We start from the raw sequence: 227214 nt of genomic DNA, 5'->3' as shown, positions 1-227214 counted from the left end.
ATGCGCGCCGTTTTCAGAATACCGGGCAGCACCGCTTCGAGCTCGGCATCGCCCAGCGCCGCAAGCGCATCCGACGACTCGATCACGACGTGCGGCGCGACCGTCACGCCCGACGACGCGATAAAGCGCTTCTCGGCGATCCGGTCTTGCGCGACGGCGACGCAACGCCCCGCCGGGCTCACGAAGGTGGTCTTGCCGAGAAAGTCGAGACTCGCGGCCGGCACGTTCTCGAATTCGGTCGACACCGCCGCGCACAGCCGCGCGAGCTCGGTCAGCGCCGCTTCGTCGTCGTAGGCCGCGCGCAGGTGGCGGTCGGCGACCGCGCCCGCCGGGCTGGTTTCGTCCGGATCGAGGACGGCAACGCGATAGCCCATCGCCTGGGCGGCAAAACAGAACATGCGGCCGAGCTGGCCGCCACCGACCATGCCAAGCCATGCGCCGGGCAGAATCGGTGAAACCGGTGTGTTGTCAGGGTTCATCTTGGTGGTCGGTCGCGGCCGGATACGCGTCGCGCTCGCATACCGAGCGGCGGGCATCCGGCCGGGGGTCGGACAGGGGACGTCTTATCAAACAACCGGCGCGCTTACAGCGCCGGCAATACCATCGCGTGAGCCGCTTCATTCTGGCGCACGCGGAATGCAGCGAGCTTGTCCGCGTATTCGGCGCTGGTGCCGGACAGCAGCGACACCGCGAACAGCGCCGCGTTCGCGGCGCCCGCTTCGCCGATCGCAAACGTCGCGACCGGCACGCCCTTGGGCATCTGCACGATCGAATGCAGCGAATCGACGCCCTTCAGATACTTGCTCGCGACCGGTACGCCGAGCACCGGCACCGTGGTTTTCGCGGCCAGCATGCCGGGCAGGTGCGCCGCGCCGCCCGCGCCCGCGATGATTGCGCGAATGCCGCGCTCGCGCGCGCTTTCAGCATAGGCGAACATTTCGTCCGGCATGCGGTGCGCGGACACGACCTTCGCTTCGTACGGCACGCCGAATTCCTGCAGAATCGCGACGGCGTTTTTCATCACTTCCCAGTCGGAACTGGAGCCCATCAATACGCCGACGACCGGCGCATCATGCTTATGGGCGGTTTGTGCTTCACTCATCTTTACGGCTTCCTTGTTTCCGGGCGATGCGCGCCTGACACGGCACGCGCAATCAGATTAGTCGAGCTTGTGCCCGGTCAGGCGCTCGAGCGCTTCCTGGTACTTCTCACCCGTCTTTGCGACCACATCGTCCGGCAGCTTCGGCGCCGGCGGCTCTTTCTTCCATGGCTGGGTTTCGAGCCAATCGCGCACGAACTGCTTGTCGAACGACGGCGGGTTGGTGCCGACCTGGTACTGGTCGGCCGGCCAGAAGCGCGACGAATCGGCCGTGAGCGCCTCATCCATCAGGTACAGCTTGCCGTGGTTATCGAGACCGAATTCGAACTTCGTGTCCGCGATGATGATGCCGCGCGTCGCCGCATAATCAGCCGCTTCCTTGTACAGGCGGATCGAGATGTCGCGAATCGTGGCCGACAGCTCGGTACCGATGCGGCGCTCCATCTCGTCGTAGGTGATGTTTTCGTCGTGGTGGCCCATCTCGGCCTTGGCAGCCGGCGTGAAGATCGGCTCAGGCAGCTTCTGCGCGTTTTGCAGGCCCGCCGGCAATTGCACGCCGCAGACCGACCCGGTGGCCTGGTAATCTTTCCAGCCGCTGCCGGCCAGATAGCCGCGCACCACCGCTTCGACGAGGATCGGCTCGAGACGCTTGACGACCACCGCGCGCCCCTTGACCTGCTCGACTTCGTCCGGCGCGACTACCGACTCGGGCGCGACGCCCGTCAGGTGGTTCGGCACCACGTGCTGCAGCTTCTCGAACCAGAAGTTGGCCATCGCGTTGAGCACGCGGCCCTTGTTCGGAATCGGCTCGCCCATGATCACGTCGAACGCCGACAGACGGTCGGTCGTGACGATCAGCAACTGGTCGTTGCCCACCGCATAGTTGTCGCGGACTTTGCCGCGGCCGAGCAGCGGCAGAGAGCGGAGCGTGGATTCGTAAAGGGTAGACATCGTCGTGGTTCGCTAAAAGTGGGGCAAAAAATGTGACCGGAACAAAAGGGAAACGCCGTTCCCCCGATGATGCGGGAACGGCGATCGGACGACAACCTGGCCAAACGGCCAGGTGCGGAGCCAAATCTACAGCTTAGCGGACGACTTGCGCGAGCTCGCCCGACTTGTACTTCTCTGCAATTTTATCAAGCGAAACCGGCTTGATCTTGCCAGCCTGGCCTTCGCAGCCGAATTGCATGTAACGGTCGATACAGATCTTCATCGCCGCTTCGCGCGCGGGCTTCAGGTAATCGCGCGGATCGAACTTGCCCGGGTTGGTCGCCATATAGCGGCGGATCGCGCCCGTGATCGCCAGACGCAGGTCGGTGTCGATGTTGACCTTGCGCACGCCGTGACGGATACCTTCCTGGATTTCCTCGACCGGCACGCCGTAGGTTTCCTTCATGTCGCCGCCGAATTCGCGGATTTCCGCGAGCAGCTCCTGCGGCACCGACGACGAGCCGTGCATCACGAGGTGCGTGTTCGGAATGCGCTGATGGATTTCCTTGATGCGCTGGATCGACAGGATGTCTCCCGTCGGCTTCTTGCTGAACTTGTAGGCGCCGTGCGAGGTGCCGATCGCGATGGCCAGCGCGTCGCACTGGGTCAGCTTGACGAAGTCGGCGGCCTGCTCCGGATCGGTCAGCAGTTGCTCGCGCGTCATCGTGCCTTCGGCGCCGTGGCCGTCTTCCTTGTCGCCCTTCATCGTTTCGAGCGAACCGAGCACGCCCAGCTCCGCCTCGACGGTGACGCCGATCGAGTGCGCCGCTTCGACGACCTTGCGCGACACTTCGACGTTGTACTCGTACGATGCGACCGTCTTGCCGTCGGCTTCGAGCGAACCGTCCATCATCACGCTGGTGAAACCGCTGCGGATCGCCGCCATACACACTGCCGGCGACTGACCGTGATCCTGGTGCATCACGACCGGAATGTGCGGATACGACTCGACCGCCGCTTCGATCAGATGACGCAGGAACGGCTCGCCCGCGTACTTACGCGCGCCAGCCGACGCCTGCATGATGACCGGGGCGTTGACCTTGTCGGCCGCGGCCATGATCGCCTGCACCTGCTCCAGGTTGTTCACGTTGAATGCCGGAAGGCCATAGCCGTTTTCCGCGGCATGGTCCAGCAGTTGACGCATTGATACGAGAGGCATGCTTAAACTCCTTGGATTGAAACGAATTCTTTTGCCGTCGGCATCTTTTGCGGCGATTTTATCGCGAAGCAGGCGGCGTTCCCGCGGCGACACCGGCGCTTTGGTGCGCCGTCGCACATGGACCGTGCGGGTTTCGCCGGCCTGCTTCGCTCAATCGAGCCCGTGCCGATCGAGCAGTCCTGCCTGATCAGTACGGTTCACCGACCCGCACGATCTTCAAGGTATTGGTGCCGCCCGCCTGCCCCATCGGCTCGCCGACCGTCAGCACGACCATATCGCCGTGCGACGCGTAGCCCTTGCCGACCACCGTTTCGAGCGCCTGCTGCAGCGCCGTGTCGCGGTCGGTGTTGGTGTCCAGATGCAGCGAGGTCACGTTGCGGTATAGCGCCATCGCGCGTTCGCTGCCGACGCGGGGCGTCAGCGCGAAGATCGGCACGTGGGTCCAGTGGCGCGACATCCACAGCGCGGTCGAGCCCGATTCGGTGAGCGCGACGATCGCCTTGGCGCCGAGGTGGTAAGCGGTGAACAGCGCGCCCATCGCGATCGACTGGTCGATCCGCGTGAACGTGCGGTCGAGGAAGTCCTTGTCGAGCTCCGACTGCTCGGACTTTTCCGCTTCGACGCAGATCGCGGCCATGGTCTCGATGGTCTGCACCGGGTACTTTCCCGCCGCCGATTCCGCCGACAGCATCACCGCGTCGGTGCCGTCGAGCACCGCATTGGCGACGTCCGACACTTCCGCGCGGGTCGGCACCGGCGCGTGGATCATCGACTCCATCATCTGCGTCGCGGTGATCACGAACTTGTTCGACTCGCGCGCCATGCGGATCATGCGCTTTTGCAGCGCCGGCACGGCGGCATTGCCGACTTCCACGGCCAGGTCGCCACGCGCGACCATGATGCCGTCCGAAGCGTCGAGAATGCCTTGCAGCGCCGGAATCGCTTCCGCGCGCTCGATCTTCGCGATCATCTTCGGCTTGATGCCGTACGGCGCGCCGGCGATGTTCGCGAGCTGGCGGGCCATTTCCATGTCGGTCGCGTTCTTCGGGAACGACACCGCGATGAAATCGACACCGAGCGACATCGCCGTGCGGATGTCCTCCATGTCCTTCGCGGTCAGCGCGGGCGCCGACAGGCCGCCGCCCTGGCGGTTGATGCCCTTGTTGTTCGACAGCTCACCGCCGATCTTCACGATCGTGTGGATCTCCTGGCCGATCACGCGCTGCACGTTAAGCACGATCAGGCCGTCGTTGAGCAGCAGCACGTCGCCCGGTTTCAGGTCGCGCGGCAGGTCCTTGTAGTCGAGGCCGACGCGCTCGTCGTTGCCGAGCTCGCATTCCGCATCGAGGATGAAAGGATTGCCGGTGACGAGCGTCGTGCGGCCGTTTTCGAATTTGCCGACGCGAATCTTCGGGCCTTGCAGGTCGGCCATGATGGCGACTTCGCGGCCCGCCTGACGGGCCGCCTCGCGAACGTATTCGGCGCGCTGACGATGGTCGTCGGCGGTGCCGTGTGAGAAATTGAGCCGCACCACGTCCAATCCTGCCTGAATCATTTGCAGCAGGATTTCCGGCGTGCTGGAAGCCGGACCGACAGTAGCGACAATCTTGGTGGCGCGATGCATGAGTCTCCTCGTCTGGATGGAATCGCTGGAAAGAGCGCTGCGGGGCTGCTGCGGAGTTCGCGCATCGACAGATGCTACGTGGGGTCGCGCGCCGGTTGTGGCCGGTGTCGCTTTGTGGAGTGAGGCGGGTGATGCGGTATTCGGGACCGGCGCCTCGCGCGCCGGAGAGTTGCTGTCCTGCTTGCCGGAAGGCCGTTCCGGCTGGGCCGAATCGTGTTGACCAGATTCGGCTTGTGAAGAAGTTGGCAGTTGCTGCACGTCGGCGGCCGCGGGCGCTATCAGCGCCTCGGCGGCCACGTCCTGTCCGGGCGTCGCCGACGCAGCGGCCGCGCGTGTCGCGCGCTCCCGTGCCGGTGTTGTCGCGCTACCGCGCGGCGCTTTCGCGCCACGCGCCTTGGTCGACTTCGCCGCCGGGGAGCGCGTCGCCACGTTAAGCCCGCGATTCCAGAACTTCGACCGCCGGCAGCTTCTTGCCCTCGAGGAACTCGAGGAACGCGCCCCCGCCCGTCGAAATGTAGCTGACCTGATCGTGGATGCCGTACTTGGCGATCGCCGCGAGCGTGTCGCCGCCGCCTGCGATCGAGAACGCAGCCGAGCGCGCGATCGCGTCCGCGAGCGTCTTCGTGCCGTCGCCGAACTGGTCGAACTCGAACACGCCGACCGGGCCGTTCCACACGATCGTGCCGGCCTTCTCGAGCTGTGCGGCGAGCACCTTGGCCGTTTCCGGGCCGATGTCGAGAATCATGTCGTCGTCCTGCACATCGGCGACGGCCTTCACTTCGGCCTTCGCGGTCGGCGAGAACTCCTTGGCCGTGACCACGTCGGTCGGAATCGGCACCGAGGCGCCGCGGGCCTTGGCCGCGTCGATGATCGCCTTCGCTTCGGCGACGAGATCGGCTTCGGCGAGCGACTTGCCGATCTTCAGGCCGGCCGCGAGCATGAACGTATTGGCGATGCCGCCGCCGACGATCAGCTGGTCGACCTTCTCAGCGAGCGACTTCAGGATGGTCAGCTTGGTCGACACCTTCGAACCCGCGACGATCGCCACGAGCGGACGCTTCGGTGCGCCGAGCGCCTTGCCGAGCGCTTCGAGCTCAGCGGCGAGCAGCGGACCCGCGCAGGCGACCGGCGCGTACTTTGCGATGCCGTGCGTGGTCGCTTCGGCGCGGTGCGCGGTGCCGAACGCGTCGTTCACGTAGATATCGCAGAGCTTGGCCATTTTCTGCGCGAGCTCGTCGGAATCTTTCTTTTCGCCCTTGTTCACGCGGCAGTTTTCGAGCAGCACGACCGAGCCCGGCGCGACGTTCACGCCGTTTTCGACCCAGTTCGCGACGAGCGGCACGTCGCGGCCTAGCAGCTCGGCGAGACGCTTTGCCACCGGCGCGAGCGAGTCTTCCGGCTTGAAGTCGCCTTCGGTCGGGCGACCCAGGTGCGAGGTGACCATCACGGCGGCGCCGGCGTCGAGCGCGGCCTTGATGGCCGGCACGGAAGCGCGGATGCGGGTGTCTTCGGTGATGTTGCCTTGATCGTCCTGCGGCACGTTCAGATCGGCGCGGATGAACACGCGTTTGCCGGACAGCTTGCCTTCGGCGATCAGGTCGGAGAGACGCAATACCTTGTTCATGGGCTTGAGTATGCGAGTTGATGAGAAGGCGGTGGCGGACAGCGCGCGGGGACGAGGCGCGGCGAACTCCGGCGCTTCGGCCCAACGGCTCCGCGGGATCGGGCGCCGGCCGCCGGCCGCGGCACCAGGCGCCTTGCGGGGGCGCGCTCAACCCGGAAAAGGGCATTTTAACTGATCCCAACGGCCATCTGACCGCGACGCGGCGAATCTCGCGTATTTGAGCGCGAGGCCGTCGCTGCCGCGCGGCGCGGCATCATCTCCGCACTTGGAGCCGGACCATCACAGGAAGACGCGCATCAGCGTGAACACGACCATCCCGGTCACGATCGTGCCGAGCATGGTGCGGCGCCACAAAAACCAGCCGAGGCCGGCGAGGGTCGCGTAAAGCTCATGATTGGAAGCCGCCAACGACAGTCCGTCGGGTGTCGTCAACACGTCGGGCACCACCACGGCGGCGAGCGCGGCGGCCGGCGCGTAGCGCAGCATCTTCTGCACGCGCGCCGGCAGCACCGTGCGCTCGCCGCCGATCAGGAACATCGCGCGCGTGAGCGCGGTGACGAAGGTCATGCCGAAGATGGCGAGCCAGATTTGCGTTGAGGTCATCGGGAATCTCCGGCGCGATCGTTCACGCCGCGGATGCGGCGCAGGTCGGCGCGCTCGATCATCAGATCGGCTGCGCTGCCGGCGACGATCGCCGCGATCACCGCGAACGGCAGCGCGAGCCGATACGGCAGATCGAGCGCGAGCAGCGCCACGATGGCGGCCACGCTGACCGCGGCCAGCGTGGAGCGCGTCGCGACCGCCGACACCATGATGGGCAACAGCGCGAGCGTACCGGCGAGCGCGAGCCCCCAGTTGTCCGGAATCAGGCTCGCGAGCAGGATGCCGACGATCGACGACACCTGCCACGACAGCCAGCTCGATACCGCCATGCCCCAGAAGTACGCCTCCTTGCCGGGCACGTAACCGGTCGGAAAGCTCTTCTTGACGAAGAGCAGATAGATCACGTCGCCGTTGAAATAGCCGAGCACGATGCGCCGCCACATCGGCAGATACGAGAAGTGCGGCGCGAGGCCGACGCTGAAGATCACGAAGCGGGTGTTGACCATCGCCGCGGTCAGCAGCACGGTCCACACCGGCAGCTTCGCCGCGAGGAGCGGCAGCACCGCCAGCTGCGACGAACCGGCGTAGCACAGCAGGGACATCGTGAGCGCCTGCGGCAGCGTCAGCACGGACTTGCTCATCGCGATGCCCGTCACGAGGCCCCAGGAAAAAATTGCCATCAGCGTGGGGGCATAGGCGCGCGCGCCTTCACGAAAAGCGCGGCGATCGGTGTCGGACAGTCGAGCGAGCATCGGGCGAAGATTGCGGGCGCAGGGAACGCCGTCAAGAAGGCCGGGCCGGCGCCAGCTTGCGAGACCACCCGCTGGCGCATCCGGAGTTGATTTATGCGTGCGCTGCATTATAGCGTCCGGGGTGCGCCCAAATGCCCGTTGTGTGTGCAAAAGACGCTAAAATAGCGCTCCCGGCTATGTCCTGCGCTCATGGCCGCACCTCATAACGCACCTGCTGGAGAACCGTATGTCAATGGCCGACCGCGACGGCAAGATCTGGATGGATGGCAAGCTCATCGACTGGCGCGATGCCAAAATCCACGTGCTCACCCACACGCTGCACTACGGCATGGGCGTGTTCGAGGGTGTGCGCGCTTACAAGACGGCCGACGGCGCCACCGCGATTTTCCGCCTGCAGGAGCACACCAAGCGCCTGCTGAACTCGGCGAAGATCTTCCAGATGGACGTGCCGTTCGACCATGAAACGCTCGCCGCCGCGCAGCGCGAAGTGGTCCGCGAGAACAAGCTCGAGACGTGCTATCTGCGCCCGATCATCTGGGTCGGCTCGGAAAAGCTCGGCGTGTCGGCCAAGGGCAACACGATTCACGTCGCGATCGCCGCGTGGCCGTGGGGCGCCTACCTCGGCGAAGATGGCATCACCAAGGGTATTCGCGTGAAGACGTCGTCGTTCACGCGCCATCACGTGAACGTGTCGATGGTGCGCGCGAAGGCGTCGGGCTGGTACGTGAACTCGATCCTCGCCAACCAGGAAGCGATCGCCGACGGCTACGATGAAGCGCTGCTGCTCGACGTCGACGGCTACGTGTCGGAAGGCTCGGGGGAGAACTTCTTCCTCGTCAACAACGGCAAGCTGTACACGCCTGACCTGTCGTCGTGCCTCGACGGCATCACGCGCGACACCGTGATCACGCTCGCGCGCGACATGGGCATCCAGGTGATCGAAAAACGCATCACGCGCGACGAAGTCTATACCTGCGACGAAGCGTTCTTCACCGGCACCGCAGCCGAAGTCACGCCGATCCGCGAACTCGACAATCGCAAGATCGGCGCCGGCGTGCGCGGCCCGATCACCGAAAAGCTGCAGTCCGCCTTCTTCGACGTCGTGAACGGCAAGAGCGAAAAGTACGCGCACTGGCTCACGAAAATCTGAGCGACGTTTCGAGATGTGCCGCGCCGCCCATCGGCGGCGTACTGCAAGCACCCCGCATACAACGAGAAAGTGTCATGAGCGAAATCAAGGAAATGCCGCTGGTCGAACTGACGGCAAAAGATCTGCCGGCATATTGTCCGAACCCGGCCATGCCGCGCTGGAGCGCGCATCCGCGCGTGTTCATCGACGTGTCGCACGGCGAAGCGCGTTGCCCGTATTGCAGCACGCGCTACAAGCTGCGCGACGGCGAAGTGATCAAGGGTCATTGATCCAACGCATCGAGCGGTCCTGAGCCAGCTTCAGCGGCGCAAGGCGCGACTTTCCGATCGCGCGCTCGCCGCGCCGCAGGCTCGATCGCACGACCCGCGAGGCCCTCGCGCCGCGCGGCTTTCCGCTTTCCCCTTTTACCCATCCGAGTGCCACGCGCATCGCGCGCGGCGCTTGTTATCGACACCGGACACCCACTCTGATGCGTCGCGCGTTGGTTATCGCACCGAACTGGATCGGTGACGCATTGATGGCGCAGCCGCTGTTTGCGCGCCTCGTGAAATTGCATCCGCGCATCGTCATCGACGCGGTCGCGCCCAGCTGGGTCGCCCCCGTGCTCGAACGCATGCCGGAAATCCGCGACGTCTACGCGACCGATCTCGCCCACGGCAAGCTGCAGATGCTGCGCCGCTGGCAGCTGTCGAGCGATCTGCGCGACGTCGGCTACGACGCGGCCTACGTGCTGCCGAACTCGTTCAAGTCGGCGCTGATTCCGTGGCTGGCGGGCATTCCGCTGCGCATCGGCTACACCGGCGAGAGTCGCTACGGCATGCTGAACGTGCGTCACGCGAATCCGCGCAAGGATGCGCGGCCGCCGATGGTCGGCCACTACGCCGCCCTCGCCTACGCGCCCGGCGCCAAGGTTCCCGAAGACCTGCCGATGCCGCGTCTCGACACGGATCTGAACGAGGCGTCGCGCGTATCCGCGCGCTTCAACCTCGATACCCGCGTGCCGCTGCTGGTGTTCTGCCCGGGCGCCGAGTACGGTCCCGCGAAGCGCTGGCCGCCCGAGCACTTTGCCGCGCTCGCGCAGATGGTCGGCCAGTCGTTCCCGTACACCCAGATCATCGCGCTCGGCTCGCCGAAAGACGCGCCGCTCGCGCAGGCGATCGCCGAGAAAGCGCCGAACGTGCGCAACCTGTGCGGCCAGACCGCGCTCGGCGAGGCTTGCGCGCTGATCTCGCGGGCCAACGCGGTCGTCACCAACGACTCCGGCCTGATGCACGTCGCCGCCGCGCTGCGCCGCCCGCTCGTGGCCGTTTTCGGCTCGACCGATCCGCGCCACACCCCGCCCTTGTCCGAGCTCGCGAAGGTACAATGGCTTCATCTCGAATGCAGCCCCTGTTTTGAGCGCGAGTGCCCGCTCGGTCATCTGAACTGTCTGAAGCAGTTGAGCGCCGAGCAGGTTTTTGGCGATTTGCGCGGCATGCTGCTCGCGCAGCGCTGAGCCGACTGGTACTTGCACGCAACACCGCACGCCCCCGAGCGCGTCGCGTCATGTTCGCGCCTTGCGGCACGGGCAAGCTGACGCCGGGGGCGATGGTCCGGCGCTCTGGACCGTCCCGCTACCGCTGACCCGCAACCGCGCGCCGCGCACTAGAGACTGACGAGCCATGCCACGTTTTGCCCATATCTTCGAAGCCGCCGCCGATACCCTGAACGCCTACTATCAGGCCGTCGCCGAGGTCAATATCGACAGCTTGATGGGTTTGTGGATCGACGAGGAGTTCGTCAGCTGCATCTGCGCGGACGGCTCGCATCTGCACGGTCTCGAGAACATCCGCAATGGCTTGCAGGCTCAGCTCGAAGCGCTGCCGGTGTCGATCGAGCCGCTCGACATCCGCGTCTACGACAGCCTCGGCACCGTCGTCTATGCGATTGCCGAAGCGCATCGTCCGGCCGATCCGACCGCCACGCCCGCGATGGTCTTCACCACCTACGTTATGGTCCACGAACGCGGCGAATGGCGCATTGCGCATATTCACGCGAGCCCGATGCCGAACGAGGCCGCCAGCCAGTTCGCGACCAAGATGCGGCATGGCCAGGGCCCGCTGCACTGACGCGCGGCACCACGACAGATTCAGACTCACGTTTTTTCGCTTTTCCGCCGGTATGAGTTCGACGCCACATAAACCCGCTTCCTCCGGTACGGCCCCCGCCAAGGTGGCGGCCGCCGTCGAGGCGACCGTCGAGCTGCTGTACCGCGCGCCGCTGTGGCTGCCCAACCGACATGCGCAGACGATCGTCCCGTCGTTGTTCGCGCGCCGCCCCGCCGTGTCGTTTCGGCGTGAGCGCTGGGACACGCCGGACGGCGATTTCATCGATCTCGACTGGGTCGCGCACGATACTCCGCTCACCGATACCGCCCCGCTCTTCGTGCTGTTCCACGGCCTCGAAGGCAGTTCGTCGTCGCATTACGCGGTCGCGCTGATGGCCGCCGCGCGCGAATACGGCTGGCACGGCGTGGTGCCACACTTTCGCAGCTGCAGCGGCCCGCTGAACCGGCTGCCGCGCTTCTATCATCTGGCCGACAGCAACGAGGTCGACTGGATCCTGCGCCGCCTGCGCGCGGCGCATCGCGGGCCGGTGGTCGCGGCGGGCGTGTCGCTCGGCGGCAACGTGCTGCTGCACTGGCTCGGCGAGCGGCAAGACGATGCGGCGCAGGTGGTAGCCGCCGCCGCCGCGATTTCGACACCGATCGACGTCCATGCGGGCGGCCGCGCGCTGTCGCAGGGCTTCGGCCTCGTCTACACGCGCAGCTTCCTGAAGACGCTGAAACACAAGGCCAACCAGAAGCTCGCGCAGTTCCCGGGCCTGTTCGATCGCGACGCGATGCTCGCGAGCCGCACGATGTACGAGTTCGACAATGTGGTGACCGCGCCGCTGCACGGCTTTCGCAATACCGACGACTACTGGAGCACCGCCACCACCCGCCCGCTGCTGCCGCTCATTCAAGTGCCCACGCTGGTGCTCAACGCGCGCAATGACCCGTTTCTGCCGGCCGAAGCGCTGCCGTCGCGACACGAGGTGTCGGCGGCGGTCGAGCTTTATCAGCCTGAGCACGGCGGCCATGCGGGTTTCATGACCGGGCCGTTCCCGGGCCGCATCGACTGGCTGTCGCGGCGCGTGTTCGGCTATCTGGAGCGACACGTCGATCATGGATGACATCGTCAAACAGTCGCTCGCCAAATGGCCGAACGTGCCGAGTTGCACGGGCTGGTTGATGCTCGACCGGCGCGGCAACTGGCGCATGCGCGACGAAGCGGCCCAGGCGAGCGGCGCGCACGGCGTGCCGATCCGGCACGAAGCGCTGCTGGGATTCATCAACCGGAACTATGAGGCCGATGAGCGCGGGCACTGGTATTTCCAGAACGGACCGCAGCGGGTTTATGTCGAGCTGGCTTACACGCCGTGGGTGGTCAGATTGTCCGCGCGCGCGGATGGCACGCTCGCGCTGCACGACCAGGGCGGCGGCGCGTTCGAGCCGGCGGCGGTGTTCGTCGATGAAGACGGCGGCGTTCTGTTCGCCGATCGCTCGCAGCCGGCACGCATTGCGGCGCTGCACGATCACGACCTGGAGATCTTCTCCGATCACGCGACGCTCGCCGACGATGGCTCATTGAGCGGCGCATTCCACTGGAGCGCTCAACTCTCACTGCCGCTGCAAAGCGTGCGACGCGATCAGGTGGCCGCGCGCTTCGGCTTCGTCGCGAGCCCGGCGGCGGCGCAGGTCTGACGCACGCGCCGGCGTGCGCCCGTGTCCACCCTACCCCTTCTCGTCGAGCCGCTCCTCCTTGTAGCGGCTCTCCATCTCGTGCAGACGCGCGTCGACGGTCGCGAGGTCGTAATAGCCGATCGTCTTCAGGTCGCGCGCGTCCTTCAACTGCCGGATCGCCGATGGCCACGCGCCCTCCAGCGCGAACTTCTCCGCCATCGCGCGATGCTGCGTCAACGCATCGCCACTGCCCGCACTCGCCTGCGCGAGATACAGCCACCACGCGGGTTGATCGGGGTGCGCCCGGGTTTCGTTTTTCGCGAGCGCCTGGGCGTCGGTGAAACGGTGCAGCGTCAGCAGCGTGCGGATACGCATGTCGATCGCCGCGTTCGACTGCGGCCAGCGCTTCTGCGCGAACTCGGCGAGACGCGCGGCTTCGTCGGCGTGACCGGCACTGCGCGCGATGTCGGTCGCGAGCACGTCGAGACTCGGCGAATCGCGCTCGGGCTCGCCTTCCGCACGCGCGCCCGAGACGAAGGTCGCGCGCGCGTTCGCGAGCGAGGCGGCCGCGTCGTCGTAGCGCTCGAGCAGCATCTGCCCGTAGGCGATGCCGTACCAGTTCGCCGCGACGTTCAGCGCGGTGCGGTCCTCGATTTCCGAACGCAAACGCGAAATCTCATCCGCGTATTCGCTGCGCGAATGGCCCTGCAACAGACCCGCGCGCGCCCGCACGAAGCCGTACTCGGAGTCTTGATGCGGCTGCCGGTATGGCGCGCGGCGCGCGCGGTCCTCCATGTCGGCGATCCGCTCGCCGGTCAGCGGATGCGTGCGCGCGTAGGCCGGAATGCCGTTTTCGTTCATCGCCGCGCGGTCGAGCCGGTGGAAGAACGTCGGCATCGCGTAGGGATCGTAGCCGGCGCCGGCGAGCAGCAGAAAGCCGACGCGGTCCGCCTCCTGCTCGGCCGATCGCGAGAAGCGCAACTGGCTGTCGACCGCATACGCCTCGCTGCCGAGCGCGATCGCGCTGCCGAGGTCGCCGCTATGCGCGAGTACGCCTGCCAGCACGCCGAACAGCACGCCGACGAGCGCCGCGTAGCCGCCGCGCTCGCCGTTCGAGATCATCCGCGAGATGTGCCGCTGCAGCACGTGCCCCATCTCGTGACCCAGCACCGCCGCGAGTTCGGACTCGGTCTGCGTGGCCACGATCAACCCCGTGTTCACGCCGATGAAACCGCCCGGCAGCGAAAACGCGTTGATCTGTGCGTCGCGCACCGCGAAAAGTTCGAAATCCGGACGATAACCGCCGATGTACAGCGCGCTGGCCGCGGCCGCGAGCTTGGCGGCGACCGAATTCAGGTAGTCGCGCACGAGCCAGTCGTCGAGATAATCGGGGTCGCGGCGTATGTCGCGCATCACGCGCTCGCCGAGCTTGCGTTCGGCCTGAGGAGTCAGCGAACCGGCGCCGCCGCTGCCGAGATCGGGCAATTGCTGCGCGACGGTCGGCGCGCGCCAGTCGTTGCTGCCCGTTTTGCCGCCATTGCTGCCGCTAGCGCCGCCATTGGAAAAACGGCTCTGCGCGCCGCCGTAGGTGCCGAACACGCCGCGCGCGATGTCGGGCGGCAGGATCGACTCGGCATGCTCATCGCTCGGGCCGCTGACGAGCGGCGCCTCGGACGATGCGGTTCCCGGCGTGATGGCCACCCCGCCGGTCGATTGCGCGAACGCGCCGGGCGGCATTGCGAGGGCGACGGATAGCAACGCAGCGAGGAATCGTTTTGAATGCATCGCGAAGCCGGTCTGACGAAGTCGAAAAACGTCGCCCTGGCCCGGACTAAGATAGCGGGCAAGGGCGTCGAAGGACGCGTACGAGGCAAAACGCAGGGTACGGCATAGCGCGGGTGTAACTAGTCGCCACGACGATTCGGGGCCACGCCGCACTGCTATGATAGGCGCCCTCTGAAGGAGTCAACCATGCCTGAACTCACTCATTTCGATGCGTCCGGTGACGCCCATATGGTGGATGTCGGCGGCAAGCAGGAGACCAGGCGCATCGCGATTGCGCGTGGCTCGATCCGCATGCTGCCCGACACGCTCGCGCTGATCCGCGACGGCAACGCCAAAAAGGGCGACGTGATCGGCGTCGCGCGGATCGCGGCGATCCAGGCCTCGAAGCGCACCGCGGATCTGATTCCGCTGTGCCATCCGCTCGCGCTGACACGCGTGAAGGCCGACTTCGAACTCGACGAGCAGATGCCCGGCGTGCATTGCACGGTCCAGGTCGAGACGTTTGGACGCACGGGCGTCGAAATGGAAGCGCTCACCGCCGTGCAGGTCGGGCTGCTGACCGTGTACGACATGTGCAAGGCGGTGGATCGCGGCATGACCATCACCGATGTGAAGGTGATGGAGAAGCATGGGGGGAAGTCGGGGGATTGGGTCGCGCAAGCTTGAAGCGCGGATCGACAACTATCCGGGTAGCAACATGACCATCGACGAACTGCTCAAGCAGCTACTGGCGTTTCGCGACGCGCGCGACTGGCGGCAGTTTCATACGTTGCGCAACCTGATCGTCTCCACCGGCATCGAAGCCGGCGAGCTTCTGGAGACGATTCAATGGAAGTCCGACGCGCAGATCGACACGCTGCTCAGCGATCCCGAGCAATCGACGAACCTCCGGCACGAGTGCGCCGACGTCTTCATGTACCTGCTGCTGGTGGCCCATACCGCGGGCTTCGATCTCGTTGACGCGGCAGCGGAAAAACTGCAGCTGAACGAAGCGCGCTACCCCGTCGACAAGGCGAAAGGCACCGCCACGAAGTATTCAGAGCTTTGAACTTCGAGGCGCGGAGGCCTGCCTTGGCGGGAGCATGCTCGAGCCCCCGCGGCTCGATCAATCTTCGTCGCTGTCGTCGTCCGGTACCGCATCGGCTGCCGGCGTGCCGTAGCGCTTCACCAACTGCTCCTTGAAGCCCGCGAGCGACTTCTGCTCGTCGACGAGCTGGTACAGATAGCCGAGCTGCGCGGGCCAGTCCTTCAGCTCCTCGGCGAAAATCCGCAAGCGTTCGACCGTATCGAGCGCCGCCGCGGTATCGCCAGTCAGCGCCTGCAGCACCGCGTAGCGACGCAGCACGGTTTCGCCCGGCAATAGCGCGATCGCCTGCTTGTGCATCGCGAGCTTGCGTTGCAGGTTCAGCGGATTCATCGGCTGCAGCGTCGCGAGACCGTATTCGCCCCACGCGCCGAACATGAACGACGGGGCGGCGCTGTACTGTTCGGCTGGACGCTGGCCGTAGTACAGCACCTCGGCACGCGCATAGTCGCGATAGATCGGATACAGCGCGGCGAGTCCGCCGAATACCACGACCGCGAACGCGCCGAGCGACAGATTCGCGGGCACCGCGCGCAACGGCCGCGTTTCGAGCAAGCCGAACACGAACATCGCGGGCAACAGGAAGAACATGTACTGCTGCGGATACTCGACGAGCGCATGCATCGTCAGCACGCCGATCAGCGCGATGCCGAACACGCGCGTGGCGCTTTGCGGCGCACGCACGACACGCACGAGCCACGCGACGAGACCCACGAGCACGATCCCGAGACCGATCAGACCGGTTTTGGCGAGCAGATCGACGAAGATGTCATGCGAGTTGTTGGCGATTTCGACACCGCCCAGTTGCCTGACCAGCTCGAACTGATAGCTCGGAAATTCGCCCCAGCCGACGCCGAGCAGCGGATGCTGCTTGAACATCGTCCAGCCGTATTTCAAAAGCGCGATGCGCGGCGCGATCTGACCGGCATCCTGGAAGCGCTCGGCCGCCGACTGCCCGAGTTCGAGGTGAAAGCGCGCATTGGCCCAGCGAATCACCGCATTGACCACGAAAAACAGCACCGCGAGCGCGACCGGCACCAGCCAGTCACGGTTGCTACGGCGCGATTGCGGTTCGTTGCGGGTCTGCGCGAACGCCATCCAGAAGCCGGCCACGACGATCACACCCATCTGCAGCCACGGGCCGCGCGACACGGTCAGCGCGAGGCCGACCGAGAAAATCGTCGACACGAGCAGCCAGATCGGGACCGCGACGCGGCGCGTCTGCACGAGGTACAGCGCCCCCGCCATCGCGAACGCGATATAGGTCGCGAGGTGGTTCGCCTGCGCCATGTTGCCGAACGGCCGGCGATCGACGGTGAGGTTGTACGCAACGACGAGCGGCGCCACACGCGTTTCGAGGTGAAACAGCTGGATCACCTGGCTGAACACCGCGAATAGACCGCCGACGATCAACGCCCCCGCCGCCCAGCGCAACGCGGTCTCGTCCAGCTTCACGCGCGCGAAGCCATAGCCCACGTGCACGGCCATCCACGCAGCGAGCAGGAAGCCCGCGCCGAGCCAGTTCATCGACGGCTTCGCGACCGGCAGCACGAAGGTCTGCACGACCAGCACGAGGCCGAACAGCAAGGGCACGAGCGCGACCGTGGGCGACGCGAAGCTCACGCGCGGCCGCGTGGTCGCGACCATCAGCACGACGGCCACCCCGGTCAGCAGATACAGTCCGAGCGAGGTGAATTCGGCGTAGAAAGTTGGGATCGGATACGTATGGTTGGCAACCGCATATGGGACGATCAACGCAAGAGCCAGCAGTACGAGAGACAGGTAGCGCGCGAAAGGGGTGGGCATCGAATCAACGGTCGGCGTCAGCAACCGGCGCACTATACAAAAATTTCGTTGCACTGTGCGCCGGTTCGGCCGAAATAGGCTGCAAATCAGCCTTTTACGTTGTGGCTACGAGTCGTCCGGTCAGCGCTCGGCCGTCGCCTCGTTCGCTCGTTCATCTGCCCCCTTACGAACGGCACTCGGGCGGCGCCAGATTCGCGGCGAGCGTTGGCGCTTCACCCGGCATCGGCCCCGACCCCGGCGCCGGCAACGACGACGCGCTCTTGCCGCTCGCAAAGCATTCCCACGTCAGCGCACCGGTCTGCACCGTGTCCTTGCTCAACGCGACGCGTGCGCTCGGCGCATCGGCGTTGTCCGGCACCGAGGGCACCAGCGTCATCGTGTTCGCGCCGGCCTGCGCGACGCGCGTCGAGTACGTGATCGTGATCTGGCCGGTGTCGTCGTCGATCTGGATGGACTCGACGTTGCGTGTGGCAGGCGGCGACGCATAACCGCCGCTGAACGCGTTGCCGCTCGCGGCGTTTTCGGCCACCGCGAGCCGCGCCGACGCCGCGAGCGACAAGCCCTCGCCGACCCGGCTGCGCGCCAGATAGTCCTGATACGCGGGAATCGCATAGGCCGCGATCACGCCGACGATCGCCAGCACGATCATCAACTCGATCAACGTGAAGCCGACGCCGCAGCGCCGGCAGAGGCGCGCGAACCAATTCTCGCGCCAGCGTGCGCGGCGTGACCTGCGCGAAAATTGGGTCGATTGGGAGTAAGGGGAATATGGCAAGGTAACGATCATCGGCAGACTCCTGATACGAGAAACGCCTGACCCGTGGATCGGGAACAGGCATTTCAATCGTAGCGAGCGACGCTCGCGCGTCACAGTCAGCCGGATGGCCAGGCTTGCATTCGGACGGCATCACGGCTTAGGCAGCGGCGCACCGTCAATGCCATGCTCACACCGCCGCGCGTTTCGCGTTGCGCCGCTTCAACAGATAACCGACGATCACGACGAACAGCGCGCCCGCGATGCTCATCCCGTATTCGGCGACGGGCGTATCGAGGATCGGCCAGCGGTCGCCGGCCGGATCGTTGACCATCAGGCCACCCGCGATCCAGCCGAGCAGACCCGCGCCGAACAGCAAGATGCCCGGAAAGCGATCGAGCAGCTTCAGAATCAGCTGGCTGCCCCACACGATCAGCGGAATGCTCACGACGAGGCCAAAGATCACCAGAGCCAATCGGTGCTCGTGCTCCGCGGCTTCGGCAGCGCCGGCGATCGCGATCACGTTGTCTACGCTCATCACCGCGTCCGCGATGATGATCGTCTTCACCGCCGAGATCAGCTTGTCGGCCGGCCTCACCTTGTCGTGAACGTCGCGCGCGGGCGCCAGCAGGCGCACGCCGATCCACAGCAGCAGCAACCCGCCCGCGAACTTCAGGAACGGCACGTCGAGCAGCGCGACCGCGAACGCGATCAGCACGACGCGCAGCAGGATCGCGCCGGCGGTTCCCCACACGATGCCGCGCATGCGCTCCGACTGCGGCAGTTTGCGGCAGGCGAGCGCAATGACGACCGCGTTATCGCCGCCGAGCAGAACGTCGATGACGATGATCTGAAAGACCGCGCCCCAATTGAGCGTCGTGAAGAATTCCAGCATGGAAAAAGAATAAGAAAAAATCGACCGGGCGGACAGAAACACGGCGCGAGCACGGACGAAAAAAAAGCGGGGGAGTCTGCACTCCCCCGCTTTTCGGGACCGCTCGCTCACGAAAGGACTTCGAAAGCGTATCAAAATCGCGCGCCCACGGCACGCGAATTCGATTTACAGCATCGCCTTCAGAAGACGCGCCATTTCCGACGGGTTCTTCGTGACCTTGATACCGCATGCGTCCATGATTTCCAGCTTCGCTTCAGCGGTGTCCGCACCGCCCGAGATCAGCGCGCCGGCGTGGCCCATGCGCTTGCCCGGAGGCGCCGTGACGCCAGCGATGAAGCCAACCACCGGCTTCTTCATGTTGCCCTTGATCCACTCCGCAGCGTTCGCTTCGTCCGGACCGCCGATTTCACCGATCATGATGACGGCGTCCGTATCCGGATCGTCGTTGAACATCTTCATCACGTCGATGTGCTTCAGACCGTTGATCGGGTCGCCGCCGATACCGACTGCCGACGACTGGCCGAGGCCGATCGCGGTCAGCTGGCCGACTGCTTCATACGTCAGCGTGCCCGAACGCGACACGACGCCGATGCGGCCCTTGCGGTGGATGTGACCCGGCATGATGCCGATCTTCAGCTCGTCCGGCGTGATCGTGCCCGGGCAGTTCGGTCCGAGCAGCAGCGTCTTGCGGTTTTCGCGACGCATACGGTCCTTGATCTCGATCATGTCGCGGACGGGGATGCCTTCCGTGATGCAGATTGCGAGATCCAGGTCGGCTTCGACGGCTTCCCAGATTGCCGCGGCAGCGCCTGCCGGCGGAACGTAAATCACCGACACGGTCGCGCCCGTTTCAGCCTTGGCTTCAGCGACGCTCGCGTAGATGGGGATGCCTTCGAAATCTTCGCCGGCGCGCTTCGGGTTCACGCCCGCGACGTACGCTTCGCGGCCGTTTGCGTATTCACGGCAAGCACGCGTGTGGAACTGACCGGTCTTGCCGGTGATGCCCTGCGTGATGACCTTGGTGTCTTTGTTGATCAGAATCGACATGTATTGACCTCTGTTCGTTTGGCGTCGCGCGGTAGCGCCACGCGGCGCGATGCTTCACGCCTGTGTCGCTCGCGCGCCGCCACTCGTCATTTTGGCAAATGAGCTGGTAAATGCGCCGTAGACAGGTGGCTTACGCCTTGCCCGAAGCAGCCGCGACGACCTTCTGAGCCGCTTCTTCCATGCTGTCCGCCGAGATGATCGGCAGGCCGGATTCAGCGAGCATCTTCTTGCCCAGGTCTTCGTTCGTGCCCTTCATGCGGACCACGAGCGGCACCTTCAGCGACACGGCCTTCGACGCCGCGATCACGCCTTCCGCGATCACGTCGCAGCGCATGATGCCGCCGAAGATGTTGACCAGAATCGCGGTCAGGTTCGGGTTCTTCAGCATGATCTTGAACGCTTCGGTGACCTTCTCGGTCGTCGCGCCACCGCCGACGTCGAGGAAGTTCGCCGGTTCGCCGCCGAACAGCTTGATGGTGTCCATCGTTGCCATGGCGAGGCCAGCGCCGTTCACGAGGCAGCCGATGTTGCCGTCAAGCGAGATGTACGCGAGGTCGAACTTCGACGCTTCGATTTCAGCCGGATCTTCTTCGTCCAGATCGCGGTAAGCGACGATTTCCGGGTGACGGAACAGCGCGTTCGAGTCGAAGTTGAACTTCGCGTCGAGTGCGATGACCTTGCCGTCGCCGGTCAGGATCAGCGGGTTGATTTCGGCGAGCGATGCGTCGGTTTCCCAGAATGCCTTGTACAGGCCTTGCAGGATTGCGCGGGCTTGCGGGATCGAAGCGTCGGGCACGCCGATCTTCTTCGCGAGGTCGTCTGCTTCCGAGTCCTTCAGGCCGGTCGACGGATCGACTGCAACCTTGTGGATCAGCTCAGGCGTCTTTTCCGCGACTTCTTCGACGTCCATGCCGCCTTCGCTCGACGCCATCACGACGATCTTCTGCGAAACGCGATCGATCACGAGACCGACATACAGTTCCTTCTTGATGTCAGCGCCCTCTTCGATCAGCAGACGGTTGACCTTCTGGCCTTCCGGACCGGTCTGGTGCGTGACGAGCTGCATGCCGAGGATCTGGTTCGAGTACTCGCGAACCTGTTCCAGCGACTTGGCGACCTTGACGCCGCCACCCTTGCCACGGCCACCTGCGTGGATCTGAGCCTTGACGACCCACACCGGGCCGCCGAGCTCTTCAGCGGCCTTGACCGCATCGTCCACCGAGAAGACCGGCTTGCCGCGCGGTACCGCGACGCCGAATTTCCGCAGGATTTCCTTACCCTGGTACTCGTGAATCTTCATGCGTGATTCCCTTCAGTCTGAGAGTTGGATAGAACTTCGATTCCGTTTTGCCGCCGTTCAGGCCGACGCGTCGCCGCCTCGTGCGCGGGCCGCCGCGTCGTCCGACGAGGCCGCGCGTTCCGCCGGACGCGGTGCGTGGCCATACCAGCGCGGATAAAACTGTTTCACCGCCTCGCCGTCGAAACGCAGCGCATGGCAGCGTCCCAGCTGGAATGGCGGCTTGTCGTTGGAATGCTCGCCTGTGCCGTTAGACGATTCGTCTCCCGAACCCGCGTTCGCGCCCGGCGTGCCTTCATCGGTGTTCCACACTTCACCGGCGAACGCCTGGATCGCGGCGGTCGGCAGCATCGCGCACAGCTCGGTGAGATGCGTGCAACCGGCCGTGCCGGCCAGCAAACGGGCAGCATCGCGACGGAAGTTGTGGAACAGATTGAGCCCGATGAGGGCACGGTAGGCGGGATTGCTGGCCTGGCATAACCCTGGATAGGGCACCCAGTCGGACGACGCCTCGGCGTCGACGACGTTGAGCTTGCGATCGATGGTGATGCGAAGCCAGAGTTCATGGATCGGCTGACCATTGGGCCGGATTCCCGACGGAAGCGCCACATCGCGAGGCTTTTCGTCGGTCAGGCACGCTTCCACATCCCACAGGCCATCGGCTCGCTCGTAAGCTTCCGCTCTGATTGCGCGACGATGGCGCAACTGACGGGACACTGGCGGGGAGAGCGACATGCGGGAAGGAAAGGCCGGATTGGAAAACCTCTGGATTTTAGCATAACGGGTATTTGGGACAGCCCCGATTGCGCATGGCCTCGAGCCGGGTTACGGCGTGGCAATCGACGGCCGTCAGGGCTGACGTGCTAGTCGCCGTCCCAGATGTCGTCGATACCCTTCAGGATCTTGCCGATCGTCGCGCCGGAGAAGCCGCGCGACGCGAGGAAGCGCGCCTGCTTCGCGCGCTCGGCCGGGGTTTGCGGCAGCTGGCCGAACTTCTTGCGCCAGACCGCCTGAGCGCGCGCGAGTTCGGTTTCACGCAATTGCGCACTCGCCTCTTCGACGACCGCCGGGTTCAGCGCGTGCTGCTTCAGTTCACCGAGAATGCGGCTCGTGCCGAGCCGCGATGCGCGCCGGTGAACCAGACTTTCCGCGAAGCGCGAGTCCGATAGCCAGTTTTCGGCTTCCAGCGAGCCAAGCACCGTGTCGAGCGAATCGGTCTCCTCGACGTAGGGCTTCAGCTTGCGCGCGAGTTCGGCGCGGCTATATTCACGTCGCGACAGATAGCCGAGCGCCCGTGCTTTCAGCGAACGGGTTGGACGTTGGGATTTTCTGCTGTCGTCCTGGTCGGCCTGCCCCGGCTTCGCTTCGCCGGCCTGGCGACGCGAGCGGCTGTAGGTGACTTCGGAGGGGGGTTGGGAATCGCGCCCGGAGGAATCCGGGCTGGACGATGCTGCAGGGGATGCAGACCGTGTACGCTGCGGCCCGCGGCCTGCGGCGCGGTCGTGTGCGTCGAACGATTCGAATGGATCGAATGGATCGCCGGAATCAGGCGATCCATCCGCGGTGTCGCGCGGGCCGTCCGGACAGGGTCCAGAGTTGGAACCGGACAGCGGCCGGCCTTTGCGTATCACGTGATGCTTACTCTTCTTCGTCCGCGACTTCAGCGTCCGCGCCGGTCACGGCGTCCGCCATCGCGGTGACGCCCAGCGATTCGCGGATACGGTTTTCGATTTCGCGAGCGATGTCCGGATTTTCGCGCAGGAATTCACGCGCGTTGTCCTTGCCCTGACCGATCCGCTCGCCGTTGTAGCTGTACCATGCGCCAGCCTTGTCGACGATCTTCGCCTGCACGCCGAGGTCGATGATTTCGCCCTGACGCGAGATGCCCTCGCCGTACAGGATGTCGAAGATCGCTTCGCGGAACGGCGGCGACACCTTGTTCTTGACGACCTTCACGCGCGTTTCGTTGCCGATCACTTCGTCGTTCTTCTTGATCGAACCGATGCGGCGAATGTCCAGACGCACCGACGCGTAGAACTTCAGCGCGTTACCGCCCGTGGTGGTTTCCGGGTTGCCGAACATCACGCCGATCTTCATGCGGATCTGGTTGATGAAGATCACGAGGCAGTTCGTGCGCTTGATCGTGCCGGTCAGCTTGCGCAGTGCCTGCGACATCAGACGCGCCTGCAGACCCGGCAGCGAGTCGCCCATTTCGCCTTCGATTTCCGCCTTCGGCACCAGCGCCGCCACCGAGTCGATCACGATCATATCGATCGAGCCCGAGCGCACCAGCGCGTCGGCGATTTCGAGCGCCTGCTCGCCGGTGTCCGGCTGCGAGACCAGCAGGTCGGCGACGTTCACGCCGAGCTTGCCCGCGTATTGAATGTCCAGCGCGTGTTCCGCGTCGATGAACGCCGCGGTGCCGCCGAGCTTCTGCATTTCGGCGATGACCTGCAGCGTCAGCGTGGTTTTACCGGACGATTCCGGACCGTAGATTTCGACCACGCGGCCGCGCGGCAAACCGCCGACGCCCAATGCGATGTCGAGGCCGAGCGATCCGGTGGAGACCACCTGGATGTCTTCGACTGCCTCACCTGCGCCGAGCCGCATGACCGACCCTTTGCCGAACTGCTTTTCGATCTGCGCGAGCGCGGCGGCGAGAGCCTTGCTCTTTTCAGCAGTCAGTCCAGCCGAGCCTTTCTTGCTTTCTTCCATGAATCGTCCTTTGCTATGATGAACGGCGTCTGAGGCAGGTGTGCGCCCGTGGTTTCACTCGAATTGAGCGGAGCCTGCAGGACATCACACGAAACGCAGACACTGTATAAAAAAACAGTGGTTTTGGCAAGCGCGATTATGATGCGAACGCGCATTTTTACTGTCGCGTCGCCCCCACTACCCACAATAATGTGCGGAGACCGCTGCGCGCCGGGGCAAGCCCCACGGTGCCGGCAAAGCCAGGCTGGCGCACCATGCGAATTCTGATTGCCGAAGACGACAGCATACTCGCGGACGGTCTGGTTCGATCACTCCGCCAATCGGCCTATGCGGTCGATCACGTCAAAAGCGGCGTAGAAGCCGATACCGCGTTGTCAATGCAGACGTTCGACCTATTGATCCTCGATCTGGGCCTGCCGCGCATGTCCGGGCTCGAGGTGCTGCGCCGCCTGCGCGCGCGCAATTCGAACCTGCCCGTGCTGATCCTGACCGCCGCAGACAGTGTCGACGAACGCGTCAAAGGCCTCGACCTCGGCGCCGACGATTACATGGCCAAGCCTTTCGCGCTGAACGAACTCGAAGCCCGCGTGCGCGCGCTGACGCGGCGCGGTGCCGGCGGTGGCCCGACCGTCGTGCGACATGGCTCACTGTCGTTCGATCAGGTGGGCCGCATCGCCTATGTCAATGACCAGGTGATCGATCTGTCCGCGCGCGAGCTCGGTCTGCTCGAAGTGCTGCTGCAACGGATCGGCCGGCTGGTCTCGAAAGAGCAACTGGTCGACCATCTGTGCGAATGGGGCGAGGAAGTCAGCAACAACGCGATCGAAGTCTACGTGCACCGGCTGCGCAAGAAGATCGAGCCGAGCGGCGTGCGCATCATCACCGTGCGCGGGCTCGGCTACTGCCTCGAAAAAGCGGCGCCGCCGGCGAATGCGAACACGCCCGCCGCCGCTGCCGGCTCCCAGCCGCAAACGGCACAAGCAGCACAAACGGCACAAGCAGCACCACCATCCACCGCGCCGTCGTCTGCCGCGATGCCGGCGAGCCATCACTACAAATAGAGGCCAGCGATGTCCGCACGCGCTGATCGCGCCACGGCGCACGCGGCGGACCTCGACGAGGCGCGCGACGCGCGCTACGCCAACCCGTTCGCCCCGCCCGACGAAACCGAAGCCGCCGCCGAAGCGCGTCCGCGCTCCCTGTTCGGCGAGATTCTCGACTGGATGCTCGCGCCGCTGCTGCTGCTGTGGCCGATGAGCCTCGCGGTCACCTATCTGGTCGCGAAGTCGATCGCGAACGGCCCGTTCGACCGCGCGCTCGAAACCGACGCCTATGTGCTCGCGCGCCAGATCCATCCGGTCAACGGCGTCGCGGAGCTGTCACTGCCCGAGTCGACGCGCGATTTCCTGCGCGCCGACAACGTCGACAGCGTGTTCTTCCAGGTGCTCGGCACGCGCGGCGAGCTGGTGGCTGGCGAGCGCGACATGCCGCTGCCGCACGAGGAGGACCGCCCGCCACCGGGCCTCGTCGAATTCCGCGACGACGTGCTGCGCGGCAATGACATCCGCGTCGCGTATACGACCGTCGAGTTTCCGCAGACGCCGGGCGCGCAGCCCGTGCTGGTGCAGGTCGCCGAAACGCTCGACAAGCGCAGCCAGCTCGCCAACGACATCATCAAGGGCGTCATCCTGCCGCAGTTCGTGATCCTGCCGCTCGCGATCCTGCTCGTGTGGTTCGGGCTGTCGCGCGGGCTGGAACCGCTGCATGCGCTGCAGGCGCATATCCGCGCACGCCGGCCGGACGATCTGTCGCCGCTCGAAGCGCGCCGCGCGCCGCCGGAAATCGAGCCGCTCGTCACGTCGTTCAACGATCTGCTCACGCGCCTCGAACAGAACATGGAGCTGCAAAAGCGCTTCATCGCCGACGCCGCGCATCAGATGAAAACGCCGCTCGCCGGCCTGCGCACGCAGGCCGAGCTTGCGCTGCGCCAGAACGCGTCGGCCGAGGTACATCGCTCGCTCGAACAGATCGCGACCAGTTCCGAGCACGCCGCGCGGCTCGTCACACAGCTGCTCGCGCTCGCGCGCGCGGAGAACCGTCGGTCGGGGCAGATCTTCACGCCGGTCGAACTCGGCGAGCTCGCCCGCAGCGCGGTGCGCGAATGGGTGCAGGCCGCGCTCGCGAAGCAGATGGACCTCGGCTACGAAGCACCCGACGAGCCGGTCGAAGTCGCTGGCAATCCGGTGATGCTGCGCGAAATGCTGTCGAATCTGATCGACAACGCGATCCGGTATACGCCGGCGGGCGGCCGCATCACCGTGCGCGTGCGCCACGACGCCCCGGCGCGGCTCGTGCATCTGGAAGTCGAGGACACCGGGCTCGGCATTCCGGCCGGCGAGCGCTCGCGCGTGGTCGAGCGCTTCTACCGGATTCTGGGCCGCGAGGGCGACGGCAGCGGCCTCGGTCTCGCGATCGTGCGCGAGATCGCGGCGATGCACGGCGGCGAGCTCGCCATCGACGACAACGTCTACCAGGAGTCGCCGCGGCTCGCCGGGACCCTGGTGCGTGTCAGCTTGCAGGTGCTCGAACGGGGGCGGGACTTACCCTAACACGGCCGGATCGTCAGCTTGACCGTCAGCGTGTTTTTGAGATATTTCGGAGCGGATTGCGCAAACATCGCCGCCTATTGACCGAAATTAGGCATCCATTTGCCGGTTTACCGGACTACCCCAGGTTTTGGCGTCGAGTCAGAACGCCGTAAGTTTCCACTCCAATAATCGGTTGCACGGGGACGCCTGCGCTGGCGATCCGTGTGTATATCAATATTGGAGACGACATATGGCTACCGTTGGCGGGCAACTCTCGCACGCGCCGATGACGCGCGATGAGAAGCGGGTGATCTTCGCATCGTCGCTGGGTACGGTTTTCGAGTGGTACGACTTTTATCTGGCCGGCTCGCTTGCGGCCTTCATCAGCAAGAGCTTCTTTTCCGGCGTCAATCCGACCGCGGCGTTCATCTTCACGCTGCTCAGCTTCGCCGCGGGCTTCGCGGTGCGGCCGTTCGGCGCGATCGTATTCGGGCGGCTCGGCGACATGGTCGGGCGCAAGTACACGTTCCTGATCACGATCATCATCATGGGCCTGTCGACGTTCCTCGTCGGCTTCCTGCCGGGCTATGCGGCGATCGGCATCGCTTCGCCGGTGATCTTCATCGCGATGCGCCTGCTGCAAGGTCTCGCGCTCGGCGGCGAGTACGGCGGCGCCGCGACCTACGTGGCCGAACACGCGCCGGCGAACCGCCGCGGCTTCTACACCGCGTGGATCCAGACCACCGCAACGCTCGGCCTGTTCCTGTCGCTGCTCGTGATCCTCGGCGTGCGCACTTTCATGGGCGAAGACTCGTTCGGCGCCTGGGGCTGGCGCATTCCGTTCGTCGTGTCGATCCTGCTGCTCGCGGTGTCGGTGTGGATTCGTCTGCAACTGCACGAGTCGCCGGTGTTCGAACGCATCAAGGCCGAAGGCAAGACCTCGAAGGCGCCGCTCTCCGAAGCGTTTGGCCAGTGGAAGAACCTGAAGGTCGTGATTCTCGCGCTGCTCGGCCTGACGGCCGGCCAGGCTGTCGTGTGGTACACGGGCCAGTTCTACACGTTGTTCTTCCTCACGCAGACCCTGAAGGTCGACGGTTCGAGCGCCAATATCATGATCGCGCTCGCGCTGCTGATCGGCACGCCGTTCTTCCTGTTCTTCGGCTCGCTGTCGGATCGCATCGGCCGCAAGCCGATCATCATGGCCGGGCTGCTGATCGCCGCGCTGACGTACTTCCCGCTGTTCAAGGCGCTCACGCACTACACGAACCCGGCGCTCGAAGCCGCGACCGCGAAGTCGCCGATCGTCGTGATCGCCGATCCGGGCGAGTGCTCGTTCCAGTTCAACCCGGTGGGCACGGCTAAGTTCGTGACCTCTTGCGATATCGCGAAGGGCGCGCTGTCGCGAGCCGGCCTGAACTACGACAACGTCGCGGCGCCGGCCGGCACGATCGCGCAGATCCGAGTGGGTGATACGGTCGTCAACACGTTCGACGGCCGCGCCCCGGATGCGAAGGAGCAAGCCAAGGCCTTCGAGAAGACGCTCGCCGCAACGCTGAAGGCTGCCGGCTACCCGCCGAAGGCCGATCCGGCTCAGATCAACTGGCCAATGAGCATCGTGATCCTGACGATCCTCGTGATCTACGTAACGATGGTCTACGGTCCGATCGCGGCGATGCTGGTCGAGATGTTCCCGACGCGCATCCGTTATACGTCGATGTCGCTGCCGTATCACATCGGCAATGGCTGGTTCGGCGGCTTCCTGCCGGCGACCGCGTTCGCGATCGTCGCGGCGCGGGGCAACATCTACTCGGGGCTCTGGTATCCGATCATCATCGCGGTGATCACCTTCGTGATCGGCATGCTGTTCGTGCGCGAAACCAAGGACTCGGATATCTACGCAAAAGATTGAGCGGACCGCCAGTCTGGGCTATCTGAAAAAGATGTGCGCCGGGGGTTGACAGCCTCCGGTTGCCCCAGCATAATCTCGCTTCTTTCGGCGAATTAGCTCAGTCGGTTAGAGCGACGGAATCATAATCCGCAGGTCCGGGGTTCGAGTCCCTGATTCGCCACCAGCTTCAAGAAAAAGCCGCTGTCCCACAAGGACAGCGGCTTTTTTGTTTTTCACCGCTGCCACGTCAACTCAGGTCGTTACCCGATCCGGCCGGTGTCGGGTGAAAGAGAAGCGCCACGATGGTCATCAGCCCGAAGGCCGCACCCGCATAAAACGTCATGGCTGCACCCACACGTTCCCACAACTGACCTGCGATAACGCTCGAAACCAGCGTCACGATGCCGCTCAGCAGATTGAAGAAACCAAACGCAGTCCCACGCAAATGCGCTGGCGCCGTGTGCGCGACCATCGTGGCGAGCAGGCCTTGCGTCATCCCCATGTGCAGCCCCCAAAGCGCTACCCCGACGACGACCATGCTCCAGTGGGTGCCGTGTGCCAGCACGAGGTCGGCGCCGATCAACACGACCAGACCACCGATCAGCAGCTGCGTATGACGCATCGTGTCCGCGAGCTTCCCGAACGGATAAGCGGACAGCGCGTAGACCACATTCATTGCCACCATGACCAGCGGAACGAGCGCAATCGGTACACCGCTGCCCATCGCACGAAGAACCAGGAAAGCCTCGCTGAATCGCGCCAACGCGAACACAGCCCCTATCCCTACGACCCACCAGTAGTTCAAACCAAGGTCCTTGAGACTCTGCCACCGCACTGGGTTGCTTCTTTTGGCAAGAGGCTCGTGCTCAGGCTCCGTGATACCGAACGCCAACAGCGCGACCGCGAGCACGCCGGGAATGACGGCAAGCCAGAACGCAAGCCGAAAATTATCTGCCCAGATCAGCATGATGAGAACCGCCACCAGCGGTCCGAGAAACGCACCGACCGTATCGAGCGATTGGCGCAGGCCGAAGGCCGCGCCACGCAGGTGCTGCGGTGTGACATCGGCAATGAGCGCATCGCGAGGCGCACCACGAATGCCCTTGCCGACACGGTCGATGACGCGCGCCGTCACCACGACTCCCACCGACGACGCAATGGCAAAAAACGGCTTGCTCATCGCGCCGAGCGCATACCCGGTTACGGCAAGCCATTTGCGGTTGCCGAGGTAGTCGCTTAGCGTCCCCGAAAACACCTTGACGATTTGGGCCGTGGCCTCCGCGATGCCCTCGATGACCCCAATCGCGCCGGCGCCTGCGCCTAGGCCTGCCATCAAAAACATCGGCAGCAGGCTGTGGATGATTTCGGATGAGATGTCCATGAAAAGACTCACACATCCTAGGACCCACACGCTGCGTGGAATCTGCCGCACGGCATTGACTTGCGATTCGTTTCGCATTCGATAGGGATGGCATCAAATAACGCGGTCGAAACGGCACGGACGCATGTGAGCGCTAGCGCAGTTCGCTACGACCGCTACATCTTATGGCATGTGCTGAGTCGGATACCCGTGTGGCGCGTGATCGATGGCGGCGCAAGAATTGCTGACGAAGTGTGGGAAATGCCCAGCGCTGGGTTCGGCTCGTTCATCGCGCGCGATTGATGGAACGAACGACGAGCAGCAGCGTCGCAGAGTATGGGTAGTGAAGCGCCGCCGGTTTCGTTGGCAGCTCCGTCTCTTGAGAGAATAGCGCCCCGAGAAAGTCTGGCAAGTTCTCTCCGGAGGTTCAACGCGCGTCCACAATGCAGAACTTGGCGGGCTTCCTTCCGCAATTCCGTCGCAACTTCGAGGAGGTTCGTTAATGACGTTCCGCACCGTCGCGCTTGCCGCAACCACCGCTGCGCTCACGCTCGCCGGCACGACCGCCGCCCTCACCGCACAGGCCCAAACGCCGAGCACGTCCGACAGTCAATGGCGCGCCAGCTCGACCATGCTCGCGACGCTGCTGCAGGACGGCTACAAGATCGTCGCCGTGGTCAACAACGGGCCGGCCGACACGATCTTCGTGCAGCGCGATCAGAGCGCGTTCAAATGCATCGATGCGCAGCAACCGGAAGCAAAAGCGAAAACGGCGGCGGCGGGGTGTTACGAGCTGGTACCGCCGAGCGGCGGCGCGCCAGCGTCGGAATCCAAATAATGTGATTTGAAGCGCGTGCCCAACGTCGCTCGGGCTCGCGGGAAAGACTTCAGCGTCTCGCCAACACCGCGACGCTTCAGCGATCCACCAGCCGGCTCAGGTTGCCGCGCACCCGCTGCAGCAGCGCGATCAACTGCGCCGCTTCTTCATCGCTGAAACCATTGAGCGCTTCGAGCGCGACCTCGTCGCCGACCTTGCGCGCCTTGCCGAGCGTGCGCTCGGCCTTCGGCGTCATGCGCACCTGGCGCTCGCGGCGATCCTGCGGATTCGCGGTCCGCTCGATCCAGCCGCCCTCCTCCATCCGGTCGAGCAGCCGGCCCGCCGAGATCGGCGCGACCTCCAGCAGATCCGCGAGCCGGGCCTGATTGATCTCGCCGTAATGGCCGAGATAGGCGAGCACGCGACACTGCGCGCGAGTCAGGTCGACCGACGACTTCGCATGATCGTCGAAACGCTTGCCCGCCAGCCGGCCGACGTCGTAGATCAGAAAGCCGAAGCGCTCTTCGAATTGGGTTTTCATGCGCGGATTATACGGAAGCACTTCGGCTTACAGCGCGCCTGCGCCTGCGCATGCGTTCCAGCTCAGCACAACTCCCGATCGCGCAAACACGCATTGACGATATACTAAGCATGCTTACGATATCGACCCTCCCCACCTTTCATGTCTTCCGCCTCCACACCGGCGAGCGCCACTGAGCTGCTCAACCGGCCGATGATCACGATCTCGATCATGCTCGCGACGCTCATGCAGACGCTCGACAGCACGATCGCCAACGTGGCGCTGCCGCATATGCAAGGCACGCTGTCCGCGTCGCAGGACGAGATCACATGGGTGCTGACTTCCTATATCGTCGCCGCCGCGATCGCCACGCCGCTCACCGGCTGGCTGGCGGACCGCCTCAGCGTCAGGCGGCTGCTGCTGATCGCGATCGGCGGCTTCACGGTGGCGTCCGCCTTGTGTGGACTCTCCGAGACGCTGCCGCAGATCGTCGTGTCGCGCTTGCTGCAAGGGATCTTCGGCGCGTCGCTGGTGCCGCTGTCGCAATCGATCCTGCTCGACATCAACCCGCGTGAAAAGCAGGGCCAGGCGATGGCCGTGTGGGGCATGGGCGTGATGGTCGGGCCGATTCTCGGACCGACGCTCGGCGGCTGGCTCACCGATAGCTACAACTGGCGCTGGGTGTTCTTCATCAACGTGCCGATCGGCGCGTTCGCGCTGTTCGGCGTCGCGACCTTCCTGCCGACGCGCGAGCCCAAGCACGACGTGAAGTTCGACGCGTTCGGCTTCATCACGCTCGGCCTCGCGATCGGCGCATTGCAGGCGATGCTCGATCGCGGCGAGCAGCTCGACTGGTTTTCATCGACCGAGATCGTGATCGAGGCGCTGGTCGCGGCGATCAGCTTCGCGTTTTTCCTCGTCCACACGGCGACCGTCGGCGAGCGCTCGTTTTTCAAGTACAAGTTGCTGAAGGACCCGAACTTTGCGACCGGCACGTTCTTCATCTTCGTGATCGGCGCGGTGATGTACGCGACCCGCGCGCTGCTGCCGCCGATGCTGCAAAACCTGATGGGTTATCCGGTCGCGACCACCGGCCTCGTCACCGCGCCGAGCGGCGCCGGCACGATGGTCGCAATGCTGATCGCCGGCCGGCTGCTCAAGCGCGTCGATGCGCGGCTGCTATTGCTCTGCGGCTTCCTGATCTCGGCGTTCGCGCTGTGGCAGATGATGCATTACACGATCGTGCTGTCGGAGTCGAACATCGTGTGGCCCGGCGTAATCCAGGGCTTCGGGCTCGGTCTCGTGTTCGTGCCGCTGTCTGCACTGACGTTCTCGACGCTGTCGCCGGAGCTGCGCGCGGACGGCACCGCGACTTATAGCTTGATGCGCAATATCGGCAGCAGTATCGGCATTTCGATCGTGCAGACGCTGATGACGCGCAACACGCAAATCTCGCACGCGGACCTCGCCGCGAACGTTACCGCGTTCAATCCGGCGCTGCAGTCGATGCTCGACGGCGGCTCGCGCTACGACATCGCGGCACTGAACGCGTCGATCACGCAGCAGGCGGCGATGGTCGCGTATCTGAACGACTTCAAGCTGATGTTCGTGGCAACGCTGCTGGTCATCCCGCTATTGCTGCTGATCCGGCCGTCGCATAAGGCGCTGGATGCGTCGGCCGCGCATGCGGCGATGGATTGAGATCGAGCGCGGCGCCGTCCGTCTCAGCCTTCGATTCGCCCGCGCGTCACGCCAAGCAATGACGACATCGCCGCGTACGCCGCGGCGGCATCGCGCGCGCGGATGGCGTCGTACACCGCCGTGTGCTCGGCGAGCGACGCGTTGAACACATCGGCGCGTTTCGCATTGAGCCGCAACTGTGCCTCGAGCGTGCGCTCGATCAGCGCGCCAAGCGGAATCAGCAATTCGTTGCTGCACGCGGTCAGCACGCACAGATGGAACTGCAGATCCGCACGCACCCACTCATCGACGTTACGCGCCGCCACCATCGCGGCATGGGCGGCCGCAAGCGCGCCCAACGTGTCATCGGTGCACGCGGTGGCCGCAAGGCCGGCCGCGTAAGGTTCGATCATCTCGCGCATTTCCTGCAGTTTGAGCGCAAACGCCATCGGCTCGGCGACGCGCGAATACCAGTCGAGCAGATCGGCATCGAGCAGATTCCACGCGGACTTGACCCGCACCCGCGTACCCACGCGCGGCCGCGATTCGATCAGCCCTTTCGACGTCAGCGTGCGCAGCGCCTCGCGCAACACCGTGCGGCTCACGCCGAACGTCTCCATTAACTCGGCTTCGCGAGGCAGGATCGACTCCGGCGCATAGTCGCCGCGCAGAATCGCGGTCGCGAGCAGTTGGGTGACTCGCCCATGCAGATCGTGCGGAATGGTTTTCTCCTAGCGGGTGGTGGTCTCGTCGCGCAACGCGGCAACAAGTATTCCAAATCTCACCACTATGTGGCAAATAGTACTATTAATAGTATTTAAATGCACTTTTGTTGTAGCATGGAATTCCCAAAATTCTTTTGCGTGCCGGCAGATCGTCAGGAGACACACACCATGAAAATCACCAAGCTCGAAACCTTCATCGTCCCGCCGCGCTGGTGCTTCCTCAAGATCGAGACCGATGAGGGCATCGTCGGTTGGGGCGAGCCGGTGGTGGAAGGCCGCGCGCACACGGTCGCCGCGGCCGTCGAGGAACTCTCCGATTATCTGATCGGCAAGGACCCGCTGCTGATCGAGGATCACTGGCAGGTGATGTACCGCGCGGGCTTCTATCGCGGCGGCCCGATCACGATGAGCGCGATCGCCGGCGTCGATCAGGCGCTGTGGGACATCAAGGGCAAGCATCATGGCGTGCCGGTGCATGCGCTGCTCGGCGGCCAGGTGCGCGACAAGATCAAGGTGTACTCGTGGATCGGCGGTGACCGCCCCAGCGATGTCGCGAACAACGCGCGCGCGGTGGTCGAGCGCGGCTTCAAGGCCGTCAAGATGAACGGCTCGGAAGAACTGCAGATCATCGACACCTTCGACAAGGTGCAAGGCGTGATCAACAACGTCGCGGCGGTGCGCGAGGCGGTCGGGCCGAACATCGGCATCGGCGTGGACTTCCACGGCCGCGTGCACAAGCCGATGGCGAAGGTGCTCGCCAAGGAACTCGATCCGTACAAGCTGCTGTTCATCGAGGAGCCGGTGCTGTCGGAGAACGCCGAGGCGCTGCGCGACATCGTCAATCAGACCAATACCCCGATCGCGCTCGGCGAGCGTCTGTATTCGCGCTGGGACTTCAAGCACATCCTGTCGGGCGGCTACGTCGACATCATCCAGCCGGACGCTTCGCATGCGGGTGGCATCACCGAGTGCCGCAAGATCGCCGCGATGGCCGAAGCCTACGACGTCGCGCTCGCGCTGCATTGTCCGCTCGGCCCGATCGCGCTCGCGACCTGCCTGCAGATCGACGCGGTCAGCTACAACGCGTTCATCCAGGAACAGAGCCTCGGCATCCATTACAACCAGGGCAACGACCTGCTCGATTACATCAAGAACCCGGAAGTCTTCAAGTATGAAGACGGCTTCGTGTCGATCCCGCAAGGCCCGGGCCTCGGCATCGAGGTCAACGAAGAGAAGGTGCGCGAGATGGCGAAGGTCGGTCATCGCTGGCGCAATCCGGTGTGGCGTCACGCGGACGGCAGCGTCGCCGAATGGTGATTCGTGGGCCATTGCGCCCGCGCGTTCCGGCCACGTGACGCGCGGGCCCCTCCCTGCCTCGATTCCCGCACATCCTTCTCCCGCCCAGCTCTCGCGACGTTTGTTCGGTATCGGACAGACGCATGGTCTGCTCCTTGCTGAAATGCATGCCGACAACGCATGCAGCGGGGAGCACCATGGGCGAATTCCTTCCTGACTATCTGATCCGCGAACAGGCGGCGGTCGGTGCGCTGGTTGTCTTCGGCGTGCTGCGCATCATCGGCGCGATGGTCGCCTACGAGCGCGGATGGAGCATCGCGGTGGTCGGGAAATTCTTTATCGCCGCGGCAGTGCTGTACTGCGTGCCGCAGGTTTTCGATCTGCTCACGCAGATGGTCGGCACGCACGCTGCCGGCGCCGAACTCGAAGGGAAGGCCGCGGGCTGCGCGATCGCGTTGTTCTGCGCGCCGATTCTCGGTCATCGCCTCGGCCTCGAGTAAGCGCGCAGCGAGCCGGACCGCGTGATGCGACTGACGCCTGCATTGCTGGAACGCGCGCGCGACGACGCGCTGCTTGCCTGAAGAGTAGTAGCGGGTGCGCTGGCCACAGCCAGGCGACCGTGTGTATTGCGCCGCACGTGCTTTGCAGTGCGGCGCTTTTTTATGCGGCGCGCCGCGCGTTCAGCCGAGCGCAGCGAACGCCGGCACGGTGTGCGACAACGCGGCCGCGACGACGAACACGCCGATCATCACGAGCGCTTCCAGATAGATCACGTTGACGAAGGTATGCGCATCCATCGTCGACGCGGTACGACGCAGGCGCGGCAGCGCCGACGTGCGGTTCAGCGCGCCGAGCACCAGCGCGAGCGCGACCAGCACGAGCTTCAATGTCAACACATGGCCCCACGTGCTCGCCTGAATCGCGTCGAACGACCCGCCCGAGCCGCGCACCGCATTGAATACGCCCGACAGCAACACCAACCCGACCGCGACGAGCGACACGTTCGACACCTGGGTCGCCGTGCGAATCAGCATGCCGCGCGCGGTCGATGCGCCGAGCGCCGGCAGCACCGCGAAGCCCGCGGCCATCGCGACACCGCCCCATACGCTCGTCGCGAGCACGTGCAGCGTCTGCATGCCGATCGCGGCCGATACGACGCCGGCATCGGCCGCATGACCGAGCGACGCCTTGCCCGCCGAGATCGCGAGCACCGCGAGCCACAGCAGCGTGTTACGCAGCATGCCGGTGCCGTGGCTCAGCGCGGTGCCGAGCAGCACCAGTGCGCCGCCGAACGCGACGCTCCAACCATAGCCGACATGCGTTTGCGTCAGCACCGTCGGCACCACGCCGAACGCCGCGGGCAACGCGACGCCGCTCATCGACGCCGCCTGATACAGCAGCCAGCCGAGATCCGCGAGCACCAGCACGATGGTGGCCGCGAGCATCGAGCGATGTGCGCGCATCCAGCCGGGCCGCGCCGGTGAAGTGCCTTGCTGCGCGTCCTTCGCGAGCCATGCGCCGAGTAGCGCCGAGCCAACGGCGAAGCCGAACGCGACGTTCATGAGCGCGGCCATTGCGACCTGCCCGATCCACAGTGCGTCGAAGTTCATTTGACGTTGAACCCGAAGTCGCCTTGCGTACGATGGCCATCGGTGGCCACCGCGACCCAGTGCACCGAATAGCGGCCGCTCGTCAACTGAGGCAGCGCGAGGTGCATCTCGCGGGCGTCCGCGCTATCGACCGTCGACGCGGTCGAAGTCGCAGGCTTGCCGCTTGTATCGGCGAGTGTGATCTTGCTGAACGCAGGCTCGAGCGGCTCGGTGAAATGGATGGTCACGTCGGCGGGCGCGACGGCCTCGGCGTTCGCGGCCGGCACGCTCGAGATCAGGTGCGCATGCGCGAACGCGGTGGATGACATGGCCAGCGCCACCGCGCCGGACATCAACGCTCGCAGCGTCGATGAGGAGAAATCGAATAGCTTCATGTGGGGCCGATAGCGGATGAGAACGAACGAAACAGAGCCGGGCCGACGACGCGCATCGTCTGCACGACGGCCGGCGAGCCCGGAAGTGTACGCTTCGATGGCGCGCACGGGGATCGGTTCAACCTTGCTTGATGAGACAACGATATTGATCACGACGCACGACGCAGACGCAACTGAAGTCCAAAACTGGCAAACGCGACACACTGTCGCATGGTGGTCACACCTGGAACCGCATCTAATGCGGCAAATAGTCACCATCACCCTTCGATGATAGAATGCTGCGTCGCCGCAGCGACGGCTGTCCTTCACACCGAGCCGCCCGAAGTTCGGTCAGGTCCCCGATTCTGATGGAGTTACGCGTGTCTTCAAGACGCCTCTTCCGCCCGTTGCTTGCCCTTCTGCTGATCGGCTCCGCGGGTGTCTATAGCGCTGCGAAAGCGCAGACTCAACCGAAGGCCCCCGACACGATGGAAGCCCGCGTGCAAGGCTGCACGGCCTGCCACGGCTCGCATGGGCAAGGCACCGACAACGATTACTTCCCGCGTCTCGCGGGCAAGCCGGCGGGATATCTGTTCAATCAGTTGCAGAACTTCCGTGAAGGGCGCCGCAAGTACCCGCCGATGAACTACCTCGTCACGTACCTCTCCGACGACTACCTGCATCAGATCGCCACCTTCTTCTCGCAGCAGCGCCCACCGTATCCGACGCCGGCCAAGCCGACGGCCTCCGCCTCCACGCTCGCGCGCGGTGAGCAGATCGTGCTGCATGGTGATGCGAACAAGCAGGTGCCCGCTTGCGCGGCCTGCCACGGCAAGGCACTGACCGGTATGGAACCGGCGATCCCGGGTCTCGTCGGCCTGCACGCCGATTACATCAGCGCGCAGCTCGGCTCATGGCGTTCGGGCACGCGTCGTGCGATCGCACCGGACTGCATGCACACCATCGCCACGCGCCTTAGCGACGAAGACGTGAACGCCGTCGCGGCCTGGCTTGCCACGCAGCAGGCTCCGCAAAACCCCGTGCCGGCTCCGGCCCGCTCCTTGAAGACTCCGCTTGCCTGCGGCAGCGAACCGCAATAAGGCGCCGGGAGAGACATTCAAATGAAACGCAAGTCTTTGTTCGCCCTCTCGGCAGTCGTCGTGGTCGCGGCCGCCGCACTCGTTCCCGTCCTGTGGTCGGGCGGCGACCATCTGCATAGCAGCGGCGCGGCCGTCGCGGCAACGCCCGCGGACCAGGCCGACCTGATCAAGAAGGGCGAGTACCTCGCCCGCGCGGGCGACTGTATCGCCTGCCACACCGTGCGCGGCGGACAGCCGTTCGCCGGCGGCCTGCCGATGGCCACGCCGTTCGGCACGATGTTCACGCCGAACATCACGCCAGACGACCAGTACGGCATCGGCAAGTGGACCCAGGACGACTTCTATCGCGCGATGCACACCGGCCGCTCGAAAGATGGCAGCCTGCTCTATCCGGGCTTCCCGTTCACGAGCTACACGAAGGTCACGCGCGCCGACTCCGACGCGATCTACGCGTACCTGCGCTCGGTCGCGCCGGTCAACGTACCGAGCCGTCCGCACGAACTGAAATTCCCGTTCAACCAGCGCAACATGCTGATCGGCTGGCGCACGCTGTTCTTCCGTGAAGGCGAGTTCAAGCCGGACCCGACCAAGTCGGTAGAATGGAACCGCGGTGCGTATCTGGTCGAAGGCCTCGGCCACTGCGGCATGTGCCATACGTCGATCAACGCGATGGGCGGCCCCGTCAGCTCGGCGGCGTTCGCGGGCGGTCTGATTCCGCTGCAGAACTGGTATGCGCCGTCGCTGACGTCGAACAAGGAAGCCGGCCTCGGCGACTGGGACCTGAGGGACATCGCCGATCTGCTGAAGACCGGCGTGTCGAGCCGCGGCGCGGTGTTCGGTCCGATGGCCGAAGTGGTTCACAACAGCCTGCAGTATCTGTCGGCCGAAGACATCAACGCGATGGCGACGTACCTGAAGACGATTCCGCAGAAGAGCGAAGCACCGGAACCGCTGCAGCTCGAAACCTCGGAAAAGTTCGGCGGCGAACTGCTGAAGCAAGGTCAGAAGATCTACGCTGACAACTGCGCGAAGTGTCACGAAGACAATGGTCTCGGCCGGCCGCCGGCATTCCCGCCGCTCGCGAATAACCAGTCGATCCAGATGCCGTCGGCGGTCAACCCGATCCGCATGGTGCTGAACGGTGGTTATCCGCCGAGCACGGACGCGAACCCGCATCCGTACGGCATGCCGCCGTTCGCACAGTCTCTGTCGAATCAGGAAGTCGCAGCGGTCGTGACGTACATCCGTATGTCTTGGGGCAACCACGGTACGGCCGTGTCGCCACAGCAAGTGGCCGAGTTGCGTTCGGCGCCGCTCGACTAAGCAGGGTTTCACGTACCCTGGGCGCGGCCTGCGAGTTTCGCGGCCGCGCCCTTCGTTTTTTCAGGACCGGTATCATGTGGGCCTGTTTGGGTTGGTGGTCGCCTTCGTGGGACCGTGCAGGAGGAAAGAGTCGTGCCCTTTGGTGAGCGTTTGAACAGCATTACCCATCTCGTCGGCGCCGTGCTGTCGGTGGTGGGGCTGGCGGCGCTCGTCACGATGGGCGCGCTCGCCGGCGACGCGTACAAGGTCGTCAGCTTCAGCGTGTATGGTGCGATGCTGTTCGTGCTGTATGCGATCTCGACGCTGTATCACAGCGTCAGCCATGCGCGACTGAAGGCGATTCTGCAGAAATGCGATCATTCGGCGATCTACCTGCTGATCGCCGGCAGTTACACGCCGTTCACGCTCGTCACGTTGCGTGGACCGTGGGGCTGGTCGCTATTCGGCGTGAGCTGGGGGCTCGCTGCCCTCGGCATCGTGCAGGAACTCACGCTCGGGCGACGCACCCGCAGCGTGTCGATGGTGCTGTATGTGTTGATGGGATGGCTCGCGCTCGTAGCTGTCCGCCCGCTGGTGCAGGCATTGCCGGCCGCGGGTACCGCGTGGCTCGTGGCCGGCGGCGTCATCTACAGCGCCGGCATCTATTTCTTCATCAACGACGAGCGCATCCGCCACGGACATGGTATCTGGCACCTGTTCGTACTGGCGGGCAGTCTGTGTCAATTCGTCAGTGTCGCGCGCTATGTCGCGTGACGTTCCACGGCGACGAATTGCAACTTAAGGCCAGTCGACGTGTCTGCATAGCGCGTTGAAACATTCGGCACATCTGTGAGCGTGCCGCCGATTTCTCCGTGAACGGAACCGGGCTGCGGCCTCGCACACGCCATGCGGGCGTGTCGATGCCGCGCTGGTTTTTCCGCGTTGGGGCCCTATGGGCTCAGCGGGGCCGTTCGCGAAACTGCATTGCAAAGAGCTTCTATGTCTTTTGATTCCCTCGGCTTGTCCGAACCGCTGGTCCGCGCTGTCAATGAACTCGGCTATACCAGCCCGACTCCGATCCAGACTCAGGCGATCCCGGCCGTGCTCAACGGCGGCGATCTGCTCGCCGGCGCGCAAACCGGCACCGGCAAGACCGCCGGCTTCACGCTGCCGATCCTGCAGCGCCTGAATTCGATGTCGCCGGCCGCCGGCGGCAAGCGCGTGGTGCACGCGCTGATCCTCACGCCGACGCGCGAACTCGCCGCGCAGGTCGAAGAAAGCGTGCGTGCGTACGGCAAGTATCTGAAGCTGAAGTCGACCGTGATGTTCGGCGGTGTCGGCATCAATCCGCAGATCGATGCGCTCAAGCGCGGCGTTGACATCGTCGTCGCGACGCCGGGCCGTCTGCTCGATCACATGCAGCAGAAGACCATCGACCTGTCGCATCTCGAGATTCTCGTACTCGACGAAGCGGACCGCATGCTCGACATGGGTTTCATCCACGACATCAAGCGCGTGCTCGCGAAGCTGCCGCCGAAGCGGCAGAACCTGCTGTTCTCGGCAACCTTCTCCGACGAGATCAAGGCGCTCGCCGACAGCCTGCTCGATTCACCGGCGCTGATCGAAGTCGCGCGCCGCAACACGACGGCCGAAACGGTCGCGCAAAAGATTCACCCGGTCGATCGCGACCGCAAGCGCGAGCTGCTCACTCATCTGATCCGGCAGCACAACTGGTTCCAGGTGCTCGTGTTCACGCGCACCAAGCACGGCGCGAACCGCCTCGCCGAGCAGCTGACGAAGGACGGCATCAGCGCGCTCGCGATCCACGGCAACAAGAGCCAATCGGCCCGCACGCGCGCGCTTGCCGAGTTCAAGGACGGCACGCTGCAGGTGCTGGTGGCAACCGACATCGCCGCACGCGGCATCGATATCGATCAGCTGCCGCACGTGGTCAACTTCGATCTGCCGAACGTGCCAGAAGACTACGTGCACCGCATCGGCCGCACGGGTCGCGCGGGCGCGACGGGCGAGGCGGTGTCGCTCGTGTGCGTCGATGAACTGCAGTTGCTGAAGGACATCGAGAAGCTGATCAAGCGGCCGGTCCCGCAGGAAGTTATCGCCGGTTTCGAGCCGGACCCGAGCGCGAAGCCGGAGCCGATCCAGCGACGCGGCCAGGGTGGCGGCGGGCGTTCACAGCGCCAGGGACAAGGCACGGGGCGTCGTGACGGCGCTGCTGGTGGTGGCGCATCGGCCAAGCCGGCTCAAGGCTCCGGTCAGCGTTCGGGACAGCGTGCGTCGAACGCTCAGCCCGCGCCGCGGCCGCAAGGTGCGAAGCCGGCCGGCAATGGCGGTCAGCCGCGTCGCGATACTCAGCGGCAGGACGATCGGCCGCGTGCCGCCGCGCATGATGGCGCTCCCGCGCACCACGCGCCGCGCAAGCCTCAAGGCAATCGTTCGCCCAACGGCAATCCGGGCGCGTTGCTCGGCGGCGGCGTGAAGCGCAACGATGCGACGCGTGGCGCGCAACCGTCGCGCAACGGCGACCGCGGCCGTTAAGCGTCGCTCGGCCTAAGGGCTGCCAGCGTGCGTACCAGCCGTTAGCGCTTCCCTGCTCGAAGACTAACGGCTGCTCGCGGCGGCAGCCCGCTTCAAATGCTCGATCTGCTGTTCCCATCGCTCGAGCACTGCACTCCCCTCTCCCTGCAATTCGAACGTGATGCCGCCCGTCAGGCGCGCATAACGGACGCTTTGCGCTTCCGCTGTGTCGATCGAGCCGAGCAGATAGACGAGGCCGCTGTCATCGCCCGCAACACCGGGCAGCGGCGCGATACGCAATTGCACCTGATAGAACGCCGCATCGCATACAAAGCTCAGCGCCGCGCGCCCGCTTTGCGCAATCGCGCCCGTCGCGCGCGCCTGCGGCCATAGCGCAATGCACAGCGTGCGCGAGTCGGGTGCATAGAGTTCGCCGACGCTCAACAGCGATGTGCGCACGTGCCCGTTCGCATCGACGCTCAACAGCGACGCGGTGAAACCCACCTTGTCCGCAAGCGACGAACCGTCGAACAACGCGCGCACGTTGGCCGGCCATTCGTCGAACACATTCTGTTCGAGCGGACGCGCGGACGGTGATGCGGAGGAGGAATCGCTCATGCCATCGATCCAGTCGAAGTAGTGGGTAAAGCTCAATCATGCCTCGAAAAAAGCAAAGCCCGCTGATGCGGGCTGATGCGGGCTGTGCTCTTTGATTCGCTTTCAAGGCTCAGCGAAAGAACACATGCTGCGTGATCTTCGCGAGCGGATAATGCACACCCGGCTGAATGCGCGCCGGCAGATCGAGCGGCTTGAGCAGCATCTTCACGCACATGTCGGCGGACAGATTGCGCCGCACCAGCTTATTGATGCGCGCCGCGCGCTCGCGGTTATATGCGGAGTCGTGCACGCGCTCCGGATAGCGAATCGCGAACACGTGGCGCAATGCGATCTCCGAATCTTCGTTCTTGATTTCCATCACGCGGCGCATCAACGCGCCGAGCACCGCGAGCCGGCCGTTGCCCTCGATCCGGTTGTACTTCTTGAAGTACCTGAAAAAGTGCTTGTAATGACGGACTTCGTCGGTGCGGATGTTGTCGGTGATCTGCTTGAGCACCGGCTCATCCGAGCATTCGTTGATCGCTCGATACAGCGTCGCGGTACCCGTTTCGACGACGCAACGCGCGACCATCTCCAAGGCGCGGGTCTTTTCGAAATCGTCGACCGAGCAAGTCAGCGAATACTCGTCCATGAAATTGCGGAACGCGGCATGCCAGTCGAACTCGGGCCATACATACGCGATATAGGTCTGCAGCGCCCGGCCGTGCTGCATTTCCTCGGGCTCCCACTCGTGGTTGAGCCAGGCCGAGACCTCCGGGTCGTCGTTGAAAAATGTACTCAGATTGCTGGTGTAGAGATCAGTGCCGCTTTCGATGAACGATGCCGCGCACAACAACAGCAGCAGGTCTTCGTTGGCCGCGGCCTTCTGCCGGTCGATGCGCGTCAGATCGATGTCCTCGATCCGCCAGGGCATGACATGGTTCAGCTCCGTGTGCATTGTGTCTTGCTCCCATGCTGTACCGACCCGTGGAGTTCTTCGCAACCGCCCCCGCGCTCGCCGTGATGTTCTCCGTGCCGGATACAACGCCGTGAATTAGAGTTGGGCCCTTGTACTCTGCATGTTAGCCGGAGATATCCGACCATGCAGTTCACACAGCACAGACCATGCCGCAACGACGCAGTTCCGATTCCAAGATAGTCGAAATCTTGCAGCGGATTAAAAACGATGTCTGCAAGGCAAAAAAAAACCAGCCCAAAAGGCTGGCTTTTCGGACACACACCACGTCCGGCGGATTGTGGACACGGGCGCCCCAGGCGGCCCCCTCCTCCTCAGGCAGGTTGTACCTCGCCCGAGACGGGACGCACACGACGCATGCGCAGCGCGACGATGATCAGCGATGCGCCCGAAAGCACCGCCGCAAGCAGCACGTAATAACTCGGCGCGAGTTTGTCGCCGGTCAGATGAATGAAGGTTTCGACGATGGTCGGCGCGAAGCCGCCGAAGATCGTCACGCCGATGCTGTAGCCGATTGAAAGGCCAGTCGAGCGTACCTGGGTCGGGAAGATCTCCGACATCAGCGCGGGCATCGGCCCCGAGTACGAGGCCTTGAAAATACCGGCGACGCCTTGCAGCACGAGCAGCCAGCCAATCGTCGGATGTGTCTGCAACCATGCGAACATCGGATAGATCAGCAGGCCCATCAGGATCGACGTGCTCAGCATGATACGAATTCGGCCGATGCGATCGGACAGCGCGCCCATGATCGGCGAGAAGATGAACTGCATGCCGCCGTTCAGCACGACCACGCCGAACGAGGCGGCCGCCGCCATATGCAGCTGCTTGACCGCGTAGAGCGGCATATAGAGCTGCAGCACGTACACCCCGACCGTCGACTGCGCAACAATGCCGATCGCGAGCAGCAGGTTGACCCACTGATTCGAGAACGACGCGTCCTTCGATCCGTTCAGGACCTTGTGTTCGCCGGCCGCTTCGCTAGCCGCCCGCTCTTCACGCAATGCGAGGAATTCGGGCGTCTCGTCCAGATGCGAGCGGATGTAGTAGCCGACCGGCCCGACCAGCAGACCGAACCCGAACGGCACACGCCAGCCCCAGCTGTTCAGATGCTCGGCCGGCAGCCACGCGGTCAGCAGCGAACCGAAGGCGGCCGCGGTGATCGCCGCGAGACCCTGGCTCGCGAACTGCCAGCTCGCGTAGTAGCCGCGCCGCGTCGCGCTGTGTTCGACCATGAACGCGGTCGCGCTGCCGAACTCGCCGCCGACCGCGAAGCCCTGCACGAGCCGCGCGAACAGCACCAGCAGCGGCGCCGCGAGACCGATCGTCGAAAACGGCGGCATCACGGCCATCGTGAAAGTACCGACCATCATCAGCGCGATCGCGAGCGTCAGCGCCGCTTTGCGCCCCTTGCGGTCGCCGTACACGCCGAGCACGATCGCGCCGAGAGGGCGCATCAGGAACGAGATGCCGAAGGTGGCGATCGCGAGCAGCGTCGACAGCCACTCGTCCTGCATCGGGAAGAACTGTTTCGCGATGATCGTCGCAAAGTAGCCATAAACCAGGAAGTCGAACCACTCGAGCGCGTTGCCAATCGACGACGAGAAAACGATCCGCCGCACCATCGCTTTCGAAAGCGGCGCGGCGTGAGGGGAAGCGCTTGTCGAATGCGATGCGGGGGTGTTCATGATGGTCTCCTGCGTGTCTGCTGCGTGAAAGCTGTGTCGGGCGCGGCTTCGCCTGCATCGGCGAGGCGGCTGGTGGGCGCGCATTGGCGCGGCATACGGAATGCCGCGCGTTCGTCGCCTGTTGCCCGGGTGTCTGAGCTGAGCTCCGGTGTCAGCTCAGCTCCGCGCGTTGCCTCGTCGTGGCCTAGAAGCCGGCCGCCAGACCGTCGCGGCGGCTGTCGCTGGCCGCCACGTAGCCGCGCTCCGGCTCGTTGCGATCGAGCTTCCAGACGAACTGGCCGGAGCCGAAGTCCATGTACGGATCGTCGACCGACTTGATCGTGTGGCCGAGCTTCTGCAGGCCCTCGGTGGTCTTCGGATCGAGCGTCGACTCGATATCGACCGTGAAGTCGCGGTTGACCTTCCAGCGCGGCGCATCGCACGCGGCCTGCGGCTGCTGTCCGTAGTCGAGCATGCGCACCACGGTCTGCAGATGACCTTGCGGCTGCATGTCGCCGCCCATCACGCCGAAGCTCATCACCGCTTCCTGCTGGCCGTTCACCTGCTGCGTGAGGAATGCCGGAATGATCGTGTGGAACGGCCGCTTGCCGCCCTCGACGACGTTCGGCGACTTCGGGTCCATCGAAAAGCCGCAGCCGCGGTTCTGCAGCGCGATGCCGCTGTCGGGCACCACGACACCCGAGCCGAAGCCCATGTAGTTCGACTGGATGAAGCTGACCATCATGCCGCTCTCGTCCGCGGCCGACAGGTAGATCGTGCCGCCCGACTTCGGCATGCCGAAGTCGAAGTGCGTCGCGCGCTTCGGATCGATCAGCTTCGCGCGTGAACTCAGATACGCGTCGTCGAGCATCTGCTCGGGCGTGACTTCCATCGAACGCGGATCGGCGACGTAGCGATACACATCGGCAAACGCGAGCTTCATCGCTTCGATCTGCAGATGCTGCGACTCGACGCTGTCGACCTTTAGCGACTTCACGTCGAACTTTTCCAGGATGCCGAGCGCAACCAGCGCCGCGATGCCCTGGCCGTTCGGCGGAATCTCGTGCACGGTGTAGCCGCGATAGTCCTTGCCGATCGGCTCGACCCAGTCAGCGCGGTAGTTGCGCAGATCGTCGGCGCTCAGCGCGCCGCCGCCTGCGCGCGCGAACGCGGCGATCCGCTCGGCGATCTCGCCTTCGTAGAACGCGCGCGGGCCTTGCTCGGCGATGAGGCGCAGCGTCTTCGCGTGACCGGGGAAGCGCACCATCTCGCTGACCTCGGGCGCGCGGCCGCGCGGCATGAAGGTTTGCGCGAAGCCCGGCTGGTCCTTCAGCTCCGGCACCGCGGCTGCCCACTTGTAAGCGACGATGCTCGCCACCGCGTGACCGCGCTCGGCGATTTCGATGGCCGGCTCCATCAGCTCGGCGAACGGCAGCTTGCCGAACTTCTGGTGCAGCGCTTCCCAGCCGGCGATCACACCCGGCACGGTGACCGCATCCCAGCCGCGCTTCGGCTGCTGCGCGAGGCCGTTTTCCTCGCCGTATTTGCGCTTGAAGTAATCGACGTTCCACGCGGCCGGCGCTACGCCCGACGCGTTCAGACCATGCAGCTTCTTGCCGTCCCACACGAGCGCGAACGCGTCGCCGCCCAGGCCGCACGACACCGGCTCGACCACCGTGATCGCGGCGGCGGCCGCGATGGCCGCATCGACGGCATTGCCGCCTTTCCACAGCATGCGCAGCCCGGCCTGTGCGGCGAGCGGGTGCGAGGTCGAAACGATGTTGCGTGCGAATACGGGCAGACGTTGCGTCGGATAAGGGTTTTGCCAGTTGCTGAAGCCAGTCATGTCGAACACTCTCGAAAGCGCGGCCGGCACGAAAAAGTCGCCGGACATCAGGGGAAAGGTTGTAAAGCAGGTAAATCGCGAAACCCTGGATTGCATCGCGAAGCGCGCCAAAAAACAAATTCATTTATCAAATGAATAAATGCGGAATGCGCCTGAATGAGGGGATTGAGCAAATCCGGAGTGCTCGCGGCGAATTCCAGCGGACTGCGCCAGCTGGCGGACAAGAGGCGCGATGGTCTTACAATAGCCGCAACCGCGTTCGTCGACGGCCGGCTTTTGGCCAGCCGCTTGAGACGGCGACGGACCACGCCGACACAAGAGCCACGACACACCACACATGACACGAGACCCCCGCCTGACTCTCAACGCCCGGCAACAGGAATTGCTGGAGTGGGTGCAACGCGACGGCTTCGTGACCGTGGACGACCTCGCGAGCCACTTCGACGTCACCCCGCAGACGATCCGCCGCGACGTCAACTGGCTCGCCGATATGAACCTGCTGCGCCGCTATCACGGCGGCGCCAGTCTGCCGACCAGTTCCGAGAACGTCTCCTACACCGCGCGCCAGCGCATGTTCCATGAAGAGAAGCGACGCATCGCGGCGCTGGTGGCCACTCACATTCCGGACCAGGCATCGCTGTTCATCAACCTCGGCACGACCACCGAGGAGGTGGCACGCGCGCTGAACCGCCACCGCGGCTTGCGCGTGATCACGAACAATCTGAACGTCGCGAGCATGATGAGCGGCTACCCGGACTGCGAAGTGCTGGTGACGGGCGGCATCGTGCGACCGTGGGACAAGGGCATCGTCGGGGAACTGGCGATCGACTTCATCCGCCAGTTCAAGGTCGACTTCGCTATCATCGGCACGTCGAGCATCGAAACGGACGGTACGCTGCGCGATTTCGATACGCGCGAAGTGCGTGTCGCCGAGGCGATCATCGAGCACGCGCGCACCGTTTTCCTCGCCGCCGATCACTCCAAGTTTGGTCGTCCCGCGCTAGTTCGCCAGGGACATCTCGAGCAGATCGACGCGCTGTTCACCGACGCCGCCCCACCCGCCGACATGGCCGAGGCTCTGAACGCCGCGAATTGTCAAATCTACATCGCCGGATAATTCCAGGCGTTCTCCGCCATGCTGCGGTGCACGCAAAACCTCGCGTGAAATCAAGAATTTGGCTGCAGGGCCGGACCGCCTATCGCGCGGCCAATTGTCAAATGGAAAATTTACGGGGACCAGGTTGGCGTTTCATCGGTGCTCGCCTACACTCCAGTTCCCCAGCGTACGTTGCGAGTTTCGCACGGCGTCGGTTGTCTGAATCTGTCGTGTAAGCCGTACCTCCCGCCCTGATCTTTAGCGGACCCCCGCCCCGGCCTACCGGTCGACTGCAAGGCTGTCCGCAATTTGCTGACATGGAGAGAACGATGCTGAGTCCGCATGAATTCGCCACGTTGTTGCTCGTCAAGGACGCCCCCAACCAGGTCGAAATGGACCGAGAAGAACTCGATGCGTTGCTCGAACGCCAACTGGTGCAACTCGAACGCCTCGCATCGGGCAACGAAGAATGGCGCGTGACGGAAACCGGCGACACCGCATTGCGGGCCATCAAACGTTATTCGTGAGTTTTCGCTGCAGTTGACAGCGGGCCGCCTTTGCGGCCCTTTGTTGTGCGCATCTCATTTACACAGTAAATTCACGCGACGGACTTCCCGCCCTCGCGCATGCCCAAGACGCTCTCCGCCGACGACATCCAGCAGTTTCGCGAAGCGATGCGACGCGTCGCGGAAAACGCGTTTGCGACCCGCGGCGCACAAGGCGTGACGATGCGCGAGCTGGCGAAGGAGCTCGGCTGCAGCGCGATGACACCGTATCGCTATTTCCGCGACAAGGAAGAAATTCTGGCGATGGTCCGCGCCGCCGCGTTCAACCGCTTCGCCGCGCGCCTCGAAGCGGCCGCGAAAGCGATCCCCGCGAATGCCCCCGCCATCGATCACAGCGCCGTCAGCCGGGCCTATGTCGACTTCGCGCTCGATGAGCCGCACGCCTATCGTTTGATGTTCGATCAGACGCCGCAACAGCAAGGCGCTTACCCCGAGCTGGCCGCGGCGTCGCAACGCGCGTGGCGCCTGCTGGAAGCGCACTTCGAGCGGCTCGTCGAGGCGGGTGTTCTCGAAGGCGATCCGCGTCTGATCGGCTACGCGTACTGGACGAGCCTGCACGGCTTCACGATGCTCGCGCTCGCGAACCAGTTGCCGCCGCCGGCGGCACGACAGGCCGATTCCGCCGACGACGGCGCACATGAGCCGTCGCGCGAAGCGGTGTTCGCGCAGATCCTGCGCATGCTGTGGCGCGGAGCGTTGGCGCCGCAAAAGTGAACCGGTGCGCCTGGCAGACGGCGCGAGCGTCGTGCCCACCGGTCAACCCGCTGCCACTTAGCCGCTACGCAAGGTCGGATCGACAGTCGCCCGCCAGCTGAGCGCCCTTGCGCGCTGCTCGTTGAAGAACTCGACCCACTGGTTGCGCACCTTCGGATCGCTGCTTGTCCCCTCGCTCGCATGGCGCTGCGCGATCGACGCCTGGAACGCGCAGAAGTCGTCGTTCGACAGCCGGCCGCGCCGGTTCGCCACATACGCATCGAAGAACGTCTCGTAGACGATCTGCGCGTCGTGGCCGTAGTCGACGGTCTGCGGCGAGCACATCTTCTGCAACGCCTCGAACGACGTCGCGCCCCTCGTCCCTTCCAGACTCGGCGTACTCACGCATCCTGCCAGAAGCGCGGCAGCGCCGATCATCAAAAATCCTCGCATTCATCACCTCGAAATGGCTGCTGCCAAGAGTATCGTCCGCGCTCGCGCGTTACGCCACTCGGTCGCCATTCGATCCACGTTCGTTCAAATCAAGCGAACTTTACTTTTTCGAATATGTTCCTTAAAGTTCGAAAACGAACATGATTCGTTCAATTAGCTTTCCAACTGACTTCCAGATTCGATCCAGGAGGGCTCGGCAGGTGACGCAACGCACGAAATACGATTTGCTCGTCGTCGGTGGCGGGATCAACGGCGCCGGCATCGCCCGCGACGCGGCTGGCCGCGGCCTGTCGGTGCTGCTGTGCGAGCGGGACGATCTGGCCGCGCACACGTCGTCGGCGAGCACCAAGCTGATCCACGGCGGGCTGCGCTACCTCGAGTACCGCGAGTTCGGGCTCGTGCGCAAGGCGCTGCAGGAGCGCGAAACGCTGCTGCGCGCGGCGCCGCACATCATCTGGCCGCTGCGCTTCGTGATGCCGCACATGCCCGAGTTGCGCCCCGCGTGGCTGATCCGCGCGGGTCTTTTCCTGTACGACCATCTGGCTAAACGCGAACTGCTGCCGGGCTCGCGCGGCATCGTGATGAGCCGGCATCCGGCCGGCGCGCCGCTCGTCGACACGATCAAGCGCGGCTTCATTTATTCGGACGGCTGGGTCAACGACGCGCGCCTCGTCGTGCTGAACGCGCTCGACGCGCACGAGCGCGGCGCGACGATCCTCACGCGCACGAAGCTGCTCAACGCAGTGCGCGCCGGCGGCGAGTGGCGCGCGCAACTGCAACGCGCGGACGGCACGACTCTCGACGCGCGGGCCGCCGCGATCGCGAACGCGGCGGGCCCGTGGGTCGGCGAGCTGCTGCAAGGCGCGCTCGGCCGGCCGTCGTCGCATAGCGTGCGGCTCGTCAAGGGCAGCCACATCGTCACGCGGCGCCTGTTCGAGCACGACCACGCGTACATCTTTCAGAACCCGGACAAGCGGATCATCTTCGCGATTCCCTACGAGCACGACTACACGCTGATCGGCACGACCGACCTCGAATATCGCGGCGACCCGTCGCAAGTCGCGATCGACGCTAACGAAACGCAGTACCTGTGCGATTCGATCAACCGCTACTTCAGGCAGAAGATCTCGCCCGCCGACGTGCGCTGGAGCTATTCGGGCGTACGCCCGCTGCTGGAGGACGAGAGCGCGGACAATCCGTCGGCGCTCACGCGCGACTACTCGCTCGAACTCGATGCGCCCGCGAACGAGGCGCCGCTGCTGTCGGTGTTTGGCGGCAAGATCACGACGTTTCGCAAGCTCGCCGAGCAGGCCGTCGATACGCTCACCGACGCGCTGCACCACGGCGCGCCCGCGTGGACCGCCGACGCGCCGCTGCCGGGCGGCGACATCGCGCAGGCGAACTTCAATCGCTTCCTCGGCGAGTTCTCGCGCGAACATGCGTGGCTGCCGGCATCGCTCGCGCATCGGCTCGCGCGCGCGTATGGCACGCGCGCGAATCGCGTGATCGGCTCGGCGCACTCGCGCGCCGAGCTCGGTCGCGAGTTCGCGCCGGGTCTGCACGAAGCAGAGCTGATTTATCTGCGCGATACCGAATGGGCGCGCACCGCGCAGGACGTGCTGTGGCGGCGCTCGAAGCTCGGCCTGCATGTCGAGCCGGACACGCTCGAGCATGTCACGCGCGACATCGACACATGGTTCGCGCGTGAACCGGTCCGGCAGAGCGCCTAGGCGACGCGGCAGACGACACCCGGCGAGCGGAGCCGGCCACCCACCGCAGCTTCGGCTGGACGACGCCGGCACGCACCCTCAAACTATGGCGGCTCGCTCACAACAACACGCCGCTCGCATCGCCGGCCAAACGATCCGGCGATCCGCAACATGCATGGAGAAGAGACAATGCAGGATCAGTACGTCCTCGCGCTTGACCAAGGCACCACCAGTTCGCGCGCGATGCTGTTCGACCGGCGCGGCAACGTCGTGTCGAGCGCGCAAAAGGAATTCCAGCAGATCTACCCGCAGCCTGGCTGGGTCGAGCACGATCCGCGGGAAATCTGGTCGACCCAGGCCGGCGTCGCCGCCGAGGCGGTAACGCGAGCCGGCATGAACGGCACATCGATCGCGGCGATCGGCATCACGAACCAGCGCGAAACCACGATCGTGTGGGATCGGGAAACCGGCCACCCGATCTACAACGCGATCGTCTGGCAGGACCGCCGCACCGCCGACTTCTGCGACGAACTGAAAGCGCAAGGTCTCGAAGCGAGCGTGCGCGCGAAGACCGGTCTACCGATCGACTCGTACTTCTCGGCGACCAAGATCCGCTGGATTCTCGACAACGTCGAAGGCGCACGCGAAAAAGCGCGTCAGGGCCGGCTCGCGTTCGGCACCGTCGACAGCTGGCTCATGTGGAACTTCACGAAGGGCGCGCTGCACATCACCGACGTAACCAACGCGTCGCGCACGATGCTGTTCAACATCCACACGCTGAAGTGGGACGACGAACTGCTCGCCGCACTCGACATTCCGCGCAACATGCTGCCGGAAGTGCGGCCGTCGTCGGAGGTGTACGGACCGACGGTGACCACCGTGTTCGCATCGAAGATTCCGCTCGCGGGCATCGCCGGCGATCAGCACGCCGCATTGTTCGGCCAGATGTGCACCGAGTCCGGCATGGTCAAGAACACCTACGGAACCGGCTGCTTCCTCGTGATGAACACGGGCGCCAAACCGATCGAATCGAAGAACAATCTGGTCACGACGATCGCTTGGCAGATCGGCGAGCGTATCGACTACGCGCTCGAAGGCAGCATCTTCATCGCCGGCGCGGTGGTGCAGTGGCTGCGCGACGGCCTCGGCATCATCAGGAGCGCGGCCGAAATCGAAACGCTCGCGCGCAGCGTGCCGCATTGCGACGGCGTGTATCTCGTGCCTGCGTTCGCCGGCCTCGGCGCTCCGCACTGGAACGCGCATGCGCGTGGCACGCTGTTCGGGCTCACGCGCGGCACGACCTCCGCGCACATCGCGCGCGCGGCGCTCGATTCGATCGCGTATCAATCGCTCGATGTGCTGAAGGCGATGGAAGCCGACTCGGGCATTCGCATCGGCGAGCTGCGCGTGGATGGCGGCGCCTGCGCGAACAATCTGCTGATGCAGTTCCAGGCCGACATCCTCGGCGTCGACACGGTGCGCCCCCAGGTGTCGGAGACGACCGCGCTCGGCGCCGCCTATCTGGCCGGTCTCGCGGTCGCCTACTGGAAGGATATCGACGAGTTGAAGAGCCAGTGGAAGCTCGAACATCGCTTCACACCGGCGCGGCCGCACGCGGAGATCAGGACCTGCCTCGATGGCTGGCAGCGCGCGATCCGCGCGGCGAAGGCTTGGGCCGATACACCGTAAGGTCGTCAGGCCGCGGGCACGCAGAACATCGAAAGGACGTGGTCCGAAAGCACGTATGATGTCGCTTTTCACCGTGGCGCGCGGGCCCCGCAACCCGCCGCCCGCGCGCGTTGCGCTTATCGTTTTTCAGGCATGATCGACCACCTCATCTGTGACTGCGACGGCGTGCTCGTCGACAGTGAAGTCATCGCCGATCGCGTGATGTTCGACACGCTGACGGCCACCTTCCCCGGCATCGATTTCGCCCCCGTCATCAAAACCGCGTTCGGCCAGCAAACCTCGCGCTTTCTCGCCGGCCTCGAAAAGCAGTTCGACATCACACTGCCCGCGAACTTCCTCGATGCGATCGAGCACAATGTCGAGCTCGCGCTCGCCGCGTCGCTCGGTCCGATCCACGGTGTGCGCGACGCGCTGCAGCGCGTGACGCTGCCGGCCGCAGTCGTGTCGAACAGCCGCATGACACGTGTGAGCGCATCGGTGCGGCGGGCCGGTCTGCAGCAGATTTTCGGCGAGCGGGTGTTCAGCGCCGAGCAGGTCGCGCGGCCAAAGCCCTATCCCGATGTCTATCTGTTCGCGGCCACGTCGCTCGGCGTCGAGCCCGCGCGCTGCCTCGTCGTCGAAGACAGCGTCTCGGGCCTGAACGCGGCGCGCGCGGCCGGCATGAAGACGATCGCCTTCGTCGGCGCGAGCCATATTCCGGACGGCTATGCGGATGCGCTGCGCGCGATGGGCATCACGCGAATCATCAAGCATATGGATGAACTGCCGGCGCTGATCGACGCGGGCGTGCGCGGCGAGTTCGGCGACCTGCAGTCGTAGCGGTTTCGCGCAACGCCGATAAAAAAAGCCGGTTCTTCTTGCGAAGAACCGGCTTTTTGCGTCATGGCGTCTCGTGCCGTTCGATGGATGGCCCGTCAAGCCTCGGCCATCGCGCCCTCGCGCACCCGCGCGAGCGTCTCGCGAAACTCGACCAGCTCGGCGATCGTCAGCATCGGCAGATCGTGTTGCGCGGCAAAGCGTTCGACGTCCGCACCGCGCGTCATCGTGCCATCGGCGTTCATCAGTTCGCACAGCACGCCGGCCGGCTTCAGGCCCGCGAGGATCGCCAGATCGACGGTGCCTTCGGTGTGGCCGCGCCGTGCCAGCACGCCGCCGGGCATCGCGCGCAGCGGGAACACGTGGCCGGGGCGCACGATGTCGGCGGGCGTGGCCGTATCGGCGATCGCGGCGCGGATCGTGGTCACGCGATCCTGCGCGGACACGCCGGTGCTGACGCCTTCACGCGCTTCGATCGACACCGTGAACGCGGTGCCGTGACGGCTTTCGTTGTTGACGGCCATCGGCGGCAGCTCGAGCGCGCGGATCTTGTCGTCGGGCAGGCACAGACACACGATGCCGCTGCATTCGCGGATCAGGAGCGCCATCGTTTCGACCGACAGGCGCTCGGCCGCGACGATCAGATCGGCTTCGTTCTCGCGGTCGTGGTCGTCCTGCAGCACCACGGCGCGACCCTCGCGCAGTGCCTGCAAGGCGGCGGCGATACGCAGCGGAACGGCTTCGGTGGCAAGCAGAGGGAGATCGGCGAAGGCATCGTCTGCAATCGTCGACGGAGCGGGAAAAGTAGCAAAGGACATGTTGAAACGCTCATCGCAAAAGTGGGGCGAAAAACGTTTCAGGGCATTGCAAACAGACTGACGCGCTGCCGCCTGGCACGCCGCACGAAAGCGGACGATCATCAGCCGCCCAAGCTACGGGCGGCATCGCGGAACGCACATGACTATCTGCACATCTTCTTCCATCCGGACTATCACCGTCGGCTCTGGCTTCTGACCAGATCTGCTGACCCCGCCGCAAGCTCCGCTACTGCGAAGACCACTCGATGCGGGCGCTCGCGGGCTTGCCGGCTCACGCTGTCGCGCTGTCGGCCTACCGCCGGTGGGGAATTGCACCCCGCCCTGAAGACGCACTGATTGCCGGTTTGACCGGCCGGCGAAGCATACAACAGTCGCGCAAGCGCTGCAGCGCGACGAACAAAGACCCTACTGGGGGCGTTGGCCCTGCATTGACGCCCCGAGCTGCACCAGAACCTCGAATGCCGTCGATTCTCAACCCGGCACGCCTTCGCGCGCAGCTTCATCGCGGGCGGCGCTCGCGGCCTGCACTTCCCAGCGCGGCGGCGTCTCAGCTCGCAGCGTCACGCGAAACGCGCGCGCCTCGGTGTCGCCGGGATTGCGCAGGCTGTGCGGCTGGTCGGCGTCGAACACGATTGCGTCGCCGGTCGCGAGCAGCTGGCGCTGGTCGTGCACGCTGACTTCGAGCGTGCCGTCGCTGACCACCAGATTCACCGTCGTGCCCGGCGCGCGGCGAATGCCCGCCTCCGTATGCAGCGGCGCGATCCGCAGCTCGTGAAACTCGGCGGCGATCGACTCGTCGTCGGGATACAGCGGGCGCACCGAGTAGCGCCCGTTCGCGCTGACCACGCGGGCCGAACGCTCGGCCGGCAGATGCTCGAAGCCGTTGGTCGCGTGACGCCGCAGGAACGCCGCCACCGACACCTTCAGCGCCGCCGCCACCTTGCACAGCACTTTGATCGACGGCACGCTGCGCGCCGACTCGATTTGCGCGAGCATCGCGCGCGACACGCCGGACGCGCGCGCCAGCGCATCGAGCGAAAGCTGGCGTTCGGCGCGCAGCCGCGCCAGATTCACGCCGACCAGCTGTTCGAGCGCATCGAAGGGTTCGGCAGAGCGCGGCGCGGCGTTGGTATCGCCATCGGCCGAAGGATCGCGGACCAGCGCGAGCGGGGAATGCATATTGGCCTCCAGAGCGCCGCCCAGCGGCGCAAGAGCAGTAAGTGGAGGCAAGATAGCATCGGCTCTCGCCGCGCCCAACGAAGTTATCGTCACACTGTTATCAGCATGGCGGAGGCAAGCAACTGACGACTCACGCGCCTTGGGCGAGCGTGCGCGCGCTGCTCGATTTCCTCGCCGAGCGCTTCGCGCAGGTGTCGGGTCAACCGGGAAGCCCGCTGGGACTGCCGCTGGGACTGCCGCTGGAGCAGCCAATGAGCGCCTGATGAGCGCTAAAACCCCCGCAGCGTGAAGGGCTATAATATGCAGTTACGCTGCAAAGACACGCGCAAGCCGGCCACCAAGCGCCGCGCTGCCCCGCGCCGCGGCCTCCTTCACCTTTTTACGACGCCCCCAGGTTAACCACTGCGACCGGCGAAATTCGATGACCAAGAAAGTTTATGTAAAAACCTTTGGCTGCCAGATGAACGAGTACGACTCCGACAAGATGGTCGACGTGCTCGGTGCCGCTGAAGGACTCGTCAAGACCGACACGCCGGAAGACGCCGACGTGATCCTGTTCAATACCTGCTCGGTGCGCGAAAAAGCGCAGGAAAAAGTCTTCTCCGACCTCGGCCGCGTGCGCGAGCTGAAGGACGCGAATCCGAATCTGATCATTGGCGTGGGTGGCTGCGTCGCTAGCCAGGAAGGCGCATCGATCGTCGCGCGCGCGCCGTACGTCGATATCGTGTTCGGTCCGCAAACGCTGCACCGCCTGCCGCAGATGATCGACGAGCGTCGCGCGAGCGGCCGCGCGCAGGTCGATATTTCGTTTCCCGAAATCGAGAAGTTCGATCACCTGCCGCCGGCGCGCGTCGAAGGTCCGAGCGCGTTCGTGTCGATCATGGAAGGCTGCAGCAAGTACTGCAGCTACTGCGTCGTGCCGTACACGCGCGGCGAGGAAGTGTCGCGTCCGCTCGACGACGTGCTGACCGAAATCGCCGGCCTCGCCGACCAGGGCGTGCGCGAAGTCACGCTGCTTGGCCAGAACGTGAACGCTTATCGCGGAAAATTCGGTGGCGCACTGACCTTGGGCTCGACCGAGATCGCCGACTTCGCGACGCTGATCGAATACGTCGCGGACATCCCCGGCATCGAACGGATTCGCTACACGACGTCGCATCCGAAGGAATTCACGCAGCGCCTGATCGACACTTATGCGAAGGTGCCGAAGCTCGTCAGTCACCTGCATCTGCCCGTGCAGCACGGCTCCGACCGCATCCTGATGGCGATGAAGCGCGGCTACACCGTGCTCGAATACAAGTCCGTGATCCGCAAGCTGCGCGCGATCCGCCCGGATCTGTCGCTGTCGACGGACATGATCGTCGGCTTCCCCGGCGAGACCGAGGAAGACTTCGCGAAGATGATGGCGCTCGTCGAAGAGATGAAGTACGACACGAGCTTCTCGTTCATCTACAGCCCGCGCCCCGGCACACCGGCCGCGAACCTGCACGACGACACGCCGCGCGAGGTGAAGCTGAAGCGCCTGCAACACTTGCAGGCCACGATCGAAGAGAACGTGCAGCGCATCAGCGACGCGATGGTCGGCAAGGTCGAGCGCATTCTGGTCGAGCGCCCGGCGCGCAAGGACCCGAACGAGCTCGCGGGCCGCACCGAGAACAACCGCGTCGTCAATTTCCCGGCGCCGGTGGCGTCGCATGCACGGCTGATCGGTCAGATGGTCGACGTGAAGATCGTGCACGCGTACCCTCACTCGCTGCGCGGCGAATTGGTGATGGTTCACGACGACAGCGCCGCCGTGACGCACTGAGCACGCTAAGCGCACCGACCGACATTCTGAGTATCGCAACCGACAGGATCGACTCACCGCCTTGAAGACCACTCAGCAGCATCTGGAATTCACCGCACCGCGCGATGACAACGCGCGGCTTGCCAACCTCTGCGGACCGCTCGACGAAAATCTGCGGCAGATCGAGCAGGCGCTCGACGTGACCCTGCAGCGGCGTGGCCACCGCATCACGATCCGCGGGCGCGGCGCGAAACTCGCGCTCACCGCGCTCGAAAACTTCTACAACAGCGCACGCGAGCCCTTGTCGGTCGACGACATCCAGCTCGCGCTCGTCGAAGTGCGCCATCCGGCGCGCCATCGTTCGAATGGCAACGGCAATGGCAACGGCGGCGACGCCGTCGACCCGCACTTCGCCGGCAATCCCGATCACCCGTTCGACCAGCCCGCCGATGCCGATGCGAGCGAAGACGACTTCGAGGAATACGGCCCGAAACTGTACACGCGGCGCGCGGATCTGCGCGGCCGCACGCCGGCGCAGCGCGAGTACCTGAAGCAGATCGTGTCGCACGACGTCACCTTCGGCGTCGGCCCGGCCGGCACTGGCAAGACCTACCTCGCGGTGGCCTGCGCGGTCGACGCGCTCGAGCGCGACCAGGTCAAACGCATCGTGCTGACGCGCCCGGCCGTCGAAGCAGGCGAGCGGCTCGGCTTTTTGCCGGGCGATCTGGCGCAGAAGGTCGATCCGTATCTGCGTCCGCTGTACGACGCACTGTACGACCTGCTTGGCTTCGACAAAACCGCGAAGATGTTCGAGCGGCAGATGATCGAAATCGCGCCGCTCGCGTACATGCGCGGCCGCACGCTAAATCACGCGTTCATCATCCTCGACGAAGCGCAGAACACCACGCCCGAGCAGATGAAGATGTTCCTCACGCGGATCGGCTTCGGCTCCAAGGCGGTCGTCACCGGCGACACGACCCAGGTCGACCTGCCGCGCGGCCAGAAGAGCGGGCTGATCGAAGCGCAGCAGGTGCTCGCGAACGTGCGCGGCATCGCGCTCACGCGCTTCACGAGCGCGGACGTGGTGCGCCATCCGCTGGTCGCGCGAATTGTGGAGGCGTACGATGCGCATGCGCAGAAGTCGAGCGCCGCGGCCGATTCGCGCTAAAGCGATGGGCTTCGCAGCGCGAGGCCCGCGTGGCCTCGCCACCATGCCGCAAAAAACGACTGAGCCACGAACGCCACACACATAAACCGCATGAGCCGCACCCCGAAACTAACACTGAGCCTGCAATTCCCCGCTGCCAAAGCCTGGCCGGAACACAAGGCGCTACTGCCGCGCGCGACGGTGGCAGGCTGGATCAAGGCGGCGCTGTTCGCAGACGGCGAACTGACGGTTCGCTTCGTCGACGCCGAAGAAGGCCGCACGCTGAACCGCACCTATCGCGGCAAGGATTACGCGACCAACGTGCTGACCTTCACTTATGCCGAATCGGAAGACGACCCGGTTACGGGCGATCTGATTCTTTGCTGCCCGGTGATCGAGAAGGAAGCCGCCGAGCAGGGCAAACCGCTCGCCGCGCATTACGCGCACCTGCTCGTGCACGGCACACTGCATGCACAGGGTTACGACCACGAGGTTGAAGAAGAAGCCGAGGAAATGGAGGCGATCGAAACCGAAATCCTCGCCAGGCTCGGCTTTCCGGACCCTTATCAATAGACGTCCACGCCCCTCCTCCAACCGAACCCACCGTGAGCACTCCGTCCCCCGAAACCGAGATTCCCGTGCCCTGTCCGGACTACCCGCCGGTGCTCGGCGACTCGCGGCTTCTGACTGACGACGAACTGCGCGCGTCGCTTGAATGCACGTTGCGCGGCTGGGACCGCCAGAGCGATCTGTGGCTGTTCGGCTATGGCTCGCTGATCTGGAACCCGGGACTGCCCACCGTCGAAGCGATGCGCTCGAAGGTGCACGGCTATCACCGCGGCCTCTATCTGTGGTCGCGTGTGAATCGCGGCACGCCCGAGCAGCCCGGCCTCGTGCTCGCGCTGGATCGCGGCGGCTCGTGCACCGGCATGGCGTTCCGGCTCGCGGCCGATGGCTCGATGCCGCATCTCGAAGCACTGTGGCGCCGCGAAATGCCGATGGGCTCGTACCGTCCCGCGTGGCTGCCGTGCGTCCTCGCGGACGGCCGGCGCGTAGACGCGCTCGCCTTCGTGATGCGCCGCGACGTGCCAAGCTACACCGGCAAGCTGCGCGACGACATCATTCAGACCGTGCTGGGCTGCGCGAGCGGCCGCTACGGCACGACTTTCGATTACGTAAGCCGCACCGTGCATGCGCTGCGCGAAAGCGGCATGCCGGACCGCGCGCTCGAAGCGCTGCTCGCGCGCTGCAAGCCGGCCGTGTAATTTCGTCATCTCGGCGAAAACCCCACCCGCGACTTTTTTGCCGGCGAGCGCTTTTGCCCGCGTAATCGGTTAGGATGATTCCACGCTCCGCCTTCGCGGCGCGGCCGTTTCACCTTGGCTTCACTCATCGCCAGGCCCGGCCGGACACGGTTCCGCCATGTGCCTGGTGTATCCTTAACGCTTTGTAACAGCGCGCCCAGTCTCGCCGGGCGCACTACCATGAACGACACGTATCCCAGTCGACGCCATACCGGACGCCATCTCGACAAACCGCAGGAAAAGCGCTCGCTGCTGGAACGCCTGACCGACTTCATCTCGCCCGAACCCGACTCGCGGGCCGAACTTCTGGAAATTCTGCAGGACGCGCACGAGCGCAACCTGATCGACGCCGACTCGCTGTCGATGATCGAAGGCGTGTTCCAGGTCTCGGAACTGAGCGCGCGCGACATCATGGTGCCGCGCGCGCAAATGGACGCGATCAACATCGCCGACAATCCAGCCGAATTCATCCCCTACGTGCTGGAGAAAGCGCATTCGCGCTATCCAGTCTACGAGGGCAATCGCGACAACATCATCGGCGTGCTGCTCGCGAAAGATCTGCTGCGCTACTACGCCGAAGAAGAATTCGACGTGCGCGGCATGCTGCGCCCGGCCGTGTTCATCCCCGAGTCGAAGCGGCTGAACGTGCTGCTGCACGACTTTCGCGTGAACCGTAACCACCTCGCGGTGGTCGTCGACGAATACGGCGGGGTCGCGGGCCTGATCACCATCGAAGACGTGCTGGAGCAGATCGTCGGCGACATCGAGGACGAATACGATTTCGACGAGGAAAGCGGCAACATCATCGCGTCGCCGGACGGACGCTTCCGGGTGCGCGCGCTGACCGAGATCGAGCAGTTCAACGACACCTTCGGCACGCAATATTCAGACGAAGAAGTCGACACGATCGGCGGGCTGGTCACGCATCACTTCGGCCGGGTGCCGCATCGGGGCGAGAAAGTGCGCCTCGACGATCTGATCTTCGAGATCCTGCGCGGCGACGCCCGCCAGATCCACATGCTGCTGGTGCGCCGCGACCCGCTCGCGGGCCAGCGCGAACGCGAGTCGCAGCACGTGCAGACCTGAGCCGGCGGCTCGGGCCGATGCACGGCCCGAGCGCCCGCGCGTTGTTATTGCGGGCGCATGTGCGCCGACTCGTTTGCCTGCTGATTTACCCTTTCAACTTCCGACGCCGACCGCGCAACAATGGCCGACCCGATCACTTCCCGTTCGCACCGCGGCGTGAGCGCTCCCGCCCCCGCTGCCACCGACGACGTCACGCGCAGCCGCGCGCTGCCGCGCTGGCACTACCTCGTCGCACTGGCCGCGGGCGCGGCCAATACGCTGTCGTTCGCGCCGACGCCGCATGGCGGCTGGCTGCAACTCGCGATCTTCGTGTTCTTCTTCGCGTGGCTCACGCGCAGCACCGGCTGGAAAAGCGCCGCGTTGACGGGCGGCGCGTTCGGCTTCGGCAACTTCGTGAGCGGGGTCTGGTGGCTGTATGTGAGCATGCACTACTACGGCGGCATGCCGGCGCCACTCGCCGGCACGGCGCTCGTGCTGTTCTCGCTGTATCTCGCGCTCTACCCGGCGCTCGCCGCGGGGATATGGTCGTTCTGCGCCGGCCATGCGCGCAACGGCGCAGCCGACGACCGTGCGCCATTCTCGCCGACCTGGCACGGCGCGCTGGCTTTTGCCAGCGCGTGGGCAATCGGCGAATGGCTGCGCGGCACGGTGTTCACCGGCTTTCCGTGGCTCGCCACCGGTTACGCGCAAGTCGACGGCCCGTTGGCGGGGTTTGCGCCCGTGGTCGGCGTATATGGCGTCGGCTGGATGGTCGCGCTGACGGCCGCGTTGATCGTGCAGGCGTTGTTGGCGCTGCTGCCGTCGTGGCGCCCCGGGCGTGCCAATGAATCGCGCGAGCCGAACGCCAGCGCCGCTGGTGACGTCGACAGCCGCGCCGCGCGCGGCCGCGGCACGCGCGTTGCCGCCATCGCCGTGCCAGCCTGCGTCGCGCTCGCGCTGCTCGTGATGGGCCTGCTGCTGCCGCTCGTGCAGTGGACGACACCCGCCAACGCGCCGCTGACGGTGCGGCTGCTGCAAGGCAACGTGAAGCAGGAGATGAAATTCGAGGAAGCCGGCTTGCGCGCGGCGGTCGACGAGTATCAGAAAATGATCACGTCGAAGCCGGCCGATCTGATCGTCACGCCGGAAACCGCGATCCCCGTGCTCGCGCAGCAACTGCCGCCGAACTTCGCGGCCGCGATCCGCCAATTCACCGATTCGACCGGCAGCTCGCTGCTGTTCGGCGCGATCGGCGGCACGATCACGCCGGAAGGCCGGGTGGTCGACTACACCAACAGCCTGTTCGGCGTCACGCCCGGCTCGCACGAAATCTATCGCTACGACAAGCACCATCTGGTGCCGTTCGGCGAATTCGTGCCGTGGGGCTTCCGCTGGTTCGTGAACCTGATGAACATACCGCTCGGCGACTTCTTCCGTGGCCCGCCTGTGCAAAAGCCGTTCATGGTGCATAACCAGCCGGTAGCGTTGAATATCTGCTACGAGGACATCTTCGGCGAGGAAATCGCGCGCACGCTGCGCGAGAACGCGACGCCCGCCGGCGTGCTGATCAACTCGACCAATCTCGCGTGGTTCGGCGACACGATCGCGCTCGACCAGCATCTGCAGATCGCGCGCATGCGCTCGCTCGAAACCGGCAGGCCGATGCTGCGCGCAACCAACACCGGCATGACCGCCGCAATCGACGCGAACGGCCGCGTGATCGGGCGCCTGACGCCGTACACGGTCGGCTCGCTCGACGTCAACGTGCAAGGCACCGCCGGCAACACACCTTACGTGACGAGCGGCAACAACACGGTGCTCGCGGTGTCGGTGCTGCTGCTCGCGATCGGTTTCGCGTTCGGACCGGGGATCGCGCGGCGGCGCAACGGCAAGCGGTAACGCCGGCGCCCACGTCAAACGAACCCCGCCCGCAAAAAAAATGCGCCTGACATGCAGGCGCTTTTTTTTATGCTCATTCGAGCTTCATCAATCCTTCGGCGCCGTATCGATGAACGACTGCCGCTGCGACAGCTTCTGGAAGTGCTTGTCGAGGTTCGGATGCGCTTCGCGCCAGTTAAGTTCCGGCATACGGAAGTCCAGATAGCCGAGCGCACAGCCCATCGCGATGTCGGCCAGCGTGTAGTGATTGCTCGCGCACCACGGCTTGCTGCCAAGCCCCTGCGACATCGCGATCAGCGCTTCGTCGATCTTGCGCTGCTGCCGCGCGACCCATGCGTCCACGCGCTGCTCGGGCGCGCGCTGCGTGCTTTCGAGACGGATCAGCACGGCCGCGTCGAGCACGCCGTCGGCTAGCGCCTCCCAGCAGCGCACTTCGATGCGCTCGCGCCCGGACGGCGGAATCAGCTTGCCCACCGGCGACAGCGTATCGACGTATTCGCAGATCACGCGTGAATCGAACACGGCTTCGCCGTCTTCCATCACGAGGCACGGCACCTTGCCGAGGGGGTTGAAGGTGTGAATCCGGGTATCCGGCGCCCAGACGTTCTCGGGCACCAGTTCGTAGTCGATCTTCTTGTCGGCGAGCACGATGCGCGCTTTACGCACATACGGGCTGCCGAACGAACCGATGAGTTTCATCATGACCTTCTGCCTTTTTCTGAATCCGGCGAAAGTATAAGTGGTCTAAGGCTTTCGCGAACGTGCTGGCGGCATGTTCGCGAACTGCCCGCCGAGCCGCTGTGGACGGATTGCAACATGACGGCGGCCGCCGCGCCGTCGGAATCCGCACAAAGGGAGTCGATGTCGTGCGCGGAGAATGGGGAGAGGAGACACGCGGCGCTACAATCGCACGATGAACCAGCCGACCGAACCCACCATCGCCATCGACGTCTACCGCACGCGCCGCGAGCGCGTTCTCGCCGCGCTGCGCGCCGCGGGCGGCGGCGTCGCCATCGTCCCGACCGCACCGGAAGCGCTGCGCAACCGCGATACTGACTATCCGTACCGCCACGACAGCTACTTCTATTATCTGACCGGCTTCACCGAGCCCGAAGCGCTGCTGGTGCTCGATGCCAGCTCTGTGCCCGGCGCGCCTGCGTCGGTGCTGTTCTGCCGCGAGAAGAGCGTCGAGCGCGAAACGTGGGAAGGCTTCCGCTTCGGTCCCGACGGCGCGCGCGAGGCATTCGGGCTCGACGCCGCGTTCGCGATCGGCGAACTCGACACGCAGTTGCCGCGCATCATCGCCGACAAGCCGGCGCTGCACTATGCGCTCGGCACCTCGGCGCATCTGGACGAGCAGGTGCGCGGCTGGCTCGACGCGGTGCGCGCGCAAAGCCGCAGCGGCACCGTCGCGCCCACGGCCGCGCGCAATCTGCTGCCATTGCTCGACGAGATGCGGCTCGTCAAGGACGACCACGAGCTCGCGATCATGCGCCGCGCCGGCCAGATTTCGGCGGCCGCGCATCGTCGCGCGATGGCGGTGTGCCGGCCCGGTATCCGCGAGTACGAACTCGAGGCCGAACTGCTCTATACGTTCCGCAAGTTCGGCGCGCAGGCGCCGGCCTATACGTCGATCGTCGCGGCCGGTGCGAACGCGTGCGTGCTGCACTACCCCGCCGGCAACGCGATCGCGCGCGACGGCGACCTGATCCTGATCGACGCGGCCTGCGAACTCGACGGCTACGCGTCCGACATCACGCGCACGTTCCCGGCGAGCGGCCGCTTCACACCGGCGCAGCGCGAGCTGTACGACATCGTGCTGGCCGCGCAGCAAGCCGCCGTCGATGCGACGCGCGCCGGCGCGAGCTTCGACGATCCGCATCAGGCCGCGCTGCGCGTGCTGTCGCAGGGGCTGCTCGACACTGGCATCGTGCCGCGCGCGAAGTTCGCATCGGTCGACGACGTGATCGCCGAGCGCGCCTACGCGCCGTTCTACATGCATCGCACCGGCCACTGGCTCGGCATGGACGTGCACGACTGCGGCGACTACCGCGAGCGCGGCGCGCCGCGCGACGAAGCGGGCGCGCTGCCGTGGCGCACGCTGCGCGCGTCGATGACGCTGACGATCGAGCCGGGCCTGTACGTGCGCCCGGCCGAAGGTGTGCCCGAGCGCTACTGGAACATCGGCATCCGCATCGAGGACGACGCGATCGTCACGCCGACCGGCTGCGAGCTGATCACGCGCGACGTGCCGGTCGCCGCCGACGAGATCGAGGCGCTGATGCAGCAAGCACGAGCGGCTGCTCATCAACAGAGGACCTGATCGGCGATGAATGAAGCGTCTCCATCGGCGGTGATCCTGAGGCCCGCCTCCCACCAGCAAGGGTTCGATTTCGATGTGACGATCGTCGGCGCCGGTCCGGTCGGCCTCGCGCTCGCCGGCTGGCTCGCGCGCCGCAGCGTGACGCGCGAGCTGAAGATCGCGCTCGTCGACGCGCGCGAGCCGGAAGACTCGATCGCCGATCCGCGCGCGATCGCGGTCTCGCACGGCAGCCGGATGATCCTCGAGCCGCTGCGCTGGCCGGCCGACGCCACCGCGATCGAGCGCATCCACGTGTCGCAGCGCGGTCATTTCGGCCGCACGCTGATCGATCATCGCGAGCACGGCCTGCCCGCGCTCGGCTACGTGCTGCGTTACGGCTCGATCGTGCATGGCCTCGCCGACGCCGTGCACGCGACGCCGGTCCATTGGTTCCGCTCGACGTCGGCCGGTGCGCCGGTTCAGGAGCTCGACGGCGTCACGCTGCCGATCGAAACCGCGGGCGTCGCGCGCCAGTTGCGCACGCGGATTCTGGTGAACGCCGAGGGCGGCCTGTTCGGCGACCAGAAGCACGCGAAAAACCCGAGCCGCGCCACGGACGAAGACGCCGGCGCACGCAGCATCGGTAAAAATCACGCCGGCTCGCGCGACTACGGCCAGACCGCGTTGGTCGGCACGGTCACTGCGTCCGCACCGCAGCCGCACGTCGCATGGGAGCGCTTCACGTCGCAAGGCCCGATCGCGCTGTTGCCGATGGGCGGCGTGCGCGGTGCCGACTACGCGCTCGTCTGGTGCTGCGCGCCCGATGAAGCCGCGCGCCGCGCTCAGCTCTCCGACGAAGCGTTCCTGCGCGAGCTCGATGCCGCGTTCGGCGACCGCATGGGCCGCTTTACGCACATCAAGGGCCGTGCGTCGTTTCCGCTCGGTCTCAACACGGTCGACACGCTCGTGAACGGCCACATCGTCGCGATTGGCAATGCGGCGCAGACCTTGCATCCGGTGGCGGGCCAAGGCCTCAACCTGGGCCTGCGAGACGCGCACGCTCTCGCCGATGCGCTGTCGGCCGAGGGCCCGACACCGCTCGCGCTCGCCACTTTCGCGCAGCGCCGCGCGCTCGACCGGCGCCTGACGATCGGTTCGACCGACACGCTCGCGCGCCTGTTTACCATCGACTTCGCGCCGCTCGCGGTACTGCGCGGCCTCGCGCTGACCGCACTAGAATTCGTCCCGCCGGTGAAAACCGCGCTCGCCCGCCAGATGATGTTCGGCCAGCGCCGCTAAGGACGCAAAACGCCGCGCGGCTCTATGAGCCGCGCGACTTTCATAGAAGATTTAACAGGTTACGAGACCCGGTTCGCGAGTCTCGGCAACCCGTTAACGCTAAAATGGTGGTTTTCCCTCGCATTTCGCGCTGCGCCGGCCGTCACGATTGTCAAATCTGACCCGACGTCGGCGCACGCTCACGTCATGCCCACTCTCGGCCCCCACATTCTGCGCAATAACCTGTTCGTCGCCCCGATGGCCGGCGTGACCGACCGGCCGTTTCGCCAGCTGTGCAAACGGCTCGGAGCGGGCTACGCGGTGTCGGAAATGGTCGCGTCGAACGCGCAGTTGTGGAAAAGCGAAAAGACCATGCGCCGCGCGAATCACGAGGGCGAGGTCGAGCCGATCGCGGTGCAGATCGCTGGCGCCGACCCGGACATGATGGCCGAGGCCGCCCGCTACAACGTCGCGAACGGCGCGCAGATCATCGACATCAACATGGGCTGCCCGGCCAAGAAGGTTTGCAACGTGGCAGCCGGCTCGGCGCTGCTGCAGAACGAACCGCTCGTGCAGCGCATTGTCGAGGCCGTCGTAAACGCTGTTGGCGTCGGGCCCGACGCGGTACCGGTCACGCTGAAAATCCGCACCGGCTGGAATCGCGAGAACAAAAACGCGCTGAACGTCGCGCGTCTCGCGCAAGCGGCGGGCATTTCAATGCTGACCGTGCACGGCCGCACGCGCGCCGACCTGTACCACGGCGACGCCGAGTACGAAACCATCGCCGCCGTGAAAGCGGCGGTCAACATTCCGGTCGTCGCGAACGGCGACATCACGTCGCCGCAAAAGGCGCGCGAGGTGTTGGCCGCGACCGGCGCGGACGCGATCATGATCGGGCGGGCCGCGCAGGGTCGTCCGTGGCTGTTCCGCGAGATCGAACATTTCCTGCAAACGGGCGAGCTGCTGCCGCCGCCGCGCATCGACGAAATCCAGCAGGTGATGAACGAACATCTCGAAGATCACTACGCTTTTTACGGGGAATTTACCGGTGTCCGCACTGCGCGCAAGCACATCGGCTGGTACACTCGCGGCCTTTCCGGCGCCAACCTGTTCCGGCATCGCATGAATACGCTGGACACCACGCGCGAACAACTCCTCGCCGTCAACGAGTTCTTTGACGCGCAAAAGGCGATCTCAGACCGCCTCGTCTACGTCGACGAAGCGCCCGGCAACCCCGGGCTCGACAGCCAGGGCGAGGACAACACCGACCGACTAGCAGCATGAGCAAGAACAACATCGAACAATCTGTCCGCGACAGCCTGGATGTGTATTTCCAGGATCTCGACGGCTCCAATCCGCACGACGTCTACGACATGGTCATTTCATGCGTGGAAAAACCCTTGCTCGAAGTGGTGCTCGAGCAGGCCAACGGTAACCAGTCGCTGGCCGCCGAGTATCTCGGCATCAACCGCAATACGCTGCGCAAGAAGCTGCAACAACACGGTTTGCTGTAGCGCGTTGAAGTTTCTCGCGCCCTGCCACGTTTCCCCTTCGGCTTTTCGTCTTCATCATGATCAAGCAAGCGCTCATCTCCGTTTCCGACAAGTCCGGCATCGTCGACTTCGCCAAATCGCTGTCGGACCTCGGCATCAAGATCCTGTCGACCGGCGGCACCGCGAAACTGCTCGCGGACGCGGGCCTGTCCGTCACCGAAGTCGCCGACTACACGGGCTTCCCGGAAATGCTCGACGGGCGCGTGAAAACACTGCATCCGAAGGTGCACGGCGGCATCCTCGCGCGCCGCGATCTGCCCGAGCATATGGCCGCGCTCGAGAAGCACGACATTCCGACCATCGACCTGCTGGTCGTGAACCTGTACCCGTTCGTGCAGACCGTGTCGAAGGAAGAGTGCTCGCTCGAAGACGCAATCGAGAACATCGACATCGGCGGCCCGACGATGCTGCGCTCGGCCGCGAAGAATCATCGTGACGTGACGGTGGTGGTCGATCCGGCCGACTACGCGGTCGTGCTCGACGAAATGCGCGCGAACGGCAACACGGTGTCGTACAAGACGAACTTCCGTCTCGCGACCAAGGTGTACGCGCACACCGCGCAGTACGACGGCGCGATCACGAACTACCTGACGAGCCTGACCGACGAGTTGCAGCACTCGTCGCGCAACGAGTACCCGGCCACCTTCAACATGGCGTTCAACAAGGTGCAGGACCTGCGCTACGGCGAAAACCCGCACCAGAGCGCGGCGTTCTACCGCGACCTGACCGTGCCGGACGGCGCGCTCGCGAACTACAATCAGTTGCAGGGCAAGGAACTGTCGTACAACAATATCGCCGACTCCGACGCGGCGTGGGAATGCGTGAAGACCTTCGACGTGCCGGCCTGCGTGATCGTCAAGCACGCGAATCCGTGCGGCGTCGCGGTGGGCGCGAACGCGCACGAAGCGTACTCGAAGGCGTTCCAGACCGATCCGACCTCGGCGTTCGGCGGCATCATCGCGTTCAACCGTGAAGTCGACGAAGCAGCGGCGCTTGCCGTTGCGAAGCAGTTCGTCGAAGTGCTCATCGCGCCGTCGTTCAGCGCCGAAGCGCGTCAGGTGTTCGCGGCGAAGCAGAACGTGCGTCTGCTCGAAATCGCGCTGGGCGAAGGCCACAACACTTTCGATCTGAAGCGCGTCGGTGGCGGCCTGCTGGTGCAGTCGCTCGACTCCAGGAACGTGCAGCCGCGCGAGTTGCGCGCGTCGTCACGAAGCGTCATCCGACGCCGAAGGAAATGGACGATCTGCTGTTCGCATGGCGTGTCGCGAAGTACGTGAAGTCGAATGCGATCGTGTTCTGCGCGAACGGCATGACGCTCGGCGTCGGCGCGGGTCAGATGAGCCGCGTTGACTCGGCGCGTATCGCGAGCATCAAGGCGCAGAACGCCGGTCTGACGCTGGCCGGTTCGGCGGTCGCATCGGACGCGTTCTTCCCGTTCCGCGACGGTCTCGACGTCGTGGTCGCGGCAGGCGCGACCTGCGTGATCCAGCCGGGTGGCTCGGTGCGCGACGACGAAGTGGTCATGGCCGCCGACGAGCACAACATCGCGATGGTGCTGACGGGCGTGCGTCACTTCCGTCATTGATCGGCTGAAGTTCGGTAGCTGAGAAAAGGCCCGGCGGGTTGTCCCGCCGGGCTTTTTGTCTTGCAGCGACGCGTTCAATCATCCGGATCTTTGCGCGCGTAACCGTCCCGCACTTGCGCATGCTGGCTGATGTACGTGCCCAAACCCTGGCCGCGCCGCGCGAGACGCTTCAGTACCGCGAGATGCTCGGCGCCGACACTTGCCTCTGTGTACCAATACACGACGCCCGGCCGAAAGCGCACCTTGATGAAATCGTCGCCGATTTCATAGGCGTCGACGCCCGAGTCGCGGCTGAGATTGCGGTAGCGCTCCATTCCCGATCGCCCTCCTCGTGCAAAGCCTTTAGCAGCTTTTATTCCGCCAGGCATGCTGCCAGCGGTCCGCCGCACGCCGCGTTCGTTGTAGTATCTCAGGCACCTGGTTTTTATCGCTTGTGCGGCACTTGATGAGAATTCTCGGCATCGACCCCGGCCTGCGCGTGACCGGCTTCGGCGTGATCGAACAACACGGCCACACACTGCGCTACGTCGCGAGCGGCGTGATCCGCACCGCCGACGCCGATCTGCCGTCGCGGCTCGGCACCATCTTCGCAGGCATCTCGACGCTGATCCGCGAGCACGCGCCGGATCAGGCGGCGATCGAAAAAGTCTTCGTCAACGTCAATCCGCAGTCGACGCTGCTGCTCGGCCAGGCGCGCGGCGCCGCGATCTGCGGGCTCGTCGCGGGCGGCGTGCCGGTCGCCGAATACACCGCGCTGCAACTGAAGCAGTCGGTGGTCGGCTATGGCCGCGCGACCAAGGAGCAGATGCAGCAGATGGTCGTGCGGCTCTTGAGCCTGTCGGGCGTGCCGGGCACCGACGCCGCCGACGCGCTCGGCATGGCCATCTGCCATGCGCACGGCGGCTCGACGCTGAGCACGCTAGGCGGCATCGCACCGGCGCTCGCGAAGAAGGGTCTGCGGGTGCGGCGCGGGCGTCTCGTCGGCTAGCGCAACGTAGACACGCGATGCCGTTTGCGCCGCCGATCCGCTGCGCTACACTCGCGCATTCCCATCCGACTCTGAAAACTAATCCGCCATGATCGGTCGCATCGCCGGCGTTCTGCTGGAAAAAAACCCGCCGCATCTGCTCGTCGACTGCAACGGCGTCGGCTATGAAGTGGACGTGCCGATGAGCACGTTCTACAACCTGCCGTCGACCGGCGAGCGCATCGTGCTGCTCACACAGATGATCGTGCGCGAAGACGCGCATCTGCTGTACGGCTTCGGCACCGCGCAGGAACGCGCGACCTTCCGCGAGCTGCTGAAGATTTCCGGCATCGGCGCGCGCATGGCGCTCGCGGTGCTGTCGGGCATGAGCGTCGCGGAGCTCGCGCAGACCGTCACGATGCAGGACGCCGCGCGCCTCACGCGTGTGCCGGGTATCGGCAAGAAGACCGCGGAGCGGCTGCTGCTCGAACTGAAGGGCAAGCTCGGCGCCGACCTCGGTGCGATGGCGGGCGCCGCGTCGCCATCCGACCACGCGTCGGACATCCTCAATGCGCTGCTCGCGCTCGGCTACTCGGAAAAAGAAGCGCTCGCGGCGATCAAGAACGTGCCGGCCGGCACGGGCGTGTCCGAGGGCATCAAGCTCGCGCTGAAGGCGCTCTCGAAGGGCTGATGCGCGATCCGTGCGCGGTACAATGAGCAGATGATCGAAACCGACAAACTCGCCGCCGAGCGCATCATCGCGGCCACGCCCGTGTCGCCGAACGAAGAAGCGTTCGAACGCGCGCTGCGCCCGCGTCAGCTCGACGAATATGTCGGGCAGGAGAAAGTCCGCGGCCAGCTCGAAATCTTCATCGAGGCCGCCAAGCGCCGTTCCGAATCGCTCGACCACGTGCTGCTGTTCGGCCCGCCGGGCCTCGGCAAGACCACGCTCGCGCACATCATCGCGCGCGAGATGGGCGTCAATCTGCGGCAAACGTCGGGGCCCGTGCTCGAACGCGCCGGCGACCTCGCCGCGCTGCTCACCAATCTCGAAGCCAACGACGTGCTGTTCATCGACGAAATTCACCGGCTCTCACCGGTCGTCGAGGAAATCCTCTATCCGGCGCTCGAGGATTATCAGATCGACATCATGATCGGCGAAGGGCCCGCCGCGCGCAGCGTGAAGCTCGATCTGCAGCCGTTCACGCTGGTCGGCGCGACCACGCGCGCGGGCATGCTGACCAATCCGCTGCGCGACCGCTTCGGCATCGTCGCGCGACTCGAGTTCTACAAAGCCGAGGAGCTCGCGCGCATCGTCACGCGTTCGGCCGCGCTGCTCGGCGCGCAGATCCATCCGGACGGTGCCTTCGAAATCGCCCGTCGCGCGCGCGGCACGCCGCGTATCGCGAACCGCCTGCTGCGGCGCGTGCGCGACTTCGCCGAAGTGAAGGCCGACGGCAACATCACCGCGCAGGTGGCCGACGCCGCGCTCAGCATGCTCGACGTCGACGCGGTCGGCTTCGACCTGATGGACCGCAAGCTGCTCGAAGCGATCCTGTACAAGTTCGACGGCGGCCCGGTCGGTGTCGACAATCTCGCGGCGGCAATCGGCGAGGAGCGCGACACGATCGAAGACGTGCTCGAGCCGTATCTGATCCAGCAGGGCTTCCTGCAGCGCACGCCGCGCGGCCGCGTCGCCACGCTGCTCACGTATAGGCACTTCGGGCTGGCCGCGCCGGATTCGTCGAGCGCGCTGCCGGGCCTGTGGGATTCCAAGAACTGAGTCACGCGACGAGGCCGACCAGGATGTCCGACCAAACCCAGCAACCCGGCCCTCCCAATCGTTCACCCGTCAATCCCGCCGGCGACCCGTCCGGCAATTTCACACAGCGCCTCACCCACCGCCTGCGCTCCAAACTCGCCGCCGGCGTCACGCATCTGACGACCGGTAGCGGACCGGTGCTCGACTACTCGTCGCCGCCGGGCGATCCCGGCCTGTTCGGGCCGAACTCCGTCTGCTGGAAAGTCCACGCCGACTTCACGTCGATGATGGCGGGCGGCATCAGCGCGCTGCTGCTGCAAGCGCTGCATCCGCTCGCGCTCGCGGGCGTCTGGGACCACTCGAGTTTTCGCACCGACATCCTGGGCCGGCTGCGTCGCACGGCGACGTTCATCGCCGGCACGACGTACGGCAGCAAGCGCGATGCGCTCGCGTTGATCGAGCGTGTGAAGCGCATTCATCTCGACGTGACCGGCGTCGCACCGGACGGCCAGTCGTATCGCGCAAGTGAGCCCGCGCTGCTGACGTGGGTGCACGTCGCGGAGGTGTCGAGCTTCATGACCGCTCATCTGCGCTATGTGAATCCGGTGCTGTCCGTCACCGCGCAGGATCAATACTTCGCGGAAACCGCGCGCATCGCGGAAATGCTCGGCGCCGTCGATATTCCGCGCTCGCGCGCCGAGATCGAGGCCTACCTGCTCGCGATGCGGCCTGCCCTCGTCGCCAGCGAGCGCACGCGCGAAGTCGTCAGGATTTTGATGAACGCGCCGGCACCGAGCTTCGCGATGCGGCCCGCCGGCACGCTGATGCTCAACGCGGGCGTCGATCTGTTGCCCGACTGGGCGCAGTCGATGCTCGATTTGAATCGCTACGCGGTGCTGCGTCGAACTCTCGCACGGCCTGGCGTGCGGGTCGTCGCGCCGGTAATCCGCTGGGCGTTGATCAATGGCGTATCGAAGCGGGCCCGGCGGCGCGCGGCGGCGGTGCGGCGGCAGGATTGATCGCGCCGCGCGAGCCGGGCTATTGCCGGCTTCGGCTTACCGCTTCGACTCCGGTCCCTTCCTGAAACCGTCATCGTCGGCGCTGCCGGCTTCGAGATGCGATACGTCCGCCCACGTCACGATCGTCGCGCGATCGTTCCCGTAATCCACGACGTTCAGGCTGGTGTTCAGCAACGGGTAATTGCGCGGTGCGTCGAGCGGCATACTGGTTGCAAAGCGGTGCACGCAGTCGAGCACGCCGCCATGCGTGACACACACGATGCGCCCACCCGGATGCGCGGCGACGAGCGGCTCGATCGCGTGCATGATGCGGTGATAGAACACGCGGTGCGACTCGCCCCCGGGCGGCGCGAAGCCGGGATCACGGGTTTGCCACTGCGCGTATTCGTCGGGGAAACGTAGCGCGATCTCGTCGCTGTCATGGCCCTGGAACGCGCCGTACGAGCGCTCGCGCAAGTTCTCGCGCGATTGCAGCGGCAGGTCGAGCGCCTCGCCGATCGGCTGCGCGGTCTGCTGCGCGCGCTGCAGGTCGCTCGAATAGATTGCGTCGAGCCGGGCGCCCTGCTTCGCCTCGGCGGCGAGGCGCTGCGCGAGACGTTGCGCCTGCGCGATGCCGGTCGTCGCGAGCGGAATGTCGATGTGGCCTTGAATCCGCTTGATGCGGTTCCAGTCGGTCTCGCCGTGCCGGATAAACAGGATCTGCGTCGTCATGAGAGAGAGGTGCCGTTCGCGGTTGTGTCCAGCGGCTATTGTCGCAAAAAGCGGCGGCGCGGCTCGCATGCCGCGGCCGCGCGCTCGTACCGTTTGCGCTCTTTTACGCGTTGGTCTGCAACCAGAACGTGACCGGCCCGTCGTTGACGAGCGACACCTGCATCTCCGCGCCGAACTCACCGGTCTCGACGATCGGATGCTTCGAACGCGCAGCCGCGACGAAGTAGTCGAACAGGCGCTTGCCCTCGTCGGGTGGCGCGGCCGGCGTGAAGCTCGGGCGCAGGCCGCTGTTGGTATCTGCGGCGAGCGTGAACTGCGACACCAGCAGCAGGCCGCCCGCGCGCCCTGCGCCGTCGAGATTTTGCACCGAGAGGTTCATCTTGCCGGCCGCGTCGCTGAACACGCGGTAGCCGAGCACCTTGGCGAGCAGCTTGTCGGCCACGGCCTCGGTGTCGCCGCGCTCTGCGCAGACGAGCGTGAGCAGGCCGGCGTCGATCGCGCCGGTTACCCGATCGGCGACGCGCACTTCGGCGCGCCGCACACGTTGGATCAGCGCGATCACGCCGTCAGCGTCACGCGTGCGAAGCGGCGCTTGCCGACCTGCACGACGTACTCGCCCGCTTCGACCTTCAGGCCTTTGTCGGACACCGCGGTGCCATCGATCTTCACGCCGCCCTGCTCGATGTTGCGCAGTGCCTCGCTCGTCGACGGCACGAGGTTCGCCTGCTTCAGCAGCTGGCCGATCGCAAGCGGTGCGCCTGCCAGCGTCACGGCCGGAATATCGTCGGGCACGCCGCCCTTCGCGCGATGATTGAAGTCTTCTAGCGCGCGCTCGGCATCCGCCTGCGAGTGGAAACGCGCGACGATTTCCTGGCCGAGCATCACCTTGAAGTCGCGCGGATTACGGCCCGCTTCGGCTTCGCGCTTGAAGCCGGCGATTTCGTCCATCGGACGGAACGACAGCAACTCGAAGTAACGCCACATCAGCGTGTCGGAGATGCTCATCAGCTTGCCGAACATGTCGGTCGGCTTTTCGCTGATGCCGATGTAGTTGTTCTTCGACTTCGACATCTTCTCGACGCCGTCGAGCCCTTCGAGCAGCGGCATCGTCAGGATGCACTGCTGCTCCTGGCCGTACTGCTTCTGCAGCTCGCGACCGACCAGCAGGTTGAACTTCTGGTCCGTGCCGCCTAGTTCGAGGTCCGCGTTCAGCGCGACCGAGTCGTAGCCCTGCATCAGCGGGTACAGGAATTCATGGATCGAGATCGGCACGCCGCCCTGGAAGCGCTTCGTGAAGTCCTCGCGCTCGAGAATGCGCGCGACCGTGTAGCGCGACGCGAGCTTGATCATGCCCTCGGCACCGAGCGGCATCGACCATTCGCTGTTGTAGCGGATCTCGGTCTTGTCGCGATCGAGCACGAGGGCGGCCTGCTCGAAGTAGGTTTTCGCGTTCGATTCGATCTGCTCGCGCGTGAGCGGCGGGCGGGTCGCGTTGCGCCCGGACGGGTCGCCGATCAGCGACGTGAAATCGCCGATCAGGAAAATCACCGTGTGGCCGAGGTCCTGCAGCTGGCGCATCTTGTTCAGCACGACCGTGTGGCCGATGTGGATGTCGGGTGCAGTGGGATCGAGCCCGAGCTTGATGCGCAGCGGCTTGGCCGTCGCCGCGCTGCGCGCGAGCTTTTGCGCGAATTCGTCTTCAATCAGCAGTTCGTCGACGCCGCGCTTGGTCACGGCGAGCGCGTGACGGACTTCGTCGGTGATCGGGAAGGCGGAAGCGGGATTGGGCTGGGTGGACTCGGTGCTCATGCTGGAAACGTGAAGTCGCGAAAAAACAGGATTGTCCCATAGATGCGCGCCGCCGCGCCCACTGACACGCCCTGTGCGGCTCCGCGACGGGCGATTTCGTTGCCGCTCGCGTCACCTACCGCGTTTGCGCCGATAATCTGCTACAACGAATCGCAATGATCATCGACAGGAGCAGCGACGTGGCGCAAGATCCCGCAGACGGCATCTATTTCGGACTGATGTCGGGAACCAGCATGGACGGTGTGGACGGCGTCGCCGTCCGGTTTGCCACGGGGAAACCGCCCGAAGTGCTGGCCGAGGCGTTCGTCGGCTTTTCGGCCGGCATCCGCGAGGCGCTGTTCGCGCTGCAACAGCCGGGGGACAACGAGATCGAGCGCGAAGCTCTCGCCGCCAACGCGCTAGCGACGCGCTACACGGTGTGCTGCCACGATCTGCTGCGCGATAGCCGCGTATCGGCCGACGAGGTCCGTGCCATTGGCGTGCATGGGCAGACCGTGCGGCATCGGCCGGAAAAGGGCTATACGCGGCAGATCAACAACCCGGCGCTGCTCGCGGAGATGTTGCATATCGACGTGGTCGCCGATTTCCGCAGCCGCGACGTCGCGGCGGGCGGCCAGGGCGCGCCGCTCGTGCCCGCTTTTCACGCGACGATCTTCGGGGCGAAGAACGAAACGCGTGTCGTCTGCAATCTTGGCGGCATCAGCAACATCACGATCCTGAACGCGACCGGCGGGGTGCGCGGCTTCGACTGCGGCCCGGCGAACGCGCTGCTCGACGCTTGGGCCGAGCGCCATCTTGGCAAGCCATTCGACGAAAACGGTCATTTCGCGGCGAGCGGCCAGATCGATCGCAAGCTGCTGAACGCGCTGCTCGACGAGCCGTTCTTCGCCGAACAGCCGCCCAAGAGCACCGGCCGCGATCTGTTCAACACCGCATGGCTCGATGCGAAACTCGAGCCGTTCGGCGCGCTCGCACCGGCCGACGTACAGGCGACGCTCGTCGCGCTGACCGCGGTGACGGTTGCGCGCGAGATCGAGCGGCATGCATCCGACGCGCGGGCCGTGTACGTGTGTGGCGGCGGCGCGCGCAATCCGGAGATCATGAAGGCGTTGCAGCAGGCGCTCGAAGACAGCGGCGTAAGCGGCGTGCCCGTGTTGACGACCGACGCGCTGGGCGTGCCGCCGAGCCAGGTCGAACCGCTCGCGTTCGCATGGCTCGCGATGCGCTGCATCGCGCGTCTGCCGGGCAGTCTGCCAAGCGTGACGGGGGCGTCCGCGGAGCGGGTTCTGGGGGCGATTTATCCGCGCTGATGAGAGGTCAAGGCGAAGAAACCGACGCCTTTTACCTTCGTGCGCTGCTTCCGCGGCGCGGAAGCAATAAAAAAAACGGGGCGGAGGCCCCGTTTTCGCTGTGGTTTAATGAGCCTTACCGCTCAGACCGAAAACGACGAACCGCAACCGCAGGTCGTGGTCGCGTTCGGGTTCTTGATGACGAACTGCGCGCCGTTGATGTCATCCTTGTAGTCGATCTCTGCGCCGACCAGGTACTGGTAGCTCATCGAGTCGATCAGAAGCTGCACGCCGCTCTTGTTCATCACGGTGTCGTCTTCGTTGATCGCTTCGTCAAACGTGAAGCCGTACTGGAAGCCCGAGCAGCCGCCGCCCTGCACGAACACGCGCAGTTTGAGCTCCGGGTTGCCTTCCTCATCGATCAGTTGCTTGACCTTGTCCGCCGCTGCGTCGGTGAAGACGAAGGGGGCCGGCATCTCGGTCACGGGGGTGTCGGTGACTGCGTTCATTCGAACTCTCCAAAAAGCTTTAGCCGATATTGTAGGGCTGTTCCGGATATCGTGCTGATGCCCACAAAATCAATGGGTTCTTGTTGCAAGGTCGATGCAAGGCGAGCCGTTGCCGCTGAGCGGACGAGACCAGCCCGCGAACGCCAGCGAAGCATAAAAAAAAGCCGCCTTCGCTCGTGGCGTTGGCGGCTTTTGCTGCAAACCGGCGTGAAGCCCGGATTGCGCCCGAAACGATTAACGCTTCGAGAACTGCTTGCGGCGACGTGCCTTGTGGAAGCCGACCTTCTTACGTTCGACTTCACGAGCGTCACGCGTAACGAAGCCAGCGTTCGACAGTTGCGGCTTCAGCGTTGCGTCGTAGTCCATCAGAGCGCGGGTGATGCCGTGGCGAACCGCACCGGCTTGACCCGTTTCACCGCCACCGGTCACGTTGACCTTGATGTCGAACGTGGTGCCGTGGTTCGTGAGTTCCAGCGGCTGACGCACGATCATCAGCGACGTTTCGCGCGAGAAGTAGTCGGCGATGGGCTTGCCGTTCACAACGATGTCGCCCTTGCCTGCCTTGATGAACACGCGTGCGACGGCGCTCTTGCGGCGGCCCGTGCCGTAATTCCAGTTACCGATCATGTGGGCTCCCCTTAGATCTCGAGCGCCTTCGGCTGTTGTGCCGAATGCGGATGCGTTGCGTCAGCGTAGACCTTCAGCTTCTTGATCATCGCGTAGCCGAGCGGGCCCTTCGGCAGCATGCCCTTGACCGCCTTCTCGAGCGCGCGGCCCGGGAAGCGTTCCTGCATCTTGCCGAACGTCGTTTCATAGATACCGCCCGGGTAGCCCGAGTGACGGTAGTACTTCTTGTCGGTAACCTTGTTGCCCGTGACCTTCAGCTTGCCAGCGTTGATAACGATGATGAAATCACCGGTGTCGACGTGGGGAGTGAATTCAGGCTTGTGCTTGCCGCGAAGACGGTGTGCCACTTCGCTGGCGACACGCCCGAGAACCTTATCCGTCGCGTCAATCACGTACCATTCGCGCGTCACCTCATGGGCTTTTGCGGAAAACGTCTTCATGATCGATCCAAAAAAATTGCTGCGCCCAATGTGTTCTTTCCTGCTTGTAGTTTGCGCATCGAGGCGCGTGCAGGCTCTCCCTGGTTCTTCTTCCGCGGGCGCGGATGCGGAAAAGCCCTGAATTATAAAGGAATTTGTACTCGCAAGTCAAAACGTGCGATGCGCTCTCCATGAGCGGTCCGAAATCGGGGCAAACGGCGGACAAAGCCAGGCGAAAAAAAACCCGAACAAGTGGTTCGGGTTTAATCCACCAAAGGAGGAGGTGGAGGAGACAGCGGAGGTTGCAGAACTGCTGCAACGATGGGTGGATTATAAGAGTCGCCCTTGTGCAACGCAAGAATATTTGCATTGCGAAATCCGTTTTCATAATGCGGCAGACTCAGTGTGCGACTAAGGGTTGGCAAAACTCCTTTTGGATCAGGCACTAAGGGCGAAATAATTCCAACAGCATCAGATATCCCCTAGACTAAAACCCCTAAACCGGCTGCGGGACTGGGAAATCGCCGGTCTATTCCGCACTGCAGCAAGACAGCAATCACTGTGCATGGACACCGGCTGCGGTCGGCCTGAGCTGATTGTCAGACACCGGGCTACAATGCCGTCTCGACAAAGCGATGCGCGGTGGGAGTGACAGCATGGAATGCAAAGTAAGCTGGATGGGACAAGACGGGATGGCGTTCGCGGCCGAGACGGGCAGCGGTCATCTGGTCGCGATGGACGGCGCACCCGAGGGTGGCGGACGCAACCTCGCGCCGCGTCCGATGGAAATGGTGCTGCTCGGCACCGGCGGCTGCACCGCCTACGACGTCGTGATGATCCTGAAGAAGAGCCGCCAGGAGATCGCCGGCTGCTCGGTGACCCTGAAGGCCGAGCGCGCAAGCGAAGATCCGAAAGTGTTCACGAAGATCCACTTTCACTTCACGGTGACGGGCAAGAATCTGAATCCGGCGACCGTCGAGCGCGCAATCAATCTGTCGCACGACAAATACTGTTCGGCGTCGATCATGATCGCGAAGACCGCCGAGCTCACGCATTCGTTCGACATCGTCGCGCTCTGAGCGCGATAGCGGCCACGGCCGCCATCCGCGCCCCGAAATGAAAAAGCCGGCGTCCCAACGGACGCCGGCTTTTTTATTCAGCGGCAAAGCAGGCCGATAAGCCGGATTCTGTGCACGCGCCGCATCCGGAGACGCGACGCGCGTGGCAGCCATTCCTCTAGGCGCGCCATTACTGACGCGCTCAAGCTTCCTACCCGCAGACGAGACGGGGGCCCCGTCCTGCATCGCGAAGATGCGCGCCTGCCTACTTGGAATTGCTCCGGGTGGAGGTTACCGTGCCGGTCTGCCTTGCGACAGCCGCGGTGCGCTCTTACCGCACCGTTTCACCCTTACCTGATCCCGGCTTGCGCCGGGCCATCGGCGGTTTGCTTTCTGTTGCCCTGTTCCGCGTGTCACCACGGATGGCCGTTAGCCATCACCCTGCCCTGTGGAGTCCGGACTTTCCTCGCCCTCGTTGGCCGAAGCCGTCGAGGCCGCGACTGCCTGGCCTGCTTTGCTGGCGCGGATTTTAACACCGAACGCAAAAGCGCCTAGCGCTTGCGCCGCCCCGCTCGGAACACGGTCGTGTCGTCGTAGAACGCGGGTGATTCGTTCTCGCGCCACCAGCCCGGAATGCCGAGCACCGGCAGCGGTGCGAACAGGCGGCTCGTCAAAGCGTCGGTGCCGAGCACCGCCGTGCTGACCACTTCATCGAGCCATGCGTCGCGCGCCGGGGTGTCCCAATCGAAATATTCGGCCGGAACGTCGACGATCCACGCATGGCCGGTGCAGCCCTTGAATGGCGCGATCAGCTTTTCCAGCAGCGCGTGACCGAAGCAACGTACTTCGCAGGCATGCCCCCATGCATCGCGGCGTGCGACGAACAGCGTTTGCCAGTCGAAACCACGTAGCGCGGCGCTCAGCGCAGGATCGGCGCAAGCGAACAGCAGCGCATTTTCGTCGAACAGAGTCAGCATGTCGCGCACGCCGCCACGCGTCGAGCCGACGCCGAGCACGTCGAGTTCCGCCGACTGGCGCGCGTTCAACGCTGCCTTGATGCGCGGAAAGGCGAACCACATCGAACCGTTGAAGAAGTCGTGCAGATTGTGGCGCGTCGGCACGCAACCGGTCGACGCGATATGCCCCTCGTACGCGGCGCCCGGTGGCAGATCGTCCTGCGCGATAAACGTGAGACGCTGGCCGCGGCCGGTGCTCTGTTGCATCTCGGCCGCGTCGGCATTCATCGCGGCGAGCAGGTCAGCGTAGCCGGTCAGCGCGGCTTGCTGCCAACGCTGACCGCGTGCGGCGAATTGAGCGAACCACGCGGTCGACCAGTCGATTGCGGCGAAGCCTGCTGGCACAGGCACGGGTGCCATGCCGCGCGCAGCTTTGGCCGCGGCTTCATGCGCTAGCGCGAAGCCCGCGTTCGCCGCCACATCAATATTGGCAGTGCGCTGCCCCGCCTCACGCTCGGGCATCTGCCGTAGCCTCAAACGAGACGCCAGCCAATCGATTCGCCGCCGCGCAGCGGCACGACCGGCGTATCACCAGCCGGCAGCTCGGCCGGCAGCGTCCATTCCTCACGACGCAGCGTGATCTTCTCCGTATTGCGCGGCAGACGATAGAAGTCCGGCCCGTGGAAGCTCGCGAAGCCTTCGAGCTTGTCGAGCGCACGGGCCTTGTCGAATGCTTCGGTGTAGAGCTCGAGCGCGTGCAGCGCGGTGTAGCAGCCCGCGCAGCCGCACGCGTGCTCCTTCAGTCCCTTCGGATGCGGCGCGCTGTCGGTGCCGAGGAAGAAACGCGGATCGCCCGAGGTCGCGGCCTCCACCAGCGCGACGCGATGCGTCTCGCGCTTGAGCACCGGCAGGCAGTAGTAATGCGGACGGATGCCGCCTTGGAAAATCGCATTGCGGTTGTACAGCAGATGGTGCGCGGTAATCGTAGCTCCTAGCAGTTCCGGCTCGACGCCCGCCTCGCGGACGTAGTCTGCCGCGTCCTTCGTCGTGATGTGCTCGAACACGACCTTCAGCGCCGGAAACGCCCGGCGCAGCGGCATCATCACGCGATCGATGAAGACCTTCTCGCGGTCGAAGAGATCGATGTCCGAATCCGTCACCTCGCCGTGCACGAGCAGCGGCATGCCGACTTCCTGCATCACTTCCAGCGTATTCGCGCACTTCATCAGATCGGTGACGCCCGCGTCGGAGTTCGTCGTCGCGCCCGCCGGGTACAGCTTCACACCGTGCACGAAGCCGCTCTCGCGCGCGCGGCGGATTTCGTCGGGCGGCGTGTTATCGGTCAGGTACAGCGTCATCAGCGGCTCGAATTTCGCGCCCTCGGGAATCGCGGCGATGATGCGCTCGCGATACGCCTTCGCCATCCCGGTCGTCGTGACCGGCGGCTTCAGGTTCGGCATGATGATCGCGCGGCCGAACTGGCGCGCGGTGTCAGGCAGCACGGCCGCGAGCATCGCGCCGTCGCGCACGTGCAGGTGCCAGTCGTCCGGGCGGACCAGCGTGACGGAATCGGGGGAAACGTTGGAAGCAGTCATGGCAGGAATACGAGACTTCGCGCGCCTCGCTGATCGACCGGTCAAACCGCGTTGTAGCGGCCCAAACACGTGTCAATTTTGCTATTTGGCGCATCGGGCTCGGTGATATGCTTGGAAAATCATCATTGTAACGGCTCGCTCCGTTCACAGGCTCACCTGCAACATGTGCCAACTTCTCGGAATGAACTGCGCCGCGCCGACAGACGTCACGTTTTCCTTTACCGGCTTTGCGGCGCGCGGCGGCGTCACCGATCACCACGCCGACGGCTGGGGCATCGCCTTCTTTGAAGACAAGGCCTGCCGCCTGTTCATCGATCATCAATCGTCGGCCACCTCGCCGATCGCCGAGATGGTCAAGCGCTACCCGATCAAATCGAAAAACACGATCGCGCACATCCGAAAGGCGACGCAAGGGCACATCCTGCTCGAAAACTGCCACCCGTTCATGCGCGAACTGTGGGGACGTCACTGGATCTTCGCGCATAACGGCGATCTGCAGGGGTACGCGCCGGAGTTGAACGGCGTATATCAGCCGGTCGGCACGACCGACAGCGAACTCTCGTTCTGCGCGCTGCTGCAAGGTTTGCGCAAGGCTTTTCCGGGCGCGCAGCAGCCGCCGCTTGACGAGCTGTTCGGCGCGCTCGAGGCGCTCACGCGTGAAATCACGCAATACGGCGTGTTCAATTTCCTGATGTCGAACGGCCAGGCGCTGTTTGCGCATTGCTCGACGCATCTGCATTACCTCGTGCGTCACTGGCCGTTTTCGACCGCGCATCTGGTCGACGCGGACGTATCGATCGACTTTGCCAAATACACGACGCCCGAAGACCGCGTCGCAGTCATCGCGACCAAGCCGCTGACCGACAACGAAGTGTGGACCGCGTTCAAGCCCGGCGATCTGCTGATGTTCCGGCATGGCGAAGTGATCGGCCAGGCAAATATCCCGGTGCCGGACTCGGTGCTCGAAAAGCTGCGCAATCCGGCCCTCGATGCATCCGCATCGGCGACGACGATCGCGGCATCGAACGGCGCGCAGCCCGTGGGCACGCGCGGAACCACGCTTTCGCCCGACAGCGAAACCGATCTCGAAGCCGCGGATGATGCGGCGGCGTTCGAGTCATGAACCGCTGATGTCGCCCTCAGCCAGGCAACAAAAAGCCGCTCCACGGAGCGGCTTTTTCTCATCCCCACACAAGCCTCGGCAACGAGGCCCGCGCAGCGAACCTCAGTGCAGGATCTTCGCGAGAAAGTCCTTCGCGCGATCCGACTTCGGATTTGCGAAGAAGTCTTCCTTGCGGTCGTCTTCGACGATCAAGCCCTTGTCCATGAAAATCACGCGATGCGCGACCTTCTTCGCAAAGCCCATTTCGTGCGTCACGCACATCATGGTCATGCCTTCCTGCGCGAGTTCGACCATCACGTCGAGCACTTCGTTGATCATCTCGGGGTCGAGCGCCGAAGTCGGCTCGTCGAACAGCATCGCGATCGGGTCCATGGACAGCGCTCGCGCAATCGCCACGCGCTGCTGCTGACCACCGGACAGCTGCCCCGGATACTTGTCCGCATGCGCGCGCAGACCGACGCGATCGAGCAGCTTGAGGCCCTTCGCGGTCGCCTCGTCGTTCGAGCGGCCGAGCACCTTGACCTGCGCGAGCGTCAGGTTCTGCACGATAGACAGATGCGGGAACAGTTCGAAGTGCTGGAACACCATGCCGACCTTCGAGCGCAGCTTCGACAGATTGGTTTTCTTGTCGGTCAGCGACTGACCGTTGATGACGATCTCGCCCTTCTGGAACGGCTCGAGGCCGTTGACGGTCTTGATCAGCGTGGACTTGCCCGAGCCGGACGGCCCGCACACCACAACCACTTCGCCCTTTTTGACTTCCGTCGTGCAGTCGGTCAGCACCTGGAAATGGCCGTACCACTTCGAAACATTCTTGATAGAGATCATCTTGCGACCTTTTTCTGAAGACTTTTGACGAGGCTCGACGCGATAACGCAGATCACGAAATAAACCGCACCCGCGAACAGTACCATCTCGACATTCGTGCCGTCACGATCGCCAATATTCGTGGCCGTGCGGAAGAAGTCGGCGAGGCTGATCACGTACACGAGCGATGTATCCTGAAACAGCACGATCCCTTGCGTGAGCAGCAGCGGCACCATCGCGCGAAACGCCTGCGGCAGCACGATCAGACGCATTGCCTGCCCATAGGTCATGCCGAGCGCGAACGCCGCGTTGACCTGGCCGCGCGGCACCGCCTGAATGCCGGCGCGGATGATCTCCGAATAGTACGCAGCCTCGAACAGCGAGAACGCGACCATCGCCGAGGCGAGCCGGATGTCGATGTCGGCCGACAGACCGAGCACGCTTTGCAGCACCTGCGGCACGATCAGGAAGAACCACAGTAGCACCATCACGAGCGGGATCGAACGGAACAGCGTCACGTAGCCCTGCGCGAACCATGCGAGCGGTTTGATCGACGACAGTCGAAACATCGCGAGAATGGTGCCCCAGATGATGCCGAACACGATCGCGACGAGCGTGATCTTGAACGTGATGATCGCGCCGGTCCACAGCGTAGGCAGTGCACCCGGAATACCGCTCCAGTCGAAATGATGCATCACTTCCCTCCGATATAGCCGGGCAGCCGGGACTTCCCTTCGACCCAGCGCATCAGTAGCATCACGATCACGTTGATCAGCATGTATGCGACCGTTACCGCGATGAACGACTCATAAGTTTGCGACGTGTAGTCGACCAGCTGACGCGCCTGCGCGGACAGATCGAGCAGACCGATCGTCGAGGCAACCGCTGAGTTCTTGAAGATGTTCAGAAACTCGGAGGTGAGCGGCGGCACGATGATCCGGTACGCGACCGGCAGCAGCACGTAGCGATACGTCTGCCATTGCGTGAAGCCCACCGCGAGACCGGCCGCGCGCTGGCCGCGCGGCAACGCGTTGATGCCCGAGCGCACCTGCTCGCACACCCGCGCGGCGGTGAAGAGGCCGAGACACACGATCGACGCCGAGAAGAACTGCGCGCTCGGCGGCAATTGCTTGAACCAGGTGCCGATCGACACGGGCAGCAGCTCCGGTATCACCAGATACCAGATGAAGAACTGCACGATCAGCGGAATGTTACGGAAAATCGCGACGTAGACGGTGCCGACGCCCGACGCCCATGTGTTCGGCACCGTGCGCAGCACACCGAACAGCGAGCCGACGATCAGCGCGATCACCCATGCCGACAGCGACACGGTGACCGTCACCCACAGCCCCGAGAGCAGCCAGCCCAGGTAGGTGGTCGGCTCGCCCGTGGAGACGGGACTCAGCAGAATGCCCCAGTTCCAGTGATATGACATGACCAAGACTCCGGCAAAAAGAAACGGAAGAAGCGCGTGGCCCCTTCCGTTCCGTTCAGCGTTTCGAAAGTGTCGAAAAAGCAGCTAGGGTTTAGTCGATTGCCTTGTCGTTCGGATTCTTGAACAGCGCACGCATGTCGTCACTCATCGGGAAGTTCAGGTTCAGGCCCTTCGGCGGGATCGGCGATTCGAACCAGCGCTTGTAGATCGTTTCGCCTTCGCTCGACAATTGAACCTTCGCGATTGCGTCGTCGGCGACCTTCTTGAAGTCGCCGTCGTTCTTGCGCAGCATGCAGCCGTAAGCCTCACGCGATTGCGGCGTGCCGACGATCACGAAATCGTTCGGGTTGCTCGACTTGGCGCGCTCGCCGGCGAGCAGCGCGTCGTCCATCATGAACGCGGCGGCACGGCCCGTCGACAGCGTCAGGAACGACTCGCCGTGATCCTTCGCGCTGATGATGTTCATGCCCATGCTCTTGTCCTGGTTCATCTTGCGAAGCAGGCGCTCGGACGTGGTGCCGGCGGTCGTCACGACCGTCTTGCCCTTCAGGTCCGGGAAGTCCTTGATACCGGAATCTTTCTTGGTCATCAACCGCGTGCCGATCACGAAGATCGTGTTCGTGAAGGCAGCCTGTTGCTGGCGTTCGAGGTTGTTCGTGGTGGAGCCGCACTCGATGTCGACCGTGCCGTTCTGCACGAGCGGAATACGGTTCTGCGACGTGACCGGCACGAGCTTCACCTTCAGGTTCGGCATGTTCAGCTTCTGCTTGACGGCCTCGACGATCTTCATCGCGTAATCCTGCGAGTAGCCGATCACGTTCTGCTTGTCGTCGTAATACGAGAACGGGATCGACGACTCCCGATGGCCCAGCGAAATGACGCCGGTATCCTTGATCTTTTTCAGCGTCCCCGAGTCTTGCGCATGCGCGCCAACCGTAAACAATCCGAGAGTGGCGAGCAACAGCGCAGCTTTTTTAACCTTCATCTTGATCTCCTTGGCAAGAACCGGCGCCAGTGTAACAAAGTAATTTTTCTGAAAGTATTCCTATTAACCATCCTGTTGCGCGCACGCCGCGACGGGCCCACGGCGCGGTCGCACAGCCGTTTCGCACATACGAGAAGGCGGGCGGTATCGATAGGATGCCGCCCGCCGGTCAAACACGCCGTCTTGTGGACCGCGCTGATGCACAAAATTTCGACGGTTTCGCCTCCCGGCCCGGATACCGGGCCGCGTCACCGCCGCTTCCAACAAGATAGGACAGGGTCCATCAGGGATACAAGCCGCGCATCTCGCGCGCTTGCAAAATCCGCTTGCACGCGACGATGAAGGCCGCGGTGCGCACCGACACGTTCTGCTCGCTCGACACCTGCCACACCGCCGCGAACGCTTCGCGCATCACGCGCTCGAGGCGCTCGTTGATTTCGTCCTCGGTCCAGAAGAAGCTCGAAAAGTCCTGCACCCATTCGAAATATGACACTGTCACACCGCCCGCATTCGCGACCACGTCCGGAATCACGAGGATGCCGCGATCGTGCAGGATGTCGTCGGCCGCCGTGGTGGTCGGGCCGTTCGCGCCCTCGACGATGATCCTGGTCTTGATCTTGCCTGCGTTCTTTTCGGTGATCTGGTTTTCCAGTGCCGCCGGAATCAGGATGTCCGATTCGACGGTCCAGAACTCGTCAGCGGTGATCGCGTCGGCTTCAGGGAATCCGCCGACGCCGCCCTTCTTCGCGACGTAGTCGAGCAGCGCGACCGCGTCGATGCCGGTGGACTTGTACACCGAGCCGGTGTGGTCCTGCACCGCGACGACCTTCGCGCCCGCTTCCTGGAACAGACGCGCGGCGATGCCGCCGACGTTGCCGAAGCCCTGCACCGCAATACGCGCGCCTTCGATATCGAAACCGATGCGGCGAGCCGCTTCGCAGCCCACCACGAACACGCCGCGGCCGGTCGCCTCGCGGCGGCCGAGCGAGCCGCCGAGCGTGATCGGCTTGCCGGTCACGACGCCGGTGGCCGTCTGCCCCTGATTCATCGAGTACGTGTCCATCATCCACGCCATGATCTGCTCGTTCGTGTTCACGTCCGGCGCGGGGATGTCGGTATTCGGTCCGATGATGATGCCGATCTCGCTCGTGTAGCGGCGCGTCACACGCTCGAGCTCGCCGCGCGACAGCGTGCGCGGATCGACGCGGATGCCGCCTTTCGCGCCGCCGTACGGCACGTTCACCGCCGCGTTCTTCACCGACATCCACGCGGACAGCGCCATCACTTCGGAGAGCGTAACGTCCTGGTGATAACGCACGCCGCCCTTGCCGGGACCGCGCGACACGTTGTGCTGCACGCGATAGCCCTCGAAGTGCGCGACCGTGCCGTTATCGAGTTCGATGGGCACGTCGACGACGAGAATGCGCTTCGGGCGCTTCAGGGTTTCGAGCCAGCGGGACAGCGAGCCGAGGTACGGCGCGACGCGGTCGACCTGGCGCAAGTAGTTGCCCCAGGGGCCGAGATCTTCTTTGTTGAGGTAGGAGGGAACGGACTGCAACGTTGAGGCGGCTTGTGCCGATTCTGCGGCTTGTTGCTGGGATGACATGAACGCTCCGGCGTTTGATCGAGTACGGGCATTGTGGAAAAACGCCGTATTGAAATCCAATGCCGTTTCCTTATCCGGTTATGTTTTTCTTGCATAACGTTCGGAAAGCCGCAAATTCCCGTCGCCGCGACGCAGGTTCGAGCTTCAGTTTTATGCCGCGTTTCAGGCGGCGCTTTGCCGGAGTTCCTCCGACACCACGTCCCACAACTGCCGCACGAGGATCTGGCGCGCGTCGTCGCTTTTGGCGGCGAGCTTGTCGCGGTACAGGCGAATCTCCATGCTGAGCGTCAGCTGCCCTTCGGGTGTGCCGCGCGTCGCGCGATCGAGGCGGATCAGCCGGCCTTCGGCTACCGCATCTTCGACCGCGCTATGCGGCAGAAACGCGATGCCGTGACCCGCGAGCGCCATCGCTTTCAGCCCCTCTGCCATGTCGGTTTCGTAGAGCCGGTCGAGGTACAGGCGCTCCGGCGCGTTCGCGAGAATCACCTCGGTCATGCGCCCGAGGTACGCGTTCGGCGTGTACGACAGATACGGCGCGGGCGCGTCGGCCGAGCCAGGCAGCGTGTGACGCGGACGGCCCGCGCGGGCCGGCGCGGAGAACGGGCTGATCGGCTCGTGGCCGAGCGTCAGCATGTCGTAGCGCGCCGGATCGAGCGCGACCGGGTGGCTCGGATGGTGGTAGCCCATCATCAGATCGCAGCCGCCTTCGACCAGCGACAGCGCCGCATCGTGCACGTTCAGCGCGCGCAGCCGCGTGTGGATCGGGCCCATCTGCGCCTCGATGCGCTGCAGCCAGCGCGGAAAGTATGTCAGCGACAGCGTGTGCGGGACCGCGAATTCGATCGTCGCCTGCGGCGTCGCCGTGTGGCCGCGCAGCAGCGCGCGCGCCTCGTGGAATTGCGACAGCATCGCGAGCGCCTGCTCGTTGAACACCTGCCCGGCCGCCGTGAGCCGCGTCGGATAAACAGAACGGTCGATCAGTTCCGTGCCGAGCCACGCTTCGAGCGCCTGGATGCGGCGCGAGAAAGCCGGCTGGGTGACGTGGCGCAGTTCGGCCGAGCGGCTGAAGCTACGTGTTTCCGCGAGCGAAATGAAGTCTTCGAGCCATTTCAGTTCCATGCGAGTGCGTGTGCCGGCGAGAGGGAAGAAGTGTGCATTCTAGCGGCGCGAAGTGCGGCCGACGCATCCGGACGGGCGCATCGCATCACAGTGGTAAAATCCACGGTTCCCTCCGTTTCCGATCCGCTCGCTGAGCGCTCAGTGCCTTAACCCGCGCCTCAACCTGCGCCTCAACCCGGTCCTCATCATGTCCGACACCCGCCCCGACACCCTGTTCGCGCTGAACGCGCTCTCCCCGCTCGACGGCCGCTATGCCGCCAAAACCGAAGCCCTGCGCGACTGGCTCTCGGAAGCCGCCTTCATGCGCAATCGCGTGACGGTCGAAATCCACTGGCTGATCGCGCTGTCGCGCGCCGGCTTCGCCGAAGTGCCGCGCTTCTCCGAGGCGTCCGAGCAATTCCTGCTGCAATTGGCCGAGCGCTTCACCCCGCACGACGCCGCGCGCATCAAGGAAATCGAGCGCGTGACGAACCACGACGTGAAGGCCGTCGAATACTGGCTGAAGGAGTCGGTGAAGGGTCAGGAAGAACTGGAGCGCGCGAGCGAGTTCATTCACTTCGCGTGCACGTCGGAAGACATCAACAACACGTCGCACGGCCTGATGCTCGCCGGCGCGCGCGAACACGTGATCCTGCCGGCGCTGCGCTCGGTGCATCAACGCCTCATCGCGCTCGCGCATGCGCAAGCCGCCCAGCCGATGCTGTCGCGCACGCACGGCCAGCCGGCCAGCCCCACCACGCTCGGCAAGGAAATCGCCAACGTCGCCGCGCGTCTCGCACGCGCGATCGAGCGTATCGCCAAGGTCGAGCTGCTCGGCAAGATGAACGGCGCGGTCGGCAACTTCAACGCGCACCTGTCCGCGTATCCGGAGTTCGACTGGGAAGCGTTCTCGAAGGACGTCGTCGAGAATCGCCTGAAGCTCACCTTCAATCCGTACACGATCCAGATCGAGCCGCACGACTACATGGCCGAGCTGTTCGACGCGATCTCGCGCGCAAACACGATCCTGCTGGATCTCGACCGTGACGTGTGGGGCTACATCTCGCTCGGCTACTTCAAGCAGCGCACCAAGGCTGGGGAAATCGGCTCGTCGACGATGCCGCACAAGGTCAACCCGATCGACTTCGAAAACTCCGAAGGCAACCTCGGCCTCGCGAACGCGACGCTACGCCATCTCGCCGACAAGCTGCCGGTGTCGCGCTGGCAGCGCGACCTGACCGACTCGACGGTGCTGCGCAACATCGGCGTCGCGTTCGGCTACTCGCTGCTCGCGTACGACTCGCTGATCCGCGGCCTCGACAAGCTCGAAGTGAACGCACAGCGTCTGAACGAAGACCTCGACAACTGCTGGGAAGTGCTGGCCGAGCCGGTGCAAACGGTGATGCGCCGTTACGGCATCGAGAATCCGTACGAGCAGCTGAAGGAACTCACGCGCGGCAAGGGCATCACGCGCGAGGCGCTGCAGGGCTTCATCGGCGGCCTGGCGATTCCGCAGGACGCGAAGGACCGTCTGCTCGAAATGACGCCCGGCTCGTACATCGGCAAAGCCGTCGACCTGGCGAAGCGGATCGCCTGATCGGCTGGTCCAGCTTCGGCTCATAGAAAAAGCCGCTCCGAGGAGCGGCTTTTTTTCGTCCCGCGTTCGAAATTGGAACGCGGGGGATCAAAGACTCAGCGCGCTTCGAGCTGCCTGAGCGCCTCGTCGACGATCTGCTCCGGCGTCAGATCGATGCTGACAGTGATCGCTTCATCGTCACCCGGCTCCTCGAGCGTATCGAGCTGGCTTTGCAGCAGCGACGGATCGAAGAAGTGCCCGGTGCGATGCCCGAGACGCTCCGAGAGCACCTCGCGCGAACCCTTCAGGTAGACGAAGCACACGTCCTTGTCGCCGGCACGCAGAATGTCGCGATACGAGCGCTTCAGCGACGAACACGTGAACACCGCCGTCTCGCCCGCCTTCTGCTTTTCCTCGATCGCTGCGCGGATCGTCTTCAGCCACGGCCAGCGGTCTTCGTCGGTGAGCGGAATGCCGTGGTGCATCTTCTCCTTGTTCGCCGCGCTATGGAACGCGTCGCCGTCGGTGAACGTGCAATGCAGACGCGCCGCCAGCATTTCGCCAATCAGAGACTTGCCCGCGCCCGACACGCCCATTGCGATCAGAATCATTTGAAACTCCTTACAGGACCGCCGCGAGTGCGAAGGTCAGGGCCAGCCCCATTATCGAAATGATGGTTTCGAGGAGCGACCAGGTCTTGAAGGTCTGCACCACCGTCATGCCGAAATATTCCTTGATCAGCCAGAAGCCGCCGTCGTTCACGTGCGAGAAGATCAGCGAGCCCGAGCCGGTCGCGAGCACCATCAGTTCCGGCTTCACTTGCACCGCGCCCGCCGCCGCGATCGGCGCGACGATGCCGCAGGCGGTCGTCATCGCAACGGTGGCCGAACCGGTCGCGAGACGGATCATCGCCGCGACGATCCAGCCGAACAGCAGCGGCGACAGATGCACCGCGGTCGCAACGTTGGTGATTTCCTTCGAAATGCCGCTATCCAACAGCACGCGGCCAAATCCACCGCCCGCACCGACGATCAGTGTAATACCCGCGATCGGCGCCAAACACTCGCCGCAGAACTTCTGGATCTGCTCGCGGTTAAAGCCGCGGCTCGCGCCGAAGGTCCAGAAGCTGACCAGCACGGCCGTCAGCAGCGCGACGTCGGTGTTGCCGAAGAAGCGCAGCAGATCGTTCGGCAGCGTCTTCGGTTCGAACACCAGGTCGGCCCAGCTGCCGACCAGCATCAGAACCACCGGCAACAGGATCGTGGCCAGCGTGATGCCGAAGCCCGGCAGTTCGCGCTTCGGTGTGTTGGTTGCCACGCCGTTGCCGTTATTCGCGTCGTGACTGAGAAACTGCGCGGCAAGCGGATTTTCCTTCGGCAACTGGATATGCCGGCTCACCAGCAGCGCGAACAGCGGACCGGCGACAATCGCGCAGGGGATGCCGACGATCAGACCATAGGCGATCGTCTTGCCGATGTCCGCGTGATACGCCTGCACGGCGAGCAGCGCGGCCGGGTGCGGCGGAATCAGCCCATGCACGACGGACAGACCCGCGACCATCGGCAGGCCGACCAGCAGCAGCGATTTGTTGGTGCGCTTGGCGACGTTGAACGCGATCGGAATCAGCAGCACGAAACCGACTTCGAAGAACACCGGCAAACCGACGATGATCGCGACGACCATCATCGCCCAGTGAATGTGTTTCTCACCGAACCAGTTGATCAGCGTGGTCGCGACGCGCTCGGCGCCGCCCGATTCGGCCATCATCTTGCCGAGCATCGTGCCGAGACCGACGACGATGGCAATGTGCCCGAGCGTGTTGCCGTTACCCGTTTCGAACGATTTGACGATGGTCTGCATCGGCATGCCGGCCACGAGGCCCAGCAGCAACGACACGATGATAAGAACGAGAAACGGATAGACCTTCAGGCGCGTGATCATGAAGATCAGCAACGCGATCGCGATCAACGCGTAGACCAGCAACATGCTTCCGTGGGCAGATTCCATGAAGCCCCTCCTTTGGTTTATTGATTTCAGAGTGCGGATGCGGCCGGCACTTCGTCTCACGGCAACCTGCGCGATGCCTGAAAACCCGGCTGGCCGCGCGGACGCTGAATTTTACTGTTTGTTTCAAAAACGCGCGCACATCCAGCACGCATATCAAGCAAAAAAGAGTCTCGGCGCGACAGCCTGATGCGGCTGTATCGACGAGACTCCTGGGCCCGGCTCAGTCAACCGATGCGCTGGTGAGTCGTGGGGCTTAGTGTGCGGGCGCCGCCAACTGGCTCGCGGCGCGCGCAAGGCGCGTCACCTCATCCCAGTTCTGCGCGGCGAGCGCGGCCTTCGGCGTGAGCCACGAACCGCCGACGCAGACCACGTTCGGCAGCGACAGGAAGTGCGGTGCGCTTTCTGGCGTGATGCCGCCGGTCGGGCAGAACTTCAGCGCCGGGAACGGACCGTGGAATGCCTGCAGCATCGGCACGCCGCCGGCCTGCTGCGCGGGGAAGAACTTGACGATCTCGTAGCCGAGCTCGAGCGCGAGGATGATGTCCGACGGGGTCATCACGCCGGGCAGCAGCGGCAGACCGACATCCTGCGCGGCCTGGTGCATGTCCTTGGTCAGACCCGGCGACACGCCGAACTGTGCGCCCGCCTTCTTCGCTTGCGCGCAATGTTCGGGCTTCGTGATCGTGCCGACACCGACCACGATGTCGTCGGCGAGCTCGCACGCACGCTCGATCGCGCCGAGACCCGCCGGCGTGCGCAGCGTGATTTCGAGCACCTTCACGCCGCCGGCGTGCAACGCGCGCGACACGTGTTCGCCCTGTTCGACCGTGTCGAACGCGAGCACCGGAATCACCGGGCCGAGGCGCACGATATCGCTTACTGTTTTCGACGTCATAGTCAGACTCCTTGTTTCTGCAGCGCCGCGCCGGCTTGCGCGGTGCTCGTGTGATGGCTGCTCGATTGATGGGCGTGCTTGTCGCCGTGCTTGTGGTGGCTGCCGTGGCTGTGCTGGCCGTCGAGCGTGCCGCCCTCGCCGATCAGCTTGCCGAACACCGACGCGCCCTGCTCCGCCGGCGCCGCCGCCGCACGGAACACGCCGAACAGCTCGCGGCCGAAGCCGGCTTCGTTGTCCGCCTGATGCAGCGGCTCGGCGTTCGGACGCGCGGCCCATTCGGCTGCGTCGATCTCGATGTCGAGCACGCCCGCTTCGGCGTCGATGACCAGCGTGTCGCCCGTGCGGACCTTGCCGAGCGGGCCTTGCAGCAACGCTTCCGGCGAAACATGAATGACCGCCGGCACTTTGCCCGACGCGCCCGACATACGGCCGTCGGTCACCAGAGCGACATGGAAACCCTGATCCTGCAACACACCGAGCAGCGGCGTCAAACGATGCAACTCGGGCATGCCGTTTGCACGGGCACCCTGGAAGCGCACCACCGCGATGAAGTCGCGCTTGAGCTCGCCCTTGTCGAATGCTTCCTGCACCGCTTCCTGCGAATCGAACACGATTGCCGGCGCCTTCACCTTGCGATGCTGCGCCGCGACCGCCGAGATCTTGATCACGCCGCGGCCGAGCTTGCCCTGCATCAGACGCAGGCCGCCGTCCGGCTGGAACGGCTCCTGGATGCCGCGCAGCACCGCGGTATCCGCGCTCGCCTCGACGCCCGCGACCCATTGCAGTTTGCCGTCGAGCAGCTTGGGCTCCTCGGTGTAGCGCTTCAGGCCCTTGCCCGCGACCGTGTTCACGTCTTCATGCAGCAGACCGCCTTCGAGCAGATTGCGCACGAGGAACGCGACGCCGCCCGCCGCGTGGAAGTGATTCACGTCGGCCTTGCCGTTCGGATAGATCTTCGCGAGCAGCGGCACCGCCTGCGACAGCGTGTCGAAGTCGTCCCAGTCGATCACGATGCCGGCCGCGCGCGCGATCGCGACGAGGTGCAGCGTGTGATTGGTCGAGCCGCCGGTTGCCAGCAGCGCGACGATGCCGTTGACGATCGCCTTCTCGTCGATCACATGGCCGATCGGCATGTATTGGCCGCGCTCGACCGTCAGGTCGAGCACGCGGCGCGCGGCCTGGGCGGTCAGCGCGTCGCGCAGCGGCGTGTGCGGATGCACGAAGGCCGAGCCCGGCAGATGCAGGCCCATCACTTCCATCAGCATCTGGTTGCTGTTCGCGGTGCCGTAGAACGTGCAGGTGCCGTGGCTGTGATACGCGGCCGCTTCCGCTTCGAGCAGCGCTTCGCGGCCGCATTGGCCAGTCGCGAACTGCTGGCGCGTCTTGGCTTTGTCGTCGTTGGACAGGCCGCTCGTCATCGGACCGGCCGGCACGAAGATGGTCGGCAGATGGCCGAATTGCAGCGCGCCGATCAGCAGGCCCGGCACGATCTTGTCGCAGATGCCGAGGCACAGCGCGGCGTCGAACATGTTGTGGGTGAGCGCGACGGCCGTGCTCATCGCGATCACTTCGCGCGAGAACAGTGACAGCTCCATGCCCGCGTTGCCCTGCGTGATGCCGTCGCACATCGCCGGCACGCCGCCCGCGAATTGCGCGACGCCGCCGTTTTCGCGCGCGGCCTGCTTGATGATGTCCGGGTAGTTTTTGTACGGCGCGTGCGCCGACAGCATCTCGTTGTAGGACGACACGATGCCGATGTTCGGCTCGCGGATCTGCTTGATCACGAGCTTGTCGTTGCCTTCGAGACCGGCGAAACCGTGGGCCAGGTTCGCGCACGACAACGCGCCGCGTGCCGGAAAGCGCCCCTGCGCATGCTGGATGCGGGCCAGGTACGCTTCACGCGTGGGCTTGCTGCGCTCGATCACGCGTTGCGTGACCTTCAACAATTGCGAATGCGGGGAAACCATCGGAGCTCCTTCGTCGCTGGCGGCAGGCGCACGCATGACACCAGGCGGTATCGCGGGGTTGTGATATCGAACCAACGCCATATTAGTAGAAAAACTACATGATCGCAATTACGACCACTTTTGCGGTGCCGCATCGTGCGAATCGCCGTGACGCCCAATTGGGCGGCGTCTCGGCGCTTTGCAGCCGAAACCCAGGGAATACACTTACGCGCCGATATGTAGTTTTTGTACCTAGCTTTTGTGCGCCAACGACCAATCGGATATAGTCCACACGTTCTTCAGCATAGTGCGAGTTTTCCGATGATGCTGTCCCAGGTGGAAGAGATGCGTGACCAGCTGCGCCCGTCCGAGCGCAAGCTGGCCGATTATGTGATCGAGGCGCCGCGCGAGGTGCTCGATCTGTCGATGACCGAGGTCGCCGCGCGCGCCGGCGTGAGTCAGCCGACGATCGCGCGCTTCTGTCACGCGCTCGGTTTTTCCGGCTTTCGCGAATTCAAGATCCGGCTTGCACAGGGCATCGCCAGCGAAGTGCCCGCCGTCTATCGCGACGTGCGGCCCGACGAGCCGACGCCGGGCGTCGCCGCGAAGGTGCTCGACCGGACCATCGGCGCGCTGATTCAGGTGCGCAACAATCTGTCTTCGGATAGCGTCGCGGCGGCGATCGACATACTCGCGCAGGCGAAGCGCATCGAGTTCTATGGCGCGGGCGGCTCGGGCATCGCCGCGCTCGACGTGCAGCACAAGTTCTTCCGGCTCGGCATGCCGAGCGTCGCGTATTCGGACCCACACACATTTCTGATGTCGGCCGCGCTGCTCGGGCCGGGGGACGTGGTCGTCGCGATTTCCAACACCGGCCGCACGCGCGACATCATCGATGCCGCGAGGGCCGCGCTGAACGCAGGCGCGAAGGTGATCGCGATCACGCACGGCAACTCGCCGCTCGCCCGGCTCGCGACCGTGGGACTCTTCGCGAACGTCGACGAAGACACCGACATCTTTTCGCCGATGACCTCGCGCGTGTCGCATCTGGCGATCGGCGACATTCTGGCGGTCGGCGTCGCGCTGAGCCGCGGGCCCGAACTGGTGGAGAAGCTCGCGCAGACGAAGGAAGTGATACACCGGCGGCGGGTGGACTCGCAGGGGTAATCCGCTCCGATAAGAAACGCAAAAGGGCGGTGTGCCATTCAACTGGCACACCGCCCTTTTGTCTTTTCCAGCGTCCTGCTTAACGCCGTCAGCCGCTCAGAACGGCTTGATCACCACCAGCGCGACCGCCGCGAGCATACCGAGCACCGGCAGCTCGTTGAACATCCGATACCACTTGTCCGAGCGGCGATTCTGGCCGCGCTCGAACCTGCGCAGCAGCACGCCGCAATACGCGTGATAGATGACGAGCAGCACGACCACGCCGACCTTCGCGTGAATCCAGCCCTGCCCGCTGCCGATGCCGATCACGAGCCACAACCACAAGCCGCACGCGATCGCGGGCACCGCAATGAAGCTCATGAAGCGGAACAGCTTGCGCGCCATCAGCAGAAGACGCGCCGTCGCGGCGGGTTCCGTTTCCATCGCCAGATTGACGAAGATGCGCGGCAGATAGAACAGGCCGGCAAACCAGGAGGCAATCAACACGATGTGAAACGTCTTTACCCAAAGCATCGGGGGGTCCTTGTGGTTCTTGTTGTTGTGTTCGTTGTGGCGGTGCTTCGATGCGCGCTTATTGACGACCTTCGCCGTGCCCGAGCACGATGTACTTCAGCGAAGTCAGCCCTTCCAGTCCGACCGGGCCGCGCGCGTGCAGCTTGTCGTTCGAGATGCCGATCTCGGCGCCGAGACCGAACTCGAAGCCGTCCGCGAAACGCGTCGACGCGTTGACCATCACGCTCGCCGAATCGACTTCGCGCAGGAAGCGCATCGCGCGGTCGTGGTCTTCGGTAACGATCGCATCGGTGTGCTGCGAGCTATAAGTGTTGATGTGCTCGATCGCCGCGTCGATGCCGTCGACCACCTTGATCGCGAGCACCGGCGCCAGATATTCGGTGCGCCAGTCTTCCTCGATCGCGTCGACGAGCGGGCCGACGCCGGCATCGGCCAGCACCGCGCGCGCCGCCGCATCGACGCGCAGCTCGACGTCCTTGCCTCGATACAATTGCCCAAGCGGCGGCAGCACTTCGGCCGCGATGCCGCGCGCGACCAGCAGCGTTTCCATCGTGTTGCAGGTGCCGTAGCGGTGCGTCTTCGCGTTGTCGCAGACGTTGAGCGCCTTCGCCAGGTCCGCGCGATCGTCGACATAGACGTGGCAGATGCCGTCGAGGTGCTTGATCATCGGCACGCGCGCTTCGTTCATCAGACGCTCGATCAAACTCTTGCCGCCGCGCGGCACGATCACGTCGACGTATTCGGTCATCGTGATCAGCTTGCCGACCGCCGCGCGGTCCGGCGTCGCGACCACCTGCACCGCGTCCTGCGGCAGACCGGCTGCTTCGAGCCCTTCGCCGATCAGCCTGGCGAGCGCGGTATTGCATTCGAGCGCTTCCGAGCCGCCGCGCAGAATGGTCGCGTTGCCGGACTTCAGGCACAGCGCGGCCGCGTCGATCGTCACGTTCGGGCGCGATTCGTAGATGATGCCGATCACGCCGAGCGGCACACGCATCTGGCCGACCTGGATGCCGCTCGGTCGATACTTCAGATTGCTGATTTCACCGATCGGATCGGCCAGCGCCGCGACCTGGCGCAGGCCTTCGACCATCGTCTTCAGCGCCTTGTCGGACAGCGTCAGACGGTCGATGAACGCGGCGTCGTGGCCCTTGCCGCGGGCGCGTTCGAGGTCGCGCGCGTTGGCGGCCTTCAGCAGATCGGCATCGCGCTCGATCGCCTCGGCAACGGCTGCAAGCGCCGCATTCTTCGCGGCGGTCGACGCCCGCGCCATCGCGCGCGAAGCCTGGCGAGCGCGTTGGCCGAGGTCGGTCATGTACTGGTCGATATCCATGGTCATTCTCGTGATGCCCGCACGTTGGCGTGCGGTGGTCGGGCAAGATTAGCGAAAGATCAAACGATTGTAAGTCGGGTACCGGGGCTTTGCTCGCGAGGGGGCAGCGGGTGCGCTGTGCTGTCGCGGGGTTTGCCGTTGCGTTGTGTTGAGCCCGTGGCATGGGAAACACGGTGGTCTGCATGCGACGCGATTGACGGTTGCTGTGCGATTGCAATCGCCGCCGGAACTCGCCCGCGCCCGGCTGCTTAGATTGGCCGCCGCGCTGGCGCCGCAGTCGGCGCCCGAGGTCGCGGCGGCGGCACTGGCAACGCCGCCGACGGTTTTGGCGCGGCCACCGTCATTGCGAGTTCGAACAGGCCGTCCCACGGATCGGGCGGCGGATCGTTGCGATGATTGCCCGGCGTGCCGCCCGACAAGCCCTTGACCTGCCGGTCGAGCCGCGCCGCCAGCGCGAGCGCCTTCTCGAGCGCCGCTTCGCTGACACGCGACAGCGCCGGTCCGATCAGCCGTTCGCGCGGACCCCACACGCGGTTCTCGCGGGTGAGCATCGCGAGCGGCTTGCCGGCCGCGACGCCGCGCTTGATCCGCAACAGCGTGCGCACTTCCTCGACAACGGCCCACAGCACGAGCACCGCAGCCTCGCCTTCACCGCGCAGGCCGTCGAGCATGCGCGCGAGACGGCCGACGTCGCCCGCGAGCATCGCCTCATTGAGCTTGAACACGTCGTAACGCGCGACGTTGAGCACCGCGTCCTGCACCTGATCGAAGCTCAGCGAGCCGCTCGGATACAGAAGCCCGAGCTTCTGGATTTCCTGATGCGCAGCGAGCAGATTGCCCTCGACGCGCTCGGCGATGAACGCGAGCGCGCGCCGCCCTTCCTCGCCGGCTGCAACGCGCTGACCCTGGGCCGCGAGCCGCTGCCCGACCCAGTTCGGCAGCTGCGCGCGCTCGACCGGATCGATCTTCAGCGCGACGCCCGCATCGGCGAGCGCGGTGAACCATGCCGACTTCTGCGTGGCCGCATCCAGGCGCGGCAGCGTGATCATCGTCAGCACGTCGTCGTTGACGGTGGATGCCAGGGCCTTCAGCGCGTCGGCGCCTTCCTTGCCCGGCTTGCCCGATGGAATGCGCAATTCGACCAGTTGACGGTCGCCGAACAGCGACATCGACTGGCTCGCGCCGAGCAGCGAGCTCCAGTCGAAATAGCGCTCGGCCGTGAACACCGAGCGGTCGGTGAAGCCTGCCGCGCGCGCCGCCGCGCGGATGCGATCGCACGCTTCCTGCGCGAGCAGGTGCTCGTCGCCGTACACGACGTACAGTCCGGCGAGGCCTTTGGCGAGATGCGCTTCGAGCGCGTCAGGTCGCAGTTGCATGGCTGGCGGTTGACGGTATGGATGAGAGTCGACGACTCACGAACGGCGCGATGCTCACAGCGGCGGCGGCGGCAGCGGCGCGCGCGGCACGATGCCCGGCACGGCCTCGGCCGGCGTCGGATGCAGCGAGCGCACCACGCCGAGACGGCGGATCAGCTGATCGACCGCGTCGTTTTCCATGTCGGCGAACAGGATGTCGGACTCGGCGGCCTTCGCCTGCGAGAACTGGTCGCTATAGGTCATCGCGCGGTTCAGCGCGATCACGCTGCCCGGAATCAGCACGGTGCCGTCCTTGCCGGTCAGCGTGTAGGTCATCTGCAGATTCAGCTGATACTCGGCGACGACGCCCAGCGAATTCAGCGTCAGCGTGCTGAGGTTGCGGTTCTGCGTGATTTGCAGGATCGCGTCGGCATTGGCGACCGAGTTGACCACCACGGTGTCGCTGCCGCCCTGCACGATGCGCGTGAAGCGCGCGATGGCCGCGGGCGAGCCGCCGGACACATAGAGGCGCTTGAACGCGTAGTCCTGCTGGCCGCGCAACTGGAAGCCGCAGGCCGACAACATCATTACGCTGCAAGCGAGCGTCAAAAACGATCTGCGAGTCACATTCGCTCCCGGTTCGCAGTGGATTCGCAATGCCGAGGAACGCCGCCGGACGGGCGGCGCTCCATCTGCCGGATGAGGGCTCGGAACGTCAAACGACCACGTTCACGAGACGGCCCGGCACCACGATGATCTTCTTCGGCGCCTTGCCTTCGCTGAACTTCGCGACCATTTCGTGCGCGGCCGCTTGCTGCTCGATCGCGTCGCGCGATGCGTCCTTCGCGACCGTGATCGCGCCGCGTACCTTGCCGTTCACCTGCAGCACGAGTTCGATCTCGGCCTGTTCGAGCGCCTTCTCGTCGACCTTCGGCCACGGCGCGTCGAGCAGCGGGCCGAATTCGTCGGCATAGCCGAGCTCCTGCCACAGCTGGAACGTCAGGTGCGGCACGACCGGATACAGTACACGCAGCATCACGCCGTAAGTTTCGCGCAGCACGGCCGTCTGCGCGCCCTTCGCGCCATCGAGCGCGTTGAGCATCTTCATCGCGGCCGATACCACCGTGTTGTACTGCAGACGCTGATAGTCGAAATCGGCCTGCTTCAGCACGCTATAGATTTCACGACGCAGCGCCTTGTCGGCGTCGTTGAATTGTGCGGCGTCCAACTGGCCGCCCGTGCGCAGCGCGGCTTCGTTCGTGTAGCCGAAGTTCCACACGCGACGCAGAAAGCGGCTCGCGCCTTCGACGCCCGAACCCGACCACTCGAGCTGCTGCTCGGGCGGAGCCGCGAACATCACGAACAGACGCGCGGTGTCCGCGCCGTGCTGATCGATCAGCATCTGCGGGTCGACGCCGTTGTTCTTCGACTTCGACATTTTCTCGACGCCGCCGAGCACGACCGGCTCGCCGTCGGCGTTCAGCACCGCGCCGACCGGGCGGCCCTTGTCGTCGAACGAGACGGTGACGTCCGCCGGGTTGTACCAGGTCTTCTTGCCCGCTTCGGTTTCGCGGTAGTAGGTTTCGTTGAGCACCATGCCCTGCGTGAGCAGGTTCTTCGCCGGTTCGCCGAACTTCACGAGGCCGAGGTCGCGCATCACCTTCGCCCAGAAACGCGAGTACAACAGGTGCAGGATCGCGTGTTCGATACCGCCGATGTACTGATCCATCGGCGCCCAGTAATCGGTGCGCTCGTCGACCATCGTCTTCGCATCCGGCGACGCGTAGCGATAGAAGTACCACGACGAATCGACGAAGGTGTCCATCGTGTCGGTTTCGCGCTTCGCCGCGCCGCCGCAGCTCGGGCACGTGCAGTTCAGGAACGCTTCGGACTTCGCGAGCGGATTGCCCGTGCCGTCCGGCACGAGGTCTTCCGGCAGCACGACCGGCAGGTCTTGTTCCGGCACCGGCACGTCGCCGCACTTCGGGCAGTGGATGATCGGAATCGGCGTGCCCCAGTAACGCTGGCGCGACACGCCCCAGTCACGCAGACGCCACGTGATCTGCTTGTCGCCGAGGCCGAGTTCCTTAAGATCGGCGGCGATGCGGTCCACCGCTTCGTCGTACGCGAGGCCGTCGTACTTGCCGCTGTTGACCAGCGTGCCGGCCTTCTCGCCGTACCACTCCGCCCAGGCTTCAGTCGAAAACTCTTTGCCCTCGACCGCGACCACCTGCTTCACCGGCAGACCGTACTTCTTCACGAACGCGAAGTCGCGCTCATCGTGCGCCGGCACGCCCATCACCGCACCTTCGCCGTAAGTCATCAGCACGTAGTTGCCGATCCACACCTCGACCTGCTCGTGCGTCAGCGGATGCGTGACGTAGAAGCCGGTGGCCATGCCCTTCTTTTCCATCGTCGCGACGTCGGCTTCGGCAACGCCGCCGCGCTTGCATTCGTCGATGAACGCCTGCAGTTCCGGCTTGTCTTGCGCGAGACGCGTGGCAAGCGGATGCTCGGCGGCGATCGCGCAGAACGTGACGCCCATGATCGTGTCGGCGCGCGTCGTGAACACGCGCAGCAGCTTCTGCTCACCGTCGATTTCATACGGGAAGCCGAAGTTCACGCCGAAGCTCTTGCCGATCCAGTTCTGCTGCATGATCTTCACGCGCTCGGGCCAGCCGAGGCCGTCGAGATCGTTCAGCAGTTCATCCGCGTACTGCGTGATGCGCATGTAGTACATCGGGATTTCGCGCTTTTCGACGAGCGCACCCGAGCGCCAGCCGCGCCCGTCGATCACCTGCTCGTTCGCGAGCACGGTCTGGTCGACCGGGTCCCAGTTCACGGTGCCGGTTTTCTTGTACGCGATGCCCTTTTCGAGCATCTTCAGAAACAGCCACTGGTTCCACTTGTAGTAGTCGGGGCTGCAGGTCGCGACTTCGCGCGACCAGTCGATCGCGAGACCCATCGACTGCATCTGCTTCTTCATGTAAGCGATGTTGTCGTAGGTCCACTGCGCGGGCGGCACGTTGTTGGCCATCGCGGCGTTTTCCGCCGGCATGCCGAACGCGTCCCAACCCATCGGCATCAGCACGTTGTAGCCGTTCATCCGCAGATAGCGGTACATCACGTCGTTGATCGTGTAGTTGCGCACGTGCCCCATGTGCAGCTTGCCCGACGGATACGGCAGCATCGAGACGCAGTAGAACTTGGGCTTGTCGGTGGTTTCCGTCGTCTTGTAGGCGTCGATGGCGCGCCATTGCCCTTGCGCGGCGGCTTCGACGTCGGAGGGAACGTATTTTTCGTGCATGGTGTGATGGGATCGCTAGGTTCGGTGCTTTCGCACCGGCCCGGTGCTCTGCAGAATGTCGTTGCGTCGTTTCCCCTTCGGCGGGGAAAGGGCTGATTATACCGTTCGTGGACGGGTGCGCCGCTACGCGCGGCACGGTGCGGGGCGGGGTGTGCCGGATTCGCCGACGCGCTGCGCGCCAGCCAGCGCCCGGTGATGCTCAGTGCTGCGCGGCGGGCGGCGGCGGGTCCGTCACGAAGCCGATCCGCTCGAGCCCCGCCTGCTGCGCGGCGCCCATCACCTGCGCGATGACTTCGTAGCGCGTCGAACGCTCCGCGCGCAGCTGGATGTCCGGCTGGTCCGCCTGCTTGCCGGCCTCGGCGAACTGCATGCGCATCTGCGCGAGCGTGATCGGCTTGCCGTTCCAGTAGAGCTTGCCGGCGCCGTCGATCGACAGGGAGATGGTTTGCGGGGTCTGGCGCGCGGGCGCCGCCGCGACCTTCGGCAGATCGAGCCGGATCGCATGCGAGAACAGCGGCGCGGTAATGATGAAAATCACCAGCAGCACCAGCATCACGTCGATCAGCGGCGTCATGTTGATCTCGGCCATCGGCGCGGCCGTCTGCTTCTTCTCGAGTCCGCCGAATGCCATGTCGCCTCCTTGCGTCTGAGCTTGGCCCTGCCCGCCGCACGCCAAGCGTCAGCGGTGCGCCTCGTGCGCCGCCTGCTGCGCGCGGGGCGGCGTCGGCGCATGCTCGGGGGAGCACACGTACGCGTGCAAATCGTGCGCGAAACCGTCCAGCTCCTCGGTCAATTGCCGCACGAGGCGGCCCAGCACGTTGTAGCCGAGCACCGCCGGAATTGCGACCACCAGACCGAACGCGGTCATGATCAGCGCCTCGCCGACCGGTCCCGCGACGTTCTCGATCTGCGCCTGCCCGCTCGCCGCGATGCTGCCGAGCGCGTGATAGATGCCCCATACGGTGCCGAGCAGACCGACGAACGGCGCGGTGCTGCCCACCGACGCCAGCAGCACCTGGCCGAACTCGAGCCGCCGCTGCGACGCGGCGAGCGCCTGGCGCAGCGCGCGCAGCACCCGTTCGCTGCGCTCGACGCGCGCGAGCAGCGCGCCCGGAATGTCGACCTCGGCCGCACTGAGCGCCGCTTCAGCGAGCGGCGCGAACACGCGCTCACGGTCGGTGCGGCGCAGGATGGCGACGCCTTCGGCGAGCGTCGGCGCTTGCCAGAAGCGCGCGATCGCCCGCGAGGACTGGCGTTTCGCGCGCGCCAAAATCCAGCTCTTGACGATCAGAAAACACCAGCTCGCAATCGACATGGCCAGCAGCACGTAGGCGACGGCATGCGTGATTGCGTCGCTCGTTTGCAGGTAATGGATGATGCCGCTGCTGCCTGCCATCTGACCTCGCCTTAGGAAAGTGACTTCGGGAGGGCGCGCTCGGGATGCGCTGCCCCGCCTATGCGCAACGGACTTCGCTCAACGCAGGCCGAGCACGTCCTGCATGTCGAAGAAGCCGTTGTCGTGGCCTTCGAGGAAGCGTACAGCACGAAGCGCGCCTTGTGCATATGACAGGCGGCTTGCCGATTTGTGCGTGATCTCGATGCGCTCGCCGATGCCCGCGAACAGCACCGTATGATCGCCGACGATATCGCCGCCGCGAATCGCCGAGAAGCCGATCGTCGACGGATCGCGCTCGCCGGTCACGCCTTCGCGGCCGTAGACCGCGCAGTCGTCGAGATTGCGGCCAAGCGCGCCCGCGATCACTTCGCCCATCGTCAGCGCGGTGCCGGACGGCGCATCGACCTTGTGGCGATGATGAGCCTCGATGATCTCGATGTCGTAGCCGGTCGAGAAGTGCCGCGCCGCGTATTCGAGCAGTTTCAGCGTAACGTTCACGCCGACGCTCATGTTCGACGCGAACACCACGCCGATCTTCTGCGCCGCCGTGCGCAACTGCGCTTTTTGCGCGTTGTCGAAGCCGGTCGTGCCGATCACCATTTTCACGTTGTGGCGCTGCGCGGCTTCGAGATGCGCGAGCGTCGCGTCCGGGCGTGTGAAGTCGATCAGGTAGTCGGATTCGGCAAACACGCGCTCGATATCGTCGGACAGCAGCACACCGGTCTCTTTGCCGAGGAACGCGCCGGCGTCCTGGCCAAGCTGCGCCGCGCCCGTGCGGCAGAGCGCGCCGGACAGCGTCGTGTCGGCGTCGTTGAGGACGGTTTCGATCAGCATGCGGCCCATACGGCCCGATGCGCCTGCAATGGCAATTTTCATGACGATGAGGATTCGAAAAGAGTCAACCGGGATGGAGCCCGGCAAACGCGGCCGGCGAATGCACCGACCAGTGTGCCGGGGAATGCGCCCGGTCGATATAGGGACAAGCGGCGACAGGCGGCACGATCTTGCGACAAGGCCGGGCGGCTCGCTGCTGAAGCCAACGCCCGCGGCCAACCGGGACGGCTCGCTCAAGTGACTGACTGATACCGCCCGCTGCGGCGAGCCACTGCCGCGGCGCACTGCGGCAACAGGTTCATGCGGCCCAAGCGGTGCATTTCCGGCCGCGCCTGACGCCGGACGAACACACATCTGGCGGGCGCCGCACATGCTACGCGCAGCCCGCCTCACGACACCGACAAGCGGATCAGTTGCTCGTTCCGGACGTTGACGGCGAAGCGTGCGGCGCCGAGCTGTCGCCGCTTTGCGAGCCCGTCGGGCCGACCGGGTTGCTCTCGTTTTCCGGCGCCGGCGGCGGCGGCCGTTTGAACTGGAACTGCGGCTGACCACCGGCCGTCGGGCCTTGCGTCGGGATTCCGCCAGCGCCTGCTCTCGGCACGGCCGAACGCACGGACGGCGCGCCGCTCGGCGTAGACACCGCGCTGGTCGCGCGATTGGCCGCCTGGGCAGCTTCCGCGTTGGCGTCCATGGACGGCGTGGCGGCTTGCTGGGCGCCTTCGACCGACGGCGAGCGCGTCGTGTCCAACTTGACCGGCGCCGCGGCGGCAGCCCCGCTTGCGGCGGCTGCGGCGCTGGCGGCCTCGGCCGCGCTCGCCGCGCTCGGCGGCGTAGCGTTCGAGCGACGGCCACTGCGGTCGCCGTCGATTTCGGCCAGCAATTCGAGATTGGTCGGCAGATCCTCGCCACCCGTCCAGTGGGTCACGGTGTCGCCCGAGAAGAACACGATGAAGTCGCGTTGCTGAACGATCGAGGTGTTGCCACGCTTGAAATAGAACGTGTAATCCCAGCGATCCGCGTGGAACATGTCGGTCAACAGCGGCGTGCCGAGCACCTGACGCACCTGTGCGCGCGTCATGCCGACCTTCATCTGGCCGGCCATTTCCTGCGACACGAAGTTACCTTGCACGACCGTAATCCGATACGGCGTAATGCTTTGGGCAACGCGCTGGGTCAGGCTGTCGTACGTGGAACATCCGGCAAGAACCGCGACAGTCGCAACCGCGATCAAGGTACCCCGCATGCGGCTCCCCCGGTAGATCAATTGAGATTTAGAAATCATTTCACTCACCGTGCGGGCCCGCTTGCGGGCCGCGCTCATTCCATCGAAAATGACCAGAACGGCAAAACACATTACTATGAGAGCCCAGCATTGTACTCTAGGGATCCCTTGTCATGACCAATCCAACCGATCTCAAGAATATCGGGCTCAAGGCGACCCTTCCGCGCCTCAAAATCCTTGAGATTTTCCAACACAGCCCGGTACGTCATCTAACCGCCGAAGACGTGTACCGCAACCTCCTGCACGAGGAACTCGATATCGGTCTCGCCACCGTGTATCGCGTGCTGACGCAATTCGAGCAGGCCGGCCTGCTCTCGCGCAGCAATTTCGAGTCGGGCAAGGCGGTGTTTGAACTGAACGAGGGGACGCACCACGATCACCTCGTGTGCCTCGATTGCGGGCTCGTGGAGGAGTTTTTCGACCCCGAAATCGAAAGTCGTCAGCAGTCCATCGCCAAGGCACGCGGCTTCAAGCTGCAGGAGCACGCGCTGGCACTGTATGGGGCGTGTACGAAGGAAAATTGCCCGCATCGTAAGCACTGATGCATCGCGGGCCGCGTGCGAATACGCGGCCTGGCAAGTCAGAAGAAAGACCCGGCCGATGAGAATCGGTCGGGTTTTTTTGTTCAGGCGACGGCAAATACGGCTATCCGACCAGCTCCACGCTCGGCTCGAAGGCTAGCCGCCACGGTTCGGCCAATTGCAATTCGTCGCAATTCGGCGCGTCGCCGCCCCGATCGACCACGATGAAATCGCTGACCTGATCCAGCGCGAGCAGCGGATGGTGCCAAACCCCTTTCGCGTAATTGACGCCTTGCCACGCGTCGGTCCAGAACGCGCGCATCCGCGTGGCGTCGAACTCGCCGGCCGGCGCGACCACCACCAGATAGCGGCCCGCGCGCAAGGGAATGAAAGCCTGGCTGCCGAGCGGATGCCGCTCCATCATCGTGATCACGACGGGCAGCGCGCGCGGCTGCGCGCGAAACAGATTGACGAGCGGCCGGCCGCCCTGCTCCGCCACGTCGACGCGCGCGAGGTCGTGATAGCGCTCGGTGGTGCCGCCATTGATGGGAAAATGACGCGCGCCGTCGAGTTCGATCACGTCGCCGAACGGCGCGAAAGCCGCGCGCGTCAGGCGTTCCATCTGCAGGATCTTCATGCGTGCCGCTCCCTGATGTTGCGTGCGTTAAGCGATCTCGCCCCAGAGACGCAGGCGCGACACGCCGCCGTCCGGGAAGATGTTGAAGCGCACGTGCGTGACCGGCCCGAGCGCGGCGAGGTCGTCCGTGAACGTGTGCACGTGGTCCATCTGCAGCTTGTGTTCGCCGAGCAGCACCGGCCAGAACATCGCCTGCGTGACGAGGGAATCGTCGGTGCCGCCCGTCACCGATGCCGCGTGCAGCGAGCAGCGGTCCGGGAAGTTGCCCTTGAAGTGCGCCGTATCCACTTCGATCTTGCGGATAACGCCGGGCCGCGCGAGCGCGACGATCGCCCAGTCGTTGCCCGGCTCGCGACGCCGCCGGGTTTCCCAGCCGTCGCCCATGTTCACGCCGCGGCCTGGCATCAGCATCTGCGAGGCCGGCCCGAAATGCTGGTTGTTCGCGGCAACGAGGTACGCGCCGTTTTCGATCGCGGCCAGATCGAGCAGCGTGCCGCGCTCGACGCGGCTCCAGTCCCGCTGCGGCTGGCCGTACACGCGCAGTCGGGCGAGCCCGCCGTCCGGATAGAGATTCACCCGCAGATGGGTGACCGGGCGCGCGTCTTTCACTTCGACGTAGTGATGCTGGTTGCCCTGTAGCGTCGTCGCCGGCACGAGCGGCTGCCAGTCGGCGTGCTCGGGCGGCACGTCAGCGTCGCTGTGACAGGCATCGATCGACGCCGCCGGCGGGAAATTGCCGGTGAAGTGGCTCGTATCGAGATCGACGCCATGCACGACGCCCGGCCGCGCGAGACGGATCACGCAATGGTCGTGGCCGTTCGTGCGCTTGCGGCGCGTCTCCCAGCCGTCCATCCACTTGCCGTGGTCGTCGTATTTGCCGGCGATGAACACCGCCGGCTGCGGCTCCAGCATGCGCTCTTTCGGTGCGAAGAATTCGTCGCTGGCGAACAGCGCCTTCGCGCCGAGGCGCGGATCGGCGAGGTTCATGTAGCGGCGCGTGAAAGCGGGAGCGTTCGGGTCGAGGATCGGGTTGGCCATGATGTCGGTCAGTGTGGAAGAGGTCAGAAACGGCCGGCGGCGCCACGGCAGCCGCCGGTTTGCGAAAAAACTCCGTCTGAAGACGATGCCGGTTGGTCTGGTCAGACCAGAGCCGGCGCCGCCGTCAGACTGCCGGCGCGTGTTCGCCCGCACCCGGCTCGGCGAGCGTGTCGTCGACAGCGGGCACATAGCGCAGCGCCGCGTCGCGATTCAGCACGCGTTGCGCGCGCGCCTTGTCGATATCGTTTTCCCACACGGCGACCACCACCGTCGCGACGCAGTTGCCGATCAGGTTGGTCAGCGCGCGGGCGATGCCGACGAACCAGTCGACCGGCAGAATCAGCACGAGACCGAGCACCGGAATTGCGGGAATCGCGGAGAGCGTCGCAGCGAGAATCACGATCGCCGAGCCGGGTATGCCGTGCGCGCCCTTCGACGTCACCAGCGACACCAGCACGACGACGATCAGGTCATGAATAGACAGCGGGGTGTTGGTCGCCTGCGCAATGAACAGCACCGCAAGCGTCAGATAGATCGAGAAGCCGTCGAGGTTGAACGAGTAGCCGGTCGGAATCACGAGACCGACCGTCGAATCCTTGACGCCCATCCATTCGAGCTTGCGCATGATCTGCGGCAGCACGGCGTCGGACGACGCGGTGCCGAGCACGATCGACAGTTCTTCGCGCAGATAGCGGATCAGCTTGAAGATGCTGAAGCCGGCGAGCCGCATCACCGCGCCGAGCACGAGCACAACGAACACCACGCAGCTCGCGTAGAACACCAGCACGAGCATGCCGAGTTGCTTCAGCGACTCGACGCCGTAGGTGCCGGTCATAAACGCGATCGCGCCGAGCACCCCGAGCGGCGCGAGCTTGATGATGAAGCCCATCACGCGGAAGAACACCTGCGACAGCTCATCGATCAACCCGCTCACGCGTTGCGCGCGCTTGCCGAGCAGCGACAGCGCCGAGCCGAACAGCACCGAGAACACGAGGATCTGCAGGATGTCGCCGGTTGCGAACGCGTTGATCGCCGTGTCGGGGATGATCTTCAGCAGAAAGCCGGCGGTGTCCTTCAGGCTCTTCGCGTGCTCGGTATAGGTCGTGAGCGACGCCGCATCGAGCGAACTCAGGTTCACGTTCATGCCGGCGCCCGGACGCGTCGCGTAAGCGAGCACCGCGCCGATCACGAGCGCGATCGTCGTCATTACCTCGAAGTAGATCACCGACTTCAAGCCGACGCGGCCGACCTTGCGCAGATCGCCCGCATGCGCCATACCGCTCACCACCACGCAGAACACGATCGGTCCGATCACCATCTTGATCAGCTTCAGAAAACCGTCGCCAAGCGGCCGCAGAGACTGCGCGAAATGCGGAAACACGGCACCGAGTACGATGCCGACCACGAGCGCTATCACGACCCGGCCAAATAGCGAATTGAAGAATTTCGACACGGCTTCCTCCTGCGGATGGTTGTCTCGGTCACTTCTGTTCAGACTGGTCCGACCAGTGCTGTTATGGCGAATAGTAGGAAGCCGATATAGTCCCGTCAAGGATTGATCGAACAGTGTTTACCCGTTGTTTTTTCGGCGATTTCGGGTCGGATTCAGGATCTCGGACGTTGTGCGGCGCGCCGTTTTCGACCGCGTATTAGAATTTTGGTCAGACCACGCCACCAAGCGAGCTTTTATGAAAAACGTCCCGCACACCGTCACCGACGCGGCCATCGCGACCATCCGCGAACGCATCGAAGCGGGCGTCTATCCGGTGGGCAGCCTGCTGCCGGCGCAGCGCCAGCTATCCGATGAACTGTCGATCAGCCGCGCGTCACTGCGCGAAGCGCTCTCCACGCTTGAAGCCCTCGGCCTGCTGGTAATCCGGCCGGGCAAGGGCGTGTACGTGGAAAGCGCGCAGGCGAAAGCCGCTCAGGCGTGGCGTTTCGCCGAGCAGTCGTCGCTGCCCGACACGTATCAGATGCGCTACGCGCTCGAAGGCTTCGTTGCGCGCATGGCGGTGCTCGCGGTCACCAACGACGACCTCGCGTGGCTCGAGGAAAACGTCACCGCGATGCAAAGCGCGCTCGCCTGCGAGGAACTCGACGAAGCGGCGCGGCTCGACTACGCGTTCCATATGCGCATCGTCAGCATCGCGGGCAATGCCGCGATCGAGTCGATCCTGCGCAGCAGCGCCGAAATCATGAAGGAAAGCCAGCGCATGCCGTTCTACCGGCGCGAGCGGGTGCTATCCACCTACACCGAGCATCGCGCGATTCTCGACGCGCTGAAGGCCCGCGATTCGCTCGCGGCCGGCAAGGCGATCGAGACGCACATCGCGAACGCCGCGCAGCGCGCGGGCGTCTATTTCCCGACGCCGTAGCCGTCGCGCCGATACCGCAGACGAAAAAAAGCCGCTCCGAGGAGCGGCTTTCATGCAGCGTGAAACCCGAAACTTACTTCGCGTTCGCGAGCGCCACAGCCGTGTCCAGCATGCGGTTCGAGAAGCCCCACTCGTTGTCGTACCAGCTCGACACCTTCACGAGACGGCCCGACACCTTGGTCAGCGTCGAGTCGAACGTCGACGAAGCCGGGTTGTGGTTGTAGTCGATCGACACGAGCGGTGCGTCGTTGTAACCGAGAACGCCCTTCAGTGCGCCTTCCGACGCTTCCTTCATGATCGCGTTGACTTCCTCGACCGTCGTGTCACGCGCGGCGATGAACGACAGGTCGACGACCGACACGTTGATGGTCGGGACGCGGATTGCGTAGCCGTCCAGCTTGCCGTTCAGTTCCGGCAGCACGAGGCCGACCGCGGATGCCGCACCGGTCTTGGTCGGGATCTGGCTATGCGTGGCCGAACGCGCGCGGCGCAGGTCTTCGTGATACACGTCGGTCAGAACCTGGTCGTTCGTGTACGCGTGGATCGTCGTCATCAGGCCGTTCACGAGACCGATCTTGTCGTTCAGCGGCTTGACCAGCGGCGCGAGGCAGTTGGTCGTGCACGATGCGTTCGAGATGACCGTGTCCGATGCCTTCAATACGTTGTGGTTCACGCCGTAGACGACGGTCGCGTCGACATCCTTGCCGCCCGGCGCCGAGATGATGACCTTCTTCGCTCCGCCCTTGATGTGCGCGCTGGCCTTTTCCTTGGTCGTGAAAAAGCCCGTGCACTCCATCACGACGTCGACGCCCAGCTCGCCCCACGGCAGTTCAGCCGGGTTGCGGTTCGCCAGCACGCGGATCTTGTCGCCGTTCACGACGAGGTAGTCGCCGTCCACCGACACCTGACCCGGGAACTTGCCGTGCGCGGTGTCGTATTGCGTCAGGTGGGCGTTGGTCTTCGCATCGCCCAGATCGTTGATGGCGACGATTTCGATATCGTGCTTCTTGCCGTTTTCATAGAAGGCGCGCAGGGTATTGCGGCCGATCCGGCCGTAGCCGTTGATTGCGACGCGAATCGTCATGATGTATCTCCTGATGGCTAAAAAATCCGTTTATGTTCGCCTGGTCGGACATCCGGTTCGGTGCGTTGCCCCGCGCAACCACGAGGGGCGCGACGGCAACGCGACGCAACCATCAGCCGAGAGCGGCCTTGACCGTCGCCACCACGTGCTCGACGGTGAAACCGAAATGCTTGAACAGCACACCTGCCGGGGCCGATTCGCCGAACGTGTCGATGCCGACCACGCCACCTTCCAGACCCACGTACTTGCGCCAGAAATCCGACACGCCCGCTTCGATCGCGACGCGGCGCACGCCGTGCGGCAGCACGCGTTCGCGGTACTCGGCGTCCTGCTTGTCGAACACGGTCGTCGACGGCATCGACACGACGCGTGCGGCAATGCCTTCGCGCGCGAGCGGCTCGACGGCCTTCATCGCCAGTTCGACTTCGGAGCCCGTCGCGATCAGGATGATCTTACGCGCGACGATCTCTTCGTCCCAGTCGCGCAGCACGTAGCCGCCCTTCTCGATGTTGGCGATCTGCGCGTCGGTGCGCTCGTTGAACTGCAGGTTCTGACGGCTGAAGATCAGGCACGACGGACCTTCATGTTCGATCGCATGGGTCCAGGCCACCGCGGTTTCGACCGTATCGGCCGGACGCCACGTTTGCAGATTCGGGATCAGGCGCAGGCTCGCGACCTGTTCGATCGACTGGTGGGTCGGGCCGTCTTCGCCGAGACCGATCGAGTCGTGCGTGAACACGAAGATCGACTGCGACTTCATCAGCGCGGCGACGCGCAGCGCGTTGCGGCTGTAGTCCGAGAACGTCAGGAACGTGCCGCCGAATGCCTTGTAGCCGCCATGCAGCGCGACGCCGTTGATCGCGGCGCTCATGCCGAATTCGCGCACGCCGTAGTTCACGTAGTTGCCGGCGGCACGGCCTTCGGCGTTCACGCGCACCGGCTTCGCGGCCTTCCAGTTGGTCAGGTTCGAGCCGGTCAGGTCGGCGGAGCCGCCGAGCAGTTCGGGCAGCGCGGCCGACAGGCCTTCGATGGCCTGCTGCGACGCCTTACGCGTCGCGACGGTCTCGGCGCGTTCGTTCGCGCCGGCGATGATCGCCTTTGCCTTGTCCTTCCAGTCGGCCGGCAGCTGCTTCGCGCTGCGGCGCTTGAACTCGGCCGCTTCCTGCGGATACTTGGCCGCGTAGGCGGCGAACGCCTTGTCCCATTCGGATTCGAGGCGCGCGCCCGCATCCTTCGCATCCCATGCCGCGTACACTTCCCGCGGAATCACGAACGGCTCCCACTTCCAGCCGATCGCTTCGCGTGTTGCCGCGATTTCCTTGTCGCCGAGCGGCGCGCCGTGCGAGTCGTGCGAGCCCGCCTTGGTCGGCGCGCCTTCACCGATCACGGTCTTGCAGCAGATCAGCGTCGGCTTGTCCGACTGCTTCGCCTGCTTGATCGCCGCGTCGACCGCGTCGACGTCATGGCCGACCACGTTCGGGATCACGTTCCAGCCGTACGCTTCGAAGCGCTTCGGCGTGTCGTCGTGGAACCAGTGCACCACTTCGCCGTCGATCGAGATGCCGTTGTCGTCGTAGAACGCGATCAGCTTGTTCAGCTTCAGCACGCCTGCGAGCGAACAGGCTTCGTGCGAGATGCCTTCCATCAGGCAGCCGTCGCCGACGAACACATACGTGTGGTGGTCGACGATCTTCGCGTCGGGCTTGTTGAATTCGGTGGCGAGCAGGGACTCGGCGAGCGCCATGCCGACCGCATTCGCGAGGCCCTGTCCGAGCGGACCGGTGGTCGTCTCGACGCCCGGCGTGATGCCGTATTCCGGGTGACCCGGCGTCTTCGAATGGAGCTGGCGGAAGTTCTTCAGCTCTTCCATCGGCAGATCGTAGCCGGTCAGATGCAGCAGCGAGTACAGCAGCATCGAGCCGTGACCGTTCGACAGCACGAAGCGGTCGCGATCGGCCCATTGCGGGTTCTTCGGGTTATGGCGCAGATGACGCGACCACAGGGCAACGGCGATTTCGGCCATGCCCATCGGCATGCCGGGGTGGCCGGAGTTCGCCTTTTGAACGGCGTCCATGGCCAACGCGCGGATCGCGTTGGCCATCAGGGAAGTGGGTGCGGGAGACGGGGTCGTCATGTCGAGTCCGGAGACAGAGTCAGAAAGCGAGGCGCGCTTGAGGCCCGGAAGCTCGGCGGTCCGGTCGCTACGGCGCACGATGCGGCGCCAGGAGACGCGAAACGGGCAGAGCAAGCGGACAAGGCTGAAAGCGTCACATTCTAGCAGAAGGTTAACCCCTAGCCGGCCGGAAAGCCGCCCGGCCGCGCGGTTCAACGCCCTCCGCCCGGCGGCGGCATTCGCGATTCGAGCAGCTGATTTGCCCACGCTGCCGATCGAGCCCGTCCGCCGTGACGCCCCGCTATTGTTCCAGCCTTGTGCCGACGCCGTCTACGGATTTCCTCATGCACGCCTCGATCGGCTCGATGCGCGGATGCCCATCGAGCTCCGCGACGACCCGCCCGATTCGCACGCTCGCCGAACGTCTCGCCGCGCGCGGCATCGATTCGCTGCGTCACGACGAACCGGCCCTGCACGCGGGGCTATTCTCGGCAGCGCGAACGGCGCGCGATAAACTGAGTCCGACGACGAAACCATCCATTTGAAGCGCGGACACCTCGAGCGAACCGGTTCGAGCGAAGCCGGCATGCCGCGCCGGAGCGAAACCCGCAACAGTGGCCACGCTGCCCCACGAGACCCGGAGAACTCCATGACCGCCCCCCGCCCCGCCGGTGTGCCCTGGCTGACCCCCTATCTGACGGTGCGGAACGCGCGCGCATCGACGGCGTTTTTTTCGGCGGCGTTCGGCTTCGACGTGCGCGACAGCGTGCAGGACGACGGCGTCGTCATGCACGTCGAGATGACTTACCAAGGCCAGTTGATCGTGATGTTCGCACCCGAAGGCGCGTTCGGCTCGACCGCGAAGACGCCGAAAAGCGCGGGCACGATCGCGCCGCAATCGTTCTATGTCTATGTCGAGGACGTCGATGCCGTGTATGCTCGCGCGCTCGCGGCTGGCGCGAAGTCGCTGAGCGAGCCGCAGGACCAGTTCTGGGGCGACCGCTTCGCGCAGGTCGAAGATATCGACGGCTATCGCTGGGCGCTCGCCCGCCACCTTTCCTGAATCCGAGAGTCATTCGTCGATGCCCCGTTTTTTTGTTGATGCGCTGCTTTACCCCGACGACGTGATCGCATTGCCAGACGACGTCGTCCGCCACGTGGCCGTGCTGCGTTTGCAGCCTGGCGATTCGCTCGTGCTGTTCAACGGTCAGGGCGGCGAATACGGCGCCGAACTCGTCGAGGTCGAGCGCCGTTCGGCTCGCGTGAAAATTGGCGAATTTCGCGCGGTGGAGGTCGAGCCGCCGTATCGGCTGACGCTCGCCCAAGGCATCGCCGGCGGCGACAAGATGGACTGGCTGATCGAGAAGGCGGTCGAACTCGGCGCCTCTGGCTTCGTGCCGCTCGCGACCGCACGCAGCGTCGTGCGGCTGACCGGCGAGCGCGCGCAGCGGCGGCAGCAGCACTGGCAAGGTGTGGTGCGGGCGTCGTGCGAACAGTGCGGGCGTAATCGGCTGCCGGATGTGATGCCGGTGTGTGAGATTGGCGCTTGGCTCGATACCCTGTCGCGCGAACCCGCACCCGACGAGTTGCGCCTGCTGCTGTCGCCACGCGCGAGCATCGGTTTCACGGCGCTGCCGGACGCGCCGCCGCCTGGCGGCGTGACGCTGCTGATCGGCCCCGAAGGCGGCCTTTCCGCCGACGAGGAAGCCGCCGCCGTTGAACAGGGCTTTGCCGCGGTGGGCTTGGGACCGCGTGTGCTGCGCACCGAGACCGCAGGGATCGCGGTGCTTGCTGCGCTCGCGGCGCGCTGGGGCGGTTGGTAAGCGGGAGCTAGCTTGCGCCAAACACCGCCACAAAGGCAAAGGCCCGCCAATTAGCGGGCCTTTATCGTCTGTAGCGCGACGTTCGCCGTCAGAGCCAATCAAGTACGCCTGAACAGGTGAACATCCTCCGAGCCTCAGGCGAACGAGTAAAACACCCGGAACGCGACCTTGCGCTCGGCCCAGAATTCGGCCGCTTCGCGGAACACGTCGAGCAGCGTCTCGCGCCCTTCCTTGTCGAATTTCTGCGCGATCGGCAGGTGTTCGAGCACGATCACGAAGCCGGGCTGCGCGCCGGCCTTGTGCACGAGGTCGGTCAGGCAGTCGTAGAGCGCGTCGTAGTTCTTGCCGAAATGCTTGGGAAACAGGAACGACGTCGCGATCGTCTCGAGCACTTCCTGCTTCGACGCGGCGTTCGCGCAGTATGCATACAGAAAGTGCTGGCCAAGGTGGTTGGCCTCGTCGGCGAGATCCTGCACGCGGAACGCGCGGATCGACTGCACGATGTTCGGCCGCACCGTCCTGAAAAGGCTCATGGGCTCTTCGTTCGATGAAACCACCGTGCCAGCCTCGCTTTGGTTGTCGCGACCCTGCTCGTCGGCGCGCATCTTCATGACGCGTTGGAACAAATTGCCGTCGCCGGCCGCGAAAAGATCCGTCGCGACTCCGGAATCGTGCGCGTAGATGTTGTCGCTCATGCCGTTCATCCCAATGTCATTCAACAATACGGTTAAAACTGATGTAATGGTCGTCCGAGTAATAACAATTGTCGGTTCGCTGTAGCGGACCTCCGCAGACGATGCGGCGCGCCCCGCGATTACGCGCGTGAGGCGTGGGGACGGTGTATTCGTGGTAATAGCCGCGCCGATGAGCGGGCAGCACCCGTTCGTAGTTGCCGAATACGATGCCATCCTTCTGATACGGGTAAGGCCCGCCGGTAGCTATGAGGTTCAACGTATCGACCGCCTCGCGCGGCAATTGCGCCAGCGGGATGGTGCCTACCTGCGCTTCCGCCGCTGCTGGCGCCGAGTAGTCTCGCGCCAGCGCCTCGGGCGCCGAACTTGACAACGCGCAGAGCGCGGCAGCACCGATCAGCACGCCTTTCATGCGCAACCAGTTGCGTGCCATGTATCAGGTTTCCCCGCTGTCAGACCACGAGTTTGACGACCATGAAAGTCGTAAGGGTATCGCTAATAGCCTTTGGAATCAACGTTCGACGGCCGGACGACCCCCCGCCTCGCCGCGCGGATAGCCGGCCGTCGGGGCTTTGACGACTTTTGACAGAATGTTTAGCGCGATCAGGCTAAACTGAGCTCAATCGTGATCGAACGTAGCGCAAGCAGTGCAAGCTGCCGGTGGCCGAGGCGCTCGATTGCGGTTGTTAGAGCCTGGAACCACTCAGCCGAAGGGCTGTGTCATTGCCATTTTTCGGGGTGGCGATCCCCAGCTTGCCCTGAAGGCGTGCCCATTGCGGGCACGCCGTTTTTTTTCAGGGCGCGCCGGTTGGAGAACCGGCGTCGGGCCTGTCGCGGCCCGGTCACGATGCGCGCTTAGCGGGTTGCGCTGACATCCGCAACCAGCAGCGCCGCCATGTTGACGATCCGGCGCACCGTGGCCGACGGCGTCAGCACGTGCACCGGCTTGGCCGCGCCGAGCAGGATCGGGCCAATCGCGATGTTGTTGCCGGCCGCCGTCTTCAGCAGGTTGTACGCAATGTTGGCCGCATCGATGTTCGGCAGCACCAGCAGGTTCGCGTCGCCTTCGAGCGTCGAATCGGGCAGCACTTCGCGGCGCAGATTGGAGTCGAGCGCGACGTCGCCGTGCATTTCGCCGTCAATCTGCAGCTCCGGTGCGCGTTCACGCAGGATCTCGAGCGTATCGCGCATCTTCTGCGCGCTCGGCGCGTTGCTCGAACCGAAGTTCGAATGCGACACCAGCGCGACCTTCGGCTCGATACCAAAGCGACGCACTTCCTCGGCCGCCATGATCGTGATCTCCGCCAGTTCCTCCGGCGTCGGATCGACATTCACGTGCGTATCGACGAGGAAAATCTGCCGATTCGGCAACACCAGCCCATTCATCGCCGCATACACCTTCGCGCCCGGCTTCTTGCCGATCACCTGGTCGATGAAGTGGATGTGGCGGTGCGTCGTGCTGACCGTGCCGCAGATCATGCCGTCCGCCTCTCCCTTCCTGACCATCATCGAGCCGATCAGCGTGGTGCGGCGGCGCATCTCGAGCTTGGCCATCTGCGTGGTGATGCCCTTGCGCGACATCATCTTCGCGTATTCCTGCCAGAACTCGCGGTAACGTTCGTCATGGTCCGTGTTGACGACCGTGTAATCCTGCCCGGCGACGAGCCGCAGGCCATAACGCGCGATCCGCTGTTCGATCACGGCAGGCCGGCCGATCAGGATCGGTTTGGCGAGCTTTTCGTCGACGACGATCTGGATTGCGCGAAGTACACGTTCCTCTTCGCCTTCCGCGAACACGATGCGCTTCTTCTCCGGCTCGACGCTGCGGGCCAGCTGGAAGATCGGCTTCATCGTCGTGCCGCTGTGGTAGACGAATTGCTGCAGATGCTGCGCGTACGCGTCCATATCCTCGATCGGACGCTCGGCGACGCCGCAGTCCATCGCGGCCTTCGCCACCGCGGGCGCGACCTTCACGATCAGACGCGGATCGAACGGCTTCGGAATCAGATACTCCGGTCCGAACGACAGATCCTGGATGCCGTACGCGGTCGCGACGATGTCGCTCTGCTCCTGGCGCGCCAGTTCGGCGATCGCGTTGACGGCGGCGATTTCCATTTCGCGCGTGACCGTCGTCGCGCCGGCGTCCAGCGCGCCGCGGAACAGGAACGGGAACACCAGCACGTTGTTGACCTGGTTCGGGTAGTCGGTGCGGCCCGTGCACAACACCGCGTCCGGACGCACTTCGAGCGCGAGTTCCGGCAGGATTTCCGGCGTCGGGTTCGCGAGCGCGAGGATCAGCGGCTTGGCGGCCATCTTCTTGACCATGTCCTGCTTGAGCACACCGCCAGCCGACAGGCCGAGGAACACGTCCGCGCCGTCGATCACCTCGGCGAGCGAGCGCGCGCTGGTTTCACGCGCGAAACGCTCCTTGTCCGGGTCCATCAGTTCGGTACGGCCCTTGTAGACGACACCCGCGAGGTCGGTCACCGTGATGTTTTCGAGCGGCAGGCCGAGGTCGACCAGCAGGTCCAGACAGGCGAGCGCCGCCGCGCCCGCGCCCGAGGAAACCAGCTTGACTTCCTTGATGTCCTTGCCAACGACCTTCAGACCGTTGGTGACTGCCGCCGCGACGACGATCGCGGTGCCGTGCTGGTCGTCATGGAAGACCGGAATCTTCATGCGCTTGCGGCATTCGCGTTCGACGATGAAGCAGTCCGGCGCCTTGATGTCTTCGAGGTTGATGCCGCCGAAGGTCGGTTCGAGCGCGGCGATCACGTCGACCAGCTTGTGCGGATCGGTCTCGTTGATCTCGATATCGAACACGTCGATGCCGGCGAACTTCTTGAACAGGACGGCCTTGCCTTCCATGACCGGCTTGGACGCGAGCGGGCCGATGTTGCCGAGACCCAGCACCGCGGTACCGTTCGTGACGACGCCGACGAGGTTGCTGCGCGCGGTGAAGCGCGCGGCGTTCAGCGGGCTCTCGACGATTTCCTCGCACGCAAATGCGACGCCAGGCGAATACGCCAGCGCGAGGTCGCGCTGGTTGATCATCTGCTTGGTCGGGGCGATCGCGATTTTGCCGGGAGTCGGAAACTCGTGGTAATCGAGGGCTGCTTCGCGGAGTTTGGTATTGGCGGGATTCGACATAAGGCGGGCTTCGGAGTGCAGATTAGAATAGACGTTCGACGGCATTGTAGCCCCAATCGCCTACGCAATTCCTTCAATACGGGTACAACTGCCGCGACTGAAACAGCGTGAAAGCGCGTTGCCCGTCGCACGGGGTGGTCCGGTGCTTGCAAGGGGCATTACGCTCAAACCTGGTCACCTGCGCTATTTCTACGATCGTTCTCCGCTCATCGTCCGCCATCATGCTTTCCGAGTTTTCGCTGATCGACCGCTTCTTCGCCCGCCGCGCCGCCCACGCGCGGCCCTCTACTTCCGAAGGCGGCACGCTCGGCATCGGCGACGACTGCGCGTTGCTGGCACCGGCTGCCGGCGAAATGCTCGCGATATCGACGGACATGCTGGTCGAAGGCCGTCACTTCTTCGCAGATATCGATCCCGAAGCGCTGGGTCACAAGGCGCTCGCGGTCAACCTGTCGGACCTCGCCGCGATGGGCGCGCAGCCGCAGGCGTTCACGCTCGCCTTCTCGCTGCCGCAAGCCGAAGAAGCTTGGCTATCGGGGTTCAGCGAAGGCCTGTTCGCGCTGGCCGAGCGCTATGGTTGCGAGCTGATCGGCGGCGATACGACGGGCGGACCGCTCAATCTGTGCATTACGGTGTTCGGCAGCGTGCCGCCGCAAACGGCATTGCGCCGCGATGCCGCGCAACCCGGCGACGACATCTGGATTTCCGGCACGCTCGGCGACGCGCGCGCCGGCCTCGGTGTGCAGCGCGGCGAATGGTCCGCCGATCCCAACGACGCCGCGGCGTTCCGCCAGGCACTCGAACGCCCCGAGCCGCGCATCGCGCTCGGCCTCGCGCTGCGCGGCGTCGCACACGCGGCGCTCGACCTGTCGGACGGACTCGCCGGCGATCTGCTGCATATCCTCGAGCGCTCGTCGGTAAGTGCGAGCGTCGACGTCGACGCGGTGCCGCGCTCGGCCGCGCTGCGCCGCCTGCCGCCCCAAGTCCAGCAGCGCTGCACGCTCGCCGGCGGCGACGATTACGAGCTGTGCTTCACCGCGCCCGGCGCCGCGCGCGCCGCGGTCGAGGCAGCCGCGCAGAAGGCCGCTGTGCCGGTCACTCGCATCGGTACAATAAGCGCACTGGAGGCGGCCACCGACCGCCCGGCCATCGCGTGGCGCAACGCCACCGGCGCGCCGCTCACCCTGACGTTGCAAGGTTTCGATCACTTTCATGCAGAATGACCCTCCGCTCGGCCCCGCCGACGACTTGCTCGGCAGCGAGCCGCCGCAAGCACCACGACCGCGCGCGCCGAAGCCCGCTCAGCCACGCCGCGCGACCGCGCGCTTCATGCTGTCGCATCCCGTCCACATCCTGTCGCTCGGCTGCGGCAGCGGGCTGTCGCCCGTCGCGCCAGGCACGGTCGGCACGCTGTTCGGGTGGGCCTCCTTCGCGGTACTGAGCCGCTATCTGACCGTTATCGAATGGGGCGTGCTGATCGGCGTCGGCTTTCTCGCCGGCATCGCGCTGTGCGGCTTTACGGCGAAGCGGCTTGGCGTCGAGGATCCGTCGGCGGTCGTGTGGGACGAAATCGTCGCGTTCTGGCTCGTGCTGCTGATGGTCACGCCTGCCACGCTCGCCGCTCAGATGTGGGCGTTCGTGATCTTCCGCTTCTTCGACATGGTGAAGCCGCCACCGATCGGCTACTTCGACCGCCGGCTGAAAGGCGGCTTTGGCATCATGTTCGATGACCTGATCGCCGCGTTCTTCACGTTGCTCGTGATTGCGCTGTGGCGGATGTCGGTTTGAGCGCTGCCCGACCGCTATCTGAGCACCGTTCGACTCTTTCGGTCGCCACCCGGCCCCTGCCGTTCGCCGCGCCTCACGGCCGGCTTCGTTTTCCGGATTGACTGACGCCATGCCTACCGATTCCGTCGTTCACCAGCTTGCGATCCGCGTGAGCAACCGTCTGCGCGACGAGCGCCTGATGCTCGTGACCGCCGAGTCCTGCACGGGTGGCATGGTCGCGACCGCGATCACCGATATCTCCGGCAGCAGTGGCTGGTTCGAACGCGGCTTCGTCACGTATTCGAACCAGGCGAAGAGTGAAATGATCGGCGTGCCGGCCGACCTGATCGAAAAGCACGGCGCGGTCAGCGAACCGGTCGCGCGAGCGATGGCCGAAGGCGCACTGCGCAACAGCCGCGCGCAAGTGTCGCTGTCGATTACCGGCGTCGCTGGGCCCGGTGGCGGCACCGAAACCAAGCCGGTCGGCATGGTGTCGTTCGGCTGGACCAACCGGCTGCATACGTCGGTGGAAACGAAGATTTTCAAGGGCGATCGCGAGCAGATCCGCGTGCAGGCGGCAGCGCACGCGCTGCGCGGTTTGCTGGCGCTACTCGACGAACGCGAGCATTGAGCGGCGCCTGACTCTGACTATTACTGGGGAGGCGGACAATGCCGGATTCGCGCGCGATCGCTGATGACCTGATCCGTCGCTTCGACCTGAAGCCACATCCTGAAGGCGGCTTTTTCGCGGAGACTTATCGCTCGGCCGCACGCGTGCTGCGCGCCGGCGAAGCGAGCGAGACTGAGAACACCCGTGCGGCGTCGACCGCGATCTATTACATGCTGTGCGATCGCGCGCATTCGGCGTGGCATCGGATCCGATCCGACGAGGTCTGGCATTTCTACGCCGGCGAGCCGCTGCTGGTTCACATGCTCGATGAAAGCGATGCCGGCGGTGCGCTAGTCACGCACCAGCTCGGCAATCCGCTCACGCATCCCGACACGGTGTATCAGGCCGTCGTGCCGGCCGGCATGTGGTTCGCGGCTGAGTGCGCCGATCCGGCGTCGTTCGCGCTGGTCGGCTGCACGGTCGCGCCGGGTTTCGAATTCAGCGAGTTCGAACTCGCGGAGGTCGATGCGCTGAAGGCGCGGCATCCGCGCCATGCGGAGTTGATCGGGCGGCTCGGACCGGCGCGCTGACGCGCCGCACGGCCCGGCGCGGGACCGCCCGCCGAATCAACGAAACGCGTTGATCCGGTCGCGGGTGTCCTTCGCGGCCTGCGCGGCCGCTTGCGCGAAGTCGTCGCCTTGGCCCGCGTAGAGGATCGCGCGCGAAGAGTTGATCAGCATGCCGGTGCCGTTCGCGGTGCGTCCGGCGCTCACGGTGGCCTGCACGTCGCCGCCTTGCGCGCCGATGCCCGGAATCAGCAGCGGCATGTCGCCGACGATCCCGCGCACCACTTCGATTTCCTTCGGAAACGTCGCGCCGACCACGAGCCCCAGCTGGCCGCTCGCATTCCACTTCTGCGCGGCCAGTTGAGCGACGACCTGGTACAGCGGCCGGCCGCCCGTCTCGAGAAACTGCAAGTCCGAGCCGCCCGCGTTCGACGTGCGGCACAGCACGATCACGCCCTTGCCCGCGTGCTCGAGATACGGTTCGATCGAATCGAAACCCATGTACGGATTGACCGTCACCGCGTCCGCCTGGTAGCGCTCGAACGCCTCGCGCGCGTACTGCTCGGCGGTGCTGCCAATATCGCCGCGCTTGGCGTCGAGAATCACCGGCAGCCCCGGATGGTTCGCATGAATGTGGGCGATCAGTTGCTCGAGCTGGTCTTCCGCGCGATGCGCGGCGAAGTAGGCGATCTGCGGCTTGAACGACGACGCGTACGGCGCGGTTGCATCGACGATCGTGCGGCAGAACTCGAAGACCGCATCGGCGCGGCCCGCGAGCGCGCCCGGAAATCTGCTGGGCTCGGGATCGAGCCCAACGCACAGCAGCGAGTTCGTGCGCTGCCAGGCGTCGTTGAGTGTCTGGATGAAGTTGGACATGGTGAGTCTCGCGGCGAGCCGGTAATCGGAGGAGGCGCGTATTTTACCCGTCCCACGATCGCCATCCGTCGATGGCGGTCAACGCGCGGCCCGCACCTCGTTGACTGTGGCTACTGCCTGCGCCGCGCGCCACGCCCGCCCGGCATCGAGCGCAGCCCAGTCCGCTCGACGGTGAAGCGGAAAGTGCGCGTCAACCGCTCGCCGCGCTTGAGCAGCGTCATGCCGTTTTCGCTCGCGCCGCCGGCCAGGTTCATCGCATTGATCGGATGATCGACCGGCTCGAAGCAGAAGAAGTCTTCGCCGGGCGGCGTGTACAGCACGTAGTAGTCGGTATCGGCGGCGATGTTCAGCGACAGCCGGCGCTTCGGCCACACCACCGCCGCCTGGCCGCTCCAGCCGGTGAACGCGTGATTGACGATCGTCTCCGGCAGAGGATACGCGACGCCGAACTGCCACGCGGGCGGCGCCGGCACGTGGCGCACCGGCAGCCAGTCGTCGCCCGACAGCCACAGGCCGCCAGCCGCCGCCGACAGCTCGGTGTCCGCGTCGCGCACAAAGAATGGATGCACGCCGAGCCCGAACGGCAGCGTCTCACGGCCGGCGTTTTCGATTTCGAGCGCGATGACGAGCGTCGGGCCGTCGAGCGTGTAGGTTTGCGTCGCGCGGAACGCGTACGGCTTGCCTTCGCTGCGGTCGAGCGCAAGGCGCACGTGCTCGCGGCCCGCGTCGAGCACCTGCCATTGCGCGAGCCAGCCGTCGCCGTGAATCGGCAGGGGTTCCTCGGCGCGGTTGCGCGGCACCTCGACGCGCCGCCCGCCCACGCTGAAATGACCGCCGCCAATGCGGTTCGAGTACGGCAACAGCGGATAGCAGGCGAGCTGGTTCGGTTCCGTATCGACGCCGACTTGACTGCAGCGCCGGAAGATCGGCGTCAGCGCGCCGTCGTCGCGCCAGTCGAAGCGGGTTACGCCGCCGCCGAGCGTCGGCGCGACATCGAGACGCAATTGCGAGTTGGCGAGCGTGATGCACGCGACATCGCCGGCACTGCCTTCGCCGAGCGCCACCGCCGACGTGCTCGGGCCCGCCAGCACGGGATTGGCCGCCGCGGCAAGTCGCGAGCGTCGCGTTTGAGAGGTTGGGGATGAGGCTGAAACGAGATTCGCAACAGTCATATCTGGCTCCATCGAGAGGCGTGGGACGTTGCCGTCAGGGTTGACGGGAGTCGCGGGCGATTTTTTATGACCAATTCGCCTCGAGTCCGAACTGCATGCTGCCGATTCGTTGCCGGCCGGTCGCGGGCGTATCGCTCGCGGACCGAAACTGCTACATCGACTTCTGCTTCACCTTCAGGATCGCGGCCCCGGCGCGCGGCCGGGGCTGCGTCATTCTGCGCTAGATGGGCGCGCCCTGGAACAGCGGTTCCGCAACACCACGCCGTGAAAGCGTCGCGACGAACAGGTCGCCCGCGAGCGTATCGGCCGCGCGCGCCGTTGCATCGAGCTCGGCGTAGGCGCTCGTGATGTACAGCGTGTCGAGCGCCTTCTCACTTTGGGCGCTGCCCGCGGCCTCGCCGAGCGCGGCACCGCCGATCGCGACGCAACTCGGTTGCGTGGTCGGCACGTCGATGCGCTCGGTTTCCACACCGTCGGGACCGTAGCGCACCACGCGCGCGCCGCCCCACTGCGCGTTCCACAGGCCGCCGTCGCTGTCGACGGTCGAGCCGTCGGGGATGCCGTTCGCATCGGTTAGACGCGTGAACAGGCGATCGTTCGCGATGCTGCCATCGGCGCGATAGTCGCACGCGCGGATTTCACGCGTCGGCGAATCGCAGTAGTACATCGTCGCGCCGTCGGGACTGAATGCGATGCTGTTCGAAATTGCCGGCGCTGGCAACGGTAAGCGTTCGAGCGACAGATCGTGATTCAACCGATAGAAGCCGCCGACCGTCTGCCGTTGCCCGCTTTCGTCCTTGGTGCCGAACACGAAGCGCCCTTGCCGATCGCAGCGCCCATCGTTCACGCGCGTGTTCATGCCGGGTTCGACGTCGACGATGTGCTGCGTGCTGCCCTTCTCCAGATCGAAAAACGCGAGATGCGATGCGAGCCCGAGCAGCACGTAGCGCGGGTTTTCGCACAGCGCGAAGGTGGCGAGCCGCTCGGGCATGTCGAACGAATCGCTGCGGCCGTCGGCCGGATCGTAGCGCCACAGCCGCGCGCCTTCGATGTCGGTCCAGTAGAAGCGGCCGCTCCTCGCGCACCAGGTCGCGCCTTCGCCGAGCTCACATTGCGCGTCGAGCAGCAGCGTGGCCCGTTGCACGCGCGGGCTGCCGCTCACGCCCAGCCTCCGTCGACGACGATGTCCTGAGCGGTGATCATGCGGCTGTCGTCGGCGGCGAGGAATAGCGCCATGCGCGCGAGGTCGGCCGGCATCAGCTCGGCGTCGATGCACTGGCCTTCCTTGATCTGCCGGCGGCCATTGTCATCGAGCCACAGGCGCAGCTGCTTCTCGGTCATCACCCAGCCCGGCACGAGCGTGTTGACGCGGATATTGAAGTGGCCGAGGTCGCGCGCGAGCCCGCGCGTGAGCCCCTGCACCGCCGACTTCGAGATCACGTACACCGGATAGCCGCCGTTCTTCAGCATCCAGCTGATCGAGCCGAGGTTGATGATCGAGCCGCTGCGCGCGGCCTTCATGTCTTCCATCACAGCCTGCGCCGCGAAGAACTGGTGGCGGATGTTCACGGCGATGCCGGCGTCGAACGACTCGCGCGTCACGTCGGCGATCTGATGGCGCTTGTCGTTCGCCGCATTGTTGATCAGCACCTGGATCGGACCCAGCGCCGCCTTCACGTCGGCGATCGCTTTTTGCAGCGCGTCGACATCGGTCAGATCGCACGGGAGAAAGAGCGGCTTGTGCTTCGAATCGCCGAGCTGGTCGGCGAGGGCTTCGCCGGCGCTCGCATCGATATCGAAGAAAGCGACGCGCGCGCCCTGCGCCGCGAAGTGCTCGACGAACGATGCGCCGATGCCGGTCGCGCCGCCCGTGATCAGCACCGTACGGTCGACGAGGCTCGGATAGCGCGCGTACGCGGTGTCAGAGAGGCTGGCGTTTGCATTGGCCGGAGACGACATCGTGCGATTCCTTTATGAGCTTGGGATGAGGTGAAAGCGGCTCAGTCGCGCGAGCCGCGATTCTTCAACTGGTCTAGCAACACGGCCGCGAGCAGGATCGCGCCGCGCACCAGGTACTGGTAGAACGCGTCGATGTTCAAGAGGTTCATCACGTTCTCGACCGTGCCCATGATCAGCACGCCGATCACGACACCGGAGATCGTCGCGCGGCCGCCCAGCAGCGACACGCCGCCGAGCACGCACGCGGAGATCACGTTCAGCTCGAAGCCTTCGGCGGCGTTCGGCTGACCCGACGTGATACGCGACGCGAGAATTACGCCGGCGAGCGCGGTGACGGCGCCCTGGATCAGGAAAATGTAGACGCGAGTGCGCTCCACGTTGATACCGGCCAGGCGCGACGCTTCCGGATTACCGCCGATCGCGAGCGTATTTCGGCCGTACACGGTCTGGTTCAGCATCACGCCGAACACGATGAAGCAGATCAGGGTGACCCAGATCGGCAGCGACACGCCGAAGAACGTCAGGCCGCCCAATGCGATGAAGGTATCCGACGACACGCCGACCGCCTGGCCATGCGACACGATGAAACCGAGGCCGCGGACGATTTCCATCGTCGCGAGCGTGGTAATCAGCGCGTTGATGCGCAGATAAGCGATCACCGCGCCGTTGACGAAGCCGATCACCCCACCCGCCGCAACCGCCGCGATGATCGCGATGACCGTGCTGTTGGTCGCGTTGAGCACCATCGCGCACAGCACGCCGGCGAACGCGACGGTCGAGCCGACCGACAGGTCGAAGTCGCGCGACGCGAGACAGAACATCATCGTGCACGCGACCATGCCGATCTGCGAGATCGACAGCGCGAGGCCGAGCATGTTCTCGATCGAGAAGAAATGATCGACGGTCAGCGACATCGTGACGAACATCACGATGAAGATCACGATCAGGCTGTACTCGGTGATCTGCTGCCACCACTTGGCCTTGTCGGTAGGCTGCGGAATCAGCGCGTCGGCCGCGCTCTTGGCGGCCTGCTGCGCGAGGTTTTCTCTGGCTTGCATGTTCAATACTCCTCCCCGTCCCCACGGGTTGCGGACTCTCGTCCGGATAAGGTTCAGGCCGCGCGCGAGCCGCTCTGGTTGGCCGCGTTCGCGTCTGCGTTCGGGTTTGCGGCATCAGGCAGCGCGGTCGAGCTCTGCGGCAATGCGAGGCTCAGCACCGACTGCTCGGTCGCGTCCTTGCGCGCGAGCTCGCCGGAAATGCGGCCCTGGCGCATCACGACGATCCGGTCGGACACGCCGAGCACTTCCGGCAATTCCGACGAAATCATCACGATCGCGCAGCCGCGCTCGGCGAGCTGATAGATCACGTTATAGATCTCGTGCTTCGCGCCGACGTCGATGCCGCGCGTCGGTTCGTCGAGAATCACGACTTTCAGATCAGGCTCGGCGAGCCAGCGCGACAGAATCGCCTTCTGCTGATTACCGCCCGACAGGAAGCGGATCTTCTGCCGGCGATGCGGCGTCTTGATCTTCAGCAGCTTGATGAAACGGTCCGCCGTCTGCGCCTCTTTCTTGCGATCGAGAAACACGCCCGCGCGCAGATAGTGACGGCGGCAGCTGATGTTGATGTTCTCCGCGACGCTCGCCATCGCGACGATGCCCTCTTCCTTGCGATCCTCGGGGCACAGCACGATGCCGTGTTTGATCGCCTCGCCCGCGCTGCGCACCTTGATCGGCTTGCCGTCGAGCACGAGTTCGCCGCCCTTGCGATGCTCGGCGCCGTACACCAGATGCATCAGCTCGCTGCGGCCCGCGCCGACGAGTCCGAAGAAGCCGACGATCTCACCGCGCCGCACCTCGAAGCTGGCTGGCTGCGCAAGCGGATGACCTTCGATCGCCTTCGCCGCGAAACGCACTTCGCCGAGCGGCCGCGCCGTATAGCTATAGATGTCCGAAATTTCGCGCCCGACCATCTCACTGACGATTGTGTCGCGCGACACGCCTTCGAGCGTCGGATGCGACGCGACCTTGCGGCCGTCGCGGAAGATCGTGCACGCGTCGCACAGCTCGTAGATCTCGTCCATCCGATGCGAGATGTAGATCATCGCGCGATTGTCGGCGCGCAGATCGCGCACCAGCTTGAACAGCACCTCGGTCTCGCGATGCGACAGCGAGCTGGTCGGCTCGTCGAGCGCGATCACGCGCGCGTTGCGCATCAGCGCCTTGCAGATTTCGACCATCTGCCGCTGCGCGATCGACAGCTTGCGCAGTTTCGCGTTCGGATCGAGCGCGACGCCCATCGCCTCGAGCCGCTCGCGCACGAAGCGCTTCGCCTCGCGCTTGTTGACCCAGCCGAGAGAATTGGGCAGCTGGCCGAGCAGCAGATTCTCCGCGACCGTGAGGTCGGGCACGTACTGCAGTTCCTGGTGAATCACCGCGATGCCGGCACCGATCGACGCGGCCGCGCTCGGAAAGCGCACCTCGTTGCCGTCGATCATCATTCGGCCCGAATCGGGCTGATACTCGCCGCCGAGAATTTTCAGCAGCGTCGATTTTCCCGCGCCGTTTTCGCCCATCAGGCCGTGCACCTGGCCGACGTTGACGTCGAAGGACACACCGTCGAGCGCACGCACGCCTGGAAAAACCTTGCCGATATTGTCAAAACGTAGCGTCGCTGACACTTCGCCTCCTCATCCCTCATGTAGACCGTACGCGCGCCGCCCTCCGCAACAGGCAGAGAGAGCGGCGCGCCGGCGGTGTACTTCATGTCACCGCAAGACCCGCGATTACTTCGACGCGAGGCCCATCTTCTCGCGCACTTCGCCGACGTTCTCGCGCGTCGCCAGCATGCCGGTCGTGAGCGTCAGCAGCGGCGGCTCCTTGCCCTGGGTGATCCACGAGTACATCAGTTCCGAGGTTTCCTCGCCGTGGCGCTTCGGGCTGATGATCACGGTGCCGAAGAAGCCGGTCGGCTGCGGCTTCTTGAACTCGTTCAGCGCGGAGTCCGAGCCGCCGATGCCGATGCCGATCATGTTGTCGGCCTTGAAGCCACGGCCTTCCGCCGCACGCACCGCGCCGAGCACGCCTTCGTCGTTCAGCGCGTAAGCGACCCAGTGCTTGAACTGCGGGTTCTTCGTCAGCGCGATGTTGGCGGCGTTGAAAGCGTTTTCGGTGTCGGTCTTCGCTTGCGGCGCGGTGATCACGTTCGCTTTCGGGAAGCCCGCGGCGACGAGGGCGTCGGTCGCGCCGGTGGTGCGGTCATGCGCGGTCGGCAGCTGCTCATAGGTCACGTCGATCGCGCCGACGTCCTTCATGTCCCAGCCGCGCTTCTTGATTTCAGCCGCGATGCCGTCGCCGACCTGCTTGCCGATGTTATACGCCGAGATGCCCATATGCGGCACCGCTTCGATCGGCTTGCCCGCGCCGTCGACGAGGCGGTCGTCGACCGTCATCATCTTCAGGCCGTCGGCCTTCGCCTTCGCGACGATACCGGGCCCGAGCTTGACGTCGGGCGTGCAGATCACGAAGCCCTGCGCCTTCTGCGCGGCGAGGTTATCGATTGCGCTCATCACCTTCTCGCCCGACGGCGCGCCGATTTTCACGAGGGTGAAGCCCTTGTCCTTGGCGGCGATCTCGGCGAACTTCCATTCGTCCTGGAACCACGGCTCTTCCGGCTGCTTCACGACGAAGCCGATCTTGACCGTATCGGCTGCCTGTGCGGCCGGCGCATTGAAGAGCACACCCGTCGCCGCCGCTGCCAGCGTGAGGAAAATTCTACGTTTCATGATGCGTGTCTCCTGACTAATTGATAACGAGAAGGTAATCGGCCGCGTCTTCTTATACCGGTCCTGACACACGCGGCCAGCGCGTCGTCCGGTGTTCTGTGCGTCTCTTCGCGATGCGAGTTCAGTCGTGATACAGCGCCGAGCGGCCGCCATCGACGGTGATGCAGCTCGCGTTGATGAACGGCGCCTCGTCCGACGCGAGGAACACCGCGGTCATCGCCACCTCCTCCGGGCGGCCGATGCGCTTCATCGGTTGCAGATCGAGCGTCGCCTGCTGCGCGGCGGCCGGATCGGGCTGCTCGTTCCACCAGTCGTGCGTCAGCTGCGTCTCGATGTAGCCCGGCGCGATCGCGTTCACGCGCACGTTGCACGGCGCGTACTCGATGCCGAGCGCGCGCGTGAGGCCGATCACGCCATGCTTCGCGACCGGGTACGGAAAGCAGCCCGGAATGATCTTGAACGCGTGGGTCGACGCGATGTTCACGATGCTGCCCGCGCCGCGTTCGACCATCCCCGGCAGTACCGCGCGACAGCCATTCCACACGCCGTCGAGATCGACCGCGAAGCAGCGCCGCCAGTCGGCGTCGGTCATCATCAGCGGATCGCAGAAAACGTTGATGCCCGCGTTGTTGACGAGGATGTCGAGCGCACCGAACGCGCGCTCGCCTTCGCTCACCGCATGCCGCAGCGACGCGGCTTGCGTCACGTCGGTCTGCACCGCGAGCACGCGCGCGCCGGCGCCGACTTCCGCCTCGATTCGCGCGGCCGTGCGCTGCGCCGTGTCGAGATCGAGTTCCGCCAGCACGACCGCCGCGCCCTCGCGCGCGAACGCGAGCGCGATCGCCGCGCCGATGCCGCGCCCGGCGCCGGTCACGAGAGCGGCTTTGCCAGCGAGCCGGTTCATTTCTTCGCTCCCGCGCGAGCGATCCGCAGACCGTTGATGAACGCCTTCGCATGCGACGCGGTCACCGCCGCGCTCTGGCCCGGCTTGTACAGCGCCGAGCCGAGGCCGAAACCGTTGGCGCCGGCGCTCAGGAACGGCCCCATGTTGTCCGGGTTGATGCCTCCGACCGGCACGAGCGGCACCTGCGCGGCGATCACCGCGCGCCATGCCTTGACGACCTGGCAGCCGAGCTGCTCGGCGGGGAACATCTTCAGCACGTCGGCGCCGTTCTTCAGCGCGATGAACGCTTCGGTCGGCGTCGCGACGCCGGGCGCGCAGGCAAGGCCGCGCGCCTTCGCGGCAATCACGACTTCCGGGTCGCTGTGCGGCATCACGACGAGCTCGCCGCCCGCCGACTTCACTTCGTCGACGTAGAGCGGATGCAGCACGGTGCCCGCGCCGACGATCGCGTCGGCCGGCAGCACCTTGCGGATCGCGGAGATGCTGTCGAAAGGCTGCGGCGAATTGAGCGGTACTTCGACGATGCGGAAACCCGCTTCGTACAGCGCTTGACCGTGATCGGCCGCGTCGGCGGGCGTGACGCCGCGCATGATCGCGATCAGCGGACAGACTTCGAACGCGGCGATCAGACCCGCGTGCGGCATGTACGGTCCGGGCAGATTGATATGTGGTTGCATGTCGGTTCCTTGTTTCGTGAGCGTCGTAAAGGGCTCTGCCGCCGGTCAGCCCGCGCGCGCCGCCTGCGCGGACGGCTGCACGAGCCCCGCTGCTACGGCAACGCGCCACAGGCCGCGTTCGGTCGCGTGCCTGACCGGCTCCGCGCGCAGACAGCCGAATTGCGCGAGCGCGAGGCGGTAGCGCTCGCACAGCGCGTCGTTGCCGATCAGCCGCAGACTCTGCTGCGCGAGCGAGCTGCCTTGCTGCGCGAGTACCGCTTCGAGGCCGGCGAGTTCGTGTCCGATCAGCAGGCCCGACAGATAGTCGGGCTGTGCCTCGCTCGACAGCGCGCCGGTCAAGCCGAGCGTGCGCGTGCTGAACACGGTCGCGAGCACGCCCGCCTGACCTTTCTCGCGCGCGATGTTCACGCCGCGCAAAAATGCTTCGGTATCCGGCCGATCGGGCGTGACCATCGTGCGGCCGAGAATGGTGTGCTCGCGCAGCGCGGCGAATACCTCGCCGGTCATGAAGGTATGAAAACGCTCGATGCACTCCGCCTGCACGACCGCCCATTTCGCGTGCGTGCCAGGCAGGCCGATCAGTGAACGGGCGTTGCTGTCGACGGCGCTCGCGTCTTGCGCGCCGTTCGCGTCCGCGCTGAGCGCGCCGAAAATCTGCGTCTCCTCACCGCGCATCACGTTCGGCAACTCGCCGCGTTGCAGCACGCCCGGCACGATGTGCAGCGTCGCGCCGCGCGCGGTCGGCACGCGGACGATGCCGGCCACCAGCGCATCGGCGTTGGCGGGCGTCTCGACATACGGCGCTTCGAGCCAGCCTTGCGCGCTGCCCACCATCCCCGCCGCGATCACCGGCACGCCGCGAGCGTGCTCTAGCCACGCGCCGCAGGCGTCGTCGAACGCCGCGTCGAAGCCGCTCTCGGCCGCGCTGCGCGGCAGATTCATGATGCCGGCCGTCGATGCGTGCGTCGCCAGCACGCGACCGTGCGCGTCGAACAGATAGGCGCGCAGCGACGTCGTGCCCCAGTCGAGCGCGATCAGCGCGGCATGCGTGAAATCGACGGCGGCGGTATCTGTGCCATCGGTCGCGTCCGGCTCCACGCCCAAGGTGGGAGCGGCGGGCGCCTGGTGGTTCGCCAGCGTGGCGGTGCCCGCTTGTTTCATCGCTTGATCCTGCGCGTGGCCGGTTGCGGTGCGCGCCAACCAAGTTCTTCCGAAATCGCGCGCGCCTCGCGCTGCACGACCGGAATCAGTTCGTCCATCCGTTCGAGCGGCATATACGGAATCGTGCTCGCCACCGACAACGCCGCGACGATCGCGCCCGACGCATCGCGCACCGGCGCCGCGACGCAACGGATCGACGCTTCGTTCTCTTCGAGATCGAACGTGTAGCCGCCGGCCGCGTAGTTCGTCATGCGCTGCAGGAAGGTCGGCGCGTCGGGGCGGTTGTCGGGCTTGAAGCTGACCCCCGCGAGCGCGCGGCGCGACGCGTCGAACAGCGACTGCCATGCGTCCGGCGCGAGGTCGAGCATCATTGCCTTGCCGATGCCGGTCGACGCGAGCGGCATCCGATGGCCGACGCGCGAGCGCATTTCGAGGCCGCGCGTGCCAGGGATCTTGTCGATGTACAGCACGTCGTCGCCATCGCGCACGCCGAGGTGGATCGTGTCGAGCGTCTGCTCGGCCAGCGACTGCAGATGCGGACGCGCGACGGCCGTCAGCGGCATCTGTTCGAGCGCGATCGTGCCGAGCTCGATCAGCTTCGGCCCGAGCAGATAGCCGCCCTGCACCTGACGCAGATAGCGCGCCTGCACGAGGCTGCTGACGAGTCGATGCGTGGTGCTGCGGGTGGTGCCGAGCGCGGCGCCGAAGCTGCGCAGATCGCGCACGCCGGCCGCCGCCGCCTCGAGAATCGCGAGGCCGCGCAACAGTGTCTGTGTGCCGGCCTGCTGCGGCGTGATTTCCAGCAATGTGACCGGCAGCCCGAGTCCGTCGACGGTTGCCGCGCGCTGCACCGGGCGCGACGCCCTCGCGGTAGCGGACGCACTGGCGGCGACATTGGCGGTGACGGCTGAAGCCTCGCGCGGCGCGGGATTCGCGGCACTGTCCGGCCCGCCGTTCGACCCCGGCGCCGCCTCGGCCGGGCTAGCCCCGTGAGTAGGCATCGCTTTGTTCATGGCGATTCGCTTTCCGATGGTTTCTGCGCTTAGCGCGCGGGGCCGGAGCACAGGGCGGGAATGCGTGCGGCGCCGCGCTCGCGCGGCTGCTGTGGTTGGCTGCCAGACATGTTGGCCTCGTCTCCGGTTTTTCTGTCGCGGTTCGCTGTTTCGGCGCGCTGGAGCGCCTACTTGCGATGCATGTTGGCTTGGATTGTAGGGCGACTTTTGAGAATCACCAATATGTGAATGTTGAGTCCAGATATTGAGATTTTAGTTGCGATCAACCGTTTAGCGGAACGCCGTGCCTCTGCGAAAAGACGCAGAAAAAACCCGCGCAAGACGGGCTTCGAAAACGGAAAACCAGGGAGATCGGCGGCGCTTTTCAATCCGGCAATTCGGCCGCGCCCATCCGCCGCGCGATGACTCGCGCGCGTTGTGCGAGATACGCCGAATTCCTGTGTTCATCGAAATATTTGGGGCGCGGCAGCATCACCGCGAGCCGCGCGGACTGCGCGGCCGTGAGTTTGCTCGCCGAGGTCTTGAAGTAGTACTGCGCGGCCGCCTCGGCGCCGTACACGCCGTTGCCCCATTCGACCGAGTTCAGATAGATCTCGAAGATGCGCTGCTTGTCCATCAGCGTTTCGAGCATCCACGTGATGATCAGCTCCTGGCCCTTGCGGATATAGCTTTTCTCGCGCGACAGGAACAGATTGCGCGCGAGCTGCTGCGAGATCGTCGAGCCGCCGCGCACGATCCGGCCTTGCGCCTTGTTGCGCTCCCATGCCTGCAACATCGCGTCGGTTTCGTAGCCCTTGTTGGTGACGAAGTTCGCGTCCTCGGACGCGATAATCGCGCGCTTCAGGTTGCGGGAAATCTGCTCGTACGGCACCCACGTGCGCTGCACCGACAGATCCGGCCGGTCCTGCGACAGACGCCACGCGTCCGAGCGCATGAACGCGGTCGAGCGCGGATTGACTACGTTCCAGATCGCGATCTGCGCGAAGTAGTACGCCTGCGTCGCGAGCCAGGCGATGGCCACGACCGCGATCAGCCAGGCGAACCAGCGCAGCGGGCCGGCCTGGCCGCGCGAACCGCCGGCGCGCCGCGTCGCTGTCATGGTGCGTGCTGTCCGCGCGCTGACGTTATGCGGGCGACGGCGCCGTCAGCAGCGCCCGCAATTCGGCGAGCACCGGCGCGCCGTCGGGGCGCACACCGCGCCACACATAGAACGATTCGGCCGCCTGCTCGACCAGCATGCCGAGACCGTCGGCGCCGCGCGCGCCGAGCTTCGCCGCGTGCTGCATGAAGACAGTTGGATGCGCGCTGTACATCATGTCGTAAGCGAGCGTGCCGTTGCCGAACGCGCGGTCGTCGCACTCGGGCAGCGACGCATCGAGGCTGCCCGCGGTCGCGTTGACGACCACGTCGTACTGGCCCGCTTCGATCGCGCGGGCGCTGCCGCCGCTCAGCCGGCAGCGCGCGTCGCCGGCTGCCTGCGCGAACTGATCGACCAGCGCCTCGGCCTTCTGCGCCGTGCGGTTGACGATCGTCAGCGTATGCGGCGCGCGGTCGAGCATCGGCAGCACGACACCGCGCGCGGCCCCGCCCGCGCCGAGCAGCAGGATGCGCGCGCCTTTCAGCGACACCCCGAGATTTACCTCGATGTCGCGCACGAGGCCGAAGCCATCCGTGTTGTCGCCGTAGATGCCGTCGGCGTCGACCCTCAGCGTGTTCACCGCGCCGGCCGCCGCCGCGCGCGGCGACAGCGTGTTCGCGAACGCATGCGCGTCGAGCTTGAACGGCACCGTCACGTTCAGGCCGCGCCCGCCGTCTTCGATGAACGCGCGCACGTGCGGCACGAACGCGTCGACCGGCGCGAGCAGATGACCGTACTCGATCGGCTCGCCGGTTTGCGCGGCGAAGCGGCCGTGGATGAACGGCGACTTGCTATGCCCGACCGGGTTGCCGATGACCGCGTAGCGATCGCGCGTTGGGTTGCCGTTCATCGTCCCGGCTCCGTGATGTGTTGGTCGTTGTCGGCGGTGTTCGATGCGTCGTTGCCGCTGCCGTTGCCGCTTGCCGCGGATTCGTCGGCGCCGGGGTTGTCGTTCGGATTACCGCCGTCGGCTTCCGCTTGCGCCTCCGCTTCGCTTTCGGCGCTGTCGTCAGCTGCGTCGAGCAACTCTTCGTCGCCCTCGTCCTCGCCTTCTTCGGCTTCGGCGCCGCTCGTCACGGTCGGCGCATCGAGCACGTGCAACAGACGCACCGACGCTTCGATCGTCAGTTCGTCGATCGACATCACTTCCAGCTGCAAACGCGTGCCGCGCGCATGCACGCCGAGTCCCGGCACGTGCAGCAGCAGCGGAATTTCCTCCAGACGCACGAGATCGCCCTTCACAACCGATGCGACTACCTGCTTGCGGTTTTCCTGCGTGAGCCAGCGCAGACACCAGAAGTACTCCATGCGGCGCTGGTAGTCGGCATATGCGGTGTAGGTGTCGTCGAAGCCCTGCACGACCGCGAACAGATCGGCGTCCTTCGGCTTGAACGGCGCGGCGAGCTTGGCAGTCACGCCATGCTGCACGCACGCGATCAGCTGCCACTGGTTCACGAGGTCGACGTAGCGGCGCAGCGGCGACGTGCTCCACGCGTATTGCGAGACGCCGAGCCCTTCGTGCGGCGCGGCGTTGGTCTGCATGCGCGTGCGCTTCGGGCCGCTTGGCGCGCCGAACGCGCGCTGCGTGCGATAGATGCCCGGCACGCCGTGATCGTGCAGGAACGCGCCCCACGACGAGTTCGCGAGAATCGCCAGTTCGGCGACGATCGTGTCGAGGGGCGAGCCGCGCCGGCGCGGCGTGATCGTGATGTGCTCGCCGTCGACGTAGAAATTGAAATCGGTATTGCGCTGCACTTCGCGACGCAGGCCGTAGCCGGCGCGCGCGGTCTGGCGCTTTTCGAACAGCGCCTGCGCGAACGGCCACAGCACGGCGATATCGTCCTTGTGCGGATACTCGCCGGCGCCCTCGGCGAGCGCCTCCTCGGTGACGACTTCGTCGAGCGTGTTGTGGCGCAGGTTGCTCTTGACGAACACGCGCTCGGCGCGCGTTTCGCTCGCGACGATCTCCTGCGTCTCGCGATTGACGATCACGTACAGCGATAGCGCTGGCCGATAGTCGCCCTCGCCGAGCGTGAAGGTATCGACGACGCTGTCGGGCAGCATCGTGATCTTGTCGCCGGGCATGTAGACCGTCGACAAACGCGCACGCGCGATCGCATCGACGTCGTCGCCGCGCTGGATGCCGAGCGCCGGCGCGGCGATGTGCACGCCGATCCGCACACGGCCGTCGGCCAGATGCTCGACCGAGAATGCGTCGTCGATTTCCGTCGTGGTGATGTCGTCGATCGAGAACGCTTCGACGTCGGCCTGCGGCAGATCGTCGGGCACGTTCGCGGCCGCAACGGACGGGAAGCCGGTGCCATGCGGGAAGTACTCGGACAGGAATTTCGCTTCGTGCAGCGCGCGCGGCGACGCGATTGCGCCGCATTCGAGCATCAGCCGCGCCTGCGAGATGCCGCGCGCGGCCGCGGCGTTTTCGAGCGCCTTGTACTCGATCGTGTTCTTGTCGGGCTTCGTCAGGAGCGCGAGGCCCTTGCCGCCCGCGAACGCTTCCGGTAGACGGCCTGCCTTCAGCTCTTCTTCGTACTGCGCCTGCACGAGCGCCTGCTGGCGCTTGCGCTCGAGACCCGCCAGCGCCATCTTTAGCTGCTCTTGCGGCGCGCGCTGGTACATGCCGCGGCCCTTGCGCCGGAAGTACACCGGCGAGCCGTGCATGCGCAGCACCAGCGCCGCGCGCTCGACCGCGCCGAAGCTCGCGCCGAAGTACTCGGCGCCCAGCGTCGCGAACGGGAATTCATCGTTCGGCGCGCATTCCCACAGGAAGTCCAGATCGATCTCCTGCGCCAACGTGTCGGCCTGCTGCATCAGTTCGGCCGCAGTGGGTTTCTCGAACTCGATCAGCACATCCTTCGCGCGCACCTTCGCGCGCCGGCCGCCCGGCAACTCGACCTGAAACGCGTCACCCTGACGCGACAGCACGCTGCCGGCCTTGAAACTGCCCGATTCCTCGAAGAAAACGTTCACTCAATACTCTCGTTCTGACTTGCAACTGCCGGCGCGCCCGACGCCCTGTGGCGATCGATCACTGCATGCGCGGCACGGCAACCTGTTCGTGATAGTGAATCCGCGGCGCGCACTGCGCGTGCCAGCGGGTTGAATCTTGCGACCAGCGGTTGCGGTCGGTGTGTCTTTACGGCTGATGTCCTTGCAGGCCTCGGTGCCGCCGCCCTGGCGCGCCGTCAGGCCGCCGCGCGCGGCGCCGGCGGCTCGACGTCTTCGCCGTCGCAGAAGGCCAGCACGTCGTCGAGGTACTGCGCGAACTCGCTGATCGCATGGTCACTGCCCTCGATCAGCGTGGTGCGCGCGCCCGGATAGTGCGCGAGCATTTCGCGGTAGTCGAGCACTTCGTCGCCGGTGGCTGCCATCAAATAATAGCGTTCGGGCCGCGTGATCGACGCGACGCCGAGCGCGCGCAATTCGTCCAGATGATGCGGCTCGACGACGATGCTGCCGCCGCCATGCCACAACGGCTGCTCGCCGAGATACGCGCTCAGGTCGCGCTGCGGCACGACCGCCGGGTTCAGCAGCACGGCCGGCCAGCCGTGCTTCTCGGCCAGGTGCGTGGCGAAGTAGCCGCCCAGCGAACTGCCGATCACGGTCACCGGTCGTGCATCGCCCTTCGCGCGTGCGTCGGCGACCAGCGATTCGGCGAGCACCACGGTTTCGAACGGCGACACCGGCAGCATCGGGCAGCACCACTCGTCGGCGCGGCCCAGTTCGGCGAGACGCGCCGCGAGCAGACGCGCCTTGAACGAATTCGGCGACGAACGGAAACCGTGCAGATAGAGAATCACGACGCGCCTCGCGTCGAAAGACCGTCGAGCAGCTTCTGATGCACGCCGCCGAAGCCGCCATTGCTCATCACCAGAATCTGGTCGCCGGGGCGCGCCGCGTGGACCACCGCCTTCACGAGCGCGTCGAGGTTGTCGAACGCCTGGGCTTTGCCGTCGAGCGGCGCGAGCGCTTCGCCGAGGTTCCAGCCGAGCGCGTCGCGCCCGCTCGGCGCACCGTAGCCGAACACGAGGTCGGCGTCGGCGAGGCTTGCCGGCAGTTGCGCTTTCATCACGCCGAGCTTCATCGTGTTCGAGCGCGGTTCGAGCACCGCGAGAATTCGCGTGTTGTCGCGGCCGACGCGCGCACGCAGCCCGGCCACCGTCGTCTCGATCGCGGTGGGGTGATGCGCGAAGTCGTCGTATACGGTCACGCCGTCGACGCTGCCCCGCACTTCCATGCGGCGCTTCACGTTGCGGAAGCTCGACAGCGATTTCGCGGCTTGCGCGGGCGGCACGCCGACGTGGCGGGCGGCGGCAATAGCGGCGAGCGCGTTCATGCGGTTATGTTCGCCCTGCACCTGCCAGTCGACCACGCCGACGCGCTCGCCGTTGTGATAGACGGCAAAGCGTTCGTCAACGGGCACGCCCTGCTCCGCCGGCTGGATCTCCCAGCCACCCTGTACGCCAAAGCGCTCGACCTCGCTCCAGCAACCGCGCGTCAGCACGCGCTCGAGCGCGTCCTCGCGGCCGTTCGTGACGACGCGGCCCAAGCGCGGCACCGTGCGGATCAGATGGTGGAACTGCGTTTCGATCGCGGCGAGATCGGGGAAGATGTCGGCGTGATCGAATTCGAGGTTGTTCAGCACCGCCGTTTTCGGGCGGTAATGGACGAACTTCGAACGTTTATCGAAGAATGCGGTGTCGTATTCGTCGGCTTCGATCACGAAGAAGCTCGAATCGGTGAGCCGCGCCGACACGCCGAAATTCAGCGGCACACCGCCGATCAGAAAGCCCGGATTCAGGCCTGCGTCTTCGAGCAGCCAGGTCAGCATCGAGCTCGTGGTGGTCTTGCCGTGCGTGCCGGCCACGGCCAGCACCCATTTGCCGTTCAGCACGTGCTCGCCGAGCCACTGCGGACCGGACACGTACGGCAGGCCGCGGTCCAGAATCGCTTCCATCAGCGGGTTGCCGCGCGTGACCACGTTGCCGATCACGAATAGATCCGCGTTCAGGCCGTTCAGCTGTTCCGCGTCGTAACCCTCGATCAGGCGGATGCCTTGCGCCTCGAGCTGCGTGCTCATCGGCGGGTAGACGCCGGCGTCGCAGCCGGTCACCGTGTGGCCCGCATTGCGCGCGAGCACCGCGAGTCCGCCCATGAAGGTGCCGCAGATGCCGAGGATGTGGATATGCATAAGCCTGTCGTGCCGTGGGGGCGTTTTTTGCGAGGGATGGGAGGCCGCAGGACGGCCGGAACGACCGTCTGCAAAGGACGCCTATTGTAACCGACACGGCGCGCGCCGCCCCTGCGGGCCACGCCCGGCGCCGCCCCGTCCGGGCCGCCCGAGCGCGTCACCCGACCGCGTCGCCAGGCCCGATCTAGTATGATGCAGGGATGGTCCGCAAATCACATTTCGATCCGCAACGCGTGCGCGAGGAAATCGCGATCGCGGCTGCGCGCCTGATTGCCGAAGACGGTCTGGACTACGCCAGCGCGAAGCGCAAGGCGGCCCGGCAGGTCGTCGGCGAGACCCGTGTCGCCGGCGAATGGCTGCCGGACAACGACCAGATCGAAGAAGAAATCCGCGAATATCAGTCGCTGTTCCAGGGCGACAGCCAGCCGGCGCTTTTGCGGCGGCTGCGTGTGATCGCGGTCGAATGGATGGAGCGGCTCGCGCCGTTCAATCCGTATCTGACGGGCGCGGTGCTCGGCGGCACGGCCGGCGAGCATTCGGACGTCCATCTGCAGGTGTTTTGCGACAACCCGAAGGAAGTCGCGATCTACATGCTGAACGCGAACATCCAGTACGACGTGTCGGAAACGCGCCATTTCGCGGGACGCGGCTATGTGGAGACGCTGAGCTTTCTGTGGCGCCCGGCAGACGATCGCAACGCTGAGCCGGTCGGCATCCACGTCGCGCTGTATGAAACCGACGACCTGCGCGGCGCGGTGCGCGCCGACGCGCGCGGCCGCACGGCGCGGGCGAATTTGCCGGCGGTGCAGGCGCTGCTCGACGGCGGCCAGGTGCCGTCCTTTACCAATTGACCAGACAGAACGGAGCACGATGAACACAAGACGTATGCTGGCTGGCGCGGCCGTCGCGCTGGTCGCCGCGGGCGGCGGCGTGCTGGCCAATCACTGGCTCAATCGCGGTACCGACGTCGCGTACGCGGGGCAGGGCGGGTCACAGCCTGACATCCATGCGAGCCCCGTCCAGCAGCTGTGGAGCGCGCCGGTCACGAATGTCGACGGCAAGCCGCAGTCGCTGAGCATGCTCAAGGGCCACCCGATCGTCGTCAACTTCTGGGCGTCGTGGTGTGGCCCGTGCGTCCAGGAAATGCCTGAGCTGTCGCAGATCCAGCGCGAATACGCGAAGAAAGGCATCCAGTTCGTCGGTCTCGGCGTCGACTCGGAAAAGAACATCCAGACCTTCCTACAGAAGGTCAAGGTCGCGTACCCGATCTACGTGACCGGCTTCGGCGGCGCCGACCTCGCGCGCGCGTTCGGCAACAATGCGGGAGGTTTGCCGTTTACCGTCGTGATCGACGCAAAAGGCACCATCCGCTCGACAAAATTGGGCCAGATCGACCCCACGGCCCTGCGCCAGACGCTCGACACGCTGTAAATTTCCCCGATTTCTGACGCTGCGCTTTTGGCACCCGCTTGCGTGCAGAACGAGCGAAAATGCGCGGATAATCCCCGACTTTGAGTGAAGTTCGGCTCACGGCTGTGCGGCGGCCCGCCCCGGCCGTCGCCGCGTACGCGCACGAAACTAGACAAGTTTCTCTAATCAGCGCTAAAGTGCGCGCAATTCCACGGAAAAAGAAGCGACCATGACGCGCCTGCTGGTACTGCACGGACCCAACCTCAACCTTCTCGGTACCCGAGAACCCGAGGTCTACGGTCGCGTGACCCTGCCGCAGATCGATCAGGCGCTAGCAGACCGTGCAGCCGATGCAGGCGTCGAGCTTGCGTCGTTCCAGAGCAATCACGAAGGCGCGCTGGTCGATCGCATTCAGGCGGCCCGCACCGAGCAAACCGATTTCATCCTGATCAATCCCGCCGCGTACACGCACACCAGCGTGGCCATTCGGGACGCACTAGCGGGGGTCGGCATCCCGTTCGTCGAGATTCATCTATCGAACGTGCATCGCCGGGAACCGTTCAGGCATCACTCGTATTTCTCCGACCACGCAGAGGGCGTAATTTGCGGCCTCGGCTGGAAGGGGTATCTGTACGCGCTCGAATTCGCGCTCGACCGGCTCGCCGCCGGCACGTCGCGCGGCTGAATCCAAACACGTCCAATTTGAGCCGGCTACTGCACGTTTGCACGCGCCGGCACACTACGCATTGAAAGGGGCACCCTGATGGATCTACGTAAACTCAAAACTCTGATCGACCTCGTCTCGGAGTCCGGTATTTCCGAACTCGAAGTGACCGAGGGCGAAGGCAAGGTCCGCATCGTCAAGAATGCGCCGCCGGTTTACGTCCAACCGTCCGCCTCCTACGCTGCACCGCAATTCCCGCAAGCCGCGCCGGCAGCAGTCGAAGCGCCGGCCGCCGCGAACGCTCCTGCTACGCCGGCAGCCGCCGCGCCGCAGGGTCACGTCGTCACTTCGCCGATGGTCGGCACGTTCTACCGCGCGCCGTCACCGGGCGCCGATCCGTTCGTGCAGGTCGGCGACACGGTCAAGGAAGGCCAGACCATCTGCATCATCGAAGCGATGAAGCTGCTCAACGAGATCGAGGCGGACAAGTCGGGCGTGGTCAAGGAAATCCTCGTCGAAAACGGCCAGGCGGTCGAGTACGGCCAACCGCTGTTCGTGGTCGGCTAACGCGGCACGCACCATTCGCCGCCCGCGCGCCGCTCATCCCGAGGCGCGCGACCGATCCTCTGCGGCAGCCGGCGTCTTGACCGACCCGGCGCCCATTGATGAGTCGAAAACCCGCTATGTTTGAAAAAATCCTCATTGCCAATCGTGGCGAGATCGCGCTTCGTATCCAGCGCGCCTGCCGTGAGCTCGGCGTCAAGACGGTCGTCGTCTACTCGGAAGCCGACAAGGAAGCCAAGTACGTGAAGCTCGCCGACGAGGCGGTCTGTATCGGCCCGGCCCCGTCGAATCTGAGCTATCTGAACATGCCCGCGCTGATCAGCGCGGCCGAAGTCACCGACGCGGAAGCGATCCACCCCGGCTACGGCTTCCTGTCGGAGAACGCCGACTTCGCCGAGCGCGTCGAGCAGTCCGGCTTCACCTTCATCGGCCCGCGTCCTGAAACGATCCGCATGATGGGCGACAAGGTCACCGCCAAGCAGACCATGATCAAGACCGGCGTGCCCTGCGTTCCGGGTTCGGAAGGCGCGCTGCCGGACGATCCGAAGGAGATCGTGAAGATTGCCCGCCAGATCGGCTACCCGGTCATCATCAAGGCGGCGGGCGGCGGCGGCGGCCGCGGCATGCGCGTGGTCCACACGGAAGCGGCGCTCGTCAACGCGGTCAACATGACCCGCGAGGAAGCCGGCCGCGCGTTCGGCAACCCGCAGGTCTACATGGAGAAATTCCTCGAGAACCCGCGGCATATCGAAATCCAGGTGCTGGCCGACTCGTTCAAGAACGCCGTGTGGCTCGGCGAGCGCGACTGCTCGATGCAACGCCGTCACCAGAAAGTGATCGAGGAAGCGCCGGCGCCGGGCATCGCGCGCCGTCTGATCGACCGCATCGGCGATCGTTGCGCGGATGCGTGCAAGAAAATGGGCTATCTCGGCGCGGGCACCTTCGAGTTCCTGTACGAAAACGGCGAGTTCTACTTCATCGAGATGAATACGCGCGTGCAGGTCGAGCATCCGGTGACCGAACTGATTACAGGTGTCGACATCGTGCAGGAACAGATCCGCATCGCGGCCGGCGAGAAGCTCGCATTCCGTCAGCGCGACATCCAGTTCCGCGGCCATGCGATCGAATGCCGGATCAACGCCGAAGATCCATTCAAGTTCACGCCGTCGCCGGGACGTCTGACGTCGTGGCATATGCCGGGCGGTCCCGGCATCCGCGTCGATTCGCATGCCTACAATGGTTATTTCGTGCCGCCGAACTATGATTCGATGATCGGCAAGCTAATCGCTTACGGCGCCACGCGCGAACAGGCGATCAGCCGGATGCGCATCGCGCTGTCGGAAATGGTGGTCGAAGGCATTCAGACCAACATCCCGCTGCACCGCGAGCTGATGCTCGACGCGAAGTTCGTCGAAGGCGGCACCAGCATCCACTACCTCGAAAACCGGCTGGCCGCGCGTCAGCAGGTCGCGGAAGAAGCGTAAGTCATGAGTTATCGGGAACTGGTCGCTGAACTGGCGCGTGAGCACGCGGAGGAGTTGTCCGACGCGCTGCTCGAGCTGGGCGCGCTGTCCGTGTCGGTTGAAGATGCCGACGCCGACACGCCCGACGAGCAGCCGCTGTTCGGCGAGCCCGGTCTCACGCCGGATCGCACGGCGTGGCAGCATTCGCGCGTGATCGCGCTGCTCGCGCCGGAGCACGATCCGGCCGTGCTGCTGACCGCCGCGGCCAACGAAATCGGACTCGATTCCGCGCCGGCCTATACCGTGCGCGAGGTCGAGGAGCAGGACTGGGTGCGGCTCACGCAGTCGCAGTTCGATCCGATCCAGATCGGCGAGCGCATCTGGGTCGTGCCGTCGTGGCACGATGCGCCGGACCCCGACGCGCTCGTGCTCGAACTCGATCCGGGCCTCGCGTTCGGCACCGGCAGTCACCCCACCACGCGTCTGTGCATGGAGTGGATCGAGCAGTCGATCAAGCCTGGCCAGTCCGTGCTCGACTACGGCTGCGGCTCCGGCATTCTTGCGATTCTCGCGAAGAAGTGCGGCGCCGATCCGGTGATCGGCATCGACATCGATCCGCAGGCGGTCGAATCGGCGCGTCACAATAGCGAGCGCAATCACGCCGAAGTCACCTATGGCCTGCCCGATGCCTGCCCGGCCGGCGAATTCGACGTGGTGGTCGCGAACATTCTGTCGAATCCGCTGAAGCTGATGGCGTCGATGCTGTCGTCGAAAGTGAAGCCGGGCGGTCGCATCGCGCTGTCGGGCATCCTTGCGCGCCAGGCCGACGAAGTCGCGCAGGTCTACGCGCGCTGGATCGATATCAGCGTGTGGCGCGAACATGAAGGTTGGGTGTGCCTCGCCGGAACGCGCCGCGAAAGCAATTAGAATAAGGCGTATTGTCAACCTAACGGCCTCTGGCTCAACGGCTCGATATGCACCTGGCGACGCGTTGCCCCTTCTGCGAAACTGTTTTCCGTCTGCAACCGGCGCAGCTTGCTCAGCGCCGCGGCCTCGTGCGGTGCGGGCATTGTCAGGAAGTCTTCGACGCGTCGAGCAGTCTGTTCGACGTCTCGGAAGGCGGCGATTTTTCCGCGGCCAAACCGGTTGCCGCCGCGGCGGCGATCGAAGCGCTGTCGGGAGTGCGGCAGCCAGGCCCGGACTTTAGTGGTGACGCATGGGCCCCGGGAGCACCGGCTCCGGAACAGGACTCCACCAGCATTTCGCGCAGCACGCTCGACTCCCGTTTGCGCGACCACGCGAGCAGCGTGCCGCTCGCGCCGCTGCCGCTTGGCGGCACCGGGCATGCAACCGTCACGTCGGGCACGCCGCGCCAGGCCACCGAACCTGAACTGCGCGCTGGCGCTTTCTCGGCGCCGCTACCCGCGGACGATGAGCCGACGCTGGCCGACGCGCCGCTCGAACCGTTCGCCTATCCCGCCGACGACACGGTCGATGAACCGCCTGTCGCCCCGCCCACTGCGCCTGCTGCCCCACCGCGAGTCGAAGACGAAGCGCCGCGCGTCTGGCGCAAGGTCGAACGCCCCGAACCGTCCACGCTCGACGAACCCGCGCGGCGCGAGCCAGCAGGCCTGCATGACATGCGCGACAACGAACCGCATTTCGGTGCGGCCGGCTTAGGTGCGGCCGGCTTAGGTGCGGCCGGCTTCGGCGCGGCCGGCTTAGGCGCGGGCGCGGCCGCAGGCGCTTCCGGCGCCGGCGGCCCCGGCGGCCCGCGCCCGCCGGGAGGTCCGGCGCCCACCCCATCGAGCGGCGAGCCGTTCTCGGTAAATCCGCCGATCAGCGCTGGCGACGATCCGTTCCCGGTCATGCGCGAAACCCGCCCGGTGGACGCCGGGCGCGTCGGCTGGATCGTCGCCGGCGTGGTGCTCGCCGCGCTGCTCGTCATTGCGCTGCTCGCGCAACTCGCGTGGTGGCAGCGCGAGACCATCATGGTCAACGTGCCGCGCTCGCAGATCCTGTATGCGCAGGCCTGCGCGCATCTCGGCTGCCAGCTGACGCCGCCGCACGACATCGAAGGCTTGCTGGTCGAGCCCTCCGATCTGCGGCAGATCGACGGCCCGCACAAGCTCGAGCTGAAGATGCCGCTGCACAACCGCCTGAACATCGCGCTCGCCTATCCCGCGATCGAACTCACGCTGCTCGACGATCAGAACAACGTCGCCGTGCGGCGCGTGCTATGGCCGCAGGATTACGTGCCACCCGGCACCGTGATCGCGGCCGGCCTGCCCGCGCACGCGACGCAGACGATGATCGTGCACCTCGACACCGGCACCGCGATCGCCTCCAATTTTCGCGTACAGATTTTTTATCCGTAACGCACCCTCGCGCGCCCGCTCCCGAGCGGGCGCATCATTGTCGTCACTGACGCCCTTTTCGGAGCACAACACATGAGTCAAGTCACGCTGGGTGGCAACCCGATCGAAGTAAGCGGCACGTTCCCGTCGGTCGGCCAGCAGGCCGCCGCATTCTCGCTGGTCGGCCGCGACCTGAAGCCGCTGACGCTCGCCGACTTCGCCGGCAAGCGCAAGGTGCTCAACATCGTCCCGAGTCTCGACACGCCGACCTGCGCGACGTCGACGCGCAAATTCAACGAAGCCGCCGCGAAGCTCAGCAACACGGCCGTGATCGTGGTGTCGGGCGACCTGCCATTCGCGGCGTCGCGCTTCTGCACGACCGAGGGCATCGAGAACGTGGTGACCGCGTCGACGTTCCGCGGCCACGAGTTCGCGCAGGCGTACGGCGTCGACGTGACGAGCGGTCCGCTGACCGGCCTGACCGCGCGCGCGGTGGTCGTGCTCGACGAGAACGACAAGGTCCTGCACGCCGAGCTGGTCGGCGAGATCAAGAACGAGCCGAATTACGACGCAGCGCTCGCCGCGCTGAAGTAAGCCCTCTCGCGCGCGAACGACGGCGCCGCGCCTCGCGCTGCACCGTCGGCGCGGCGCGTCTGTCTTCCCATCCCACCGTTTTCATACAGGAACGCTCGCCTTGGCTACGCTCATCTGCGGCTCGCTCGCGTACGACAACATCATGACCTTCGAAGGCCGCTTTCGGGAGCACATCCTGCCGGAGCAGGTCCACATCCTAAATGTAAGCTTTCTCGTGCCGACCATGCGTCGCGAGTTCGGCGGCTGCGCGGGCAACATTGCGTATGCGCTGAATCTGCTCGGCGGCGACGCGCGCATCATGGGCGCGATCGGCGCCGTCGACGCGCAGCTCTATCTGGAACGGCTCGCAGAGCTCGGCCTGTCGACGGAAAACGTGCTCGTCGTACCCGACACCTACTCGGCGCAGGCGATGATCACGACCGACCTCGAGAACAACCAGATCACCGCGTTCCATCCGGGCGCGATGATGCAGTCGCATCAGAACCGCGCCGACGAGGTGAAGGGCCTGACGCTCGGCATCGTTGCGCCGGACGGCTATGACGGCATGGTTCAACACTCTGAGCAACTGGCCGCCGCAGGCGTGCCGTTCATCTTCGATCCGGGCCAGGGCTTGCCGCTGTTCGACGGCGAGACGCTGCGGCGCGTCATTGAACTTGCTACCTATGTAGCGGTCAACGATTACGAAGCCGCGCTGGTGAGCAACAAGACCGGCTGGTCGATCGAGCAGATCGCCAGCAAGGTCGATGCGCTGATCGTCACGCTCGGCGAGAAGGGTGCTCAGATCCATCACGGCGGCGGTATCGAAGAGATCCCGGCGGTCACGGCCAGGCGGGTACTCGATCCCACCGGTTGCGGCGACGCGTTTCGCGGCGGCTTGCTCTACGGTATCGAGAAGGGCCTCGGTTGGGCCACCACCGGCCGTCTCGCCAGCCTGATGGGCGCACTGAAGATCGAGCATCAAGGCCCGCAAAACTACGCGCCCAGCCGGGCGGAAATCAACGAGCGGTTCAAGCAGGCCTTCGGATACGACCTGCACTGATATCGCGTGCTATGGGAGTTTGGGAATGAGAACCTCGAGTCGCCTGATCGTCGCCACTGTGATCGCCGGTTCGCTGGCCATGTCGGGATGTGCGGTCAACAGCAGCTCTCCCGACGTTTTCACCGCTTCGCAGGCGCAGCGCGAACAGACGGTTCGCATGGCCACGGTGGAGAGCGTACGCGCGGTGCGCATCAGCACGAACGAAGGTCAGCCGATCGGCATCGGCGCACTCGGCGGCGCTGCGCTCGGCGCGCTCGCCGGCACTGCGTTCGGCGGCGGACGTGGCCAGGTCGCGACGGGTATCGTCGGCGGCATCGGCGGTGCGGTCGCCGGCAATGCAATCGAAAACCGTGTGGCGATGCGCGACGGCATCGAAATCACCGTGCGGCTCGACAACGGTGACATGCGCGCCATCACCCAAACTGCCACCGGCGAAATCTTCCGCGCCGGCGATCGCGTAAGGCTACTGTCGAGCGGCGGCGTCACGCGCGTCACGCACTGAGCGCAGTTCCCCTCCCGCGCGGCCGCGCGTAGTTCAGCGCCGCGACGACGACATCACACGCATGAGCCCTCACGGGTCCATGCGTGTTTTTCTTTCGGGTGACGGCAAAAAAAAACCCGCCACCGGCACACCGGTAACGGGACATTGACCGGGTGGCGCTCGCAACAGCTCGAGCACGACCCGGTCATCCGACACATCGTGCGATGTGTCGACGTACTGCTACAGCTACCGCTTACGGACGGCTGCCCGTCGGGAACGGCCATGCCGCTGCCGGGTTCAGCGCGGTCTTCACCGTCGCCGCCGGTGCGCTCGAGACAGCAGGCGCAGCAGCGGGAGCAGGCGCGGCCTTCTTGGCGACAGCCTTCTTCGCAGGTGCAGCCTTCTTCGCAGGTGCAGCGGCCTTCTTCGCGGCAGCCTTCTTGGCAGGTGCAGCTTTCTTGGCTGCAGCCTTTTTCGCAGGCGCGGCCTTCTTGGCAGCGGTCTTCTTCGCCGCGGCCTTCTTCGCCGGTGCTGCTTTCTTCGCCGCGGCCTTCTTCGCCGGTGCCGCCTTCTTCGCTGCGACCTTCTTCGCTGCGACCTTCTTCGCCGCCGCTTTCTTCGCCGGTGCTGCCTTCTTCGCCGCGACCTTCTTGGCTGCGACCTTCTTCGCCGCGACCTTCTTCACTGCGGCTTTCTTCGCCGGTGCTGCCTTCTTTGCCGCGACCTTCTTCGCTGCAACCTTCTTCGCTGCAACCTTCTTCGCTGCGACCTTCTTCACTGCGACCTTCTTCGCGGCGACCTTCTTGGCCGGAGCAGCCTTCTTAGCCGGAGCAGCCTTCTTGGCTGCGGTCTTCTTTGCTGCGGTCTTCTTGGCCGCGGCTTTCTTTGCAGTTGCCATCATTTTCTCCTTCAGGTTTTCAGATGAGGTCAGTTCAAACTACACCCTTCGTCAAAACCCGCTTCCCGCGGACGCTTCTCAGGGCGCGCGCTACGAAGCGGGCTATTCATCGGCGTACGCAGGTGCAACGCGCTTACGCTAATGAATGCGGTAAGGCGCGCCGTGCCCCAAGGCACCGCGCGCCAAATCTGGTCGGCGTCGCGAGGCGACGCCGGCAATTGCTTGATCGGGCCGCCGGCAACGACGCCAGCGGCTTTTTCCGGGGGGAAGTTTGCCCATCCCACTGAAGGGTCCGCAAGGTGCCTGTCATGTTTGTGGGCCGTCAAGGCACCGGGCACGCTTTGCATCAGGCCGTTCTGCTCCTAACCCGGGGCGCCGCGGCCACAGGCGGCGGCATCCCCATCAATGAAACCATCCGCGACGCGAATCCCGGCTCACTCCCAGGAAAGCGCACCGCCAGTCTGATATTCGATCACTCGCGTCTCGAAGAAATTGCGTTCTTTCTTCAGGTCGATCATCTCGCTCATCCACGGGAACGGGTTTTCCTCGTTCGGGTACAGCGGATCGAGACCGATCTGCTGGCAACGGCGGTTGCAGATGAAGCGCAGATAGCTCTTGAACATCGACGCGTTGAGGCCGAGCACGCCGCGCGGCATCGTGTCTTCGGCGTAGCGGTATTCGAGCTCGACCGCCTGCTGGAAGATCGCGCGAATTTCGGCGCGGAACTCAGCCGTCCACAGGTGCGGGTTTTCCAGTTTGATCTGGTTGATCAGGTCGATGCCGAAGTTGCAGTGCATCGACTCGTCGCGCAGGATGTACTGGTACTGCTCCGCCGCACCGGTCATCTTGTTCTGGCGGCCGAGCGCCAGGATTTGCGTAAAGCCGACGTAGAAGAACAGGCCTTCCATCACACAGGCGAACACGATCAGCGAGCGCAGCAGCGTCTGGTCTGCTTCGAGCGTACCGGTCTTGAAGGCCGGGTCGGTCAGCACGTGGATGTACGGAATCAGGAATTCGTCTTTAGCGCGGATCGACGGGACCTCGTGATACGCGTTGAAAATTTCGCCCTCGTCGAGACCGAGCGACTCGACGATGTACTGGTAAGCGTGCGTGTGGATCGCCTCTTCGAACGCCTGGCGCAGCAGGAACTGGCGGCATTCGGGCGCCGTGATGTGGCGGTAGGTGCCCAGCACGATGTTGTTGGCGGCGAGCGAGTCGGCCGTCACGAAGAAGCCCAGGTTGCGCTTGACGATGCGGCGCTCGTCTTCGGTCAGCCCGTTCGGGTCTTTCCACAGGGCGATGTCGCGCGACATGTTCACTTCCTGCGGCATCCAGTGGTTGGCGCAACCCGCCAGATACTTTTCCCAGGCCCACTTGTACTTGAACGGCACCAGCTGATTGACGTCAGTCTGGCCGTTGATGATGCGCTTGTCGGCGACATTGACGCGCGCTTCGGAAGCGGCCGCCGCGTTGGCAGCATGAGCGACGGGAGCGACAGCGATGTCGCTCGCGAAGACTTCTTGAGCGGAGGGAGCATGAGGAGCGGAACGCGTTCCGATTTGCGAACCCACAACCGACCCCGCAGCGTTGCGCAACACGTTCGGTTGCGTCGCGCTCGAGGGAGTTACGGCAGTGATCTCGTCATCCCAGTTGAGCATAAATGTCACCATCAATTTAGAACGGTTTGTACCATCTTTTCACGAGCGATAAAAGAGCTCACTCGCGAAAATTCCTGTTTTTGATTCGCGTTGCTACGTTCATACAACACTTTGTTCGACATGCTGCGTGTGACTCATGCAGTCACGCATCGAATGACGCGTGATGATCGCGTGTTGAACATGTGTTGCCGAGGTCCTTCGCGAGCTCGAAGAGCAACGTTTCGACACGACGTTTCGTTGCTCTATCTATATGTATTGCGCAGCGTGTTCGCGGCATCCGCCGACTGATCGATGGACCGGTCGATGCCGCGCGAATCGCTCATCGCGAGAGTCGGCGGTGAGCCGCGTCGAGCGTGTTGCGTCAGCGTTGGCGGTTGACGTGCGATGCCATGTCGAGCGATCGTCCGGTGTTGCCAACTGCTGTGTTGCTTCGCTGCATCGACGAGCGGTGAGACTTCGATACTGCTCACCGCTCATCGACCTGCTTCTACTTCATCAACGGGGCGCGTCGCTCGCCGCCTGCGGGTCATCACCTACGACCCTCGTGCAGTTAGCAAGCATCGCTCCCGCTGCTTGCCTCTAGTTACTGGCAAGCCTCGCACTCGTCGAAGCCGGGATCGCCCGGACGCATCATGCAGACCGGACCATCCGCTTCGGGTGCCGCTTCGACTGCGACCGCGGCAGTCGCTGCCGCTGCCTGGAAGCCGCCGCTCACGCCACCCGCCACACCACCCGTCGCGCCGCCCACGCCGAAGCCGCCTGCCGCGCCGCCCGAGCCGTCATGACCCGAGCTCACCGCGTTCAGCGCGCCGTGCGCGACCGTCGACTTCTCGACGTGCGTCGCCGCCATCGTGCGCAGATAGTAGGTGGTCTTCAGACCGCGCAGCCATGCGAGCTTGTAGATCTCGTCGAGCTTCTTGCCCGATGCGCCCGCCATGTAAATGTTCAGCGACTGCGCCTGGTCGATCCACTTCTGACGACGCGAGGCTGACTCGACGAGCCACACCGGATCGACTTCGAACGCGGTCGCGTAGATCGCGCGCAGGTCGGCCGGGATGCGGTCGATGCGCGACAGCGTGCCGTCGAAGTACTTCAGGTCGGCGACCATCACTTCGTCCCACAGACCGCGCGCCTTCAGGTCGCGCACCAGGTAGTCGTTGACCACCGTGAACTCGCCCGACAGGTTCGACTTCACGTACAGGTTCTGATAGGTCGGCTCGATGCACGCCGACACGCCGATGATGTTCGAGATCGTCGCGGTCGGCGCGATCGCCACGCAGTTCGAGTTGCGCATGCCGTAGGTCGCGATGCGCGAGCGCAGCGCCGGCCAGTCCATCGACTCGCTCGAATCGACCTCGACATAACCGCCGCGCGCTTCGGCGAGCAGCGCCACCGAGTCTTGCGGGAGGATGCCGCGATCCCACAGCGAGCCGCGGTAGCTCGAGTAGCGGCCGCGCTCTTCGGCGAGCTCGGTCGAAGCGTAGTACGCGTAGTAGCAGACCGCTTCCATCGAGCGATCGGCGAACTCGACCGCTTCCTGCGACGCGTACGGCGTGCGCAGCACGTGCAGGCAGTCCTGGAAGCCCATGATGCCGAGGCCGACCGGACGGTGCTTCAGGTTCGAGTTACGCGCCTTGGCGACCGCGTAATAGTTGATGTCGATCACGTTGTCGAGCATGCGCATAGCGACGCTGACCGTGCGCTTGAGCTTGTCGTGGTCGAGCGCCACCGTGCCGTCGGCCTGTTCCTTCAGGTGCGCGACGAGGTTCACCGAGCCGAGGTTACAGACGGCGATTTCGGCGTCGCTGGTGTTCAGCGTGATTTCCGTGCACAGGTTCGACGAGTGGACGACGCCGACGTGCTGCTGCGGCGAGCGCACGTTGCACGGGTCCTTGAACGTGATCCACGGATGGCCGGTTTCGAACAGCATGCCGAGCATCTTGCGCCACAGCTGCGCCGCCGGAAGCTTCTTGAACAGCTTGATCTCGCCGCGCGTGACCTTGTCTTCGTAAGCCGTGTAAGCCGCTTCGAATTCGGCGCCGAACTTGTCGTGCAGATCCGGGCAGGTGGACGGCGAGAACAGCGTCCAGTCGCCGCCTTCCATCACGCGCTTCATGAACAGGTCGGGAATCCAGTTCGCGGTGTTCATGTCGTGCGTGCGACGACGGTCGTCGCCGGTGTTCTTGCGCAGCTCGAGGAACTCCTCGATGTCGAGGTGCCACGACTCGAGATACGCGCACACCGCGCCCTTGCGCTTGCCGCCCTGGTTCACCGCGACCGCCGTGTCGTTGACGACCTTCAGGAACGGCACCACGCCCTGCGACTTGCCGTTGGTGCCCTTGATGTGCGAGCCGAGCGCGCGCACACGCGTCCAGTCGTTGCCGAGACCGCCGGCGAACTTCGACAGCAGCGCGTTTTCCTTGAGTGCTTCGTAGATGCCGTCGAGGTCGTCGTCGACCGTGGTGAGGTAGCACGACGACAGCTGCGAGCGGCGCGTGCCAGAGTTGAACAGCGTCGGCGTCGAGCTCATGAAGTCGAAGCTCGACAGCACGTTATAGAACTCGATAGCGCGCGCTTCGCGGTCGATCTCGTTCAGCGACAGACCCATCGCGACACGCATAAAGAATGCCTGCGGCATCTCGATGCGCACGTTGTCGTGATGCAGGAAGTAGCGGTCGTATAGCGTCTGCAGACCCAGGTAGCCGAACTGCAGGTCGCGGTTCGCGTCGAGCGCGGCGCCTAGACGCTTCAGGTCGAACTGCAGCAGCTTGTCGTCGAGCAGCTCCGCTTGCACGCCGCGCTTGATGAACTGCGGGAAGTACTCGGCGTAGCGCTCGCCCATTTCGGCTTGCGTGACTTCTTCTTCGAGGATCTCGCGGCGGATCGTGTGCAGCAGGATGCGCGCGGTGACCTGGCTGTAAGCCGGGTCCTTTTCGATCATCGTGCGGGCAGCGAGGATGGCCGAGTCGTACACCTGGCTCATCGGCACGCCGTCGTACAGGTTCTTCACCGTTTCCGCGACGATCGGCTCGGCGCTCACCGCGTCGCCGAGGTTCGCGCATGCGGACTCGATGATGCCGCGCAGCGCGGCCATGTCCAGCGGACGCGTGATGCCGTTGTCGGTCACGTTCAGGCCCGGCGTGCTCGCGGCATCTGCATGGTCGTCATGCGCGCGCGCCTGGTTGCGCTTCTCGCGATACAGCACGTAAGCACGCGCGACGTTGTGCTCACCGCCGCGCATCAGCGCGAGTTCGACCTGATCCTGAATGTCTTCGATATGGAACGTGCCGCCGTTCGGACGGCTGCGCAGCAGCGCGCGCACCACGTTCTGCGTGAGTTGCTCGACCAGTTCGCGCACCCGTGCCGACGCCGCCCCCTGACCACCGTTGACGGCGAGGAACGCCTTCGTCACGGCGATCGCGATTTTCGACGGCTCGAACGACACCACGGTGCCGTTGCGGCGGATCACCTTGTAGTCGGCGTAGCTCGCTTGCGGCGCGAGCGACTGTGCGCCTTGAGTCTGGCCGAAAGCCTGGCCAGTCGGTGAGCCCTCGTACCGGGTCGTCACGTTGTCGGTGGTTTGCATGTGCAAAGCTCCTGGTCTTGGAAATGGCGGCGGGTGCCGCGGATTAAATCGAACGCCGCGCCGTCGCGTGCGCGAGCGATGTGGTGCAGGAAGGCCGGCTACGCCGGTTGGCGGGATGCAACTGCGAGGAAGCCTGGTTCGATTTGATGACGGTCTTCATCGGGTCGGTCGCGATCACTGGCTGGTCCTTTCCTGAATGCTTCTGGATGCGGCCGGAGATCCCCCAACGGCTGCGCCCCAGGAATTTTTTTCGCTGTCTGGAATGCTTGCGGCGCCGTGCTCGGGGAGCGGGGCGCCGCAGACTTATCCACTCTTATTCACTCGGTTATGCACATGGTTATTCACAGCACAACACAAGATATAGTGCGAAACTCAGTTGTCGGCACCAAGTATAGTGGAGATTCGAGACAGGTCAAACCGTTTTATTTGCGCTCGAAGTCTTGACTTTTGCGTCGCGCGACGCGCATAAGCTCCCCGGAGAAGCAGGCTGCGCCTCGTTCTCTGCGGATCACGCAAGATCGTGCGAAGGGGGATTACCGCAATTCGGAAAACTTGAGATAGGGGAAATACCGACCGTCGAGCAACGTGTCGCGTTGCAGCCGCGGCCACTCGAAATGTGGACCGGGATCGGTCTTGCGACCGGGCGCGATGTCGGAGTGTCCAGCAAGCGCGTCGATCGGATAGCGCACCTTCAGTGCGCTCACCAGCGCGGCGAGCGTGCGGTATTGCGCCGCTTCGAAGGCGGTGGTGTCGCTGCCTTCGAGCTCGATGCCGATCGAGAAATCATTGCAGCGCTCGCGGCCGAAAAAATTCGACGGTCCCGCGTGCCACGCGCGCTCATTGCACGACACGAACTGCTCGAGCGCGCCGTCGCGATGAATCACGAAATGCGCGGACACACGCACGCCGCGCAGATGCGAGTCGTAGTACGGGTGAGCGTCGCAGTCGAGCGTGTTCTGGAACAGTTCGGCAATCGCGGTGCCGCCGAACTCGTTCGGCGGCAGGCTGATGTTGTGAACGACGATCAGCGTCGGCACCGCGCCTTGCGGCCGCGCTTCGAAGTTCGGCGAGGGGAGCCTGCGTGCGGCGGGAACCCAGCCGTCGGCATCGACGGTGAAGACGTCGCTCATCGGGCGTCGCGGCCGCTCGGACGCGCGCCGTGGCGCTGCGCGTGCGCGGCACAGCAGAACGCCTGCCCCGCGACGCTGACCGAATCGCTCTTCGGTGCATGCACCCCGCACTCGACGCAGCGAATCATCGGTTCGGCAAGCTGCGGCTGTTGTCCATTCGAAGAACGCGCGCCGCCATTCGCGGCGCCGGCACCGTTGGCGCCGCGCGCGCCGGTGCGTTGCGCGTCGTGGCGGCGCAGTGCCTTCACGAGCCACTGTCCGACGATGAACAGCAGAATCAGCAAAAAGATTTGTCGCATGGGGACGCTCACACTACAGGCCGGTGCAACAGCACCTCTAAAACGAAACGGCTGCCGACGTACGCGAGCAACAGCGCGACGAACGAGGCCAGCACCCAGCGCAATGCCGCACGGCCGCGCCAGCCGGACACCTTGCGCGCCGTCAGCAGCGCGCCGAACATCACCCACGAAAGAATCGCGAACACAGTTTTGTGATCGAGCCGCAACGCCCGGTCGAGCAGTTGCTCGCTGAACAGGATGCCCGACAGCAGCGTCAGTGTAAGCAGCACGAAGCCGGCGCCGATCAGACGGAACAGCAGCTTCTCGAGCGTGAGCAGCGGCGGCAGCGTGTCGAGCCAGCTCGACCACCAGCCGTTGCCCGACGCCGCGTGGCGCTGCGCGAGAGCACCGCGCATCGAATGCAAACGCCGCTCGACCGCCAGCATGAGCACCGCGTGCAGCGCGGCGATCGCGAACAGACCGTACGCGATGTTCGCGATCAGAAAGTGCAGCTTGAACATCGGCGCGGCCGCATACGGCAGCACGCGCACGCCGCCGAACGCAAGCGGCAGCAGCGATGCGACGCACGCGAGCGGCAACACCAGCAGGCGCAGTCCGTCGAGCGGGAAGAAGAAGCTTTCGATCCAGTAGATGCCGGCGCCGAGCCAGAACATCGCCGACAGCGCGAACGCGAAGCCGAACACCATCGCGTTCTGCGGGAAGATCGTGGTATGCAGCAGGACGCCGTGAGCGAGCAGCGCGACGAATAACAGCGCGCGCCCGGGCGCGCTCATGCCGGAGGCCACCAGAGCGCCCGCGTGGACGGCTTGATCGGGCAGCGGCGGCACGCTCTCGAGCAGCGGACGCACGGCCGCGTGCCGGTGCGAGCGCCAGCCGGCCACGGCAAGACCGCCGTAGAGAAGCGCGGTGAGGGCATACAGTACAATATCCATATTCGAAGTTTACACTAGGGCCCTTCCCCGCGACGCCTTCTGCTTCGCGCGCTGCGCGGGCCCCACCGTTCATCGCTCCCCATGCTCGACAATCTGACTCAACGGATGGCGCGCGTCGTCAAGACGCTGCGCGGCGAAGCCCGGCTCACCGAGGCGAACACCCAGGAAATGCTGCGCGAGGTGCGTCTCGCACTGCTCGAGGCCGACGTGGCGCTGCCCGTCGTGCGCGAGTTCATCGCGAAGGTCAAGGAGAAGGCGCTCGGCGAGGAAGTGATCGCCAGCCTGTCGCCGGGTCAGGCGCTCGTCGGCGTGGTGCAGCGCGAGCTGACCGCGGTGATCGGCGGCGATTACGAGGGCAAGGCCTCCGAACTCAATCTCGCCGTCACGCCGCCCGCGATCATCCTGATGGCGGGTCTGCAGGGTGCCGGTAAAACGACCACGGTCGGCAAGCTCGCGAAGCTGCTGCGCGAGAAGTACAAGAAGAAGGTGCTGACGGTTTCGTGCGACGTCTATCGTCCCGCCGCTATCGCGCAGCTGAAAACGGTGACCGAGCAGGTCGGCGCGGACTTCTTCCCGTCGGAGCCGAACCAGAAGCCGGTCGACATCGCGCGCGCCGCGCTCGACTGGGCCAAGCGCCACTATCACGACGTGCTGCTCGTCGACACGGCCGGCCGTCTCGGTATCGACGAAGCGATGATGCAGGAAATCGCCGCGCTGCACGCCGAGCTGAAGCCGGCGGAAACGCTGTTCGTCGTCGACGCGATGCTCGGTCAGGACGCGGTCAACACCGCGAAGGCGTTCAGCGACGCGCTGCCGCTCACCGGCGTCGTGCTCACCAAGCTCGACGGTGATTCGCGCGGCGGCGCGGCGCTGTCGGTGCGTCACGTGACGGGCAAGCCGGTCAAGTTCGTGGGCGTCGCCGAAAAGCTCGACGGCCTCGAAGTATTCCACCCCGACCGCATGGCGAGCCGGATTCTCGGCATGGGCGATATTCTCGCGCTCGTCGAGGAAGCGCAGCGCGGCGTCGACGTGCAAGCCGCGCAGAAGCTCGCCGACAAGGTCAAGAAAGGCGGCGACTTCGACCTCAACGATTTCCGCGCGCAGCTCTCGCAAATGAAGGGCATGGGCGGCTTGTCGTCGCTGATGGATAAGCTGCCCGCGCAGTTCCAGCAGGCCGCCGCCGGCGCCGACATGAGCCAGGCCGAGAAGCAGATGCGCCGCATGGAAGGCATCATCAACTCGATGACGCCGGCCGAGCGCGCCAAGCCCGAACTGATCAAGGCGACCCGCAAGCGCCGCATCGCCGCGGGCGCGGGCGTGCAGGTGCAGGAAGTCAACCGCATGCTGAACCAGTACGAACAGATGCGCACGATGATGAAGAAGCTCAAGGGCGGCAACCTGCAGAAGATGATGCGCGGCATGAAGGGCATGATGCCCGGCATGCGCTAAGCTTGATGGGACCGGCGCGCGCTCGCGCCGATGCGCGGCGTGGCTGACTTCGGCATCGTGCGGGTTTATTCTGTAGCGCATCGCGTCGTCCCTCGCGGGAACGTCCCTCGGGATGTTGCCACCCACACTATGTATACAGTTATCGGCCGTCAGACGTCATGAACCGCGAAGAAGCCCTGCAGATTTTTCAACATTCCGAAGAGATCGTTTCGGCCTCGGACGTCACTGCGTCAATCGCCCGCATGGCGGCCGCCATCCGCGACGAGATGAGCGAGGACTTCCCGCTCGTGCTGTCGGTGATGGGCGGCGCCGCGGTGTTCACCGGCATGCTGCTGCCGCACCTCGATTTCCCGCTCGAGTTCGACTACATCCATCTGACGCGCTACCGCAATACGACGAAGGGCAGCAACGAGATGCAATGGCGCGTCGCGCCGGCCGAGTCGGTCAAGGATCGCGTGGTGCTCGTGCTCGACGACATCCTCGACGAAGGCGAGACGATGGCCGCGATCCGCGACCGCATTCTCGCAATGGGCGCGAAGCGCTTCCTGTCCGCGGTGCTGTGCGAGAAGATCATTCCGAAGGCGAAGCCGCTGCGCCCCGATTACTGCGGCTTCGAAGTGCCGGACCGGTACGTGTTCGGCTGCGGGATGGATGCGAAGGGCTACTGGCGCAATCTGCCGACCATTCGGGCGTTGACCGAGGGGGCATGAGCGGCGCATCCGCGTACCGGCGAGAAAAAAGCAGCCTGCCCGGCTGCTTTTTTTATGGCTGCGACGGTGGCGGCTCGCGCACCGGCTGCTTTACAGCTTGTGCACGAAAGAGCGGATCCCGCCGAGCATCATCTCGACTGAAATCGCGACGAGCACCAGCCCCATCAGCCGCTCGAACGCCGCCATCACCCGTTCACCGAGCCACGCCTGAATGCGCTCGGCGAGCATCAGCACGATCGCGCAGATGATCATCGTGACGGTCAGCGCGCCGACCCACTCGAACGTCTGGCCCGGCGCCTGCGAGGTCAGCAGCATGACGGTCGCCAACGCCGACGGACCCGCGAGCGCCGGAATCGCGAGCGGCACGATCAGCGGCTCGCCGCCGCGCGCGTCGCCGCCGAATGGACCGTCCGGATGCGGAAACACCATGCGCAGCGCGATCAGAAACAGCACGATGCCGCCGCCGATCCGCAGCGACTGGTCACTCAGGCTCATCATGCGCAGAAAGCTCTGCCCGAGCACCATGAACACCAGCAGGATCGCAAACGCGATCGCGACCTCGCGCAGGATCACCACCGTGCGGCGCTCCGGCGACACCCCGCGCAGACAGCTAATGAAGATCGGGATGTTGCCGAGCGGATCGGTGATCAGGATCAGCAGCACCGTCGCGGACAGGAAGGTGTACTCCACTGCCCGCCCCGCTTAGATCGCGAGCGCCGCGCGCACTTTGTCGATCACGGTCTGCGCGGCATCCGCGACCGGCAGCAGCGTCGCTTCGGCGTCGCGACGGCCCTGATACTCGATCTTGCCGTCCTTCAGTCCGCGGTCGCCGATCACCAGCCGATGCGGCACGCCGATCAGTTCCCAGTCGGCGAACATCACGCCCGGACGCTCGCCGCGATCGTCGAGGATCACGTCGATGCCGGCCCCGACGAGTTCCGCGTACAGCTTATCGGCCTGCTCGCGTACCGCGTCGCTGCGGTCGTAGCCCATCGGACACAGCACGACTTCGAACGGCGCGATCGACTCCGGCCAGATGATGCCCTTGTCGTCGAAATTCTGTTCGATCGCGGCGCCGAGGATACGCGTGACGCCGATGCCGTAGCAGCCCATTTCCATCGGCCGCGGCTTGCCGGTTTCGTCGAGACAGGTCGCGTTCATCGCTTCGGAGTACTTCGTGCCGAGCTGGAACACGTGGCCCACTTCGATGCCGCGGCAGATGTCGAGCACGCCCTTGCCGTCCGGCGACGGATCGCCCTTCTTCACGTTGCGGATGTCGGCGACGACCGGCTCCGGCAGGTCGCGGCCCCAGTTCACGCCGGTGGTGTGATAGTCGACCTCGTTCGAGCCGACCACGAAGTCGCTCATGTTCGCGACCGTGCTGTCGGCGATCACCTTGACCGGCTTCTTCGTGTTGATCGGACCGAGATAACCCGGCGGCGTGCCGAACGTCTCGATGATCTCGGCTTCGGTGGCCATGCGGAAGTCGGCGAGGCCGGGCAGCTTGCCGACCTTGATCTCGTTCAGGTCGTGGTCGCCGCGCAGCATCAGCAGCCAGATGGTCGGCTCGGCGCCTTCGTTTTCGGTGGCGAGAATGACCGACTTGATCGTGCGCTCGAGCGGAATGTTCAGCAGTTCGGCGACCGCCTCGCACTTCGCCTTGCCGGGCGTCGCGGTCTTTTTCATTTCCTCGGCCGGCGCGGCGCGTTGCGCGATCAGCGGCAGCGCGTCGGCGGCCTCGACGTTCGCGGCGAAATCGGAACTCGGGCAATAGGCGATCGCGTCTTCGCCGGTATCGGCGATCACGTGGAACTCATGCGAGCCGCTGCCGCCGATCGAGCCGTTGTCCGCCGCGACCGCGCGGAACTCGAGGCCGAGGCGCGTGAAGATGCGCACGTACGCGTCATACATCTTGCGATACGACTCGCGCAGACCTTCCGCGTCCTTGTCGAACGAGTACGCGTCTTTCATGATGAATTCGCGGCCGCGCATCACGCCGAAACGCGGACGGATTTCATCGCGGAACTTCGTCTGGATCTGATAGAAGTTGACCGGCAGCTGGCGATAGCTCTTGATCTGGTTGCGCGCGATGTCGGTCACGACTTCCTCGTGCGTCGGGCCCATCACGAAATCGGCCTGCTTGCGGTCCTTGAAGCGCAACAGCTCGGGACCATACTTCTCCCAGCGGCCCGATTCCTGCCACAGTTCGGCCGGCTGCACGGCCGGCATCAACAGCTCGATGGCGCCTGCCCGGTTCATTTCCTCGCGCACGATCGCTTCCACCTTGCGGATCGAACGCAGGCCGACCGGCAGGTAGTTGTAGATACCGCCCGCGACGCGGCGGATCATGCCCGCGCGCACCATGAGCTTGTGGCTGATGATTTCGGCGTCGGCTGGCGCTTCTTTGAGGGTGCCGATAAAGAAACGGGAAGCTTTCATTCAAGGTGTCCAAAAGCGGCGGCTTCCGGTGGGACCGCCAGAAAAGGGGAAAACATGGGGAAAATCGACACAGATCAGCGGCGAAGCCAGCGGGGTTCGCCCGACTGGCGGCACCCTGCCCCCGTGCTGCGCCGAAACCGCCGCGCAAAGCCTCTCGCAAGGGATCGGGCACGGAAAACCGACAGGCTACCGCAAACACGGGCTGTTGCGGCGAATCGCGGCAATCTCATGCGATTCGGTGCGTAGGGTCCGTTATCTGTTTATAATCAAAGCAATTTTAAAGGATTCGAAGGTGGTTGTATGCTGGATCGTGAAGGCTTTCGCCCGAACGTCGGCATCATCCTCTTGAACGCGCACAACGAGGTGTTTTGGGGCAAACGGCTCCGTGAACATTCCTGGCAGTTTCCGCAAGGGGGCATCAAATATGGCGAGACCCCCGTGCAAGCGATGTATCGGGAGTTACACGAAGAGACCGGACTGCTTCCTGAGCACGTCAAGGTGATCGGTCGCACGCGCGACTGGTTGCGTTATGAGGTGCCTGACAAGTTCATCAAGCGCGAAGTACGCGGTCATTACCGCGGCCAGAAACAAATCTGGTTTTTGCTCCGGATGGTAGGACGCGACTGCGACATCTGTCTGCGCGCCACCGACCACCCTGAGTTCGATGCGTGGCGTTGGAACGAGTATTGGGTACCGCTCGACTGTGTGATCGAGTTCAAGCGGGATGTGTATCAGTTGGCGCTGACGGAGTTGTCCCGTTTCATGCGCCGGCCTGCGCCGCGTGCGGAAAGACCTGGCGGGCATCATGGGTCGCGTTATCCCCGGATAGCGTCGTCGATGCAAAGCCCGCCGGATTCCGCGGTAAGCACGGTGGTCACCACCGTCACTACCGTAAGTTCGGTCAGTGTCGAAACTTCGACGCGCGTGCTGGTCGTGCCGGATTGCGGCCCCGGCTCACCGGATGCAAACATTGCACCGGAGCATGAGCAGGAAACGGCCGAAGCCGACGAGGTCGGCGCCCCGTCAGTCCGACGAGGGGTGCGCGATTAACCATTCCAAGGCGGCGGCTCACGCCGCCTCTCTCTGGCGCGGCCTTCGGGTCGCGTCCGTCTTTCGAGGGAATCAGATTGAAAGCATTTGCACTCGCCGTGGCATGCGTCGCCACCGGCGCCCTGCTGGCAGGCTGTTCGAGCGCCGGCAAACCGACCAATAAAGACGACAGCGAGTTCGTCTATCTGCTGGATCGTAAGAGCAACTGGGTTGAAAACAAGGTCGACACGTTGCCGCCCTTGCCCACCGACACGAACCTGCTGCCGTTCGAGGTCTCCGGCAATACGCCGCTGCAATTCGCGATCGACCCGAAATCGGTCAGCGTCGGCGACGACGGTGTCGTGCGTTACACGGTGGTCGTCACGAGCCCGGGCGGCGCGCGCAACGTCAATTACGAGGGCATCCGCTGCGATACGTATGAATGGCGTCAGTACGCGGGCCTCAACGCCGATCACGACGGCTGGGACACGACGGTCGCGAACCAGTTTTCGCGCATCGAAAACGGTGCGCTGAACGCGTACCAGGCCGCGCTGTATCAGGACTATATGTGCGCGAACAAGATTCCGACCGGCAACGCGCAGCGCATTGTCGAGAACATTCGTTACAAGCGCACGCAGACGTCGCAGATTCATTGAGGCCGTTTGTGCGGCACACCTGATTCAGGCGTCGTTGCCTACACATGACCACAAAAAGCCGTTCCAGCCTGCGCTGGAACGGCTTTTTTGTCGGCGCTTTGTGCGCTCGCATCCTGAAAGATCAAATCAGCACGAGATTGTCGCGGTGAATCAGCTCGGGCTCCAGCATATAGCCCAGCACCGACTCGATTTCGCCGCTCGGACGCCGCTGGATCAGCTTGGTTTCCGCGCTGCTGTAGTTCGTCAAACCACGTGCGACTTCACGGCCCGACGCGCTCAGACACGCGATCACCTCGCCGCGCGCGAAAGCGCCCTGCACGCCGACGATGCCGATCGGCAGCAGGCTCTTGCCGCCGGCGGTCAATTTTTCGACCGCGCCGTCATCGATCACGACGTGGCCGCGCACCTGCAGGTGATCGGCCATCCATTGCTTGCGCGCCGCCATGCGCGCGGTGCGGGCGATCAGCTGCGTGCCGATCGCCTCGCCGGCCGCTAGTCTCAGCAGCACGTCCGCTTCGCGCCCACTCGCGATCACCGTATTGGCGCCGCTATGGGCGGCGCGCTTCGCGGCAAGGATTTTGGTCAGCATGCCGCCGCGGCCGAGGCTCGAGCCGGCGCCGCCCGCCATCGCCTCCAGATCGGGCGCGCCGGCGTCGGCTTGCTGGACGAGCGTCGCGTTCGGGTTCTTGCGCGGATCGGCGGTGAAGAGGCCTTGCTGGTCCGTCAGAATGATCAGCGCGTCGCCCTCGATCAGATTGGCGACCAGCGCGCCGAGCGTGTCGTTGTCGCCGAACTTGATTTCGTCGGTGACCACCGTGTCGTTCTCGTTGATGATCGGTACGACACCGAGCCGCAGCAGCGTGAGCAGCGTGGAGCGCGCATTCAGATAGCGCTCGCGGTCGGCGAGGTCGGCGTGAGTGAGCAGGATCTGCGCAGTCTGGATGGAATGCTCGGCAAAGCGGCTTTCGTACACTTGCGCGAGGCCCATCTGGCCGACCGCCGCGGCCGCCTGCAATTCATCGATTTCACGCGGCCGCTTGGTCCAGCCGAGCCGCTGCATGCCCTCGGCGATCGCGCCCGAACTGACCAGCACGACTTCCTTGCCCTGCGCGCGCAGTGCGGCAATTTGCGCGGCCCAGCGGCCGATGGCCGCATGATCGAGGCCGCGTCCGTCGTTCGTGACGAGGCTCGAACCGACTTTGACGACCAATCGCCGTGAATCTGCGATGACGGAACGCATTGTGCGCTGTCTCCAAAGATGACGCGTGATGCATGCCGACACCCGCCGCAGGCGCCGGCGCTCGAGTTGTTATTCCTGCGGATCGGTGCCGGCTTCGCGGGTCGCGGCCGGTACTTGCGTCCCCTCTCGGAAACGCACGTCGGAGGCGAGGTCTTCGGCTTCGGCCGCGCGTTGCGCGTCCGAGTGCTCGGCGAGGTAGTCGAACACCGCATAGCAAAGATTTTCACAGCCTTGGCCGGTCAGCGCCGAGATCTCGAACACCGGACCGTCCCAGCCGAAACCTTCGAGAAAAGCTGCCACGCGCGCTTCGCGATCGTCCTCAGGCACCATGTCCAGCTTGTTCAGCACGAGCCAGCGCGGCTTCTGGTAGAGCTCTTCGTCGTACTTGCGCAGTTCGTTGACGATCGCCTTCGCTTCCGCGACCGGATCGATCGATTCATCGAACGGTGCGATGTCGACGATATGCAGCAGCAGCCCGGTACGTTGCAGGTGACGCAAGAATTGATGGCCGAGGCCGGCGCCTTCCGCCGCGCCTTCGATCAGCCCCGGAATGTCCGCAATCACAAAGCTGCGGCTCGGCCCGACGCGCACGACGCCGAGGTTCGGCGCGAGTGTGGTGAACGGGTAATCGGCAATTTTTGGCTTCGCGTTAGACACCGACGAGATGAACGTCGACTTGCCTGCATTGGGCATGCCGAGCAGACCGACGTCGGCCAACACTTTCAGTTCGAGGCGGACCATGCGGCGCTCGCCCGGCTTGCCGTCCGTCTTTTGACGCGGCGCGCGGTTCGTGCTGGACTTGAAATGGAGGTTGCCGAGACCGCCGGCGCCGCCTTGCGCGATTTGCACGCTCTGGTTGTGCTCGGTCAGATCGGCGATCAGCTCGCCGGTTTCCATGTCCGTGATGGTAGTGCCAACCGGCATGCGCAGCGTGATGTCGTCGCCGCCCTTGCCATAGCAATCTGAACCACGGCCGTTTTCGCCGTTGCGCGCCAGATGTTTTTTCGCGTAGCGGTAGTCGATCAGCGTGTTGATGTTGCGGTCAGCAACTGCGATCACGCTGCCGCCCCGGCCGCCGTCACCGCCATCGGGACCGCCGAACGGAACGAACTTCTCGCGGCGCATCGACGCGCTGCCATCCCCTCCGTCGCCGGCGATGACTTCAATCCTCGCTTCGTCAATGAACTTCATGCGTTACTCCGTCCCGTGGTGTACTGCCCGATTCGATGCAGGGGCGTTACTGATTGGATACTTCCTATTTTGCCGCGCGCGCCGCGCGTTGATCAATCGACCGAACGGCATAGTCGCCGGTGATGAACTGCCGGCTGCGCGGCTTCGGCGCCACACGAAAGAGGCGCCGCAATAAAAAAGGCCCCGCGAACTTCGCGGGGCCTTTTCCGGTCCTGAAGCCCGTACCTGATTAAACTCAGGCTACCGGGACGACGGAAACGGTGTGCTTCTTCGCCGCGCCCTTCGTCGAGAACTGGACGTGGCCGTCCTTCAGCGCGAACAGGGTGTGATCCTTGCCCATGCCGACGTTCTCGCCAGCGTGCATGCGCGTACCGCGCTGACGCACGATGATGCCACCAGCGTTGATAGCCTGGCCGCCGTAAACCTTAACGCCGAGGCGCTTCGATTCGGAGTCGCGGCCGTTCCGGGACGATCCGCCTGCCTTTTTGTGTGCCATTTGATTTGCTCCTTAACCGGTGCGCTTACGCGTTGATCGCGTCGATGCGCAGTTCGGTATAGTTCTGGCGGTGGCCGCCATGCTTCTGGTAGTGCTTCCGGCGACGCATCTTGAAGATCGTCACTTTGGCGTGACGCCCTTGCGACACGACGGTAGCCTTGACGGAAGCCCCACTGACCAGCGGCGTACCGAACTTAATCGATTCGCCTTCGCCCACTGCGAGAACCTGGTCGAGCGTGATTTCAGCGTCAATGTCTGCCGGTATCTGTTCTACTTTAAGTTTTTCGCCGACGGCAACTTTGTACTGCTTGCCACCGGTTTTTATGACCGCGTACATTGAAAACCTCACTCTGTATTCATTTTTCCCACGCACCGCGCGCGGAAACTCTCAATTATACATAGAGTTAGCTGCTCGGTCAAAACCTGCTTACCAAACCGCCTACCGTTCGGGCTCGCCCTCCCTCGCAGGCGCTCGCAGAGACTAAACCAGCGACGCGCGGCGGCCCGCAGACGCCCTTGGCGAGCGGCCCTCGCGCCATGCGGAAAGCATCCGCACCGCAGCCGACGACCCGGAAGCGCACCGATCGCCTTATAATTCGCGGCACTACCCAATTCAGCCATCATGTCGTCGACTGCCACCACCTCCCCCAACGTCGCCAGCCTGCTTGCTCCGATCGCCGAAGACATGCAGCAGGTCAATCGCGTCATCCGGCAACGTCTCGCGTCGGACGTGATGCTGATCAACCAGATTTCCGAGTACATCATCAGCGCCGGCGGCAAGCGGCTGCGGCCCGCGTTGCTGTTGCTGGTGGCGGGCGCGCTGGGCGACACGACGGGACACCGGCACGAGCTTGCCGCGGTCGTCGAATTCATTCACACGGCCACGCTGCTGCATGACGACGTGGTCGACGAGTCCGACCTGCGGCGCGGCCGCCAGACCGCCAACGCGCTGTTCGGCAACGCCGCGAGCGTGCTGGTCGGTGATTTCCTGTATTCGCGCTCGTTCCAGATGATGGTCGGCGCGGGCAAGATGCGCGTGATGGAAATTCTGTCGGAGGCGACCAACATCATCTCCGAAGGCGAAGTGCTGCAGTTGTTGAACATGCACGATGCCGACGTCGACGAAGCCCGCTACATGCAGGTGATCCGCTACAAAACCGCAAAGTTGTTCGAGGCGGCCGCCCAACTCGGCGCAGTGCTCGCCGGAGCGGACGCGAAAACCGAAGCCGCCGCCGCCGAATATGGCCGCCGCATCGGCACCGCGTTCCAGATCATGGACGACTGGCTCGACTACACCGGCACGGCCGAGTCGATGGGCAAGAACGCTGGCGACGATCTGCGCGAAGGCAAACCCACGCTGCCGCTCATCTATCTGATCGAACGCGGCACGCCCGAGCAATCGGCGCTCGCGCGCGAAGCCATCGAGCAAGGTGGCACCGACCGTTTCGATACGATTTTCGACGCGATCACGCGATCGGGCGCGCTCGACCACACGCTCGAGTGCGCGAAACAGGAAGCGCAAGCAGCCGCGGCAGCAATTTCTTCGTTTCCCCCTTCCATTTTCAAAGAGAGCCTGCTAGAATTATGTTCTTACTCGACGGCAAGACAGTCTTGAACGAGACTGAAACGCCGAATTAGTCCGAATCGAGTCAGCAGTACCAAATCGGGGTGTAGCTTAGCCTGGTAGAGCGCTACGTTCGGGACGTAGAGGCCGGAGGTTCGAATCCTCTCACCCCGACCAGATTCCCCCTTGTTAGCTCAAGGTTCAAAAACCGCCGCAGCAATGCTCGGCGGTTTTTTGTTTTGCGCGGTACTTTTTTGCTGCTGTCGTGCCGCCTTTCGCTGCTTTCTTTTCCTCCGGCTAGACACGCACAGCGCGCACGTCGCGACGTTGTCGTTCGAGCGGCGTCAGCCGCCGTTCACGGCGGAGAGCGTGGCCCCCTCTGCTATATTCTCTCCATCCTTTCCCTTATTTTTCACGACGCGTGGAACAACTTCCCTTATGGGCGCAGATCGGCGCCGTCCTTCTGCTGCTTGTCTGCTCCGCCTTCTTTTCCATTTCCGAGACAGCGATGATGGCGCTGAACCGTCATCGGCTCAAACATCTCGCCAGCAAAAACACCCTCGGCGCGAAAACTACCCAGGGACTGCTTGCGAAAACCGATCAGTTGCTGAGCGTGATCCTGATCGGCAACAACCTGTTCAACACGATCATTCCGGTACTGACTACATCGCTCGCGTTGCATACGTTCGGCCGCAATAGCCTCGTGCTGTCGATCGCGACCGGTATCGTCGCCTTCCTAATCATCGTGTTCGCAGAAATCACGCCGAAGATCGTCGGCGCAACCTTTCCCGAGAAAATCGCGCTGCCCGCAAGCCTGCTAATCGCGCCATTGATGCGCATCGGGAAACCGGTGATCTGGTTCGTCAACCTGTTCGCCACCGGCATCCTGCGCGTGCTGCACATTAATACGAAGGGCGCGCGCGATCAGCGACTGTCCACCGAAGAACTGCGCACCATCGTGCTCGAGTCGGGCAGCTTCATGCCGACCAAACACCGCAGCATCCTGCTGAATCTGTTCGACCTCGAAAACATCTCGGTCGATGACGTGATGATCCCGCGTCGCCGCATCGAAGCGCTCGACTTCGATGCACCGTTCGAACAGATCCTGCATCAACTGGAGACTTGCTATCACAACAAGCTGATCGTCTACCAGGGCGACATCGACCGAGTGCTCGGTGTGCTGCACGTGCGCAAGACCCTGTCAGCGCTGCACAACCAGGAGCTCGAACGCGATACCTTGCGCGAGCTGCTCGCAGAGCCGTACTTCGTGCCAAGCGGCACGCCGGTGTTCCCGCAGTTGCAATACTTCCAGGAGAGCCGGCACCGCATCGCGCTCGTCGTCAACGAATACGGCGAACTGCAAGGTCTCGTCACGCCGGAAGACATCATCGAGGAGCTGATCGGCGAATTCACCACGTCGATTCCGCGTGGCGCCAGTTCGCGCGGCGGCTGGAACGAAGCGGGCGAATGCATCGTCGCGGGCAGCATGCCGTTGCGCGAGCTGAACCGCTGGCTGCAACTCGCGCTGCCCACCGATGGCCCCAAAACGCTCAACGGCCTGATTCTCGAAATTCTCGAAGACATTCCCGACGGCGACGTCTGCGTGCGCATCGGCGACACCAAGCTCGAAGTGATGCGCAGCGACGATCAGGCAATCCGCACCGTCAAGCTGTTCAAACCGCCGTCGCGCACCAAGGCCGGAAAAGCAAGGTCAGGCTGAAACCCGCACAGTCGCTCGCTAATTCATGGTCAGCATTGCACAGGCTCGCGACGCGCGCCATTAGCCGAATGGCCGAATGGCATTCGGACGCCCTCATCCGGAAGATGAAGCCGTCATGTTCTACAGGCGGTTCATCACCGGTCTCTCATGCAAACACCCTTTGCCACCGCTGCGGCATTGCCGCGCCCACTCGCTGCCGACGGCGAATCCAGCGCAACCAATCTGAACGATCCGGACAACGCCCCGGCCGTGCGTCTGTTGACCGACACGTTGCACGAAGCGACGCGGCGCAATGCGTCCGATATCCACATCGAGCCGGCCGAGCACGGCTGGCGTGTGCGGCTGCGCATCGACGGCGTACTGCATGAAATCCCGCGGCCGCCCGCGCATCTACGCGATGCCTTCGTCACGCGGGTTAAGGTGCTCGCGCGCATGGACATCGCCGAGCGACGCGTGCCGCAAGACGGCCGGCTACGCCTCGCGACGTCGCCCGGGCGACTCGAGGATTACCGCGTCAATTCACTGCCGACGCTGTTCGGCGAAAAGCTCGTGCTACGACGGCTCGACGCGCTGCCCGCTGATCTTTCGCTCGATTCGCTCGGCCTCGATCCGCGGCAGCGCGAAGCCCTGGACGCCGCGATCCACGCGCCGCACGGTCTGATGCTCGTCACCGGACCAACGGGCAGTGGCAAGACGCTGTCGCTGTACTGCTTCCTGAATCTGCTGAACGGCGAGGCACGCAACCTCTGCTCAGTGGAAGATCCGGCCGAGATCCAGCTGGCCGGTATCAACCAGGTCAGCGTGCGCGAAAAAGCCGGGCTAACGTTCGCGGTCGCACTGCGCGCGTTCCTGCGTCAGGACCCGGACGTGATCATGGTCGGCGAAATCCGCGACAACGAAACCGCCGACGTCGCCGTGAAGGCCGCGCAAACCGGCCACCTCGTGCTGTCCACGCTGCATACGAACGACGCGCCCGCGGCCATCGCGCGGCTCATCGATATCGGTGTCGAGCCGTACAACCTTGCAGCCGCGCTGCGGATGGTGACCGCGCAGCGGCTGGTGCGGCGACTATGCGTCGCGTGCCGCGCACCCGCGCCGCATTCGGCGACGGCGCTCCACGCCGCTGGCTTCGGCGAACAAGAGCTCGACGGCTGGCAACCGTATGCGGCGACCGGCTGTGCGGCTTGCCATGGCATCGGCTATCGGGGGCGCGTCGGCATCCATCAGGTGATGCCCGTTTCCGACGCGATGCGCGAGCTGATCGTCGCAAGCGCGGGTGCGCACGAGCTGGCCCGCCTCGCGCAGACCGAACAGGTCGCGACATTACGCGACGCGGCGCTAGCGCGCGTACGCGACGGCACCACCAGTCTCGCCGAAGCGCTCGCCGCCACGGAGGTCGCATGAGTACCGCCGCGCAGTCACCGACACGGCCCGTCTCAGCCGACCTGCGCTTCAGATGGCGCGGCGTCGACGCGGACGGCAAGCGCCATAGCGGCACGCTGATCGCGCCCGACGCGAGCGCTGCGCGCACGCTGCTCAAACGCGACAGCCTCTTTATCGTCGAACTCGCAACGCAAGGCCCGGCGCCACGCCCGAAGACCAGCGCAGCCGATGTCACGCTGTTCACGCGGCAACTTTCCAGTCTCCTGCGTGCCGGCTTGCCGCTCGCGCCCGCGCTCGAACTGCTCGCACAGACGCCGACGTCGGGGCAGCGGCAAGGCATGCCGCGCATCGTCGGCACGGTCGCGCGCGACATCACCGCCGGCCTGCGGTTTTCGGCGGCCTTGCAGCGGCACCCGGCGCAGTTCAATGCGCTGTATTGCCAACTCGTCGAGGTGGGCGAAGCGGCGGGCGCGCTCGTCACCGTGCTCGCCCGCCTCGCCGACGATCGCGAACGCGCCGCCGCGCAGCGTGCAAAGGTGCGCGCGGCTCTCACCTATCCAGTCGCGATTCTGCTGCTCGCGATCGCGATAACCGCCGCGTTGCTGGTGTGGGTCGTGCCGACGTTCAAGCAGATCTTCGATGGCTTCGGCGCCAGGCTGCCCGCGCCGACGCAGTTCGTGCTGGCGCTCTCGGCGGCTGCCGCGCGCTGGAGTGTGCCGCTGTTCGTGCTGATGCTCGCAATGAGCTCGGCCATCACATTCGTGCTGCGTCGATCGATAAGCGCGCGCATCCGCTTCGCTCGCCTGTCGCTCAACCTGCCAGTGGCCGGCCCGCTGCTGCGCACGCTGTGCGCAGCGCGGTGGAGTCGCGCGCTCGGCACCCTGCTGTCCGCCGGCACACCGCTCGCCGACGCGTTCGATTCGCTCACGCAGGCAACCGGCAATGCCTTCTTCGATCGCGCGACCGCGAGCATCGCCATCAGACTGCGGCGCGGCGAAAGGCTCGCCGCGGCGATGCGCGCGGCCCGCTGCTTTCCTGCCGAGGTCGTGCAGCCCGTTGCGGTCGCCGAGGAATCCGGCGCGCTCGACGGCATGCTGCTCGATGTCGCGTCGCTTGCGGATCGCCAGGTCGACGACAGGATCGGCACGCTATCGAGCCTGTGCGAACCGCTCGTGATCGTCGTGCTCGGCACGCTGGTCGGCGGCCTCGTCATCGCGATGTATCTTCCCATTATTCAACTCGGCAACGTGGTGTAGCATCGCAGCCGAATCCAATTCATGACCATACAGGCTCCTCCACCGCTCGTGCCACAAACTTCCTCCAGCCTGCTCGCGGGCTTACTGCCAGGTCGCTTTGCAGGCGATATCGGCCTCGCGCTCGCGAGTCTGCCCGCCGGGGTGCAGATCGCGTTCGCGATCGTGCTCGGCCTCGTGATTGGCAGCTTCCTTAACGTGGTCGTGCATCGGCTGCCGATCATGCTCGAGCGTGCGTGGCGCGCCGAAATCAGCGAAGCCACCGACGCGCCGCAGCCCGGCGACGGACTGCCCGAGCGCTACAACCTGTGGGTGCCGCGTAGCGCGTGCCCGCATTGCGGCCACGTGCTGAGCGCGTGGGAAAACTTGCCGGTGCTGAGCTACCTGCTGTTACGCGGCCGCTGTTCCGCATGCGGCACGCACATCAGCGCACGCTATCCGCTGCTCGAAATCGCTAGTGCAGCTTTCGCCGCGGGCGCACTGATGGCCTTCGGCCCGACGCCGATGGCACTCGCGGCGTTCGGCCTGTGCGCGACGTTGCTTGCGATGAGCGCGATCGATATCGACACGCATCTGTTGCCCGATTCCTTGACCTTGCCGCTGTTGTGGGCCGGCCTGATCGTCAATTTCAACGGCATGTTCACGAACCTGCATGATGCGGTGCTCGGGGCTATCTTCGGATATCTGGTGTTATGGGCCGTGCATTGGGCGTTCAGGGTCGTGCGCGGTATCGAAGGCATGGGCTATGGCGACTTCAAACTCCTCGCAGCGCTCGGCGCGTGGCTCGGCTGGCCAGCGCTACCGCAAATCGTGCTGGTCGCCGCGGTGGCCGGTGCCGTGATCGGCCTCGCGGCAACGTGGCGCGGCCGTATGCGCTTCGAGGAGCCGCTGCCATTCGGGCCATTTCTTGCGGCGGGCGGTGCGCTCACGCTATTTGCCGGCACGCCGCTTTACCTTGCTTTGGGAGGCTGAAGCATGTTCGTTGTGGGACTCACCGGCGGCATCGGTAGCGGCAAGTCGACGGTTGCCAATCTGTTCGCCGCGCGCGGCGTGCCGCTCGTCGATACCGACGTGATCGCGCATCGCATCACCGCGCCGCATGGCCTGGCGATGCCGCACATCGCCGCCGAATTCGGCGCGGAGTTCGTCGCCGCCGACGGCTCGCTCGATCGCGCGCGCATGCGCACGCTCGTGTTCAGCGACGACACCGCGCGCAAACGTCTCGAAGGCATCACGCATCCGCTGATTCGCGCGGAAACCGAGCGCGAAGAGCGCGAAGCGAAAGGACCGTATGTGATCGTCGTGGTGCCGTTGCTGGTCGAGTCCGGGACCTGGAAGAACCGTGTGAATCGCGTGCTCACCGTCGATTGCAGCATCGACACGCAAGTCGCGCGGGTGATGAGCCGCAACGGCTTCAGCCGTGAGCAGGTGCTCGCGATCATCGCGCGCCAGGCCACGCGCGAAGCGCGCCTCGCCGCCGCCGACGACGTGATCGTCAATGACAACGCGCGGCCCCTGGAGCTCGAAGCGCAGGTGGACGCTCACCATCAAGCGTATCTGTCGCTCGCGAAGGGTGAGGCCGAGTCGTAGCGCGCGGAGGCCTCAGGTCGGCCTCGCTGCAAGCATCAAGCGCACGATGCCCTGTAAAGGCAGATACGCATCTTCGGCACGCGTCGTCACCCACACAGTTGAACTTTGCGCGCATGCGAGAGCCGAAGCGCTCATAACACCGGGAACTGACAAAAAAGTTGCGAAAGCACGCGGAAAGCGTGCGTGATTGCCTGGGTAGTCCCACGGCATTAGAATGTTTTGCATTCCTGTCACCGACCACGCCCGAGGCGAGCCCGCTTGATCCTTTACGAGTACCCCTTCAATGAGCGAATCCGGACGCTGTTGCGACTCGAAGATCTGTTCGAGCGCTTCACGTTCTTTCTGACTCAGGAAGACGCGCGGGAACATCACGTCGCACTGACAACGCTGTTCGAAATCTCCGAAGTAGCTGGCCGCGCGGATCTGAAGTCGGATCTGATGAAAGAGCTCGAACGCCAGCGGCAAACCCTCGCGCCGTTTCGCGGCAATCCGGGCATCGAGCAGAACGCGCTTGAAGCGGTGCTCGGCGAAATCGAGCAGACCCTAGCGGGGCTCACGCAGATGCAAGGCAAAACCGGCCAGCATCTTGCAGACAACGAATGGCTTGCAAGCATTCGCAGCCGCGCGATCATCCCCGGTGGCACCTGCAAATTCGACCTGCCCTCGTATTACGCGTGGCAACAGTTGCATCCCGATCAGCGTCGCCAGGACATCGCCAAATGGGTCACGCCGCTTTTGCCGCTGCGCGACGCGGCCACGATCGTGCTGCGGCTCGCGCGCGAGTCGGGCCAGGCGTCGAAGGTGATGGCGATGCAAGGCAGCTATCAGCAAATGCTGTCGGGCCGCTCGTATCAATTGATGCAGGTTCGTGTCGCGCCCGAATTGCGCGTGATTCCCGAAGCGAGCGCCAACAAGTACATGCTGTGGGTGCGCTTCACAGTGCAGGACGGCGATCTGCGGCCGCGCGCGGTCGACGTCGACGTGCCGTTCCAGCTCACGCTCTGCAGCCTGTAACCGCCTGACAATCGCCGCGCACCGAGCAGCGCACACCGGATTTGACCGAACGCGCCTTTGAAGCGGCGCGAAATAGCCCTATATTCGTTACTTGTTCCGTTTGCGATTGACCGTCCGACCGTATGCCTACCGTCGTCAAATGTCCTACTTGCGGTAAAGATGTCCGCTGGACCCCCGAGAGCCGCTTCCGTCCTTTCTGCTCCGAGCGCTGCAAGCAGATCGATCTCGGCGCATGGGCAGCCGAAAAATACCGGATTGGCGGCAACGAACAGGAAGGGTCTTCGTCCGAAGAGGAAACGCCGCGCGGCGACTACAACCCGCACTGAGCGAGCCAGTAAAAAAGCCACGCGAACCGCGACGCTGCCGAGACAGCGCCCGCTATCGCGTGGCTTTTTCAGTCGCTCTGTTTCAACCAATCACCTGTTCTCGGCCGCGAGCCACTCCAGCACCGGGATCGTGGCCGGCAGCAATGGCGAGACGTCCGCAGGCAAGCTCTGCCACACGAAGGCCTGGCCTTCACGCCCGTGCGGCTCGCCCGACCACTGCGTCACCTTGCAGAAGAACAGGCGCACATAGGCGTGCGGATAATCGTGTTCGAGCGTATGCCACAAATGGCTCGCCTCGACCTCGATTCCCAACTCCTCGTGCAGCTCGCGCGCAAGCGCGGCCTCGATCGATTCGCCCGCTTCCAGCTTGCCCCCCGGAAACTCCCAGTAGCCCTCGTACGGCTTGCCCGCCGGACGCTGCGCGAGCAGATAGCGGCCATCCGGCTGCACCAGCACGCCGACCGCGACTTCGGTGACGGGGCGGCCGGCGCCGTTGGTGCCGGCACTATTGCCCGCGTTTTTGCTAGCGTCACTCATGCCGGCGTCTTACGGCCGGACCAGTCGCGCGCAAACTGCCACGCGACCCGCCCCGAGCGCGAACCGCGTTCGAGCGCCCAGACGAGCGCATCGCCGCGCGCCGATTCGATCTCGGCGTCGTCGCAACCGAAATGACGCAGCCAGTGCGCGATGATCGTCAGATAGTCGTCCTGCTTGAACGGATAGAAGCTGACCCACAGTCCGAAACGCTCCGACAGCGAAATCTTCTCTTCGACCAGTTCACCCGGATGAATCTCGCCGTCCGACGTGTGCTTGTAAGTCTCGTTGTCGCTCATGTACTCGGGCAGCAGATGGCGGCGGTTCGACGTCGCGTAGATCACTACGTTGTCGGACTGCGCGGCGACCGAGCCGTCGAGCGCGACCTTCAGCGCCTTGTAGCCCGACTCGCCTTCTTCGAACGACAGGTCGTCGCAGAACACGATGAAGCGCTCCGGGCGCTTCGCGATCAGATCGACGATGTCGCCGAGGTCGTGCAGATCGTCCTTGTCCACTTCGATCAGACGCAGGCCGTCTTTCGCGTACGCGTTCAGACACGCCTTGATCAGCGACGACTTGCCGGTGCCCCGCGCGCCCGTCAGCAGCACGTTGTTGGCCGGCTGGCTGCGCACGAACTGGCGCGTGTTCTGTTCGATCAGCCCTTTCTGGCGATCGATGTTCTGCAGGTCGTCGAGCGTAATCGACGAAATGGCGGGCACCGGCTGCAGGTAGCCGCGCCCCTGGCGCTTGCGCCAGCGAAAAGCGACCGCGGCCGACCAGTCGATGTCCGGCGCGGCGGGCGGAAGCATCGCTTCCAGGCGGCCGAGCACGGCTTCGGCCCGGGTCAGAAACTGTTCGAGTTTGTCCATGGTAAGTGGGCGGCCAGCGGCCGCGCTTTGAACCTGATTACGAGCGGTAGTCGGCGTTGATGCTCACGTAGTCGTGCGACAGATCGCAGGTCCAGATCGTGGCTTGCGCATTGCCGCGGCCGAGCACGACGCGAATGCCGATCTCGCTCTTTTTCATCACGCGCTGGCCGTCTTCTTCGCGGTAGGCCGGGTTGCGGCCGCCGGCAGTCGCGACCAGCACGTCGTCTAGATACAGATCGATCTTGCCGACGTCGAGATCGTCCACGCCGGCATAGCCGATGGCCGCAAGAATGCGGCCGAGGTTCGGGTCAGATGCATAGAAGGCCGTCTTGACGAGCGGCGAGTGGCCGATTGCGTAGGCGATCTGGCGGCATTCGCCGACGCTCGAGCCGCCTTCGACATGCACGGTCATGAACTTGGTCGCGCCTTCACCATCACGCACGATCAGTTGCGCTAGGCTCTGCGCGACCTCGGTCACCGCGTCGCGCAGCGCTGCATAAGCGGGCGAATCGGTGGACGTGATCGCGGGCAGGCTCGATTTGCCCGACGCGATCAGCATGAACGAATCGTTGGTCGACGTATCGCCATCGATCGTGATGCAGTTGAACGAGCGGTCCGCGACGTGCTTCACGAGCTCGTCGAGCACGGGCTGCGCGACGGCCGCGTCGAACGCGAGGAAGCCGAGCATGGTCGCCATATTCGGCTTGATCATGCCGGCGCCCTTGCTGATGCCGGTCAGTGTGACCGTGTGGCCGTCGATCGTGACTTGGCGCGAGCTCGCCTTCGGCAGCGTGTCGGTCGTCATGATCGACTGTGCCGCGTCGTACCAGTTCGCTTCCTTGCGGTTAGCGAGCGCGGCCGGCAAACCGGCCTTCAGACGATCGACCGGCAGCGGTTCGAGAATCACGCCCGTCGAGAACGGCAGCACCTGCTCGGGCGCGATGTCGGCGAGACGCGCGAGTTCCGCGCAGGTTTCGCGCGTCGCCGCGAGGCCCTGCTCACCGGTGCCCGCGTTCGCGTTGCCGGTGTTGATCACCAGCGCGCGAATCGGCTTGCCGCCCGCGCGCACGCGCTGCAGGTTCTCGCGGCAGACCGTGACGGGCGCCGCGCAGAAGCGGTTCTGCGTGAACACGCCGCCTACCGTCGCGCCTTCGTCGACGGAAATGACGAGCACGTCCTTGCGGTTCGGCTTGCGGATATGCGCTTCCGCCCAGCCTAGCGTGACGCCGGCGACGGGGTGGAGTTGAGCGGGATCGATCGAGGGAAAGTTGACAGCCATGGTCGCGACCTGTCGAAGAAAATGCCGGCGGACGCCGGCATCGGGGAAACGGAACTGATGACCCGGGGGTGTTGCCGGGTCACCCGCGAAATCAAAACGGCCAAGCGGCACTCAAAAACGACGCGGCGCGCCCTGAAGCGCGCCGCGTCGGCAATTATGCGATCTTGCCGTGGCACTGCTTGTACTTCTTGCCGCTACCGCACGGGCACGGGTCGTTGCGGCCGACCTTCGGCACGTTGTCGGTATGCATATGCACGGCCGCCTGCGGCGCTGCGCCGTGGCCGTGGCTCATCGCGTCGCCGATCATCGCGGCGGTGGCCGCTTCGGCTGCAACCGGCGCGGCGGCGCCGGCTTCTGCGAACTCGGCATGACGGAACTCGACGTTCTCCAGATGACCCCCCTGCTCTTCCATCTGTTCCGCGGCCGCTTCGAGCTGCTCCGGCGACTGGATCTGCACGTTCATCACGATGCGCGTAACTTCGAGCTTCACCGCGTCGAGCATCGCGGCGAACAGTTCGAACGCCTCGCGCTTGTATTCCTGCTTCGGGTTCTTCTGCGCATAGCCGCGCAGATGGATGCCCTGACGCAGATGGTCGAGCGCGGCCAGATGTTCGCGCCACGCGCGGTCGAGCGTCTGCAGCATGATCGAGCGCTCGAACGCGCTGAACGATTCGCGGCCGACCAGCTGGACCTTCGCCTCGTACCCCTCGTCCGCGGCGGCTTCAACCGCTTCGAGAATCTCGTCCGGGCTGATCGAGTTCGACTCGTTGATCATTTCCTGGATCGCGAGGTCGAGCTGCCATTCGTTGCGCAGCACTTCCTCGAGTTCGGGCACGTCCCACTGCTCTTCGATGCTGCCCACCGGCACGAACTGATGCACGATGTCAGAAATCACGCCATGACGCATCGCGGTGATGGTCTCAGTGATGTCGTTCGCTTCGAGCAATTCGTTGCGCTGCTGGTAGATCACCTTGCGCTGGTCGTTCGACACGTCGTCGTATTCGAGCAATTGCTTACGAATATCGAAGTTGCGCGCCTCGACCTTGCGTTGCGCCGATTCGATCGAACGCGAGACGATGCCTGCTTCGATCGCCTCGCCTTCCGGCATTTTCAGACGGTCCATGATCGCGCGCACGCGGTCGCCCGCGAAAATGCGCAGAAGCGGATCTTCCAGCGACAGATAGAAACGCGACGAACCCGGGTCACCCTGACGGCCCGCACGGCCGCGCAACTGGTTGTCGATCCGGCGCGACTCATGACGCTCGGTGCCGATGATGTGCAGACCGCCCGCGGCCTTCACCTGATCGTGCAGCGTCTGCCATTCGTCGTGAAGCTTCTGGATGCGGCGTTGCTTTTCGTCGTCGGAGAGCGTTTCGTCCTGTTCGATGAACGACGCCTGCTTCTCCGCGTTGCCGCCGAGCACGATGTCCGTGCCACGGCCGGCCATGTTGGTTGCGATCGTGATGCGTTGCGGACGGCCCGCTTCGGCGACGATTGCCGCTTCGCGCGCGTGCTGCTTCGCGTTCAGCACTTCGTGCGGCAAGCCGGCCTGCTTCAGCAGATGCGACAGCAGCTCCGAGTTCTCGATCGACGTCGTGCCGACCAGCACCGGCTGCCCGCGTTCGTAGCACTCGCGGATGTCGCGGATCACCGCGTCGTAGCGTTCCTTCGCGGTCTTGTAGATCTGATCCTGCTTGTCGATCCGCTTGGGCGGACGGTTGGTCGGGATCACGACCGTTTCGAGACCGTAGATCTCGTTGAATTCGTACGCTTCTGTGTCGGCCGTGCCGGTCATGCCGGCCAGCTTCGCGTACATGCGGAAGTAGTTCTGGAACGTGATCGATGCGAGTGTCTGGTTCTCGCTCTGGATCTTCACATGCTCCTTCGCCTCGACCGCCTGGTGCAGACCGTCCGACCAGCGGCGGCCCGCCATCAGACGGCCGGTGAATTCGTCGACGATGATCACTTCGCCGTTCTGCACGACGTAGTGCTGATCCTTGAAGAACAGCGTGTGCGCGCGCAGCGCCGCGTATACGTGGTGCATCAGCGTGATGTTCTGCGGCGCGTACAGGCTTTCGCCCTCGCCGATCAGGCCCCACTCGGAGAGCAGGCGCTCGGCCTTTTCGTGTCCCGACTCGGTCAGGAACACCTGACGGCCTTTTTCGTCCAGCGTGTAGTCGCCCGGCTTCTCGACGCCGGTGCCGTCCGCCTTCTCTTCGCCGATCTGGCGCTCGAGCAGCGGCGGCAGCGCGTTCATGCGCACGTAGAGTTCGGTGTGATCTTCGGCCTGGCCGGAGATGATCAGCGGCGTACGCGCTTCGTCGATCAGGATCGAGTCCACCTCGTCGACGACCGCGAAGTTCAGGCTACGCTGCACGCGCGCGTCGGTCTCGTAGACCATGTTGTCGCGCAGATAGTCGAAGCCGAATTCGTTGTTGGTGCCGTAGGTGATGTCGGCGGCGTAGGCTTGCTGCTTCGCCGTGTGCTCCATCTGCGACAGGTTGATACCGACCGACAGACCGAGGAAGTTATAGAGACGCGCCATCCATTCGGCGTCGCGCTGCGCGAGGTAGTCGTTGACCGTGACCACGTGGACGCCGCGGCCCGACAGCGCGTTCAGGTAGACCGGCAGCGTCGCGACGAGCGTCTTGCCTTCGCCGGTGCGCATTTCGCTGATCTTGCCGTAGTGCAGCGCCATACCGCCGATCAGCTGCACGTCGAAGTGGCGCATCTTCAGCACCCGCTTGCTGGCCTCGCGGCAGACCGCGAACGCCTCCGGCAGGATCTTGTCGAGCGATTCGCCGCTCGCGACGCGCTGGCGGAATTCACCCGTTTTGGCGCGCAGTTGGTCATCCGTCAATTGCTCGATCTGCGGCTCGAGCGCATTGATCGCCGCGACGGTCTTTTGATATTGCTTGACAAGCCGCTGATTACGGCTGCCAAAAATCTTCTGTAGAAAACCGGTGGTCATCGGATCGGTGTCTGCGTCGCGGCTTCGGCTGGGTCGCGGTGTGCGCTACGTGCATACCGCGCCTGGGTCGGAAAGTCCTCGGCGGCTTAGTCCAAGAGTGAATTCGAATCGGGCATTTTAGCACGCGCCTCCAGCTGCGCTCGTGTCGGAGCCGTGACGGCACCGGCTCTGGCCGGCCCTGTCGGGCAACCTTCGGCGCGGCGCTGACCGGCATCGCAAGCTGCCCGCGCGGTACAATCGCGGCGTGAGCGCGCATGGGGCGAGCTCACGTGTCAATGCCAAACATGAGCCGTTTTTCGTCCTTTTCAAGGCCGCCGAAGCAGTTCGATCTGCGCCGCCCGCAACCGCTCGCCGAGGTTCTCGGCCGCACGGACGCGTTCGCGGCGCTGCGCGCGGGCGTCGAGCAGATCGCCGCGCTCGAGAAGGACCTGCGCGAGCTTTTGCCCGATTATCTGGCGACGAGTGTCGAGCCCGGCTTCATCAAGGAGGGCGTGCTGGCCCTATTCGCCGCGCACAACGCGCTTGCGGCGCGTCTGCGGCATCTGGAGCCGCGGCTGCTGGTGGATTTGCAGCAGCGCGGCTGGCCCGTGCAGTCGCTGAAAATTCGCGTGCGGCCGCAGCCGCTGAAAGAACCGCCGCCCGTCAAGCAGGCGCGCATGACGCCGGCCGGCGCCGCCGCGCTGCAGGCGTTGAGCGAATCGCTCGAGCCGTCGCCATTGCAGGAAGCGCTTGCGCGCATGGCCGCGCGGCATCGGCGCAATCGCTGAACGCTGAACGAAAAAAAACGGCCCCAAGGGGCCGTTTTTCATTTGCCTGCCTGTCACGCTGGCTTTATGCGAACGCCGTCTGCGTTTCGTACGCGAAGCCGCGCGGGGCTTTCTGCGTGTCTTCGAAGGTGACGATTTCGTACGAGTCTTCGTGCGCGAGCAGCTCACGCAGCAGCGCGTTGTTCAGGCCGTGGCCCGACTTGTACGCGGTGTACGACGCGAGCAGCGGGTGGCCGACCACGTACAGGTCGCCGATCGCGTCGAGCATCTTGTGCTTGACGAACTCGTCGTCGTAACGCAGACCGTCGTTGTTCAGGATGCGGTACTCGTCGAGCACGATCGCGTTGTCCATGCTGCCGCCGCGGGCGAGGCCGAGTTCACGCATCATTTCCACTTCATGCGCGAAGCCGAACGTGCGGGCGCGCGCGATTTCGCGCACGTACGACGTGTTGGCGAAATCCACTTCCAGCGCCTGACCGGTTTTGTCGACGGCGGGGTGACGGAAGTCGATCGTGAACTTGAGCTTGAAGCCGAAATACGGATCGAGGCGCGCGAACTTGTCGCCGTCGCGGATTTCGACCGGCTTCGTGACCTTGATGAATTTCTTCGGCGCGTTCTGCTCTTCGATACCCGCAGACTGGATCAGGAACACGAACGAACCCGCGCTGCCGTCCATGATCGGGATTTCTTCGGCGGTGACGTCGACGTAAAGGTTGTCGATGCCAAGACCGGCGCAGGCGGACATCAGATGCTCGATGGTCGACACGCGCGCGCCGTCTTTCTGCAACACGGAAGCCAGACGCGTATCGCCAATCGCCATCGCCGACGCAGGAATGTCCACCGGCGTGGGCAAATCCACGCGCGAAAACACGATGCCAGTGTCCGGCCCCGCCGGACGGAGCGTCAGATTGACTTTACGGCCGGAGTGCAACCCGATGCCGACTGTCTTGACGATCGATTTGATTGTGCGCTGCTTCAACATGGTGGTCTTCTATTCGATTGAAAATCCTAATCAGGATTTTTTATTCCATAGGCGCAATTATACTCCAATCCCCAGACCAGCGTCTTTGCGGGGAACGTGACAATCTGTTTCGCTGCATTACCCATTGGGCTTAGCGACGGAAAGCGTGACGGGCCGATGCCCCGGAACGGAGGCGTTTCCGGTCATCGGCCCGCGTAACGGCCTGTCACAAAAGCGTCGTAATCACCGTTGCCGTCGCGCCACGCGACATGAGCACGCGGGCCGCGGCGAAGGTGCGACATCAGCAACTAGCTCAACGTGGCGAGAATACTCGCTGCATCGCTGACTTCGAATTTGCCGGCAGCTTCGACGTTCAGCGTCTTGACCACGCCATCGTCGACCACCATCGCGTAGCGCTGGGAACGGATTCCCATGCCGCGCGCCGACAGATCCTGCTCCAGACCAAGCGCCCGTGTAAAAGCCGCACTACCGTCCGCCATCATGCGCACCTTGCCCGAGGTGTGCTGATCTCGTCCCCACGCGCCCATCACGAACGCGTCGTTGACGGACACGCACCAGATTTCGTCGATGCCGGCAGCGCGCAACTGCTCGGCCTGCTCGACATAGCCCGGTACATGTTTGGCCGAACAGGTCGGCGTGAACGCGCCGGGCAATCCGAAGATCACCACGCGTTTGCCCGCTGTCTGCTCGCGCACGTCGAAACTGTTCGGTCCGATCGTGCAGCCCGCCCCGTCGTCTTCGACATACTCGAAGAGCGTCGCGTCGGGCAGCTTTTCACCTTCCTTGATCATGCTCGGTCCTTTGCATCGATGCGAAGCACGCTCGCACGTCATCGTGTCGCAGTGAATATCGGTTCGGCCCTTTCAACTATAAGCCACACCGTGCGGCGACAGTCACTCCGTCCGCTTCGCGAATCCGCAGAGGGCAGTTGCCCCCGCCGCGAACCAGACGATACGCGACCTGCTTGCCGTTCACCCGCCACGCTCGTGCATTCGTCCGCCAGCGCTGCACCTGCGATGCGACTCGCAGCGCGGCAACGAAGCCTGCCCGTCCGCTCAGTCCGCCTGCTTGCGCAGGAATGCCGGAATGTCGTACGTATCGACGCCCTTTTCCTGCAGCGCCTGCACGTGCGAGGCCGCCGTGTCGCGCGACGTGCGCCAAACCGCCGGCGTGTCGAGCGCGCCGTAGTCGGCCGTGCTCGCATGGCCTGCCGCCGGTGCGTACGCTGCGTGCGCCATCGCGCCGACCGGCTGGTTGTCGGTGCCGGTGCGCAGCAGCGTCATCGGTGCCGATTGCTGCTTCTTCGCCGCACGGCCGAGACCCGTTGCCACGACCGTCACGCGCAGCGCGTCGCCCATCGCATCGTCGTACACGGCGCCGAAGATCACCGTGGCATCTTCCGCGGCATAGCTCTTGATCGTGTTCATCACTTCGCGCGTTTCCGACAGACGCAGCGAACGGCTCGACGTGATGTTGACCAGCACGCCACGCGCGCCCGACAGATCGACGCCTTCCAGCAGCGGGCTCGCGACGGCCTGTTCGGCCGCGAGACGCGCGCGATCGACGCCGGCGACCGTCGCCGTGCCCATCATCGCCTTGCCCTGCTCGCCCATCACGGTCTTCACGTCTTCGAAGTCGACGTTCACGAGACCGTCGACGTTGATGATTTCCGCAATGCCTGCAACCGCGTTGTTCAGAACGTCGTCAGCGCACTGGAAGCACTTGTCCATCTCGGCGTCGTCGCCCATCACCTCGAACAGCTTGTCGTTCAGCACGACGATCAGCGAGTCGACGTGATCCTCCAGTTGCTGCGAGCCGGCTTCCGCCACGCGCATGCGCTTGCCGCCTTCGAATTCGAACGGCTTGCTGACGACGCCGACGGTCAGAATACCCATTTCCTTCGCGATCTGCGCGACGACCGGTGCCGCGCCCGTGCCCGTGCCGCCACCCATGCCGGCGGTGATGAACACCATGTGCGCGCCGCGCAGTGCGTCGGCGATACGCTCGCGTGCTTCTTCAGCGGCCGCGCGGCCCATTTCCGGCTTGGCTCCTGCGCCCAGCCCCGTGTTGCCGAGCTGGATCACCGCGGTGGCGCGCGAGCGCGACAGAGCCTGCGCGTCCGTGTTCATCACGATGAAGTCGACGCCTTGCACGCCTTTGTTGATCATGTGCTGAACGGCATTGCCGCCAGCGCCACCGACTCCGACGACCTTGATGATGGTGCCGCTCGTTTCGGTTTCCAGCATCTGGAATTCCATGTTGCCTCCGTCAAGATAAAAAGTTACTGCCACTCGGCGTTATCCGGCAGGAGATCGGGCAACCTCCTGTCGCGCACCGGCCGCCGGCACCAGCGCGAATTTCTCGAAACCCTTGCTCAGAAGTTGCCGAGGAACCAGTCCTTCATGCGCGAGAACACCTGTCCCATCGACCCCGACTGCACCGCGACCTTGCGCCCGCGCATACGCTGCGAGCGCCCTTCGACGAGCAGGCCCATCGCCGTCGAATAGCGCGGATTGCGCACGACGTCGGCGAGACCCCCCGCGTACTCCGGCACGCCAATGCGCACCGGCTTCAGGAAAATGTCCTCACCGAGCTCGACCATGCCGATCATCATCGACGCGCCGCCCGTCAATACGACGCCTGAGCTCAGCAGTTCTTCGTAACCCGACTCGCGCACCACCTGCTGCACGAGCGAAAACAGTTCTTCGACGCGCGGCTCGATCACGGCCGCCAGCGCCTGGCGCGACAGCGTGCGCGGACCGCGCTCGCCGAGACCCGGCACTTCGATCATCTCGTCCGGATCGGCGAGCGCCTGCTTGGCGATGCCGTAATCGACCTTGATGTCTTCGGCATCCGGCGTCGGCGTGCGCAGCGCCATCGCGATGTCGCTGGTGATCTGATCGCCGGCGATCGGAATCACGGCGGTGTGGCGAATCGCGCCTTCGCTGAAGATCGCGATGTCCGTCGTGCCGCCGCCGATGTCGACCAGCACCACGCCCAGTTCCTTTTCGTCTTCCGTCAGCACCGCGAGCGACGACGCGAGCGGCTGCAGGATCAGGTCGTTCACTTCGAGGCCGCAGCGGCGCACGCACTTGACGATGTTCTGCGCCGCGCTGACCGCGCCGGTGACGATATGCACCTTCACTTCGAGGCGGATGCCGCTCATGCCGATCGGCTCGCGCACATCTTCCTGACCGTCGATGATGAATTCCTGCGTGAGGATATGCAGCACCTGCTGATCGGTCGGGATGTTGATCGCCTTGGCCGTTTCGATCACGCGCGCGACGTCGGCCTGCGTGACTTCCTTCTCCTTGATCGCGACCATGCCGCTCGAATTGAAGCTGCGGATATGGCTGCCGGCGATCCCGGTGAACACGTTCGTGATCTTGCAGTCGGCCATCAGCTCGGCTTCCTCGAGCGCGCGCTGAATCGACTGCACGGTGGCTTCGATATTCACCACCACGCCCTTCTTGAGCCCCTTCGATTCGCTCTGGCCGAGACCGATCACCTCGTAGTGACCCTCGCCCTTCAACTCGGCGACGATGGCCACTACCTTCGACGTCCCGATGTCGAGGGCGACCAGCAGATCCTTATAGTCTTTACTCATAGCGTGCTCAGTGCGTGTGATGTCCGTTTACTTCTTGCCCTTGTCGGGTTCGCTGATGAAGCGCATGCCAGCGGCACGAATCGCGAAACCGTTCGGATAGCGCAAGTCCGCATTCTCGATATCCTTTCCCCAACGTTGCGTCACCGCGCCCCATGCCGCGGTCAGGCGTTTGCTGCGATCGGCCAGCGTGTCCTGATTGCGCTCGCGGCCCAGCTCCACCTGCGTGCCGTTCGACAGCTTCACCGTCCACGCATAGCGCGGCGACAGCGTTACTCCCTCGGGCGTCGCGTTGATTGCCGCGAACCACTTCTGAAAGTCGTGATACCGCGCGACGACTTCCTTCGCCGTACCGTCCGGGCCGTCGAACGCGGGCAGTTCTTCGTCGAGCTCGCCCTGGTTCGCGGTGAACAGCTCGCCGTCCTCGCTCACCAGCTGATCGCTGCCCCACGTCCCTAGCGGCTTGTACTCCTCGAGCGTGACAGCCAGTGCATTCGGCCACACGCGCCGCACGCTCGCGTGACGCACCCACGGCATCTGTTCGAACGCCTGCCGCGCCGCGTCGAGATCGACCGTGAAGTAGTTGCCCTTCAGGCGCCCCACCACGCCGGCGCGCACCGTCGGCGAATTGATGTGCTCGGTGTCGCCGTCGATCTGGATTTCGCGCAGCGCGAAATTCGGGCGCTGGATCAGCCAGTAACCGCCCGCCGCCAGCAGCACGAGCACCAGCACCGCGTGCAGCGCGTTGGTGGCGAGATTGAGCTGGCGAACGTTGTTCCACATGGTGTTGCTTGCGGTTGCCTCGGTTAATCCTTCAAGGTCAGCGCCAACACGCCGACCACCAGTTCCTGATAGCTGATGCCGACCGCGCGCGCCGCTTTGGGCGGCAGCGAGTGATCGGTCATGCCAGGCGCCGTGTTCACTTCGAGGAAGTACGGCTTGCCTTCGCCATCGAGCATGAAGTCCGCGCGGCCCCAGTCGGTGCAGCCGAGCACGTCGAACGCACGGCGTGCGAGCACCTTGAGGCGCGCCTCTTCCTCGGCGCCGAGACCGCACGGGATCAGGTACTGCGTATCGTTGGCGATGTACTTCGCGTGATAGTCGTAGAACTCGCCGGCCGGCACGATGCGGATCACCGGCAGGTCCAGATTACCGGCGATGCACGCGGTGTATTCGCCGCCGCCTTCGATGCTCTTCTCGACCACGACGATGCGGTCGTGCTTCGCCGCTTCGATCAACGCGGCCGGCAACGCGTCCGCGCTCTTCACCTTGATCACGGCGACGCTCGAACCTTCGCTCGCCGGCTTCACGAACAGCGGCAGACCGAGCTTCGCGACGATCTCTTGCGCACGCGCCTCGTAGTCGTCACCGCGCAGCACCGCTTCGAACGGCGGCGTCGGAATGCCGAGTTGCTGCCACACGAGCTTGGTGCGGAACTTGTCGAGACCGAGCGCGGAGCCGAGCACGCCGCTACCGGTGTAGCGGATGCCGTAAAAATCGAGCGCGCCCTGGATCTGCCCGTTTTCGCCGTAGCCGCCATGCAGCGCGTTGAACGCGCGCACGAAGCCCTCTTCCTTCAATGCCGACAACGGACGCTCGGCCGGATCGAACGGATGCGCGTCGACGCCGGCGTCGCGCAGACCTTGCAACACGAGGCGTCCGGAATTGAGCGACACTTCCCGCTCGGCGGAATTACCACCGAGCAGCACGGCCACCTTGCCGAATTGTTTGGCGAGTTGATCCTGATTAATACTGCTCATCTCACACCTTCAGTTCCTGAGCGAGGCGACCCGGCACACCGCCGATTGAACCCGCGCCCATCGTAATCACCACATCACCGTCGCGCACCACCGTAGAGAGCGCGTCCGGCACTTCATCGACCGTATCGACGAACACCGGCTCCACCTTGCCCGCGACACGCAGCGCGCGCGCCAATGCGCGGCCGTCCGCGGCGACGATCGGCGCTTCGCCGGCCGCATAGACTTCGGTCAGCACGAGCGCGTCGACGGTCGACAGCACTTTCACGAAATCCTCGAAGCAATCACGCGTGCGCGTGAAGCGGTGCGGCTGGAACGCCAGCACCAGGCGCCGGCCCGGAAATGCGCCGCGCGCCGCCGCCACCGTGGCGGCCATTTCGACCGGGTGGTGACCGTAGTCGTCCACCAGCGTGTAGGAGCCCGCGGCCTCACCGTCACTGACGACCGGTACTTCGCCGTAACGCTGGAAGCGTCGACCGACGCCGTTGAAATCCGCGAGCGCTCGCTGGATATCGGCATCTTTCACTTCAAGTTCAGTCGCAATTGCAATTGCGGCCAACGCGTTCTGCACGTTGTGCTCGCCCGGCAGGTTCAACGTGACGTCGAGCGGCGCCGCGTCTTCGCGCATCACGGTGAAATGCATGCGGCCTTCGCGCGCTTCGACGTTGACCGCGCGCACCTGCGCATCGGCCGCCAAACCGTAGCGGATGATCGGCTTCGACACGAACGGCAGGATCTCCTTCACGTTCGGATCGTCGACGCACAGCACCGCGATGCCATAGAACGGCAGACGGTGCGTGAATTCGATGAACGCCTGCTTCAGACGCGCGAAGTCGTGACCATAGGTATCCATATGATCGGCGTCGATGTTCGTGATGACTTCGATCACCGGGAACAGGTTCAGGAACGACGCGTCCGATTCGTCCGCCTCGGCGACGATGAAGTCGCCGGTGCCCAGACGCGCATTCGCGCCCGCACTGATCAGCCGGCCGCCGATCACGAAGGTCGGATCGAGCCCGCCCGCGGCGAGCACGCTCGCGACCAGCGACGTGGTCGTGGTCTTGCCGTGCGTGCCGGCGATTGCGATACCCTGCTTCAGTCGCATCAGTTCCGCGAGCATCACCGCGCGCGGCACGATCGGAATGCGGCGATGACGGGCGGCCAGCACTTCCGGGTTGTCGCTGCGCACCGCGGTCGACACCACCACCGCGTTCGCGCCTTCGATGTTCTCCGCCGCGTGCCCGATCGAAATGCGCGCGCCGAGCCCGGCGAGGCGCTCGGTGACCGCGTTGCCCGACAGGTCCGAGCCGCTCACCTGATAGCCGAGATTGACGAGCACTTCGGCGATGCCGCTCATGCCGACGCCGCCGATGCCGACGAAATGAATGTGTTTGACGATGTGTTTCATTGCTTTCCTTCTGGGCTCACGCCCGCCATCGAAGCCGCGCCCGCCACCGTCGCGCAGATCTGCGCGACCTGTTCGGTGGCATCCGGTTTCGCGAGCGAGCGCGAACGCTCCGCCATTTCCGCGAGACTTTCCCGCGTCTGGCTGCGCAACCAGTCGGCGAGCTTTTCCGCCGACAGGTCGCGTTGTTGCACGACCAGCGCCGCGCCGTTGTCGGCGAGAAACGCTGCATTAGTGGTCTGGTGATCGTCGACCGCGTACGGGAACGGCACGAACAGCGCCGCGACGCCGACCGCCGATATCTCCGATACCGTCATCGCGCCCGAGCGGCAGATCACCAGATCGGCCTGCGCATAGGCGCTCGTCATGTCGTCGATGAACGGCACGAGCGACACGTCCGCGCCTGCCTGCAAGCCTGCGGCCGCATAGTTCTCGCGCAGCGCGTCGATATGCTTCGCGCCCGCCTGATGAACGATGCGCGGTCTTTCATTGGGCGCTAACAGCGCGACCGCACGCGGCACGACTTCGTTCAACGCGGCGGCGCCGAGACTGCCACCCACGACGAGCACGTTCAACGGACCGTTACGCTGCGCGTAGCGTGCTTTGGGTGCATTCGCGCGCGCAAGTTCCTCACGAATCGGATTGCCGGTCCATTCGCCGTGCGGCAGTGCATTCGGAAACGCGACCAGAACGCGTTTCGCGAGCTTCGCGAGCACCTTGTTCGCGAGACCGGCGATCGAATTCTGTTCGTGCAGCACGAGCGGGCACCCGCTCAGCGCGGTCATCAGCCCGGCCGGGAACGTGATGTAGCCGCCCATGCCGAGCACGACGTCGGGCTTCACGCGACGCAGCACACTCAGGCTCTGCGTGCACGCGCGCAGCAGGTTGACCGGCAGCATCAGCTTGGTCTTCAGCCCCTTGCCCCGCACGCCGCCGAAGCGCACGTACTCCATCGGAATGCCGTGCTTCGGTACCAGCGTCGCTTCCATGCCCGCGGGGTTGCCGAGCCATACGACTTTCCAGCCCCATGCCTGCATCAGATGCGCGACCGCGAGCCCCGGGAACACGTGTCCCCCGGTGCCGCCGGCCATCACCATCAGCGTGCGTTGTGGCAGAGCCGTCATACCTTGCCCCCGCGCATCAACACACGATTCTCGTAATCCACTCGCATCAGCACGGCGATCGCGACACAGTTCAGCAAGATGCCCGACCCGCCGTAGCTGACGAGCGGCAACGTGAGGCCTTTGGTCGGCAAAAGACCGAGGTTCACACCCATGTTGATGAAGGTCTGCGCGCCGAACCAGATGCCGACGCCCTTCGCGACCAGACCCGCGAACGTGCGATCGAGCGCGAGCGCCTGGCGGCCGATCTCGAACGAGCGGCGCACGATCCAGTAGAACATCAGGATCACGACGAGCACGCCGACGAAACCCAGTTCCTCGCCGATCACCGCGAGAATGAAGTCGGTATGCGCTTCGGGCAGATAGTTGAGCTTCTCGACGCTGCCGCCGAGACCGACGCCAAACCACTCGCCACGCCCGAACGCGATCAGCGAGTGCGTCAGCTGATACGCCTTGCCCTGCGCGTAGCGATCGTCCCACGGATCGAGGTACGCGAAGATCCGCTCACGACGCCAAGGCGACGCCCACACCAGCAATGTGAACGTGCCCACCGCGGTCGCGACGAGACCGCCGAACAGCTTGCCGTTCACGCCGCCGAGGAACAGCACGCCCATTGCGATCGCCGCGATCACCATGAACGCGCCCATGTCCGGCTCGAGCAGCAGCAGCGCGCCGACCAGGCCGACCGCGACCGCCATCGGCAGAAACCCCTTGGCGAAGCTGTGCATGTATTCCTGCTTGCGTACCGTGTAGTTCGCCGCGTAGATCGTCACCGCGAGCTTCATGATTTCCGACGGCTGCATGTTCGTGATGCCGAGCGGAATCCAGCGGCGCGCACCGTTCACGCCCTTGCCGACGTGCGGGATCAACACGATCACGAGCGCGACGAGCGAGATCAGGAAGAGCTTCGGCGCGTACTTGTCCCACGTCGAAATCGGAATGCGGAACGATACGATGCCGACCGCCGAGCCCATCAGCACGAAGACGATCTGGCGCACGAGGAACGCCCAGTCGCGGTACGACGCGTACTTCGGCGAATCGGGCATCGCGATCGACGCCGAGTACACCATCACGATGCCGAGTCCGAGCAGCGCGACGACGACCCACAGCAGCGAGTGGTCGTAGTCGAGCATGCGCGAGCGCAGCGGCCGCACGCCGTTGACCGCGCTCGCGAGACCGCTGCCGCCCGTGCGGGTGGTCGTGCGGGTAGACGTACCTGCGGCGGCGCCGTTGCCGCCGGTGGCTTCGCGCGAGCCGAAACGTTCCGACCAGCTCATATCATCGTCCCCCGTTCGGCCGCGATATCTTCGACCGTGCTGCGGAATACCGCCGCACGATGTGCGTATCCCTTGAACATGTCGAAGCTCGCGCACGCGGGCGACAACAGCACCGCGTCGCCGGGCTGCGCGATGGCGGTGGCCGCGCGCGTCGCTTCCTCGAGCGTCGCGTGATCGGTCATCGCGACGCCGCAATGTTCGAGCGCCGCGCGAATCTGCGGCGCGTCACGGCCGATCAGCATCACCGCGCGGCACCAGCGCATCACCGGCGCGGCGAGCGGCTCGAATTCCTGGCCCTTGCCGTCGCCGCCCGCGATCAGCACGACGCGTTGCGCGAGACCATCGAGCGCGGCGACCGTCGCGCCGACGTTGGTGCCCTTGCTGTCGTCCACGTAGTCGATGCCGTCGATCGACGCGATCAGTTCCACGCGATGCGGTTCGCCGCGGTATTCGCGCAGGCCGTGCAGCAGCGGCGCGCCGGGCAGACCGATCGCACGCGCGAGCGCGTACGCGGCTAATGCGTTGGCGGCGTTGTGCAAGCCGCGGATGCGCAGCGCGTCGGCGGGCATCAGACGCTTCAGCGCGATGTCGGGCGTTGCGGCTGCTTCGTTCTTGCGACGGCGCTTCGGCGTGGATTCGTCGGTCGCATCACGATCTTGCGCTTCGACGAGCCACACCATGCCGTTCTCGCGCAACAGGCCGTAGTCACCGTCGTTCTTCGGCTCGGTCACGCCGAACGTGACGACCTCCGCCTCGCCGCTGGCGGGCGCGAGCGACATCACACGGGCGTCGTCGCGATTCAGCACGCGCACCGTTCGTGTACCGAAGATGCGGCCCTTCGCGGCCGCGTACGCATCGAGTCCGCCGTGCCAGTCCAGATGATCCTGCGTGATGTTCAGCACGACCGCCGCGTCCGGCGTAAAGGTATGCGAGGTCTCCAGCTGGAAGCTCGACAGTTCGAGCACCCACACGTCGGGCAGCGCGGTCTGATCGATCGCTTCGGACAGCTTGTCGAGCAGCGACGGGCTGATGTTGCCCGCCACCGCGACCTTCTTGCCCGCGCGTTCGCACAGCAGGCCGGTCAGGCTCGTCGTCGTGGTCTTGCCGTTCGTGCCGGTGATCGCGATCACCTTCGGCACGTAGCCGGACTCGCCGAGCGTGCGCAGCGCCTGCGAGAACAGTTCGAGCTCGCCCCACACCGGAATGCCCTGCTCGCGCGCCGCCGTGATCAGCGGCAGCAGATCGGCGGCGAGCGGCGACAGCCCCGGGCTGATCGCGACCAGTTCGACACCTTCGAGCAGCACCGGCGAAAACGGACCGCCGACGAAATCCGCATCGACACCATGCGCTTCGAGCGCGGACAGGTTCGGCGGCACTTCGCGCGTATCTGCCACGCGCAGCCGACAGCCGTGCCTGGCGCACCAGCGCGCCATCGCGAGACCGGATTCACCCAGTCCCAGCACGAGCACCATCGGCTTTTGCCGATCCCGAAACTTCTCGCCGAACATCGCCTGCTTCCTTAAATACTGCTGCTTAACGCAATTTGAGAGTGGACAAACCGAATAGGCACAACATCAACGTGATGATCCAGAACCGCACGACCACCTGTGTTTCCTTCCAGCCCGACAATTCGAAATGGTGATGCAGCGGCGCCATCTTGAAGAACCGCCGCCCTTCGCCGTAACGGCGCTTCGTGTATTTGAACCACGTGACCTGCAGCATCACCGACAGCGTCTCCGCAACGAAAATGCCGCCCATGATGAACAGCACGATTTCCTGGCGCACGATCACCGCGACCGTGCCGAGCGCGCCGCCGAGTGCGAGCGCGCCGACGTCGCCCATGAACATTTGCGCCGGGTGCGTGTTGAACCACAGGAACGCAAGCCCCGCGCCACCCATCGCCGAACAGAAGATCAGCAATTCGCCCGCGCCGGGAATGTGCGGAAACAGCAGGTATTTCGAGTAGACCGAACTGCCCATCACGTACGCGAATACGCCGAGCGACCCGCCGACCAGCACGACCGGCATGATCACGAGGCCGTCGAGGCCGTCGGTCAGATTCACCGCGTTGCTCGCGCCGACGATCACCAGATACGTCAACACGATGAAGCCCCACACGCCGAGCGGATACGTTATCGACTTGAAGAACGGCAGCAACAGGTCGGCGCGCGCGGGCAGGCCCATCGACAGGCCACTGCGCACCCACGCCATGAACAGGTCGAACACGCGCACGTTGCTCGCCTCCGACACGCTGAATGCGAGATACACCGCCGCGAACAGGCCGATCACCGATTGCCAGAAATACTTCTCGCGCGATGACATGCCGCGCGGGTCCTTGTAGACGACCTTGCGGTAATCGTCGACCCAGCCGATCACGCCGAAGCCGAACGTGACGAGCATCACGATCCAGATGAAGCGGTTGGTCAGATCGGCCCACAGCAGCGTGGCCACGCCGATGCCGAGCAGGATCAGCACGCCGCCCATCGTCGGCGTGCCCGATTTGACGAGATGAGTTTGCGGGCCGTCCTTGCGAACGGCCTGGCCGACCTTCATCGCGGTCAGCTTGCGAATGACCGCCGGGCCGCAGACGAGCCCGATCAACAACGCGGTGATGGTCGCCATCACCGCGCGAAACGTCAGATAACTGAACACGCGCAAGAAGCTTGCGTCATTCTGCAGCCATTGCGCCAGCGCCAGTAGCATGCCTGGATCCTTCTTTTAATGTGCGGCGGGCGTCGAGCCCGCGGCGTTGGGTTGTGGACTCGTAACGGCGTCCACCACGCGCTCCATTTGCATGAAACGCGAGCCTTTCACGAGAAGCGTTGCGGCAGCGCCGAAACCGGCCTGCTGCAGTTGCGCGATCAGCGCGCCGACATCGGCGACGTGGTGCGCGCCCGCGCCGTATGCGGTGCAGGCGTCGCGCGAGGCGTCGCCCATCCCATACAGCGCGTCGATACCGCGCTCTTTCGCATACGCGCCGATTTCGCGGTGAAACGCCGGGCCGTTGTCGCCGACTTCGCCCATGTCGCCCATCACGAGCACACGCGGCGATTCACGCGACGCGAGCACGTCGATTGCGGCGCGCATCGAATCGGGATTCGCGTTGTAGGTGTCGTCGATCACGGTTGCGCCTGCGAGCGAGCCGAGCGCGGCCTGCTTGACCTGCAGACGGCCCTTCACCGCGCCGAACGATTCGAGTCCGCGCTGGATCGCGTCGAGCGACACACCCGCGGCCAACGCGGCCGAGGTCGCCGCGAGCGCGTTGTGCGCGTTGTGATCGCCGAGCACCTGCAGCGTCACGTCGAGACGGCCTTGCGGCGTGTCGATGCTCAAACGCTTGCCGTCGAAGTTGCCCTGCACCGCGGCTTCGGTCGTGCGCTCCGCGCTGTTCAGCGCGAAGTCGATGATGCGGTTGCCGGTGGCGGCGACGCGCCAGATGCTCGCGTATGCGTCGTCGGCGGGGAACACTGCCGTGCCTTCGGGCGACAGCGCGTGAATCACGCTCGCGTGTTCGAGCGCGACCGCTTCGACGGTCGCCATGAATTCCTGGTGCTCGCGCTGCGCGTTGTTGACGACGGCGACCGTCGGCTCGGCAAGCTTCGCGAGCAGTTCGGTTTCGCCCGGATGATTCATGCCGAGCTCGACCACCGCGAGCCGATGCGCGGCATGCAGACGGAACAGCGTGAGCGGCAGGCCGATGTCGTTGTTGAAATTGCCGGCGGTCGCGAGACGCGCGTCCGTGCCGACCGCGGCCGCGAAGATCGACGCGATCATTTCCTTGACCGTGGTCTTGCCGTTGCTGCCCGTGACCGCGACGAGCGGCAGGTCGAACTGACGACGCCAGCCGCGCGCGAGCGCGCCAAGCGCTGCGCGCGTATCGGCGACGCGGATCGCCGGCACGCTCCAGTTCTCCGGCGTGCGCGCAACCAGCACGGCCGCGACGTTGCGCTCGGCGACTTGCGGCAGGAAGTCGTGCGCGTCGAATCGATCGCCCTTGATCGCGATGAACAGATCGCCGGGGCCGGCGCTGCGGCTGTCGGTCGACACGCGTTCGAAGCGCACGCTGTCGTCGCCGGTGACGCTCGCACCGGGAATCTGCGCGGCGGCTGCGCGTAGCGAGAACATCGTCATTCGCCACCTCCGCGAGGTTGCGTGGCCCGCGCGGCGAGCGCGAGGCGGGCGTGGTCCTGATCGGAGAAAGCGCGTTTCTTGCCCATGATTTCCTGTGTGGCTTCGTGCCCCTTGCCGGCCAGCACGATCACGTCTTCACGCGCGGCGCCGCGAATCGCCTGCAGGATCGCGCTCGCGCGGTCCTCGACGCGGCGCGCCTGCGACGCATCCTGCATGCCCGCGGCAATTTGCTCGATGATCGCGAGCGGATCTTCGCTGCGCGGGTTGTCGCTCGTCACGACGACGTTGTCCGCCAGCCGCTCGGCGATCGCGCCCATCAGCGGACGCTTGGTCGCATCGCGGTCGCCGCCGCAGCCGAACATGCAGACGAGTTCGCCGCCGCGCGCGGTCGCGATCGGGCGCAGGGCCTCGAGCGTTTTTTCGAGCGCGTCGGGTGTGTGCGCGTAATCGATCACGACGAGCGGCTCGTCGTTTTGCAGTCGGCCGCCCAAACGCTGCATGCGGCCGTTCACCGGTTCCAGCTTGGCGAGTTCGGCGAGCGCCGCGTCGAACGGCACGTCGGCGGCGAGCAGCACGCCGAGCACCGCGAGCAGATTGCTCACGTTGAAGAGGCCGAGCGTTTGCACTTCGACGTCGGCGTTGCCCCAGTCCGACATGCTCAGATGAAACGCGGTGCCGGTCGCGGTCGCACGCACGTTCGATGCGGTCAGCCACGCGTCCGCTTCTGGCGCATTCGTGGCGCCGGCGTCGCCGTGCTCGCCCTCGATGCCATAAGCGATGGTACGAGCGTGACCACGCGTGCTCGCGAGCAAACGCCGGCCGGCGGCATCGTCGCGATTGATCACGGCTGCGCGCAGCTCTGGCCATGCGAACAGGCGCGCCTTGGCGGCTTCATAGGCCTCGAACGTGCCGTGATAATCGAGATGGTCCTGCGTCAGATTCGTGAACACCGCGATGTCGAAAGCGGTGCCGTTCACGCGCCCCTGATGCAGCGCATGCGACGACACTTCCATCGCCACCGCCTGCGCGCCCGCGTCACGCAATTGCGCGAGGCTGCGCTGCAATTGCGGCGCGTCGGGCGTCGTGAAGCCGGTGTGCACGAGCTGGCCAACGAGGCCGGTGCCAAGCGTGCCGACGATCGCACAGCGCGTGCCGCGCGCGGACAGCGCCGCGGCGACCCATTGGCTGCAAGATGTCTTGCCGTTCGTGCCGGTGATGCCGACCGCGAGCATCGCGTCGCTCGGATCGCGATACCACGCACTCGCGATCGTGCCGGCGAGTTCGTTCAATGCCGGTACCGCATGCGCGACGGACGCGTCGAGCTTGCCGGCGAAGCCTTCGGGTTGCACGAGCACGGCGGCCGCGCCGCGCTCGATCGCCGCGTCGATGAACGCGCGATTGTCCGCGCCATCGACCGCGTACGCGAAGAACGCGTCGCCGGCCGCGAGCGAGCGCGTGTCGGCGTGCAATTGCGCGCCTGGCTGCACGTGCGCGTGCAGCCAGGCGAGGGCGTCGGCGATCTGCCGGTGCGCTGGATGTTGCTCGCGCAGCGCGCTCATCGCTCGACTCCTGGATGGGTTTTCGGGTTGGCGGAAATGGTCATCTTCTTCACGCCGGGGTTCGTCGCCAGCTTCTTCGCCCCGGCCGGCGCGGACGGGGCGCCGGGCGCGGGCGGCGCCGAATCGTCGGACACCACCATCTGCTTGACGGGCATGTCGGGCGGCACATTCAGCGCGCGCAGCGTATCGCCGACGATGCCCGAGAACACCGGGCCCGACACCTGGCCGCCAAAGTGGCTACCCGTCGTCGGCTCGTCGACCGATACGGCCACGACGATGCGCGGATTCGGCATCGGCGCCATGCCGACGAACGACGCGCGATATTTGGAGTGGTCGTAGCCGTGCGGCCCGTGCTTGTACGCGGTACCGCTCTTGCCACCGACGCGATAGCCGGGCACCGCCGCATCCGGCGACGTACCTTGCGCCGACACGACGGTTTCGAGCATCGCGCGCACTTCACGCGCGGTGGTCGGCGAAAAGATCTGCGGGCCGGTGGCCGGCTGGTCGCCCGGCGCGTGGAAAATCGTCACCGGCATGATCTGGCCGTCGTGCGCGATCGCGGTGTACGCGCGGCCGAGCTGGAACAGCGACACCGACAGGCCGTACCCGTACGACATCGTCGCCTGCTCGATGCGGCGCCAGCTCTTCCACGGACGCAGGCGGCCCGCCGCCGCGCCAGGAAAACCGACCTTCGGCGCCTGGCCGAGACCGATGCTGGTATACATATTCCACATTTCTTCGGGCCGCAGCTGCATCGCGATCTTCGTCGCGCCGATGTTGCTCGACTTCTGGATCACGCCGCCGACCGTCAGCACGCCGAAGCCGCTGTCGTCGGTAATCGGCGCGCCGTCGAGTACGAAGTGACCGTTGCCCGTATCTACCAGTGTAGTCGGCGTCACCCGGTGCAGATCGAGCGCGAGCGACACCGTGAACGGCTTCATGATCGAGCCCGGCTCGAAGGTGTCGGTCAGGATGCGGTTGCGCAGCTGTTCGCCCGTCAGGTGCGAGCGGTCGTTCGGGTTGTACGTCGGGTAGTTGACGAGCGCGAGCACTTCGCCGGTGCGCACATCGATCACCATCGCCGCGCCGGCCTTCGCCTTGAATTTTTCGACGGCCGCTTTCAGGTTCGTATAGGCGATGTACTGGATCTTGCTGTCGATAGACAGATCGACGTCCTTGCCGTTGTGCGGCACGACCTGCTCGTCGACGTCCTCGATGATGTGACCAATCCGGTCCTTGATCACGCGACGGCTGCCCGATGTGCCCGCGAGCAGCTTCTGGTCGCCGAGCTCGACGCCTTCCTGGCCCTCGTCCTCGACGTTGGTGAAGCCGATCAGGTGAGCGGTGATCTCGCCTTCCGGGTAGAAGCGCTTGTACTCGGCGCGCGAGTAAATGCCGGGGATGTCGAGCGCCGCGACTTTGTCGGCGACGTCGACGGGCACCTGGCGCTTCACGTAGACGAAGGTCTTGTCTTCCGACAGCTTCGAGCGCAATTCCTTCGCGGTCATGCCGAGCAGTTTGCCGAGTGCGTCGAGCTTGTCGGCGCCGAGGTCGTCCGGCACCGATTCGGGAATCGCCCAGATTGCGCGCACCGGCAGACTCGTGGCGAGCACGAGGCCGTTGCGGTCGAGAATCTTGCCGCGCGTGGCCGGCATGTCGATGCGGCGCTGATAGCGGATCTCGCCCTGCTTCAGATAGAACGCGTTGCCCGGCCCCTGAATCCAGAACGCGCGCGCGGCGAGCGCGACGAACGCCATGAACAGCAGGAACACGACGAGCTTCGAGCGCCACATCGGCAGGCGCACCGACAGAATCGGGTTGGCCGAAAACGCAACGCTCTTGTGCGCCGACGATTTTTTCATCGCGTGGCTCCGCGACGGGGCGCGACCGGCGCCGAGGCGGGCGCGGAAGTCGGAATGGGAGCGTCGATCGCCGTTGCGGCACCCGGGGCGAGCGTCAGGTACTGCGTGCGCCCCGTGGTGGCCGACTGCATCTTCAGCGAGGCGGTGGCGAGTTGCTCGATGCGCGACGTTTTGGACAGCGCGCTCTGCTGATATTGAAGCTGCGAATAGTCCTGCTGCAGCTGACGCTCCTGCGACTGCGCGCGCTGCAGCTGGATAAAGATCTGACGCTGCTGATTGGTCGCGTTGACGACCGACAAGGCACAGCCCATCACGATGATCAGCAGGAAGATATTGAGGCGGTTCATGGCGCGATCCGCTCCGCCACGCGCATCACCGCAGAACGGGCGCGCGGGTTGTCGGCGACTTCTGCGTCGCTCGCAAAGACGCGGCCGATGATCTTGAGCGGAGGGCTCGGCAGGTCGACCGCGCGGATCGGCAGGCGGCGGTCGACCGCCGGCGTACTTGCGTGCGCCTGCATGAATCGCTTGACGATACGGTCCTCGAGCGAATGAAAGCTGATGACCACCAGCCGCCCCCCTTGCTCCAACAACGACAACGCTGCTTCTAGAACGACTTGCAGCTCCGCAAGCTCTTGATTGACGTGAATCCGTATAGCCTGAAAGGTGCGGGTTGCCGGGTCCTTGCCCTTCTCACGGGTTTTGACGACGTTAGCCACGATTTGGGCAAGCTCGCCCGTGCTGACGAGAGGCCCAAGACGGTCGGACTCTGCCCGGCGAGCAACAAGCGCCTTTGCAATCTGAAAAGCAAACCGTTCTTCCCCATAATCTCGTATCACCTCCGTCAGTTCCTGCACCGTAGCCCGCGCGAGCCAGTCAGCCGCGGATTCGCCGCGCGTCGGGTCCATCCGCATGTCGAGCGGGCCGTCGGCGCGGAAGCTGAAGCCCCGCTCCGGATCGTCGACTTGCGGCGACGACACGCCCAGATCCAGCAACACCCCCGACACACGCCCTACCCCGCGCTCCGCCATTGCGGCGCGCAGTGAAGCAAAACTCTCGTGGACGATGGCAAAGCGCGGATCGGCGATCTTCTGCGCAGTCGCGATCGCGAGCGGATCTTTATCGAACGCGATCAATCGCCCCGCTTCGCCGAGCCGCTCCAGCACGAGGCGGCTATGGCCGCCACGGCCGAACGTGCCGTCCACATACGTGCCGTCGGCGCGCGTGACCAGCGCATCGACCGCTTCGTTCAACAGCACCGTGCGATGCTGCAATTCGTTTCTCATCGCAGAAGCCATATAAATAAGCCGCGATCAGAACGTGAAGTCTTTCAACGCGTCGGGCATGCCCTCGGCGATCGCCGCCTGTTCCTTCGCCGCGTAAATCTGTGCATCCCACAGCTCGAAGTGACGGCCCATGCCGAGCAGCGTCACTTCCTTCTCAAGCGAGCCAGCCGCGCGCAACTCGGGCGACACGAGCACACGGCCTGCGCCGTCCATATCCACATCCATTGCATTGCCGAGAAAAATGCGTTTCCACCAGGCTGCGTTCATGGGCAGCTTGTCCACTTTGTCACGGAAGATTTCCCATTCGGGGCGCGGAAAGAGCAACAGGCAGCCGTCCGGATGCTTGGTGATCGTCACCCGGCCCTCTGCCTGTGTTTGCAGCGCATCCCGATAACGAGAGGGAATCGACATCCGCCCTTTCGCATCGAGCGTCAGCGCCGACGCCCCTTGGAACACTTCGCTCTCCCCTATCGCGGTGCTGTTTGCGCCGCCCGCCCGGTCCGTGAAAATCTACCTGAAAGTGATGCCGAGAACACACAAAAATACACTTTCTCACACTGTCTCCCACTTTAGAGGAACGCTAAACACGGGTCAAGGGAGCGGCCGGCTTTTCGGCCGGATTTTGTTTGTTAGAACAAGGACTTAGCGCGACTCCTTCACGTCCCGCATAAAACGGAAAACCGTTATAAATGAATGGGCTAGTGCAACTTGTGAAGGTGATACGTGAACAGTGCGAGGAAACAGCGCGGATTGAAAGAGATCGTTAAGGGAATCTGAAAGGGAAAAGGCGGCGCTGCGGGGACGGTTGACGAACGGCGTGCGCGGCGCCGTCCCACTTGCGAATAATGCGTTCAGCGATGGTCGACGCGATACGCGCGGTGCTCCGGCCGGCGAAGCAAAGCAGGCGAAACGCTCATATGTAATAGGCGGTGCGCGTCATCACCTTCGACATCGCGCGCATCACCGCGCGCGCCGGAAACGGCAACTCGATGCCGCCCGCGTCCATCGCTGCCTTGCCGTGCTGCGCTTCATCGGCGCGCATCTGCTCGACGATCGCGCGCGATTCGTGGTCCGCGGCCGGCAGCTGATCGAGATGACTGTCGAGATGCTGCTCGACCTGGCGCTCCGTTTCGGCCATGAAGCCGAGACTCACGCGATCGCCGAGACGTCCCGCGGCGAGGCCGATCGCGAGTGCGCCGGTATACCACAGCGGATTGAGCAGACTCGGACGCGAGTCGAGCGCCTCCAGGCGCTTCGCGGTCCACGCCAGATGATCCTCTTCTTCCGACGCGGCGTGATCGAACATGGCGCGCAATGAAGGCGAGTCGGTAGCGAGTTTCTGCGCCTGGTAAAGCGCCTGTGCGCACACTTCGCCGACGTGGTTCACCCGCATCAAACCAGCCGCATGCGCGCGCTCCGCGGGCGAGAGTTCGGGCGCCTCGGCCGTCGCCGCGGAAGCCTGCGGAAGCGGCAGCGGACGGCTCATCCGCGACACCCCCGTCAGTGATCGTAAACCCCGATCAAACTCGCCAATCAACTCGTCCAGCAACATAAAGCGCTCCCTGATTCGACAACCGCCGCATCGTTCCGGAAGGTCCGTGCGACAAGGCCTTGCGACGCGAAACCCGCGGTCCGACAGGCATCAATCCGCATGAAATGGGCGGCTAATTTCGGATTTTAGACCATGTTGCGTAAACGAAACAGCGGCCGTCCGCAGCGCCTCCTTTTTCTTTGTCCCATGTATGCCTTTTGTTACATTACGTGGCAACTTCTCGCGAAGTTGGACAAGCAAGGCCTCAGCGCTAACTAAATATTTCGCCTTGAACAAAAGATTCGTATTCCTTGGAGATCATTCGATGAAAAAGTCGCTTCTCGCTCTCGCAGCACTGGGCGCATTCGCAGGCGTCGCTCATGCGCAGAGCAGCGTGACCCTGTACGGCATTGTTGACGTTGGTATCAACATGAATACCAACGCTGGTGGCTTTCACAAGTACGACATGTCCAGCGGCGTCCTGCAAGGCTCGCGTTTCGGCCTGCGTGGCACGGAAGATCTGGGCGGTGGTCTGAAGGCGCTGTTCGTTCTGGAAAACGGCTTTGACGTGACCAACGGCAAGCTCGGTCAAGGCGGCCTGATGTTCGGTCGTCAGGCATATGTCGGTCTGTCGAGCACCTTCGGCACGGTCACGCTGGGTCGTCAGTACGACTCCGTCGTCGACTACGTGGGTCCGTTCGAATCGGGCGATCAGTGGGGCGGCTACATCGCCGCTCACCCGGGCGATATCGACAACTTCAACAACGCGTATCGCACCAACAACACGATCAAGTACACGAGCGCGAACTACAACGGCCTGACGTTCGGCGGCACGTATAGCTTCGGCGGCGTCGCTGGTGACTTCACGCACAACCAGATCTGGTCGTTGGGTGCTGGCTATAACAATGGCCCGCTGGCATTGGGCGTTGGTTACCTGAACGCACGTACGCCTGCAGCATCGGGTGGTCTGTTCAACAACGGCGGCACGATCGCAACGAACACACCGGCCGTGGGTACTACTCCGGCTAGCTTCGCAGTCACGAGCCCGATTTACGCTGGCTTCGCATCGGCTAACACGTATCAGGTCGTCGGCGCAGGCGGCGCGTACACGTTCGGCGCGGCAACCATCGGCCTGACGTATTCGAACATCCAGTTCGGCAACCTGGGCAAGACCTTCACGTCGCCGTTCACTGGCCAGAAGGCTACGTTCAACAACGGCGAAATCAACTTCAAGTACCAGTTGACCCCGGCACTGCTGGTCGGCGCAGCGTATGACTACACGCGCGGCACGCAGATCGAAGGCCAATCGCGTGCTCAGTACCACCAGGGCGCACTGGGCGTGGATTACTTCCTGTCCAAGCGTACCGACGTGTACCTGGTCGGCGTGTATCAGCACGCTCTGGGCGACACGGTCAACGCAACGGGCCAGGTGGTCGCAGCAACGGCAGGCATCAACGGCCTGACCGGTTCGTCGACCAACAACCAGTTCACGGCCCGTGTTGGTATCCGCCACAAGTTCTAATAAGTCGTAAAAAAGCGGTTTGCCTCAAAGGCGCCTTCGGGCGCCTTTTTTTATGCGCGGGTTTTGACGGAGCAACGAAAAAGCCCGGCGCACTTTCGTGCGCCGGGCTTCTGTTCTTCGCTCGCTTAAGCCCTGCCGTCGCGCAACTCGCGGCGCAGGATCTTGCCGACGTTGCTCTTCGGCAGCTCGGTGCGGAATTCGACGACCTTGGGCCGCTTGTAGCCGGTCAGTTGCGTTTTGCAGTACGCGAAGATCTGTTCGTCGGTCAGCGACGGGTCCTTCTTCACGACGAATAGCTTCACGGCCTCGCCGGAATGCTGATCGGGCACGCCGACCGCCGCGACTTCGAACACGCCCGGCAGCTTTGCGACGACGTCCTCGACTTCGTTCGGGTACACGTTGAAGCCGGACACCAGAATCATGTCCTTTTTGCGATCGACGATCTTCACGAAGCCGTCCGCGCTCATGATGCCGACGTCGCCGGATTTAAAGAAGCCGTCTGCCGTCATCACCTTGGCGGTTTCGTCAGGCCGGTTCCAGTAGCCCGCCATCAGCTGCGGGCCGCGGATGCAGATCTCGCCTGCCTGGCCGGCCGGCACTTCGTTGCCTGCGTCGTCGCGAATCGAGATCTCGGTCGACGGCAGCGGCAGGCCGATCGTGCCGCTGTATTCGGTGGCGGTGACAGGGTTGCAGGTCACGCATGGCGACGTTTCCGACAGCCCATAGCCTTCGACGATCGGCGTGCGCGTCCGCTCGAACCAGCGCTTCGCGACCGCTTCCTGCACCGCCATGCCGCCGGCGTTCGCGGTCAGCAGCTTCGAGAAGTCGAGCTTGTGGAAGTCGGGGCTGTTCAACATCGCGTTGTACAGCGTGTTGACGGCGGGAATCGTCGTGATCGCATAACCCTCGAGCGACTTGATCATGCCGGGGATATCGCGCGGATTTGGGATCAGCACGCCGAGACCGCCAGTGCGGATCGTCAGCAGCCCGCACACGGTCAGCGCGAACACGTGATACAGCGGCAGCGCGACGACCGTGATGAACTGGTCGATATCGGTGCGGTTCGCGCGCACCGGATTGAGCCAGACCTCCGACTGCAGCACGTTCGCGATCAGGTTCCGGTGCAGCAGCGTCGCGCCCTTGGCCACGCCGGTGGTGCCGCCCGTGTATTGCAGAAACGCGATATCGTCAGGGCCCTGCTGGACCGGCTTGAACGTCAGGCGCGCGCCCTCCGAGACCGCGTCGTTGAACTTGACGTGCCCGGGAAGGCTCCACGCCGGCACCATCTTCTTGACCTTGCGCACCACGAAGTTCACGAGCGGGCCTTTGATGCCCATCAGGTCGCCCATCGTCGCGACGACCACATGCTTGACCGGCGTATTGCGCACGATTGCCTGCAAGGTCCCCGCGAAATTCTCGAGCAGGATGATCGCCTCAGCGCCGCTGTCCTTCAGTTGGTGTTCGAGTTCGCGCGGCGTATACAGTGGATTCACATTCACGACCACATAGCCCGCGCGCAGAATCGCGGCAATTGCGACCGGATACTGCAGCACGTTCGGCATCATGATCGCGACACGCGCGCCGCGCGGGAGCCCTTTCGACTGCAGCCACGCCGCAAGATCGTGCGAGAGCTCGTCGAGTTCACCATAGCTGATCTGCTTGCCCATGCACACGAATGCCGGCTTCGTGCGGTGTTCGCGAAAGGCTTCCTCGAGCAACTCGGCCACCGACGAATAGCGTGTCGGGTCGATCTCTGCGGGAACGCCGGGCGGATAAGACTTCAGCCAGATTTTCTCCATGCAGCGTCTCCTGAATTATTTTCGAATGATCGTGCTAAAAACGCATCGTAGCATGGGCATATTGCGGCCAATGGCCAAACCGATGGGGTTAGACGGCAGCCTCGAACTTGCGGGGCTCGCCGTCGGCTTCAAGGTGCGGTGCGGCTTTCAGGCCCGCTCGACTTCGACGAGACAGTCGTAAAACGTCGCCGAACCGCCGAGATCGGTCAGTGCCTGGCTCGTCAACTGGTTGGCGTTGCGGCCGTCCGGCGCGAGCTTCTTCCACCAGATCGACAACCCGACGACCAGGCCTTCGCGCGCGCGGTCCGTCACGCGGGCCCGCGCCTGCATCGAGCCGCGGTCGTTGAAGATGCGCACCTGATCGCCGTCGCCGATGCCGCGCGCGTGCGCGTCGGCAGGGTGGATGTCAAGATGCGGCTCGCCTTCCGTCGCGCGCAGACTCTCGATGTTCACGAAGGTGCTGTTCAGGAAGTTGCGCGCGGGAGGCGAAATCATCGCGAGCGGATAGCGGGCCGCCAGTTCGGGCGAGCCGTCGGCCGATTCGTAGGGTGGCAGATAGTCCGGCAGCGGGTCGAGGCCCTGTTGCGCAAGGCGCTCGCTGTAGAACTCGCACTTGCCGGATGGCGTGCGAAAACCGCCGTCGGCAAATGGCGCGTCGGGCAGATCGAGACGGGCCCAGCCGGCTTGCTTCAGCATCGGCCAGTCGACACCGTCCAGTGTCTTGTCTTCCCAGCGAAATGCGGCTTGCGCGACGGCTTCGTCGCTGTCGAAGAGTGACGGTTCCGTCAAGCCCATGTGGCGCGCGAGGCCGCGGAAGATCTCGGTATTCGGGCGTGAGTCGCCAAACGGCGCGATGGCGGGCAGGTTGACCATCACGTGCGTGTGGCCGTATGACTTGTGCACGTCGAGATGTTCGAGCTGCGTCGTGGCGGGCAACAGCAGGTCGGCGTAATCCGCGGTGTCGGTCTGGAAATGCTCGAGCACGATCGTGAACAGATCCTCGCGCGCAAAGCCAGCCGCGACGCGTTCGGAGTCCGGCGCGACCGCGACCGGATTCGAGTTGTAGACGACGATCGCCTCGACCTTGGGACCGAACGTCGCGTCGCCCGGATGTAGCAGCGCATCGCCGATCGCATTCATATTGATCACGCGGCTCGGCTTCGACGGCCAGCCCGGCATCAGGTCGGGACGCTGCAATGCGTGCGAGTCGACCGGCGCCCAACCGCTCGACGACAACAGCGCCCCGCCCGCGCGCTCGCGCCATGCGCCGGTCAGCGAAGGCAAACACGCGATCGCGCGCACTGCATTGCCGCCGCCGCGCACCCGCTGCAGACCGTAGTTCAAGCGGATCGCGGCTTTCTTCGTGCCGGCGTAAAGTCGCGCAAGCTCGGCGATTTCCCCCTCTTTAACGCCACAAATTTCGCTAACGCGTGACAGTGGATAGCTGAGCGCGCGCAGCTTCAAGGCAGCGAAGCCCAGCGTGTGCGCGGCGATGTACTCGTGGTCGAGCAGATCCTCGGTGATCAGCACGTTCATGATGCCTAGCGCGAGAGCCGCGTCGGTTCCGGGCTTCAGCGCGATGTGCTGATGGCATTTCTCCGCGGTCAGCGAGCGATACGGATCGATCGCGATCAGCCGGGCGCCGCGACGCTTGGCTTCCTGCGCGCGCGTCCAGAAATGCAGATTCGATGCGATCGGATTGGCGCCCCAAATCAGGATCACTTCGCTTTCGGCGAAAAACTCGGTGTGCATACCGACGCCGGCGCCATACGTGTATTTGAGGCCAGCTGCGCCGGCGGCCGCACAAATCGTTCGATCCAACTGCGATGCGCCGAGCTTGTGGAAGAAGCGTTGCGCGATGCTATCGCCCTGCACCAAGCCCATCGTGCCAGCGTAGCTGTAAGGCAGAATCGCTTCCGGCGCGCGACGGGCAATTTCGCCGAGGCGGTTTGCGGCAAAGTCCAATGCTTCGTCCCAACTGACCGGCGCGAAGCGGCCCTCGCCCTTGCGGCCGAGACGCTTCATTGGCGTCGTCAATCGGTTCGGATGGTATACACGCTCCGCGTAGCGGCTGACCTTCGTACACAGCACGCCCTGAGTCGGCGGATGGTCGGGATCCCCGGCGACCTTGATCGCGCGTCCGTTGTCGACGGTCACGCGCATCGCGCAGGTGTCGGGGCAATCGTGCGGGCACACGGCGCGCGCGAATTCGGTCGGGGCGTTCATCGGCAAGGCGTCCTGGCGAGCAGTAGGCGATCGGGCAAAATGGAATTTTATTACGTCAATGGGCCGCCGACCCGGGTGGTGCCGCCAAAAATGCCTTCGGCGTAGAATGAATTATCCGCAGTGCCCGGGCCGACGCGGTCCGCGGCGATCTCATGCTCGTCGAGCACAAACGCATAATCACTCCATCATGAAACTCATCCCCGAAATTCAGGCCGCTCGCGGTGAAATCCAGACCCTTCGACGAACCATCCATGCCCACCCGGAACTGCGCTACGAAGAGACGGCGACCGCTGATCTCGTCGCGCGTTCGCTTGAGTCCTGGGGCATCGAGACCCACCGTGGTTTGGGCAAGACGGGCGTGGTCGGCGTATTGAAGCGCGGGAACGGCTCACGCGCGATTGGTTTGCGCGCCGACATGGATGCGCTGCCGATTCAGGAGCTCAACAGCTTCGATCATCGTTCGACGAACGACGGCAAGATGCACGCGTGCGGGCATGACGGACATACTGCGATGCTGCTCGGTGCCGCACGCTACCTGGCCAAACATGGTGATTTCGACGGCACGATCGTGTTCATTTTCCAGCCGGCCGAAGAGGGAGGCGCGGGCGCGAAGGCGATGATCGACGACGGCCTGTTCACCCAATTCCCCGTGGACGCCGTGTTCGGCATTCACAACTGGCCGGGCATGCCGGCGGGCCACTTCGGCGTGACCGAAGGCCCCATCATGGCGTCGAGCAATGAATTCCGCATCGAAATCAAGGGCGTCGGCTCGCATGCGGCACTACCTCACAATGGCCGCGACCCGGTCTTTACGGCAGTGCAAATTGCCAGCGGACTGCAAAGCATCATCACGCGCAACAAAAAGCCGCTGGACACCGCGGTACTGTCGATTACGCAAATACATGCCGGCGATGCGGTCAATGTCGTGCCGAACGACGCCTGGATCGCGGGAACGGTGCGGACTTTCACTACAGAAACGCTCGACCTGATCGAGTCACGGATGCGCAAGATCGCGCAGAGTACAGCCGAAGCATACGATTGCTCCGTTCAGATCCAGTTCCACCGGAACTATCCGCCGACGATCAACAGCAGCGAGGAAGCGCGTTTTGCGGCGTCGGTCATGAAAGAGATCGTTGGCGCGGAAAATGTCGATGACGCAGTTGAACCGACGATGGGCGCCGAGGATTTCTCGTTCATGCTGCTGGCGAAACCGGGCTGCTATGCGTTTTTGGGCAACGGCGATGGCGGCCACCGTGAAGCCGGCCACGGCGCGGGCCCTTGCATGCTGCACAACGCGAGTTATGACTTTAACGACGAGCTATTGCCGGTGGGGTCGACGTATTGGGTTCGACTGGCGCAAAAGTTTCTGGCTCAGGGTAAGTAGAGGGTTGAGACGCATTGAGGCGGGTGGAGGGTTTCGCTTACTTCAGTGCTGTTTGTTAATTTCGACGCGTAAACGCAAAAACCCCACCGCTGCGGGTGGGGTTTCTGGCTTTTGGGGGAGCCTGACGATTACCTACTTTCACACGGGCAATCCGCACTATCATCGGCGTGGAGTCGTTTCACGGTCCTGTTCGGGATGGGAAGGGGTGGGACCGACTCGCTATGGTCATCAGGCATGACGGGTTGCTGCGTCGCAGTCGGGTTGGGGTCAACCCGGCGCCACAGCCAATCGGGAAGAAGCGTAAAGGATTCGTGTTTTGGGGTTGTGTTGTTTCTGGCACAACACCGATCTCAAACTGCATGTCTTCATCCCCTTCGGGGATCGGACACCCGTAAGCGCTGAAGCGCTAACGGTTGTCGAGACACACCTGTTATAGGATCAAGCCTTACGGGCAATTAGTATCAGTTAGCTCAGTACATTACTGTACGTGCACACCTGACCTATCAACGTCCTGGTCTTGAACGACCCTTCAAGGGGCTCGAAGCCCCGGGGATATCTCATCTTAAGGCGAGTTTCCCGCTTAGATGCTTTCAGCGGTTATCTCTTCCGAACATAGCTACCCGGCGATGCCACTGGCGTGACAACCGGTACACCAGAGGTTCGTCCACTCCGGTCCTCTCGTACTAGGAGCAGCCCCCTTCAAATATCCAGCGCCCACGGCAGATAGGGACCAAACTGTCTCACGACGTTTTAAACCCAGCTCACGTACCTCTTTAAATGGCGAACAGCCATACCCTTGGGACCGGCTACAGCCCCAGGATGAGATGAGCCGACATCGAGGTGCCAAACACCGCCGTCGATATGAACTCTTGGGCGGTATCAGCCTGTTATCCCCAGAGTACCTTTTATCCGTTGAGCGATGGCCCTTCCATACAGAACCACCGGATCACTATGACCTGCTTTCGCACCTGTTCGACTTGTCAGTCTCACAGTCAAGCACGCTTATGCCATTGCACTATCAGCACGATTTCCGACCGTACCTAGCGTACCTTCGTACTCCTCCGTTACACTTTGGGAGGAGACCGCCCCAGTCAAACTGCCTACCATGCACTGTCCCCGATCCGGATCACGGACCAAGGTTAGAACCTCAAACAGATCAGGGTGGTATTTCAAGGACGGCTCCACGCAAACTGGCGTTCACGCTTCACAGCCTCCCACCTATCCTACACAGACCGGTTCAAAGTCCAATGCAAAGCTACAGTAAAGGTTCATGGGGTCTTTCCGTCTAGCCGCGGGGAGATTGCATCATCACAAACACTTCAACTTCGCTGAGTCTCGGGAGGAGACAGTGTGGCCATCGTTACGCCATTCGTGCAGGTCGGAACTTACCCGACAAGGAATTTCGCTACCTTAGGACCGTTATAGTTACGGCCGCCGTTTACCGGGACTTCAATCAGGAGCTTGCACCCCATCATTTAATCTTCCGGCACCGGGCAGGCGTCACACCCTATACGTCCACTTTCGTGTTTGCAGAGTGCTGTGTTTTTATTAAACAGTCGCAGCCACCAGTTTATTGCAACCCCTTCACCCTCCTGGCGCAGGCCAGTCAAGCTACCAGGGCGTACCTTATCCCGAAGTTACGGTACCAATTTGCCGAGTTCCTTCTCCCGAGTTCTCTCAAGCGCCTTAGAATACTCATCTCGCCCACCTGTGTCGGTTTGCGGTACGGTCACTGTGAAACTGAAGCTTAGAGGCTTTTCCTGGAACCCCTTCCAGTTGCTTCGCTTCCGAAGAAGCTCGCGCCACACCCTTGAGTCCTGTGCCCGGATTTGCCAGGGCACCCTCTCCAATGCAGCGACCGGGACTTCCAACACCCGGACAACCTTCCGCGATCCGTCCCCCCATCGCATTTCACAATGGTGCAGAAATATTAATCTGCTTCCCATCAGCTACGCATTTCTGCCTCGCCTTAGGGGCCGACTCACCCTACGCCGATGAACGTTGCGTAGGAAACCTTGGGCTTACGGCGAGGGGGCCTTTCACCCCCTTTATCGCTACTCATGTCAGCATTCGCACTTCCGATACCTCCAGCACACTTTCCAGTGCACCTTCGCAGGCTTACGGAACGCTCTCCTACCATGCACATAAATGTGCATCCGCAGCTTCGGTATATGGCTTAGCCCCGTTACATCTTCCGCGCAGGACGACTCGATCAGTGAGCTATTACGCTTTCTTTAAAGGGTGGCTGCTTCTAAGCCAACCTCCTGACTGTTTTAGCCTTCCCACTTCGTTTCCCACTTAGCCATATTTGGGGACCTTAGCTGGCGGTCTGGGTTGTTTCCCTCTTGACACCGGACGTTAGCACCCGATGTCTGTCTCCCGTGATTGCACTCTTCGGTATTCGGAGTTTGCTATGGCGTAGTAATCCGCAATGGACCCCACAACCATGACAGTGCTCTACCCCCGAAGGTGATACACGAGGCACTACCTAAATAGTTTTCGGAGAGAACCAGCTATTTCCAGGTTTGTTTAGCCTTTCACCCCTATCCACAGCTCATCCCCTAACTTTTCAACGTTAGTGGGTTCGGTCCTCCAGCACGTGTTACCGTGCCTTCAACCTGGCCATGGATAGATCACCTGGTTTCGGGTCTACACCCAGCGACTGGACGCCCTGTTCGGACTCGCTTTCGCTACGCCTGCCCTAATCGGTTAAGCTCGCCACTGAATGTAAGTCGCTGACCCATTATACAAAAGGTACGCCGTCACCCCTTCGCAGAGGCTCCGACTGTTTGTATGCATGCGGTTTCAGGATCTGTTTCACTCCCCTCCCGGGGTTCTTTTCGCCTTTCCCTCACGGTACTGGTTCACTATCGGTCGATCACGAGTATTTAGCCTTGGAGGATGGTCCCCCCATCTTCAGACAGGATTTCACGTGTCCCGCCCTACTTCTCGTACACCCAGTTCTTTCCCGCTGTTTTCGTCTACAGGGCTATCACCTGCTATGGCCGCACTTTCCAGAGCGTTCGACTAACAATGAGAATAAAGAGTACAGGCTCATCCCATTTCGCTCGCCACTACTTTGGGAATCTCGGTTGATTTCTTTTCCTGCGGTTACTTAGATGTTTCAGTTCACCGCGTTCGCTTCACGTAGCCTATGGATTCAGCTACGGATACTCCATTAGGAGTGGGTTTCCCCATTCGGACATCTCCGGATCAAAGCTCGTTTGCCAGCTCCCCGGAGCTTTTCGCAGGCTACCGCGTCCTTCATCGCCTGTGATCGCCAAGGCATCCACCACATGCACTTGTTCGCTTGACCCTATAACGGGTGTGTCTCAATGATTGCTCACCGCAGATCACATGCCGCTACAGGTTGAGTATTCGTGTTGCGCCGTATTCCAAAGGCAATCTCTCGATTCCCTTAAAATACATCGATACAATCACAACCCTGATTCACCTACTCGCATACCCATCTCCAGGTACGCTTTCGTGAATCTCTTTACTACTTCTTCCTGATTGTTAAAGAACGACAGCCGATATCACGATTGAATCGTGTACCGCTCTGACTGGCTCAATCGCCAATGCGCAACGCTCTGCCTTCAGGCAGAACCCTGCGCATTGAGGATTGGTGGAGGATGACGGGATCGAACCGACGACCCCCTGCTTGCAAAGCAGGTGCTCTCCCAGCTGAGCTAATCCCCCGGTCATACCCGACTCAAGGGTGTCCCAGTCAGCACCAGCAGACAAAGATGGTGGGTCTGGATGGATTCGAACCATCGACCCCCGCCTTATCAAGACGGTGCTCTAACCGACTGAGCTACAGACCCCTGAGTCTGTCTGCGTTGCTTCTCTAAACCACAGCCGATAAGCGTGAGCACTTGAATGCACTGAATGCATAGCTCTGGAAAGGAGGTGATCCAGCCGCACCTTCCGATACGGCTACCTTGTTACGACTTCACCCCAGTCATGAATCCTACCGTGGTGACCGTCCTCCTTGCGGTTAGACTAGCCACTTCTGGTAAAACCCACTCCCATGGTGTGACGGGCGGTGTGTACAAGACCCGGGAACGTATTCACCGCGGCATGCTGATCCGCGATTACTAGCGATTCCAGCTTCACGCACTCGAGTTGCAGAGTGCGATCCGGACTACGATCGGTTTTCTGGGATTGGCTCCACCTCGCGGCTTGGCAACCCTCTGTTCCGACCATTGTATGACGTGTGAAGCCCTACCCATAAGGGCCATGAGGACTTGACGTCATCCCCACCTTCCTCCGGTTTGTCACCGGCAGTCTCCCTGGAGTGCTCTTGCGTAGCAACTAGGGACAAGGGTTGCGCTCGTTGCGGGACTTAACCCAACATCTCACGACACGAGCTGACGACAGCCATGCAGCACCTGTGTGATGGCTCCCTTTCGGGCACTCCCGGCTCTCACCAGGATTCCATCCATGTCAAGGGTAGGTAAGGTTTTTCGCGTTGCATCGAATTAATCCACATCATCCACCGCTTGTGCGGGTCCCCGTCAATTCCTTTGAGTTTTAATCTTGCGACCGTACTCCCCAGGCGGTCAACTTCACGCGTTAGCTACGTTACCAAGCCAATGAAGGCCCGACAACCAGTTGACATCGTTTAGGGCGTGGACTACCAGGGTATCTAATCCTGTTTGCTCCCCACGCTTTCGTGCATGAGCGTCAGTATTGGCCCAGGGGGCTGCCTTCGCCATCGGTGTTCCTCCACATCTCTACGCATTTCACTGCTACACGTGGAATTCCACCCCCCTCTGCCATACTCCAGCGCTGCAGTCACCAATGCAGTTCCCAGGTTAAGCCCGGGGATTTCACATCGGTCTTACAGCACCGCCTGCGCACGCTTTACGCCCAGTAATTCCGATTAACGCTCGCACCCTACGTATTACCGCGGCTGCTGGCACGTAGTTAGCCGGTGCTTATTCTTCCGGTACCGTCATCCCTCACGGATATTAGCCACGAGGTTTTCTTTCCGGACAAAAGTGCTTTACAACCCGAAGGCCTTCTTCACACACGCGGCATTGCTGGATCAGGCTTGCGCCCATTGTCCAAAATTCCCCACTGCTGCCTCCCGTAGGAGTCTGGGCCGTGTCTCAGTCCCAGTGTGGCTGGTCGTCCTCTCAGACCAGCTACAGATCGTCGGCTTGGTAGGCCTTTACCCCACCAACTACCTAATCTGCCATCGGCCGCCCCTTGAGCGCGAGGTCCCGAAAGATCCCCCGCTTTCCTCCACAGAGCGTATGCGGTATTAATCCGGCTTTCGCCGGGCTATCCCCCACTCCAGGACACGTTCCGATGTATTACTCACCCGTTCGCCACTCGCCACCAGACCGAAGTCCGTGCTGCCGTTCGACTTGCATGTGTAAGGCATGCCGCCAGCGTTCAATCTGAGCCAGGATCAAACTCTTCAGTTCAAACCTGTTACTGTTTTCGGTTCCGCAGTTTCCTGCTGACGAACCGGTCGCTCACTCAACGTACTGACGATGATCCATCCGTCTTTCGACAGATAAACCTTCCTCTAATACTGTGTGAGGCTTCTGATACTTTTGCCTTGCAGCAGATTCATACGAACCCGCCGCCGCATTCCGCATCAAGCGCCCACACTTATCGGCTGTTAGTTTTTAAAGATCGATCCGCCCAACCCGCAACGCCGGAACTACCACCACCCGGCACTGCTTCGTTTGCGTCGCTGCGTCTGCAGCAGAGAAACGAGATTATGGAGAACTTTCACCGGATCGTCAACAGGTTTTTATCACTTGCTTAACCTGCCCACGCCGCTGAAGCCCTCGCCAACAAAGGCTTCCCGCCTCTCCGCGCTCCGGCGTCCGGAGCACGAAAGAGCGGAATTCTAGTCGCCGCCATTGCGACTTGCAAGCGATATTTTGACAAGCGTATTAACGGTGCTTGAAAACCGGTTTGCGCTTCTCTACGAACGCGGCCATGCCCTCCTTCTGGTCTTCGGTAGCGAAGAGCGAATGGAACAGCCGGCGCTCGAAATGCACACCCTCCGCCAGCGTCGTTTCATAGGCTCGATTGACCGATTCCTTGACCATCAGCACCGCCGGCAGCGGGAATTCCGCAATGGTGGCAGCCGCGCCAACCGCTTCGTCAAGCAGCGATGCCGCCGGGATCACGCGCGAAACCAGTCCGGCGCTCTCCGCTTCGGCGGCATCCATGAAACGGGCGGTCAAACAAAGGTCCATCGCCTTCGCTTTTGACACCGCCCGCGGCAAACGCTGCGTGCCGCCCGCGCCCGGCATGATCCCGAGCTTGATTTCCGGCTGACCGAACTTCGCCGTGTCGGCGGCGAAAATGATGTCACACATCATCGCGAGTTCGCAGCCGCCGCCGAGCGCGAAGCCCGCCACCGCGGCAATGATCGGCTTACGGATCGAGCGAACCGTTTCCCAGTTGCGCGTGATGTAGTCACCCTTGTAGACATCCATATAGGTGTACGACGCCATCATGCCGATATCCGCGCCGGCCGCGAACGCCTTCTCGCTGCCCGTTACGACGATTGCGCCAATCGACTCGTCGCCGTCGAATTCGCGCAACGCAGCGCCCAGTTCGTCCATCAGCGCGTCGTTCAGTGCATTTAGAGCCTTCGGACGATTGAGAGTAATCAGTCCGACCCGTCCCCGCGTTTCAACCAGAATGTTTTCGTAAGCCATGCCGCCTCCATAAGGGTTAATCGCACGCGAAAAACGCTTCGCGCATCGTTCGTAGTGATGCTACCATTCCCCAACCAACCGGTCGGTCAATTATTTGACAGGTTTTCTCCCAACGTACAGCCGAGCCCCTTTGCCATGACACATCCGCTATTCACCAAGCACGAAGACACGCTGCACAAAGCGCTCGCCGCGCTCGAAACGCGCGGCTACTGGAGCCCATTCTCCGAGATGCCCAGTCCGAAAGTGTACGGGGAAACAGCCAACGCGGACGGCGAAGCCGCGTTCAAGGCGCACCTGGACAAGACGTTCGAACTAGACCAACCGTCGACGGGAGAGACCGTCGGCGCCGAAGTCTCGCCATTCGGCTTCCCGCTCGGCGTGCGTTACCCGAAAGCCGATCCGGGCGCGCTTATCGCCGCATCCACGGCGGCGCAACGCGAGTGGCGCGCGGCCGGCCCGCAGGCATGGATCGGCGTTAGCCTCGAAATCCTCGCGCGTCTGAATCGCGCCAGTTTCGAACTCGGCTACAGCGTGATGCACACGACCGGCCAGGCGTTCATGATGGCCTTCCAGGCAGGCGGTCCGCACGCACAGGATCGCGCGCTCGAAGCGGTCGCGTATGCCTGGGATCAACTGCGCCGCATTCCCGCCGACGCGCATTGGGAAAAACCGCAAGGCAAAAACCCGCCGCTCGCGATGCACAAGCGCTACACCGTCGTGCCGCGCGGCATAGGCCTCGTGCTCGGCTGCTGCACGTTCCCGACGTGGAACGGCTATCCCGGCCTGTTCGCCGATCTGGCCACCGGCAACACGGTAATCGTCAAGCCGCATCCGGGCGCAATCCTTCCGCTCGCGCTGACCGTGCGCATCGCGCGAGACGTGTTGCGCGAAGCGGGTTTCGATCCGAACGTCGTCACGCTGCTGGCCACCGACCCGAACGACGGCGCCCTCGTCCAGCAACTCGCACAGCGCCCTGAGATCAAGCTGATCGACTTCACGGGCAGCACCCAGAATGGCACCTGGCTCGAGCGCAACGCACACCAGGCGCAGGTCTACACGGAGAAAGCCGGCGTCAACCAGATCGTTATCGACTCGGTCGACGACATCAAGGCGGCCGCCCGCAACATCGCGTTCTCGCTGGCGCTGTACTCGGGCCAGATGTGCACCGCGCCGCAAAACATCTATGTACCGCGGGGCGGCATTCGCACCGCAGAAGGCACGTTCAGCTTCGACGAGGTCGCCCACGCGCTTGCCGGTGCGGTGCAAAAGCTCGTCGCCGATCCGGCCCGCGCAGTCGAACTGCTTGGCGCGATTCAGAACGAAGGTGTCGTGCAGCGCATCGACGAAGCCGCCAAACTTGGCCGCGTCCTCGTCGCGAGCCAGACGCTCGAGCATCCGGCCTTTTCGGGCGCTCGCGTGCGCACGCCGCTCGTACTGCAACTCGACGCCGCGACCGATTACGCCCAGTTCACGAAAGAATGGTTCGGGCCGATCTCGTTCGTCATCGCTACGGATTCGACCGCACAGTCGCTCGACCTCGCTGGCGACATTGCCGCCGACCACGGTGCGCTGACGCTGGCGGTCTACAGCACGGACGACGCGGTGCTCGAAGCGGCGCACGAAGCGTCGATTCGCGGCGGTGTCGCGCTGTCGATCAACCTGACCGGCGGTGTGTTCGTCAACCAGTCCGCGGCATTTTCGGACTTCCACGGCACCGGCGCAAACCCGGCCGCCAATGCCGCGCTGGCCGATGCCGCTTTCGTCGCGAACCGCTTCCGTGTCGTTCAAAGCCGTATTCATGTTGAACCGAAAGCGGCGCCGGCGGTAGCTGGCTGAACGGCATAAGACACGGCTTCAACGCTACGCACGACTCCGTCCTATGCCGTTCGGCAGATGGACCGGGTCGTGCGCTCTGACTAACATCAGACATCGGGTCGGCCTCACGCGCCGACCTTGGCCGAGCCACCGTGCCATCGTCCAAAGAGAGTTTGAGGAGACACCCCATGTCATACGAAGCGATCCGGCTGGACATCGACTCATCGAGCCACGTCGCCACCATCACGCTGAACCGCCCGGACAAGCTCAACAGCTTCACGCGCGCGATGCATCAGGAACTCGGCGCGGCGCTGGACCAGGTCGAAAACTCCGGCGCCCGTGCGCTCGTGTTCACTGGCGCCGGGCGCGGCTTCTGCGCCGGCCAGGATCTCGCCGACCTCGATTTCACGCCCGGCGCGATGACCGACCTCGGCGCCGTGATCGATGAATACTTCAATCCGCTGATCCGCCGTCTGCAGGCGCTGCCGTTTCCGGTGATCGCGGCGGTCAACGGCACGGCCGCCGGCGCGGGCGCCAATCTGGCGTTCGCGTGCGACCTGGTGCTCGCGGCTCGCTCCGCGAGTTTCATCCAGGCATTCGTGAAGATCGGCCTCGTGCCGGATTCGGGCGGCACGTGGTTCCTGCCGCAGCGCGTTGGCATGGCCCGCGCGCTCGGCCTCGCAATCACCGGCGACAAGCTCAGCGCCGAAAAAGCCGAAAGCTGGGGCTTGATCTGGCAAGTGCTCGACGACGCCGAACTGGCGCCGGCAGCGACAAAACTCGCGGCCCAGCTCGCCCAGCAACCGACGCGCGCGATCGCCGCGATCAAGCAGGCGATGCGTGCGGGCACGACGCAAACGCTCGACCAGCAACTCGATCTCGAGCGCGATCTGCAGCGCGAACTAGGCGCCTCGCATGATTATGCGGAAGGCGTGCAGGCATTTATCGAAAAACGCGCGCCGCGCTTCGAGGGACGTTGAGATGCCCACACAAACCACCTCGCCCGACCAAATGACGGCAGACGAACTCGCCCGCGCGACGGCCGCCGCGATGTACGAAAACGACGCCTGCAGTCGCGCGCTCGGGCTCGAGATTCTCGAAGTGCGCCCCGGCTATGCGCGGCTGCGCATGGCGGTGCGCGACGACTTCCTGAACGGGCATCAGATCTGCCACGGCGGCCTGATCTTCACACTCGCCGATTCGACCTTCGCGTTCGCCTGTAACACCTACAACATCAACACAGTCGCCGCCGGCTGCTCGATAGAGTATCTGCGGCCGGTCCACGGCGGCGACGTGCTGAGCGCCGAAGCGGTCGAACAGACATTGAGCGGGCGCACTGGAATCTACGATATTCGCGTGACGAATCGCGCCGGCGAGACTGTCGCAATGTTTCGCGGCAAGTCGGCGCAAATCAAGGGTAACCTGATTCCCACCGGCGACTAACGATTGGCGGCGGCCAGCCAGAACCGCCCACGCGGGCAATTGTCCGCGTGGCGCTCTGGCGCCAATGCGTCACATATCAGACCCAGATACTGAGGCAGCAAGGAGACATTCGATGAGCACCGCTCTTCCGCTCGATCCGATCGAGACCGCCAGCCGCGACGAGCTCGCCGCGCTCCAACTTGAACGGCTCAAATGGTCGCTCACCCATGCGTATGAAAATTCGCCGGTGTATCGGCGCAAGTTCGACGAAGCCGGCGTCCATCCAGGCGATGTCAAGTCGCTCGCGGATCTCGCTCGGTTTCCGTTCACGACGAAAAAGGATTTGCGCGACAACTACCCGTTCGGAATGTTCGCCGTGCCCCAAGAGCAGATTTCGCGAATCCATGCGTCGTCTGGAACGACCGGCAAGCCGACTGTCGTCGGCTATACGGCGCGCGACATCGACACGTGGGCGAATCTCGTCGCCCGTTCGGTACGCGCCGCCGGCGCGAAGCGCGGCGACAAGGTGCACGTGAGCTACGGCTACGGCCTCTTCACGGGCGGCCTCGGCGCGCATTACGGCGCCGAGCGCGCGGGGCTCACCGTGATTCCGTTCGGCGGTGGCCAGACCGAAAAGCAGGTGCAGCTGATCCAGGATTTCCGCCCCGACATCATCATGGTGACGCCGAGCTACATGCTGTCGATCGCCGACGAATTCGAACGCCAGGGTATCGACCCGGCCAGCTGCTCATTGCGCATCGGCATCTTTGGCGCTGAGCCGTGGACCAACGACATGCGCGAGGCGATCGAAAAACGTATGGGCATCGACGCGGTCGACATCTACGGTCTTTCCGAAGTGATGGGCCCGGGCGTCGCCTCGGAGTGCGTCGAAACCAAAGACGGTCCGACGATCTGGGAAGACCATTTCTATCCCGAGATCATCGACCCCGAAACGGGCGAGGTGCTCCCCGATGGCGAACTCGGCGAACTCGTGTTCACGTCGCTGACGAAAGAAGCGCTGCCGATCATCCGCTACCGCACGCGCGATCTCACGCGCCTGCTGCCGGGCACCGCCCGCACGATGCGGCGTATGGAAAAGATCACGGGCCGCTCGGACGACATGATGATCGTGCGCGGTGTCAACGTGTTCCCGACCCAGATCGAAGAACTATTGCTCAAGCAGCGCGCGCTGGCGCCGCACTATCAGATTGTGCTGACGAAGGAAGGGCCACTCGATGTGTTGACACTGAACGTCGAACCGTGCCCCGAAAGCGCGCCGGATACCGCGGCGCTAACCGCGGCGAAAAACGCGCTGGCTTACGACATCAAGGCGCTGATTGGCGTGAGCGCGGTGGTGAACGTGCTGCCGGTGAATGGAATCGAGCGCTCGGTGGGCAAGGCGCGGCGCGTGATAGACAAGCGCAAGTCGGGCCTCTAAGTCGGGCAAGATGCAACGGGCAACGACGCGCAGCGTACGAGCCAAACGAAAAACGGCGTCACGCACGGATTCTGATCCACACGTGACGCCGATTTCAACGACATCTATTTAAGGCTTCGCGGTAGCCTCAAACCCGCCTTGCGAAAACTGCTGCTACTCAAACGGCAGTCACGCTTCCCTCTCCGCCGCACCGCCTCACGAATTCGGCAGCAGCAACCACATCCGGCCGCCCTGCTTCATCTTGCCAGCCAGATCGCCGGCATCGTCGCCGAGGCCCCAGAAGTAGTCGGCGCGCACGCCGCCTTTGATCGCGGTACCAGTATCCTGCGCGAACACGAGACGGTTCATTGGCGAATTCGTCAGCGGCCGCGTGGTCTGCAGGAAAACCGGCGTGCCGAGCGGAATCGCGCTCGGATCGACCGCAATCGAGCGCTCCGGCGTCAACGGCACGCCGAGCGCGCCGATTGGACCGTCCGCGCCGCCGCTCGGCACACTTTCCGCCGACGGCATCTCGCGGAAAAACACGAAGCGCGGATTGCTGTCGAGCAGGCCATCGACGCGCGTCGGATTCGCGCGGGCCCATGCCTTGATGCCCTGCATCGTCGCCTGCGCCGGCGTGATCTCGCCATGATCGAGGAGCCAGCGCCCGATCGACTTGTACGGCTGATTGTTGGTCCCGCCAAAGCCGACGCGCATCACACTGCCGTCTTCCATCACGATGCGCCCGGAGCCTTGCACCTGCAGAAAGAACGCTTCGATCGGATCGTCGACCCACACGAGTTCGTTGCCGCTGAGCGCGCCCGAGCGTTCGAGCTGGGCGCGCGCCGGCAACGGCGCCCCCGCGCGATAGCCGGCGGGCCAGCGGTACAGCGCGGTCTGATACACGCCGTGCCGCGCGCGCGAGCCCCGCAGCAGGGGCTCGTAGTAACCGGTGACCAGACCGTCGAGCGTGCCGTCGCTATTCGCGAGCTGGAACGGCGTGAAGTAGGCTTCGAAGAAGGCGCGCGCGCTGGTGAGGTCGAGATCGTCGATTTGCGCGGCCGCCGCGCACGCACGCGACCAGTCCGGCTGACGCGCGAGCCTCGTGCAGTTTTGCCGCAATGCGGCGGTCGCGCCGATCAGCGAGTCGTCCTGCCAGCCCGGCACCTGTTGCCATGCAACCGCGGTCAGGCGCGCCGACGCGATCTGGCCGGGGATGATCGCCGCACCGCTCGGCGGTGAAGGCCGGATCGCGCCGCCGCCACCGCAGGAGGCAAGCAACACTGCAACCGACAACGCTCCGAGCCACGCGCCGGCCCTGCGGACAAAACGCATACAATGTTCGTTCTTGATGGAAACCGCCATGTCTGATCTGTTCGACGAATACCCGATGCTCATCTTCGCGCTGGAATCGCTGGTCGCGCTATTCCTGCTCGTCTTTATCGTTGTGTGGACGTCGTCCGGCAAGAAAAAAGCGCGACGTGCCAGCTCGGCGGAACGGTCCCAACAGCAAAAGCCGCATTGACCTTGACCTGCGGGCTGCACGCAGAACCGCGCAACCCCTCGTGCATCAAGCGCTCGGCCGAGCGCTCATCCAACCTGCCACTCAACTGCCCGCTGCGTCGCGCGCCCACACGAACTCATTAATGACCGCGCAGGACCGCGCCGGTTCAATGCAACGTTCGCGGCATGCGCAATACGAACTCCGGCACCGGCGCCTCGAAGCGCTCGCCATCCTCCGCCACGCAGAAATAATCGCCGCGCATCGTGCCGACCGGCGTCGCGATCACTGCCCAACTCGTGTATTCGAAATGCTCGCCCGGTTTGAGCAGCGGCTGATGACCGACCACGCCCAAGCCTTTGACTTCCTGCACGGTGTTTTCGCTGTCGGTGATGATCCAGTGACGCGCGATCAACTGTGCAGGCACCTGGCCGGTGTTACGGATGGTCAGCGTGTAGGCAAAGGCGTACTGGCGACGCTCCGGGTCCGATTCTTCGGGCAGGTATTGCACCTGCGCCGACACGCTGAATTCGTACTGGCTCATCCTGATTCCGATCTGATCAAACGGGCTGTGAAAAATCGTGGAAGGCCCCGAACGCCAATGGTCTGCGGGTGCAACGGCGATGCGGCGCTCATGGAGTGGCATTCTGCTTGATGCGCGGCATGGCCGCAACCAGACAAGCCTTTCGGCCAGGAGTGTCTAACACGTTGGGACACGGCTGCTTGCCGCGCCGCCTTTCGATGCCACTATTGCGCCGACACTCTGCGCCGTTTCATCGCGCGATTCCGCCACGCCAATCGCGGCCAGCGCGCCGGTCCGCACGCGCAAAAACGGTAAAATGGCGCTTTCCCGCTTGCATCCGCCCCCCGTCATGACGCAATTTCGCATCGCCCCCAGCATTCTCTCCGCCGATTTCGCCCGTCTGGGTGAAGAGGTCCGCAACGTCGTCGCTGCCGGCGCCGACTGGATCCACTTCGACGTGATGGACAACCACTACGTGCCGAACCTGACTATCGGCCCACTCGTTTGCGAAGCGATCCGCCCGCACGTCGACGTGCCGATCGACGTGCACCTGATGGTGCGCCCGGTCGACCGCATCGTGCCGGACTTCGCGAAAGCCGGCGCGAACCTGATCAGTTTTCACCCGGAAGCGTCGGATCACATCGACCGCACGCTGTCGCTGATCCGCGATCACGGCTGCAAGGCCGGCCTCGTGTTCAATCCGGCGACGTCGCTGAACTATCTCGATCATGTGATGGACAAGGTCGACCTCGTGCTGATCATGTCGGTGAATCCGGGCTTTGGCGGCCAGTCGTTCATCCCCGAGGCGCTCAACAAGCTGCGCGAAGCGCGCAAGCGCATCGACGCGTACAGCGAGCGCACCGGCCGAGAGATCCATCTCGAAGTGGACGGCGGCGTGAAGGTCGACAACATCGCGCAAATCGCGGCGGCCGGCGCGGACACGTTCGTGGCCGGCTCGGCGATCTTCGGCCAGCCCGATCACAAGGTCGTGATCGACAAGATGCGCGCCGCCCTCGCCACTGTCCAGCGCTGACCTGACGATGACTGTTCCCTACCCCGCCCCGTCCTTTGCCGGCCCGCGCCTCGAAGCCGCGATCATCGACCTCGACGGCACGATGATCGACACCGCCGACGACTTCACCGCCGGCCTGAACGGCATGCTCGCTCAGCTCGACGCGGACGAAACGACGCGCGAGGAAGTGGTCGGCTATGTCGGCAAGGGTTCGGAGCATCTGATCCGCAGCGTGCTCGCCCCGCGCTTCGAAACCGAACACGCGCAAGAGCGCTTCGACGAAGCGCTCGCGATCTATCAGGCCGAGTACGCGAAGATCAACGGCGTGCACACGCGGCTTTATCCGGACGTCGAAGCCGGTCTGCGCGCGCTGCGCGACGCGGGCCTGAAGCTCGCCTGCGTGACCAACAAGCCGCACCGCTTCGCGCTCGAATTGCTGCAGCAATACGGACTCGCGCAGTATTTCAGCGTCGTGCTCGGCGGCGACAGTCTCGCGAAAAAGAAACCGGACCCGCTGCCGATGCTGACCGCCGCCGCTCAACTCGGCGTCGAACCGAGCGCCACGGTCGCAATCGGCGACTCGGAAAACGACGCGCTGGCGGGCCGCGCGGCCGGTATGGCGACACTGACGGTGCCCTACGGCTACAACCACGGCCAAGCTATACAAACAATAAAATCCGATGGTATAGTTGCCTCGCTGCTCGACGCCGCCAAGGCGATCGCAGCGCACCAATCCACGACTTAACAGTCCTTCATCCTCATGTTTCTGAATAAAAAACGGAGTCTGATTAGCATCGACCGGGGAGCCTGGCCCTGGCGTCGCTGGTCGCGCTAACCTCGCCTGAGATACGCTGAAGCTTGTCTTCGGCAACCGTTTTTTACTTCGCTGCGCTTACGCGCCTTTTCCATCGTTTTGTATTTGCGCTGCTGCATCGGCTGATTGGGCCTGCGCGTACCCGCAAGGTACGGTCGCTCACCCGCACCGCTCGCACGCGCCGATGGAAGACCCGCGCCGGTCGGTATCATCGTGTCGAGAACGTCGACCCACGCCCTGACCGGAGGCGCTTCGCCCCGCTTTGCCCGACGCTTGCTGCCGCCGGACCACCGTACAGGATCGGAACATGACCGAACTCGAATTCCAGTCCCTCGCCAACGAGGGTTTCAACCGCATCCCGCTGATCGCCGAAGCGCTCGCCGACCTCGAAACGCCGCTGTCGCTGTACCTGAAGCTCGCGCAGACCGAGCGCAACGGCGCAAACTCGTTTCTGCTGGAATCTGTGGTCGGCGGCGAACGCTTCGGGCGTTATTCGTTCATCGGGCTGCCGGCGCGCACTCTCGTGCGCACGCGCAACGGCGTGTCGGAAGTGGTGCGCGACGGCAAGGTCGTCGAAACGCGCGACGGCGATCCGCTCGCCTTCATCCAGCAGTTCCAGGCGCGCTTCAAGGTCGCGCAACGCCCGGGGCTGCCGCGCTTCACGGGCGGTCTCGCCGGCTACTTCGGCTATGACGCGGTGCGCTACATCGAGAAGAAGCTCGCGCACAGCGCGCCGAAAGACGATCTGAACCTGCCCGACATTCAGTTGCTGCTGACCGAGGAAGTCGCCGTCATCGACAACCTCGCGGGCAAGCTCTATCTGGTGGTCTACGCGGACCCGACCCAGGCCGAGGCCTATACGAAAGCGAAGCACCGTCTGCGCGAACTGCGCCAGCGGCTGCGCGTCACGGTCGAGCCGCCCGTCGTGTCGGCTAGTGTGCGCACCGAGATCTACCGCGAGTTCGCGAAAGACGATTACCTGGCCGCCGTGCGCAAGGCCAAGGAATACATCGCCGCCGGCGAACTGATGCAGGTGCAGGTCGGCCAGCGCCTGACCAAGCCGTACCGCGACAATCCACTGTCGCTGTATCGCGCGCTGCGCTCGCTGAATCCGTCGCCGTATATGTATTACTACAACTTTGGCGACTTCCACGTGGTCGGCGCGTCGCCGGAAATCCTGGTGCGTCAGGAAAAGCGCGGCGAGGACCGTATCGTCACGATCCGCCCGCTCGCTGGCACGCGTCCCCGCGGCAACACGCCCGAGCGCGACGCCGCGCTCGCGACCGAACTGCTGAACGACCCGAAGGAAATTGCCGAACACGTGATGCTGATCGACCTCGCGCGCAACGACGTCGGCCGCATCGCGCAGATCGGCTCGGTCGTCGTGACCGACAAGATGGTGATCGAAAAATACTCGCACGTGCAGC

At 64.4% G+C, this 227214-nt stretch carries 208 protein-coding genes, 4 tRNA genes, 3 rRNA genes, 1 other RNA gene, 1 pseudogene and 1 riboswitch (2 of these 218 cut by a window edge); of the genes and pseudogenes, 89 read left to right on the top strand and 128 right to left on the bottom strand.

Annotation, left to right across the window (positions count from 1 at the left end; all coding sequences use genetic code 11):
- From QFZ91_RS18025 to QFZ91_RS17990, 8 genes are all read right to left on the bottom strand, one after another.
- Positions 1 to 479: the 5' end (the start) of a 5-(carboxyamino)imidazole ribonucleotide synthase gene (locus QFZ91_RS18025; protein WP_429567964.1), read on the bottom strand. It extends 718 nt beyond the left edge of the window; 479 of the gene's 1197 nt are visible here — the first part of the coding sequence; the start codon lies at positions 477 to 479; its stop codon lies off the left edge, out of view.
- Between the two features lie 104 nt (positions 480 to 583).
- Complete coding sequence (purE, locus tag QFZ91_RS18020) at positions 584 to 1102, bottom strand: 5-(carboxyamino)imidazole ribonucleotide mutase (protein ID WP_013090423.1); 519 nt, start codon at positions 1100 to 1102, stop codon at positions 584 to 586.
- 57 nt (positions 1103 to 1159) lie between these two features.
- Positions 1160 to 2050 carry a phosphoribosylaminoimidazolesuccinocarboxamide synthase gene (locus QFZ91_RS18015; protein ID WP_013090424.1) on the bottom strand — a complete coding sequence of 297 codons (891 nt, stop codon included), beginning with the start codon at positions 2048 to 2050 and terminating at the stop codon, positions 1160 to 1162.
- Positions 2051 to 2183: 133 nt separating this feature from the next.
- Positions 2184 to 3248, bottom strand: a complete 1065-nt coding sequence (gene fba, locus QFZ91_RS18010) for a class II fructose-bisphosphate aldolase (RefSeq protein WP_090801723.1) — start codon at positions 3246 to 3248, stop codon at positions 2184 to 2186.
- 187 nt (positions 3249 to 3435) lie between these two features.
- Positions 3436 to 4872 carry a pyruvate kinase gene (pyk, locus tag QFZ91_RS18005; RefSeq protein WP_013090425.1) on the bottom strand — a complete coding sequence of 479 codons (1437 nt, stop codon included), beginning with the start codon at positions 4870 to 4872 and terminating at the stop codon, positions 3436 to 3438.
- A gap of 430 nt (positions 4873 to 5302) precedes the next feature.
- A complete protein-coding gene (locus QFZ91_RS18000; protein WP_429567963.1) occupies positions 5303 to 6496 on the bottom strand; it encodes a phosphoglycerate kinase in 1194 nt (397 codons plus the stop codon).
- Positions 6497 to 6775: 279 nt separating this feature from the next.
- Entirely contained in the window at positions 6776 to 7099 is a 324-nt protein-coding gene (locus tag QFZ91_RS17995) for an AzlD domain-containing protein (RefSeq protein ID WP_176105140.1), read from the bottom strand.
- Positions 7096 to 7851, bottom strand: coding sequence for an AzlC family ABC transporter permease (locus QFZ91_RS17990; protein ID WP_176121766.1), 756 nt, complete (start codon positions 7849 to 7851; stop codon positions 7096 to 7098). The genes QFZ91_RS17995 and QFZ91_RS17990 overlap by 4 nt, the downstream gene beginning before the upstream one ends.
- A gap of 226 nt (positions 7852 to 8077) precedes the next feature.
- On the opposite strand from QFZ91_RS17990, the gene QFZ91_RS17985 reads away from it, so the two are divergent.
- From QFZ91_RS17985 to QFZ91_RS17960, 6 genes are all read left to right on the top strand, one after another.
- On the top strand, positions 8078 to 9001 hold the full coding sequence (locus QFZ91_RS17985; protein WP_176105138.1) for a branched-chain amino acid transaminase: 924 nt from the start codon (positions 8078 to 8080) through the stop codon (positions 8999 to 9001).
- A 74-nt stretch (positions 9002 to 9075) separates the two neighbouring features.
- Positions 9076 to 9270 (top strand): zinc-finger domain-containing protein, encoded by a 195-nt coding sequence (locus QFZ91_RS17980; RefSeq protein ID WP_013090430.1) that lies wholly within the window; start codon positions 9076 to 9078, stop codon positions 9268 to 9270.
- Between the two features lie 200 nt (positions 9271 to 9470).
- Positions 9471 to 10496 (top strand): lipopolysaccharide heptosyltransferase II, encoded by a 1026-nt coding sequence (waaF, locus tag QFZ91_RS17975; RefSeq protein WP_176384358.1) that lies wholly within the window; start codon positions 9471 to 9473, stop codon positions 10494 to 10496.
- A 166-nt stretch (positions 10497 to 10662) separates the two neighbouring features.
- The gene (locus QFZ91_RS17970) at positions 10663 to 11109 is read left to right on the top strand and encodes a nuclear transport factor 2 family protein (protein WP_176105136.1); all 447 of its coding nucleotides are present in this window, start codon (positions 10663 to 10665) and stop codon (positions 11107 to 11109) included.
- Positions 11110 to 11161: 52 nt separating this feature from the next.
- A complete protein-coding gene (locus QFZ91_RS17965) occupies positions 11162 to 12214 on the top strand; it encodes a hydrolase (RefSeq protein ID WP_429567962.1) in 1053 nt (350 codons plus the stop codon).
- On the top strand, positions 12207 to 12785 hold the full coding sequence (locus QFZ91_RS17960) for a DUF2946 family protein (protein ID WP_429567961.1): 579 nt from the start codon (positions 12207 to 12209) through the stop codon (positions 12783 to 12785). The genes QFZ91_RS17965 and QFZ91_RS17960 overlap by 8 nt, the downstream gene beginning before the upstream one ends.
- A gap of 30 nt (positions 12786 to 12815) precedes the next feature.
- Here QFZ91_RS17960 and QFZ91_RS17955 read toward each other — a convergent pair whose 3' ends face one another.
- Positions 12816 to 14549, bottom strand: a complete 1734-nt coding sequence (locus tag QFZ91_RS17955; protein WP_429567960.1) for a M48 family metalloprotease — start codon at positions 14547 to 14549, stop codon at positions 12816 to 12818.
- Positions 14550 to 14735: 186 nt separating this feature from the next.
- Here QFZ91_RS17955 and moaC point away from each other — a divergent pair, with 186 nt between their 5' ends.
- Together moaC and QFZ91_RS17945 are read left to right on the top strand one after the other, a co-directional pair.
- Positions 14736 to 15215: a cyclic pyranopterin monophosphate synthase MoaC gene (moaC, locus tag QFZ91_RS17950; protein WP_176121772.1), complete on the top strand. Its 480-nt coding sequence runs from the start codon at positions 14736 to 14738 to the stop codon at positions 15213 to 15215.
- On the top strand, positions 15178 to 15597 hold the full coding sequence (locus QFZ91_RS17945; RefSeq protein WP_429567959.1) for a nucleotide pyrophosphohydrolase: 420 nt from the start codon (positions 15178 to 15180) through the stop codon (positions 15595 to 15597). The genes moaC and QFZ91_RS17945 overlap by 38 nt, the downstream gene beginning before the upstream one ends.
- A 57-nt stretch (positions 15598 to 15654) precedes the next feature.
- Here the strand turns inward: QFZ91_RS17945 and QFZ91_RS17940 are convergent, their stop codons facing one another.
- The 8 genes from QFZ91_RS17940 to recA all read right to left on the bottom strand — a co-directional run bounded on the left by QFZ91_RS17940 (position 15655) and on the right by recA (position 24147).
- Complete coding sequence (locus tag QFZ91_RS17940; protein WP_429567958.1) at positions 15655 to 17439, bottom strand: PglL family O-oligosaccharyltransferase; 1785 nt, start codon at positions 17437 to 17439, stop codon at positions 15655 to 15657.
- 163 nt (positions 17440 to 17602) lie between these two features.
- A complete protein-coding gene (locus tag QFZ91_RS17935) occupies positions 17603 to 18226 on the bottom strand; it encodes a pilin (RefSeq protein WP_184140123.1) in 624 nt (207 codons plus the stop codon).
- Positions 18227 to 18383: 157 nt separating this feature from the next.
- The gene (locus QFZ91_RS17930; protein ID WP_429567957.1) at positions 18384 to 19088 is read right to left on the bottom strand and encodes a TerC family protein; all 705 of its coding nucleotides are present in this window, start codon (positions 19086 to 19088) and stop codon (positions 18384 to 18386) included.
- Between the two features lie 165 nt (positions 19089 to 19253).
- Complete coding sequence (sucD, locus tag QFZ91_RS17925) at positions 19254 to 20135, bottom strand: succinate--CoA ligase subunit alpha (RefSeq protein WP_008920420.1); 882 nt, start codon at positions 20133 to 20135, stop codon at positions 19254 to 19256.
- 130 nt (positions 20136 to 20265) lie between these two features.
- Complete coding sequence (sucC, locus tag QFZ91_RS17920; RefSeq protein WP_013090442.1) at positions 20266 to 21435, bottom strand: ADP-forming succinate--CoA ligase subunit beta; 1170 nt, start codon at positions 21433 to 21435, stop codon at positions 20266 to 20268.
- A 57-nt stretch (positions 21436 to 21492) separates the two neighbouring features.
- Complete coding sequence (locus tag QFZ91_RS17915; RefSeq protein ID WP_176105127.1) at positions 21493 to 22167, bottom strand: DUF2889 domain-containing protein; 675 nt, start codon at positions 22165 to 22167, stop codon at positions 21493 to 21495.
- Between the two features lie 128 nt (positions 22168 to 22295).
- Positions 22296 to 23063 (bottom strand): recombination regulator RecX, encoded by a 768-nt coding sequence (gene recX, locus QFZ91_RS17910; RefSeq protein WP_429567956.1) that lies wholly within the window; start codon positions 23061 to 23063, stop codon positions 22296 to 22298.
- A 7-nt stretch (positions 23064 to 23070) separates the two neighbouring features.
- Positions 23071 to 24147, bottom strand: a complete 1077-nt coding sequence (gene recA, locus QFZ91_RS17905; RefSeq protein ID WP_013090445.1) for a recombinase RecA — start codon at positions 24145 to 24147, stop codon at positions 23071 to 23073.
- 254 nt (positions 24148 to 24401) lie between these two features.
- On the opposite strand from recA, the gene QFZ91_RS17900 reads away from it, so the two are divergent.
- The 4 genes from QFZ91_RS17900 (at position 24402) to QFZ91_RS17885 (ending at position 28807) form a co-directional block, all read left to right on the top strand.
- Entirely contained in the window at positions 24402 to 25208 is an 807-nt protein-coding gene (locus tag QFZ91_RS17900) for a response regulator (protein WP_429567955.1), read from the top strand.
- Between the two features lie 9 nt (positions 25209 to 25217).
- Positions 25218 to 26756, top strand: coding sequence for a sensor histidine kinase N-terminal domain-containing protein (locus QFZ91_RS17895; RefSeq protein WP_429567954.1), 1539 nt, complete (start codon positions 25218 to 25220; stop codon positions 26754 to 26756).
- Between the two features lie 229 nt (positions 26757 to 26985).
- Complete coding sequence (locus QFZ91_RS17890; RefSeq protein ID WP_176121780.1) at positions 26986 to 28644, top strand: MFS transporter; 1659 nt, start codon at positions 26986 to 26988, stop codon at positions 28642 to 28644.
- Positions 28645 to 28730: 86 nt separating this feature from the next.
- Positions 28731 to 28807 (top strand) — tRNA-Met (locus QFZ91_RS17885).
- Between the two features lie 63 nt (positions 28808 to 28870).
- Here the strand turns inward: QFZ91_RS17885 and QFZ91_RS17880 are convergent.
- Positions 28871 to 30082, bottom strand: a complete 1212-nt coding sequence (locus tag QFZ91_RS17880; protein ID WP_429567953.1) for an MFS transporter — start codon at positions 30080 to 30082, stop codon at positions 28871 to 28873.
- Between the two features lie 403 nt (positions 30083 to 30485).
- On the opposite strand from QFZ91_RS17880, the gene QFZ91_RS17875 reads away from it, so the two are divergent.
- Positions 30486 to 30821 (top strand): hypothetical protein, encoded by a 336-nt coding sequence (locus QFZ91_RS17875; RefSeq protein WP_176121782.1) that lies wholly within the window; start codon positions 30486 to 30488, stop codon positions 30819 to 30821.
- A 76-nt stretch (positions 30822 to 30897) separates the two neighbouring features.
- On the opposite strand, the gene QFZ91_RS17870 is transcribed toward QFZ91_RS17875, so the two are convergent.
- A complete protein-coding gene (locus tag QFZ91_RS17870; RefSeq protein WP_026229127.1) occupies positions 30898 to 31341 on the bottom strand; it encodes a MarR family winged helix-turn-helix transcriptional regulator in 444 nt (147 codons plus the stop codon).
- Between the two features lie 141 nt (positions 31342 to 31482).
- Here QFZ91_RS17870 and QFZ91_RS17865 point away from each other — a divergent pair, with 141 nt between their 5' ends.
- Positions 31483 to 33021 carry a DHA2 family efflux MFS transporter permease subunit gene (locus tag QFZ91_RS17865; protein WP_176380864.1) on the top strand — a complete coding sequence of 513 codons (1539 nt, stop codon included), beginning with the start codon at positions 31483 to 31485 and terminating at the stop codon, positions 33019 to 33021.
- Positions 33022 to 33044: 23 nt separating this feature from the next.
- Here the strand turns inward: QFZ91_RS17865 and QFZ91_RS17860 are convergent, their stop codons facing one another.
- Positions 33045 to 33722 carry a FadR/GntR family transcriptional regulator gene (locus QFZ91_RS17860; RefSeq protein ID WP_176121936.1) on the bottom strand — a complete coding sequence of 226 codons (678 nt, stop codon included), beginning with the start codon at positions 33720 to 33722 and terminating at the stop codon, positions 33045 to 33047.
- A gap of 171 nt (positions 33723 to 33893) precedes the next feature.
- Here QFZ91_RS17860 and dgoD point away from each other — a divergent pair, with 171 nt between their 5' ends.
- Together dgoD and QFZ91_RS17850 are read left to right on the top strand one after the other, a co-directional pair.
- A complete protein-coding gene (gene dgoD, locus QFZ91_RS17855; RefSeq protein ID WP_429535996.1) occupies positions 33894 to 35042 on the top strand; it encodes a galactonate dehydratase in 1149 nt (382 codons plus the stop codon).
- A gap of 176 nt (positions 35043 to 35218) precedes the next feature.
- Positions 35219 to 35521, top strand: a complete 303-nt coding sequence (locus QFZ91_RS17850; RefSeq protein ID WP_176121785.1) for a hypothetical protein — start codon at positions 35219 to 35221, stop codon at positions 35519 to 35521.
- 180 nt (positions 35522 to 35701) lie between these two features.
- On the opposite strand, the gene QFZ91_RS17845 is transcribed toward QFZ91_RS17850, so the two are convergent.
- Entirely contained in the window at positions 35702 to 36631 is a 930-nt protein-coding gene (locus QFZ91_RS17845; protein WP_429567952.1) for a CopD family protein, read from the bottom strand.
- Positions 36628 to 37005 (bottom strand): copper homeostasis periplasmic binding protein CopC, encoded by a 378-nt coding sequence (gene copC, locus QFZ91_RS17840; RefSeq protein ID WP_429567951.1) that lies wholly within the window; start codon positions 37003 to 37005, stop codon positions 36628 to 36630. Before copC ends, QFZ91_RS17845 begins: the two co-directional genes overlap by 4 nt.
- A 347-nt stretch (positions 37006 to 37352) precedes the next feature.
- On the opposite strand from copC, the gene QFZ91_RS17835 reads away from it, so the two are divergent.
- From QFZ91_RS17835 to QFZ91_RS17820, 4 genes are all read left to right on the top strand, one after another.
- Positions 37353 to 38084 (top strand): c-type cytochrome, encoded by a 732-nt coding sequence (locus QFZ91_RS17835; protein ID WP_176380868.1) that lies wholly within the window; start codon positions 37353 to 37355, stop codon positions 38082 to 38084.
- A 21-nt stretch (positions 38085 to 38105) separates the two neighbouring features.
- Positions 38106 to 39407, top strand: coding sequence for a c-type cytochrome (locus tag QFZ91_RS17830; RefSeq protein WP_176380869.1), 1302 nt, complete (start codon positions 38106 to 38108; stop codon positions 39405 to 39407).
- A gap of 132 nt (positions 39408 to 39539) precedes the next feature.
- Positions 39540 to 40160 carry a PAQR family membrane homeostasis protein TrhA gene (trhA, locus tag QFZ91_RS17825; protein WP_176105111.1) on the top strand — a complete coding sequence of 207 codons (621 nt, stop codon included), beginning with the start codon at positions 39540 to 39542 and terminating at the stop codon, positions 40158 to 40160.
- A gap of 225 nt (positions 40161 to 40385) precedes the next feature.
- Positions 40386 to 41942, top strand: a complete 1557-nt coding sequence (locus QFZ91_RS17820; RefSeq protein ID WP_429567950.1) for a DEAD/DEAH box helicase — start codon at positions 40386 to 40388, stop codon at positions 41940 to 41942.
- 63 nt (positions 41943 to 42005) lie between these two features.
- Here the strand turns inward: QFZ91_RS17820 and QFZ91_RS17815 are convergent, their stop codons facing one another.
- The 4 genes from QFZ91_RS17815 to ggt form a co-directional block, all read right to left on the bottom strand.
- A complete protein-coding gene (locus QFZ91_RS17815; RefSeq protein ID WP_176121791.1) occupies positions 42006 to 42539 on the bottom strand; it encodes a hypothetical protein in 534 nt (177 codons plus the stop codon).
- Between the two features lie 109 nt (positions 42540 to 42648).
- Positions 42649 to 43476: a ferritin-like domain-containing protein gene (locus QFZ91_RS17810; protein ID WP_429567949.1), complete on the bottom strand. Its 828-nt coding sequence runs from the start codon at positions 43474 to 43476 to the stop codon at positions 42649 to 42651.
- Positions 43477 to 43808: 332 nt separating this feature from the next.
- Positions 43809 to 45179: an MFS transporter gene (locus QFZ91_RS17805; RefSeq protein ID WP_429567948.1), complete on the bottom strand. Its 1371-nt coding sequence runs from the start codon at positions 45177 to 45179 to the stop codon at positions 43809 to 43811.
- A gap of 184 nt (positions 45180 to 45363) precedes the next feature.
- A complete protein-coding gene (gene ggt, locus QFZ91_RS17800; RefSeq protein ID WP_429568658.1) occupies positions 45364 to 47004 on the bottom strand; it encodes a gamma-glutamyltransferase in 1641 nt (546 codons plus the stop codon).
- Between the two features lie 337 nt (positions 47005 to 47341).
- Here ggt and QFZ91_RS17795 point away from each other — a divergent pair, with 337 nt between their 5' ends.
- From QFZ91_RS17795 to QFZ91_RS17785, 3 genes are all read left to right on the top strand, one after another.
- Positions 47342 to 48121 (top strand): DeoR/GlpR family DNA-binding transcription regulator, encoded by a 780-nt coding sequence (locus QFZ91_RS17795; protein WP_176121795.1) that lies wholly within the window; start codon positions 47342 to 47344, stop codon positions 48119 to 48121.
- Between the two features lie 308 nt (positions 48122 to 48429).
- On the top strand, positions 48430 to 48627 hold the full coding sequence (locus tag QFZ91_RS17790) for a hypothetical protein (protein ID WP_013090475.1): 198 nt from the start codon (positions 48430 to 48432) through the stop codon (positions 48625 to 48627).
- A 99-nt stretch (positions 48628 to 48726) separates the two neighbouring features.
- Complete coding sequence (locus QFZ91_RS17785; RefSeq protein ID WP_176380875.1) at positions 48727 to 49380, top strand: TetR/AcrR family transcriptional regulator; 654 nt, start codon at positions 48727 to 48729, stop codon at positions 49378 to 49380.
- Between the two features lie 57 nt (positions 49381 to 49437).
- Here the strand turns inward: QFZ91_RS17785 and QFZ91_RS17780 are convergent, their stop codons facing one another.
- Entirely contained in the window at positions 49438 to 49797 is a 360-nt protein-coding gene (locus QFZ91_RS17780) for a hypothetical protein (protein WP_246391772.1), read from the bottom strand.
- Positions 49798 to 50012: 215 nt separating this feature from the next.
- Between QFZ91_RS17780 and glpD the strand changes: the two genes are divergently transcribed.
- The 3 genes from glpD to QFZ91_RS17765 all read left to right on the top strand — a co-directional run bounded on the left by glpD (position 50013) and on the right by QFZ91_RS17765 (position 54029).
- Positions 50013 to 51542: a glycerol-3-phosphate dehydrogenase gene (gene glpD, locus QFZ91_RS17775; protein WP_429567947.1), complete on the top strand. Its 1530-nt coding sequence runs from the start codon at positions 50013 to 50015 to the stop codon at positions 51540 to 51542.
- Positions 51543 to 51710: 168 nt separating this feature from the next.
- A complete protein-coding gene (glpK, locus tag QFZ91_RS17770; protein WP_429567946.1) occupies positions 51711 to 53210 on the top strand; it encodes a glycerol kinase GlpK in 1500 nt (499 codons plus the stop codon).
- Positions 53211 to 53342: 132 nt separating this feature from the next.
- Positions 53343 to 54029, top strand: a complete 687-nt coding sequence (locus QFZ91_RS17765; protein ID WP_429567945.1) for an HAD family hydrolase — start codon at positions 53343 to 53345, stop codon at positions 54027 to 54029.
- A gap of 95 nt (positions 54030 to 54124) precedes the next feature.
- On the opposite strand, the gene ribB is transcribed toward QFZ91_RS17765, so the two are convergent.
- Positions 54125 to 54844 carry a 3,4-dihydroxy-2-butanone-4-phosphate synthase gene (gene ribB / locus QFZ91_RS17760; RefSeq protein WP_429567944.1) on the bottom strand — a complete coding sequence of 240 codons (720 nt, stop codon included), beginning with the start codon at positions 54842 to 54844 and terminating at the stop codon, positions 54125 to 54127.
- Positions 54845 to 54993: 149 nt separating this feature from the next.
- Positions 54994 to 55177, bottom strand: a riboswitch (FMN riboswitch).
- A 138-nt stretch (positions 55178 to 55315) separates the two neighbouring features.
- Positions 55316 to 56023 (bottom strand): helix-turn-helix domain-containing protein, encoded by a 708-nt coding sequence (locus tag QFZ91_RS17755; protein WP_176365614.1) that lies wholly within the window; start codon positions 56021 to 56023, stop codon positions 55316 to 55318.
- A gap of 421 nt (positions 56024 to 56444) precedes the next feature.
- Between QFZ91_RS17755 and miaB the strand changes: the two genes are divergently transcribed.
- The 6 genes from miaB to lnt all read left to right on the top strand — a co-directional run bounded on the left by miaB (position 56445) and on the right by lnt (position 63224).
- The gene (gene miaB / locus QFZ91_RS17750) at positions 56445 to 57830 is read left to right on the top strand and encodes a tRNA (N6-isopentenyl adenosine(37)-C2)-methylthiotransferase MiaB (RefSeq protein WP_176121803.1); all 1386 of its coding nucleotides are present in this window, start codon (positions 56445 to 56447) and stop codon (positions 57828 to 57830) included.
- A gap of 61 nt (positions 57831 to 57891) precedes the next feature.
- Positions 57892 to 58977 carry a PhoH family protein gene (locus QFZ91_RS17745; protein ID WP_429567943.1) on the top strand — a complete coding sequence of 362 codons (1086 nt, stop codon included), beginning with the start codon at positions 57892 to 57894 and terminating at the stop codon, positions 58975 to 58977.
- Positions 58978 to 59067: 90 nt separating this feature from the next.
- Positions 59068 to 59529, top strand: coding sequence for an rRNA maturation RNase YbeY (ybeY, locus tag QFZ91_RS17740; protein WP_429567942.1), 462 nt, complete (start codon positions 59068 to 59070; stop codon positions 59527 to 59529).
- 32 nt (positions 59530 to 59561) lie between these two features.
- Positions 59562 to 60221 carry a gamma-glutamylcyclotransferase gene (locus QFZ91_RS17735; RefSeq protein ID WP_176121805.1) on the top strand — a complete coding sequence of 220 codons (660 nt, stop codon included), beginning with the start codon at positions 59562 to 59564 and terminating at the stop codon, positions 60219 to 60221.
- Between the two features lie 219 nt (positions 60222 to 60440).
- Complete coding sequence (locus QFZ91_RS17730; RefSeq protein ID WP_368596410.1) at positions 60441 to 61346, top strand: HlyC/CorC family transporter; 906 nt, start codon at positions 60441 to 60443, stop codon at positions 61344 to 61346.
- A gap of 120 nt (positions 61347 to 61466) precedes the next feature.
- Positions 61467 to 63224 carry an apolipoprotein N-acyltransferase gene (gene lnt / locus QFZ91_RS17725; RefSeq protein ID WP_429567941.1) on the top strand — a complete coding sequence of 586 codons (1758 nt, stop codon included), beginning with the start codon at positions 61467 to 61469 and terminating at the stop codon, positions 63222 to 63224.
- Between the two features lie 87 nt (positions 63225 to 63311).
- Here the strand turns inward: lnt and QFZ91_RS17720 are convergent, their stop codons facing one another.
- Positions 63312 to 63926, bottom strand: a complete 615-nt coding sequence (locus QFZ91_RS17720; RefSeq protein ID WP_176105091.1) for a glutathione S-transferase C-terminal domain-containing protein — start codon at positions 63924 to 63926, stop codon at positions 63312 to 63314.
- A 211-nt stretch (positions 63927 to 64137) separates the two neighbouring features.
- On the opposite strand from QFZ91_RS17720, the gene QFZ91_RS17715 reads away from it, so the two are divergent.
- The 5 genes and pseudogenes from QFZ91_RS17715 (at position 64138) to purH (ending at position 69942) form a co-directional block, all read left to right on the top strand.
- Complete coding sequence (locus QFZ91_RS17715) at positions 64138 to 65547, top strand: aminopeptidase P N-terminal domain-containing protein (RefSeq protein WP_429567940.1); 1410 nt, start codon at positions 64138 to 64140, stop codon at positions 65545 to 65547.
- Positions 65548 to 65553: 6 nt separating this feature from the next.
- Complete coding sequence (locus QFZ91_RS17710) at positions 65554 to 66825, top strand: UbiH/UbiF/VisC/COQ6 family ubiquinone biosynthesis hydroxylase (protein WP_176365609.1); 1272 nt, start codon at positions 65554 to 65556, stop codon at positions 66823 to 66825.
- Between the two features lie 186 nt (positions 66826 to 67011).
- Positions 67012 to 68088, top strand: a complete 1077-nt coding sequence (gene dusB / locus QFZ91_RS17705; RefSeq protein ID WP_429503170.1) for a tRNA dihydrouridine synthase DusB — start codon at positions 67012 to 67014, stop codon at positions 68086 to 68088.
- The gene (locus QFZ91_RS17700; protein WP_013090496.1) at positions 68085 to 68318 is read left to right on the top strand and encodes a Fis family transcriptional regulator; all 234 of its coding nucleotides are present in this window, start codon (positions 68085 to 68087) and stop codon (positions 68316 to 68318) included. Before dusB ends, QFZ91_RS17700 begins: the two co-directional genes overlap by 4 nt.
- 56 nt (positions 68319 to 68374) lie before the next feature.
- Positions 68375 to 69942 (top strand): annotated as a pseudogene (gene purH, locus QFZ91_RS17695) (bifunctional phosphoribosylaminoimidazolecarboxamide formyltransferase/IMP cyclohydrolase).
- A 74-nt stretch (positions 69943 to 70016) separates the two neighbouring features.
- On the opposite strand, the gene QFZ91_RS17690 reads toward purH, so the two are convergent.
- Entirely contained in the window at positions 70017 to 70256 is a 240-nt protein-coding gene (locus QFZ91_RS17690) for a hypothetical protein (RefSeq protein ID WP_176121812.1), read from the bottom strand.
- A 131-nt stretch (positions 70257 to 70387) separates the two neighbouring features.
- On the opposite strand from QFZ91_RS17690, the gene ruvC reads away from it, so the two are divergent.
- The 4 genes from ruvC (at position 70388) to QFZ91_RS17670 (ending at position 73690) form a co-directional block, all read left to right on the top strand.
- Positions 70388 to 70930, top strand: coding sequence for a crossover junction endodeoxyribonuclease RuvC (ruvC, locus tag QFZ91_RS17685; RefSeq protein WP_008919621.1), 543 nt, complete (start codon positions 70388 to 70390; stop codon positions 70928 to 70930).
- Positions 70931 to 71018: 88 nt separating this feature from the next.
- The gene (gene ruvA / locus QFZ91_RS17680; protein WP_018421776.1) at positions 71019 to 71600 is read left to right on the top strand and encodes a Holliday junction branch migration protein RuvA; all 582 of its coding nucleotides are present in this window, start codon (positions 71019 to 71021) and stop codon (positions 71598 to 71600) included.
- Positions 71601 to 71630: 30 nt separating this feature from the next.
- The gene (gene ruvB / locus QFZ91_RS17675) at positions 71631 to 72692 is read left to right on the top strand and encodes a Holliday junction branch migration DNA helicase RuvB (protein WP_429567939.1); all 1062 of its coding nucleotides are present in this window, start codon (positions 71631 to 71633) and stop codon (positions 72690 to 72692) included.
- A gap of 23 nt (positions 72693 to 72715) precedes the next feature.
- Positions 72716 to 73690, top strand: a complete 975-nt coding sequence (locus tag QFZ91_RS17670; protein ID WP_429567938.1) for an oxygenase MpaB family protein — start codon at positions 72716 to 72718, stop codon at positions 73688 to 73690.
- 36 nt (positions 73691 to 73726) lie between these two features.
- Here QFZ91_RS17670 and QFZ91_RS17665 read toward each other — a convergent pair whose 3' ends face one another.
- From QFZ91_RS17665 to tyrS, 3 genes are all read right to left on the bottom strand, one after another.
- The gene (locus QFZ91_RS17665; RefSeq protein ID WP_176121815.1) at positions 73727 to 74401 is read right to left on the bottom strand and encodes a histidine phosphatase family protein; all 675 of its coding nucleotides are present in this window, start codon (positions 74399 to 74401) and stop codon (positions 73727 to 73729) included.
- A gap of 103 nt (positions 74402 to 74504) precedes the next feature.
- Entirely contained in the window at positions 74505 to 74963 is a 459-nt protein-coding gene (gene dtd / locus QFZ91_RS17660; protein ID WP_429567937.1) for a D-aminoacyl-tRNA deacylase, read from the bottom strand.
- Positions 74960 to 76210, bottom strand: a complete 1251-nt coding sequence (gene tyrS / locus QFZ91_RS17655) for a tyrosine--tRNA ligase (protein ID WP_429567936.1) — start codon at positions 76208 to 76210, stop codon at positions 74960 to 74962. The genes dtd and tyrS overlap by 4 nt, the downstream gene beginning before the upstream one ends.
- 179 nt (positions 76211 to 76389) lie before the next feature.
- On the opposite strand from tyrS, the gene QFZ91_RS17650 reads away from it, so the two are divergent.
- Positions 76390 to 77520, top strand: a complete 1131-nt coding sequence (locus QFZ91_RS17650; protein WP_429568657.1) for an anhydro-N-acetylmuramic acid kinase — start codon at positions 76390 to 76392, stop codon at positions 77518 to 77520.
- Positions 77521 to 77642: 122 nt separating this feature from the next.
- Here the strand turns inward: QFZ91_RS17650 and erpA are convergent, their stop codons facing one another.
- The 3 genes from erpA to rplM form a co-directional block, all read right to left on the bottom strand.
- A complete protein-coding gene (erpA, locus tag QFZ91_RS17645; RefSeq protein ID WP_013090506.1) occupies positions 77643 to 78008 on the bottom strand; it encodes an iron-sulfur cluster insertion protein ErpA in 366 nt (121 codons plus the stop codon).
- 234 nt (positions 78009 to 78242) lie between these two features.
- Positions 78243 to 78635, bottom strand: a complete 393-nt coding sequence (gene rpsI / locus QFZ91_RS17640; RefSeq protein ID WP_013090507.1) for a 30S ribosomal protein S9 — start codon at positions 78633 to 78635, stop codon at positions 78243 to 78245.
- 11 nt (positions 78636 to 78646) lie between these two features.
- Entirely contained in the window at positions 78647 to 79075 is a 429-nt protein-coding gene (gene rplM, locus QFZ91_RS17635) for a 50S ribosomal protein L13 (protein WP_013090508.1), read from the bottom strand.
- Positions 79076 to 79710: 635 nt separating this feature from the next.
- Here rplM and QFZ91_RS17630 point away from each other — a divergent pair.
- Positions 79711 to 80133 carry an OsmC family protein gene (locus tag QFZ91_RS17630; protein WP_026226035.1) on the top strand — a complete coding sequence of 141 codons (423 nt, stop codon included), beginning with the start codon at positions 79711 to 79713 and terminating at the stop codon, positions 80131 to 80133.
- 81 nt (positions 80134 to 80214) lie between these two features.
- On the opposite strand, the gene rnpB is transcribed toward QFZ91_RS17630, so the two are convergent.
- The 3 genes from rnpB to pyrC form a co-directional block, all read right to left on the bottom strand.
- Positions 80215 to 80628, bottom strand: an RNA gene (gene rnpB, locus QFZ91_RS17625) — RNase P RNA component class A.
- Between the two features lie 35 nt (positions 80629 to 80663).
- Positions 80664 to 81590 carry a DUF3025 domain-containing protein gene (locus QFZ91_RS17620; protein WP_429567935.1) on the bottom strand — a complete coding sequence of 309 codons (927 nt, stop codon included), beginning with the start codon at positions 81588 to 81590 and terminating at the stop codon, positions 80664 to 80666.
- Between the two features lie 11 nt (positions 81591 to 81601).
- Complete coding sequence (gene pyrC, locus QFZ91_RS17615; RefSeq protein ID WP_429567934.1) at positions 81602 to 82663, bottom strand: dihydroorotase; 1062 nt, start codon at positions 82661 to 82663, stop codon at positions 81602 to 81604.
- A gap of 163 nt (positions 82664 to 82826) precedes the next feature.
- Here pyrC and QFZ91_RS17610 point away from each other — a divergent pair, with 163 nt between their 5' ends.
- On the top strand, positions 82827 to 83786 hold the full coding sequence (locus QFZ91_RS17610; protein ID WP_176121821.1) for a class II glutamine amidotransferase: 960 nt from the start codon (positions 82827 to 82829) through the stop codon (positions 83784 to 83786).
- Positions 83787 to 83888: 102 nt separating this feature from the next.
- Here the strand turns inward: QFZ91_RS17610 and QFZ91_RS17605 are convergent, their stop codons facing one another.
- The 6 genes from QFZ91_RS17605 to QFZ91_RS17580 all read right to left on the bottom strand — a co-directional run bounded on the left by QFZ91_RS17605 (position 83889) and on the right by QFZ91_RS17580 (position 89738).
- Positions 83889 to 84614, bottom strand: coding sequence for an amino acid ABC transporter ATP-binding protein (locus tag QFZ91_RS17605; RefSeq protein ID WP_176105077.1), 726 nt, complete (start codon positions 84612 to 84614; stop codon positions 83889 to 83891).
- Complete coding sequence (gltK, locus tag QFZ91_RS17600; RefSeq protein WP_176121822.1) at positions 84611 to 85288, bottom strand: glutamate/aspartate ABC transporter permease GltK; 678 nt, start codon at positions 85286 to 85288, stop codon at positions 84611 to 84613. The genes QFZ91_RS17605 and gltK overlap by 4 nt, the downstream gene beginning before the upstream one ends.
- Positions 85288 to 86028 (bottom strand): amino acid ABC transporter permease, encoded by a 741-nt coding sequence (locus QFZ91_RS17595; protein WP_429567933.1) that lies wholly within the window; start codon positions 86026 to 86028, stop codon positions 85288 to 85290. Before QFZ91_RS17595 ends, gltK begins: the two co-directional genes overlap by 1 nt.
- A 91-nt stretch (positions 86029 to 86119) precedes the next feature.
- Positions 86120 to 87013 (bottom strand): glutamate/aspartate ABC transporter substrate-binding protein, encoded by an 894-nt coding sequence (locus QFZ91_RS17590; RefSeq protein ID WP_429567932.1) that lies wholly within the window; start codon positions 87011 to 87013, stop codon positions 86120 to 86122.
- 283 nt (positions 87014 to 87296) lie between these two features.
- The gene (locus tag QFZ91_RS17585) at positions 87297 to 88619 is read right to left on the bottom strand and encodes a Glu/Leu/Phe/Val family dehydrogenase (protein ID WP_176121823.1); all 1323 of its coding nucleotides are present in this window, start codon (positions 88617 to 88619) and stop codon (positions 87297 to 87299) included.
- Between the two features lie 162 nt (positions 88620 to 88781).
- The gene (locus QFZ91_RS17580; RefSeq protein WP_018421792.1) at positions 88782 to 89738 is read right to left on the bottom strand and encodes a LysR family transcriptional regulator; all 957 of its coding nucleotides are present in this window, start codon (positions 89736 to 89738) and stop codon (positions 88782 to 88784) included.
- A gap of 187 nt (positions 89739 to 89925) precedes the next feature.
- Here QFZ91_RS17580 and purB point away from each other — a divergent pair, with 187 nt between their 5' ends.
- Complete coding sequence (gene purB / locus QFZ91_RS17575; RefSeq protein WP_429567931.1) at positions 89926 to 91314, top strand: adenylosuccinate lyase; 1389 nt, start codon at positions 89926 to 89928, stop codon at positions 91312 to 91314.
- A 95-nt stretch (positions 91315 to 91409) separates the two neighbouring features.
- Here the strand turns inward: purB and QFZ91_RS17570 are convergent, their stop codons facing one another.
- The 4 genes from QFZ91_RS17570 to edd all read right to left on the bottom strand — a co-directional run bounded on the left by QFZ91_RS17570 (position 91410) and on the right by edd (position 96162).
- Positions 91410 to 91904, bottom strand: coding sequence for a gluconokinase (locus tag QFZ91_RS17570; RefSeq protein ID WP_176121826.1), 495 nt, complete (start codon positions 91902 to 91904; stop codon positions 91410 to 91412).
- 10 nt (positions 91905 to 91914) lie between these two features.
- Positions 91915 to 93300 (bottom strand): GntP family permease, encoded by a 1386-nt coding sequence (locus QFZ91_RS17565; RefSeq protein ID WP_176105069.1) that lies wholly within the window; start codon positions 93298 to 93300, stop codon positions 91915 to 91917.
- A gap of 253 nt (positions 93301 to 93553) precedes the next feature.
- Positions 93554 to 94195 (bottom strand): bifunctional 4-hydroxy-2-oxoglutarate aldolase/2-dehydro-3-deoxy-phosphogluconate aldolase, encoded by a 642-nt coding sequence (gene eda, locus QFZ91_RS17560; RefSeq protein WP_013090522.1) that lies wholly within the window; start codon positions 94193 to 94195, stop codon positions 93554 to 93556.
- A 2-nt stretch (positions 94196 to 94197) separates the two neighbouring features.
- A complete protein-coding gene (edd, locus tag QFZ91_RS17555) occupies positions 94198 to 96162 on the bottom strand; it encodes a phosphogluconate dehydratase (RefSeq protein WP_429567930.1) in 1965 nt (654 codons plus the stop codon).
- Positions 96163 to 96462: 300 nt separating this feature from the next.
- Here edd and QFZ91_RS17550 point away from each other — a divergent pair, with 300 nt between their 5' ends.
- Positions 96463 to 97308: a MurR/RpiR family transcriptional regulator gene (locus QFZ91_RS17550; protein WP_368592410.1), complete on the top strand. Its 846-nt coding sequence runs from the start codon at positions 96463 to 96465 to the stop codon at positions 97306 to 97308.
- A gap of 96 nt (positions 97309 to 97404) precedes the next feature.
- Here QFZ91_RS17550 and QFZ91_RS17545 read toward each other — a convergent pair whose 3' ends face one another.
- The 9 genes from QFZ91_RS17545 to bamE all read right to left on the bottom strand — a co-directional run bounded on the left by QFZ91_RS17545 (position 97405) and on the right by bamE (position 107286).
- Complete coding sequence (locus QFZ91_RS17545; protein ID WP_176121830.1) at positions 97405 to 97821, bottom strand: CopD family protein; 417 nt, start codon at positions 97819 to 97821, stop codon at positions 97405 to 97407.
- 58 nt (positions 97822 to 97879) lie between these two features.
- Positions 97880 to 99151 (bottom strand): glutamate-5-semialdehyde dehydrogenase, encoded by a 1272-nt coding sequence (locus tag QFZ91_RS17540; RefSeq protein ID WP_176380900.1) that lies wholly within the window; start codon positions 99149 to 99151, stop codon positions 97880 to 97882.
- Between the two features lie 248 nt (positions 99152 to 99399).
- A complete protein-coding gene (gene holA, locus QFZ91_RS17535; protein WP_176380901.1) occupies positions 99400 to 100527 on the bottom strand; it encodes a DNA polymerase III subunit delta in 1128 nt (375 codons plus the stop codon).
- Between the two features lie 54 nt (positions 100528 to 100581).
- Positions 100582 to 101133, bottom strand: a complete 552-nt coding sequence (lptE, locus tag QFZ91_RS17530) for an LPS assembly lipoprotein LptE (protein ID WP_176105063.1) — start codon at positions 101131 to 101133, stop codon at positions 100582 to 100584.
- Between the two features lie 88 nt (positions 101134 to 101221).
- A complete protein-coding gene (gene leuS / locus QFZ91_RS17525; protein ID WP_429567929.1) occupies positions 101222 to 103813 on the bottom strand; it encodes a leucine--tRNA ligase in 2592 nt (863 codons plus the stop codon).
- 199 nt (positions 103814 to 104012) lie between these two features.
- Positions 104013 to 104444, bottom strand: a complete 432-nt coding sequence (locus QFZ91_RS17520; RefSeq protein ID WP_368584042.1) for an ExbD/TolR family protein — start codon at positions 104442 to 104444, stop codon at positions 104013 to 104015.
- Between the two features lie 48 nt (positions 104445 to 104492).
- Positions 104493 to 105209, bottom strand: a complete 717-nt coding sequence (locus QFZ91_RS17515) for a MotA/TolQ/ExbB proton channel family protein (protein WP_176121835.1) — start codon at positions 105207 to 105209, stop codon at positions 104493 to 104495.
- Positions 105210 to 105287: 78 nt separating this feature from the next.
- The gene (dapB, locus tag QFZ91_RS17510) at positions 105288 to 106085 is read right to left on the bottom strand and encodes a 4-hydroxy-tetrahydrodipicolinate reductase (RefSeq protein ID WP_429567928.1); all 798 of its coding nucleotides are present in this window, start codon (positions 106083 to 106085) and stop codon (positions 105288 to 105290) included.
- Positions 106086 to 106452: 367 nt separating this feature from the next.
- Positions 106453 to 107286, bottom strand: a complete 834-nt coding sequence (gene bamE, locus QFZ91_RS17505; protein ID WP_429567927.1) for an outer membrane protein assembly factor BamE domain-containing protein — start codon at positions 107284 to 107286, stop codon at positions 106453 to 106455.
- A 152-nt stretch (positions 107287 to 107438) separates the two neighbouring features.
- Between bamE and fur the strand changes: the two genes are divergently transcribed.
- The gene (gene fur, locus QFZ91_RS17500) at positions 107439 to 107867 is read left to right on the top strand and encodes a ferric iron uptake transcriptional regulator (RefSeq protein WP_027198845.1); all 429 of its coding nucleotides are present in this window, start codon (positions 107439 to 107441) and stop codon (positions 107865 to 107867) included.
- A gap of 103 nt (positions 107868 to 107970) precedes the next feature.
- Here the strand turns inward: fur and QFZ91_RS17495 are convergent, their stop codons facing one another.
- The 3 genes from QFZ91_RS17495 to QFZ91_RS17485 form a co-directional block, all read right to left on the bottom strand.
- Positions 107971 to 108483 (bottom strand): ureidoglycolate lyase, encoded by a 513-nt coding sequence (locus QFZ91_RS17495; protein WP_429567926.1) that lies wholly within the window; start codon positions 108481 to 108483, stop codon positions 107971 to 107973.
- A 27-nt stretch (positions 108484 to 108510) separates the two neighbouring features.
- Positions 108511 to 109521, bottom strand: coding sequence for an allantoicase (gene alc / locus QFZ91_RS17490; RefSeq protein WP_429567925.1), 1011 nt, complete (start codon positions 109519 to 109521; stop codon positions 108511 to 108513).
- 124 nt (positions 109522 to 109645) lie between these two features.
- On the bottom strand, positions 109646 to 110974 hold the full coding sequence (locus QFZ91_RS17485) for a C4-dicarboxylate transporter DctA (RefSeq protein WP_429567924.1): 1329 nt from the start codon (positions 110972 to 110974) through the stop codon (positions 109646 to 109648).
- Positions 110975 to 111209: 235 nt separating this feature from the next.
- Between QFZ91_RS17485 and QFZ91_RS17480 the strand changes: the two genes are divergently transcribed.
- Positions 111210 to 111896, top strand: a complete 687-nt coding sequence (locus QFZ91_RS17480) for a FadR/GntR family transcriptional regulator (RefSeq protein ID WP_176121841.1) — start codon at positions 111210 to 111212, stop codon at positions 111894 to 111896.
- Between the two features lie 73 nt (positions 111897 to 111969).
- Here the strand turns inward: QFZ91_RS17480 and gap are convergent, their stop codons facing one another.
- Together gap and tkt are read right to left on the bottom strand one after the other, a co-directional pair.
- Positions 111970 to 112980: a type I glyceraldehyde-3-phosphate dehydrogenase gene (gap, locus tag QFZ91_RS17475; protein ID WP_176121843.1), complete on the bottom strand. Its 1011-nt coding sequence runs from the start codon at positions 112978 to 112980 to the stop codon at positions 111970 to 111972.
- A gap of 112 nt (positions 112981 to 113092) precedes the next feature.
- Positions 113093 to 115114, bottom strand: a complete 2022-nt coding sequence (gene tkt, locus QFZ91_RS17470; protein ID WP_429567923.1) for a transketolase — start codon at positions 115112 to 115114, stop codon at positions 113093 to 113095.
- 323 nt (positions 115115 to 115437) lie between these two features.
- On the opposite strand from tkt, the gene QFZ91_RS17465 reads away from it, so the two are divergent.
- From QFZ91_RS17465 to QFZ91_RS17455, 3 genes are all read left to right on the top strand, one after another.
- Entirely contained in the window at positions 115438 to 115638 is a 201-nt protein-coding gene (locus QFZ91_RS17465; protein ID WP_429567922.1) for a hypothetical protein, read from the top strand.
- Between the two features lie 104 nt (positions 115639 to 115742).
- Positions 115743 to 116156, top strand: coding sequence for a VOC family protein (locus tag QFZ91_RS17460; protein ID WP_429567921.1), 414 nt, complete (start codon positions 115743 to 115745; stop codon positions 116154 to 116156).
- 19 nt (positions 116157 to 116175) lie between these two features.
- The gene (locus QFZ91_RS17455) at positions 116176 to 116916 is read left to right on the top strand and encodes a 16S rRNA (uracil(1498)-N(3))-methyltransferase (protein WP_368596380.1); all 741 of its coding nucleotides are present in this window, start codon (positions 116176 to 116178) and stop codon (positions 116914 to 116916) included.
- 134 nt (positions 116917 to 117050) lie between these two features.
- On the opposite strand, the gene QFZ91_RS17450 is transcribed toward QFZ91_RS17455, so the two are convergent.
- The 3 genes from QFZ91_RS17450 to QFZ91_RS17440 all read right to left on the bottom strand — a co-directional run bounded on the left by QFZ91_RS17450 (position 117051) and on the right by QFZ91_RS17440 (position 120803).
- Entirely contained in the window at positions 117051 to 117611 is a 561-nt protein-coding gene (locus QFZ91_RS17450) for a barstar family protein (RefSeq protein ID WP_013090542.1), read from the bottom strand.
- Positions 117612 to 117627: 16 nt separating this feature from the next.
- Positions 117628 to 118041 (bottom strand): ribonuclease, encoded by a 414-nt coding sequence (locus tag QFZ91_RS17445; protein ID WP_429567920.1) that lies wholly within the window; start codon positions 118039 to 118041, stop codon positions 117628 to 117630.
- 422 nt (positions 118042 to 118463) lie between these two features.
- A complete protein-coding gene (locus tag QFZ91_RS17440; RefSeq protein WP_429567919.1) occupies positions 118464 to 120803 on the bottom strand; it encodes an NADP-dependent malic enzyme in 2340 nt (779 codons plus the stop codon).
- A 176-nt stretch (positions 120804 to 120979) separates the two neighbouring features.
- Here QFZ91_RS17440 and thiL point away from each other — a divergent pair, with 176 nt between their 5' ends.
- The 4 genes from thiL to QFZ91_RS17420 all read left to right on the top strand — a co-directional run bounded on the left by thiL (position 120980) and on the right by QFZ91_RS17420 (position 123725).
- Entirely contained in the window at positions 120980 to 121981 is a 1002-nt protein-coding gene (gene thiL / locus QFZ91_RS17435; protein ID WP_429567918.1) for a thiamine-phosphate kinase, read from the top strand.
- Positions 121971 to 122546: a phosphatidylglycerophosphatase A gene (locus QFZ91_RS17430; protein WP_368715827.1), complete on the top strand. Its 576-nt coding sequence runs from the start codon at positions 121971 to 121973 to the stop codon at positions 122544 to 122546. The genes thiL and QFZ91_RS17430 overlap by 11 nt, the downstream gene beginning before the upstream one ends.
- Before the next feature lie 109 nt (positions 122547 to 122655).
- Positions 122656 to 123156 (top strand): CinA family protein, encoded by a 501-nt coding sequence (locus QFZ91_RS17425; RefSeq protein WP_013090547.1) that lies wholly within the window; start codon positions 122656 to 122658, stop codon positions 123154 to 123156.
- A 38-nt stretch (positions 123157 to 123194) separates the two neighbouring features.
- Positions 123195 to 123725 carry a cupin domain-containing protein gene (locus tag QFZ91_RS17420; RefSeq protein ID WP_429567917.1) on the top strand — a complete coding sequence of 177 codons (531 nt, stop codon included), beginning with the start codon at positions 123195 to 123197 and terminating at the stop codon, positions 123723 to 123725.
- Positions 123726 to 123761: 36 nt separating this feature from the next.
- Here the strand turns inward: QFZ91_RS17420 and pyrF are convergent, their stop codons facing one another.
- The 16 genes from pyrF to mpl all read right to left on the bottom strand — a co-directional run bounded on the left by pyrF (position 123762) and on the right by mpl (position 141591).
- Complete coding sequence (gene pyrF / locus QFZ91_RS17415) at positions 123762 to 124577, bottom strand: orotidine-5'-phosphate decarboxylase (RefSeq protein WP_429567916.1); 816 nt, start codon at positions 124575 to 124577, stop codon at positions 123762 to 123764.
- Positions 124578 to 124687: 110 nt separating this feature from the next.
- Positions 124688 to 125749, bottom strand: coding sequence for an aldose 1-epimerase (locus QFZ91_RS17410; RefSeq protein WP_176121857.1), 1062 nt, complete (start codon positions 125747 to 125749; stop codon positions 124688 to 124690).
- 220 nt (positions 125750 to 125969) lie between these two features.
- The gene (locus QFZ91_RS17405) at positions 125970 to 126911 is read right to left on the bottom strand and encodes an SMP-30/gluconolactonase/LRE family protein (RefSeq protein ID WP_176365586.1); all 942 of its coding nucleotides are present in this window, start codon (positions 126909 to 126911) and stop codon (positions 125970 to 125972) included.
- Entirely contained in the window at positions 126908 to 127708 is an 801-nt protein-coding gene (locus QFZ91_RS17400; RefSeq protein WP_176121859.1) for an SDR family NAD(P)-dependent oxidoreductase, read from the bottom strand. Before QFZ91_RS17400 ends, QFZ91_RS17405 begins: the two co-directional genes overlap by 4 nt.
- A 41-nt stretch (positions 127709 to 127749) precedes the next feature.
- The gene (gene araH, locus QFZ91_RS17395; protein WP_429567915.1) at positions 127750 to 128766 is read right to left on the bottom strand and encodes an L-arabinose ABC transporter permease AraH; all 1017 of its coding nucleotides are present in this window, start codon (positions 128764 to 128766) and stop codon (positions 127750 to 127752) included.
- Positions 128767 to 128819: 53 nt separating this feature from the next.
- The gene (gene araG / locus QFZ91_RS17390) at positions 128820 to 130388 is read right to left on the bottom strand and encodes an L-arabinose ABC transporter ATP-binding protein AraG (RefSeq protein WP_368613053.1); all 1569 of its coding nucleotides are present in this window, start codon (positions 130386 to 130388) and stop codon (positions 128820 to 128822) included.
- A 105-nt stretch (positions 130389 to 130493) separates the two neighbouring features.
- The gene (locus QFZ91_RS17385) at positions 130494 to 131492 is read right to left on the bottom strand and encodes an arabinose ABC transporter substrate-binding protein (RefSeq protein WP_429567914.1); all 999 of its coding nucleotides are present in this window, start codon (positions 131490 to 131492) and stop codon (positions 130494 to 130496) included.
- 121 nt (positions 131493 to 131613) lie between these two features.
- Positions 131614 to 132396: an SDR family oxidoreductase gene (locus QFZ91_RS17380; RefSeq protein ID WP_429567913.1), complete on the bottom strand. Its 783-nt coding sequence runs from the start codon at positions 132394 to 132396 to the stop codon at positions 131614 to 131616.
- Positions 132393 to 133073 carry a 2-dehydro-3-deoxy-6-phosphogalactonate aldolase gene (locus tag QFZ91_RS17375; protein ID WP_176105033.1) on the bottom strand — a complete coding sequence of 227 codons (681 nt, stop codon included), beginning with the start codon at positions 133071 to 133073 and terminating at the stop codon, positions 132393 to 132395. Before QFZ91_RS17375 ends, QFZ91_RS17380 begins: the two co-directional genes overlap by 4 nt.
- A gap of 45 nt (positions 133074 to 133118) precedes the next feature.
- Entirely contained in the window at positions 133119 to 134234 is a 1116-nt protein-coding gene (locus QFZ91_RS17370; protein ID WP_429567912.1) for a 2-dehydro-3-deoxygalactonokinase, read from the bottom strand.
- Positions 134231 to 135247 (bottom strand): IclR family transcriptional regulator, encoded by a 1017-nt coding sequence (locus tag QFZ91_RS17365; RefSeq protein WP_176105030.1) that lies wholly within the window; start codon positions 135245 to 135247, stop codon positions 134231 to 134233. The genes QFZ91_RS17370 and QFZ91_RS17365 overlap by 4 nt, the downstream gene beginning before the upstream one ends.
- A gap of 364 nt (positions 135248 to 135611) precedes the next feature.
- Entirely contained in the window at positions 135612 to 136346 is a 735-nt protein-coding gene (mtgA, locus tag QFZ91_RS17360) for a monofunctional biosynthetic peptidoglycan transglycosylase (protein ID WP_429567911.1), read from the bottom strand.
- Positions 136347 to 136371: 25 nt separating this feature from the next.
- Entirely contained in the window at positions 136372 to 137235 is an 864-nt protein-coding gene (aroE, locus tag QFZ91_RS17355) for a shikimate dehydrogenase (RefSeq protein ID WP_429567910.1), read from the bottom strand.
- Positions 137232 to 139370 carry a ribonuclease catalytic domain-containing protein gene (locus tag QFZ91_RS17350; protein WP_429567909.1) on the bottom strand — a complete coding sequence of 713 codons (2139 nt, stop codon included), beginning with the start codon at positions 139368 to 139370 and terminating at the stop codon, positions 137232 to 137234. Before QFZ91_RS17350 ends, aroE begins: the two co-directional genes overlap by 4 nt.
- Positions 139371 to 139585: 215 nt before the next feature.
- Positions 139586 to 140200: a YqiA/YcfP family alpha/beta fold hydrolase gene (locus QFZ91_RS17345; protein ID WP_429567908.1), complete on the bottom strand. Its 615-nt coding sequence runs from the start codon at positions 140198 to 140200 to the stop codon at positions 139586 to 139588.
- A complete protein-coding gene (gene mpl, locus QFZ91_RS17340; RefSeq protein ID WP_176105023.1) occupies positions 140197 to 141591 on the bottom strand; it encodes a UDP-N-acetylmuramate:L-alanyl-gamma-D-glutamyl-meso-diaminopimelate ligase in 1395 nt (464 codons plus the stop codon). The genes QFZ91_RS17345 and mpl overlap by 4 nt, the downstream gene beginning before the upstream one ends.
- Before the next feature lie 200 nt (positions 141592 to 141791).
- On the opposite strand from mpl, the gene QFZ91_RS17335 reads away from it, so the two are divergent.
- The 10 genes from QFZ91_RS17335 (at position 141792) to QFZ91_RS17290 (ending at position 150184) form a co-directional block, all read left to right on the top strand.
- Positions 141792 to 142442 carry a UDP-N-acetylmuramate--alanine ligase gene (locus tag QFZ91_RS17335; RefSeq protein WP_429567907.1) on the top strand — a complete coding sequence of 217 codons (651 nt, stop codon included), beginning with the start codon at positions 141792 to 141794 and terminating at the stop codon, positions 142440 to 142442.
- Positions 142443 to 142461: 19 nt separating this feature from the next.
- Positions 142462 to 143022, top strand: coding sequence for a TlpA family protein disulfide reductase (locus QFZ91_RS17330; protein WP_429567906.1), 561 nt, complete (start codon positions 142462 to 142464; stop codon positions 143020 to 143022).
- Positions 143023 to 143230: 208 nt separating this feature from the next.
- Positions 143231 to 143686, top strand: coding sequence for a type II 3-dehydroquinate dehydratase (gene aroQ / locus QFZ91_RS17325; RefSeq protein WP_429567905.1), 456 nt, complete (start codon positions 143231 to 143233; stop codon positions 143684 to 143686).
- A gap of 78 nt (positions 143687 to 143764) precedes the next feature.
- Positions 143765 to 144232 (top strand): acetyl-CoA carboxylase biotin carboxyl carrier protein, encoded by a 468-nt coding sequence (accB, locus tag QFZ91_RS17320; RefSeq protein WP_176121879.1) that lies wholly within the window; start codon positions 143765 to 143767, stop codon positions 144230 to 144232.
- Between the two features lie 116 nt (positions 144233 to 144348).
- Complete coding sequence (accC, locus tag QFZ91_RS17315) at positions 144349 to 145713, top strand: acetyl-CoA carboxylase biotin carboxylase subunit (RefSeq protein ID WP_013090569.1); 1365 nt, start codon at positions 144349 to 144351, stop codon at positions 145711 to 145713.
- Between the two features lie 3 nt (positions 145714 to 145716).
- Complete coding sequence (gene prmA, locus QFZ91_RS17310; RefSeq protein ID WP_368592445.1) at positions 145717 to 146619, top strand: 50S ribosomal protein L11 methyltransferase; 903 nt, start codon at positions 145717 to 145719, stop codon at positions 146617 to 146619.
- Between the two features lie 47 nt (positions 146620 to 146666).
- Positions 146667 to 148070: a zinc-ribbon and DUF3426 domain-containing protein gene (locus QFZ91_RS17305; protein WP_429567904.1), complete on the top strand. Its 1404-nt coding sequence runs from the start codon at positions 146667 to 146669 to the stop codon at positions 148068 to 148070.
- A gap of 72 nt (positions 148071 to 148142) precedes the next feature.
- The gene (gene tpx, locus QFZ91_RS17300; RefSeq protein WP_176380931.1) at positions 148143 to 148643 is read left to right on the top strand and encodes a thiol peroxidase; all 501 of its coding nucleotides are present in this window, start codon (positions 148143 to 148145) and stop codon (positions 148641 to 148643) included.
- A 100-nt stretch (positions 148644 to 148743) separates the two neighbouring features.
- Positions 148744 to 149682 carry a carbohydrate kinase family protein gene (locus QFZ91_RS17295; RefSeq protein WP_429567903.1) on the top strand — a complete coding sequence of 313 codons (939 nt, stop codon included), beginning with the start codon at positions 148744 to 148746 and terminating at the stop codon, positions 149680 to 149682.
- A gap of 25 nt (positions 149683 to 149707) precedes the next feature.
- A complete protein-coding gene (locus QFZ91_RS17290; protein ID WP_176105013.1) occupies positions 149708 to 150184 on the top strand; it encodes a glycine zipper 2TM domain-containing protein in 477 nt (158 codons plus the stop codon).
- A 232-nt stretch (positions 150185 to 150416) separates the two neighbouring features.
- Here the strand turns inward: QFZ91_RS17290 and QFZ91_RS17285 are convergent, their stop codons facing one another.
- The 7 genes from QFZ91_RS17285 to QFZ91_RS17255 form a co-directional block, all read right to left on the bottom strand.
- Positions 150417 to 151061 (bottom strand): histone H1-like DNA-binding protein, encoded by a 645-nt coding sequence (locus QFZ91_RS17285; RefSeq protein ID WP_429567902.1) that lies wholly within the window; start codon positions 151059 to 151061, stop codon positions 150417 to 150419.
- 29 nt (positions 151062 to 151090) lie between these two features.
- Positions 151091 to 151408 carry a hypothetical protein gene (locus QFZ91_RS17280; RefSeq protein ID WP_429567901.1) on the bottom strand — a complete coding sequence of 106 codons (318 nt, stop codon included), beginning with the start codon at positions 151406 to 151408 and terminating at the stop codon, positions 151091 to 151093.
- 87 nt (positions 151409 to 151495) lie between these two features.
- Positions 151496 to 152719, bottom strand: a complete 1224-nt coding sequence (locus QFZ91_RS17275) for a ribonucleotide-diphosphate reductase subunit beta (RefSeq protein ID WP_176380934.1) — start codon at positions 152717 to 152719, stop codon at positions 151496 to 151498.
- 583 nt (positions 152720 to 153302) lie between these two features.
- The gene (locus QFZ91_RS17270) at positions 153303 to 156305 is read right to left on the bottom strand and encodes a ribonucleoside-diphosphate reductase subunit alpha (RefSeq protein WP_429567900.1); all 3003 of its coding nucleotides are present in this window, start codon (positions 156303 to 156305) and stop codon (positions 153303 to 153305) included.
- A 533-nt stretch (positions 156306 to 156838) separates the two neighbouring features.
- Positions 156839 to 157435 (bottom strand): 1,6-anhydro-N-acetylmuramyl-L-alanine amidase AmpD, encoded by a 597-nt coding sequence (gene ampD / locus QFZ91_RS17265; RefSeq protein WP_429567899.1) that lies wholly within the window; start codon positions 157433 to 157435, stop codon positions 156839 to 156841.
- Positions 157432 to 157734 carry a PP0621 family protein gene (locus QFZ91_RS17260; protein ID WP_176121894.1) on the bottom strand — a complete coding sequence of 101 codons (303 nt, stop codon included), beginning with the start codon at positions 157732 to 157734 and terminating at the stop codon, positions 157432 to 157434. The genes ampD and QFZ91_RS17260 overlap by 4 nt, the downstream gene beginning before the upstream one ends.
- An 8-nt stretch (positions 157735 to 157742) precedes the next feature.
- Entirely contained in the window at positions 157743 to 158666 is a 924-nt protein-coding gene (locus QFZ91_RS17255; protein ID WP_429567898.1) for a cytochrome C assembly family protein, read from the bottom strand.
- An 81-nt stretch (positions 158667 to 158747) separates the two neighbouring features.
- On the opposite strand from QFZ91_RS17255, the gene ffh reads away from it, so the two are divergent.
- Together ffh and QFZ91_RS17245 are read left to right on the top strand one after the other, a co-directional pair.
- Entirely contained in the window at positions 158748 to 160115 is a 1368-nt protein-coding gene (ffh, locus tag QFZ91_RS17250; protein WP_429567897.1) for a signal recognition particle protein, read from the top strand.
- Positions 160116 to 160273: 158 nt separating this feature from the next.
- Positions 160274 to 160825 carry a hypoxanthine-guanine phosphoribosyltransferase gene (locus tag QFZ91_RS17245; protein ID WP_018437636.1) on the top strand — a complete coding sequence of 184 codons (552 nt, stop codon included), beginning with the start codon at positions 160274 to 160276 and terminating at the stop codon, positions 160823 to 160825.
- A gap of 90 nt (positions 160826 to 160915) precedes the next feature.
- Here the strand turns inward: QFZ91_RS17245 and QFZ91_RS17240 are convergent, their stop codons facing one another.
- Both QFZ91_RS17240 and QFZ91_RS17235 read right to left on the bottom strand, forming a co-directional pair.
- A complete protein-coding gene (locus QFZ91_RS17240) occupies positions 160916 to 161515 on the bottom strand; it encodes a MarC family protein (protein WP_013090584.1) in 600 nt (199 codons plus the stop codon).
- A gap of 12 nt (positions 161516 to 161527) precedes the next feature.
- The gene (locus tag QFZ91_RS17235; protein ID WP_429567896.1) at positions 161528 to 163264 is read right to left on the bottom strand and encodes a proline--tRNA ligase; all 1737 of its coding nucleotides are present in this window, start codon (positions 163262 to 163264) and stop codon (positions 161528 to 161530) included.
- 300 nt (positions 163265 to 163564) lie between these two features.
- Between QFZ91_RS17235 and QFZ91_RS17230 the strand changes: the two genes are divergently transcribed.
- Complete coding sequence (locus QFZ91_RS17230; protein ID WP_429567895.1) at positions 163565 to 164314, top strand: RNA pyrophosphohydrolase; 750 nt, start codon at positions 163565 to 163567, stop codon at positions 164312 to 164314.
- A 77-nt stretch (positions 164315 to 164391) separates the two neighbouring features.
- Positions 164392 to 164949, top strand: a complete 558-nt coding sequence (locus QFZ91_RS17225; RefSeq protein WP_176105000.1) for a CNP1-like family protein — start codon at positions 164392 to 164394, stop codon at positions 164947 to 164949.
- A gap of 121 nt (positions 164950 to 165070) precedes the next feature.
- Here QFZ91_RS17225 and proB read toward each other — a convergent pair whose 3' ends face one another.
- The 4 genes from proB to rplU form a co-directional block, all read right to left on the bottom strand.
- Positions 165071 to 166189: a glutamate 5-kinase gene (proB, locus tag QFZ91_RS17220; RefSeq protein ID WP_176121902.1), complete on the bottom strand. Its 1119-nt coding sequence runs from the start codon at positions 166187 to 166189 to the stop codon at positions 165071 to 165073.
- A gap of 69 nt (positions 166190 to 166258) precedes the next feature.
- Positions 166259 to 167380 carry an Obg family GTPase CgtA gene (gene cgtA, locus QFZ91_RS17215; RefSeq protein WP_176104998.1) on the bottom strand — a complete coding sequence of 374 codons (1122 nt, stop codon included), beginning with the start codon at positions 167378 to 167380 and terminating at the stop codon, positions 166259 to 166261.
- A 235-nt stretch (positions 167381 to 167615) separates the two neighbouring features.
- Entirely contained in the window at positions 167616 to 167876 is a 261-nt protein-coding gene (rpmA, locus tag QFZ91_RS17210; RefSeq protein WP_429567894.1) for a 50S ribosomal protein L27, read from the bottom strand.
- A 25-nt stretch (positions 167877 to 167901) separates the two neighbouring features.
- Complete coding sequence (gene rplU, locus QFZ91_RS17205; RefSeq protein ID WP_007180329.1) at positions 167902 to 168213, bottom strand: 50S ribosomal protein L21; 312 nt, start codon at positions 168211 to 168213, stop codon at positions 167902 to 167904.
- Positions 168214 to 168498: 285 nt separating this feature from the next.
- Between rplU and QFZ91_RS17200 the strand changes: the two genes are divergently transcribed.
- The 9 genes from QFZ91_RS17200 (at position 168499) to yacG (ending at position 176726) form a co-directional block, all read left to right on the top strand.
- Positions 168499 to 169491, top strand: a complete 993-nt coding sequence (locus QFZ91_RS17200) for a polyprenyl synthetase family protein (protein ID WP_429567893.1) — start codon at positions 168499 to 168501, stop codon at positions 169489 to 169491.
- 49 nt (positions 169492 to 169540) lie between these two features.
- Positions 169541 to 169617, top strand: a tRNA-Pro gene (locus tag QFZ91_RS17195).
- A 244-nt stretch (positions 169618 to 169861) separates the two neighbouring features.
- On the top strand, positions 169862 to 171160 hold the full coding sequence (locus QFZ91_RS17190) for an HlyC/CorC family transporter (RefSeq protein ID WP_429567892.1): 1299 nt from the start codon (positions 169862 to 169864) through the stop codon (positions 171158 to 171160).
- A 147-nt stretch (positions 171161 to 171307) separates the two neighbouring features.
- Positions 171308 to 172564: a GspE/PulE family protein gene (locus tag QFZ91_RS17185; RefSeq protein WP_429567891.1), complete on the top strand. Its 1257-nt coding sequence runs from the start codon at positions 171308 to 171310 to the stop codon at positions 172562 to 172564.
- A complete protein-coding gene (locus QFZ91_RS17180; protein WP_429567890.1) occupies positions 172561 to 173799 on the top strand; it encodes a type II secretion system F family protein in 1239 nt (412 codons plus the stop codon). The genes QFZ91_RS17185 and QFZ91_RS17180 overlap by 4 nt, the downstream gene beginning before the upstream one ends.
- A 27-nt stretch (positions 173800 to 173826) precedes the next feature.
- Entirely contained in the window at positions 173827 to 174768 is a 942-nt protein-coding gene (locus QFZ91_RS17175) for a prepilin peptidase (protein ID WP_176380964.1), read from the top strand.
- Positions 174769 to 174771: 3 nt separating this feature from the next.
- The gene (coaE, locus tag QFZ91_RS17170; protein ID WP_429567889.1) at positions 174772 to 175386 is read left to right on the top strand and encodes a dephospho-CoA kinase; all 615 of its coding nucleotides are present in this window, start codon (positions 174772 to 174774) and stop codon (positions 175384 to 175386) included.
- Between the two features lie 258 nt (positions 175387 to 175644).
- A complete protein-coding gene (gene zapD / locus QFZ91_RS17165) occupies positions 175645 to 176400 on the top strand; it encodes a cell division protein ZapD (RefSeq protein ID WP_008921182.1) in 756 nt (251 codons plus the stop codon).
- Between the two features lie 122 nt (positions 176401 to 176522).
- A complete protein-coding gene (yacG, locus tag QFZ91_RS17160) occupies positions 176523 to 176726 on the top strand; it encodes a DNA gyrase inhibitor YacG (protein ID WP_013090597.1) in 204 nt (67 codons plus the stop codon).
- Between the two features lie 90 nt (positions 176727 to 176816).
- On the opposite strand, the gene QFZ91_RS17155 is transcribed toward yacG, so the two are convergent.
- From QFZ91_RS17155 to secA, 4 genes are all read right to left on the bottom strand, one after another.
- Positions 176817 to 177263 (bottom strand): NUDIX domain-containing protein, encoded by a 447-nt coding sequence (locus QFZ91_RS17155; protein ID WP_176380944.1) that lies wholly within the window; start codon positions 177261 to 177263, stop codon positions 176817 to 176819.
- Positions 177260 to 178129: an ATP-binding protein gene (locus QFZ91_RS17150; RefSeq protein WP_176380945.1), complete on the bottom strand. Its 870-nt coding sequence runs from the start codon at positions 178127 to 178129 to the stop codon at positions 177260 to 177262. Before QFZ91_RS17150 ends, QFZ91_RS17155 begins: the two co-directional genes overlap by 4 nt.
- Before the next feature lie 37 nt (positions 178130 to 178166).
- On the bottom strand, positions 178167 to 179408 hold the full coding sequence (argJ, locus tag QFZ91_RS17145) for a bifunctional glutamate N-acetyltransferase/amino-acid acetyltransferase ArgJ (protein ID WP_429567888.1): 1242 nt from the start codon (positions 179406 to 179408) through the stop codon (positions 178167 to 178169).
- Positions 179409 to 179562: 154 nt separating this feature from the next.
- Positions 179563 to 182379 (bottom strand): preprotein translocase subunit SecA, encoded by a 2817-nt coding sequence (gene secA / locus QFZ91_RS17140; RefSeq protein ID WP_176121915.1) that lies wholly within the window; start codon positions 182377 to 182379, stop codon positions 179563 to 179565.
- A 284-nt stretch (positions 182380 to 182663) separates the two neighbouring features.
- Between secA and QFZ91_RS17135 the strand changes: the two genes are divergently transcribed.
- Positions 182664 to 183146 (top strand): DciA family protein, encoded by a 483-nt coding sequence (locus QFZ91_RS17135; protein WP_176104989.1) that lies wholly within the window; start codon positions 182664 to 182666, stop codon positions 183144 to 183146.
- Between the two features lie 64 nt (positions 183147 to 183210).
- On the opposite strand, the gene lpxC is transcribed toward QFZ91_RS17135, so the two are convergent.
- The 18 genes from lpxC to coq7 form a co-directional block, all read right to left on the bottom strand.
- Entirely contained in the window at positions 183211 to 184128 is a 918-nt protein-coding gene (gene lpxC, locus QFZ91_RS17130; protein ID WP_176104988.1) for a UDP-3-O-acyl-N-acetylglucosamine deacetylase, read from the bottom strand.
- Between the two features lie 287 nt (positions 184129 to 184415).
- On the bottom strand, positions 184416 to 184919 hold the full coding sequence (locus tag QFZ91_RS17125; RefSeq protein ID WP_429567887.1) for a peroxiredoxin: 504 nt from the start codon (positions 184917 to 184919) through the stop codon (positions 184416 to 184418).
- Positions 184920 to 185183: 264 nt separating this feature from the next.
- A complete protein-coding gene (gene ftsZ / locus QFZ91_RS17120; protein ID WP_013090606.1) occupies positions 185184 to 186386 on the bottom strand; it encodes a cell division protein FtsZ in 1203 nt (400 codons plus the stop codon).
- 116 nt (positions 186387 to 186502) lie between these two features.
- Entirely contained in the window at positions 186503 to 187735 is a 1233-nt protein-coding gene (gene ftsA, locus QFZ91_RS17115; protein ID WP_008921172.1) for a cell division protein FtsA, read from the bottom strand.
- 27 nt (positions 187736 to 187762) lie between these two features.
- Positions 187763 to 188515 (bottom strand): cell division protein FtsQ/DivIB, encoded by a 753-nt coding sequence (locus QFZ91_RS17110; protein ID WP_429567886.1) that lies wholly within the window; start codon positions 188513 to 188515, stop codon positions 187763 to 187765.
- A gap of 23 nt (positions 188516 to 188538) precedes the next feature.
- The gene (locus QFZ91_RS17105; protein WP_429567885.1) at positions 188539 to 189492 is read right to left on the bottom strand and encodes a D-alanine--D-alanine ligase; all 954 of its coding nucleotides are present in this window, start codon (positions 189490 to 189492) and stop codon (positions 188539 to 188541) included.
- 1 nt (position 189493) lies between these two features.
- Positions 189494 to 190897: a UDP-N-acetylmuramate--L-alanine ligase gene (gene murC / locus QFZ91_RS17100; protein WP_429567884.1), complete on the bottom strand. Its 1404-nt coding sequence runs from the start codon at positions 190895 to 190897 to the stop codon at positions 189494 to 189496.
- Positions 190894 to 192018, bottom strand: coding sequence for an undecaprenyldiphospho-muramoylpentapeptide beta-N-acetylglucosaminyltransferase (gene murG / locus QFZ91_RS17095; protein ID WP_176380949.1), 1125 nt, complete (start codon positions 192016 to 192018; stop codon positions 190894 to 190896). Before murG ends, murC begins: the two co-directional genes overlap by 4 nt.
- Positions 192015 to 193292, bottom strand: coding sequence for a putative lipid II flippase FtsW (gene ftsW, locus QFZ91_RS17090; RefSeq protein WP_176104982.1), 1278 nt, complete (start codon positions 193290 to 193292; stop codon positions 192015 to 192017). Before ftsW ends, murG begins: the two co-directional genes overlap by 4 nt.
- Positions 193289 to 194800: a UDP-N-acetylmuramoyl-L-alanine--D-glutamate ligase gene (gene murD / locus QFZ91_RS17085; protein WP_429567883.1), complete on the bottom strand. Its 1512-nt coding sequence runs from the start codon at positions 194798 to 194800 to the stop codon at positions 193289 to 193291. The genes ftsW and murD overlap by 4 nt, the downstream gene beginning before the upstream one ends.
- A 25-nt stretch (positions 194801 to 194825) precedes the next feature.
- Positions 194826 to 195995 (bottom strand): phospho-N-acetylmuramoyl-pentapeptide-transferase, encoded by a 1170-nt coding sequence (gene mraY / locus QFZ91_RS17080; protein ID WP_176104980.1) that lies wholly within the window; start codon positions 195993 to 195995, stop codon positions 194826 to 194828.
- A 15-nt stretch (positions 195996 to 196010) separates the two neighbouring features.
- Complete coding sequence (locus tag QFZ91_RS17075; RefSeq protein WP_429567882.1) at positions 196011 to 197423, bottom strand: UDP-N-acetylmuramoyl-tripeptide--D-alanyl-D-alanine ligase; 1413 nt, start codon at positions 197421 to 197423, stop codon at positions 196011 to 196013.
- Positions 197420 to 198982, bottom strand: a complete 1563-nt coding sequence (locus QFZ91_RS17070; RefSeq protein ID WP_429567881.1) for a UDP-N-acetylmuramoyl-L-alanyl-D-glutamate--2,6-diaminopimelate ligase — start codon at positions 198980 to 198982, stop codon at positions 197420 to 197422. The genes QFZ91_RS17075 and QFZ91_RS17070 overlap by 4 nt, the downstream gene beginning before the upstream one ends.
- A complete protein-coding gene (locus QFZ91_RS17065) occupies positions 198979 to 200844 on the bottom strand; it encodes a peptidoglycan D,D-transpeptidase FtsI family protein (protein WP_429567880.1) in 1866 nt (621 codons plus the stop codon). The genes QFZ91_RS17070 and QFZ91_RS17065 overlap by 4 nt, the downstream gene beginning before the upstream one ends.
- The gene (gene ftsL / locus QFZ91_RS17060; protein WP_429567879.1) at positions 200841 to 201191 is read right to left on the bottom strand and encodes a cell division protein FtsL; all 351 of its coding nucleotides are present in this window, start codon (positions 201189 to 201191) and stop codon (positions 200841 to 200843) included. The genes QFZ91_RS17065 and ftsL overlap by 4 nt, the downstream gene beginning before the upstream one ends.
- On the bottom strand, positions 201188 to 202141 hold the full coding sequence (gene rsmH / locus QFZ91_RS17055) for a 16S rRNA (cytosine(1402)-N(4))-methyltransferase RsmH (protein WP_176104975.1): 954 nt from the start codon (positions 202139 to 202141) through the stop codon (positions 201188 to 201190). Before rsmH ends, ftsL begins: the two co-directional genes overlap by 4 nt.
- 15 nt (positions 202142 to 202156) lie before the next feature.
- Entirely contained in the window at positions 202157 to 202585 is a 429-nt protein-coding gene (mraZ, locus tag QFZ91_RS17050) for a division/cell wall cluster transcriptional repressor MraZ (RefSeq protein ID WP_013090620.1), read from the bottom strand.
- 457 nt (positions 202586 to 203042) lie between these two features.
- Complete coding sequence (gene coq7 / locus QFZ91_RS17045) at positions 203043 to 203681, bottom strand: 2-polyprenyl-3-methyl-6-methoxy-1,4-benzoquinone monooxygenase (protein ID WP_176380955.1); 639 nt, start codon at positions 203679 to 203681, stop codon at positions 203043 to 203045.
- A 304-nt stretch (positions 203682 to 203985) separates the two neighbouring features.
- Between coq7 and QFZ91_RS17040 the strand changes: the two genes are divergently transcribed.
- The gene (locus tag QFZ91_RS17040) at positions 203986 to 205182 is read left to right on the top strand and encodes a porin (protein WP_429567878.1); all 1197 of its coding nucleotides are present in this window, start codon (positions 203986 to 203988) and stop codon (positions 205180 to 205182) included.
- 125 nt (positions 205183 to 205307) lie between these two features.
- Here the strand turns inward: QFZ91_RS17040 and QFZ91_RS17035 are convergent, their stop codons facing one another.
- Together QFZ91_RS17035 and QFZ91_RS17030 are read right to left on the bottom strand one after the other, a co-directional pair.
- The gene (locus QFZ91_RS17035; RefSeq protein WP_429567877.1) at positions 205308 to 206981 is read right to left on the bottom strand and encodes a long-chain fatty acid--CoA ligase; all 1674 of its coding nucleotides are present in this window, start codon (positions 206979 to 206981) and stop codon (positions 205308 to 205310) included.
- Positions 206982 to 207128: 147 nt separating this feature from the next.
- Positions 207129 to 209207, bottom strand: coding sequence for a molybdopterin-containing oxidoreductase family protein (locus tag QFZ91_RS17030; protein WP_429567876.1), 2079 nt, complete (start codon positions 209205 to 209207; stop codon positions 207129 to 207131).
- Positions 209208 to 209394: 187 nt separating this feature from the next.
- Between QFZ91_RS17030 and QFZ91_RS17025 the strand changes: the two genes are divergently transcribed.
- Complete coding sequence (locus QFZ91_RS17025; protein WP_176380959.1) at positions 209395 to 210591, top strand: M20 aminoacylase family protein; 1197 nt, start codon at positions 209395 to 209397, stop codon at positions 210589 to 210591.
- 119 nt (positions 210592 to 210710) lie between these two features.
- Here QFZ91_RS17025 and rrf read toward each other — a convergent pair.
- The 6 genes from rrf to QFZ91_RS16995 all read right to left on the bottom strand — a co-directional run bounded on the left by rrf (position 210711) and on the right by QFZ91_RS16995 (position 217283).
- A 5S ribosomal RNA gene (gene rrf / locus QFZ91_RS17020) occupies positions 210711 to 210824 on the bottom strand.
- 201 nt (positions 210825 to 211025) lie between these two features.
- Positions 211026 to 213907, bottom strand: a 23S ribosomal RNA gene (locus QFZ91_RS17015).
- Positions 213908 to 214214: 307 nt separating this feature from the next.
- A tRNA-Ala gene (locus QFZ91_RS17010) sits at positions 214215 to 214290 on the bottom strand.
- Between the two features lie 48 nt (positions 214291 to 214338).
- Positions 214339 to 214415, bottom strand: a tRNA-Ile gene (locus tag QFZ91_RS17005).
- 78 nt (positions 214416 to 214493) lie between these two features.
- Positions 214494 to 216026, bottom strand: a 16S ribosomal RNA gene (locus QFZ91_RS17000).
- The 16S, 23S and 5S rRNA genes sit together here with 2 tRNA genes alongside, the layout of an rRNA operon.
- A gap of 480 nt (positions 216027 to 216506) precedes the next feature.
- Positions 216507 to 217283, bottom strand: coding sequence for an enoyl-CoA hydratase (locus QFZ91_RS16995; protein ID WP_429567875.1), 777 nt, complete (start codon positions 217281 to 217283; stop codon positions 216507 to 216509).
- 135 nt (positions 217284 to 217418) lie between these two features.
- Here QFZ91_RS16995 and paaN point away from each other — a divergent pair, with 135 nt between their 5' ends.
- From paaN to paaK, 4 genes are all read left to right on the top strand, one after another.
- Entirely contained in the window at positions 217419 to 219119 is a 1701-nt protein-coding gene (paaN, locus tag QFZ91_RS16990; RefSeq protein WP_429567874.1) for a phenylacetic acid degradation protein PaaN, read from the top strand.
- Between the two features lie 167 nt (positions 219120 to 219286).
- Positions 219287 to 220078: a 2-(1,2-epoxy-1,2-dihydrophenyl)acetyl-CoA isomerase PaaG gene (paaG, locus tag QFZ91_RS16985; RefSeq protein ID WP_429567873.1), complete on the top strand. Its 792-nt coding sequence runs from the start codon at positions 219287 to 219289 to the stop codon at positions 220076 to 220078.
- A gap of 1 nt (position 220079) precedes the next feature.
- Positions 220080 to 220541 (top strand): hydroxyphenylacetyl-CoA thioesterase PaaI, encoded by a 462-nt coding sequence (paaI, locus tag QFZ91_RS16980; RefSeq protein ID WP_176110237.1) that lies wholly within the window; start codon positions 220080 to 220082, stop codon positions 220539 to 220541.
- 112 nt (positions 220542 to 220653) lie between these two features.
- Positions 220654 to 221958 (top strand): phenylacetate--CoA ligase PaaK, encoded by a 1305-nt coding sequence (gene paaK / locus QFZ91_RS16975; RefSeq protein ID WP_429567872.1) that lies wholly within the window; start codon positions 220654 to 220656, stop codon positions 221956 to 221958.
- 195 nt (positions 221959 to 222153) lie between these two features.
- On the opposite strand, the gene mltA is transcribed toward paaK, so the two are convergent.
- Positions 222154 to 223272: a murein transglycosylase A gene (gene mltA, locus QFZ91_RS16970; protein ID WP_429567871.1), complete on the bottom strand. Its 1119-nt coding sequence runs from the start codon at positions 223270 to 223272 to the stop codon at positions 222154 to 222156.
- A 28-nt stretch (positions 223273 to 223300) separates the two neighbouring features.
- On the opposite strand from mltA, the gene QFZ91_RS16965 reads away from it, so the two are divergent.
- Positions 223301 to 223462 carry a hypothetical protein gene (locus QFZ91_RS16965; protein ID WP_176124326.1) on the top strand — a complete coding sequence of 54 codons (162 nt, stop codon included), beginning with the start codon at positions 223301 to 223303 and terminating at the stop codon, positions 223460 to 223462.
- Between the two features lie 145 nt (positions 223463 to 223607).
- Here QFZ91_RS16965 and apaG read toward each other — a convergent pair whose 3' ends face one another.
- Positions 223608 to 223982, bottom strand: coding sequence for a Co2+/Mg2+ efflux protein ApaG (apaG, locus tag QFZ91_RS16960; protein ID WP_176110233.1), 375 nt, complete (start codon positions 223980 to 223982; stop codon positions 223608 to 223610).
- A gap of 328 nt (positions 223983 to 224310) precedes the next feature.
- Between apaG and rpe the strand changes: the two genes are divergently transcribed.
- From rpe to trpE, 3 genes are all read left to right on the top strand, one after another.
- The gene (gene rpe / locus QFZ91_RS16955; RefSeq protein ID WP_176381164.1) at positions 224311 to 224994 is read left to right on the top strand and encodes a ribulose-phosphate 3-epimerase; all 684 of its coding nucleotides are present in this window, start codon (positions 224311 to 224313) and stop codon (positions 224992 to 224994) included.
- Between the two features lie 7 nt (positions 224995 to 225001).
- Positions 225002 to 225718, top strand: coding sequence for a phosphoglycolate phosphatase (locus QFZ91_RS16950; RefSeq protein WP_429567870.1), 717 nt, complete (start codon positions 225002 to 225004; stop codon positions 225716 to 225718).
- A 376-nt stretch (positions 225719 to 226094) separates the two neighbouring features.
- Positions 226095 to 227214: the 5' portion of an anthranilate synthase component I gene (trpE, locus tag QFZ91_RS16945; protein ID WP_429567869.1), read on the top strand. The gene runs 374 nt beyond the window's last position; only the first 1120 of its 1494 coding nucleotides appear in the window; it begins with the start codon at positions 226095 to 226097; the stop codon falls past the right edge of the window.

The organism is Paraburkholderia sp. JPY419, from assembly GCF_050435705.1.
Taxonomy (GTDB): domain Bacteria; phylum Pseudomonadota; class Gammaproteobacteria; order Burkholderiales; family Burkholderiaceae; genus Paraburkholderia; species Paraburkholderia youngii.
Note: the sequence above shows the minus strand (reverse complement) of the source record. Positions and strands in the feature narration are given on the sequence as shown.

What these genes read in the sequence shown, in the direction of transcription:
- ftsW (WP_176104982.1), bottom strand. Translation starts at nt 193,292, where the DNA reads ATGAGCTGGTCGGAACGTTTCGGCTCGCGCGAAGCCACCGGCGGCAAC.
- QFZ91_RS17915 (WP_176105127.1), bottom strand. Translation starts at nt 22,167, where the DNA reads ATGTCGCTCTCCCCGCCAGTGTCCCGTCAGTTGCGCCATCGTCGCGCA.
- QFZ91_RS17995 (WP_176105140.1), bottom strand. Translation starts at nt 7,099, where the DNA reads ATGACCTCAACGCAAATCTGGCTCGCCATCTTCGGCATGACCTTCGTC.
- sucC (WP_013090442.1), bottom strand. Translation starts at nt 21,435, where the DNA reads ATGAAGATTCACGAGTACCAGGGTAAGGAAATCCTGCGGAAATTCGGC.
- QFZ91_RS17850 (WP_176121785.1), top strand. Translation starts at nt 35,219, where the DNA reads ATGGGCGAATTCCTTCCTGACTATCTGATCCGCGAACAGGCGGCGGTC.
- QFZ91_RS17400 (WP_176121859.1), bottom strand. Translation starts at nt 127,708, where the DNA reads ATGTCGTCTCCGGCCAATGCAAACGCCAGCCTCTCTGACACCGCGTAC.
- edd (WP_429567930.1), bottom strand. Translation starts at nt 96,162, where the DNA reads ATGGTTTCCCCGCATTCGCAATTGTTGAAGGTCACGCAACGCGTGATC.
- QFZ91_RS17380 (WP_429567913.1), bottom strand. Translation starts at nt 132,396, where the DNA reads ATGAACCGGCTCGCTGGCAAAGCCGCTCTCGTGACCGGCGCCGGGCGC.
- aroQ (WP_429567905.1), top strand. Translation starts at nt 143,231, where the DNA reads ATGACGCGCCTGCTGGTACTGCACGGACCCAACCTCAACCTTCTCGGT.
- QFZ91_RS17870 (WP_026229127.1), bottom strand. Translation starts at nt 31,341, where the DNA reads ATGAAAACCCAATTCGAAGAGCGCTTCGGCTTTCTGATCTACGACGTC.
- ftsL (WP_429567879.1), bottom strand. Translation starts at nt 201,191, where the DNA reads ATGAACCGCCTCAATATCTTCCTGCTGATCATCGTGATGGGCTGTGCC.
- QFZ91_RS17425 (WP_013090547.1), top strand. Translation starts at nt 122,656, where the DNA reads ATGCCTACCGATTCCGTCGTTCACCAGCTTGCGATCCGCGTGAGCAAC.
- apaG (WP_176110233.1), bottom strand. Translation starts at nt 223,982, where the DNA reads ATGAGCCAGTACGAATTCAGCGTGTCGGCGCAGGTGCAATACCTGCCC.
- purB (WP_429567931.1), top strand. Translation starts at nt 89,926, where the DNA reads ATGTCCGACACCCGCCCCGACACCCTGTTCGCGCTGAACGCGCTCTCC.
- QFZ91_RS18015 (WP_013090424.1), bottom strand. Translation starts at nt 2,050, where the DNA reads ATGTCTACCCTTTACGAATCCACGCTCCGCTCTCTGCCGCTGCTCGGC.
- tpx (WP_176380931.1), top strand. Translation starts at nt 148,143, where the DNA reads ATGAGTCAAGTCACGCTGGGTGGCAACCCGATCGAAGTAAGCGGCACG.
- fba (WP_090801723.1), bottom strand. Translation starts at nt 3,248, where the DNA reads ATGCCTCTCGTATCAATGCGTCAACTGCTGGACCATGCCGCGGAAAAC.
- QFZ91_RS17960 (WP_429567961.1), top strand. Translation starts at nt 12,207, where the DNA reads ATGGATGACATCGTCAAACAGTCGCTCGCCAAATGGCCGAACGTGCCG.
- QFZ91_RS17690 (WP_176121812.1), bottom strand. Translation starts at nt 70,256, where the DNA reads ATGGAGCGCTACCGCAATCTCAGCCGCGACTCGGGCGTCGACGCCTAT.
- QFZ91_RS17965 (WP_429567962.1), top strand. Translation starts at nt 11,162, where the DNA reads ATGAGTTCGACGCCACATAAACCCGCTTCCTCCGGTACGGCCCCCGCC.
- QFZ91_RS17550 (WP_368592410.1), top strand. Translation starts at nt 96,463, where the DNA reads ATGATGCTGTCCCAGGTGGAAGAGATGCGTGACCAGCTGCGCCCGTCC.
- ftsZ (WP_013090606.1), bottom strand. Translation starts at nt 186,386, where the DNA reads ATGGAATTCCAGATGCTGGAAACCGAAACGAGCGGCACCATCATCAAG.
- pyk (WP_013090425.1), bottom strand. Translation starts at nt 4,872, where the DNA reads ATGCATCGCGCCACCAAGATTGTCGCTACTGTCGGTCCGGCTTCCAGC.
- mraY (WP_176104980.1), bottom strand. Translation starts at nt 195,995, where the DNA reads ATGCTACTGGCGCTGGCGCAATGGCTGCAGAATGACGCAAGCTTCTTG.
- ftsA (WP_008921172.1), bottom strand. Translation starts at nt 187,735, where the DNA reads ATGAGTAAAGACTATAAGGATCTGCTGGTCGCCCTCGACATCGGGACG.
- QFZ91_RS17200 (WP_429567893.1), top strand. Translation starts at nt 168,499, where the DNA reads ATGTCGTCGACTGCCACCACCTCCCCCAACGTCGCCAGCCTGCTTGCT.
- QFZ91_RS17700 (WP_013090496.1), top strand. Translation starts at nt 68,085, where the DNA reads ATGAGCAAGAACAACATCGAACAATCTGTCCGCGACAGCCTGGATGTG.
- coq7 (WP_176380955.1), bottom strand. Translation starts at nt 203,681, where the DNA reads ATGTTGCTGGACGAGTTGATTGGCGAGTTTGATCGGGGTTTACGATCA.
- ffh (WP_429567897.1), top strand. Translation starts at nt 158,748, where the DNA reads ATGCTCGACAATCTGACTCAACGGATGGCGCGCGTCGTCAAGACGCTG.
- QFZ91_RS17605 (WP_176105077.1), bottom strand. Translation starts at nt 84,614, where the DNA reads ATGATCTCTATCAAGAATGTTTCGAAGTGGTACGGCCATTTCCAGGTG.
- bamE (WP_429567927.1), bottom strand. Translation starts at nt 107,286, where the DNA reads ATGCGGGGTACCTTGATCGCGGTTGCGACTGTCGCGGTTCTTGCCGGA.
- QFZ91_RS17930 (WP_429567957.1), bottom strand. Translation starts at nt 19,088, where the DNA reads ATGCTGGAATTCTTCACGACGCTCAATTGGGGCGCGGTCTTTCAGATC.
- QFZ91_RS17370 (WP_429567912.1), bottom strand. Translation starts at nt 134,234, where the DNA reads ATGAAACAAGCGGGCACCGCCACGCTGGCGAACCACCAGGCGCCCGCC.
- dapB (WP_429567928.1), bottom strand. Translation starts at nt 106,085, where the DNA reads ATGAAAATTGCCATTGCAGGCGCATCGGGCCGTATGGGCCGCATGCTG.
- secA (WP_176121915.1), bottom strand. Translation starts at nt 182,379, where the DNA reads ATGACCACCGGTTTTCTACAGAAGATTTTTGGCAGCCGTAATCAGCGG.
- paaI (WP_176110237.1), top strand. Translation starts at nt 220,080, where the DNA reads ATGCCCACACAAACCACCTCGCCCGACCAAATGACGGCAGACGAACTC.
- QFZ91_RS17285 (WP_429567902.1), bottom strand. Translation starts at nt 151,061, where the DNA reads ATGGCAACTGCAAAGAAAGCCGCGGCCAAGAAGACCGCAGCAAAGAAG.
- dgoD (WP_429535996.1), top strand. Translation starts at nt 33,894, where the DNA reads ATGAAAATCACCAAGCTCGAAACCTTCATCGTCCCGCCGCGCTGGTGC.
- erpA (WP_013090506.1), bottom strand. Translation starts at nt 78,008, where the DNA reads ATGAACGCAGTCACCGACACCCCCGTGACCGAGATGCCGGCCCCCTTC.
- QFZ91_RS17765 (WP_429567945.1), top strand. Translation starts at nt 53,343, where the DNA reads ATGATCGACCACCTCATCTGTGACTGCGACGGCGTGCTCGTCGACAGT.
- QFZ91_RS17185 (WP_429567891.1), top strand. Translation starts at nt 171,308, where the DNA reads ATGCAAACACCCTTTGCCACCGCTGCGGCATTGCCGCGCCCACTCGCT.
- ggt (WP_429568658.1), bottom strand. Translation starts at nt 47,004, where the DNA reads ATGACTGGCTTCAGCAACTGGCAAAACCCTTATCCGACGCAACGTCTG.
- QFZ91_RS17070 (WP_429567881.1), bottom strand. Translation starts at nt 198,982, where the DNA reads ATGAGCGCGCTGCGCGAGCAACATCCAGCGCACCGGCAGATCGCCGAC.
- murC (WP_429567884.1), bottom strand. Translation starts at nt 190,897, where the DNA reads ATGAAACACATCGTCAAACACATTCATTTCGTCGGCATCGGCGGCGTC.
- QFZ91_RS17665 (WP_176121815.1), bottom strand. Translation starts at nt 74,401, where the DNA reads ATGACGACGCAGATCCTGTTTATCCGGCACGGCGAGACCGACTGGAAC.
- QFZ91_RS17970 (WP_176105136.1), top strand. Translation starts at nt 10,663, where the DNA reads ATGCCACGTTTTGCCCATATCTTCGAAGCCGCCGCCGATACCCTGAAC.
- QFZ91_RS17895 (WP_429567954.1), top strand. Translation starts at nt 25,218, where the DNA reads ATGTCCGCACGCGCTGATCGCGCCACGGCGCACGCGGCGGACCTCGAC.
- QFZ91_RS17570 (WP_176121826.1), bottom strand. Translation starts at nt 91,904, where the DNA reads ATGATTCTGATCGCAATGGGCGTGTCGGGCGCGGGCAAGTCTCTGATT.
- tyrS (WP_429567936.1), bottom strand. Translation starts at nt 76,210, where the DNA reads ATGAGCACCGAGTCCACCCAGCCCAATCCCGCTTCCGCCTTCCCGATC.
- QFZ91_RS17180 (WP_429567890.1), top strand. Translation starts at nt 172,561, where the DNA reads ATGAGTACCGCCGCGCAGTCACCGACACGGCCCGTCTCAGCCGACCTG.
- paaG (WP_429567873.1), top strand. Translation starts at nt 219,287, where the DNA reads ATGTCATACGAAGCGATCCGGCTGGACATCGACTCATCGAGCCACGTC.
- rsmH (WP_176104975.1), bottom strand. Translation starts at nt 202,141, where the DNA reads ATGGCTTCTGCGATGAGAAACGAATTGCAGCATCGCACGGTGCTGTTG.
- argJ (WP_429567888.1), bottom strand. Translation starts at nt 179,408, where the DNA reads ATGGCTGTCAACTTTCCCTCGATCGATCCCGCTCAACTCCACCCCGTC.
- QFZ91_RS17450 (WP_013090542.1), bottom strand. Translation starts at nt 117,611, where the DNA reads ATGAGCGACAACATCTACGCGCACGATTCCGGAGTCGCGACGGATCTT.
- QFZ91_RS17670 (WP_429567938.1), top strand. Translation starts at nt 72,716, where the DNA reads ATGTCCGACCAAACCCAGCAACCCGGCCCTCCCAATCGTTCACCCGTC.
- rplU (WP_007180329.1), bottom strand. Translation starts at nt 168,213, where the DNA reads ATGTACGCGGTCATAAAAACCGGTGGCAAGCAGTACAAAGTTGCCGTC.
- QFZ91_RS17520 (WP_368584042.1), bottom strand. Translation starts at nt 104,444, where the DNA reads ATGGCATTCGGCGGACTCGAGAAGAAGCAGACGGCCGCGCCGATGGCC.
- QFZ91_RS17830 (WP_176380869.1), top strand. Translation starts at nt 38,106, where the DNA reads ATGAAACGCAAGTCTTTGTTCGCCCTCTCGGCAGTCGTCGTGGTCGCG.
- QFZ91_RS17410 (WP_176121857.1), bottom strand. Translation starts at nt 125,749, where the DNA reads ATGACTGTTGCGAATCTCGTTTCAGCCTCATCCCCAACCTCTCAAACG.
- alc (WP_429567925.1), bottom strand. Translation starts at nt 109,521, where the DNA reads ATGGCCAACCCGATCCTCGACCCGAACGCTCCCGCTTTCACGCGCCGC.
- QFZ91_RS17985 (WP_176105138.1), top strand. Translation starts at nt 8,078, where the DNA reads ATGTCAATGGCCGACCGCGACGGCAAGATCTGGATGGATGGCAAGCTC.
- QFZ91_RS17135 (WP_176104989.1), top strand. Translation starts at nt 182,664, where the DNA reads ATGAGCCGTTTTTCGTCCTTTTCAAGGCCGCCGAAGCAGTTCGATCTG.
- dusB (WP_429503170.1), top strand. Translation starts at nt 67,012, where the DNA reads ATGCCCACTCTCGGCCCCCACATTCTGCGCAATAACCTGTTCGTCGCC.
- mtgA (WP_429567911.1), bottom strand. Translation starts at nt 136,346, where the DNA reads ATGACAGCGACGCGGCGCGCCGGCGGTTCGCGCGGCCAGGCCGGCCCG.
- QFZ91_RS17630 (WP_026226035.1), top strand. Translation starts at nt 79,711, where the DNA reads ATGGAATGCAAAGTAAGCTGGATGGGACAAGACGGGATGGCGTTCGCG.
- QFZ91_RS17890 (WP_176121780.1), top strand. Translation starts at nt 26,986, where the DNA reads ATGGCTACCGTTGGCGGGCAACTCTCGCACGCGCCGATGACGCGCGAT.
- ruvB (WP_429567939.1), top strand. Translation starts at nt 71,631, where the DNA reads ATGATCGAAACCGACAAACTCGCCGCCGAGCGCATCATCGCGGCCACG.
- coaE (WP_429567889.1), top strand. Translation starts at nt 174,772, where the DNA reads ATGTTCGTTGTGGGACTCACCGGCGGCATCGGTAGCGGCAAGTCGACG.
- rplM (WP_013090508.1), bottom strand. Translation starts at nt 79,075, where the DNA reads ATGAAGACGTTTTCCGCAAAAGCCCATGAGGTGACGCGCGAATGGTAC.
- paaN (WP_429567874.1), top strand. Translation starts at nt 217,419, where the DNA reads ATGACACATCCGCTATTCACCAAGCACGAAGACACGCTGCACAAAGCG.
- rpmA (WP_429567894.1), bottom strand. Translation starts at nt 167,876, where the DNA reads ATGGCACACAAAAAGGCAGGCGGATCGTCCCGGAACGGCCGCGACTCC.
- QFZ91_RS17025 (WP_176380959.1), top strand. Translation starts at nt 209,395, where the DNA reads ATGAAACTCATCCCCGAAATTCAGGCCGCTCGCGGTGAAATCCAGACC.
- moaC (WP_176121772.1), top strand. Translation starts at nt 14,736, where the DNA reads ATGCCTGAACTCACTCATTTCGATGCGTCCGGTGACGCCCATATGGTG.
- miaB (WP_176121803.1), top strand. Translation starts at nt 56,445, where the DNA reads ATGACCAAGAAAGTTTATGTAAAAACCTTTGGCTGCCAGATGAACGAG.
- QFZ91_RS17260 (WP_176121894.1), bottom strand. Translation starts at nt 157,734, where the DNA reads ATGCGACAAATCTTTTTGCTGATTCTGCTGTTCATCGTCGGACAGTGG.
- QFZ91_RS17365 (WP_176105030.1), bottom strand. Translation starts at nt 135,247, where the DNA reads ATGAACAAAGCGATGCCTACTCACGGGGCTAGCCCGGCCGAGGCGGCG.
- QFZ91_RS17125 (WP_429567887.1), bottom strand. Translation starts at nt 184,919, where the DNA reads ATGATCAAGGAAGGTGAAAAGCTGCCCGACGCGACGCTCTTCGAGTAT.
- QFZ91_RS17455 (WP_368596380.1), top strand. Translation starts at nt 116,176, where the DNA reads ATGCCCCGTTTTTTTGTTGATGCGCTGCTTTACCCCGACGACGTGATC.
- QFZ91_RS17105 (WP_429567885.1), bottom strand. Translation starts at nt 189,492, where the DNA reads ATGAGCAGTATTAATCAGGATCAACTCGCCAAACAATTCGGCAAGGTG.
- QFZ91_RS17335 (WP_429567907.1), top strand. Translation starts at nt 141,792, where the DNA reads ATGGTCCGCAAATCACATTTCGATCCGCAACGCGTGCGCGAGGAAATC.
- fur (WP_027198845.1), top strand. Translation starts at nt 107,439, where the DNA reads ATGACCAATCCAACCGATCTCAAGAATATCGGGCTCAAGGCGACCCTT.
- ruvA (WP_018421776.1), top strand. Translation starts at nt 71,019, where the DNA reads ATGATCGGTCGCATCGCCGGCGTTCTGCTGGAAAAAAACCCGCCGCAT.
- QFZ91_RS17565 (WP_176105069.1), bottom strand. Translation starts at nt 93,300, where the DNA reads ATGGAATCTGCCCACGGAAGCATGTTGCTGGTCTACGCGTTGATCGCG.
- gap (WP_176121843.1), bottom strand. Translation starts at nt 112,980, where the DNA reads ATGACGATTCGCGTCGCAATCAACGGCTACGGCCGGATCGGCCGCAAT.
- QFZ91_RS17900 (WP_429567955.1), top strand. Translation starts at nt 24,402, where the DNA reads ATGCGAATTCTGATTGCCGAAGACGACAGCATACTCGCGGACGGTCTG.
- QFZ91_RS17875 (WP_176121782.1), top strand. Translation starts at nt 30,486, where the DNA reads ATGACGTTCCGCACCGTCGCGCTTGCCGCAACCACCGCTGCGCTCACG.
- eda (WP_013090522.1), bottom strand. Translation starts at nt 94,195, where the DNA reads ATGACGTCGAAAACAGTAAGCGATATCGTGCGCCTCGGCCCGGTGATT.
- purE (WP_013090423.1), bottom strand. Translation starts at nt 1,102, where the DNA reads ATGAGTGAAGCACAAACCGCCCATAAGCATGATGCGCCGGTCGTCGGC.
- QFZ91_RS17495 (WP_429567926.1), bottom strand. Translation starts at nt 108,483, where the DNA reads ATGAAGATCCTGCAGATGGAACGCCTGACGCGCGCGGCTTTCGCGCCG.
- rpsI (WP_013090507.1), bottom strand. Translation starts at nt 78,635, where the DNA reads ATGATCGGTAACTGGAATTACGGCACGGGCCGCCGCAAGAGCGCCGTC.
- QFZ91_RS17445 (WP_429567920.1), bottom strand. Translation starts at nt 118,041, where the DNA reads ATGGCACGCAACTGGTTGCGCATGAAAGGCGTGCTGATCGGTGCTGCC.
- QFZ91_RS17945 (WP_429567959.1), top strand. Translation starts at nt 15,178, where the DNA reads ATGGGGGGAAGTCGGGGGATTGGGTCGCGCAAGCTTGAAGCGCGGATC.
- QFZ91_RS17030 (WP_429567876.1), bottom strand. Translation starts at nt 209,207, where the DNA reads ATGAACGCCCCGACCGAATTCGCGCGCGCCGTGTGCCCGCACGATTGC.
- ruvC (WP_008919621.1), top strand. Translation starts at nt 70,388, where the DNA reads ATGAGAATTCTCGGCATCGACCCCGGCCTGCGCGTGACCGGCTTCGGC.
- QFZ91_RS17440 (WP_429567919.1), bottom strand. Translation starts at nt 120,803, where the DNA reads ATGCCGTCGAACGTCTATTCTAATCTGCACTCCGAAGCCCGCCTTATG.
- QFZ91_RS17290 (WP_176105013.1), top strand. Translation starts at nt 149,708, where the DNA reads ATGAGAACCTCGAGTCGCCTGATCGTCGCCACTGTGATCGCCGGTTCG.
- QFZ91_RS17385 (WP_429567914.1), bottom strand. Translation starts at nt 131,492, where the DNA reads ATGAAACGTAGAATTTTCCTCACGCTGGCAGCGGCGGCGACGGGTGTG.
- QFZ91_RS17980 (WP_013090430.1), top strand. Translation starts at nt 9,076, where the DNA reads ATGAGCGAAATCAAGGAAATGCCGCTGGTCGAACTGACGGCAAAAGAT.
- QFZ91_RS17990 (WP_176121766.1), bottom strand. Translation starts at nt 7,851, where the DNA reads ATGCTCGCTCGACTGTCCGACACCGATCGCCGCGCTTTTCGTGAAGGC.
- leuS (WP_429567929.1), bottom strand. Translation starts at nt 103,813, where the DNA reads ATGCACGAAAAATACGTTCCCTCCGACGTCGAAGCCGCCGCGCAAGGG.
- QFZ91_RS17610 (WP_176121821.1), top strand. Translation starts at nt 82,827, where the DNA reads ATGTGCCAACTTCTCGGAATGAACTGCGCCGCGCCGACAGACGTCACG.
- QFZ91_RS17245 (WP_018437636.1), top strand. Translation starts at nt 160,274, where the DNA reads ATGAACCGCGAAGAAGCCCTGCAGATTTTTCAACATTCCGAAGAGATC.
- QFZ91_RS17590 (WP_429567932.1), bottom strand. Translation starts at nt 87,013, where the DNA reads ATGAAGGTTAAAAAAGCTGCGCTGTTGCTCGCCACTCTCGGATTGTTT.
- QFZ91_RS17820 (WP_429567950.1), top strand. Translation starts at nt 40,386, where the DNA reads ATGTCTTTTGATTCCCTCGGCTTGTCCGAACCGCTGGTCCGCGCTGTC.
- QFZ91_RS17280 (WP_429567901.1), bottom strand. Translation starts at nt 151,408, where the DNA reads ATGCAAAGCGTGCCCGGTGCCTTGACGGCCCACAAACATGACAGGCAC.
- QFZ91_RS17620 (WP_429567935.1), bottom strand. Translation starts at nt 81,590, where the DNA reads ATGCCCGAGCGTGAGGCGGGGCAGCGCACTGCCAATATTGATGTGGCG.
- holA (WP_176380901.1), bottom strand. Translation starts at nt 100,527, where the DNA reads ATGCAACTGCGACCTGACGCGCTCGAAGCGCATCTCGCCAAAGGCCTC.
- QFZ91_RS17940 (WP_429567958.1), bottom strand. Translation starts at nt 17,439, where the DNA reads ATGCCCACCCCTTTCGCGCGCTACCTGTCTCTCGTACTGCTGGCTCTT.
- QFZ91_RS16965 (WP_176124326.1), top strand. Translation starts at nt 223,301, where the DNA reads ATGTCTGATCTGTTCGACGAATACCCGATGCTCATCTTCGCGCTGGAA.
- QFZ91_RS17075 (WP_429567882.1), bottom strand. Translation starts at nt 197,423, where the DNA reads ATGACGATGTTCTCGCTACGCGCAGCCGCCGCGCAGATTCCCGGTGCG.
- QFZ91_RS17755 (WP_176365614.1), bottom strand. Translation starts at nt 56,023, where the DNA reads ATGCATTCCCCGCTCGCGCTGGTCCGCGATCCTTCGGCCGATGGCGAT.
- QFZ91_RS17230 (WP_429567895.1), top strand. Translation starts at nt 163,565, where the DNA reads ATGCTGGATCGTGAAGGCTTTCGCCCGAACGTCGGCATCATCCTCTTG.
- QFZ91_RS17835 (WP_176380868.1), top strand. Translation starts at nt 37,353, where the DNA reads ATGGAGTTACGCGTGTCTTCAAGACGCCTCTTCCGCCCGTTGCTTGCC.
- QFZ91_RS17150 (WP_176380945.1), bottom strand. Translation starts at nt 178,129, where the DNA reads ATGGACAAACTCGAACAGTTTCTGACCCGGGCCGAAGCCGTGCTCGGC.
- QFZ91_RS17275 (WP_176380934.1), bottom strand. Translation starts at nt 152,719, where the DNA reads ATGCTCAACTGGGATGACGAGATCACTGCCGTAACTCCCTCGAGCGCG.
- QFZ91_RS18000 (WP_429567963.1), bottom strand. Translation starts at nt 6,496, where the DNA reads ATGAACAAGGTATTGCGTCTCTCCGACCTGATCGCCGAAGGCAAGCTG.
- QFZ91_RS17715 (WP_429567940.1), top strand. Translation starts at nt 64,138, where the DNA reads ATGAACCAGCCGACCGAACCCACCATCGCCATCGACGTCTACCGCACG.
- waaF (WP_176384358.1), top strand. Translation starts at nt 9,471, where the DNA reads ATGCGTCGCGCGTTGGTTATCGCACCGAACTGGATCGGTGACGCATTG.
- QFZ91_RS17810 (WP_429567949.1), bottom strand. Translation starts at nt 43,476, where the DNA reads ATGCACACGGAGCTGAACCATGTCATGCCCTGGCGGATCGAGGACATC.
- QFZ91_RS17235 (WP_429567896.1), bottom strand. Translation starts at nt 163,264, where the DNA reads ATGAAAGCTTCCCGTTTCTTTATCGGCACCCTCAAAGAAGCGCCAGCC.
- QFZ91_RS17795 (WP_176121795.1), top strand. Translation starts at nt 47,342, where the DNA reads ATGACACGAGACCCCCGCCTGACTCTCAACGCCCGGCAACAGGAATTG.
- QFZ91_RS17720 (WP_176105091.1), bottom strand. Translation starts at nt 63,926, where the DNA reads ATGATGAAACTCATCGGTTCGTTCGGCAGCCCGTATGTGCGTAAAGCG.
- QFZ91_RS17255 (WP_429567898.1), bottom strand. Translation starts at nt 158,666, where the DNA reads ATGGATATTGTACTGTATGCCCTCACCGCGCTTCTCTACGGCGGTCTT.
- glpK (WP_429567946.1), top strand. Translation starts at nt 51,711, where the DNA reads ATGCAGGATCAGTACGTCCTCGCGCTTGACCAAGGCACCACCAGTTCG.
- tkt (WP_429567923.1), bottom strand. Translation starts at nt 115,114, where the DNA reads ATGACGACCCCGTCTCCCGCACCCACTTCCCTGATGGCCAACGCGATC.
- QFZ91_RS17420 (WP_429567917.1), top strand. Translation starts at nt 123,195, where the DNA reads ATGCCGGATTCGCGCGCGATCGCTGATGACCTGATCCGTCGCTTCGAC.
- QFZ91_RS17545 (WP_176121830.1), bottom strand. Translation starts at nt 97,821, where the DNA reads ATGCTTTGGGTAAAGACGTTTCACATCGTGTTGATTGCCTCCTGGTTT.
- QFZ91_RS17785 (WP_176380875.1), top strand. Translation starts at nt 48,727, where the DNA reads ATGCCCAAGACGCTCTCCGCCGACGACATCCAGCAGTTTCGCGAAGCG.
- pyrC (WP_429567934.1), bottom strand. Translation starts at nt 82,663, where the DNA reads ATGACTGCTTCCAACGTTTCCCCCGATTCCGTCACGCTGGTCCGCCCG.
- QFZ91_RS17515 (WP_176121835.1), bottom strand. Translation starts at nt 105,209, where the DNA reads ATGGCAGGCAGCAGCGGCATCATCCATTACCTGCAAACGAGCGACGCA.
- QFZ91_RS17730 (WP_368596410.1), top strand. Translation starts at nt 60,441, where the DNA reads ATGAACGACACGTATCCCAGTCGACGCCATACCGGACGCCATCTCGAC.
- QFZ91_RS17815 (WP_176121791.1), bottom strand. Translation starts at nt 42,539, where the DNA reads ATGAGCGATTCCTCCTCCGCATCACCGTCCGCGCGTCCGCTCGAACAG.
- gltK (WP_176121822.1), bottom strand. Translation starts at nt 85,288, where the DNA reads ATGCATCATTTCGACTGGAGCGGTATTCCGGGTGCACTGCCTACGCTG.
- QFZ91_RS17845 (WP_429567952.1), bottom strand. Translation starts at nt 36,631, where the DNA reads ATGAACTTCGACGCACTGTGGATCGGGCAGGTCGCAATGGCCGCGCTC.
- QFZ91_RS17480 (WP_176121841.1), top strand. Translation starts at nt 111,210, where the DNA reads ATGAAAAACGTCCCGCACACCGTCACCGACGCGGCCATCGCGACCATC.
- QFZ91_RS17780 (WP_246391772.1), bottom strand. Translation starts at nt 49,797, where the DNA reads ATGATCGGCGCTGCCGCGCTTCTGGCAGGATGCGTGAGTACGCCGAGT.
- QFZ91_RS17585 (WP_176121823.1), bottom strand. Translation starts at nt 88,619, where the DNA reads ATGTCATCCCAGCAACAAGCCGCAGAATCGGCACAAGCCGCCTCAACG.
- QFZ91_RS17065 (WP_429567880.1), bottom strand. Translation starts at nt 200,844, where the DNA reads ATGAAAAAATCGTCGGCGCACAAGAGCGTTGCGTTTTCGGCCAACCCG.
- QFZ91_RS17430 (WP_368715827.1), top strand. Translation starts at nt 121,971, where the DNA reads ATGCAGAATGACCCTCCGCTCGGCCCCGCCGACGACTTGCTCGGCAGC.
- QFZ91_RS17540 (WP_176380900.1), bottom strand. Translation starts at nt 99,151, where the DNA reads ATGGATATCGACCAGTACATGACCGACCTCGGCCAACGCGCTCGCCAG.
- thiL (WP_429567918.1), top strand. Translation starts at nt 120,980, where the DNA reads ATGCTTTCCGAGTTTTCGCTGATCGACCGCTTCTTCGCCCGCCGCGCC.
- accB (WP_176121879.1), top strand. Translation starts at nt 143,765, where the DNA reads ATGGATCTACGTAAACTCAAAACTCTGATCGACCTCGTCTCGGAGTCC.
- murG (WP_176380949.1), bottom strand. Translation starts at nt 192,018, where the DNA reads ATGACGGCTCTGCCACAACGCACGCTGATGGTGATGGCCGGCGGCACC.
- araH (WP_429567915.1), bottom strand. Translation starts at nt 128,766, where the DNA reads ATGCAAGCCAGAGAAAACCTCGCGCAGCAGGCCGCCAAGAGCGCGGCC.
- QFZ91_RS17805 (WP_429567948.1), bottom strand. Translation starts at nt 45,179, where the DNA reads ATGAACACCCCCGCATCGCATTCGACAAGCGCTTCCCCTCACGCCGCG.
- proB (WP_176121902.1), bottom strand. Translation starts at nt 166,189, where the DNA reads ATGCGTTCCGTCATCGCAGATTCACGGCGATTGGTCGTCAAAGTCGGT.
- QFZ91_RS17330 (WP_429567906.1), top strand. Translation starts at nt 142,462, where the DNA reads ATGAACACAAGACGTATGCTGGCTGGCGCGGCCGTCGCGCTGGTCGCC.
- ybeY (WP_429567942.1), top strand. Translation starts at nt 59,068, where the DNA reads ATGAGCCGCACCCCGAAACTAACACTGAGCCTGCAATTCCCCGCTGCC.
- mpl (WP_176105023.1), bottom strand. Translation starts at nt 141,591, where the DNA reads ATGCATATCCACATCCTCGGCATCTGCGGCACCTTCATGGGCGGACTC.
- QFZ91_RS17865 (WP_176380864.1), top strand. Translation starts at nt 31,483, where the DNA reads ATGTCTTCCGCCTCCACACCGGCGAGCGCCACTGAGCTGCTCAACCGG.
- QFZ91_RS17710 (WP_176365609.1), top strand. Translation starts at nt 65,554, where the DNA reads ATGAATGAAGCGTCTCCATCGGCGGTGATCCTGAGGCCCGCCTCCCAC.
- lnt (WP_429567941.1), top strand. Translation starts at nt 61,467, where the DNA reads ATGGCCGACCCGATCACTTCCCGTTCGCACCGCGGCGTGAGCGCTCCC.
- paaK (WP_429567872.1), top strand. Translation starts at nt 220,654, where the DNA reads ATGAGCACCGCTCTTCCGCTCGATCCGATCGAGACCGCCAGCCGCGAC.
- rpe (WP_176381164.1), top strand. Translation starts at nt 224,311, where the DNA reads ATGACGCAATTTCGCATCGCCCCCAGCATTCTCTCCGCCGATTTCGCC.
- mltA (WP_429567871.1), bottom strand. Translation starts at nt 223,272, where the DNA reads ATGCGTTTTGTCCGCAGGGCCGGCGCGTGGCTCGGAGCGTTGTCGGTT.
- QFZ91_RS17595 (WP_429567933.1), bottom strand. Translation starts at nt 86,028, where the DNA reads ATGTCATATCACTGGAACTGGGGCATTCTGCTGAGTCCCGTCTCCACG.
- QFZ91_RS17110 (WP_429567886.1), bottom strand. Translation starts at nt 188,515, where the DNA reads ATGTGGAACAACGTTCGCCAGCTCAATCTCGCCACCAACGCGCTGCAC.
- sucD (WP_008920420.1), bottom strand. Translation starts at nt 20,135, where the DNA reads ATGTCGATTCTGATCAACAAAGACACCAAGGTCATCACGCAGGGCATC.
- QFZ91_RS17465 (WP_429567922.1), top strand. Translation starts at nt 115,438, where the DNA reads ATGCACGCCTCGATCGGCTCGATGCGCGGATGCCCATCGAGCTCCGCG.
- QFZ91_RS17790 (WP_013090475.1), top strand. Translation starts at nt 48,430, where the DNA reads ATGCTGAGTCCGCATGAATTCGCCACGTTGTTGCTCGTCAAGGACGCC.
- pyrF (WP_429567916.1), bottom strand. Translation starts at nt 124,577, where the DNA reads ATGTCCAACTTCATCCAGACACTCAACGACGCCTGGCAGCGCACGAAC.
- aroE (WP_429567910.1), bottom strand. Translation starts at nt 137,235, where the DNA reads ATGAACGGCAACCCAACGCGCGATCGCTACGCGGTCATCGGCAACCCG.
- QFZ91_RS17460 (WP_429567921.1), top strand. Translation starts at nt 115,743, where the DNA reads ATGACCGCCCCCCGCCCCGCCGGTGTGCCCTGGCTGACCCCCTATCTG.
- QFZ91_RS17375 (WP_176105033.1), bottom strand. Translation starts at nt 133,073, where the DNA reads ATGCAACCACATATCAATCTGCCCGGACCGTACATGCCGCACGCGGGT.
- cgtA (WP_176104998.1), bottom strand. Translation starts at nt 167,380, where the DNA reads ATGAAGTTCATTGACGAAGCGAGGATTGAAGTCATCGCCGGCGACGGA.
- accC (WP_013090569.1), top strand. Translation starts at nt 144,349, where the DNA reads ATGTTTGAAAAAATCCTCATTGCCAATCGTGGCGAGATCGCGCTTCGT.
- QFZ91_RS17305 (WP_429567904.1), top strand. Translation starts at nt 146,667, where the DNA reads ATGCACCTGGCGACGCGTTGCCCCTTCTGCGAAACTGTTTTCCGTCTG.
- recA (WP_013090445.1), bottom strand. Translation starts at nt 24,147, where the DNA reads ATGGAAGAAAGCAAGAAAGGCTCGGCTGGACTGACTGCTGAAAAGAGC.
- QFZ91_RS17880 (WP_429567953.1), bottom strand. Translation starts at nt 30,082, where the DNA reads ATGCGAAACGAATCGCAAGTCAATGCCGTGCGGCAGATTCCACGCAGC.
- ribB (WP_429567944.1), bottom strand. Translation starts at nt 54,844, where the DNA reads ATGTCCTTTGCTACTTTTCCCGCTCCGTCGACGATTGCAGACGATGCC.
- QFZ91_RS16995 (WP_429567875.1), bottom strand. Translation starts at nt 217,283, where the DNA reads ATGGCTTACGAAAACATTCTGGTTGAAACGCGGGGACGGGTCGGACTG.
- QFZ91_RS17935 (WP_184140123.1), bottom strand. Translation starts at nt 18,226, where the DNA reads ATGATCGTTACCTTGCCATATTCCCCTTACTCCCAATCGACCCAATTT.
- QFZ91_RS16950 (WP_429567870.1), top strand. Translation starts at nt 225,002, where the DNA reads ATGACTGTTCCCTACCCCGCCCCGTCCTTTGCCGGCCCGCGCCTCGAA.
- QFZ91_RS17035 (WP_429567877.1), bottom strand. Translation starts at nt 206,981, where the DNA reads ATGGAGAAAATCTGGCTGAAGTCTTATCCGCCCGGCGTTCCCGCAGAG.
- lpxC (WP_176104988.1), bottom strand. Translation starts at nt 184,128, where the DNA reads ATGTTGAAGCAGCGCACAATCAAATCGATCGTCAAGACAGTCGGCATC.
- QFZ91_RS17580 (WP_018421792.1), bottom strand. Translation starts at nt 89,738, where the DNA reads ATGGAACTGAAATGGCTCGAAGACTTCATTTCGCTCGCGGAAACACGT.
- murD (WP_429567883.1), bottom strand. Translation starts at nt 194,800, where the DNA reads ATGTTCGGCGAGAAGTTTCGGGATCGGCAAAAGCCGATGGTGCTCGTG.
- copC (WP_429567951.1), bottom strand. Translation starts at nt 37,005, where the DNA reads ATGAAGCTATTCGATTTCTCCTCATCGACGCTGCGAGCGTTGATGTCC.
- prmA (WP_368592445.1), top strand. Translation starts at nt 145,717, where the DNA reads ATGAGTTATCGGGAACTGGTCGCTGAACTGGCGCGTGAGCACGCGGAG.
- QFZ91_RS17955 (WP_429567960.1), bottom strand. Translation starts at nt 14,549, where the DNA reads ATGCATTCAAAACGATTCCTCGCTGCGTTGCTATCCGTCGCCCTCGCA.
- QFZ91_RS17155 (WP_176380944.1), bottom strand. Translation starts at nt 177,263, where the DNA reads ATGAGTGACGCTAGCAAAAACGCGGGCAATAGTGCCGGCACCAACGGC.
- QFZ91_RS17040 (WP_429567878.1), top strand. Translation starts at nt 203,986, where the DNA reads ATGAAAAAGTCGCTTCTCGCTCTCGCAGCACTGGGCGCATTCGCAGGC.
- yacG (WP_013090597.1), top strand. Translation starts at nt 176,523, where the DNA reads ATGCCTACCGTCGTCAAATGTCCTACTTGCGGTAAAGATGTCCGCTGG.
- QFZ91_RS17270 (WP_429567900.1), bottom strand. Translation starts at nt 156,305, where the DNA reads ATGCAAACCACCGACAACGTGACGACCCGGTACGAGGGCTCACCGACT.
- ampD (WP_429567899.1), bottom strand. Translation starts at nt 157,435, where the DNA reads ATGAGCGACGTCTTCACCGTCGATGCCGACGGCTGGGTTCCCGCCGCA.